The organism is Paenibacillus lutrae, from assembly GCF_009757775.1.
Lineage (GTDB): Bacteria > Bacillota > Bacilli > Paenibacillales > NBRC-103111 > Paenibacillus_F > Paenibacillus_F lutrae.
On record NZ_RHLK01000004.1, the window covers coordinates 1 to 181,190 of the forward strand.

General features: G+C 51.0%; 156 protein-coding genes and 2 riboswitches. Of the genes, 46 read left to right on the forward strand and 110 right to left on the reverse strand.

The window, feature by feature from the left end; translation table 11 throughout:
• Positions 1 to 588: 588 nt before the first annotated feature.
• The 6 genes from EDM21_RS09340 to EDM21_RS09365 form a co-directional block, all read right to left on the reverse strand.
• Complete coding sequence (locus tag EDM21_RS09340; RefSeq protein ID WP_157334980.1) at positions 589 to 1,995, reverse strand: NCS2 family permease; 1,407 nt, start codon at positions 1,993 to 1,995, stop codon at positions 589 to 591.
• A 184-nt stretch (positions 1,996 to 2,179) separates the two neighbouring features.
• Positions 2,180 to 2,279: riboswitch (purine riboswitch) on the reverse strand.
• Between the two features lie 185 nt (positions 2,280 to 2,464).
• A complete protein-coding gene (gene guaA, locus EDM21_RS09345; protein ID WP_157334982.1) occupies positions 2,465 to 4,009 on the reverse strand; it encodes a glutamine-hydrolyzing GMP synthase in 1,545 nt (514 codons plus the stop codon).
• 63 nt (positions 4,010 to 4,072) lie between these two features.
• Complete coding sequence (locus tag EDM21_RS09350; RefSeq protein ID WP_157334984.1) at positions 4,073 to 6,637, reverse strand: DUF4129 domain-containing transglutaminase family protein; 2,565 nt, start codon at positions 6,635 to 6,637, stop codon at positions 4,073 to 4,075.
• Positions 6,618 to 8,150, reverse strand: a complete 1,533-nt coding sequence (locus EDM21_RS09355; RefSeq protein ID WP_157334986.1) for a DUF58 domain-containing protein — start codon at positions 8,148 to 8,150, stop codon at positions 6,618 to 6,620. Before EDM21_RS09355 ends, EDM21_RS09350 begins: the two co-directional genes overlap by 20 nt.
• 9 nt (positions 8,151 to 8,159) lie before the next feature.
• Complete coding sequence (locus EDM21_RS09360; protein WP_166541920.1) at positions 8,160 to 9,140, reverse strand: AAA family ATPase; 981 nt, start codon at positions 9,138 to 9,140, stop codon at positions 8,160 to 8,162.
• 65 nt (positions 9,141 to 9,205) lie between these two features.
• Positions 9,206 to 10,594, reverse strand: coding sequence for a polysaccharide deacetylase (locus tag EDM21_RS09365; RefSeq protein ID WP_157334988.1), 1,389 nt, complete (start codon positions 10,592 to 10,594; stop codon positions 9,206 to 9,208).
• 937 nt (positions 10,595 to 11,531) lie between these two features.
• On the opposite strand from EDM21_RS09365, the gene EDM21_RS09370 reads away from it, so the two are divergent.
• The gene (locus EDM21_RS09370; protein WP_157334989.1) at positions 11,532 to 12,686 is read left to right on the forward strand and encodes a Gfo/Idh/MocA family protein; all 1,155 of its coding nucleotides are present in this window, start codon (positions 11,532 to 11,534) and stop codon (positions 12,684 to 12,686) included.
• A gap of 81 nt (positions 12,687 to 12,767) precedes the next feature.
• On the opposite strand, the gene bcp is transcribed toward EDM21_RS09370, so the two are convergent.
• From bcp to EDM21_RS09395, 5 genes are all read right to left on the reverse strand, one after another.
• Positions 12,768 to 13,238: a thioredoxin-dependent thiol peroxidase gene (gene bcp, locus EDM21_RS09375; RefSeq protein ID WP_157334990.1), complete on the reverse strand. Its 471-nt coding sequence runs from the start codon at positions 13,236 to 13,238 to the stop codon at positions 12,768 to 12,770.
• Positions 13,239 to 13,487: 249 nt separating this feature from the next.
• On the reverse strand, positions 13,488 to 14,234 hold the full coding sequence (locus EDM21_RS09380; protein ID WP_157334991.1) for a hypothetical protein: 747 nt from the start codon (positions 14,232 to 14,234) through the stop codon (positions 13,488 to 13,490).
• A gap of 196 nt (positions 14,235 to 14,430) precedes the next feature.
• Positions 14,431 to 15,216, reverse strand: coding sequence for an ABC transporter permease (locus tag EDM21_RS09385; protein ID WP_157334992.1), 786 nt, complete (start codon positions 15,214 to 15,216; stop codon positions 14,431 to 14,433).
• 3 nt (positions 15,217 to 15,219) lie between these two features.
• On the reverse strand, positions 15,220 to 16,014 hold the full coding sequence (locus EDM21_RS09390) for an ABC-2 family transporter protein (protein WP_166541921.1): 795 nt from the start codon (positions 16,012 to 16,014) through the stop codon (positions 15,220 to 15,222).
• A complete protein-coding gene (locus EDM21_RS09395) occupies positions 16,007 to 17,119 on the reverse strand; it encodes an ABC transporter ATP-binding protein (RefSeq protein WP_157334993.1) in 1,113 nt (370 codons plus the stop codon). Before EDM21_RS09395 ends, EDM21_RS09390 begins: the two co-directional genes overlap by 8 nt.
• 273 nt (positions 17,120 to 17,392) lie before the next feature.
• Between EDM21_RS09395 and EDM21_RS09400 the strand changes: the two genes are divergently transcribed.
• Positions 17,393 to 18,487 carry an LCP family protein gene (locus EDM21_RS09400; protein WP_157334994.1) on the forward strand — a complete coding sequence of 365 codons (1,095 nt, stop codon included), beginning with the start codon at positions 17,393 to 17,395 and terminating at the stop codon, positions 18,485 to 18,487.
• Positions 18,488 to 18,802: 315 nt separating this feature from the next.
• A complete protein-coding gene (locus tag EDM21_RS09405; protein WP_157334995.1) occupies positions 18,803 to 20,116 on the forward strand; it encodes a glutamate-1-semialdehyde 2,1-aminomutase in 1,314 nt (437 codons plus the stop codon).
• A 161-nt stretch (positions 20,117 to 20,277) separates the two neighbouring features.
• Here the strand turns inward: EDM21_RS09405 and EDM21_RS09410 are convergent, their stop codons facing one another.
• The 5 genes from EDM21_RS09410 to EDM21_RS09430 all read right to left on the reverse strand — a co-directional run bounded on the left by EDM21_RS09410 (position 20,278) and on the right by EDM21_RS09430 (position 26,459).
• A complete protein-coding gene (locus EDM21_RS09410; protein WP_157334996.1) occupies positions 20,278 to 20,688 on the reverse strand; it encodes a hypothetical protein in 411 nt (136 codons plus the stop codon).
• Positions 20,689 to 20,941: 253 nt separating this feature from the next.
• A complete protein-coding gene (locus tag EDM21_RS09415) occupies positions 20,942 to 22,702 on the reverse strand; it encodes a sensor histidine kinase (RefSeq protein WP_157334998.1) in 1,761 nt (586 codons plus the stop codon).
• A gap of 26 nt (positions 22,703 to 22,728) precedes the next feature.
• A complete protein-coding gene (locus EDM21_RS09420) occupies positions 22,729 to 24,300 on the reverse strand; it encodes a response regulator (protein WP_157335000.1) in 1,572 nt (523 codons plus the stop codon).
• 164 nt (positions 24,301 to 24,464) lie between these two features.
• Positions 24,465 to 25,487, reverse strand: coding sequence for a biotin synthase BioB (gene bioB, locus EDM21_RS09425; protein ID WP_275938793.1), 1,023 nt, complete (start codon positions 25,485 to 25,487; stop codon positions 24,465 to 24,467).
• 213 nt (positions 25,488 to 25,700) lie between these two features.
• Entirely contained in the window at positions 25,701 to 26,459 is a 759-nt protein-coding gene (locus EDM21_RS09430; protein ID WP_157335002.1) for a sugar phosphate isomerase/epimerase family protein, read from the reverse strand.
• Between the two features lie 168 nt (positions 26,460 to 26,627).
• On the opposite strand from EDM21_RS09430, the gene EDM21_RS25370 reads away from it, so the two are divergent.
• On the forward strand, positions 26,628 to 27,533 hold the full coding sequence (locus EDM21_RS25370; RefSeq protein ID WP_166541922.1) for an AraC family transcriptional regulator: 906 nt from the start codon (positions 26,628 to 26,630) through the stop codon (positions 27,531 to 27,533).
• A 402-nt stretch (positions 27,534 to 27,935) separates the two neighbouring features.
• On the opposite strand, the gene EDM21_RS09440 is transcribed toward EDM21_RS25370, so the two are convergent.
• The 10 genes from EDM21_RS09440 to EDM21_RS09485 all read right to left on the reverse strand — a co-directional run bounded on the left by EDM21_RS09440 (position 27,936) and on the right by EDM21_RS09485 (position 38,684).
• The gene (locus tag EDM21_RS09440; RefSeq protein ID WP_235918120.1) at positions 27,936 to 28,538 is read right to left on the reverse strand and encodes a hypothetical protein; all 603 of its coding nucleotides are present in this window, start codon (positions 28,536 to 28,538) and stop codon (positions 27,936 to 27,938) included.
• 287 nt (positions 28,539 to 28,825) lie between these two features.
• Positions 28,826 to 29,686 carry an inositol monophosphatase family protein gene (locus tag EDM21_RS09445; protein ID WP_157335006.1) on the reverse strand — a complete coding sequence of 287 codons (861 nt, stop codon included), beginning with the start codon at positions 29,684 to 29,686 and terminating at the stop codon, positions 28,826 to 28,828.
• 180 nt (positions 29,687 to 29,866) lie between these two features.
• Positions 29,867 to 30,526 (reverse strand): signal peptidase I, encoded by a 660-nt coding sequence (locus tag EDM21_RS24945; protein WP_235918121.1) that lies wholly within the window; start codon positions 30,524 to 30,526, stop codon positions 29,867 to 29,869.
• Positions 30,523 to 31,353, reverse strand: a complete 831-nt coding sequence (locus tag EDM21_RS09455; protein WP_157335008.1) for a hypothetical protein — start codon at positions 31,351 to 31,353, stop codon at positions 30,523 to 30,525. The genes EDM21_RS24945 and EDM21_RS09455 overlap by 4 nt, the downstream gene beginning before the upstream one ends.
• 454 nt (positions 31,354 to 31,807) lie before the next feature.
• A complete protein-coding gene (gene fabI / locus EDM21_RS09460; RefSeq protein ID WP_338043955.1) occupies positions 31,808 to 32,584 on the reverse strand; it encodes an enoyl-ACP reductase FabI in 777 nt (258 codons plus the stop codon).
• A gap of 180 nt (positions 32,585 to 32,764) precedes the next feature.
• Positions 32,765 to 33,760, reverse strand: coding sequence for a UV DNA damage repair endonuclease UvsE (gene uvsE / locus EDM21_RS09465; protein WP_157335012.1), 996 nt, complete (start codon positions 33,758 to 33,760; stop codon positions 32,765 to 32,767).
• A gap of 260 nt (positions 33,761 to 34,020) precedes the next feature.
• Positions 34,021 to 35,799, reverse strand: coding sequence for a basic secretory protein-like protein (locus EDM21_RS09470; RefSeq protein ID WP_157335014.1), 1,779 nt, complete (start codon positions 35,797 to 35,799; stop codon positions 34,021 to 34,023).
• A gap of 289 nt (positions 35,800 to 36,088) precedes the next feature.
• Positions 36,089 to 36,433, reverse strand: a complete 345-nt coding sequence (locus EDM21_RS09475; RefSeq protein WP_157335016.1) for a hypothetical protein — start codon at positions 36,431 to 36,433, stop codon at positions 36,089 to 36,091.
• A gap of 55 nt (positions 36,434 to 36,488) precedes the next feature.
• On the reverse strand, positions 36,489 to 37,622 hold the full coding sequence (locus EDM21_RS09480) for a D-alanine--D-alanine ligase (RefSeq protein WP_157335018.1): 1,134 nt from the start codon (positions 37,620 to 37,622) through the stop codon (positions 36,489 to 36,491).
• A gap of 39 nt (positions 37,623 to 37,661) precedes the next feature.
• The gene (locus EDM21_RS09485; protein ID WP_157335020.1) at positions 37,662 to 38,684 is read right to left on the reverse strand and encodes an amidase domain-containing protein; all 1,023 of its coding nucleotides are present in this window, start codon (positions 38,682 to 38,684) and stop codon (positions 37,662 to 37,664) included.
• Positions 38,685 to 38,942: 258 nt separating this feature from the next.
• On the opposite strand from EDM21_RS09485, the gene acnA reads away from it, so the two are divergent.
• Positions 38,943 to 41,663 (forward strand): aconitate hydratase AcnA, encoded by a 2,721-nt coding sequence (gene acnA, locus EDM21_RS09490; RefSeq protein ID WP_157335022.1) that lies wholly within the window; start codon positions 38,943 to 38,945, stop codon positions 41,661 to 41,663.
• Positions 41,664 to 41,774: 111 nt separating this feature from the next.
• Here acnA and EDM21_RS09495 read toward each other — a convergent pair whose 3' ends face one another.
• From EDM21_RS09495 to EDM21_RS09505, 3 genes are all read right to left on the reverse strand, one after another.
• Positions 41,775 to 42,734: a cation diffusion facilitator family transporter gene (locus EDM21_RS09495; RefSeq protein WP_157335345.1), complete on the reverse strand. Its 960-nt coding sequence runs from the start codon at positions 42,732 to 42,734 to the stop codon at positions 41,775 to 41,777.
• Positions 42,735 to 42,899: 165 nt separating this feature from the next.
• Positions 42,900 to 43,604 carry a hypothetical protein gene (locus EDM21_RS09500; RefSeq protein ID WP_157335024.1) on the reverse strand — a complete coding sequence of 235 codons (705 nt, stop codon included), beginning with the start codon at positions 43,602 to 43,604 and terminating at the stop codon, positions 42,900 to 42,902.
• 422 nt (positions 43,605 to 44,026) lie between these two features.
• Entirely contained in the window at positions 44,027 to 44,767 is a 741-nt protein-coding gene (locus tag EDM21_RS09505; RefSeq protein WP_068776943.1) for an IclR family transcriptional regulator, read from the reverse strand.
• Between the two features lie 292 nt (positions 44,768 to 45,059).
• On the opposite strand from EDM21_RS09505, the gene EDM21_RS09510 reads away from it, so the two are divergent.
• Both EDM21_RS09510 and EDM21_RS09515 read left to right on the forward strand, forming a co-directional pair.
• Entirely contained in the window at positions 45,060 to 46,073 is a 1,014-nt protein-coding gene (locus EDM21_RS09510; RefSeq protein WP_157335026.1) for an alpha/beta hydrolase, read from the forward strand.
• 75 nt (positions 46,074 to 46,148) lie between these two features.
• Entirely contained in the window at positions 46,149 to 47,720 is a 1,572-nt protein-coding gene (locus EDM21_RS09515) for a Fe-Mn family superoxide dismutase (protein ID WP_157335028.1), read from the forward strand.
• Positions 47,721 to 47,948: 228 nt separating this feature from the next.
• Here the strand turns inward: EDM21_RS09515 and folE are convergent, their stop codons facing one another.
• The 9 genes from folE to EDM21_RS09560 form a co-directional block, all read right to left on the reverse strand.
• On the reverse strand, positions 47,949 to 48,539 hold the full coding sequence (gene folE / locus EDM21_RS09520) for a GTP cyclohydrolase I FolE (RefSeq protein ID WP_157335030.1): 591 nt from the start codon (positions 48,537 to 48,539) through the stop codon (positions 47,949 to 47,951).
• A complete protein-coding gene (locus EDM21_RS09525) occupies positions 48,529 to 49,137 on the reverse strand; it encodes a TetR/AcrR family transcriptional regulator (RefSeq protein WP_157335032.1) in 609 nt (202 codons plus the stop codon). The genes folE and EDM21_RS09525 overlap by 11 nt, the downstream gene beginning before the upstream one ends.
• Positions 49,138 to 49,230: 93 nt before the next feature.
• The gene (locus EDM21_RS09530) at positions 49,231 to 49,473 is read right to left on the reverse strand and encodes a YneF family protein (RefSeq protein WP_068776938.1); all 243 of its coding nucleotides are present in this window, start codon (positions 49,471 to 49,473) and stop codon (positions 49,231 to 49,233) included.
• Positions 49,474 to 49,547: 74 nt separating this feature from the next.
• Positions 49,548 to 50,579: an HD-GYP domain-containing protein gene (locus EDM21_RS09535; RefSeq protein WP_157335034.1), complete on the reverse strand. Its 1,032-nt coding sequence runs from the start codon at positions 50,577 to 50,579 to the stop codon at positions 49,548 to 49,550.
• Between the two features lie 30 nt (positions 50,580 to 50,609).
• Positions 50,610 to 51,158 carry a methylated-DNA--[protein]-cysteine S-methyltransferase gene (locus EDM21_RS25305; RefSeq protein WP_275938794.1) on the reverse strand — a complete coding sequence of 183 codons (549 nt, stop codon included), beginning with the start codon at positions 51,156 to 51,158 and terminating at the stop codon, positions 50,610 to 50,612.
• Entirely contained in the window at positions 51,133 to 52,419 is a 1,287-nt protein-coding gene (gene queG / locus EDM21_RS09545; protein ID WP_157335035.1) for a tRNA epoxyqueuosine(34) reductase QueG, read from the reverse strand. The genes EDM21_RS25305 and queG overlap by 26 nt, the downstream gene beginning before the upstream one ends.
• A gap of 36 nt (positions 52,420 to 52,455) precedes the next feature.
• Complete coding sequence (gene lepB, locus EDM21_RS09550) at positions 52,456 to 53,049, reverse strand: signal peptidase I (RefSeq protein WP_166541923.1); 594 nt, start codon at positions 53,047 to 53,049, stop codon at positions 52,456 to 52,458.
• A gap of 1 nt (position 53,050) precedes the next feature.
• Positions 53,051 to 53,602: a DUF402 domain-containing protein gene (locus EDM21_RS09555; RefSeq protein ID WP_157335037.1), complete on the reverse strand. Its 552-nt coding sequence runs from the start codon at positions 53,600 to 53,602 to the stop codon at positions 53,051 to 53,053.
• A gap of 338 nt (positions 53,603 to 53,940) precedes the next feature.
• Positions 53,941 to 54,372 (reverse strand): GNAT family N-acetyltransferase, encoded by a 432-nt coding sequence (locus tag EDM21_RS09560; protein WP_157335039.1) that lies wholly within the window; start codon positions 54,370 to 54,372, stop codon positions 53,941 to 53,943.
• Positions 54,373 to 54,808: 436 nt separating this feature from the next.
• Here EDM21_RS09560 and EDM21_RS09565 point away from each other — a divergent pair, with 436 nt between their 5' ends.
• Positions 54,809 to 56,236, forward strand: a complete 1,428-nt coding sequence (locus tag EDM21_RS09565) for an alanine/glycine:cation symporter family protein (RefSeq protein WP_157335041.1) — start codon at positions 54,809 to 54,811, stop codon at positions 56,234 to 56,236.
• A 301-nt stretch (positions 56,237 to 56,537) separates the two neighbouring features.
• Here EDM21_RS09565 and EDM21_RS09570 read toward each other — a convergent pair whose 3' ends face one another.
• From EDM21_RS09570 to EDM21_RS09580, 3 genes are all read right to left on the reverse strand, one after another.
• Entirely contained in the window at positions 56,538 to 57,845 is a 1,308-nt protein-coding gene (locus EDM21_RS09570) for a 6-phospho-beta-glucosidase (protein ID WP_157335043.1), read from the reverse strand.
• A 163-nt stretch (positions 57,846 to 58,008) separates the two neighbouring features.
• Complete coding sequence (locus EDM21_RS09575; RefSeq protein WP_166541924.1) at positions 58,009 to 58,971, reverse strand: BadF/BadG/BcrA/BcrD ATPase family protein; 963 nt, start codon at positions 58,969 to 58,971, stop codon at positions 58,009 to 58,011.
• Between the two features lie 47 nt (positions 58,972 to 59,018).
• The gene (locus tag EDM21_RS09580; protein WP_157335047.1) at positions 59,019 to 60,026 is read right to left on the reverse strand and encodes a LacI family DNA-binding transcriptional regulator; all 1,008 of its coding nucleotides are present in this window, start codon (positions 60,024 to 60,026) and stop codon (positions 59,019 to 59,021) included.
• 521 nt (positions 60,027 to 60,547) lie between these two features.
• Here EDM21_RS09580 and EDM21_RS09585 point away from each other — a divergent pair.
• Together EDM21_RS09585 and EDM21_RS09590 are read left to right on the forward strand one after the other, a co-directional pair.
• On the forward strand, positions 60,548 to 60,754 hold the full coding sequence (locus EDM21_RS09585) for a hypothetical protein (protein ID WP_157335049.1): 207 nt from the start codon (positions 60,548 to 60,550) through the stop codon (positions 60,752 to 60,754).
• Between the two features lie 85 nt (positions 60,755 to 60,839).
• On the forward strand, positions 60,840 to 61,454 hold the full coding sequence (locus EDM21_RS09590) for a superoxide dismutase (protein WP_157335051.1): 615 nt from the start codon (positions 60,840 to 60,842) through the stop codon (positions 61,452 to 61,454).
• An 825-nt stretch (positions 61,455 to 62,279) separates the two neighbouring features.
• Here the strand turns inward: EDM21_RS09590 and mutY are convergent.
• Complete coding sequence (gene mutY / locus EDM21_RS09595; RefSeq protein WP_157335053.1) at positions 62,280 to 63,731, reverse strand: A/G-specific adenine glycosylase; 1,452 nt, start codon at positions 63,729 to 63,731, stop codon at positions 62,280 to 62,282.
• Positions 63,732 to 63,894: 163 nt separating this feature from the next.
• Between mutY and EDM21_RS09600 the strand changes: the two genes are divergently transcribed.
• The gene (locus EDM21_RS09600; RefSeq protein ID WP_157335055.1) at positions 63,895 to 64,452 is read left to right on the forward strand and encodes a hypothetical protein; all 558 of its coding nucleotides are present in this window, start codon (positions 63,895 to 63,897) and stop codon (positions 64,450 to 64,452) included.
• A 287-nt stretch (positions 64,453 to 64,739) separates the two neighbouring features.
• On the opposite strand, the gene acpS is transcribed toward EDM21_RS09600, so the two are convergent.
• From acpS to EDM21_RS09640, 9 genes are all read right to left on the reverse strand, one after another.
• Positions 64,740 to 65,138: a holo-ACP synthase gene (gene acpS, locus EDM21_RS09605; protein WP_157335057.1), complete on the reverse strand. Its 399-nt coding sequence runs from the start codon at positions 65,136 to 65,138 to the stop codon at positions 64,740 to 64,742.
• A gap of 136 nt (positions 65,139 to 65,274) precedes the next feature.
• Complete coding sequence (nadE, locus tag EDM21_RS09610) at positions 65,275 to 66,084, reverse strand: ammonia-dependent NAD(+) synthetase (RefSeq protein WP_157335065.1); 810 nt, start codon at positions 66,082 to 66,084, stop codon at positions 65,275 to 65,277.
• A 144-nt stretch (positions 66,085 to 66,228) separates the two neighbouring features.
• On the reverse strand, positions 66,229 to 68,532 hold the full coding sequence (locus EDM21_RS09615; RefSeq protein ID WP_157335067.1) for a glycosyl hydrolase family 18 protein: 2,304 nt from the start codon (positions 68,530 to 68,532) through the stop codon (positions 66,229 to 66,231).
• A 627-nt stretch (positions 68,533 to 69,159) separates the two neighbouring features.
• Complete coding sequence (locus tag EDM21_RS09620; protein WP_068776919.1) at positions 69,160 to 69,594, reverse strand: BrxA/BrxB family bacilliredoxin; 435 nt, start codon at positions 69,592 to 69,594, stop codon at positions 69,160 to 69,162.
• A 144-nt stretch (positions 69,595 to 69,738) separates the two neighbouring features.
• Positions 69,739 to 69,873, reverse strand: a complete 135-nt coding sequence (locus EDM21_RS25210; protein WP_268893068.1) for a hypothetical protein — start codon at positions 69,871 to 69,873, stop codon at positions 69,739 to 69,741.
• Positions 69,874 to 70,126: 253 nt separating this feature from the next.
• The gene (locus EDM21_RS09625) at positions 70,127 to 70,831 is read right to left on the reverse strand and encodes a PspA/IM30 family protein (RefSeq protein WP_157335069.1); all 705 of its coding nucleotides are present in this window, start codon (positions 70,829 to 70,831) and stop codon (positions 70,127 to 70,129) included.
• 1 nt (position 70,832) lies between these two features.
• Positions 70,833 to 71,360 (reverse strand): PspC domain-containing protein, encoded by a 528-nt coding sequence (locus EDM21_RS09630; RefSeq protein WP_157335071.1) that lies wholly within the window; start codon positions 71,358 to 71,360, stop codon positions 70,833 to 70,835.
• Between the two features lie 3 nt (positions 71,361 to 71,363).
• Positions 71,364 to 72,023 carry a PspA/IM30 family protein gene (locus EDM21_RS09635; protein WP_157335073.1) on the reverse strand — a complete coding sequence of 220 codons (660 nt, stop codon included), beginning with the start codon at positions 72,021 to 72,023 and terminating at the stop codon, positions 71,364 to 71,366.
• A 52-nt stretch (positions 72,024 to 72,075) separates the two neighbouring features.
• Positions 72,076 to 72,369 carry a LiaF transmembrane domain-containing protein gene (locus EDM21_RS09640; RefSeq protein WP_068776915.1) on the reverse strand — a complete coding sequence of 98 codons (294 nt, stop codon included), beginning with the start codon at positions 72,367 to 72,369 and terminating at the stop codon, positions 72,076 to 72,078.
• A gap of 486 nt (positions 72,370 to 72,855) precedes the next feature.
• Between EDM21_RS09640 and EDM21_RS09645 the strand changes: the two genes are divergently transcribed.
• A complete protein-coding gene (locus EDM21_RS09645) occupies positions 72,856 to 74,136 on the forward strand; it encodes a BaiN/RdsA family NAD(P)/FAD-dependent oxidoreductase (protein ID WP_157335075.1) in 1,281 nt (426 codons plus the stop codon).
• 370 nt (positions 74,137 to 74,506) lie between these two features.
• Here the strand turns inward: EDM21_RS09645 and EDM21_RS09650 are convergent, their stop codons facing one another.
• Entirely contained in the window at positions 74,507 to 74,953 is a 447-nt protein-coding gene (locus EDM21_RS09650) for a hypothetical protein (protein WP_157335077.1), read from the reverse strand.
• Positions 74,954 to 75,210: 257 nt separating this feature from the next.
• Here EDM21_RS09650 and EDM21_RS09655 point away from each other — a divergent pair, with 257 nt between their 5' ends.
• From EDM21_RS09655 to EDM21_RS09665, 3 genes are all read left to right on the forward strand, one after another.
• A complete protein-coding gene (locus tag EDM21_RS09655; protein WP_157335079.1) occupies positions 75,211 to 75,522 on the forward strand; it encodes a hypothetical protein in 312 nt (103 codons plus the stop codon).
• A 186-nt stretch (positions 75,523 to 75,708) separates the two neighbouring features.
• Positions 75,709 to 76,662, forward strand: coding sequence for an aldolase catalytic domain-containing protein (locus tag EDM21_RS09660; RefSeq protein ID WP_068776911.1), 954 nt, complete (start codon positions 75,709 to 75,711; stop codon positions 76,660 to 76,662).
• A 222-nt stretch (positions 76,663 to 76,884) separates the two neighbouring features.
• Positions 76,885 to 77,436, forward strand: a complete 552-nt coding sequence (locus EDM21_RS09665; protein WP_157335081.1) for a hypothetical protein — start codon at positions 76,885 to 76,887, stop codon at positions 77,434 to 77,436.
• A gap of 132 nt (positions 77,437 to 77,568) precedes the next feature.
• Here the strand turns inward: EDM21_RS09665 and EDM21_RS09670 are convergent, their stop codons facing one another.
• Positions 77,569 to 79,086, reverse strand: coding sequence for an FAD-dependent oxidoreductase (locus EDM21_RS09670; RefSeq protein ID WP_166541925.1), 1,518 nt, complete (start codon positions 79,084 to 79,086; stop codon positions 77,569 to 77,571).
• Positions 79,087 to 79,324: 238 nt separating this feature from the next.
• Positions 79,325 to 79,521: riboswitch (cobalamin riboswitch) on the forward strand.
• A gap of 337 nt (positions 79,522 to 79,858) precedes the next feature.
• Here EDM21_RS09670 and nrdI point away from each other — a divergent pair.
• The 4 genes from nrdI to EDM21_RS09690 all read left to right on the forward strand — a co-directional run bounded on the left by nrdI (position 79,859) and on the right by EDM21_RS09690 (position 84,578).
• The gene (gene nrdI / locus EDM21_RS09675) at positions 79,859 to 80,218 is read left to right on the forward strand and encodes a class Ib ribonucleoside-diphosphate reductase assembly flavoprotein NrdI (protein WP_157335083.1); all 360 of its coding nucleotides are present in this window, start codon (positions 79,859 to 79,861) and stop codon (positions 80,216 to 80,218) included.
• Positions 80,205 to 82,289 (forward strand): class 1b ribonucleoside-diphosphate reductase subunit alpha, encoded by a 2,085-nt coding sequence (gene nrdE / locus EDM21_RS09680; protein WP_157335085.1) that lies wholly within the window; start codon positions 80,205 to 80,207, stop codon positions 82,287 to 82,289. Before nrdI ends, nrdE begins: the two co-directional genes overlap by 14 nt.
• A 195-nt stretch (positions 82,290 to 82,484) precedes the next feature.
• The gene (gene nrdF / locus EDM21_RS09685) at positions 82,485 to 83,444 is read left to right on the forward strand and encodes a class 1b ribonucleoside-diphosphate reductase subunit beta (protein WP_157335350.1); all 960 of its coding nucleotides are present in this window, start codon (positions 82,485 to 82,487) and stop codon (positions 83,442 to 83,444) included.
• Between the two features lie 384 nt (positions 83,445 to 83,828).
• On the forward strand, positions 83,829 to 84,578 hold the full coding sequence (locus EDM21_RS09690) for a sulfite exporter TauE/SafE family protein (protein ID WP_157335087.1): 750 nt from the start codon (positions 83,829 to 83,831) through the stop codon (positions 84,576 to 84,578).
• Between the two features lie 452 nt (positions 84,579 to 85,030).
• On the opposite strand, the gene EDM21_RS09695 is transcribed toward EDM21_RS09690, so the two are convergent.
• From EDM21_RS09695 to EDM21_RS09715, 5 genes are all read right to left on the reverse strand, one after another.
• Positions 85,031 to 85,189 carry a hypothetical protein gene (locus tag EDM21_RS09695; RefSeq protein WP_157335089.1) on the reverse strand — a complete coding sequence of 53 codons (159 nt, stop codon included), beginning with the start codon at positions 85,187 to 85,189 and terminating at the stop codon, positions 85,031 to 85,033.
• 222 nt (positions 85,190 to 85,411) lie between these two features.
• A complete protein-coding gene (locus EDM21_RS09700; protein WP_157335091.1) occupies positions 85,412 to 86,674 on the reverse strand; it encodes an MFS transporter in 1,263 nt (420 codons plus the stop codon).
• 540 nt (positions 86,675 to 87,214) lie between these two features.
• Complete coding sequence (locus EDM21_RS09705; protein WP_166541926.1) at positions 87,215 to 87,685, reverse strand: MarR family transcriptional regulator; 471 nt, start codon at positions 87,683 to 87,685, stop codon at positions 87,215 to 87,217.
• 149 nt (positions 87,686 to 87,834) lie between these two features.
• Positions 87,835 to 88,452, reverse strand: coding sequence for an NAD(P)H:quinone oxidoreductase (gene wrbA / locus EDM21_RS09710; RefSeq protein WP_166541927.1), 618 nt, complete (start codon positions 88,450 to 88,452; stop codon positions 87,835 to 87,837).
• A 225-nt stretch (positions 88,453 to 88,677) separates the two neighbouring features.
• Positions 88,678 to 89,313 carry a hypothetical protein gene (locus EDM21_RS09715; RefSeq protein ID WP_157335093.1) on the reverse strand — a complete coding sequence of 212 codons (636 nt, stop codon included), beginning with the start codon at positions 89,311 to 89,313 and terminating at the stop codon, positions 88,678 to 88,680.
• 173 nt (positions 89,314 to 89,486) lie between these two features.
• On the opposite strand from EDM21_RS09715, the gene EDM21_RS09720 reads away from it, so the two are divergent.
• On the forward strand, positions 89,487 to 90,185 hold the full coding sequence (locus EDM21_RS09720; protein WP_157335095.1) for a response regulator transcription factor: 699 nt from the start codon (positions 89,487 to 89,489) through the stop codon (positions 90,183 to 90,185).
• On the forward strand, positions 90,175 to 91,542 hold the full coding sequence (locus EDM21_RS09725; RefSeq protein ID WP_157335097.1) for a sensor histidine kinase: 1,368 nt from the start codon (positions 90,175 to 90,177) through the stop codon (positions 91,540 to 91,542). The genes EDM21_RS09720 and EDM21_RS09725 overlap by 11 nt, the downstream gene beginning before the upstream one ends.
• Before the next feature lie 10 nt (positions 91,543 to 91,552).
• Here the strand turns inward: EDM21_RS09725 and EDM21_RS09730 are convergent, their stop codons facing one another.
• A complete protein-coding gene (locus EDM21_RS09730) occupies positions 91,553 to 92,302 on the reverse strand; it encodes a YheC/YheD family protein (protein WP_157335099.1) in 750 nt (249 codons plus the stop codon).
• A 154-nt stretch (positions 92,303 to 92,456) separates the two neighbouring features.
• Positions 92,457 to 92,924, reverse strand: coding sequence for an Hsp20/alpha crystallin family protein (locus EDM21_RS09735; protein ID WP_157335101.1), 468 nt, complete (start codon positions 92,922 to 92,924; stop codon positions 92,457 to 92,459).
• A gap of 154 nt (positions 92,925 to 93,078) precedes the next feature.
• On the opposite strand from EDM21_RS09735, the gene EDM21_RS09740 reads away from it, so the two are divergent.
• The 5 genes from EDM21_RS09740 to EDM21_RS09760 all read left to right on the forward strand — a co-directional run bounded on the left by EDM21_RS09740 (position 93,079) and on the right by EDM21_RS09760 (position 95,257).
• Positions 93,079 to 93,306 carry a spore germination protein gene (locus tag EDM21_RS09740; RefSeq protein ID WP_157335103.1) on the forward strand — a complete coding sequence of 76 codons (228 nt, stop codon included), beginning with the start codon at positions 93,079 to 93,081 and terminating at the stop codon, positions 93,304 to 93,306.
• Complete coding sequence (locus EDM21_RS25500; protein WP_157335105.1) at positions 93,303 to 93,617, forward strand: spore germination protein GerPB; 315 nt, start codon at positions 93,303 to 93,305, stop codon at positions 93,615 to 93,617. Before EDM21_RS09740 ends, EDM21_RS25500 begins: the two co-directional genes overlap by 4 nt.
• A 262-nt stretch (positions 93,618 to 93,879) precedes the next feature.
• Positions 93,880 to 94,590: a spore germination protein GerPC gene (gene gerPC / locus EDM21_RS09750; protein ID WP_157335107.1), complete on the forward strand. Its 711-nt coding sequence runs from the start codon at positions 93,880 to 93,882 to the stop codon at positions 94,588 to 94,590.
• Positions 94,587 to 94,772, forward strand: coding sequence for a spore gernimation protein GerPD (locus tag EDM21_RS09755; RefSeq protein WP_166541928.1), 186 nt, complete (start codon positions 94,587 to 94,589; stop codon positions 94,770 to 94,772). The genes gerPC and EDM21_RS09755 overlap by 4 nt, the downstream gene beginning before the upstream one ends.
• A 14-nt stretch (positions 94,773 to 94,786) precedes the next feature.
• The gene (locus EDM21_RS09760) at positions 94,787 to 95,257 is read left to right on the forward strand and encodes a spore germination protein GerPE (RefSeq protein WP_235918122.1); all 471 of its coding nucleotides are present in this window, start codon (positions 94,787 to 94,789) and stop codon (positions 95,255 to 95,257) included.
• Here EDM21_RS09760 and EDM21_RS09765 read toward each other — a convergent pair.
• The 4 genes from EDM21_RS09765 to EDM21_RS09780 all read right to left on the reverse strand — a co-directional run bounded on the left by EDM21_RS09765 (position 95,247) and on the right by EDM21_RS09780 (position 99,428).
• Positions 95,247 to 95,951 carry a response regulator transcription factor gene (locus EDM21_RS09765; protein ID WP_157335109.1) on the reverse strand — a complete coding sequence of 235 codons (705 nt, stop codon included), beginning with the start codon at positions 95,949 to 95,951 and terminating at the stop codon, positions 95,247 to 95,249. The genes EDM21_RS09760 and EDM21_RS09765 overlap by 11 nt on opposite strands.
• On the reverse strand, positions 95,948 to 97,426 hold the full coding sequence (locus EDM21_RS09770) for a sensor histidine kinase (protein WP_157335111.1): 1,479 nt from the start codon (positions 97,424 to 97,426) through the stop codon (positions 95,948 to 95,950). Before EDM21_RS09770 ends, EDM21_RS09765 begins: the two co-directional genes overlap by 4 nt.
• A gap of 148 nt (positions 97,427 to 97,574) precedes the next feature.
• Entirely contained in the window at positions 97,575 to 98,309 is a 735-nt protein-coding gene (locus EDM21_RS09775; protein ID WP_157335114.1) for a VOC family protein, read from the reverse strand.
• A 195-nt stretch (positions 98,310 to 98,504) separates the two neighbouring features.
• Entirely contained in the window at positions 98,505 to 99,428 is a 924-nt protein-coding gene (locus tag EDM21_RS09780) for a D-alanyl-D-alanine carboxypeptidase family protein (protein ID WP_157335115.1), read from the reverse strand.
• Positions 99,429 to 99,717: 289 nt separating this feature from the next.
• On the opposite strand from EDM21_RS09780, the gene EDM21_RS09785 reads away from it, so the two are divergent.
• From EDM21_RS09785 to EDM21_RS09800, 4 genes are all read left to right on the forward strand, one after another.
• Positions 99,718 to 103,191: a PAS domain-containing hybrid sensor histidine kinase/response regulator gene (locus EDM21_RS09785; RefSeq protein ID WP_235918123.1), complete on the forward strand. Its 3,474-nt coding sequence runs from the start codon at positions 99,718 to 99,720 to the stop codon at positions 103,189 to 103,191.
• A 91-nt stretch (positions 103,192 to 103,282) separates the two neighbouring features.
• Entirely contained in the window at positions 103,283 to 103,873 is a 591-nt protein-coding gene (locus EDM21_RS09790) for a general stress protein (RefSeq protein ID WP_157335118.1), read from the forward strand.
• 170 nt (positions 103,874 to 104,043) lie between these two features.
• Complete coding sequence (locus EDM21_RS09795; RefSeq protein WP_157335119.1) at positions 104,044 to 104,844, forward strand: YwmB family TATA-box binding protein; 801 nt, start codon at positions 104,044 to 104,046, stop codon at positions 104,842 to 104,844.
• A gap of 366 nt (positions 104,845 to 105,210) precedes the next feature.
• Positions 105,211 to 105,771, forward strand: a complete 561-nt coding sequence (locus tag EDM21_RS09800; RefSeq protein ID WP_157335121.1) for a hypothetical protein — start codon at positions 105,211 to 105,213, stop codon at positions 105,769 to 105,771.
• Between the two features lie 103 nt (positions 105,772 to 105,874).
• Here EDM21_RS09800 and EDM21_RS09805 read toward each other — a convergent pair whose 3' ends face one another.
• From EDM21_RS09805 to EDM21_RS09860, 12 genes are all read right to left on the reverse strand, one after another.
• The gene (locus EDM21_RS09805; protein WP_235918124.1) at positions 105,875 to 106,936 is read right to left on the reverse strand and encodes a forkhead box protein; all 1,062 of its coding nucleotides are present in this window, start codon (positions 106,934 to 106,936) and stop codon (positions 105,875 to 105,877) included.
• A complete protein-coding gene (nagZ, locus tag EDM21_RS09810) occupies positions 106,872 to 108,554 on the reverse strand; it encodes a beta-N-acetylhexosaminidase (protein ID WP_157335122.1) in 1,683 nt (560 codons plus the stop codon). Before nagZ ends, EDM21_RS09805 begins: the two co-directional genes overlap by 65 nt.
• 24 nt (positions 108,555 to 108,578) lie before the next feature.
• On the reverse strand, positions 108,579 to 109,568 hold the full coding sequence (locus tag EDM21_RS09815; RefSeq protein WP_235918125.1) for a zinc-dependent alcohol dehydrogenase: 990 nt from the start codon (positions 109,566 to 109,568) through the stop codon (positions 108,579 to 108,581).
• A gap of 100 nt (positions 109,569 to 109,668) precedes the next feature.
• Positions 109,669 to 110,379: an ABC transporter permease gene (locus tag EDM21_RS09820; RefSeq protein WP_235918126.1), complete on the reverse strand. Its 711-nt coding sequence runs from the start codon at positions 110,377 to 110,379 to the stop codon at positions 109,669 to 109,671.
• 105 nt (positions 110,380 to 110,484) lie between these two features.
• The gene (locus tag EDM21_RS09825; protein ID WP_157335126.1) at positions 110,485 to 111,294 is read right to left on the reverse strand and encodes an ABC transporter permease; all 810 of its coding nucleotides are present in this window, start codon (positions 111,292 to 111,294) and stop codon (positions 110,485 to 110,487) included.
• A complete protein-coding gene (locus EDM21_RS09830; protein WP_157335127.1) occupies positions 111,291 to 112,274 on the reverse strand; it encodes an ABC transporter ATP-binding protein in 984 nt (327 codons plus the stop codon). Before EDM21_RS09830 ends, EDM21_RS09825 begins: the two co-directional genes overlap by 4 nt.
• Positions 112,275 to 112,380: 106 nt before the next feature.
• Positions 112,381 to 113,556: a radical SAM protein gene (locus tag EDM21_RS09835; protein ID WP_157335130.1), complete on the reverse strand. Its 1,176-nt coding sequence runs from the start codon at positions 113,554 to 113,556 to the stop codon at positions 112,381 to 112,383.
• Positions 113,528 to 114,631: a glycosyltransferase family protein gene (locus tag EDM21_RS09840; protein ID WP_157335132.1), complete on the reverse strand. Its 1,104-nt coding sequence runs from the start codon at positions 114,629 to 114,631 to the stop codon at positions 113,528 to 113,530. Before EDM21_RS09840 ends, EDM21_RS09835 begins: the two co-directional genes overlap by 29 nt.
• Positions 114,632 to 114,650: 19 nt before the next feature.
• Positions 114,651 to 116,108 carry a hypothetical protein gene (locus EDM21_RS09845; protein ID WP_235918127.1) on the reverse strand — a complete coding sequence of 486 codons (1,458 nt, stop codon included), beginning with the start codon at positions 116,106 to 116,108 and terminating at the stop codon, positions 114,651 to 114,653.
• 28 nt (positions 116,109 to 116,136) lie between these two features.
• Entirely contained in the window at positions 116,137 to 116,409 is a 273-nt protein-coding gene (locus tag EDM21_RS09850) for an acyl carrier protein (RefSeq protein ID WP_157335134.1), read from the reverse strand.
• 399 nt (positions 116,410 to 116,808) lie between these two features.
• Entirely contained in the window at positions 116,809 to 118,056 is a 1,248-nt protein-coding gene (locus tag EDM21_RS09855; RefSeq protein WP_157335137.1) for an MFS transporter, read from the reverse strand.
• Positions 118,057 to 118,217: 161 nt separating this feature from the next.
• Positions 118,218 to 118,805, reverse strand: coding sequence for a TetR/AcrR family transcriptional regulator (locus EDM21_RS09860; protein ID WP_157335139.1), 588 nt, complete (start codon positions 118,803 to 118,805; stop codon positions 118,218 to 118,220).
• Positions 118,806 to 119,389: 584 nt separating this feature from the next.
• On the opposite strand from EDM21_RS09860, the gene EDM21_RS09865 reads away from it, so the two are divergent.
• Positions 119,390 to 119,623, forward strand: coding sequence for a hypothetical protein (locus tag EDM21_RS09865; protein WP_157335141.1), 234 nt, complete (start codon positions 119,390 to 119,392; stop codon positions 119,621 to 119,623).
• 95 nt (positions 119,624 to 119,718) lie between these two features.
• Here EDM21_RS09865 and EDM21_RS09870 read toward each other — a convergent pair whose 3' ends face one another.
• The 5 genes from EDM21_RS09870 to EDM21_RS09890 form a co-directional block, all read right to left on the reverse strand.
• Positions 119,719 to 120,612: a carbohydrate ABC transporter permease gene (locus tag EDM21_RS09870; protein WP_157335143.1), complete on the reverse strand. Its 894-nt coding sequence runs from the start codon at positions 120,610 to 120,612 to the stop codon at positions 119,719 to 119,721.
• Positions 120,613 to 120,631: 19 nt separating this feature from the next.
• The gene (locus EDM21_RS09875) at positions 120,632 to 121,507 is read right to left on the reverse strand and encodes a carbohydrate ABC transporter permease (RefSeq protein WP_157335145.1); all 876 of its coding nucleotides are present in this window, start codon (positions 121,505 to 121,507) and stop codon (positions 120,632 to 120,634) included.
• Between the two features lie 249 nt (positions 121,508 to 121,756).
• Positions 121,757 to 123,076: an extracellular solute-binding protein gene (locus EDM21_RS09880; protein WP_157335147.1), complete on the reverse strand. Its 1,320-nt coding sequence runs from the start codon at positions 123,074 to 123,076 to the stop codon at positions 121,757 to 121,759.
• A 279-nt stretch (positions 123,077 to 123,355) separates the two neighbouring features.
• On the reverse strand, positions 123,356 to 125,203 hold the full coding sequence (locus EDM21_RS09885) for a response regulator (protein WP_235918128.1): 1,848 nt from the start codon (positions 125,201 to 125,203) through the stop codon (positions 123,356 to 123,358).
• Positions 125,200 to 126,960 carry a cache domain-containing sensor histidine kinase gene (locus tag EDM21_RS09890; protein ID WP_157335149.1) on the reverse strand — a complete coding sequence of 587 codons (1,761 nt, stop codon included), beginning with the start codon at positions 126,958 to 126,960 and terminating at the stop codon, positions 125,200 to 125,202. The genes EDM21_RS09885 and EDM21_RS09890 overlap by 4 nt, the downstream gene beginning before the upstream one ends.
• A 285-nt stretch (positions 126,961 to 127,245) precedes the next feature.
• Here EDM21_RS09890 and EDM21_RS09895 point away from each other — a divergent pair, with 285 nt between their 5' ends.
• The 4 genes from EDM21_RS09895 to EDM21_RS09910 all read left to right on the forward strand — a co-directional run bounded on the left by EDM21_RS09895 (position 127,246) and on the right by EDM21_RS09910 (position 131,535).
• Positions 127,246 to 128,328 carry a cobalamin B12-binding domain-containing protein gene (locus tag EDM21_RS09895; RefSeq protein ID WP_157335151.1) on the forward strand — a complete coding sequence of 361 codons (1,083 nt, stop codon included), beginning with the start codon at positions 127,246 to 127,248 and terminating at the stop codon, positions 128,326 to 128,328.
• A 33-nt stretch (positions 128,329 to 128,361) separates the two neighbouring features.
• A complete protein-coding gene (locus EDM21_RS09900; protein ID WP_166541929.1) occupies positions 128,362 to 130,107 on the forward strand; it encodes an ATP-binding protein in 1,746 nt (581 codons plus the stop codon).
• 360 nt (positions 130,108 to 130,467) lie between these two features.
• A complete protein-coding gene (locus EDM21_RS09905) occupies positions 130,468 to 131,106 on the forward strand; it encodes a GTP pyrophosphokinase (protein WP_201280773.1) in 639 nt (212 codons plus the stop codon).
• 69 nt (positions 131,107 to 131,175) lie between these two features.
• Positions 131,176 to 131,535 (forward strand): potassium channel family protein, encoded by a 360-nt coding sequence (locus EDM21_RS09910; RefSeq protein WP_157335155.1) that lies wholly within the window; start codon positions 131,176 to 131,178, stop codon positions 131,533 to 131,535.
• Between the two features lie 111 nt (positions 131,536 to 131,646).
• On the opposite strand, the gene thrC is transcribed toward EDM21_RS09910, so the two are convergent.
• From thrC to EDM21_RS09935, 5 genes are all read right to left on the reverse strand, one after another.
• Positions 131,647 to 132,900 carry a threonine synthase gene (gene thrC / locus EDM21_RS09915; RefSeq protein ID WP_157335157.1) on the reverse strand — a complete coding sequence of 418 codons (1,254 nt, stop codon included), beginning with the start codon at positions 132,898 to 132,900 and terminating at the stop codon, positions 131,647 to 131,649.
• A 237-nt stretch (positions 132,901 to 133,137) separates the two neighbouring features.
• Positions 133,138 to 133,587, reverse strand: a complete 450-nt coding sequence (locus EDM21_RS09920) for a phosphotransferase (RefSeq protein WP_268893069.1) — start codon at positions 133,585 to 133,587, stop codon at positions 133,138 to 133,140.
• Between the two features lie 16 nt (positions 133,588 to 133,603).
• Complete coding sequence (locus EDM21_RS09925; protein ID WP_157335161.1) at positions 133,604 to 134,026, reverse strand: DUF1801 domain-containing protein; 423 nt, start codon at positions 134,024 to 134,026, stop codon at positions 133,604 to 133,606.
• Between the two features lie 180 nt (positions 134,027 to 134,206).
• Entirely contained in the window at positions 134,207 to 135,034 is an 828-nt protein-coding gene (locus EDM21_RS09930) for a creatininase family protein (protein ID WP_157335163.1), read from the reverse strand.
• Positions 135,035 to 135,127: 93 nt separating this feature from the next.
• Positions 135,128 to 135,421 (reverse strand): hypothetical protein, encoded by a 294-nt coding sequence (locus EDM21_RS09935; protein WP_157335165.1) that lies wholly within the window; start codon positions 135,419 to 135,421, stop codon positions 135,128 to 135,130.
• A 341-nt stretch (positions 135,422 to 135,762) separates the two neighbouring features.
• Between EDM21_RS09935 and cyoE the strand changes: the two genes are divergently transcribed.
• The 3 genes from cyoE to EDM21_RS09950 all read left to right on the forward strand — a co-directional run bounded on the left by cyoE (position 135,763) and on the right by EDM21_RS09950 (position 138,940).
• Positions 135,763 to 136,707 (forward strand): heme o synthase, encoded by a 945-nt coding sequence (gene cyoE / locus EDM21_RS09940; protein WP_235918139.1) that lies wholly within the window; start codon positions 135,763 to 135,765, stop codon positions 136,705 to 136,707.
• A gap of 207 nt (positions 136,708 to 136,914) precedes the next feature.
• Positions 136,915 to 137,655 carry a LytR/AlgR family response regulator transcription factor gene (locus EDM21_RS09945; protein WP_157335169.1) on the forward strand — a complete coding sequence of 247 codons (741 nt, stop codon included), beginning with the start codon at positions 136,915 to 136,917 and terminating at the stop codon, positions 137,653 to 137,655.
• 1 nt (position 137,656) lies between these two features.
• Complete coding sequence (locus tag EDM21_RS09950; RefSeq protein ID WP_157335171.1) at positions 137,657 to 138,940, forward strand: ATP-binding protein; 1,284 nt, start codon at positions 137,657 to 137,659, stop codon at positions 138,938 to 138,940.
• A 1,046-nt stretch (positions 138,941 to 139,986) separates the two neighbouring features.
• Here EDM21_RS09950 and EDM21_RS09960 read toward each other — a convergent pair.
• From EDM21_RS09960 to coxB, 18 genes are all read right to left on the reverse strand, one after another.
• Positions 139,987 to 140,595: a Cap15 family cyclic dinucleotide receptor domain-containing protein gene (locus tag EDM21_RS09960; RefSeq protein WP_157335173.1), complete on the reverse strand. Its 609-nt coding sequence runs from the start codon at positions 140,593 to 140,595 to the stop codon at positions 139,987 to 139,989.
• 14 nt (positions 140,596 to 140,609) lie between these two features.
• Positions 140,610 to 141,566 (reverse strand): nucleotidyltransferase domain-containing protein, encoded by a 957-nt coding sequence (locus EDM21_RS09965; RefSeq protein ID WP_157335175.1) that lies wholly within the window; start codon positions 141,564 to 141,566, stop codon positions 140,610 to 140,612.
• 539 nt (positions 141,567 to 142,105) lie between these two features.
• Complete coding sequence (locus tag EDM21_RS09970; protein ID WP_157335177.1) at positions 142,106 to 143,566, reverse strand: hypothetical protein; 1,461 nt, start codon at positions 143,564 to 143,566, stop codon at positions 142,106 to 142,108.
• On the reverse strand, positions 143,553 to 147,368 hold the full coding sequence (locus EDM21_RS09975) for a hypothetical protein (RefSeq protein ID WP_157335179.1): 3,816 nt from the start codon (positions 147,366 to 147,368) through the stop codon (positions 143,553 to 143,555). The genes EDM21_RS09970 and EDM21_RS09975 overlap by 14 nt, the downstream gene beginning before the upstream one ends.
• Entirely contained in the window at positions 147,368 to 149,755 is a 2,388-nt protein-coding gene (locus EDM21_RS09980) for a hypothetical protein (RefSeq protein ID WP_157335181.1), read from the reverse strand. Before EDM21_RS09980 ends, EDM21_RS09975 begins: the two co-directional genes overlap by 1 nt.
• Positions 149,748 to 154,319, reverse strand: a complete 4,572-nt coding sequence (locus EDM21_RS09985; RefSeq protein WP_157335183.1) for a DUF6603 domain-containing protein — start codon at positions 154,317 to 154,319, stop codon at positions 149,748 to 149,750. Before EDM21_RS09985 ends, EDM21_RS09980 begins: the two co-directional genes overlap by 8 nt.
• Positions 154,316 to 155,782, reverse strand: coding sequence for an exonuclease/endonuclease/phosphatase family protein (locus EDM21_RS09990; protein ID WP_338043956.1), 1,467 nt, complete (start codon positions 155,780 to 155,782; stop codon positions 154,316 to 154,318). The genes EDM21_RS09985 and EDM21_RS09990 overlap by 4 nt, the downstream gene beginning before the upstream one ends.
• 339 nt (positions 155,783 to 156,121) lie before the next feature.
• Positions 156,122 to 157,438 carry an ABC transporter permease gene (locus EDM21_RS09995; RefSeq protein WP_157335185.1) on the reverse strand — a complete coding sequence of 439 codons (1,317 nt, stop codon included), beginning with the start codon at positions 157,436 to 157,438 and terminating at the stop codon, positions 156,122 to 156,124.
• Positions 157,431 to 158,333: an ABC transporter ATP-binding protein gene (locus EDM21_RS10000; RefSeq protein WP_157335187.1), complete on the reverse strand. Its 903-nt coding sequence runs from the start codon at positions 158,331 to 158,333 to the stop codon at positions 157,431 to 157,433. The genes EDM21_RS09995 and EDM21_RS10000 overlap by 8 nt, the downstream gene beginning before the upstream one ends.
• Positions 158,334 to 158,390: 57 nt before the next feature.
• Positions 158,391 to 159,365: an ABC transporter ATP-binding protein gene (locus EDM21_RS10005; protein WP_338043957.1), complete on the reverse strand. Its 975-nt coding sequence runs from the start codon at positions 159,363 to 159,365 to the stop codon at positions 158,391 to 158,393.
• A complete protein-coding gene (locus tag EDM21_RS10010; RefSeq protein WP_338043958.1) occupies positions 159,362 to 159,853 on the reverse strand; it encodes a GntR family transcriptional regulator in 492 nt (163 codons plus the stop codon). The genes EDM21_RS10005 and EDM21_RS10010 overlap by 4 nt, the downstream gene beginning before the upstream one ends.
• 73 nt (positions 159,854 to 159,926) lie before the next feature.
• Complete coding sequence (locus tag EDM21_RS10015; protein WP_157335189.1) at positions 159,927 to 160,673, reverse strand: hypothetical protein; 747 nt, start codon at positions 160,671 to 160,673, stop codon at positions 159,927 to 159,929.
• A 210-nt stretch (positions 160,674 to 160,883) separates the two neighbouring features.
• On the reverse strand, positions 160,884 to 161,339 hold the full coding sequence (locus EDM21_RS10020) for a DUF420 domain-containing protein (RefSeq protein ID WP_068776853.1): 456 nt from the start codon (positions 161,337 to 161,339) through the stop codon (positions 160,884 to 160,886).
• Positions 161,340 to 161,392: 53 nt separating this feature from the next.
• Positions 161,393 to 162,220 carry a cytochrome c oxidase assembly protein gene (locus tag EDM21_RS10025; RefSeq protein ID WP_157335191.1) on the reverse strand — a complete coding sequence of 276 codons (828 nt, stop codon included), beginning with the start codon at positions 162,218 to 162,220 and terminating at the stop codon, positions 161,393 to 161,395.
• A 133-nt stretch (positions 162,221 to 162,353) separates the two neighbouring features.
• Positions 162,354 to 162,665 carry a cytochrome C oxidase subunit IV family protein gene (locus EDM21_RS10030; protein ID WP_157335193.1) on the reverse strand — a complete coding sequence of 104 codons (312 nt, stop codon included), beginning with the start codon at positions 162,663 to 162,665 and terminating at the stop codon, positions 162,354 to 162,356.
• A gap of 1 nt (position 162,666) precedes the next feature.
• On the reverse strand, positions 162,667 to 163,287 hold the full coding sequence (locus EDM21_RS10035) for a cytochrome (ubi)quinol oxidase subunit III (RefSeq protein ID WP_157335195.1): 621 nt from the start codon (positions 163,285 to 163,287) through the stop codon (positions 162,667 to 162,669).
• The gene (gene ctaD, locus EDM21_RS10040; RefSeq protein ID WP_157335361.1) at positions 163,284 to 165,113 is read right to left on the reverse strand and encodes a cytochrome c oxidase subunit I; all 1,830 of its coding nucleotides are present in this window, start codon (positions 165,111 to 165,113) and stop codon (positions 163,284 to 163,286) included. Before ctaD ends, EDM21_RS10035 begins: the two co-directional genes overlap by 4 nt.
• Positions 165,114 to 165,205: 92 nt before the next feature.
• A complete protein-coding gene (coxB, locus tag EDM21_RS10045; RefSeq protein WP_157335197.1) occupies positions 165,206 to 166,204 on the reverse strand; it encodes a cytochrome c oxidase subunit II in 999 nt (332 codons plus the stop codon).
• Between the two features lie 293 nt (positions 166,205 to 166,497).
• Here coxB and EDM21_RS10050 point away from each other — a divergent pair, with 293 nt between their 5' ends.
• The 4 genes from EDM21_RS10050 (at position 166,498) to EDM21_RS10065 (ending at position 171,714) form a co-directional block, all read left to right on the forward strand.
• On the forward strand, positions 166,498 to 167,166 hold the full coding sequence (locus EDM21_RS10050; protein WP_157335199.1) for a hypothetical protein: 669 nt from the start codon (positions 166,498 to 166,500) through the stop codon (positions 167,164 to 167,166).
• 226 nt (positions 167,167 to 167,392) lie between these two features.
• Entirely contained in the window at positions 167,393 to 169,411 is a 2,019-nt protein-coding gene (locus tag EDM21_RS10055) for a DEAD/DEAH box helicase (RefSeq protein WP_157335201.1), read from the forward strand.
• Between the two features lie 311 nt (positions 169,412 to 169,722).
• Positions 169,723 to 170,310 (forward strand): guanylate kinase, encoded by a 588-nt coding sequence (locus tag EDM21_RS10060; protein ID WP_157335203.1) that lies wholly within the window; start codon positions 169,723 to 169,725, stop codon positions 170,308 to 170,310.
• Between the two features lie 252 nt (positions 170,311 to 170,562).
• Entirely contained in the window at positions 170,563 to 171,714 is a 1,152-nt protein-coding gene (locus EDM21_RS10065) for a virulence factor (protein WP_166541930.1), read from the forward strand.
• A gap of 110 nt (positions 171,715 to 171,824) precedes the next feature.
• Here EDM21_RS10065 and EDM21_RS10070 read toward each other — a convergent pair whose 3' ends face one another.
• The gene (locus EDM21_RS10070; RefSeq protein ID WP_157335206.1) at positions 171,825 to 173,084 is read right to left on the reverse strand and encodes a M48 family metallopeptidase; all 1,260 of its coding nucleotides are present in this window, start codon (positions 173,082 to 173,084) and stop codon (positions 171,825 to 171,827) included.
• Between the two features lie 126 nt (positions 173,085 to 173,210).
• A complete protein-coding gene (locus tag EDM21_RS10075) occupies positions 173,211 to 174,155 on the reverse strand; it encodes an MBL fold metallo-hydrolase (protein ID WP_157335208.1) in 945 nt (314 codons plus the stop codon).
• A gap of 405 nt (positions 174,156 to 174,560) precedes the next feature.
• On the opposite strand from EDM21_RS10075, the gene EDM21_RS10080 reads away from it, so the two are divergent.
• From EDM21_RS10080 to EDM21_RS10090, 3 genes are all read left to right on the forward strand, one after another.
• Positions 174,561 to 174,887: a hypothetical protein gene (locus EDM21_RS10080; protein WP_157335209.1), complete on the forward strand. Its 327-nt coding sequence runs from the start codon at positions 174,561 to 174,563 to the stop codon at positions 174,885 to 174,887.
• A gap of 177 nt (positions 174,888 to 175,064) precedes the next feature.
• On the forward strand, positions 175,065 to 175,307 hold the full coding sequence (locus EDM21_RS10085) for a hypothetical protein (protein ID WP_157335210.1): 243 nt from the start codon (positions 175,065 to 175,067) through the stop codon (positions 175,305 to 175,307).
• 32 nt (positions 175,308 to 175,339) lie between these two features.
• Complete coding sequence (locus EDM21_RS10090; RefSeq protein ID WP_338043962.1) at positions 175,340 to 175,843, forward strand: spore coat protein; 504 nt, start codon at positions 175,340 to 175,342, stop codon at positions 175,841 to 175,843.
• Between the two features lie 188 nt (positions 175,844 to 176,031).
• On the opposite strand, the gene EDM21_RS10095 is transcribed toward EDM21_RS10090, so the two are convergent.
• Positions 176,032 to 176,463: a methylglyoxal synthase gene (locus tag EDM21_RS10095; RefSeq protein ID WP_157335211.1), complete on the reverse strand. Its 432-nt coding sequence runs from the start codon at positions 176,461 to 176,463 to the stop codon at positions 176,032 to 176,034.
• Between the two features lie 385 nt (positions 176,464 to 176,848).
• Between EDM21_RS10095 and EDM21_RS10100 the strand changes: the two genes are divergently transcribed.
• The gene (locus tag EDM21_RS10100) at positions 176,849 to 177,199 is read left to right on the forward strand and encodes a hypothetical protein (protein WP_157335212.1); all 351 of its coding nucleotides are present in this window, start codon (positions 176,849 to 176,851) and stop codon (positions 177,197 to 177,199) included.
• A gap of 211 nt (positions 177,200 to 177,410) precedes the next feature.
• Here the strand turns inward: EDM21_RS10100 and thiC are convergent, their stop codons facing one another.
• The 3 genes from thiC to thiD form a co-directional block, all read right to left on the reverse strand.
• Positions 177,411 to 179,186 (reverse strand): phosphomethylpyrimidine synthase ThiC, encoded by a 1,776-nt coding sequence (gene thiC / locus EDM21_RS10105; RefSeq protein ID WP_157335213.1) that lies wholly within the window; start codon positions 179,184 to 179,186, stop codon positions 177,411 to 177,413.
• A 78-nt stretch (positions 179,187 to 179,264) separates the two neighbouring features.
• A complete protein-coding gene (gene thiE, locus EDM21_RS10110; protein ID WP_235918129.1) occupies positions 179,265 to 179,969 on the reverse strand; it encodes a thiamine phosphate synthase in 705 nt (234 codons plus the stop codon).
• Positions 179,966 to 180,880: a bifunctional hydroxymethylpyrimidine kinase/phosphomethylpyrimidine kinase gene (thiD, locus tag EDM21_RS10115; protein WP_157335214.1), complete on the reverse strand. Its 915-nt coding sequence runs from the start codon at positions 180,878 to 180,880 to the stop codon at positions 179,966 to 179,968. The genes thiE and thiD overlap by 4 nt, the downstream gene beginning before the upstream one ends.
• Positions 180,881 to 181,190 lie beyond the last annotated feature (310 nt).

Below are 181,190 nucleotides of genomic sequence, written 5' to 3' on the forward strand. Positions count from 1 at the left end.
AAACCGACGTTTATCTCAAGCTGAATAGCTCAAAAATTCAATGCTGACGAGAATTTCTTCTCTGTTTAGCGTCCTGATTGCTCAAGACGTTTCAATCACTCGTTGTTCAGTTTTCAAAGGACAATCTTCGTTCAGTCGTTCTTTGTCGTTTCCGCTAATGTCTCAGCGGCAACTTTTATAATATATCATATGCTGTCGATCTATGCAAGAACTTTTTAAAATTCTTTTTTCGCTAATCAGCACTTGCTTGTGCCGACAAGAGATAACTTTATCAAAAACCCATTCAGAAAGCAAGAACTTTTTTATAACCGTGAAATTTATTTTCCTCTATAGAATCTACAGTTCATTAAGAGCCCTATATCTTTAAATACAGCCGGCGATATTGAAGCAGTAGGACCGCAATGTCTTATGTCTTCCTCTCCTACCTCAGAAGGAAATGTATGAGTTTATCTCCCCTTGTCTCTCTCTATAGAAGAAACGCAGTCTGAATTCTCTAAAGAATACAAAAAACCGGCAGTTCGGAGAAAATCCGAAGCCGGTCTTTTACAATATCCATTATAGTCTTGTAACGAATTGCGTTTTATTACATTAGCCGCTCGTACCCATAAAGATATACCGCGCAGCAACGAGAACGAAAAGCACCCACATAAGCCAGTGAATTTCGTGCTTTTGCTCATTACGGTTGCCGATCCGGGAAACAACTGCGAGAAGTACATAACCCAGAATACCGAGTGAAATACCGTTAGCAATGCTGTAAGTGAAAGGCATGAATGTGATTGTCAGGAACGCCGGAATCCCGATAACAAGATCCTGGAAGTCGATATCACGCACAGCCTGCATCATCAGAACGCCAACTACGATCAGAGCGGAACCCGTAGCAGCCCCGGGAATCAACGCAACGATTGGAGCGAAGAACAGAGCCAGTAAGAACAGAGCGCCCGTAGTCACGGCCGTCAAACCTGTACGTCCGCCTTCGGCAACACCTGCAGAGCTTTCCACATAAGCGGTTACTGTACTTGTACCGACCATAGCGCCGCCGCTTACTGCAAAAGCATCAACAAACATCGCTTTACCGACACGCTTGTTGCCTTCTTTCTTGTCTTTCATCATACCTGCGCGGTTAGCCGTACCTACCAGCGTACCGAAGGTATCGAACATTTCAACGAATGTAAAGGTAACGATTACGGATACGATACCCACGCCCATAATACCGGCGAAATCGAATTCCCAGAAGTTAAGCTGTCCAAGATCCGGAATCCAAGGAGTCTGCGGGTTGTTCAGCGAGCTGAGGTTGACGTGGCCCATGAGCAGTGCAACCACTGTAGTACCGAGAATACCGAACAAGATAGCTCCGCGAACCCGGAGGACCATCAAGATCGAGATAAGGGCCAGACCGACCAAAGCAAGAACAACATCCGGATTCTTAAAGCTGCCAAGCTCGAAAATGGTTTCGAAGCCTTGGAGCGGTGTGAATTGGCCTTTCGGAATATCATTAACGGTTTCAACTGCTACCGACAGCAGCCCGGTGTTCTTCAAGCCTACGATGGTAATGAAAAGACCGATACCTACCGTAATGGCGTGCTTGAGACCGTCCGGAATTGCAACGAGAAGCATTTGCCGAAGCTGTGTAATCGTAAGAAGAATAAAAATGAGCCCTGAAATGAAAACCGCAGTAAGTGCCATTTGCCAAGTAATCGGATTACCTGTCGACGCGGTGGAAATAACCACTGTAGCAAAATACGCGTTGAGTCCCATGCCGGGAGCAAGTGCAACGGGGAAATTTACGAACAGACCCATTGCAATCGTAAATACACCAGCAGCGATGGCGGTTGCCAGGAAGACCGGGTACCATTCCATGCCTGTTTTACCGAAGGCGGTTAGAATGTTCGGATTAATGACTAAAATGTAAGCCATTGCCATAAACGTCGTGATGCCCGCCATAATCTCTGTCCGAACGTTTGACCCGTTTTCTTTCAATTTAAAAAAACGATCCATTGCAACGAAATCCCCCTTAAATTAGATGAGAACAACAAAAATCCCGGTGACATCTGTCACCCGGACTGGTTGCAAGCAGAGCGGCTGCCACGGGCAGGCCACATCTTTTTGATATCAACGTACCCCAGACTGCTCAAAGCAAATCTCAGGTTCGTCCCTTTCAAAAAGCGGCGCCATGCATCGCTAGGCTGCACGTTCTCTTCGTAGCCAGATCATTACGGTGACCTCGTAGAAACTTCCGGGCCTATCCCCGGAATTATACGAAAAGCATTCAGTTTTGTTATTCCCTCTTCTTCTTCATTCTAGTTAGCCGCATCTATTCTGTCAATATAGAATAACGAATATTAATTTGGTAAAAATGCGATAATGTTCGTGATTAATCCCGATGGTTTTCCTTGTAATTAGATCGTTTTGCTATAAAAAAAGCGCCTTTCCTCTCCAATTATGGAGGAGAAAAGGCGCTGACGTACTATTCCCACTCAATCGTAGCTGGTGGCTTGGATGTTACGTCGTAGACGATCCGGTTGACGTTGTCGACTTCGTTGACGATACGTACGGAGATTTTCTCGAGTACGTCCCACGGAATACGGGCCCAGTCGGCCGTCATTCCATCGATGGATGTAACGGCGCGGATGCCCACTGTGTAGGAATACGTACGGGCGTCGCCCATTACACCGACACTCTTCATGTTCGGAAGAGCGGTGAAATACTGCCAGATCTCGCGATCAAGACCCGCTTTGGCGATTTCGTCCCGAAGAATCGCATCGGATTCACGAACGATGGTGAGCTTCTCTTCCGTAACTTCACCCAGGACACGAATTGCAAGGCCCGGACCCGGGAATGGCTGACGCCAAACAATAGCAGCCGGTAGACCGCATTCTTCGCCGACTTTACGTACTTCGTCTTTGAATAGGGCTTTGAGAGGCTCTACAAGCTGGAACTTCATATCTTCAGGCAATCCGCCTACATTATGGTGCGATTTGATGGTATGCGCTGTTGCCGTACCGCTCTCGACGATATCGGTATACAGGGTTCCCTGCGCCAAAAATGCAAAGTCACCGAGCTGCTCGGATTCATGCTCAAATACGCGGATAAATTCATTGCCGATAATTTTACGTTTCTGTTCCGGATCGCTGACACCTGCCAGGTTACCAAGGAAACGGTCGCGTGCATCGATTTTGACTACATGCATATCGAATTTGCCGACGAAAGTTTCCATAACGCTCTCAGCTTCGCCTTTACGCAGTAAGCCGTGATCGATGAACATGCAGGTCAGCTGGTCGCCAATCGCTTTGTGCAGCAGGATTGCCACTACAGAGGAATCGACGCCGCCGCTTAATGCGCATAGGACTTTACGGTCGCCCACCTGGGCACGAATGTCACGGATGGTATCTTCGATAAAGCTTTCCATGCTCCAGTCACCCGCACATCCGCAAACATCATAGATAAAGTTGCGGATCATTTCGTTGCCTTGCGCCGAGTGGCGGACTTCCGGGTGGAATTGGACAGCTACGATGTTCTTCTCCGGGTGACTCATCGCCGCGATCGCACAAGTCTCTGTGCTTGCGTCCAGAACAAAACCTTCCGGCAGATCGCAAACGTGATCCCCGTGGCTCATCCATACGACTTGATTAGCATCCAGATTCTTAGCCAGACGGCTGTGGGACTGGAACTGCACTTCGGACTTGCCGTATTCCCGCTTGGCTGCGCGCTCTACTTTACCATTCAGTTGATGAGCGATCATTTGCATGCCGTAGCAGATGCCCATGATCGGAATACCCAGTTCATATACTGCCGGGTCCACAATAGGGGAACCTTCACCGTATACACTTGTAGGTCCGCCCGAGAAAACAATCCCTTTGGGATTCAGTTCGCGGATTTTCTCCGCAGGGGTATTGTAGGGCAGCAATTCGCTATAAACGCCCAGGTCGCGAATGCGTCTGGCGATCAGCTGGTTGTACTGTCCGCCGAAGTCTAATACAACAATCATTTCGTGTGACTTTATGATATCCATGGTCCGCCTCCTAGTATAATCTTGATCATTATATATAACAAAGGCGGAGGAATCAAGGCATGGTCATCCCTCAATCCGCTTCCAAATCTCGAGAATGCGGCCTTTGCCGACGATCCCTGCGCCGCTCCGGTCATAGCGGACTTCTTCGTACAAGGCGGCAAATTCCTCCAGCGCTCTGCGGCGCGCGTCATCCATGCCCCCCAGCGCCGCGACGTACTCGCGCAGCGTCTGCTGCGGCGCTAGGCGGCCGTGGCTGCGGAATACCCGCAGCCACAGCCGTTCCATCAGCGCGGTGCTGTCCGCGCTGCGGCGGAGCGGCGCGGTTAAACGCGGCGCAAGGGCATTGCCGCGCCGCTTCATAAGCGAGCGGCGCAGCATCAGGGCCGCGGCGAGTACAGCGAGCGCCGCGGCCACAGCCGGGGCGGCCGGGGACTGGGCCGCCCGTGCAAGCGCGGGCAGCAACGCTCCTGCCCACTGCGGCAGTAGGGTTGTGCCCGGCTGCTCTGCCTCATCCGGCGGGAGAGAGACAGAGGCAGGCACAGCCTGCGGCTCCTTGCCGCCTGCCGGCGGCGATGCGAACCCGGGCGTCGGCTCGAAAGCAAGCCAGCCGGCGCCCGGGATGTAGGCTTCCGCCCATGAATGGGCATCGCGGCTCCGGACGATAACCGAGAGACTGCCGTCCGGAGCGCGTTCGCCCGCTTCACCGGGGGCGAAACCTTTGACCCAGCGGGCCGGTATGCCTGCCGAGCGAAGCAGAACGACCATGGACGTTGAGAAATGGTCGCAGTAGCCCACGCCGCTGGTGAACAGGAAATGGTCGACGGCGTCCTGTTCATCAGCCGGCCGCTTAGGCTCGCTCATGCTATAGCGATACCCGGTGCGCAGGTGCCGCTCGATCGCCAGTGCGGCACTAAGCTTGTCCTCTCCATGATCCGCAGTCAAACTGGCAGCGAGATCCTTGACACGCTGCGGAAGCTGCCCCGGCAGCTGCAGAAACGCGGCAAGCTCGGTACCGGAGAGTTCGGGCTCCTCTGCCGGAGAGCTCCCGTGAACCCCCCAGCTGCCGGCAGAGCCTCTTAGGCCGCTTCGCAGCTCGGCATCGCTGACCGGCTCCTGCTCATCCCGGCTAAGAGATTTCCATACAAGCCAATCCGCACCAAACCGCATGGGTGTAATCGCGATCCGATATGATTTTAACGGTTCGGTATTAAGATTCATAGTCACTTTACCACTCTCGCGGCTTGACCGGATTTCAGCCGGCTGAATGTGTTTGCCTGAAATACTGACTGCTTCCTGTAAAGCTTGCACGGTACCGCCTGCAAAAATCTGGGTCCCAAGTTGTTTTCCCGCAATTTCAGTAATTTCCTGAACCAGCAAACCGGAGGAATTAAGCAGCAGAAGGTCAGGATCACCCGGCTTCTCCTGCTTCTCTTTTCCAGTCTCGGCAGAGGATTCACCTCCAAATTGAGACTCACCGACTCCGCTTGCCGATACAGGAAAAGCAGGTTGAAGCTGGGAATAAGGCTGAGACCACCCTTTTCCATCATAAAAGCTCTTCGATTCTCCCCGCCAGTAAGTCATCACAGGTGTCTTAGCCTTAAAAGCAATCCGGTTATCGGGTAGAATCGGACCGCCGATCCATGTGTCATCCTCGCCATAACCCGTAAGGCTCACGGCTGATTCTGAAGGTCTGGATGCGCTGTAGGACAAGGAATTCCGTCCGCTGAGAAGATCGTTAACCCACCCGTCCGCGGCAGCTCGCACACTTGAGGTCCGCATGGGAAGAAATTTGCCCCCCTCGTGCGCCCAGATCCCGCTCATATAAAGAGCCGCCGCTGCAGCAAGACTGAGCCCAATCCAGGATAACGGCCAAGCTCCTTCCTCCGACATCGCAAATCGTCTTCTAAGACGGGGGATGGTCAGAAGAGCGAGCAGCAAAAGTCCTAAGGCAGCCGTACGGATCAAACCTGGAGTCGTATCTATACCAGCCCATATTTGCAGTACAACCAGGTAACCTCCGGTAGCCGCAGCAAACCAAGCACCATGCTGACGATGCAGCAAAAGTTGATGGGAGGCGGAAATAAAAGCCGCAGATCCGATCAGAAAAAGCAAAGTCTCCAGCACCCAGCTGATTTCACCGAATCTGCCCGCAGCCGCGAGCCCAAGATCCGAATACAAATCATTCCCAATATCAACCGGCCATCCCCCCCACGGGAAATTACCATTGCGATAGAAGTATCCGATCGTTATCGTAATGCCTGCAAGTTTCCCTAACCACAGCACATAAGCGGAACGGACTACAGCCGAGAGCATTAAGAAATAACCGATAAGCAGAGCATAAGGTAATATACCGCTGCGCTGTATCATGCCGATTCCCGAAGCCATGGGGCGCAGCCATTCAAGAAGAAGCAGGAACCATATTATGGTAAGTGCGGTATTTCTCACAGCAGACAATCCGCTCGGGTTGTAAACGCCGGGAGTAGACTCCTTCATACATCGGACGGAAGCCTCGGTTCTGCCTGGATAAAATCCGCCTGCCCCCGCGGTAAATGATGATGGTGAAGGGATGGATGAGGCTGCTGATTTTAACGGTTCAAGCTCCCTCTGCTTATCCTCGTGCGAATTCATCTCCTGCACCCCCTTCACCCGAGAAATTCAAGGCTGCAAATCGATTCTCCCGTACGGCTTGATGACCCTTTCGGTCCGTTGTTACTCTATGAAAATCAGATGATAGAGCAATAGAAGCAAACGCCGCTCCCGCGTCTCTAAGCATCGCAGCGGCGCAAAGATCTTCCTCAGACAGGGAATCGGCTGTATGAATAAACACCACCTCCACAGGTCTCCGGGCTGCAAGAAGTGCAATGATGCCCATAACTGCTCCTTTATCCAGCCTGGATGTCAAATAAGTCATACCGATCCCAGGCGGAAGTGAGGCATGTTCCCTCTGGAGAATCAGAAGGCCGCGACCCTTCTCCCCTCTAAGCGAAGCGAGCAGCTCAAGCGGCGCGCTTGCGCAGACATTATCCGTTCCGGAAGACGCTGCGGGATATTCACAGGCCGGAGAAGGCTGCTGTCCGTACACACCGGTAATCTCTGTTCTTTCCCGGAATGCGGTTCCGACAACAATCCCTCGCGCCCCGAAGCCAGGTTCGGTTACCGCACTTACGGCCAGACTTATCCGCTTCTCAAGCAAACCGAACCCGCACCGACATGCTTCTTCGTCCGGATTCGTTATCTTGCTGAGGTTTGTTCGCTGTTTCCAGCTTTGTTTCTTCCACGGTTCGTCATTTTCTTCATCTCTCAGCGGTTGTGTTTTGCCGGATAAGACTTTAACCGGCCTTTTCTTCTTCCTGCCTTTGTGAAGATGGGTGGCAAACCCGCAGCGGCAAGCAGTTGATCCTTCTCCACAATGCGGATCAGGGTCGAGAATAACCATCCGGGATAGCTTAACGGAGGCAGCGCGAACTTGCGTTTGCAGAGTCCCTGCCCGTGCCGTTGCTTTCCAATCAATCCAGGACATCGGATCACCTGAAATATACGCGCGGCTTCCGGCATACACTGGGGCTGAGAGCAGTGAAGCCTCCCGGCTCCATGTCTCATTCTCCAGCCTTGAGACAGTAAGAACCCTGCTCAGAGATTCAGCAGGAGCTGGGTAAACAGTCAAACGGGCCTTCCCTGCTGCCTGTACCCTTTTGACAAAAAGACCGAAAAGATCCCCGCTAATCACCTCGGACTTCATGAGAGTATAGTGACCGCGCTGTATATGTTCAATCCCGTAACTCATAGGGATGGTTCTGCGAAACCATGGAAAACAGAGCTGTGTTATACAAATGCTCTCCCCGCGCTCCTCGTGCTGCCAATATTCCCGGACAGCCAGCCAACATACCGGAAGAAACGAACGATGTTTAACATGGAGCCGTATCTGCGCGGTTTGTCCGGCTGTTAGCCGTGAAACATGAATTTCCCGGTCCAGGACGGCTCCGTTCAACGTAAACAAAAGGATAGCCGCACCCGAACAAGCATTGCACCATAGAAGCGCTTCTACTAGGAACGGAGCTATGCCCCCTATGCTCAAATAAATAGCGTGGGCCGCTAAGGCTCCCAGAATCGTTGCAGACAAAACCAGCCATGATTTGATCATGAGGCGCACCTAGCGGATGGCTGCAAAACGCAGCACAGGGATGGGAACAGAAGCAACCGCCGCTTCTACGGCGGACCTTGCGCTCCGTCCTGCCATCCGTGCTTCAGGCGCAGGGAGCAAACGATGTGCGAACACGGCAGCAGCCAGATTCTTGATATCATCGGGCACCACGTACCTGCGCCCCTGCATCAAAGCTCTAGCCTGCGAGGCCCGCATAAGCGCCGAGGAAGCCCGCGGACTTGCTCCAAGCCTCAGATCCGGATGTCTTCGCGTAGCGGCCGCAAGACTGACAATGTACTCGCGGAGTGAGTCGTCTACACTCACTGCAGCCGCTTCATGCTGAAGCTGAACCCACTCTTCCTGCAGCAGGACAGGCCTTAGCTTATCGGTCGGGCGCCTCTGCAGATGCCGCTCCAGCATAGCGGACTCGCCGGCTTGATCCGGATACCCGAGGGACAGCTTCATCAAGAACCGGTCCAGTTGGGCCTCGGGGAGGGGAAAGGTCCCTTCGTGATCCAGCGGATTCTGTGTCGCGAGCAGCAGGAAGGGTTCGGGAAGCTCATGAGTAATTCCGTCTACGGTTATACTCTTCTCTTCCATAGCTTCCAGAAAGGCCGATTGTGTTCTGGGAAGCGCACGGTTCAGCTCGTCCGCCAGCACCACGGGATTCATCAGCGGTCCGGGACTGAATTCAAAAGAGCCGCTCTGCGGCTTGAAAACGGACACGCCTGTTATATCCGACGGCATCAGATCAGGTGTGCATTGAATCCGTTTATATTCACAGCCGATAGAAGCCGCCAGACTGCGGACGAGCAGTGTCTTGCCTACGCCCGGCACATCCTCCAGAAGGATATGTCCGCCGCACAGCATGGCAACCACGCATTTTTCAATAACATCACGTTTGCCGAAGACGACTTTCGAGACTTGATCGACCACTTTGTTCAAAAGAGGTTGGGGTTGGTCAAATAAGAAGGTTCGATTGGAAATCACGGGAAAGCCTCCTAATGGAATTCATCTATTCCCAGTGTTTCCCGATCTCTATTAAATTAGACGTGTCAGAACAGCAGGAAATAGAAACCCTTAGTAGATAGAGTAATATAATGACCGGCCGCATCAGAGCGGTGCTCTTCTACTGCAACGCCGAGTACTTCTGCCGTTTGAAGAAGAGGAACGTACAACGTGCCTTCGATTAAATGGGTATCCGGTAAAGAATAAACCTCCACTTGCCTGCCCCACCGGTTTACCGTCAATGTAAAAGTGGATAAGCTGTAATCCAGCCGGGTATAGCCATAGGATACTGATGCGGTTCTAGTACCCGGAGACCAGACGACCTTGGCTCCCATTTCTTCTGCGAGCACTCTCAGCGGAACTTCCAGACGCTGCTCCGGGTAAAGAACCTGATCGGAAGCAAGCCGTCTTACTTGCCGATTCACGTTTAATAGAAGGGGCAGAGAATGTTCGCCGGCGGTAGCGATCCGGACTCCTCCTGCTTCCCCTTCAGACTTCCCGGCACCCTGTTCGTAGGCCGTGCCCGGTACTCCCCGATCACCCGGTGTATCCGGATTCGCCCAGGCTTGAACCGCCTCTACATTGCTTATGAACTCTTCTTCTTCCGGAATAGTGCGATCCCAGCGTTCTGCCGTACGGACAGGAAACTGGGCTGGTTTGACTTGCTCATCCAGTTTAGCGAACGCGTATCCCTTACTTTTAAAATAGCGGATAATTTCAGGAAGAGCTTTAACGGTTTCTTCATGGCCGATACCGTCGTGGAACAGCAGGTTCAGCTCTTTTTTCAGAGGTGCCTTCTTGATCGAGCGGATAATCTCGGCCTCAGGGACGCCTGTTCTTTTGGAATCGTTGCTGTCCACATCCCAATCAAATACGGTAAATCCCGCTTGATTCATATAATAGAAATAGAAGGCATCAAAGTTCTGGGCTGTGCCTCCGGGTGCACGAAACAGCCTCGTTCTGATACCGGCGGCCCGCTCGATTGCTTGATCGGTTTGCTGCACCTGCTCCCAGAATTCATTAAAGTCCTTATACAGATTTTTGTAAGTGTGATCAAAACTGTGATTTCCGATGGCATGCCCTTCTCGCACAAGCTGCCCGGCCAGTTCCGGGTGTGCCTGCACCTGCTCCCCGACTACGAAGAAAGTGGCGGATATGCCTTCTTTCCGCAAAATCTCAAGAACCTGGGGTGTGTACCGGCTGGGCCCATCATCGAAAGTCAGATAAACCGTCGGAGTATCCGCCGTCTTGTAAGGCTGATCAGCCCGCGTTATACGGCCGGATTTCAGTTCCCCGTAAGTTTCGCTGGATGAATGATCGTCCCGGGAGGCGGCATGCACTGCGGGCTCAAGCTGTAAAAATGGATGAAGGGCGGATAATAGCAGAACAAGCAGGACGAACCGAGTAAATCTGACCACTGGCGACCGGGTTAACATGACAATCCCTCCGAATACTCCATCATTTGGCTTACTGGTAGAATATATGAGAGATTTCAGAGTGGTATGTCATTTCGCATGGGCGGATCCTCTTATCAAAAGTCTGTCCGCTTTCGGGTGACCGTCCATCGTGACCGGAGGCAGCCAGTTCATCCCCGTTTACACAAATTAGTTAAACCGGCTCTGCACAAATAAAAACACGACCCTGGAAAAGGTCATGTTATGGGTTCTACATATGAATGTGTATACGTTTCAACAATCAGTTGAACGGTGTTTTATGATTTGGATTCAAGATGTTTTTTTGAATTTTTCAAAAACTAATGTAAACACATAGGTAAGTAATAAAATTATCGTAATCAACACGGATTGCTCATACAACATTTTGAATCGTTCTTGTGACCAATTTCCTTCTCCTATTATCCAGTATGAAATACGGTTCGATATTCCAATTCCATCGTTAGCTTCCGGAATAAGACTCTTCATGTAATTTTGCGAGAGACTAATATTAGAAAGCAGAGAACAAATAATCAAGATTAATGTTGACTTTGAGTAGACACTCTCACTCCGTACCTTTTTCATAGCAAAGGCAAGTAACAATGTAACACTCAAACAACCCATGTAAAATAACATAATGATCTCCTCCAAAGGCCCGAAACGATTTACTTATTATACCATGTGAGGGCACTAATCTAACAGCGCTCTTCGAGGCAAAGAACATGAGGGCTCATATCCCACAGTGTGGAAGCGTATGAATTGGAGGGGTGCTGCGGAAACTTTACCAGACAGACAGCTGCGTTTAAAGCGGAGTTTTCCGGAAGCGACTTACCCCTATCTTTTTCTTTTTTTCCAAACAACGTTCTAAAACTAAATCAATTTCCTCTTTTTTGGGGTAAAAGGGTATAGGATGCGCTTTCATATTTAAACAAGAGGTGATGGAATGGGTGATATTAAAGTCGGGATACTTGGAACAGGCTTCTCCGCTACCGCTCACATTGAAGCTCTGCAGCGGATTCCTTCCGTTCAGGTTGTTGCCGTTGCTTCTTCCCGTTTGTCTCGTGCCGAAGAAATAGCGGCTAAGTACCGCATTCCCATGTACTATGGCGAGGCGATGGAATTAATCCAGGACCCGGATATTCAAGTTGTACACAATTGTACGGCCAATCATCTGCATTTTGAGTACAATAAAGCCGCTCTCCTCGCAGGCAAGCACGTCCTGTCCGAAAAGCCGCTCTCCGTGACCGTTAAAGAATCGGATGAGCTCCAGCAGCTCGCTAAAGAAAAGGGACTCGTGGCCGGTGTCTCGTACATCTACCGTCACTATCCGCTTGTCGAGGAAATCAAACAGCAGATTGCCGCACAAACTTATGGTAATCCCTACTATATTACAGGCGGTTACCTCCAGGATTGGCTGCAGCATGCAACCGACTATAACTGGCGAATGGACTCCGAATTAAACGGTCCTTCCCGCGCTATGGCGGATATCGGCTCCCACTGGGTGGATACCGTGCAATATGTGGTGGGCAAAAAGATTGTATCGGTCTTTGCCGATCTCGGCATTGTCCATCCGGTCCGTTACAAGCCCAAAGATCAGGTCAACACGTTCAATGCTTCTCTGCCGGCTATTGAGGATTGCGAACCGGTTAAGGTGGATACCGAAGACTTCGGATCGGTGCTTGTCCGTTTCGAAGGCGGTATGAAAGGAGTTTTCGCGATTTCCCAAGTAAGCTCGGGCCGCAAGAACAAATTGTATTTTGAAATTGCTGCCGAGCATGGAGCACTGCGCTGGGATCAGGAGGAAGCCAACCGGCTGTGGATCGGCTCCAGAGATGTACCGAACCGGATTCTGATGAGGGATGCCAGCCTCATGAGCGATCAGGCCGCTTCCATTACCCATTATCCGGGTGGACATGAAGAAGGCTGGCCGGATGCGCTCAAAAATCTGTTCTACGATTTCTATAGGACGATCAGCAAAAAAGGGAATGAACCTAAGGTTCATTCCAAGTTCGCCACCTTTGAGCAGGCTTGCGGGGTTATGCGGATTGTCGAAGCTATACTGGAAAGCCACAAACGGCAGCAGTGGGTGGATATTTAAGAAGGTTTAGTGTTAGCCATTTTCTAACACTCAACAAACTCCCCAGCCCCTTCACTCCTATACAGGAGAAGGGGCTGATTTTTATGCAGGCAGGTTTCCTATATAGGAAAGCGCCTCTTCGATGTGGCCTTTAACCTTGACCTTGCGCCACTGTTTGACCAGTACTCCTTGCTCGTCAATTACAAAAGTTGAGCGTTCGATGCCCATAAACTTCTTGCCGTACATATTCTTCTCTACCCATACATTATACAAATCAGCAACTGTATGTTCCTCATCGGCAAGCAGCAGGAAAGGCAGCTCATACTTGCTGATAAACTTCTCATGCCGGTTTAAAGAGTCTATACTTACGCCCAGAATAACCGTCTCCAGGTTACTAAATTCGCTGTGCTTATCTCTAAAATCACAGGCCTGTGTCGTACAGCCCGGTGTCATATCTTTGGGATAGAAATACAGGATAACCTTCTTGCCGCGAAAATCTGACAATTTAACCTTCTCTCCATTGCTTGCGGGCAGTTCAAAATCTGGAGCTCCCTTGCCTAACTCTGCTGTCATACCCATACTACCTCCTTCAAGTGCAATGTTTCCCGGGAAATAAATGCTGTTAATTATTTACGCCGGCAATCTGCCTTTCACCTATTATACTAATCCGGCTGCTTCAATCAAATTCCCGCATCTATAAAAAATAACCGCTCCGCAGCTTAACGCTGGCGGAGCGGTTATGAATAGCGCGGCGGCCTGCACCGGAGCCTGCCTCTTCATGAGTCCGGTGCAGACTGCCAAAAAAACGAAACAGACGATCGTTTACTCGGCTTGCTGAGATTTGGCTTGACCCGTTCCTTGTCTACCTTCAGGCTTGTCGCCTTTCTTGGCATCAATGAACTTCTCAAGCGACGGAGTCATTGCTGCTTTAAGCTTCTCAAGCAGCTGCTCTCTGGAGATTCCTTTGGACGTTGCGATTTCAGCCAAGGTTTTACCAGCTTCCTGCTGCGCCTTGATCTCATCTGCGGTTAAGCCAAGTAGGCCGGCCAGCTGCTCCTTGTTAACGAAGCCGCCTTTATGTCCGCCGCCATGCTTGCCGCCTTTGCCGAAGTCATTCTTGCTGGTGACTGCCTTCTCTATGCGCTTCCCGAGATCGGCTTTCAATTCAGCCGCTTTAGCACTATCCAGCTTGCCTGCGGTTACTTGGGCATCAATGCCTGCGGACGCCGATGCTGTCAGCTTGGAGATTAGATCCGCTTGGCTGATCCCTTTGCCTTGAGCAATCTCGACGAGCGTTTTGCCGGATCTAAGCTCCGTCATCAAGGCTTTCTCTTCCACGCCCAGAACTTCCGCTGCGTTCTTAAAGACAAAACCGCCGCCGAACCCGAACTTCCCGCCTCTGTCACCCTTATCTCCGCGTTTGGAGTGAGTGCTGTCTGTCGTGGTCGTCTTGTCTGTATCAGCAGAATCTGCCGCGAATACATTCCCGGACAGTGCCGCCCCGCCGCCAAGCAGAAGTGCCGCAGTCAGTGTACTGACTAATAATCTGTTACGAGTTGTACCGTTCATGTAATTTCCACCTTTCAATTGGGTGCTTGAGTATGTTACCTCCCAAGTATAGGCAGAAATTGTGAACAAAGTTTTACGGTAAGCTTAGGAAAACCTAAATCTTTGCTGAAAACGGGATGAAAAACTTGGATACAACCCGACAAGCGGCACGTGAACTGCTTAGCGGGACAGGGACCGGATGCTAAAGTCCGTGGACTCAGGAACCTGCACCCCGGTACCGCCTTACTCCCAAATTCCACACGCTCAATCCAAGGGTAATGAAAATGACACCCATCACCGGCGTTAATAGAGCAAAGCCCTTCCAGTTCTCCGGATCCAGAAAATAAGCAGCCGGATAAAACCCGACGAAGGCAAACGGAAGAATCCAGGTTAGAATGCCCCGCAGCAGCTTGTTATAGATCGTGACCGGGTACCGGCCATAGTTCTGGATGTTAAATATCAGCGGCATAATACCTGTCGGCGAATCCGAAAAGAAGGCGAGCGCGCTAAGTGTCACATAAATACCGCCGTAGATCAGAACGGCTGACACAATGAGCAGCAGCAGCACAAACGGGTCGCTCCAATGGACCGGAAGATCCAGCGCCATCCACGAATACCCCATAACAGCAGCGCCGGCAAGAGCGCTGAACAACGATGCCGGGTCCATATTCTCAAGCATCAGCTGCCAGAGACTGTGGGCGGGTCGGGTCAGAATCCGATCCATCTCCCCTTTGACAATATAGCGTTCGCTGAAATTCCATAGATTGAAAATCGTGGTGAACAGGCCGTACGGAATCATAAAGAACCCATAGATGAACAAAATCTGTTCCCGGTTCCATTCGCCGAGCAGCTCCGTCTGTTGAAAGACCACGAGAATGAAAATCAAATTCAGCCCGTTAAACAGAAGATCCGACGCGACCTCAATCCAGAAGTCGGAACGGTAGGTGAGTCTGGTTTTCAGGTAATTCTTCAGGTAATCCCAAATAAGCGAAAGATAGAACATGCCTCAACCCCCCTGCACGAACAGCCGGGTTCTCGCTTTACGCCACATGAAAGCAATCGGCACAAGCAAAGCGACGAACCAGATAACTTGAATGAAAAAAGCCTGCCAGACGGCACTGCCCTCAATGCGGCCCGTAATAACGGATCCCGGCAGATAAGTGATAGCCTGAAACGGCAGCCATTCCAAAAACTTGGCTGTCCATCCCGGAAACATCGTAATCGGCAGAATGAGACCGGAGAACAGATCGACAGCTACCCGCTTCATTCGCATCATACCCTCACTGTTCTCAAGAAAAAAGGCTGACAATCCCGTCATGATGTTGATCTGGGAGTTAATCAGAAAGGCAAAAAACAACATAAGCAGGTAAACAGCCCATAAGGACGGGTTCGTGGGCAGTTCGACCGGAAACAACAAGGAGGCGATCACAAGCCCCGGAGCCGTGAACAGCAGCAGACGGAATAGGCCCTCTCCGAATCCTTGCATCATCTTGTAGACCACATAGTTGTAAGGACGGATAAACTGGATGGCCACACTGCCGTCCCGGATTTCATTAGCAATTTCACGGTCCAGGTTATTGAAATAAAATGCCCGGCTCATCCAGGAAACGACGATATAGGTGGTCATCTGCCCTAAGGTCTGACCGCCCAGCGTCTCCTGGCTTCCATAGATAGCTTTCCACAGGAAGTAGTAAGAACCGATATTCAAAGCGTACACCAGAATTCCGCTGTAATAATTGACACGGTAAGCCAGCATCGTAATAAACCGGATGCGGATCAGTTCCACATAAGCTTTATACACGAGGCACCGCTCCTTTATCCCGCTCACCGGAGGTGCCTGATTCGTCTGATTCCGCAGGACTGTCCGCTTCGGAGGCTGAAAATTCGCCGAATGTAGGGCTGGCCTCAGCGGAGCCCGACTTGTAAATTTCACGGACGATATCATCCGTATTGGTCTCCAGAATGCGGATGTCGTCAATCTTGACAATGCCGACAATACGCGCAAGAACGTCAGATACGTTCGCTGTACGGTAAGGGATGAATACCCTTGCCTCCAGCTCACCTTCCCGTTTCCAGGTCACGTCCATTCCGGAAGTAAGGGCCTGAAGACTCTCCAGTGTAACCGGCTGGGTAAATTGAAGCACAACCTCTTTGCCTTTGCCCCACGTTTCCTTCAACTGATCCAGGCCGCCGTCATAAATAATGCGGCCGTCATCCAGCATAATGACACGGGAGCAGAGCGCTTCGATATCCTGAAGGTCATGTGTGGTCAGCAGAATCGTTGTTCCATACCGCTGGTTAAGCGACTTGAGGAATTCACGGATCTCAGTCTTCACGACAATGTCCAGACCAATTGTCGGCTCATCCAGGAATACAATCGCCGGATTATGCAGCAGTGACGCTGCCAGCTCACACCGCATCCTCTGTCCCAGACTGAGTTTGCGGACAGGCCTGCTGAGCAGTTCACCCAACATCAGACGGTCGGAGAGCTCATCCAGGCGCTCCTTGAAATCATTGTCGGGCACCCGGTAAACCTTCTTCAAGAGCTGGAAGGATTCAATGACGCCGATGTCCCACCAGAGCTGGCTTCGCTGCCCAAAGACGACACCGATTCCTTTCACGAAAGCTTCGCGCTCTTTGTAAGGAACGAAACCGTTCACTTTCAAGTGACCCGAGGTCGGTACGAGAATACCGGTCAGCATTTTAATCGTGGTCGATTTCCCTGCCCCGTTCTCCCCTATGTACCCGCAGATTTCCCCTTGAGGAATATCGAAACTGATATCTTTAACGGCCGTAATCTGGTTGTATTCGCGATTGAATAAATCACGAAAGGCCCCTTTGAGTCCGCCCCGGCTTTTCTGCACACGGAACTCTTTACGGAGCTCTCTGACTTCAATAGCTTGCATAGTTTCCTCCTGTGGACAAGTAGAATGGGAAACATTAGAAGCCTTATGTATTCAGATGTAAACTTGCGGCAATGAAGAAGTTGCCCCTATAATGAAATACATAGTTCCGCCGTTCCCACACATCATCATACAACAAAATGGCATTGGGGAGAAAGGTGCCTCCCCGGCGAGACCGGCTGCATACGCGAAAACGTTTCAGCGAACCTTTATGCAGTTAATAGTGTACAGGCCGCAATTGTTTATCATTTGAGAATGAAAGGGAATGAACTCCATATGCCCAATAGAAAACGCAGGGTACGGAAGCCGTGGCGGTTATTCTTGTTCACGTTTCTGTTCCTCCTGCTGTGTGCGGTAGGCTATTATACGTACAGTATATACAGCTTTGCCGGCAATATCAGTTCCACGGACAACGCGGCAGGTCCTGCCACCTTCGATCCCCGGTACAAGGGAGGAGAATACAAGCCTCCCGTATGGGAAGGAACAGAGCGGGTGAACGTGCTGCTGCTCGGGGCCGATGCCCGCGGGAAAGAAGACAAGGAACCGCTGCGGTCGGATACGCTGATGATCGCTTCCATTGACCCCGTGACGAAGAAGGCCGCACTCATGTCCGTTCTCCGGGATACCTGGGTCAAAATTCCGGGTAACGACGAAGGCAAGATAAATTCGGCCTTCACGATCGGAGGCCCCAATCTGGCAATGAAGACCGTCAGCGAGCTGACAGGTATCCCGATCCAGTATTATCTGTATACGGATTTCCAGGGATTCATCGCGCTGGTGGATGCGGTCGGCGGCATCGACCTTGAGGTCGAGAAAGATATGAAGTGGAAGGATTCCGCAGACGGACACGTATACGATATCGATCTCAAGAAAGGGATGCAGCATCTCGACGGCAAGACCGCACTTCAGTACGTTCGCTTCCGTCACGACGCCACCTCGGACTTCTCCCGCACGGAACGTCAGCGCAAATTCCTGACGGCCGTAGCGGATAAAATGCAGTCGACGGAGTCGATTCTCAAGCTTCCCTCAATACTGAAAAAAATGCAGCCTTACATCACGACGAATTTGTCCCTCAATGATATGATCAAGCTGAGCTCCCTTGGCATGGACGCCAAAGCCGGAGGCATTGAGAGCATCCAGATTCCTCCGACCGAACTCGTGATCGAACGCCGAATCAACGACCAACAGGTGATCGCCTTTGAGAAAACGCGCCTGAAGCGATATGTTCAGGAGGTTTTGAACGGAACGGCTGATTCTGCAGGGGAAGGTTTAGGCGAATCCGGCTCTAATTCCGGCTCCGACAGTTCCGGATCAAGATCTTCGGGAAGCACGACCCGGAGCGGAACGGACAGAGACAGCGCCGACAGATAGCAGCACCCGGACAGCCGGTATGGAAACTCCCGGAGTTTGGTGGGATAATGAATAACGTGTCCGTCACCCTGGAGGGACGGCACGTTATTTTTCTTATTTTAGGCGCAGGACGGCTACATAGCATTGTAGTTACCAACTGCCGGAAGCATACTTGCCCCATGTCCGGCGGCCCCGTACTACCGGGGAGCCACTTACGGCTGCTTGGCCATAGGGAAGTCACTGCGGATGCCTAACCCGAACATGGCAAGACAAAGCAGCCAGCAGGAAAAATCAGAACCATGATCCGCAATTTAAAGGCAAAAGGAGACATCCATCATGAACCATACAAAATCCGAGCAGCTTCATGAAGAAGCACTGATACATATCGTCGGCGGTGTAAACAGCCCCTCCCGCTCATTCAAAGCCGTCGGCGGAGGCGCCCCTGTTGCGATGAAGCGTGGAGAAGGCGCTTATTTCTGGGATGTGGACGGCAATAAATATATCGATTACCTGGCTGCCTACGGCCCGATTATTACCGGTCACGCGCACCCCCATGTGACGGAAGCGATCTGCCGGGCTGCGCAGAAAGGCACGCTCTACGGCACGCCTACCGAGCTGGAGGTAATATTCGCCAAAATGCTCAAAGAAGCGATACCGTCGATGGACAAGGTCCGCTTCGTCAACTCCGGCACAGAGGCCGTCATGACGACGATCCGAGTAGCGCGCGCCTATACCGGACGCACGAAGATCATCAAGTTCGCCGGCTGCTACCACGGCCACTCGGACCTCGTGCTCGTTGCCGCGGGTTCCGGCCCGTCCACTCTCGGCACACCGGACAGCGCAGGCGTCCCCGCCTCCATCGCCCAGGAAGTCATCACCGTGCCGTTCAATGACATTCCGGCACTCGAAGCTGCCCTCGCGCGCTGGGGCGATGAGATCGCGGCCGTGATGGTCGAGCCCATCGTGGGCAACTTCGGCATGGTGATGCCGAAGCCCGGCTTCCTCGAGGGGCTCTGCGCCGCCGCGCGTAAGAACGGTTCCCTCGTCATCTACGACGAGGTCATAACCGCGTTCCGTTTCCATTACGGAACGGTGCAGACCTACGCGGACCTCGGAAGCGTGCCCGCGGAGATCGAGCCCGATCTTACGGCGCTGGGCAAAATCATCGGCGGCGGACTGCCGATCGGAGCCTACGGCGGCCGTAAGGAGATCATGGCGCAGGTCGCGCCGCTCGGACCTGCGTACCAGGCCGGCACGATGGCAGGCAACCCTGCCTCCATCTCCGCCGGCATCGCCTGCCTCGAGGTGCTGAGGCAGCCGGGCACGTACGAGCGCCTCGAGCAGCTCGGCACCCGGCTGGCGGACGGCCTCCGCGAGTCGGCGGCCCGCCACGGCGCCCGGCTGACGGTGAACCGCATCGCCGGTGCGATCTCGACGCATTTCTGCGACCACCCGGTCACGAACTACGACGAGGCGCAGGACACGGACGGCGAGCTGTTCGGCCGCTTCTTCAAGCTGATGCTGGAGCGCGGCATTAACCTGGCGCCGTCGAAATACGAGGCGTGGTTCCTGACGACCGCGCACACGGACGAGGACATCGCGCGTACGCTGGAAGCGGCGGACGAGTCGTTCAAGCTGCTGCGGGGGTAACTCGCGCGCGACACGGCCTGAGTATGAGGGGTCGGTTAATTCCTGCCTCTCACACCTCGCATAACAAAAAACACCTCCAAGACATGCACCGGCTTGCGGAAGCCGGAAGCTGTCTAGGAGGTGTTTTGCTTTCAAATGATCTTTGATTATCTCTATGCGGGTCATTCTAATTTCTTTAGAGCCGCCTCAATATTCTCGAGGTGTCTCTCGGATTTTTTATACGTGGCATAAATAACGAATACATTTTTGTGTTGGAAACTTTGAACAAACGTCAAAGAGTTCACATTCTGGTTCTGTTCTTTTACGGCTTTTCTGACCGCGTCCTCTGAATCATACACATAGATATAGATCGACTCTTGATCGAAATCGCCATCTGTACCCGAAAAACGGAATAGATGCGGCGAAACGCTTACAAGCTGATCCATGTGCGATTCTCCCTTTGACACCAGCTCCATATCTTCTTTTTCAATCGACGATACCACTTGGTCTAGTGTAATAGTTTTGTTCGCCTCGCTGCAGCCTGTTAGTATTAAAATTAATAGAAATGTAAGTGAAATGCTTCTTAAGACCATAATGCTCCTCCTTTATTAACTGCCTTCTAAACTGTTTATTCGCTTAATAGGTTGCTTTGTTAAAAGAAAGATTAATCTATAGCAAATCTCCTTCTTTGGGGATCACTGCCAGTTGTGACTTCATTCTCGGATTCCCTCCATTTTTGTTAATGCCTTTAATTAATTTTTTTTCACTTGCTGCTGACAATATAAAATAACGCACCAAAAATCCCGTACTGCTCAGCAGACGGGATTTTTCATCTTACAATGCCGATCATATCTTCTTGTGCTTATACAGCGGCACCTTGATCATCACGGCAGTACCCATACCAGGACGGCTGGCTACCGTGATGCCGTAAATTTTGCCGAAATGAAGTTTGATCCTCTGATCCACGTTGCGGATCCCGTAGCCTATCTCCTCCTGCGCCAGCGGGTCGAACATACGGCGGAGCCGGTCCGGCTGGATACCGACTCCATCGTCGATAATTTTGAGGACGACAGCATCGTCCTGTATTTCACCTGTAATGCGGATACAAATCTGATCCCCGCACCATGCGTGCTGCAGAGCATTCTCAATAAATGGCTGCACGATGAGTTTCACTGTATCGTAGGCGTACACTTCGGGCTTAATGTCGAACAGCACTTCGAGGCGATCCCCGTATTTGATCGTCTGGATATCCACGTAAGCCTGCGCCTGCTCAAGTTCTTTGCTCAGCGGTATAAACGTTCTTCCGTCATTCAATGTAAGCCTGTAAAACTTGGCAAGTCCGATTACCATCCGGTGCAGTTTATCAATATCACCAAACCGGGCCAGACGGCTGATCGACGACAAGGTGTTATACAAAAAGTGCGGGTTGATCTGGGCTTGCAATGATTCGAGTTCCGCTTCTTTCTTCTGGATATTGGTCAGATAGACCTCCCGGATTAATCCTTCGGTATGCTGGCCCATATCGTTCAAAGCCACCGCAATCTGGCCGAATTCATCCCGTCCCTCGTAGGCCATCCGCTTACGGAACTCCCCTTCACGAAAAGCTTCCAGCACCGATACGATTTTCTTTACTCTTTTGGAGAAGAATCTCGCGAACATCCATCCCACAAAGAAAATAACGAGAACGGCAATCAGGCATACGATGATCGTTAACTGGAGCACCTTCGCCGCATCCCGCTCCATCACATTGGTCGGCACCAGGGTGACCAGACTCCAATCCAGGCTGGCTAACGGTTCCCGGATGACGAGATGATTGTCTGCCCAGGCATTGTTCCACTTCTTCCCCTTCATACTGTCTAGGGCTGTAGAAGAATGAATGATTTCTTCATCTTTTCCAACAATATAAATAGCGCTTCCTTCGCCGATCTTACTGAAATCCACACTGTCAAACAATTCACTCTTATTGACCACGATGCGTATAAAGCCGATTTCTTTCAAAGCGTAATTGGATACGTCAACCATTCTCCGCAGCAGTGAAATTCTTTCGTGCTTATCGTCATCCAGGATCTGTCTCCACTGCATCGTCTTGCCGTATTGCTCCCTGGCAGGATAGTCCAAATACCACTGCTCTTGTTTGATCCGGCTCATGTGGTAGATATCATACGTATTGGTTATCGACTGCAGAGGATCGCTATTCTCATGATTGGAATATACTTCACCGATCGTCCCATTCTGCAAATAAACAGACAGCCAGATATTGCGGTCTGTAGATTGTACGGTCTGAAGAAATTTAGGCTGCAAATAATTAATAGTCGCATCGTACTTTACCCAGCCTTCTTCATAGTTTCTCAAATGCCGGGCAAGCGTTTCGTCATAATAAATCATCGATGACAGCCGATTGGTATCCTGTATTTTGTATAAAATATTATCTTTAATCTGCCTGAGTGTACCCTGAACATTATTCTCCGCTTGCTGACGCATGGATTTCACCAGGGTAGAAACAGAGAAAGAGCCCACTACGATGACGGGTACGAGAATGCACAACATATAGGACAGCATCAATTTATAGGAAAGCGGAACAAACCGCTGTCTTTTAGCCGGTTTCATCCGATAGCACCCTACCCTTCCATCCGCTAATGATTACGTCTGTACTGCATAGGCGTCATTCCGAATGTCTCCTTGAATTGCCTGCTGAAATACGGCAGATACCTGTAGCCGATCCGGTCGGCCACTTCATAAATTTTGAGAGTCGGATCACTGAGAAGTTCCTTCGCCTTTTCCATTCTCAGAGAGATCACAAAGTCACTGAAATTCTGACCGGTTTCTTCTTTAAAGACATGACCCAGGTAATTAGGCGAGAAAGAAAAACGGTCGGCTACATCCCGCAGCGTCACATTGTCCGCAAGCTTCTCTTTGACATAATCCATCATATCCCGGATAAGTTTGCGGTTCTTATTCTGCTGACTCATGCGCAGCCTCTCCGAAATCTCAAACAGCTTGCGCCGCAGCCAGTCCCGAATGTCATCAATCGTCTCGAACTGGAGAATAATATCCAGATTCTGAAGCTCCATGCCAAGCATAGAGAAGAACTGTTCGTTCATGGACTGCAGATAGCCATCCAGTTTAACAATAATATAAGTTGCAAAGTTTATGATCGTGAATCTGGAACGCAGACGCACGGCCAGACTAAATAAATGATCAATCTCATCATAAATAGCGACAAGGTCGTAGTTAACGGTGGCTGCAAATAGCGCGTCGAGCCGGTATTCCAGTAACTTGGCATCCGCGATTTCTTCATCCCGCAGCACGCCGGACTCGAGAATTTTGCCCTTGCCGTAGAACATTTTCGTATCCAAGGCTGTCAGAGCTTCGCGGTAAGATTCCTGGAGAGCAGTCGGACTGTCGGCCGCCCCGCCCAGCCCGATTGTAATCGTGAAAGGAAAGTTCGTCTTCACATGGTCGATGACTTGTTTCAAGATTTCGTAACCGCTCTCATCCGACGTAATCAGAAGACCCAGCCTCTGTTTGGAGATACGGCATGTATGGTTAATCCCGCGGGGAGTACAAAGATCGATCAAATGACCGCCAAAATCATTCAGCATGTCCTGGCGTTCTTTAGCTGTGTAAGGATTAAGCTTCCAGGACAAATCGTCCGTCTCCAGAACAGCCGCTCTGACGGGAAACTTTACCGGTTTCAATCCTTCCTCGGCAAGCAGTTCGTCCAGTTCCTGACGGTCGGCCGTGCCTTCCAGTAAACGAAATACATACTCGTTATGAACGATCGGCCTCATCTGCTCGAAGGCTCGCTCCGTTTTACGGCGCTTTTGATCACGGTCGAGATCCTGAATGACAGCTTCCAGCGATTGAATCATTTCACTGTCATCCATCGGTTTGAGGACATAGCTGCATGCCTTCAGAGACAAAGCTTCTTTGACATATGCAAAATCCTGATGTCCGCTCACAAAAATAATCCGCAGATCGGTATATTTCTCCAACGCATGCCGTGCCAGCTCAAGTCCGGTCATGCTCGGCATCCGTACATCGGTTACGAGAATATCTACTTTCTCCTGCTCCATTAATTTGACGGCATCAAAGCCGTTATTCACCGCCCCCACAACATGAAGGCCGAGGCGCTCCCACGGAATAAAAGCTCTTAGTCCTTCCAGATCAAGATATTCATCATCAGCCAGCAGTACTTGATACATGATGCTTCTCTCCTTTCATCCCAATATGTCAAAAGAGGATATACTTGTAAGTATACCCTCTAGTCTGAGTCGTGGAAATAATATTTTATTTCACAGGTAGGTCTCTGCACTTCTTTTTCCAGTCAAATAGTCCTGATTGCCGTCCCGTTCACTACAATATAGGCCTATAATGCACACCGTTCAACTTCGAAACCCAGGTCTTCCAGCATATGGTGGTCATCACTGGAGTCCTGGCCTTCGGTCGTCAAATAATCACCCAGGAAAATAGAATTCGCCGCATAGAGACCCAGTGGCTGCAGGGATCGCAAATTAACTTCCCTTCCGCCCGCAATACGGATTTCTTTACGGGGACAAATGAAACGCATCAGCGCCAGCACCTTCAGACATTTACGCGGAGTGAGCTGCCGGTAACCGGCAAGCGGCGTCCCCGGGATCGGATTCAAAAAATTAACGGGGATCGAATCCGCATCCAGCTCACGGAGGGCGTATGCCATTTGGACGAGTTCTTCGTCGCTTTCACCCATTCCGGCAATGATGCCCGAACAAGGCGACATTCCGGCCAGTTTGGCCTGTTCTACCGTTTTGACACGATCTTCGTATGTATGGGTGGTTGTGATCCGGGAGAAATTCGATGTGCTTGTATTCAGATTATGGTTGTACCGGTCAACACCCGCTTCCCGCAGCCTGGCCGCCTGCTCATCCGTCAAGATCCCCAGGCAGGCACAAATTTTCATCGGCATCTCGGCTTTGATCGTCTGCACGGCCGCCACCACCTGATCCAGTTCCCGGTTAGTCGGTCCCCTGCCGCTTGCAACGATACAATAGGTTCCGGCTTCCATGCTCATCGCCTTGCGCGCTCCTTCTACGAGCACCTCTTTCTCCAGCAAAGGGTACTTCGTAATCGGCGCCTTCGATATAATAGATTGCGAGCAATAGCCGCAGTCTTCCGGGCAAAGACCGCTTTTGGCATTAATAATCAGATTGAGCTTCACTTTGCGCCCGTAATAATATGTCCTGACCCGGAAAGCAGCATGAAGCAGCGGCAGCAGTTCATCATCGTCAGCCTGAAGCACGGACAAGGCCTCTTCCTCTGTAAGCAGCTCTCCTGCCAGAGATTTATCGGCTAATCGGTTCCAATACATAGGGCTGACACGGGGGTCCTGTCTATCTGTTGCCTCTAGTTTCATAATTTCAGCTTCCTCTCTATTCATTCGGAATTTGTATAAGGCTTTTCAATTGTCAACTAAAATAAAATAATGAGGTTTACAATGATAAAGTTATTGTAGCAGTATTTCTCTTCCCGGGAAAGTACTTTCCCGGTTTGAATTGCAGATGCAGTCTTTTTTCGCATAAAAAAAGAGCACTCCGTCCAGCGGAGTACTCTCTTCACAATTAGGGATCTAGCGGTAGCTGCTGCGCAGCCATTCTCTGCTTGTCGCGATGCTGTCAAACGGCGGATTCTGGCATTCATCCTGTTCCACGATGAACCATTTCACACCCGTCTCAGGTGCTGCGGCCAGGATCGGTTTGAGATCCACCTCACCCGTGCCCAGCTCGACCGTAAGCAATTTGCCGTCTTCTTTGCGAAGGTCCTTCATATGAAGAAGCGGCGTTCTTCCGGCGTACTGCTTCATCACATCGACCGGGTCTAGCCCCGCGTTATGCGCCCAGCATACGTCCAGTTCGACAAACAGCTCCTCTGGAGGAAGAGCGGAGAAGAAAGCATCGAATAAGGTTTTCTCCCCCATTTTTTCCTCGAATTCGAAGGAGTGGTTATGGTAACCGAATGCGATGCCGTGCTCAGCGAACCGGCGGCTGCTGTGTTGGAGAATTTGAACGACTTCAAGAAATTCCTCTTGCGTCCTTCCTTCTTTAAACCAGCCCGGACATGTTACATATTTGCTGCCGATTGCCGCGTTCATCTCGATTTCTTCCTGTAAGTTCTCCTTCAGGCGCGGGAGGCCAACGTGACTCCCGACAGCAGTCAGACCCAGCTGTTCCAGCTCTTCCTTCAATTCCTGCGGACTCAGACCCCCGTATCCTGCAAATTCCACACCTTCATATCCAAGCTCCGCGACTTTGCGCAGCATCCCTTTAAAATCCTTACTTCCCTCTGAGCGAAGAGTATACAGCTGCACGCCAATTCCGATTGTAGACATATGAATCCCCTTTCCTCTGCTCCGCGAATGAAATGGCGGGATGCGGTAAACGCTTCCCTGGTTAAAACCTCTCCTTCTATTGTTACCATCTCTCGTTTATAATGGGAATGAATGATCCATGCAGAACATGAACAATTTAGCTAAATTATTTAAAAGGACAGATGACCTGTGATAAGAAGACAAGGCCAGACAGGAGAGGACCCCCGGGTACGAATTCTCTCGGCCGGCTATTCAGTTCACCGTAAACCGTTCGTTTCGAATCAGCGCGAGGGTATCGCGTATTATTTGCTGCGCCTTCAAACCGAGGGGACCTGCCAGGTGTGGCAGAACGACCGCTACGTAACTGCGGAACCCGGAGACCTGCTGCTCTACAGCCCGGGAGATGCTTACGAGCTTCGCATCGGGGGGCTGCCTGCTCAATCCGGCACTGAAAAACCTTCCGGAGAAACCATCTTCAGCGGAGATTATTATCTCATGTGTGCAGGAAGCTGGATGGATGAGTGGTGGTCCAGATTGGAGCGGCCCGGCATTATCCGTGTGGGACTTGACGATAGCTGGTTAAATTTATGGCGCGAAATTTTCCGGGAAAAACGCCGCCTGCATGACAATCTCCAGGAAATCGGAGATTATTTGGTGCGTGCTCTCTGCCTTTCACTGGACCGCGTCATCGGGGACCTCGCCGATCTGGAATCGTTCCCCCAGAAACCCCGCTTCTCTTATATCGTGCAGCGGATGAAGACGTACATCGAGCAGAATGCGCCCGAGGCGTTCACGCTCAATGATTTGGCTGAGCATGTGGGACTCAGCGCTTCGAGAGCCGGACACTTATTCCGGGAAACCTTCGGCCAATCCGTGATGGACTATGCGATCGAAGTCAGGATCTCCATGGCTTGCGAGCGTATCCGCTTCGGAGCCATGACGCTCGAGCAGGCTTCTGAATCATGCGGCTTCCACAGCTATTCGTACTTCCATCGTACGTTCCGGTCACGGATGGGCCTATCTCCCCGCGAATACCGGGACGGGAAGCTCGGATCTCTGGAGCAGCCCGAAGAAGAACATGTTGAAGCGGAGTAGCTGAGGAACAGGATCTTACAGAGGTTCTCTTGCAGGGTCTTCCCAAAAGCCGACAGTGCAGCCTTGCAGACAGCAATCATGTTCAGCGGGAATTATTTTCAGCAGGAATCATCTTCAGCGGGGATTTCCTGCCACTTCCCGCTACTGACGCTTCTTGCGCCGGGCGCATGCGCATGCGCCCGGCCTTCATGCAAGCAAGCCTCTGTTTCATCCTTTTATCGGCCCAGCCGGTTTGACTCCTCTATGCGAGAAGTCTCCGAGCAGCAACGGCAAAAATCCCCTATCGGAAGTTATCCCGATGGGGATTTTTAGATTCAGCGCATGGACAAGACTACCTGCCGCTGATTTACTTTTAAAACAATCAACAAATATTCAACGACTACCGGCCCGCGAACATCAGAGTTACGGCGCCAGTTTCACAGCCTTGACCCAGCTCACATCCTTGCCCCACTTCACCTCGTGATACGAGAAAAGGACGTAGGAGCGGCTTTCCTGCTTGGCAGGGTCTTTCTCCTTGATGTAAAAACGCACTTTAGCCGGGAAATCGGCCCCCTTGTAGATAAAGCCTGACGCCATCCCTGCCCGCTTGGCTTCCTCAATGCTTGTGGCCGCGCCGGTTATGCGTTCGAGCATCTCCTTAGCCGGATTCAGCGTATTGGTATCTTCTCCGCCGAATGTATAATTCTCAGGCTTGTGTCCGTTCTTGATCGCATCCGGAGCCGCCTCCGCACCCACAATCTCCGCGTTATCCAGACCGGGGTACACTTTGTACGTATATCCGCTCTGATCCAGTGCCTTACCGTCCGCACTCTCCAGTTCGACCTCATACAGAGCCGTGTAAGACTCGGATGCGGGCGTTTGCGGAGGCGCTTCTGCCGCAGGCACCATACGGGTGCGCAGCTTAATATCATCAGGCGCTAAAGTCGGATCTATATTCGCGCGGATAACCGCATAGATACCCGCTGCGAGACAAAGACCGATTAGCACATATATCCATTTTTTCATCCTCTTCCGTTCCCCCTCAAACATACTTCTCTGTTGTCATGTTACTTGGTCGGGCACAAAAAAACAAATAGACCCCGAAGGCTCGCATTCGGGGTCTGTCATGCAGGCGATTTCTACAGCCGCCGGGGTCTCCTGCGATGCAGTCATTTCTAGGCGGGCGAATTTCTCTGTCCCGATATCTGTCTGCAAGCTGTTAATCGGCAGCAAAATCCGATCTATTACCATTCGCTGTAAATGAACCGTTGCCTCCGTATTCCCGCATATCTACGAAGACGAAGTGAACGATCCTACAGCCCCGTGCCGCCAGCTTCCTGCAGCACCTGCTGCATCTCGTCGTGGATGCTGCTATTCGTAGCCATCACGTTGCGTACGCTGAGCGTGTAAGGGCTGCCAGCCGTATCCGTGACCTTGCCGCCAGCCTCCTGAACGAGCAGCGCCCCCGCAGCCAAATCCCATGCGTTCAGTCCGATTTCCCAGAAACCCGTCAGCCGTCCGGACGCCACATAAGCCATGTGAAGCGCAGCCGAGCCGGCGTTGCGCACGTTGCGGACCCGGGGGACAATAGCTGTCATCCCTGCCATATTCACAGCCAAAGCCCCGCTGCGGTCCGCCGGGAAGCCTGTAGCGACCAAGCTGTCCGATAGTGAAACCTGGCCGCACACATTCAGCTTGACGCTCCTTAAGTATGCACCCTTCCCTTTCTCCGCAACAAAGAGCTCATCGCGCATCGGATCATAGACGACGCCGACAATGACTTCACCTTTGTACGCTAACGCAATCGATACGCTGAAGAACGGGAATCCGTGCACATAATTGGTTGTGCCATCCACCGGATCCACGATCCACAAGTACTCCGCTTCACTTACATCTTCAAGCGCGGAAGCAGAAGCTAACGGACCCGGCTCCACTCCTTCTTCCCCGAGAAAAGCATGGTGCGGAAAATGAGTCATAATCAGATTCTTGATCATTTTCTCAGACCCCTTGTCCACTTCAGTCACAAGGTCATGCGGAGAATATTTTACATGTACCTGACGAATGTCCCCCAGCCGGCTTTTGATCCATTCGCCCGCTTTGGCAGCCGTATTAATCGCAACAGCCGTGAAGCTTTTACCGCCAACGCGATAAGGTTCCTGATTTACAGTCGACATACGGAATCACTCATTTCTCACAATCTATTATAGTACCAGTATAGTAAATATAATGATTTAAGTGCTACATAGATTTACCCAAATTTCCTCGTAGGATCTGCCAAAAAATAAAGGCCGCTCGCGCGGCCGCAGCTCTATTCATCGACCTCTGGAAGATTCCCTCATTAAGCTTCCTCTTCCTTATGTATGCTTGCTCAGACGAGCTGCCAGCCTGTTAACGCGGGCAAGCCCGGGCAGAGCCGTCATGACCCGGCCCCACAGCTTAAACCTCAGCATATCACCTGTGATTGTACGGGTTCCCCGGCGGATCTGCACGAGCCTCGCCAGCAGGTTACCGGCTGCCACGGGCAGGTCAAAGCCGATGTTCGCATCCCCTTTGCAGTAGAAGACAGCCCCGCCCCCCGATCCCGTCCGCCTGATTAGCCGATGGGCAATCAATCCGCCATCGGCTGCTTCAAAGAGCACGATGTCGCCCCGCTGCACTTCATCGGGGCCCGCCTGCTCGAAGGTGCAGACGCTGCCTTCCCGGATAAGCGGCAGCATGCTCGTACCTCGCGAAGGGATCTCGACACGGCCTCGCTGCTCCAGCGACCGTCTGATGACGTGCAGCTCCAGCTCCGATTCAATGGTGACCGTGAGCCGCCTGCCGGAACCTCTGGCAAGGCCGCTGCCACTGCCGGCGTCAGGCGCAATATCCGCTCCGGCCTCACTATTAGTACGTGTGATACCTTCCGCCCGCCTGTCTGCCTCAACGTGAGGGCCGGCACCGCCTGCAGCTGCATCTCTGCCTTTGCTGCGGGCGCCCTCGCCCGTATCCCTTCCGCCGGAGCCGCCGGTCATTGTCCGCCAGCCCCTTCACTGGTTCCGTGCGGGGCAATCACTTTCCAGAAGCTGTCGTTCTTCTGGAAATACAGCTCGCGGACGGGAACACGCTCCAGGAAGCGCCTGCACAGCCGCATGACCGTCCGGGTCTCGTCTGCTCCAACTGTCCAGACGAAGACCTGGTTCAGTACGAGCGGCAGCGCATCCGCTGCTTTCACCGGGACCGTCCGGACTTCCCCGGACTGTCTCAGCACATACATACCGGCCAGCGGTGCAGCCGGAATGGACTCACCGATATCCCAACGCGAGTCGCTGCGGAACGGTGAGTTGTAGGCGAGCGCGGCCGGCTCGCCCTCTGGCAGAGCGATGACGGTAGCTTCATCGCTGAGCAGCATCCGCGGCCGCGACAAGAGCGCCGCTGTTGATTTGCCGGCTCCCGACGGGCCGGCGAACAAGTACCCTTCTTCGGCTTGTACCACACACGAAGAGTGTACGAGCAGCCCCAGCTCATTGCGGATGAGAAAAGCGCTGTATATATTCATAAGCGCATGCTTGAGCGCAAACTCGTCATGCACCTTGACTCTCGCGGCCGTAATCTTCTCGTCCGCCTCGATCCGGTAATCTGCACGCGTGTAGGTCACACTGCCGCCCGCCCGTTCCGCTGCTACATCAAAATCAACGAACGGTACCCCATAGCCCTCTATGATTTCAAGCCGCAGACGCGCAGCTTCTCCCTCATCCTCAAATCCTCTGTCAAACGAATCGGCGAGCCACTCTCCGAGCGGAACCGAACTTGTCTTCATTTCAATGAGTTCGTTACCGATCCGTGTCATAAAACGCACCATTGCCGCTCCTCACTTTGTGCCAAAATAAACGGGAAGAACTATGTTTAGGCACAGATAGCCTCAGTCGTCGATCCATCCTCGTTCAAATAACAGCTTTGATCCAACTGGGATCTCTGCCTCGCCTATTTTGCTCTCACTTATCCCCAGGTTCTCACCACTCGCCTGATCCCGAACGAGTTTTTGCTTTCTGCCATTGACTTCAAGCAGCACGGGGAAAATAACGACCGTGTTATCATCCGCCGATTAGATGGTTTTAGAAAAGGCCGGCACAACGCCGCACAAATGCCGGGACCGGTTTTTTTCATAAACCAGCCTTTCTTTCCCGTTACATAAAAAGCCCCCTGGAGAAGTCTGCACGCGATGCGATCGGGTGTACGTTTCTCTAAGGGGCTGATTCATGCATATGTAGTTGTCGCTTAAATATGTGTACTTCTATGACGCCGTCCGTTAAACATTAAGCGCCTACGATGTTGTATCCGCCATCGACATAAATGACTTCACCGGTAATTCCCCGGGACAGGTGGCTCATCAGGAACATAGCCGTGTCGCCTACTTCGGCAGTCTCCGTCGTTTTACGCAGAGGCGCTTTCTCCTCAACCTGCTTAAGGATCGAGTTGAAGTCTTTGATCCCTTTGGCCGCAAGTGTACGGATAGGTCCAGCCGAGATACCGTTCACGCGGATGCCATACTGACCCAGATCGGATGCCAGATAGCGGACGCTCGCTTCCAGAGAAGCCTTGGCAATTCCCATAACATTGTAGTTGCGCATAACGCGCTGCGCCCCCATGTAAGTCATGGTCATGATGCTGCCGCCTTCAGTCATCAGCGGATACATCCGTTTAGCAACCGCAACCAGCGAGTAGGCGCTAATATCTTGCGCCAGGGCAAAACCGTCACGGGAAGTGTCGACGAACATGCCTTCGAGCTCTTCCGTACGTGCGAATGCAATACTGTGCACGACGCCGTGCAGCACACCGAATTCGGCTTTCAGCTTCTCAGCGAGACCGTCAATATCTTCGTCGACTGTTACGTTGCATGGCAGAACGACAGAATCCTCAATAGTCGAAGCCAGCTTACTAACCCGCTCCTGTACACGTTCACTTTCGTAAGTAAATACCAGTTTAGCTCCTTGGGAAGCAAGGGATTGAGCAATCGCCCAGGCGATACTCCGGTCATTTGCCACACCCATTACCAATATGTTTTTGCCGCTTAATAATCCTGATGTTGTCACTTCGCAAGTCTCCTCTCGGTTTGAGTTAGACAAACCCTCATTCTTTCTCAAGGTACCCCATTTGAGCGAGGAAGACAAGGGGAACATGCCGAACAGTGTCCAAACACTTCCCCGTCAAGAAGACGTAAAGGTACTCTTGCGCCCCTCCACTTTCACATTCCTGAGAAGCTGAAAAGCCTGCTATGCCTTTATTTTGACAGAGGCTTCGCTTAGAATTTCAACCCCTTCTGTGCCCTCCAGATCTTTCATTAAACGGAAAAGGGCCCCGTCCTTCATTTTGGCTTCGATCATCACATCGAGCTCCGGCGTAAAGTCCGCGATTGTCCTGAAGAAGTCCAGCAGCGGACCCGCTTCCACATAATCGGCATGACTTCGAATATCCTTCTCAGTCTTCGGGCTGGACACATGAATTTTGGGAGGAAGAACGGGTTCTCCAGGCAGTGAGACCGCCCTCTGTCCCTTCCAGGTTTGATAGATATGCGGCCATAGATCCCGGATGTTGTCCTCCTCTTCACGATTCACCTGATGATGATGAATATCAAGTACCATCGGTACCCCGACCTGTTCACAAATTTCAAGCGTTTCTCTGGCCGTAAAAGTTTTATCGTCGTTCTCCAGCGTCAGCCGTCTTTGGACCGTCTCATCCAAATTTGCGAAATGGGCTTGGAACCTCTTACGCGCTTTAGGCTTGTCTCCATAAGTTCCGCCCACATGAATATTGCATTTCGCATCCTCGCCTAGTCCCATAGCCTCCAGCATAGCGCAGTGCCTCTGTAAATCCGCATAAGACTTCAGTAAAACATCCTTACGGGGGGTGCTTAATACCGTAAAATGATCGGGATGAAAGCTTGTCCGCATCCCGTGAAGCTTGACGTAATCTCCCACTTCCTTAAAATCATCCCGCAAAGCAGGAATGGGATCCCAGCCCTCCAGCATATCATGTCCGAGCAGAGGGATGAGTTTGGATGATAACCGGTACAATTTGATATCATAAGCCCGATTATGGCGAAGCAGACGCAGCGTGTTGTGCAGATTCTCTGCACCGATTCTTTCCAATTTACGGACGGCAGCTTCGCGGTCCCGGATCTGACCGAACACGGTGGCCGTCATCGTTTTGGAGGGCGACGCATTCTTGACTTCGGTTGACATCGCTACATAGCCGAAACGGACGATCATGGCCCAGGGTCACTTCCCTTGCTTTTTAGTTACCTTTAAGATGCCCAGAAAGCCCGACCTTACTAACCGAACAGACAAAAAAATCCCCCGGCCTCCAGCAATACGCCTCTCTTGAAGCATTTTGCTGTATGAAGGGCCGGAGAAGGTTTCCGGAGGAGCACTGCCAAGTCGAAGAGAGTGAATTCCGGTTATAGAGAGGAAACAAATTCTCACATTAGGGTGCAGAGGCAGCTGCGATCATTTTGAATTTTTTACTTAGTTTATTTAAGCGTGCTTTGAAATTCAGCCCATAACCCATCTACCGGAGTCCCTGTAATGGTACGGATAGCATCCGGGGTCCAATCCGCTCCGTCAAACGGGCTGAGACTCTGGTTCAGCTTTTTTAAGAAGCCCGCATGCTTGTATTCATCAATCCAGAGAAAAAAGCTTCCTGTTGTCTGATAACTATCCGTCCAGCTTCCGCCTTTGGACACTCCGTATCGGTTATGATAACCCGCTTTGAAGCGGACAGCATCCGCCATTCCTTCAACAATGTAGTTAATTTCCCCATAACGGTGGTCGTCTTGCTGATACGGATGGGCGATTTCATGGTATAGAATGCCGATAATTTCATCTCTTGCATCCCCATTGCCATCGCCGTCCAGATAACGCATGCTGAACACAATCTGTCCTTCGGTCTGGTCTCCCGTCGCATAAGCGATTCCATCAAAATCTTCGATGCGGATAACGAGTTTGCGGGCACCAAATTTCCTCTGACTCGGGTGGTCGTACAGCAGCGTGTTCACTTTCCGAATGATGGCCCGGATTTCGTTCTCCGCATCCGGCAAAGAATTTGTAAATAACTGTCCTTTTACCGTATCGGTATTACGGATCTCCAGCTCCGGAACATCCGAATACGAAGGAGTATCCATCCGCGTCAATTCGATTTCACCTACTTCAAGACCGTTTGCCGCTCTGCTGGTAAAATCAAATTGATAATAGCGGTAAGAGGCCGCGCTTATCTGGTAATATTTACGCTGATGAGCTATTGCGAACGTCTGATTCATCCTTGAATCAAGAACGGTCCAGGTTGTGCCGTCGTCGGATCCCTTCAGCGTCCAGGAGGCCGGCTCCAGAACACCGCCGTTCGTGCCGGTCAGAGCATATCCGTCTATAGATACCGACTGGCTGTAGCTCAGCCTCGCCCAACCGGATTGAGCTCCTGCAGCCCATTTAGTGAGCGGAGCTCCGTCCAGCAGGTTAGCTTTGCCGGTATCCGCAGATTTCTCTGCACTGACGGTTACAGCCGGAGCGGCTGGCGGTGTATAGGTGAGCGCAGCTCCGTTATACAGACCGACTTCCGCTAGCTGAAGCATATCCCCGGCAGATGCGGTTAATTCTAATTTATAGTAGGTATAAGCTTGGGGTGCTGCAATCGGATAGGTCAGTGTCTGAAAACGATGGGAGAACACCTGATTCTGACGTTGATCGAGTACCGTCCAGTCCGTCCCGTTATTCGAACCTTTCAGTGTCCAGCTCTTCGGATCACGTACCGGTTCGTCATTAGCCGACGTGATGCTGTAGGAAGATACCGTTTGCTGCTGGTTAGCCGGGAATTGATACTGCAGCCAGCCGCTGTTGGCGTAGACCAGCCATTTCGTAAACAAATTGTCGTCGAATGCCATCTCTTTATTCTCATGATCCGGACTCCATCCGTCTCCGCCGTCTACAGTACCTCCCTTCGACAGTTCCATAGGATAGGTAACGGCTGCCGGAACAGGAGAAGGCAGCGGTTTTAAGCCCGGTACGGGTACCGGACCTGGCGTTCCGGCAGATTTCTTCCAGAGTGCCGGAACTGCCGGAGGCTCCCAACCCTGAAGCGAAGTGTGAGCGAAGGTGCACTCGTAAGTCGAAGCCTGATACGTAACCGTATCGCCAAGCGAATAAGCGTGATTCACGGTCCATTCACCTGATGAAGCCGCAGAAGCGGGGGCCGGGACAGCTTGTACCCATCCAAATACAATTGCGATTGCCAAGATCCATGATAAGCAGGTTCTCATTCTCTTCCTCCAATAAGTACGTTTTACATGTCTGTGTATGTCGGCAGCAGATCTGCCCCTATCCCCATAATGTGGAAGCCGCCTCTCTATTTGACGACTATACTATATTTATACACCAAGGCAGGCATCCATTTTTTGTACTTACAGCAGTGCAAGTCTCTGACACTTGATCCAATTCTCCCCTTCCTTCCAAAAGCCGAGCCGGACAAATGAAAACAGCCTCCAAAGTCACCCTTACAGGGGTACTTTAGAGGCTGTTTATAACTTATTCGTTACTGTCGGAGATACGTTATTCCGTGCCCCCGCCACTGCGGCCTGCTTCATGCTCGCCAAAAAACATTTCATGAGCCAGCATGGTCTGTACGCGTGCTTCCTCATCGGTCAGCTTCCGCACCAGATCCATCTCAACCAGCGTCACTTCATCGCCCTGGAAAGTAATCTCCGCGATAGAAGCGCTGATCTTCACGATGGCCACGGCCGCGTTGCTTGGCGAGTAAGCAATGACCTTCTGTCCGGTCGGATAGACACGGAATCCGGTTTTACGCATTTTGCAGCGGCCATACTCAAGCAGTTCATAGAGTTCCTGCTCGGACTTGAATTTGCATACGGAATTAAATTCGGTCTGGAATCCCATAAAACCCTCCCGGCAATGATCTTGTCATTCATGTACGGATATTTGAATAAACGGGTTATTCTACTGTATATTTAATCCGTTGTTTGGCCGCGTGACGCTCCAGAGCAAGACGAATTAAATCGTCGAGCAGCTCGGAATACGGCTTACCCGACTCTTTCCAGAGAAGCGGATACATACTGTAGGGCGTGAAACCCGGCATCGTGTTAATTTCGTTGATATAAATTTGACCGTCCGTACGCGTCAAGAAGAAATCCACACGGGACAAGCCTGATCCGTCTATCGACTGAAACGCTTGAATCGCCAGTTCCTGAATCTGCTTACGTGTCTCTTCCGGCAGCTCGGCGGGAATAATCATCATGGATTTACCATCCATGTATTTGGCCTTGTAGTCGTAAAACTCGCTGGACGACACGATCTCGCCCGGTACGGAGGCCTGCGGCTCTTCGTTGCCTAACACAGCGACCTCAATCTCGCGGGCATCCACGAACTCCTCGACGACAACCTTACGGTCGAACTGGAACGCGTATTCAACGGCTTCAATGAATTCCTGCCGGTTGCGCGCCTTGGATATGCCCACGCTTGAGCCCAGATTCGCAGGCTTCACGAAGCAAGGATACCCGATAGAGATTTCCGTCTCCATCAGGAAGAAAGGCTGGTCCTTATCCCATTGCGAGCGTGTAAAATGACGGAAGACACATTGAGGAAGCCCTTCCTGCGCAAACATCTTTTTCATGGCGACTTTGTCCATACCGACAGCCGAAGCAAGTACGCCTGCGCCCACATAAGGAATATTCGCCATTTCGAGCAGGCCCTGAATGGTACCGTCTTCCCCGAAGGTACCATGGAGCAGAGGCAGGACAACGTCGACCGATTCCGCCGGCACGGCTTCTCCCGAAGCCGCCACTTCGGCCTGCGCTCCCGATATTTGTCCCAGACCGGAGAAGAAAGGAGCAAGAGCCGAGCCCGGCGCTTCACTGGAAGCGTCGAAGGCAAGCAGTTCCTTGCTCGCGACGGGGCCGCTTAATTCTTTGCCCTGCCGCCATTCTCCCTGCTTCGTAATATAGAAAGGCGTAATTTCGTATTTAGTTAAATCCATTGCCCCAATGACGGCATTTGCGGTTTGCAGAGATACCTCATGCTCCCCGGATTTTCCGCCATAGATCAGTCCTATCCGCAATTTCCGGCTCATGTTTCCCCTCCGCCTGATTTCCTATAAATCGGTTGTTAATTATTCATCCATTTCATCTGCAATCCGGACAAAGGCGTAACGCGTTCTATCCGTCCATGCGTGCGAATCCTTGTAATCCCAGTAGCGGTGCTTACTGCTGACCGTGTGCGCATTGACAAGGGGCATTCCTGCGGCATCCAGCGCAGTCACAAATGTATTGTGCTGGAAGCGGCCGTCGCCATCCCAGTCATAGCTGATACAATCACCCGGGCGGAGCTCCGCGGCTGAAGATACAATCGTACCGCGCAAACCTTTGCGGGACGCCGGGATATACAGCTGCAGAGCTTGGGCGACTGCCCAGCTGTAGCTCCAGAGCTCCCTGCTTCCCTGCTGGCCGGCATACCACCAGCCGGAGGTTCTTTTTCCAGTATAGTTCATTGGCGCTCCCCCTGCAAAGAGGCACTGGGAGACATAACTGGTGCAATCTACCTCTAACTCCGCAAACGCCGGATTATAGCGGTCCCACCAGAGATCTGCATACTTGACGGCCCGGTTCCGGTCATAAATCTTCTTCCGGTAACCGGGGTAAGTTCCGACTTGGTTCAGTATACTATAATTCAGATAGGGCTGCGAAGAGGAGATCTCTCCCGCTGGCGTATAGATGCCGTCTTCCGGTACCCAGGAATACATCTCCCTGATCCGTTCCCGTTCGCTTTCGCGTATCTCTATTCCGGTTATCCGCCAGCGTCTGCCCGTTTCAACAAAAGTAATCCGTTCCGCGGAGACGATACATTCGTTATATTCTCTGCCCCCTAGCTCGTAGGTAAACCGGCGGACGTAGTCCAGATCCGCAACGACCTGCTCACTTTGTTCGCGTGCCTGATGAAGCTTGAGCCTCGTTTCGCCCCGCAGCGCCTTTACCCCCCGGTGCCTGCGGTTCTCATGTACGCGTGCCAGTCGTATATCACTTTCTTCATTAAAGCGGTCATTATGAATAATTTCGGCGAGCGCTCCGGCAGACGCTTCCGTTTCCGCCGAATTGCGCGCGTTCAGATAATCATACAGCGCTGTTTTCCAGGACATGCCCTTCCCTCCTAAGAGCGCCCCAGTCATTTTTCAGACTGGTCTTACACGCATGAATTCGTCTTAAATATATGAAAAAAATGAAATAAAAATGAGTCAATTTATTCTTTACGGGAAAGAGCGAAAACGGTATACTAAGGATATAGCGAAATATGAAATTGGGTTTCATCAGATGAAACCACAAGACTTACCCCCTTACTATTTCATCCCGTATAATTTCAACTTCGCAACTTTAAAGAGGACTAGGGAGGCCATGCAATGTCACACAAAGACGCTTTTAACGTACGTAAGCAGCTGACAGTCGGTGGAAAATCTTATCACTACTTCAGCCTGCAGGACCTCGAGAAAAAATTCGCAGGAATATCCAAATTGCCTTTCTCCATTAAAGTTCTTCTGGAAGCAGCTGTCCGCCAATTCGACGGCCACGCCATTACAGATGAGCACGTTAAGCAAATCGCAAGCTGGGGCGAGAACCTCGACAACAATAAAGAAATTCCTTTCATCCCTGCACGGATCGTACTTCAGGATTTCACCGGTGTACCGGTTGTAGTTGACCTTGCTGCAATGAGAGATACCGTTGCACGTGCAGGCGGCGACCCTAAACAAATCAACCCGCTCGTTCCGGTTGACCTGGTAATCGACCACTCCGTAATGGTGGATGCCTATGGCAACGGAATGGCGCTTGAGACCAACATGGAGCTGGAATTCGAACGTAATGAGGAACGTTACCGTTTCTTGCGCTGGGCTCAAACCGCATTTGACAACTTCCGCGCCGTTCCGCCGGCAACAGGTATCGTTCACCAAGTTAACCTTGAGTACCTTGCTTCCGTAGCAGCTACCAAGACAGTTGACGGTGAAACGACGGTATATCCGGATTCCCTGGTAGGTACTGACTCCCATACAACCATGATCAACGGTCTTGGTGTCGTTGGCTGGGGCGTCGGCGGTATCGAAGCTGAGGCCGGTATGCTCGGACAGCCTCTGTACTTCGTAACTCCGGAAGTTATCGGATTCAAATTGACTGGTGCCCTTGCAGAAGGCGCAACAGCGACTGACCTTGCTCTTACTGTTACACAAACGCTTCGTAAGAAAGGCGTTGTCGGTAAATTCGTAGAGTTCTTCGGCCCTGGCCTTAACGAACTCGTCCTCTCTGACCGTGCGACTGTTGCCAACATGGCTCCTGAATACGGCGCAACCGTCGGTTTCTTCCCGGTTGACGACAGCACACTGGACTACCTGAGAAACACAGGCCGCAGCGAAGAGCAAGTTGCCCTCGTTGAAGCTTACTATAAAGCACAAGGCATGTTCCGTACGAATGACATGGAAGATCCGAACTACTCCGATGTCATCGAAATCGACTTGTCCACTGTCGTACCGAGCCTTGCAGGTCCTAAACGCCCTCAAGACCGCATCGAGCTGACTTCGATGAAAGAATCGTTCAACGACATTCTTCGTACGCCTGTAGACAAAGGCGGATACGGACTTTCCGATGAGAAAATCGCGGAAGAAGTGGAAGTTAGCTACGCTAACGGCAAAACAGCCAAGATGGGTACGGGCGCTGTTGTAATCGCAGCTATCACAAGCTGTACGAATACATCCAACCCGAACGTTATGCTGGGCGCAGGTCTCCTCGCTAAGAAAGCTGTTGAGCGCGGCCTGAAAACCCCTGCATACGTGAAGACATCCCTGACTCCGGGTTCCCTGGTCGTAACGGATTACCTGGAGAAAGCCAACCTGCTGAGACCTCTTGAGCAGCTCGGCTTCTATGTTGCAGGCTACGGCTGTGCGACATGTATCGGTAACTCCGGTCCGCTTCCGGACGAAGTCAGCCAAGCTGTTGCCGACAACGACATGACAGTAGCCGCTGTTCTGTCCGGTAACCGTAACTTCGAAGGCCGTGTTCACGCACAGGTTAAAGCCAACTACCTGGCTTCCCCGCCGCTGGTTGTCGCTTACGCTCTGGCAGGAACAGTGAACATCGACCTGACCAAAGATCCGATCGGCTACGATCAGAAGAACGAGCCGGTGTACCTGAAGGACATCTGGCCTAGCAATAAAGAAATCGAAGAAGCTGTTGCTACAGCTGTTACGGCTGAAGCATTCCGCGAGAAATATAAAGATGTATTCCGCGCTAACGAGCGTTGGAACCAGATCGCAGTACCGGAAGGCGAACTGTACGAGTGGGATGCTAACTCCACGTACATCCAGAATCCGCCGTTCTTCCAGAACCTCGGCCAGACCATCGGCGACATCCAGGATGTCCAAGGCGCCAAGACGCTGCTGCTCTTGAGCGATTCCGTTACAACCGACCATATCTCTCCTGCCGGTAACATCAAGGCAGACAGCCCTGCAGGCGAATACCTGACCGAGCATGGCGTTCAGAGAAAAGACTTCAACTCTTACGGTTCCCGCCGCGGTAACCATGAGGTCATGATGCGCGGTACGTTCGCGAACATCCGCATCCGCAACCAAGTGGCTCCGGGCACTGAGGGCGGCGTCACGACTTACCTGCCGACAGACGAAGTCATGTCCGTGTACGATGCTTCCATGAAGTATCAGGACAAAGGCACTTCCCTCGTCGTAATCGCGGGTAAAGAATATGGAACCGGAAGCTCCCGTGACTGGGCAGCCAAAGGTACGTTCCTGCTCGGCGTCAAAGCCGTAATCGCGGAAAGCTTCGAGCGTATTCACCGCAGTAACCTCGTCGGCATGGGCGTTCTGCCGCTTCAATTCCTGGAAGGTCAAGGATGGAGCACGCTGGGTCTGACCGGACGCGAGACATTCGACATCAACGGCCTGTCCAACGAAGTTCAGCCTGGCGAGCAAGTAACCGTTACGGCTACACGTGAAGACGGCACTACGTTCGAATTCAAAGCGATCGTCCGTCTCGACAGCATGGTGGATGTAGACTACTACCGTAACGGCGGTATCCTGCAAACCGTCCTTCGTCAAATGATGTACGAGAAGTCCAACGCTTAAGATAAACAAGTAAAAGAGAGCCCGCGGGCTCTCTTTTTTTTGCTTTGACATGCGTAAATCTAACTTCCACAAGAAGAGACACGGATTCATGCAGCAGACCTTCAAACCTTCCTAACCGGAATCATCGACTCCAATAATTACGTTAGAACTGGAACCGTTAACGAGATGTCTTTGCCCCTCTATGCCATCAGGCGGATTCTTGTCTTCATCCGGATACCACGGATTCAAGTGCACGAGCACCTCGTCAACTTCAGGATGCTCCCCTTTGATTTTCTCCTTAATCCCTCGTCCGATGTCATGTCCCTCTTGAATCGTAAGAATACCCAAGACACCGATCCGCGCATCCACCAGAATGTAATGACCATGCTCGCGCGCCCGCAGGCGGTCAATTCTTTTGACTCCGGGAAACTGTTTAATAATCGTCTGATACTGCTGGAGCTTATGATCATCCACATTCTTTTCCATCAGGATATCAATTGCCTCCCGGCCCATGGAATAAGCCAGCTTGAGCACAAGCAGCGAAACGATAATGCCTGCAAAGGGGTCTCCATAAGCCAAAAACGGGATGTTAAAGTGATCGCCGGCCAAGGCAAGCCCTATTCCCACAGAAGCGGCGATAGAAGCGTAGACATCCGCCAAATGGTCATAAGCCGTAGCAATGAGGCCCTTGCTGTTCATTTGACGGCCGAGTTTGATCGTATAAACGTAAAGCCATTGTTTCCATACCAGGGAAATAACAGCGGCAATTAAAGCCATCAGATGAGCCTCTCCGGGCGGCTCGAACAGTGCCGTAACCGCATGATACCCCATATACACAGCAGCAGCGGCAAGCAGCAGCGCAACCGCCCCGGATCCGAGCACCTCCGCCTTCCCATGTCCGTAAGGATGCTCGTGATCGGCAGGACGGCTCGATATCTTCATCGAGCTGTACGCGGTTGCCGTGGCGATGACATCGCCCGCATTGTGGATGCCGTCAGCAATCAGCACCTGGCTGCCAAACAGCCATCCGACAACCAATTTGATTGCTGTCAGGAGGACATTACTGATCAGGCTGATCCACATGGCGATCATTGACTTTTGCTGGTTCAACGGCGACCTCTCCCTTGTAAAGCGTCTTCCGCTATAGTATAGCCCCTGCCGGGCCTAAAATTCCTTTCTTTTCCTAAACTTCTCACACTCCCTTATAAAAAAATCCGGAATTTCCGTGAAGAACGGAAGTTCCGGATCTGTTTTTAATTATTGCAGATATTTCTCAGGCGTCTTTACGTACCCGTTCAGAGTTTCACTCGGGAACTCTCTCATGCTGTCCAGATAATACCCAGCCTTATTCGGCTTCATCAGTACGGTCCACAAATACTGCTGCTCCCCGCCCGACACATACACCAGATGCTGGCCAGCGGCCTGAGCCGGGTTCTTATCGTCCTTGGGCACGACACCGCGTTCACGAAAGTCCTCTTTGGCTACTTCCGTTAAATCCTTCAGCTCAATCTCTATATAAGCAAGCTTGTAGTACCCGCCTGCATTTTTGCTTAAATCCGCGAGCTTCTGTTCCAGAGACGCCAGGTTCTTACTTCCTCCTGTCCACTCTGCGAGCAGTCGCTTGAGAATAGGCGAATGGCCTTTCTCCGCAACCTCATGAACAAAGCTGACCAGTTCAACCGGGCTTAAATACTCCGGTCCGCTGGAGTTTTTGTCCAGCATAACTCCTCCATCCACCCGGGCGGACGGTGCAGGAAGTGTTTTGGACATAGGATCAGAAGAAGACGCAGAAACTTCCGGCGCATAGGCTGCCTCATGGCGGATATCTGCCTTGCTCTCTGCAGAAAATCCGGCAGCGGGCCCGGCGGATTGTTCCTGCTCCAATTTCGTCTGATTCTGGCAGCCTGCGGCTATAACGGCCAATAAGGCCAGCATAGCGAGTTTTTTATAAAAAACGTGCATATCGTTGTACCCCCTGTGACCTCTATCCGTCACCCTTGCGTAAGCATGCTCTTGATGTCAATCTTGCTAATCCTTCTAGCATAATGAATTCCTTCAGGCGGCAATAACTGGCTAAGAGAAACCAGGATGCAATTGTGGATGCAACATCCCAGATGTTCCAAATCGGCCCATTTATACCCACAAACCAACTTGTTGAAACGCAAAATTTCACAACTCAATGTCTCATTATACTAAGAAACGCGGATTTTGTCTGCATATGCACGTTGACAGGATGGTTATGCCGGCGAAAAGCAACAAAAAAAGGATGCCCGTCAGGGCACCCTCATCGCTTGTAAACACGGGAATTTACTACTAACATGTGCCCGCTGTCTTCTGCAAAAAAACAACACAAGAACCGGCGGATGCCCTCTTGCACCCTGCGGTCAGCGCAGCATGGTGCTCATACGCCGGGCGGCCTCGACGATCACCGGCGCCTGCTCGTGCATCACCTCGAGCGTCAGCCGGTTCGACGGCCCGGATACCGCCAGTGCGGCAACCAGCTTGCCCGCACGGTTGAATACCGGCGCGGATAAAGCGGCCGCGCCGGGCTCCCTCTCCTCGACGCTGGTGGCGTAGCCCGCCTTCTGTGTCTCATGAAGCTGGTGCAGGAACGTGTCCCGGTGGATGCCTGCAAGCTCGGCATCCATCATGACCTGCTGCTGCACCTGCGCCTCGCCAAAGGCGAGGAGGATCTTGCTCGATGCCCCGACGTACAGGGGCATTCTTACACCGATAGGCGCCACGCGCCGAATCGCGTGATTGCTCTGCACCGCCTGGACGCGGACACGTTCCTGGCCGCTCAGCACATACAGCGAGATCGTCTCATTCACCTGATCCCGCAGCCGCTCCATCTCCGGCAGAAGTACCATGCCGGGATCGTCACCCTGGGACATATGAGCCGACAGCTCCCAGATGCTAAACCCGAGCCGGTATTTATCCCCTTCCGGTTCACGTATAAGAAAACCTTTGGCCTCCAAAGAAGCCAGAAGGCGGTACACCGTACTTTTATGCAAAGATACACGCGTCGAGATCTCCGTTAATGTCAGTTCTGTGGCATCGGTATAACAAAGGAGAATATCCAATGCCCGTTCCACAGCCCGTACGGTCGATTTCGCTTCTTCCATAGGTAGTCACCACCGTCTAATTCTGTTTCACATAGTGAAACCCTGTTTCTTTTATTATACAGGATATGGCTTCTAAATACAAAGTAAAAAACCGCTGTAACCCTTGTATTACAGGGAGATTACAAGAGAATTAACATTCTGTTGCACATATTGACGAACCATGAAAGTTGACATAATATTAGGTTACCACAAGGTTCTTTTCAGAAAATTTAGTTAATTAAGACCTCCGGCAAGTCAGGTTCCTAAAGACTAAATCTCCTACAAAGACCCATTCTGCAAAGGAGGGGACCTAATGAATACAACTCCTGTAAACACAAATCCGCTTAACCCTGCATCTTTGGAGCATGTACCTGTCCGTACGTTAACCCGCCGCAAGAAGGCGATCCTTCTCTCCCTGCTCTGTGTCTTGCTGCTTTTCACCAGTCTTGTACTTGGTTTCCACGGTTTTATCGCATGGACACTGGCAAGACCGACAATCGCACCTCTTAGTTCTAACCCGGCCAAAGCCATCGGACTGAGTTACGAAGATGTTACATTTCCCAGTTCAACCGGAAACAGCAATTTGAACGGATGGTATATTCCCGCGGGGGCCTCCGATAAGACGGTCATTTTCTCGCATGGATACGGCGGCAACCGTGAAGAGCTGTGGGTTCCTATCTACTCTCTTGCCAAAAAACTTCATGAGAGCGGATACAATGTGCTGATGTTCGATTACGGCTATGTCCAGCCTGATAATCAGCGTATAGTAACGGCAGGTATCCAAGAATCCAAGGAGCTGCTCGGCGCAGTTAACTATATAAAGAATAAAGGCAGCCAAAACATATATGTATGGGGATTCTCCATGGGTGCCGGAACTGCTCTCCAAGCCGCATTAAATACGCAGGATATTGACGGCATGATACTCGACAGTTCCTTCCTGCTGAGTCCCGACACGCTTTATCATAATATGAAGCAGTATGTGAATATTCCTAAATTCCCTTCTCTGCCTCTCGTGCGTCTGTTCTTCCCGATGCTCAACGGCGTGAGCATGAATCAGATTCCTTATCAGAGTGTAACGACGCATGAGTATCCGATGCCGATTTACTTTATTCACGGCGATGAAGACGAACGCGCACCTTATGGAATCGCTGAACAAATCTATAAGAACCAAAGCAACCAGGCATCTAACTATTGGGTTATCCCCGCAGGCAAGCATGAACTGATCTATTCAGCCAAGCCGGATGAGTATATTACGCGGACCTTCGGTTTCCTTCAGACCATTGCCCGTCCGCAGCTGCCTGAAGCCGGTTTTGTCGAAATGAAATAAGCCAAGTAAAACGAATAAGCCATCCTCCCCCGGAATACAATCGGTAGTAATGTGATCCCGGGGGAGGATGGCTTTATGCTTTCTGTCTACGGCAGTTTGATGCCATTAAGAATTTTGGAAGAAATACGGTTCTGGAAAGAGCAAGAGAAGGAACATACCGTCGTCATACGAGAGCTTGTCCCCGATCTGGAGCCCGCTTATGTGCAGGCCTTAAAAGAATGGGAAGGCGTATTCGCCAAAACTCAGCATGCTGCCGTCCAGTGGATCGAATGGGCAATCCGAACGAAGAATCCCGTTGACCCTTTCCTGCAGCGGCAGCTCCAGCAATTGATCGATGTTTCTACGAAACAGTCCGTCAAGTTCATAGAATTGCTGCAGATTATAGAAAAAGAAAGCAAACCCGTCAGCGCAAATCCGGTAATAAAGATCGTAATCGAGCACATCATACGCGAGTCGGAATATTTCCTCGGCACGCTCAAGGGATTGGAGTCCTCTCTCCCTCCAGTTCCCTACGGGGGCCCAGGCTACGGAGGCGGCGCAGGAGCTGCCGGAGGCCCGCATGGCTATAGCGGCGCAGCGCCGCAAGGCTACTGGCCTCCCGGCAGCTTCCAGGGGCCTGGGACCGAGCCGGGCGCCCCTGTAATCTTCGGCCCGCCTGATGGTGGACAGCCGGCCGGCGCAGGAGCACCGGGAGCCTTCGCTGCCGGCTACAGCAGTGTGCCGGGCAGCGGTCCGGGCACCGCACCGGGCCATGGCGGCTCCGGACCCGGGGCGGCGCCCGCAGGCTTCGCTCCCGGCGGCTACAGCTCCGGAGGCGCGCCCGGCCAGCCGGGCTGGGGGCCGGCCGGGCCGATCCTGTACACCCGCAGCGCACCCGACATTGCCCGGCCCCATGGCCCGGAGCTGCGCTCGGAACAGGACCGGCCGCCAGATGCTGCGGTGCAGCAGACGCCGGACATACCTGCGGCCCAGGCGGCCCAGGTGCCCCAGGCTTCCGCTGCCGCCCTTGCGCCTTATAAGCCCGTCCCTATAGGCGGCCATCAGCTTCCTCCGCTCCCCTACGCATACAATGCGCTGGAGCCCTATATTGATGAAGCGACGATGCGCGAACATCACGACAAGCATCACAAGACCTATGTTGACGATCTCAACAAAGCGGAGAAAATGCTTGCCAAAGCGCGCGAAACAGGCGATTTCGATCTTGTTAAGCACTGGGAGCGGGAACTTGCCTTCAATGGCGCCGGGCATTATCTGCACACGATTTTCTGGAACATTATGAAGCCTGGCGGCGGAGGCAAAGCCTCCGGTCCCATAGCCGCAGAGATTAACAAAACTTTCGGAAGCTTCGAACGCTTCAAGAAGCAATTCACGGAAGCTGCCAAGAAGGTGGAGGGAGGCGGCTGGGCCATTCTCGTCTGGAGCCCCCGCAGCCACCGGCTCGAAATTCTGCAAGCCGAGAAGCACCAGAACTTGTCCCAGTGGGACGTCATCCCGTTGCTCGTCCTTGATGTATGGGAACATGCCTACTATCTCAAACATAAAAGCAACCGGGCCAAGTACATCGAAGACTGGTGGAAGGTTGTTAATTGGGATCATGTCAATGACCGTTTTGAACCCGCCCGCAAACTCACCTGGATTCCTTACTGAAGTGCACCGCGCCCTTGTCTGCTTTCGGCAGGCAAGGGTCTTTTGCACATATACGAATGCGGTTACGAATGCAGTTACGGGTGCGGATACGGCTGCGGATACGGCTGCGGTTACGAATGCCAGAGCGATCCAGCCTTGCTCTCCATCTTCCCGGCAAGCGGGTTAGATTGTGCCGCGGCATACCAAAAAGACGGCACGCGGCCGTCTTATGGTGGTCGATCCTATGAGTTAGTCTTTGATCAGTGACAGGAATTCGGCACGCAGGGCGGCATCCGTGCGGAACGATCCGCGGACTGCGGACGTCACCGTTTTACTGCCCGGCTTCTTAACTCCCCTTGCGCACATGCACAGATGTTCCCCTTCTACAACAACCATCACACCGTGGGGCTCCAGCACTTCATCCAGAATGTTAGCTATCTGGGAAGTGATTCTCTCCTGAACCTGCAGCCTGCGTGTAATGGCATCGGCCAGACGGGCAAATTTGCTCAGTCCCGCGATTTTACCGCTCGGGATATATCCCACATGGATCTTGCCAAAAAATGGCGCCATATGATGCTCACACTGGCTGTAGTACACGATGTCTTTAATAATGACCAGTTCTTCGTGCTGTTCATCAAAACTAACGCCCAGCACATCATGCACATCCGCATCATAGCCTGCGAAAATCTCCTCATACATCCGGGTAACCCGGGCAGGCGTATCGAGAAGTCCTTCACGCTGTGGATCTTCTCCGATTAGACGCAGAATTTCACGAATGTGCCCTTCAATCTGTTCGCGGTTATCCGCGACATTTTTGTTTTTGTATTCCTTAGCCGGCATGTTGGTCTCCTTCCCATCCGTTCCCCACGATATGTTCGACGAGTCTTCCGCTGTACTGCAGAGCCATGCTGCTGCGGTGAGCTTTGCTGAGCAGCATCCCTCCCTGCAGCAGAGCCGTCAGAGCCGCGGCGGTTTCTTCCGCCTTCATACCATGAAGATTAATATCTTGATCAGCCGTCCCTTCCAGCAGACAAGCCTCTATCCTCTGCTGCACTTCCTCCAGAAAATCGCTGATCATTCCGCGCAAAGCTTCGTAGCGGCCGCCCAGCTCAATTGCCAAATTCCCGATATAGCAGCCTCTGCGGCAATCATGCTCCTCGGCAACCGCCTGCATAAGCCGGAACAACCGGCTGATTCTTTCTTTCGGAGACAATGCCTTATTATCCAGCGACGGACCGAATATCTGCTCATTCATAAGTGCAATCTTCTGCTGGATTACCTGCCGCCCAAGCTCTTCTTTACTTTTGAAGTGGTAATAAAAATTACTTTTGCATACGCCGCAATGCGAGAGAATCTCCTCCAGACCGGTAGCCTGAAAGCCTTGCTCGTGAAAAAGTTCCATGGCAGCAGCGAGAATTTTGTCTTTGTTGCTGGGCATAAGCCAACCACCTCTGGATAATACTGGTCTGTTCTAATGTGACATACGCCGAAAAGCCGATGCCGGGAATCCGGCAGCCGCTTTCAGGGCATCTTATTTGGACTTTGTTTTGGCTTTAGGCTTCTTCGGCGACATGTTCTGGTTCTTCATCATCGATTGCACCTTAGTCATCTGCTGCTTGTTCATGTTATAACCCATTTGCTTGGCCATCTTCTGAATCATTTCGGGATTATTCTGCATCGACTCGAGCTGTCTGCGGAGATAGTATACCCCGATGAAAAATCCTCCGACTAACCCGACAATCAAAGTTAAGATCGGAATGATAATGTCCCACATCTTGCTTTCCCCCTGCATCCAAAGATTGTAATCCCATTTATAATAGCATTATTAAGCGAGAAAATCCAAGCTCTTTACCCGAGCACGTGTTCGATAAAAATAGTGGTATGCTGGGCCAGATCCACTTCTTTGACCTCCAGGTCACTGCCGCCCTCCTGCTTCACGATCCGGACGATCGGACGGCCCGGCAGTCCTCTGTGCTGGCCGACCACGACGCCCGTCTCACGCGAGGACAAGCGGACGGAAGTGCCCGTCGAATAGATGGATACCGTCCGCAGGAATTGGATGAGCACTTCGCGGTCAAGCTTGGTCCCGGCCAGCGCCATCATGTGCTCAATGGCTACATGAGGCAGCATTCCCGTCTTTAATTCATCGCTGCGGAGCAAATTGTCGTACGTATTCGCAACGGATACGATGCGGGCGTAGAGATGAATCTGGTCGACCAGCAGCCTTCTGGGCTGACCTAAGCCGTCCGGCGTCTCGTGATGCTGAAAAGCCACGTGTGCGATCAGCAGACTGTATTCTCGCTTGTGCTTCAGCAGTTCAAACCCTCGCCATGTATGATGCAGCCGTTCATCCGGCGACTTGTCGTCTGTAATCGCATCCATTTTACCGATGTCGTGAAGAAGCGCTCCTGTTGCAAGCTCTTTCAGCTGGAGCTGATTGAGGCCCATGTTAATCCCGATCAGTGTAGAAATCGTACATACATTCAGCGCATGCAGATACATGTCGTTGTCCTTGGTACGAATATCCGTCAGCTGGATAAGAACATCGCTGTTCTTCATAATTTCGTTAAGGAGCGTGTCGATACTGATACTCAGGGAACGCGAATCGAAGTCTTTGCCCGAGCGGATCGTACTGAGCGTGTCCTGCATCTTTTTCATTACAATACGCTTCGTTTCATCACTGACGACTTCCGGCAGCTCGATATCTTCCGTAAGCGGATCTTGAATGTAGAGCATCGTCACTCCGATTCTCCGCAAAGTGGTGATCATATATACTGTCAGCTGCACACCTTCTGCAAGAAGAACAGCCCCGTTTCCTGAGAAAATGGTTTTACCCAGATATTGTCCTGTTTCTATGGAATCGATGGGAACATACTTCATGCCTTCCACTCCCGCTTCTTCGTTGTAAGGTTAACTGGTCTCTGCACTGATTTCCAGCTGCAGGAGAGTCGTCTTGATATTCAGCCCGCCGGCGTATCCGACAAGTTGTCCCGAGGCGCCGATGATCCGGTGGCATGGAACTAGAATGGGAACGGGATTGCGGTTATTGGCACCGCCCACTGCCCGCACTGCTTTGGGCGCCCCTATGGATTCGGCGATATCCTTATAGGAAGCCGTATCCCCATAAGGGACTTTCAGAAGCGCCGTCCATACACGGCGCTGGAACTCGGTCCCGCGCAGATCAATCGGCAGGTCGAATTCTTTGCGCCGGCCGATAAAGTATTCGTCCAGCTGCACGGCAACCGTGCGCAGACGGCCTGGGTTGCGGCGCAAGCCCGCTTGGGGCATCCAGTTCCCCTTCCACCGCTGCAGCTTCTCCAGCGCGTCAGGAAGCCCTCCAAACGCCACGGTGCACAGTCCCCGGTCCGTAGCGGCAAGCAGCAGCGGGCCTGCCGGGGACTCCTCCATCACATCATAATCAATAAACGCAGAGTCATGGCCGTCCTTCATGATTTCCATTCTCTTTCCCTTCCCCTTCCGCCTGCGGCAAACCGGCTGCCGGTTCAGGACTATTCCGGGAAGCGCCGGGCAGACTGCCGTCACGTTCCGGTTCACGGAGCAGACCCAGCTTGCTCGCTGCCTTAAGCAGCTCTTCCGACACAATGTCGTCCCGCTCATGCCGCATCGCTTCGGCGACCGCTTCGGCTGCGGCATCCCCGCCGATCTTACCGAGCGCCCATGCCGCCGTCCCCCGCAGCTCAGGCCGGGGGTCTTCTCTCAGCAGCGAGCGGAGAACAGGCACGGCGGAGCGGTCCTTGAAGTTCCCAAGCGCAAGCACGGCATTGCGCTGGATCGGTTTGCGGCCCCGCCACGCCGCCGAGCTCTGGCCGAACCTCTCCTTGAAGTCGCGGTTGCCCATCGTAAGAAGCGGAATAAGCAGCGGCTTGACGATTTCATGATCCGGCTGCAGCTCCGCATGATGCGTCCAGTTCTTGCCCTTGTTAATCGGGCAGACGACTTGGCAGGTATCACAGCCATACAGCCGGTTGCCGATTTTATCTTTAAATTCATCGGGCATGTGCCCTTTCGTTTGCGTTAGAAAGGAGATACAACGTCCCGCGTTGAGCTGTCCGGGTCCGACTAGAGCTCCGGTCGGACAGGCATCTATACAAATCGTGCAATCCCCGCACTGATCCATAATAGATGTATCGGCGGGAAACGGTACATTTGTAAGCAGCTCGCCGAGATAGACCCAGGAGCCCCACTCCGGCGTGATGACGGCGCAGTTCTTGCCGACCCAGCCGATGCCTGCACGTTCTGCAACGGCGCGGTCCACGAGGGCGCCGGTATCGACCATATCTTCGAAACGCAGACCCTCCACCCGCTCCTCCAGGAAACCGGCTAGTTTCTTCAGCCGCTCCCTCAGCACATGATGGTAATCCTGCCCCCATGCCGAGCGCGATAACATCCCCCGGTACGCGCCCTTCTCCGAGCGCGGGGGATTGCTCAGCTTGGAGGGATAAGCAACCGCAATCGCGAGAATAGACTTCGGCTCCGCCAGACTAAGCTCGGGATGCACACGCTTATCAATGTCCGGCTCCTCGAAGCCCGATTCGTAGCCTTTTTCCCTATGTCTTAACAGGATGTCTTTCAATTCATGAAAAGGCTCCGCCGAGGCGAAACCAATCTTGTCGATTCCCATCGACGGCGCCGCTTCAATCAGCTCCTGCTTCAAAAGAAGCCATTCCTTGGCGGATGCTGATGTCACGGACAAGCGCATCACAATTCCTCCTTTGCCTCTAGCATTACTTCCGGGTTATAACCCGCTCATACTGGACGGCGGCCAGACGATCCACTCCGCGCGACCGATCAGCCCTTCCTCGGGTACGGAGCCGAAAAAGCGGCTGTCCAGGCTGCCTTCACGGCGGCGGTTGTCCCCCATAACGAACAAGGTTCCTTTCGCTACCACAAGAGGGCCGAAATCGCCATCTTCGATTCGCGCATCCGAATAAGGCTCTACCGCTTCCTCGCCGTCGATATACAGGCGTCCGTCCGCAATTTCAACACGCTGCCCGGCAGTGGCAACGATCCTTTTGACCAGATAAGGATGCTGACCCCCGTTCACGGAAGCGGGTTCTTTCAAGATCACCATATCTCCTCGCCCGAATTCACCCATCCAGGGCACTGTTTTATTAACGAACAACCACTGTCCCGGCTGCAGTGTCGGCTGCATAGACGTTCCCCGTACCATTGAAATGTTGAATCCCCAGCGCTGAATAACCAGAACCGCCAATATAATCAGCAGAACGGTCCCGGCTGCATGCCGCAGTTCTTTCCGGCTCCTCACGCGCGCTTGCCCAGAATCTGCAGATGCAGCGGTCTTCCTAGTAGTCTGCCCGGAATGCGACACATCAGACCTCCGTTCCACGGTCCTTCCATAACTGATAATACCTTCTCACACTCTCGTCATGAAAAGGAGCGTCCGATCTCTCGATCCGCTTCAGCAAGGAGTCCAGTCCTGCTTTGACCTTCGTTTCTACCAGCGACGGGTAACGGTACAGGTGCTTGTGATGTTCATATTCTTCCTGGTCCACGATATGGACATCGCCCGCAGGCATCCGAATCACATCCAGATCATAATCAATATATGTCAGTACATGACCGGCCTGATAGACCGGAGAAGCGACGTTGCAGTAATATCGCACTCCCCCCTCTTCGAGCAAAGCCACGATGTTGTACCATTCTCCCGGAATAAAAAAAGAGACACCCGGAATCCGGCTTGTCCATTCTTTTCCGTCTGATTCCTGAATCTTCGTCTGATTGTTAATCAGTACGATCATGGCCTCACGCTTGTGCTCGGGCAGAAGCTCTTCCTCCGGAACTTTCCAGTTCTCCAGCCACATCCTGTGCAGATGGCCGTCATGCTTGAAGCTTTTAATTATGCGATGCGTAAAAGAATCCATTCAACTCTGCCCCTCTATATTAATCCCGCTCATTCCGGCATTGGAACGTACACGCTTATGATCCTGCAATCATGAATAGACAGGCAGTCATTATATCCGTTAAACCTTCATGGTCATTTATCATTGGTTCCACTAACTGATGATCCGGTAAAGGAAGCGGCCAGGAAACAGTCCGGCATCCTAAAGATTCATTGCCTTAACCTTATTTTGGCGATGAAAAAAGCTCCGTCCGGAGCCTGCATACACCCTGCCAAACAACAAAGGCATATCTTCCTCCCGGGAACGGAGCTTGTCCGCTTCGACAAAAAGATATGCCTTCATTATACAATAATTGATCCCTACATGCTCGCTTTCTTTACAATGCTAAGCCGATTTGCGCTGCGTGTAAAATCAGACGGGCTGTAGCCTACTGACTCATAAACAGGAAGCACCATTTCATTGTGGTGATCGACTGTCACGAGAATACGATTGACCTTCCGCTGAATAAAACGCTGTTTCATTCCTTCAATTAACGCCTTGCCGATTCCTTTACGGCGGTGTCCGGGTGCGACGGCGAGCCGGTAATAGTACCCTTTGTTATCATCAATAGTACCAATCACCATGCCAACCAGTTCTCCCTGATCCTCCGCAACCAAAACTAATTCGCCATCCCATGACAGCTGTTTAGCAAAAGCCTGCATGGTTTCTTTGTAACAAAGTTCACTGAGTGCTTCTTGAAGCAAACCCGAGATGAGGCTGTAATCAGACAATCGAAAAGAACGAACACGCATGAGGTCCACTCCCACAAATCAATTTGTAAGGATAATCTTACGACAAAAAACGCCGAAAATCCTCTCTTTTTTTAAAAAAACTGTAGTTTTCTTAACAAATTTAATGTAACCGCTTTAAATTAAGCGGTTACATTTGCATTATTCCTTTTAACCGCCTAAAAAGAACTAATTTTACCAGGAAGTGAGTCTCGCTTCCTGTGTCTATAAGCCTCCATTAATTCCGCTCCCCCTGCGTAAGGATAAACACAAGTTAGCCTCATCTCGCTGCCGTTGTCCAAATACAAAACAGCAACCCGCTTCCTCCTCATCCGGTTACCAATTTATGAAACAGGTAACAAGGTCCTACCTCATCGCGCAAAAACTTGTTATACTTAAAAAGTTTTTGTTTAGAATATGCAAAACCGGGCACAAAAATATACAACAAGAGAGGTGCTGCATGATTGATTTATTGCAAACAATAATTGATTCCCTGAACAATTTTCTGTGGTCCAAGCTTCTGATCGTTCTCCTCATCACTGTCGGTCTTTATTTTACTTATCGATCGAAGTTTATGCAGTTCCGTATGCTCCGGGATATGTTTCGGGTCTTGTTCGAGTCCAAAGGCGGCTCCCGTGACGATATTTCACCCTTCCAGGCGTTCTGTATCAGTATGGCCGCCCGTGTCGGGACAGGGAATATTACAGGCGTAGCCATCGCCGTAGCTCTGGGGGGCCCCGGTGCCGTATTCTGGATGTGGGTCATCGCCATAATCGGCTCGGCTTCAAGCTTTGTGGAAAGCACGCTGGCCCAGGTCTATAAAATCCGGGATAAGAACGGCTTCCGCGGAGGACCGGCCTACTATATGCAGACCGGGCTCAAGAAGCGCTGGATGGGCGCTCTATTCGCCGTCCTGATTACGATTTCGTTCGGGCTTGTATTTAATGCCGTCCAGTCCAACACCATTACCATCGCTTTCGAGAACTCATTCGGGACCGACCGCCTGACGGTCGGAATCATTATGACGGTTATATTGGCGGCGATTATATTCGGCGGTGTCAAACGCATTGCCAAGATGTCCGAATACATCGTTGTCGTGCTTGCCGCCGTTTATATCGGCGTAGCCTTGGTCATCGTACTGATGAACATCACGGAAATGCCTGCCGTACTGGCTCTGATCGTGAAGAGCGCGTTCGGCTTCGAGCAGGTCGCGGGCGGTTCGCTCGGGGCGGCGCTTATGCAGGGCGTGAAACGCGGCCTCTTCTCCAATGAAGCGGGTATGGGAAGCGCGCCGAATGCCGCAGCAACGGCAACCACCTCCCATCCGGCCAAGCAAGGGCTGATCCAATCTCTGGGTGTCCTGTTCGACACACTGGTTATTTGCACCAGCACCGCGTTTATCGTCCTGCTTTCCGGGTCCTATACCGATCCGAGTCTTAACGGCATCGAACTGACACAAGCGGCATTAAGCGTTCATATGGGTTCATGGGCTTCGGGTTTTCTGGCCATCATGGTATTCTTATTTGCGTTCAGCACGCTGCTGGGCAATTATTATTACGGTGAAACCAACATTGAATTCCTGAATTCCAATAAAATCTGGGTCCAGCTTTACCGGATTGCGGTTATGGCCATGGTTATTTTCGGCTCTATCGCCCAAGTTCAATTGGTATGGGATTTGGCCGATTTGTTTATGGGTCTCATGGTTGTGGTCAACCTGATCGCGATTACCCTGCTGTCAAAAATCGCTTTCTCTGTCTTACAGGATTACATCAAACAGAGAAAAGCGGGCAAAGATCCCGTGTTTACGAAAGACCATGTTCCGGGACTCGACAATATTGAATGCTGGGACCCGGCTGCTCCTGATCCGGATCCATCACGAACGCGTTAACGACTCATCAATCAAGTTAACCGAGGACTGGCAAACCCAGTGTGCACGGAACTTCTCCGGCAAAACGGACCGTCCTTTTCAATAAAATAACTTTTAAGACCCAGCCCCAGTCCGGTATTCTGCCGGGTTGAGGCTGTTTGTCTTCTTTCACGGAAAAAAAATCCCCTGAAGTAAGACGCGCGGGTTACATCACACCGTCTACTTCAAGGGATTTTTATCAACAAAGGCAGGCTCTTTCACCGGCCTAGCATATTTTCAAAAAGAATGATTGCATACAAACCGCCTATACGGCAGTACAACCCTACTCGACTGCAAAAAATCTTGGAAGATACGCCTTGTTCTGCTCCAGCATTTCTTCGAGCATCTTCTCGGCATCGTTAACCGAAGAAATAAGAGGATGGTGGGCAAGCGCCTGCAGCGCGATGCTGCGGTCGCCTGTAATTGCAGCTTCAATCGCGAGCACTTCGTACGTTTTGACTGCACAGATCAGACCTTTAATCGACTCTGGAACTTTTTTGACGGTAACCGGAATCGGCCCCTGCTTAGTCACAATACAGTTAACCTCGATACAAGCATCGCCGGGAAGGAAATCCAGCGCGCCGTTATTCGGTACATTCAGCGTCTGGATGTCGCGTGTGTCGTTGTACAGGGAACACATAAGATTAACTGCCGCCTCCGAATAGTAAGCGCCCCCGCGCTTTTCCAGCTGCTTCGGTTTCTCGGTTAACTCAGGGTCCTTGTATAATTCGAACAGTTCTTCCTCTACGCGCTTCACTACCTCTGCACGGGTTCCGTCTTTCTTGGAAGCTTCCTGCAGTTCTTTGAGCATTTCATCTCTCAGATAGAAATATTTCAAGTAGTAAGAAGGTACTCCTCCCAGCCCGCTGATGAAGCTTTTGTTCCATTCCAGCTGCGGTACGTTCTTCGCGGAATATCCGCTGCCGCTTCCCAGCAGCTCTTCCAGCTTGGATTCACCGTTTACCGTGATCTGAGTAATCCAGTGCAGGTGGTTCAGGCCCACGAATTCCATATAAATGCTGGATGCAGGAGCATCATATTCTTTCATCAGCCATTTGTGCATACCGATAGGTGCATTGCACAAGCCGATCGATTTGATTTTGCTGTATTTAGAGAGTGCTTCCGTTACCATACCGGCCGGGTTCGTGAAGTTAAGCAGCCATGCATCCGGACAGAGCTCTTCCATGTCCCGGCAAATATCCAGAAGGACCGGGATCGTACGGAAGGCTTTCATCATGCCTCCCGGACCGGTAGTTTCCTGGCCGATAATGCCGTATTTCAGTGGAATCGACTCATCCCATGAACGTGCTTCCAGCATACCGACACGCATTTGCGTGGAGACAAAATCCGCTCCGGGAAGAGCTTCCCGGCGGTCCAGAGTCAAATTCACCTGAATCGGCAGACCCGACTTCTCGACCATTCTCTTCGCAAGATTGCCGACAATGTCCAGCTTCCATTTTCCTTGCGGAATATCTACCAGCCAGATTTCACGGACCGGAAGCCTGTCATAGTTATTGATAAACCCTTCCACGATTTCCGGTGTATAAGATGAACCCCCGCCAATAACAACAATTTTCAAGCCTTTTTCCATTTCTCTCACTCCCCGATTTAGTTTGCCTCTCTTAGGACGGACGAACTGCTTGTTTTTGCTGCCCTTGATTTAGAGCAACCTTATCTTTCAGATCCTTGCAGGATACTGATCCTGCCTTCCTATCGTGCCTGCCAAGCGCTGAAAAGGTTCTCAGCGTTTCCAGTTACATCTTAAGCTGCTTGAGACGCTCGCTTACTTCTTCGCTCACCGTCATTCCACCGCGCTGCATCGCCAGCAGCACAGAACCGACAACAGGCTCCGCTTCCAGTCTCCGGATCTTGCTGCGGGGCGCCGCCTTCTTGGCTGCTTCTTCAATGTACTTCTCCACATAGTCTCCGTCGCCGCGCATCAGTACGCTCCCCGCCAGTACGACATCGAACTCGGCTTCCGACATGCCCAGCCGCTTAATGACGGCTCCGATCGACAAGCCGAGCTCCTCCCCTTGCCTGCGGAGAATGCGGAGGGCAGCCGCATCGCCTTGCGAAGCCGCTTCGAACAGAAGCTTCGTCAAGTTGTTCGGAATTCTCTTCTCATGATCCAGGAAATCATTGAACATATCCTCAACGGACCCGTAGCCAAGCTGCTTAAGCACAAGTCCGGTCAGCAGCGTCTCTTCCTCACGTCCGTCCCAGGCACGGATCACCGTGCGGAAAGCTTCGATGGAAAGCCCGCTGCCGCCTCCGAAATCGCCAAAATCATAAGAGAAGCCGCCGCATTGATACGCTTCTCCCCGCTCATTCATCCCGGAACAGTTCACGCCTGTTCCCGAAATGACCACGACGCCCGATTGTCTCGTCGTGCCGGCACGCATGGCGACAATCGTATCGCACGCCAGATCCCAGTTCTTAAATTCCACCTTCTGCAGAATTTCCCGCAGAATGCGGAAATCCGTCTCCCGGTCTGCGCCTGCCAAGCCGAAGAAAGCAAAGGTGATATCCGGCTTGGTTAATCCTGCCTGCTGAAGTGCTTCCTCAACCGCTGCGTTGATGCTGTGTACAGCAGCAGCATGGTTAATCTGATGATTCCCCATTCCGCTCCTGCCTGTTCCGACGACATTCCCCGACTCGTCGGCAATGACGGCGTAAGTTTTGGTTCCTCCGGCGTCCATTCCCAAGTAATAGTTCACGGCTCTCCCTCTCCTGTTTCGTGCAATATATTCCATCTTTCCTACACTTACGTCCGGCAGACGGCGGTAGATTCACGAACGATTAATTCCGGTTCCAGCTTAATGGACGCGTTGCGCCTCTGGGCTCCGCTCTTAATTCTCAGGAGAAGTTTGACCGCTTCCTGAGCCATCCCTTCTGTCGGCTGCCGGATCGTCGTCAGCCGGGGATGTATATCCGCAGAAAAAGCCTGATCATCGTAGCCGATGACAGACAGCTCCTGCGGAACGTGGCGGCCCGCATCGCGGAAAGCCTCCACAATGCCAAGCGCGATGAAGTCGTCCGCTGCGAAAACCGCCGTAGGACACTCTCCTCCGGCAAGCCAGCTCTTGGCAATTTCGTAGCCGTCCCGGATGTTAAAATCAGAATCGACCATCAGATAGGGCGCAAGTCCGGCTTCCGCCATGGCATCCATATAGCCCCGTTTGCGTTCTTTAGCGCTCCGGTACAGGGCGGGGCCGCAGACATGCGCAATTCGCGTGTGGCCCAGGCCAAGCAAATGTCGGGTTGCTGTCAGCCCTCCCATATAATTATCGACATTAACAACCGAGGCGCCTGTATCTTCCAGTTGGTTATCCACCAGGACGAAAGGGATTTTCTTTCTTTTGAGCTCCAGCACATCACGCTCTTCATTGAGGGGGGACAGAAGAATAATGCCGTCCACCCGATCTTCCTGATACAGGAAATTGCTGCTCTCTCCTTTGGCAGTTTCCGCTGTCTCAGGCTCAATAGACAGAGCCAAAAAGTATCCGTGTTCCTTCAGAGCATCATTCACACTTTTGATAATTCCATCAAACAGCGTGTCTTGCAGCGTCGTAAGCGTCAGCCCGATTACGCCCGTCTTCCCCATAGCAAGACTCCGCGCAGCTGAATTTGGCCGATAGTCCAGCTCCTTAATAGCCTGGAGCACTTTCTGCCGGTTCTTTTCTCTGACGGATGGGAAATCGTTGAGAACCCGGGATACCGTAACAACCGACACACCGGCCTTCTTCGCAACGTCAAAAATACTGATTTTCATCCAATCGAACTCCCAATGTCGAATTTCTGTTCAACAGGGCTGGTTAAGAGTCCGACCCTGTTATTTTTTCTGCCCTTTCGCCAAAATCTCGTTGATGTGCTTTTGGAGCCCGGGCATGAATTATCCGGCCAGCATTCTTGATCTCATGAAAGTAAAAACGCTTTAACTTTTAATTAAAACAATAGGCGTTCATTTCATGGGAACCAAATCAGGTATCATGCTATAAACGCCTTTTTATAAACAAGGAAAAGGTGCAAAGATGCATCTTCAAGTTAATCTCCTTACGCCTCACATTCAAAAGTTAAAAGGGTTTAACTTTCATAAATTTAAGATAAACGCTTTCAGGGAGAGTGTCAATGGTTTTCTTTAGCGAGCAAGGATAAATTAAACGCTTACATATAGTGTGGCACTCCACTTCACCCAATATCAGCAGGAAGATTTAAGAATTTCCCTAAAATGGGCTTTCGCCGGGATAAGAAGCCGGACAAGCGGTTAATCCTATATACCGGAGGTGAAAAGTTATGTCCGGAGGTCATGAACGCAGACAACTGCATGAGCTGAGCTCAATAGAAGCTGCTGACTGGAATGAAGAGGAACTTGCCTACCACCATGCCGTCATGAGCGAGCTGTCGCCTTGGATGAACGCGCAGGGTTCGGCTATACATGCCCAAGTGATTCAGGAGATAGAACGGCGTAAAGAAAAAGGCCGGCCGACTTATGATACATAAATGTTGCTTTACTATCAAAATTAGCCTTATAATAAAATGGAATGGTAATAGTGATCACTCATCACATTAGGAGGTAATTAAAATCATGGCACATCAACTACCTGCTCTACCTTATCCGAATAACGCTCTGGAACCTCACATCGATGCAACTACGATGGAGATTCACCATGACCGTCACCACAACACATACGTGACTAACCTTAACGCGGCTCTTGAAGGACATGCAGAACTGCAAAGCAAATCCCTGGAGGATCTGATCAGCGATCTGAACAGCCTTCCTGAAAGCATCCGTACCGCAGTTCGCAACAACGGCGGCGGCCATGCAAACCACTCCCTGTTCTGGGAAACAATCGGCCCGAACGCAGGCGGAGCTCCTACAGGTTCCCTGGCGCAAGCTATCGATAGCGAGCTGGGCGGTTTTGATAAATTCAAAGAAGACTTTGCTAAAGCTGCAACAACTCGTTTCGGCAGCGGCTGGGCATGGCTTGCACTGGGCAAAGACGGCCAACTGAAAGTATACAGCCTGCCTAACCAGGACAGCCCGCTCTTCGAAGGCGACACGCCGCTTCTTGGCCTGGACGTATGGGAGCATGCTTACTACCTGAACTACCAGAACAAGCGTCCGGGCTACATCGCCGCTTTCTGGAATGTTGTTAACTGGGATGCTGTTAATACGCGTTACGAAGCTGCTAAGAAGTAATTTCAGCTTAACGGGATACACCGGCACTCTCCTATGTCCTCCGGACATAGGAGAGTGCTTTTTTTGTGTGATGTAACGGCACGTGGGGGCATGGTTATTATTGACGTTGTATTATTTGTGATATTTGGAAACATTTAGGGTGATTTGGGATTTTGGGATTTTTGGGGTTTAAGGGGTTTAAGGTCATTTAGGGTCATTTAGGGTCATTTAGGGTCATTTAGGGTCATTTAGGGTCATTTAGGGTCATTTAGGGTCATTTATGGTCATTTATGGTCATTTGGTGTCGTTTCGGGTCGTTTCGGGTCGTTTCGAGTTTTTAGGTTTGGTTAGGGATTGGTTAGTTTCATTTAAGTTCCTTTAGTTTTATTTGGTGCCATTTAGTTTAATCGAGCATTTATTTGGAGTCGTTTGGAGTCGTTTGGAGTCGTTTGGAGTCGTTTGGAGTCGTTTGGAGTCATTTGGAGTCATTTGGAGTCATTTGGAGTCATTTGGAGTCATTTGGAGTCATTTGGAGTCATTTGGAGTCATTCGGAATCGTTTGCGGTTATTTGCCGCCGCTGCTCTCACTAAGTCGAGGCTGCTAATCGTCCGGCTGCACAAAGGGCCCGCCTCTTTAGGATATCCGCGATTGCCTGCCATGCAAGCTTCTTCATCACATCAATCTAGTCGAGGCAGGCCCACCCATTGAATGAAACGAATCTTACTTTAAATCATATTCTTATAATGAACATGGAACATAATTATTCACGGAGTTAACCAACCCGTTACAGCCGGCTCTATGTCTGCTCTCAGCCGCTTAGGCTCAAGCATCCGGCTTGTCCGCTTTTACGGCCGGCTGGGTCCGTGTTCCTCCTCGTACATCTTCAGCACGCGCAGGAACACGTTCGGGAACGCGTAGCGTTCCATCTCCTCCGGTGCCATCCAGCGGTACCGGTACGGGAGTTGGCCCGCCGGCGCGCCGGCTGAGCCGCCCAGACGGCAGCGGTACACCTTCATGTCCCAGTACAGGTGACTGAAGGTGTGGTTCGTGTCCGCGATCCATTCCTGAGGCAGCACGTCCACGTGCTCCTCATCCGCGAGCGCGGACTGCAGCAGCGCCATGTTCCGCGCATCACCGCCCCAGGCGGGGCTGTCTGCGGAACCCGCGGCCCCGCGGCGGCCCCGCCTGGCCGCGGAAGCCGGTGCGATGCCCCCCGCGGCGGCATCGCCAGGGTCCCCGGGCGCCGCCAGGACGGTGCCCGCATCTCCGGCGGCTGACTGTGCCGCCGCTTCGTCCGCCCCCGGCTCCGCGGTGCCGGGGGACACCGCTGCCATAGGCGCGTCTGGACCACCCGCAGATGGTCCCAGCACGACATGCGGCAGCTCCCACATCCGGGCGAGGAGGCCTTCCTGCGGGCGCTGGCGGATAAGAATCCGCCCCGCGTTCTCGCCCTCGCCCTCGATGAGAGCTACAAGCCGCCGCTCCGGCATAGGCGGCTTCGCTTTGGTCTTCACCGGCAGCGTCTCTTCCCTGCCGGCCAGCCTGCCCGCGCATTGATCCATGACGGGACAAGTCAGGCACTGCGGCGACCGCGGGGTGCAGACCATCGCGCCAAGCTCCATGAGTGCCTGGTTGAAATCTCCTGCCGCACCCTCGGGGATAAGATCACGGGCCAGCTTCTCCATGCCGATCCTCGCAGCAGGTTTGGCAATATCATCTTCGATCAAGAAATATCTCGACAATACACGCATCACATTGCCGTCTACGGCCGGCTCCGGTTTGTTATACGCGATGCTCAGCACAGCGCCTGAGGTATAAGGCCCCACGCCGCGGAGTGAAGAAAACTCTTCCTTGCTGTCGGGAACCGTCCCGCCGTACTGTTCATGAACTTCGCGGACAGCCTGTTGAAGGTTCCGGGCCCGTGAATAATACCCGAGTCCTTCCCAAGCCTTCAGCACTTCATCTTCCGGTGCCGTAGCAAGCGCCTCTACCGTAGGGAACAGCTCCGTAAACTTGTGAAAATAGGGAATAACCGTATCTACACGCGTCTGCTGCAGCATGACTTCTGAGATCCAGATATGGTAAGGATTCCGGCTTCGTCTCCAGGGAAGATCACGCCGATGTATCAAATACCACGCCAATAAATGGGTGGAGAAAAATTGCTTTTGCTCCGCAGGATATTCAGTGAAAACTCTGCTTGCTTTGGAGCCGGCAGCCTTGGTCCGCTTCACCGCTCCGACCGGTTTTTCCTCTAACGGATGTTCGCTGCCGCTTTCAGGCTGTTGTCGTTTAGACATTCGTAACAGTTCTCCTCTCCGGCATTTCTCAAACCTCTATTATAAAACAAACAACACAGAGATGGAACAGCCGGGAGTCCAGCTTGTTTTTACCGCTGTAATTGGTTATTCTTGTCGTAATCGCATTAACGGACTATTGGTACGGAAACGGAGGCACACGCTAATGAATGAAGCCCGTCTTGGGGCAGGCCTGCCGGCAGGAGCCCACTCTGGTCTGCGCTGGCTGACGCCTTTTCTGGCGCTTTGGGGCATACATGGAATTGGAGCGGCTGCTGTTGAATTTTTTGAAGTATGGATTGATCTGCGCTGGCTGGCACAGGCATTATTTATAGGGGCCGTGCTGATAAGTATTCTGCTTTGGCTGCGTGTAACACGCAGGACGAATGCGGCACGGGGCGGTTCCATCACCATCATCATGCTTGCTTTCCCGGCTGCCATGCTGATCGGAGCGGTCGCGGCACTTGAATATGTACAGGCTGTCGGACCTTTTTTTACCCCTCTGTTGAGGTCGTTCCTGTTATCGGTTGTGTATGTGCTTCTGGGTACCGCTATCGACAAACGCCTTTTCTGGCTGGGCTTATGGCTCTTCACCCTTACCGTCATCATTGCACTCTGGTATCTCGGCTACTCGGGCGTCATTCTTCAAGGCATGAGCGGCTTGAGCCTGCTGGTATGCGCCTGGTCGCTGTCACGTACACAGTCCCGCGTATCTGCCGAATAGTCTCCTGAGCGTGCGCTGCCCTAACAGACACCTGTGCTTTACTCTATATTCACCTGCATCCCTTCAGCCTTACATTCAATAAACCGCCGGTCCTGAAGTGACCCCAATTGTCAGACACATTCTAACAATTGGGGTCATTTCATCCACTGGACTGGCGGTTTATTTTTGACTTTTTGATTCCGGATATTTCCTGGCATTCCGAAGAAAGATGAGCGGTATCAAGCCCCGGTTATTACCGTACATTGCATAATGCTGTTTTCCGCTATAACTCGTGGTATGCAATCGCCCTAGCACTGGTGATCCGGCTGCTCCGCTACCGCATAAGCGGCCGCAAGAGATCCGGTGTGGGTGATGCTGATATGGATAAGAAGCTCCGGGTGCAGGCCGAGTCTGTCTCTTGCCGCTGCCGAAATCCGGCAGTGAGGCTTGCCGAGCTCATCCGGCACGATGCTTATGTCCTGAAAGCCGACCTGCTTACCGATGCCGCAGCCCAATGCTTTGACCACAGCTTCTTTAGCGGCAAACCGCCCGGCGGCGAACTCCTTCAGCCTGCCTTGGCGCCGATCCGCTAAATCCCTCTCTTCCTCCGTCAGAATCCGCCGGAGAAACCGGCCGCCCGACGGTTCTTTGATTATATCCGCAATCCGCCCGATCTCAACAAGATCCATTCCGACTCCCTTGATCATACTGTGTTCCTCCTCCCCTTACGATAGTTCCCGTCTGGTCAAGAAGCTGACTTAATACCGGCGCATCGGCACTGGGCGGGCTTCCAATTATAAAACCAAAAAAAGGAAGAGCCCGGGGCTCCTCCGCTATTTTTTCTTAGATCCCAGGAATCCCTCTGCGCTTGTGATGCGTCTTCTGGTAGTGTTTCTCCAGCTTGTCCGCCACAGCAGGATCGATTTGTTTGCCCTCGAGATAATCGCTGTTATCTTCGTAACTGATCCCCAGCTCTTTCTCATCGGTCTGCCCTTCCCATAATCCTGCGGTCGGAGCTTTATTAACGATGCTGTCCGGCACACCGAGGCCGGCCGCTACAGCGCGGACCTGCCGTTTGTTAAGTGAGCTGAGCGGCGTAATATCCACGGCTCCGTCTCCCCACTTCGTGAAGAAACCGGTAATCGCCTCCGAGGCGTGATCGGTTCCTACGACAAGAAGGTTCATTTCAAACGCAATGGCATACTGCACAACCATCCGCATTCTTGCTTTTACATTACCCTTGCCTTCTTTGGTCATATGACGGGAATCGCCGATTCCTTTCAGCCCGTACTCCACCTCAAGCGCTACTTCGTTAACGGATTCCTCAATGTTCGTTTCCATCCGGTATTTCAGATCGAACGCATCCGCTGTCGCGTAGCTGTCATGGATGTCCTCCTGCTTGCCATAAGGCTGGAAAACCCCGACTGTCTTATATTCTTTGCCCGTCTCCACTGTTAGTTCATCCGTTGCTTTTTTGCACAGGCCTGCAGCCACTGCACTGTCAATTCCTCCGCTGATTGCGATCAGAAGACCGCTAACCCCCGCCTTTTTCACATAATCCTTCAGAAAGTCTACCCGTTTACGGATCTCTTCCTGTACATCTATAGCCGGTTTAACGCCGAGTTCTTGGATAATCTCTTGCTGTAAACTCATTTTGTCATCCTCCTTCTCCACTCCTAAAGATTTGTATCTATATTACCACAAAAAAAATCACCCCAACCATCGTATGGTCAGGGGCGACTTTTTTTAGCGGTTTTCTTAGCGGCTTTCTCAGGTTACCCTCTCAAGTCTGACGTCTTAGTTACTTGTAACTGTAATGTTCGTAGGCGTTGATTTCACGATCCCGCCGCCGCCGAAAGTAACGGTAGCACCCGGTTGAAGCGTGCTGTTCCATCCGGTACCTTTAATCACATAATGATTGTTGGTTTTGCTGACAATCGTAGCATCCCAAATCGCATTGATATCGCCGCCGGCATAGTCAAACTCTAATTTCCAGTTGGTAATTGCCGTTGTACCGGTATTTTTGATGGAGAAGCTGTAGTTGTAACCCGTTCCCCAATCGCTTGTTACTTTAAAAGTAGACTCGACTCCGGGGCCCGGATTAGTCGTGCCGGTGTCCGTCGTAACGGTAACAGAAGCCGGGGCAGACAGGTTGCCTGCCGCATCTTTGGCCTTTACGGTAAACGTGTAGGCCGTGTTCGGCTGCAGGCCTGTTACGTTAGTACTCGTGCCGGCAGCGTTCACTACATTCGTGCCGTAAGCGACTTCGTAGCCGGTGACTCCTACGTTATCCGTAGCGGCTGCCCAGCTGAGCGCGACACTGTTTGCTGTTTTACCCGTGGAAACCAGATTCGTTACCGCTGAAGGCGCCTGCGTGTCCGGCTGAGCGCCGCCTGCATTTGTTGTCACGGTAACGGATACCGGGGCAGACAAATTACCAGCCGCATCCTTCGCTTTTACGGCGAATGTATACGCCGTCGACGGCTGAAGGCCTGTAATGTTGGCAGTAGTCCCTGTCACCGTTACTTTGTTGGTGCCGTAGGAAACCTCATAGCCTGTTACCGCAACATTATCCGTGGCAGCCGTCCAGCTCAGTGCTACGCTGTTTGCTGTTTTGGAAGGCGATGTGAGGTTCGTTGCCGCTGTAGGAGCCTGTGTATCCGGTTGTACAGGGCCTCCTGTCAATAAATCGCTGGCTACTTTATCCAGCAGCTTGGTCGTACAAGAGAACTTGGGACTTGTGCGGCAGTCTGAGCTTGTTTCCCAGAACATGGCGCCGCCAAGACCCTTGCTTTTGATGTAAGCCGTCTTGGCTCCAATGGATTGAATATCGTCGTAGCTGATAAAGACTCCGTTCGTCGGGTTAAACAGGTACGGCGTCTTGGTTGTATCGTTCCAGTAACGCGTGTATCCGTTCTTGCCTACATAGTTCGCGGCGAGATCGCCGTAATCGAACGTTCCGCTGTTCCCGGATGTCCAGTCATCCCATGTCCCTGTAGGCAGCGTGCTGCCGTCCCAGCCCGGCGTACACTTCTGGTATTGCCCGTCATTGTTCGGACCGGGGGCGCAGCCCTTCCACCCTTTACCGTAGAAGGCCAGCCCCAGTACGATTTTATTCGCGGGAACGCCTTCGTTCAGATAAATTTGCACCGCATCGTTGGTGTTATATTTGCGCTTGTCGCCGACCGTCGGATCGTTCGGATCTACATACAGCGCTGCATTGTGGTTCGTCTCGGTTTCCCAGCCGCCATGGAAGTCATACGTCATGATGTTGATCCAATCAAGCACTTTGGCGATTTCAGCCAGCTGGGTGTTGTCGGCGTACTTCTGGCTCGCGCCGGAAGCAATCGTCAGCAGGTACTTCTTGCCATCCTGAGCGCCGGCCGCGTCGAGCTTCTCGCGGACTTTCTGGAGCAGCAGCGTATAATTCTGCTTGTCCGAAGGACTGTACGTGTTGCCCGCCAAACCGCCGGCCACCGGATACTCCCAGTCGAGGTCCACTCCGTCAAAACCGTAGGCACGGATGAATTCAACCGCTGAATTGGCGAAAGTCTCGCGCGTGGCAGCGCTCGCCGCCGTCTCGGAGAAGCGGTTGGACCAAGTCCAGCCTCCTACGGAAATGAGTGTCTTGAGCGAAGGATTCTTTTTCTTCAGATCGCGCATCGCCGCAAAATTACCGCAGAGCGCCTTGGTATTGCACTCATCGTAGGTGTAGCTGCCGTAAGGGGTATTCACATCCGCCCAGGGCTCGCCCACCACGATAGTTCCGTTAGGAACCTGCTTGTTCTGAAGAGGAACAGCCGGGTCTGTACAAGACCATGTATTCTTGTTCGGACTGTCCTGTGACGGATTGCCGTGACGACCGCCCCAGCAAATATCCGCAAACGCATAGTTGAGGTGCGTCAATTTCGTTGCATCGATATCGGATACTTTATAATTGCGCCCGTAAATTCCCCATGAAGTAAAATACCCGACGATTTTCTGGCTGCTGTCTGCAGCCGCAGCTTGAACGGGACTGCCTCCCGCTCCGAGCAGAGGCGTAAACGTACACAGCACAGCTAATAAGCCCACAAGGGCGGCTTTAACTCTCTTAGAACGCATATTAATATTCCCTTCTTTCTCACTTAGTCTAGTAAAGCTATAAATAACGGATTCATGAATTCACGATTCGCCCTACCTTTGTGTAAGCACTCAGCTCATAATAGATTCATTACAGGAATAAAACCGACAAAAGAAAACGCTTTCATAAAAGGTTGAAATTCTTACCGACGCACAAATTGAGTTCATTCACCTCCTCCATACCGGCAGTTTTTCACACCGCCATCCGCGACCGCACTTCATGTCATCAGACATATATTCTCTTTAAAGAAAGAATACGGTCCGATCTGGACAGTAAGGCGCCCGCGTGCCTGGATTCAGCTCACTCTTACACCCACTCGCGTTTTGTACCGGAAGCTGCATTTTGAGCGCGATGAGAAAGTCACAAGGACCTCCTTCTGCCGCCGTTATGAAAACGCTCTCTTTATATCGTAACTTTAACGAAATGTACTACCTGTGGCTATAGTCTAAAATGCTCAACATACTAGTTCCATGCTACCATTTACAGGAAATTGATATGATTCCGTCACTTGCTATTTCTTCTTTTGGCACAAATAAAAAAAAGCCCCTCCTCTTTAAGACAAAGGGGAGATGGGCTTCTTCAAAAGATTAAGCCGTGATTGGCTTGTCTTATTTGCAATATTTATCGAATGCGTCAATGAGATCGCCGGCAATCATATCAGCGGAACGATCTTCAATCTGGTGACGTTGAATAAAGTGCACCAGTTGTCCGTCTTTGAACAGCGCGATAGACGGCGACGAAGGCGGATACGGTGCCAGATACTCACGTGCCTTGGCAGTCGCTTCTTTCTCTTGGCCTGCAAAAACCGTATACAAATGGTCCGGCGTTGTTTCGTTCTGCAAAGCCTTGGCAACACCAGGACGGCATTGACCGGCTGCACAACCGCATACCGAGTTAATAACAAGCAGCAGCGTGCCTTTGGATTGCTCCAGCGCCTCTGTTACCTGTTCCGGCGTCAGCAGTTCTTTCACACCGACTCTGGTCAGATCCTCACGCATTGGCTGTACCATGTCTCTCATATATGAGTCAAAAGACATCACCATAATTGGTTCACTCCCCTGTGATCAATGTCATGGACATTATTAGATTTCCATTTATATTATACAGCCGGGGGAGGCGAAAGCAAAGGGCAAACTCATTCCGCCGCCCAATTAATGGGAATTGGAATTGTTTATCAGGCTCCTGTCCTAGGTAGCAGGAAAATTAGGACCATTCAATTTCTTGTCATGGGTTCCGGTCGGATCGGCCCCTGTCTTTCCGTTTTTATTTTCTTTTTCCTGAATATCCTGGGCTTTGGAATTGTTGCTGTTGTTGCGGGTCATGTACTCATCTCCCTTCCATTTTACTGCTAGTATGCGCCCTTTGGCCCTCCGTCATTCGGACTCTTCTATACGGCGCGATCTTCCTCCACCTCTTTACTTGCACGGATTATATAAAAAAAGAGCCTCCGGAGTCCGATCTCCGAAGGCCCAAGCATATTGGAATGTCGCGTTGAATTCGTGCAAAAGGTGTGTGATGTTCAGCAGCAGGCCCGGCTATTCCTGCTCAGAATTGCCGGCTGCCCCTTCCCTTGAATTACTCGGACTTGTCAGTCCCGCCGATTTTGGCTTTCAGCTTCTGGAGCTGCTCGTCAACCTTGGCTTGTTTCGCAGAATCAGCCGGGTTGTAGCTGCTTGAAGAGGATACGCCGTAGCCGGAAGCCGGAACATAAGGCTTGCGGGAGATTTCAGCTTCAACTTCAAGCTGAATGATTTTCTCCTCGATGCGCTGGAAGCCTCTTGAGGCGTTGCCGCTCTCGATTACACCGTTGTAGCTGACTTGCGCCATTTGCTTCTTCGCTTTAGCGAGTTGGGTGCGTGCCGCAAGCTCGTTGCGCTTGTTGCGCAGCTTGTAATACTCGTCTTTCATCTGGTGCAGCTGATGAGTCAGTTCTTCCGCCTGTCCTTTGGAGGAAGTGTGAAGGTCTGTAAACTCGGCGATTTTCTCATCGTGATACAGCTTCTCTTCCAGTGCATGACGGGCAGCTTCTTCCTGTCCATCCTTAAGTGCTGCAGCGGCTTTGCCTTCGCGGTCAGCGGACAGGCGGACGCTTTCTTCCAGACGCTGCTTCAGCTTACGCTCGTTGGCGATTTGCTTAGCAACGGTCACTTCAGCTTTGGCAATTTCCTCTTCCATGTCACGGATATATTGGTTGAGCATAACGACCGGATCTTCTACCTTGTCCAATACCTCATGAATCGACGCCTTCGTCATATCTTTAATTCTCGAAAAAACTCCCATGTTATACATCTCCTTTGAATTGGTTGTTAGATGGCTTCTGCTGTTTCTCAAGACGCTCCAGTTTACTGCGGAGCTCTTCAATTTCTTTCTTCATAGCCTTCTTCTCGATATCTTTCATCATTTCGTCAATGTTATCGGCTTTAGGTGCGGACGCTCCATACGACGAACCCGCAGGAGGTTCCTGCTTGTAGTTCTTGAAATTCTTGTCGTTCCAGCCGCCGTTATTATAGTTCTGATTTCCGCTTGGAGCACCATAATTGTTGCCGCCATAGTTGCCACCGTAGCCGCCGTTTGGGTGACCGCCGTAGGGGCCGCCGCCGTAAGGACCGCGCGGAGGATCGAATCCCGGCTCTTTAGGAACGATAAAGCTGGCAATGAAGTAAAGCAGAATCAGCGAACCGCTGGTGATGAAGACCGCAACGACTGTAAGCAGTCGCAGCAGGGTCGCATCCACATTCAGAACTTCTGCGAGTCCGCCGCAAAGCCCGGTTACTTTCTTGTCGGTACGCGAGCGGTATAGTTTTCTCATGAATTAGGACTCCTCCTGACTAATCTTGCGCCGAAGCGCTTCGAGCTCCTTCTCTAATGCCGGGTGGTTATTCTCGGAATAGCCTCCGCGGGTTGAGCGGCGGACATCACGCAAAGCGTTCGTCTCCATCTCAATGTCGCTTACATGATCTTCCATCCGGTAGAACATGCGGGGCGATGAGCTGTTATCGTGGCCCAGACGGGCGTGCATCCGCTGTTGTAAGCGGGCGGATTCGATACGGGCCAAATAATAGCCGCGCTTGTTAAGCACTTCCTGGAAGTCGGCTCGCATGATTTGGAGCTCTTCCTCAAGCTCTGCCGCGGACTGTCTGGCTTCCTCGTACAGCTTCTTATACTGATCGCTGCGCTCTTCCGCCTGAAGCTTCTCGTGCAGGATAACCCGGGCCATCTGCTCTTCGCCTGCCTTAAGGGCCAGCGATGCCTGCTGCTCGCGTTTCTCCTTCGTTTCAAGAGCGGAGAGGTATTGATGTCTGAGCGAAGTAGCGTGTGCCGTGCACTGCTGGTGCAAACGCTCGCTCTGCATGAGCTGCTCTCTTTTGGATGCGAGGTATTGATCGATCAGGCGGATAGGATCTTCACTTTCTTCCAACCGCTCGTTCAGTGTTGCAACGGTTATATCTCGGATTCTTTTTAAGATACTCATCTTATTACCACCTTCTTTTTAATCAGCATGTTAGGATAGTGGCTGGTTCGGCTTATGTGTTTGAAGTGCCTTTTAGCATCGATACGCCGAATGCGATCATGGCGACAGCGATCAGGATAATAAACAAGGTCGTCATTTTGCCCAGAAGAGCAAAGATACCGAAGAGGGCAATGACCCAGCCCAGCTTGCTTCCTCTCTTAATGCCCATATATCCGATGACAACCATCGCGATTGGGATCAAATAGCTCATGATCGGTCCGAGGTGAATGCCCAGCATATTGAGGATCATCCAAGCTCCGAAAACAATCAGTACGAGTGCGAGGCCCATGTTAGGGTTTCGTTTCATCTTTTGTTTGTCACCGCCTTTCATTGTTCGTTCTCATGTCTTTATTCTAGACGACATCAGCATCTGCCAAAACGGACTCGCGGCGGTTTTTGATCCTGGACTTAAGTCGGGGAGGGCATCAGACCTTAGGGCAACACCAGGCTTTAGCTAAGGAAAAGCCGCCAAGATCCTGCTGATGCGGGACGATTAACACGAATGACTATCAACCCGGGTAACCATCAGCCCAGTAAACCATCGCCCCATACCCGAAGCCGCTTAATGCTCTTCCTCTCATTGCGCAAAGAAATAAGAAGAGCCGTTTTATTTCATACTAAGGAATACGTGTGAGAATGCCTGGCGTTCCAAACCCAGTTCCAAAACTTAGCAAACACGCCGGTGATCTTAAGAAACTGATTTCTCTCTGAATGGTCCTCTCCGGCCGGGTATTCTTTGAAATGAAAACGATCCGTGATATGATCGAAGAAAATTTGAGTTCAGGAGTTTGATATGATTTACGATGTGATAATAATAGGCGGCGGCTCTGCCGGATTAATGGCCGCAGTAGCAGCCAGTTCAGGCGGAGCCCGGGTGCTTCTGTTGGATAAAGGTGAGAAGCTGGGACGAAAGCTGGGGATTTCCGGCGGAGGCAGATGCAATGTAACGAACAACAAAGAACAGGATGAACTTATCCGCCATATTCCAGGCAACGGACGTTTTCTCCATAGTGCATTCTCTCATTTTAATAATCAAGATATTATCGCTTTTTTTGAAGATCTCGGAATCGCGCTCAAAGAAGAAGACAACGGAAGAATGTTTCCCGTCACCGATAAAGCTAAGACCGTTGTAGAGACACTCGTCGGCCAGGTGCGCAAACAAGGCGTTCAGATCCGTACGAACAGTCCGGTAGACCGCGTTCTATACCGGGATGGCAGCGTTGAAGGCGTGCGTCTTAAATCGGGCGAGCTTCTGCACAGCCGTTGCGTCATCGTGGCATCAGGCGGCAAATCCGTCCCACAAACGGGCTCTACCGGAGACGGCTATGCTTGGGCGGAAGATGCCGGGCATACCATTACGGATCTGTTTCCGACCGAGGTGCCGCTTACATCCAGTTCAGCTTTCATCCAAAGCAAGGAGCTTCAGGGGTTGTCCCTGCGTGAGGCGGCTATGACCGTATGGAATGCCAAGGGCAAGAAGCTGATTACCCACCAGGGAGACATGATTTTTACCCATTTCGGGCTGTCCGGGCCGATTTCTCTGCGCTGCAGCCAGTTTGTCGTCAAAGAACTCGTGAAATCCCAGGCAGAGAGTGTGCTGGTCACCATTGATATGTTCCCCGATAAGAACACGGAAGAGATTTATGAAGCGACACTCGCTCTTACTAAAGCGGAATCCAAAAAGGCGATCAAAAACGTTCTTAAAAGCTATGTCTCTGAACGGATCATTCCTATCCTGTTAAAAAAAGCCGGACTGAACGAGGCCACTACCCACGACAACATCCCAAAGCAGAATTGGATGGAGCTTTGCAAGCTGATGAAGGCTTTCCCTGTACGGGTAAATGGTACGCTGTCGATTGAAGAAGCTTTTGTAACGGGTGGCGGCGTTAATTTGAAGGAAATCGATCCTAAAACGATGGAATCCAAGCTGGCCGGAGGACTGTTCTTCTGCGGAGAAGTGCTCGATATCCATGGATACACAGGCGGATATAACATTACCGCTGCTTTTGCGACCGGATATACAGCAGGCAAGCATGCGGCTATGTTCGCTGCCGATTCAGCGGCAGAGTCATAAGAACATGTCCCGGGGCGCGAGGCGTCCGCACAGCAAGCTGCAATCAATCTGTGTCCAGAACAGCCTGCTGGCCGAAAGAGCGCCTGAAAAATCCCGCTTCCTGAGAGGAACGGGATTTTGGGGTGCCTGAAATGAGGCTCATACGATTGAGAAATCAGTGCGGCTCCGGTATCGCTTAAGACAGCATGCCAGAGCGTCAGCCCGTCGGACTTGCTCAGCGCAAATGCGACCCTTTAACGGCAAGCGGGAAAATAACGTTCTGCCGTCTGACCCGCAAGGTCGGGCAGCTGAGGTTGATCGTATCCGGCAGATAAAGCTTTCAGCATAGCGGACACAGATTGAATCGGAGCCGATTCGATTTAGATCTCATTTAAATATGGATACCCGCCTGAAATCCGTCATAGTCATCATTTGAAGGATCGAAACCGGATTGAGGCTCTTCGTAGGATCCCGCCGGGTCGGGATTCGCATCAGAACGGCCGCTGAAGCCGGGCTTCTCCCGCAAATTCCCCTCCGCGTCGCTTTCCGGATCAGTGACTAAATGTGCGGGAATACGAATGTGATCCAAATCGTAAGCGGAGCTGTACAGCTGCGCCTCCTGGTAATCTTCCGCTTCACTCACACGTAATTCTCCCCCGCTCGCTTGAGCAATCTGCAAAGCGGAGGACAGATCTTGACCTTCCACATGAATATGCAGCGTTGGCTTAGCGGTTTCCATACTTATGCCAGGGCGGTAGCCGAGCTCACATAACGTATCATAAGCAAGCCTTAGTGCCTGCTCCTGCGGAAATTCAAAGAAAATGGGTATATCACTCATAGAAATATCCTTTCACATAAGTTCAATCCGCAGCATCCCCTACACCTAGCAAGAAAACCGCGGTCGTATTTATTGTCCGCAAGAACCTTTCTTTTGATACTGGATGAACCAAATTCCAAGCCCTCCCCCCAAATTTACTGTATATTCCAAAAATAGGTGCGTCCAATGCTTCCCAAACAGGTTAAACATATTCTATAGTAGAAGTATCACAGGTATTGTAAGGTACGTATCTCGATTCCGCGTGTGAGGTGTCGTCTATGCACAATCCTACTGATATCGACAGCAACAAGAATGCCGCTATGTCTGCCTATCTGTTCTTCTGGCTGCCGCTCATGATTGCCCGGCAATCCCGGTTCGCCATGTATCACGCTAATCAGGGACTGGTTCTTCTTCTGTGCGCCATCGGTTCGCATATCTTCTTGGCTGCGCTGCCGCCAGCTGCCGAACAGCTTCTTATGCCTTTTATCGATATTACAGCTATTGCGCTCATGATTGTCGGAATCCGGAATGCGCATGACGGTAGAATGAAACCGCTTCCATTTATCGGGAAAATCATCCTGGTCAAGTAGCATCGACCGCAGAAGCTTTGCCGCACTCCTCTGAAAATAGGGCGGACTTTCGGATACGGAGAAGGTCCTTCCTGGTTTTTTTACAAAATTTACAAAACATTTTCGTGTCATGAATTGACAAGCTGTGCGGGATGCGTGATAATATAGCAAAATATTGAGCCGGATGAGGCTTTGGAGGGCAACGAAATGAAACACGATCAGCATAAAATTCTCGATTGTACAATACGCGACGGAGGACTCGTCAACAATTGGGATTTTAGCGTGCAATTTGTCCAGGATATGTATCGCGGTTTGAATGAAGCCGGCGTTGAATATATGGAGATCGGTTACAAAAATTCAGCCAAGCTGCTGAAAAGCGACAATGCCGGTCCATGGCGTTTTCTGAACGAAGACTTCCTGCGTGAAGTCATCACAACGAAAACGGATACGAAACTCTCCGCGCTCGTTGATATCGGCCGTGTGGATGAGAACGACATTCTCCCGCGTGAGCAAAGCCAACTGGATTTAATCCGTGTCGCTTCCTACATCAAAGATGTGGACAAGGGGCTGGAGCTGGTACAAAAGTTCAACAACATGGGTTACGAAACAACACTGAATATTATGGCGCTCTCCCATGTAATGGAGAACGAGCTTAATGAAGCTTTCGAGCTTATTAACAGAAGCCCGGTCGACGTTGTGTATGTGGTCGATTCCTACGGCAGCATGAACCACAAAGACATTGATTACATGGTTAACAAATTCCAGCGTCTGCTTCCTGAGAAAAAACTCGGCCTGCATATGCATAACAACATGCAGCTCGCATTCTCCAATACGATCGTAGGGGCTGAGAAGGGTGTTGAGTTCCTCGACACTTCCGTCTACGGAATGGGCCGCGCAGCAGGAAACTGTCCGACCGAACTCATTGTCAGCTACCTCAAAAACCCGCGTTACGACGTGCGTCCTATTCTTGAACTGATTGAGAATCATCTGATTCCAATGCGCGAGAAAGTCGAGTGGGGCTACATTATCCCTTACATGATTGCTGGTACCCTTAACGAGCATCCGCGTGTAGCCATGGCTCTTCGCAATACAGCAGAAAAAGATAAGTACGTTGATTTCTACGATAAGCTGACAACACCTGAAATCATTACGAATAATTAATCTTCTTAATAATGAATAGCGCAAAAGGTCTCTTCCATTATGGAGGAGACTTTTTGTTGTTTGCAGCAGCGACAGGATAAGTTGATATAAATAAAAGCGAATGGTAATTTTAGGTTATTGCATTTAAAATATGTTCATCTCCGGGTATGTGTTCTAAATCTATTTATAAATTTGTTATAAATTTGCGGAAAACGTATTATCCCATTGCTCCTGGAGGACCCTATGAACCCTTATGTCTTGTTATCCGGACTGCTGCTTTTTCTATTCTGTGCATTAAATCTTGTAATCAATTACATAGCGCGAAGAAATCGTGAAACCAAGCCTGCCTGGAAGACGGAAATATGGGCCATACCTATTCTATCGCTGCTCATCCTGGGGCAGATAACAGGATTTGCTTTTCTATATATGACATTCTTCCAAAGTCTTGAAAATACCAGTACCTTAATCCGTTTTAGTGCTGCGGGTGACCTGTTTACCTTCTCTGTTTTCATTTTACTCAGTTTCCTGTTGTTTGAAACTTTTATTCACCCTCTTACAGTTGCTGCAGCCCGCACCCTTCTCAAGCGACCTCTATCTTTTTTCAGCAAGCAGCTTATTACGATCGTTGCAGACTGGCTGCTTATTTATTTTTTTGCCTCCCTTATTCCCGGAGTTTATCTGCAAGATTTTCTGTCGGCTCTCACTATATCTGTAGTTTTTCATATAATTGAATGGTTGCTAACCGGTTTTGCGATACTGTATAAAAAAAGCCGAAATAAAGACATTCATATGTAAAAAGTTCAAGTTCCTTATAAAAGGAGCTTGAACTTTGTCTATATATTTGACCGAGTACTTGTCTGCAAGTTACGGAATCTGCCTGCCTATCCTAAATAGAAAATGATTGTGATTACAAGCGGCGAAGTGTTCCTACTTCTTCTTAATCGACATTGAACCCGCGTTGATCTTGGCAAGCTCCTCTTCGGTGTAGCCCTCCAGTTTGTTCACAGCCTTCACTCCGGCCAGCTTAATGTCGTATTTCTTCTTGATGTAAGCATGCAGCTCGCTCATATCCTCAGCGGTCAGAGAAGCGAGTTCTTTCTCACTGCCGATCTGTCCGAGGATAATGCCGATCACCTCACCCGCCAGGGAAGTATTGGGCTGGATGCGGGCGCTGCCGTACGCGACAGCCGAGGCGCCTACATTTTTGCCTGCAACGATGACGTTGGAGTAGCCCTTAAGCAAGAAGGAACGAAGCGGCATGCCATACTTGTCCGGCTTGCCGGTGCTGGTCCCCCATGGGGAATGCCGGGTTCCCTGCAAGTCGATCGCGTAGCCCGCAATACTGACGTTATCGTCATGCATACGGCCGCTGAGCACATCGCTCGCCTGCAGAATGTACTGCGTCTCGTAACGGTCGTAGTCCCGGATATACAAATACTCCGGATAACCATTGACTTCTGCTTTCTCCCAGCCCGGCAGTTTTTGCCTTAAATGCTGCACCACCAGGTCGCTTTCTTGCCTGCCCTGTTCTATGGCCTGCCTCACACTCTCAGGATTAGCGGGGTCCACGTTAAACACAAGCAGGGCATTGATCAAAGCTTCTCCGTCCAGCATATTCACGACATTCAATCCTCTAAGGAAGAAATTATCCCGGCTCGGCTTATAGGCGGCCCCTATATTCCCCAGCCCGTAAGCGAACGTTCCATTCACATACGTATTCCCGCCATAGACCGATTCCCGCTCCGCCTTGCTCATTCCTCCGACTTCTTTCTGAAAAACTTTCCAGTCCACTCCTTTGAATTTCAGCATGATGGACGAAGCCATGTAGTCCCGGCCAGGGGAATTAAAAACGGTCTCCACACCCGGAATCCTTGCTGCGCCCAGCTTACTCGTAAGTGCTGTGAAATCCGTGTTCTCTACCCAGTATTTAGCGGTCTTTGTCTTCATTTCCCCGCTTTTTGTCTTGTATGTAACGGATTGGATGCTCCGGCTGCCTGACTCTGTGCCGTTAGTCCGCTCTATGTCTGTAATCGTAATACCCGATTCTACCGGAATTCCTTCCGCCAAAGAGTTGTAATAAGCCTGAAACTGCTCGGGTTTGCGGATCTTGCCATCCTTGTACTCATCGAACAGTTCCTTGACCCTTCCTTGCAGCAGTGATTTGCCTTTCTCATCGAAAGGTTCGTCCAGATACAGCATCTCCCCTTGGATCAACTGCCCGCCCTGCTTCTCTCTCGGATCAAGAATGACCACAGATAATCCCTCGTCAGCAGCCGCACGGGCTAAATAGATGCCTTCTATCTCCGAACCGATGACAACCACATCGGGTTTATCCGGGTTTACGACAACGGCAGGTTTGCTTTTCTCTTCACAGCCCGATAGAAGTCCCGCCACTCCGATTCCGATCATGAATAAGAACAATACAAACGGATGAATACCTCTCATGACAACCTCCTCTTTCATAAAAAAATAAGGAAAAAAATACCCCGTGCAAGTATACCAAATATCCCACATTTTGTATGGCCTATTGTCGAATTTAAAAAAATTTTGAAAGAGAATGACAGCCGTTTTAGTGCTGTTTATCACCGTGTTTTCGTCCTTTTCCTCGTTTTTTCTACCTAGGATCAGGACGTTAGAACGGTTGACAGACCACAATATCTTGATGTAAATTCATATTTACCATCTACATATTGAGTGGACAGGTTTCCCCGCCTACTAGGGAGGGGATTAAGAGGGAAGTCCGGTGCGAATCCGGCGCGGTCCCGCCACTGTCACAGGGAAACGGTTCGCCAGACAAGCCACTGACACTAGATTTGTCGGGAAGGCGGCGGACCGTGATGAACCTGAAGCCAGGAGACCTGCCTGTCCGCCAGACACCGCTGAACCTACGGGAGATAGGGAGGTGTCCGGAGCTTTTGTTTCCTGTGCTGCCGCAGGATGCCCGTTTCCTTCTAAAGCGCATGTACGCGAATTCCGCGCATGCTAGAGGCGCAAGTTGTGCGGCTCTCGCGCATGAGCGCATGAGAAGGAGGCGCACGGCGCCTTGCGGAAACTTCAGCCATCGGTATGAACCGGGATTACCCGGACCGCATACGGGTGGCCGCAGCCGGGAAACACAAGCCGCTTCATGACGGAGCGGCTTCTATCCGGGCGCGCTGACCCTCCACTTGAGGTCAGCGCGCCCGGTATTTTTGAGAGTGGAAAGGAAGAGAGTCCCATGCTGATTGTATACGACTCCCGCACAGGAAATGTGCAGCGATTCATCAACAAACTGAACATGCAGGCCGTAAGGATTGAAGAAGACCTGTCGATCCAGGAACCGTTTGTTCTGGTTACATATACGACCGGATTCGGTCAAATTCCGGCCAGAGTGATGGATTTCCTGAAGCGTCACTCTTCCCTGCTGCGCGGGGTCGCCGCAAGCGGCAACCTGAATTGGGGACAATCTTTTGCCATGAGCGCAGACCGCATTTCATCTGCTTACGGCGTACCTGTACTTGCAAAATTCGAATTATCCGGCACGACCGGTGACGTAGAACGATTCCACGAAGGGGTGCAGCATCTTGAGACATATTGAACTGAACAACGAACTGATGATACCGGGAACAGACGGATTCTATAGATTAGAGAAAGACCGTGAAGCCTTGGAGGCTTTTCTGGAAGAAATAGAAGGACAGACCGTGAAATTCGGCACCATCAAAGAGCGTTATGATTATTTGATCGGCGAGGATTTCTATGAGAATGTATATGAACGTTATACGATCGAACAAATCGAATCCATTCATAAGTCAATAGCGGACAGCGGATTCCAGTTTCAATCCTATATGGCCGCTTCCAAATTCTATAAAGACTACGCCCTGCGGACCAACGATAAGAAGCAGGTGCTTGAATCGTACGAAGACCGCGCGGCTATCGTAGCCCTCCATCTCGGAGAAGGCGACTTCGGCAAAGCAAGCCGAATCGCCAAAGCGATCATCGAGCAGCGCGTTCAGCCCGCAACGCCTACGTTCCTCAATGCGGGGCGCAGCCGCCGTGGCGAGATGGTGTCCTGCTTCCTGCTGGAGATGGACGACTCCCTGAATTCCATTCAGTACGTCATCGGCACCTGCATGCAGCTATCCAAAATCGGCGGCGGCGTTGCCGTCAATATGTCGAAGCTTCGCGGACGCGGCGAGCCTATCAAAGGCGTTGAGGGAGCCGCTAAGGGCATCATGCCGGTCATGAAGCTGCTGGAGGATGCTTTCTCCTACGCCGATCAAATGGGCCAGCGCAGAGGCTCTGGCGCCGTCTACTACTCCGTGTTCGGATGGGACGTCATCGAATTCCTCGATTGCAAAAAGATTAACGCGGACGAGAAATCCCGTATCCAGACGCTGTCGATCGGCCTGATCGTACCCCAGAAGTTCTACGAGCTGGCTGAACAGAACCAGCCGCTTCATGTATTCGCGCCATTCTCCGTCTACAAGGAGTACGGCCGGCATCTCGACGATATGAACATCGACGAGATGTATGACGAGCTGCTCGCGAACCCGAAAGTGAAGAAAAAGATCGTCATGAGCGCACGCGATATGCTGACCAAAATCGCTGTGATTCAGCTGGAATCCGGCTACCCTTACATCATGAACCGGTCGAATGCCAACCGCGGTCATGCTCTCAAAGACATCGGCAAGGTCAAAATGTCCAACCTGTGCACGGAGATTTTCCAGCTGCAGGAGACGACCGAAATCGGCGACTACGGTCAAGGCGATATTATCCGCCGGGATATTTCGTGCAACCTCGCTTCGCTTAACATCGTGAATGTAATGGAAACGCGGACTATCCGTGATTCCGTTCACGCGGGCATCGAAGCGCTGACTTCCGTCAGCGACCACACGACCGTCGCCAACGCGCCGGGTGTTGTCAAAGCGAACAAGGAGCTGCATTCGGTCGGTCTTGGCGCCATGAACCTGCATGGCTACTTGTCCAAGAACAAGATTGCTTACGAGAGCGCAGACGCCAAGGAATTCGCGCGTGCTTTTTTCATGGCGATCAATTATTACTCTCTGGAGAAAAGCATGGAAATCGCGCGTGACCGCGGAATAACGTTCCACGATTTCGAGCGCTCCGAATATGCGAAGGGTACCTATTTCGCGAAATACGAAGAGACAGACTACCGTCCGGGGGCGGATAAAGTGAAGGCTCTATTCGACGGCATGCCGCTCCCTTCTCCGGAGGACTGGAAGGCGCTCAAAGAGCAGGTCATGAAGCACGGCTTGTATCACGCTTACCGCCTGGCCATTGCGCCGACGCAAAGCATCTCGTACGTTCAGAATGCCACTTCCAGCGTGATGCCGATCGTAGATCAGATTGAGACCCGGACTTATGCGAACTCGACGACTTATTATCCGATGCCTTACTTGTCCAAGGATAATATGTTCTTTTATAAATCGGCTTACCGGATGGACCCGTTCAAAATTATCGATCTGATCGCCGAAATCCAGGAGCATGTCGATCAAGGAATCTCGACGGTCCTGCACGTAAACAGCGATATTTCGACGCGCGAGCTGGCACGCAACTACTTGTACGCCGCTAAGAAAGGGCTCAAATCTCTCTACTACACGCGTACGAAGCGCTTGTCTGTTGAAGAATGTCTGAGCTGCTCGGTATAAAAGGCTTGTAATGCAATAAGGACACGGCACGATTGATAGTTGCACAAAAAAACGCCCGTACGGGCGATAAACAAGAACAGCGCATAGCGGAATTCGTTATACACGTATCCCGCTCCATGCGCTGCCTCTCTGTAGAGAACTAGAGAACTAGAGAAGCATCCATTGCCTGAAAGCTAAAGGAGAGAACCCGCGATGATGAAAGCAGTCAATTGGAACCGCCCGGATGATGATTATACTTGGTCGTTCTGGCAGCAGAATGTGATGCAGTTCTGGACGGAAGAAGAAATCCCGCTGTCCGACGATAAGATGGTCTGGATCGAGATGAGCCAGGCCGAGCAGGACGTCTACAAGAAGGTGCTGGGGGGCCTGACGCTGCTCGACACGCTTCAAGGCGGCGTCGGCATGCCAAGGCTCGTCGAGCACATGGACGGGCTCCAGCGCAAAGCGGTGCTGTCCTTCATGGGCATGATGGAACAGATTCATGCCAAATCGTACAGCAGCATCTTCACGACGCTGGCGAGCAATGAAGAGATCGACGGCATTTTCCGCTGGGTAGAAGAGAACGGACGCCTGCAGCAGAAGGCGGATCTCATCAACCGCTACTACAACAGCATCAAGACCGAGAAAGATCTCTATCTGGCGATGACGGCTTCCGTCTATCTCGAAAGCTACCTGTTCTACAGTGGCTTCTTTTATCCGCTATATTTGGCGGGACAGGGCAAGATGACCAACAGCGGAGAGATCATCGACCTCATCCTGCGCGACGAGAGCATCCACGGCCTGTACGTGGGTACGCTGGCACAGGAAGTGCACGCCTCGCTGAGTGCCGAGGAGCAGCAGGAAGCGGCCGAAGAGCAGATCAAGCTGCTTCTGGAGCTCTACGAGATCGAGAAGGCCTATACCGAAGAGCTGTACACGGCGCTCGGCCTGCAGGATGATGTGCTGCGTTATGTGCGGTATAACGCTAACAAAGCACTGATGAACCTGGGCCGCGACCCGTACTTCCCGGAAGAGCCGGTTCATCCGATCGTGTTGAACGGCATCCGTACCCAGACGAAGCAGCATGATTTCTTCTCCAAGAAGGGCAACGGCTACGTCCGCGCCCTGAAGGTGGAGCCGCTGAGCGACGACGACTTCCAGTTCGACGGCGTGTAGATGGTCGGCGTCATCTCGCATGTAAATAGATATAGATGACTTTACAATAACAGGATAAGAAGCAGCCAGGACCGATTCAGGTTCTGGCTGTTTTTTATCTCGTTACGGATGCCATGTAATAAAATCCATTCGGATAGACAATTATACCGATCTATTATTCTGGTTTTATACTGAAATATCTGCTCAGGAAAAACTTGAAACCAAAATCTGTTCACGCCCTCTTAAATAGCTTTTAAGGCGATATAATAAAATCATCATCCCCCACCATTACAGTGTAGTTTTCCTGCACTCACACAGCCATATAAGCAGCTTAAAATTCGTATTTCATCCAACAATTCTCCGTGTTATGATAGTGAAACATCTAAAGTGCGAAGGAGTTTTTTCATGGAAATCACACTGATCCTGCTGATAGTCGCGGCGGTGTCTGTAGGTGCCTTAATGAAATCGGTGTTCGGCTTCGGAGAGGCCATCGTAAGTATGCCGTTACTGGCACTTCTTCCGATCCCCCTTCAGACTTCCGTTTCTTTGATAGGATTGGCCGGGCTCACCGTAGCTTTGCTGACCGTATTCAGCGGATGGCGTCACATTGAACGCCCTGTCTTGATCCGGCTGGCGGTTTCTACCGTAATCGGAATCCCGGCCGGACTTGCTCTGCTTCATCTGGCTCCTGCAATTGTGATTACGACAGGACTCGGCATTTTTTTAATCGCATTCGGAGGCTATTCTTTGTTTAAGAAGAATCTCTCACGCGCCATACAGCGTCCGCTGCTTAACAATCCCGGCTGGGTACTTCCCTTTGGTTTTGCTTCAGGAGTGCTCGGCAGTGCTTACAATTTTAACGGTGTGCCCGTTGTGGTGTATGGGACTCTGCGGCGTTGGAATCCCGATCGCTTTCGTGGCACCTTGCAGGCTCATTTTCTGATATCCGGCGTTTTTGTTGTAATAGGACATGCACTCGGAGGATTATGGACATCCGACGCCTTCCTTTATTACGCCTATTCTCTGCCGGCTATCCTCGCCGCTACCGCACTCGGTGTTTTTCTGAACAAGCGGATTCCGGCCCATAATTTCGAAAGATATTTATTTGTAGTAATCATCCTGCTCGGAATGGTATTGGTGTTTCCCAAAAGTTAATGAACAAAAAAAAGATGCCGGCGGACAGTTGCAGAGTACTGTTGACCGGCATCTCGTTCTATGAACAAGAGGAAATAAGACTTCTCATTCTCTCATCCGAAGTTATATTTTGCTTTCCTGACCTTCGGGAAGAGTGTTTGTTCGGATCTTATTCGTCTTGTTGAATTCTTCTAGTGCTTGAAGTTCCTGTGGAAACGTATTTAAGTCAAATTCAAACTTCTTGTTTTTCAACTTCCCGTCTATTTCATTGAATTTCCCTTGATATAGACCGTCCACAAAGTAATCGAAGTCATTCTTATCGGTACGGCTTCCCTTATTGCTCGTAAGAAATAAGAAGACTCGCTCTCCTTCTTGAAAGGTCGGAATTGCATCTTCCTCTTCAAATTTATAAATGACATCACCAAGCTCACCGCCCCGGACGCGAACCTCGACCTCTTGTTCCGGAATTCCTTTTATACCTTAGTCATTTTTATCTTGGTGTCTGTCGCAGGAAAGCCTTCAAAATCTTTCTGTACTTCTTTGGAGATGACCTTCCCTTCGGCAATGACATCCGCATCCAGAACCAATTCGTTCTTTTCATAAGAAGCGATATCCAGAGTGGATGTGAGCACAGTCTTTTCAACCTCTTCTTTCGGATTACTATGGCAAGCGGTCAGAGAAAGCATTACGGCCATGAATGAAATAAATCGTGCATACGACTATCATACGGTTCACCCTTTCATGAAGTAGGACGCACAAATCGTCCGGATGTTGCTGACCCAACGTAAAAAAGATGCCGACCGTATACGCAAAAGCGCAGCCGTCGGCATCCTTTTATAAAGAAAACGGACTTATCAGTTCCACAATCCTTCTTGCTCAAGCTTCTTCTTCCCTCTGAAAGCAAAGATAACGGCGCCAATATTCAAGATCAACATGACGGCAATTGTATACAACACCGGTGTGTAGCTTCCAGCCAGGTCATAAACAAATCCATATGCCGGAAGGGCTACAATGCCCGCAACGGCCAGCCCGATCGCTGCAGTCGCGTAGATCTGACTATACTCCCTGTTGCCAAATACAGCCGAGGTTAACAACGGGCCCAGCACACCAATGGAAGCTGTAACGAAACCATAGATACCGATACCTATCCGGAACACAAGCGGGTTTGCAGCAAACATAATTAACAAGGCCACAGCGACCAGACCCGTTACCATTGCAAATATGGCCGTATTTTTGGCGCCGATTTTATCGCTCATGAAACCAAACATTAAGGAACCTATCAACAACCCTAGCATAAAGGAACCCATTACATTCCCTGCAAATTGAACGTCATACCCGAGTCCCATCGCAAAGGGACCGACATGCGGGGCAAAGCTGCCTACGGAGGTAATTAAGAAGAAAAAGAGAACCAGAGCGTAAAATGCAGAAGATTTTCTTGCTACAGCAGCTGTAACCCCTCTTTCATCGAAAGAGACTGCATCTTGATCTCCAGTAGATTCAACCTCGCCTCCATAGGGCTGCAAGCCCTTGTCCCGGGGTGTCTTTCGGATGGTTAATAGAATGACGGGGACTACAACCGCTATAACCACTACACCCAGTATCTTATACGTGCTTCTCCAGCCTTCACTGGCAATTAGATTGCCGGCCAGAGGCTGCAGCACGGCTCCAAACAAACCGACAGCGGCCATCATAATTCCTATCGCCAAGCCGTTGCTTTTTTTGAACCAGTTGTTAATCAGCACCGGACCAGCCATTTGCGCAACGAAAATGGAACCGATCGCCATAGGAATGGAGAAAATATACCAGCCCCAGACAGAGTTCATAAATCCGAACATAGCGAATGAACCCGCCTGCAGAATGGTAGCAATGATTAATAAGAATTTAATTTCATACTTGGCCATCATTTTTCCTGCAAGCGGCAGAAAGATTAAGATCACCAGCGCCGAAATACTAAAGTAAAGCGTTAAACTCCCCATTCCGATCTTTAAATCCTGGGATACCGGAGTTAGGAACAACCCTCCTGCCGTGTTAATCCCGCCTCTGGCGAATCCGGCCATAATGGATAATCCGATTAATACGATCCACGCAAAATGAAAGCTGCTTTTGTTCTTGCTCATGATGTCTTCCCTACCCCTTATTTTGCGTTAATATCCTCTCTCAAGAGGAAGCTCCATACCTGTGACAAGCCGGGCCCTTCCAACTTTGCCTCATCAACAGGGCATGGAGCCATTGGTTGTATTCATTGTTCTATGACCGCTAGTATTGTTCACTAAACGTCCTTTGCTATTATGCTCTCTGTGTGCATGACATAACAAGCTACATTTATTCCCAAATTATAATCCGATGATCTAATCAATCTGCATCTTATCTCATGGTAATCCCAAACGGACTGAATTCCTCTGCCGAAAGGGAAATCCGATTCAGTTCAGTTTAACAGTTTACTAGTAAACTGATTGCCGAAGAACCTCTCCCTACCTCTTTGTAAGCATTTTTATTTCAAAAAGGTCCCGCTCCGGTACTCCGAATACGCTTGATAAATCTCTTCTCCTAAAAAGAGTGCCTGGCCCTTGGACCCTTCTATTTGATTAGCCCCAAACGTACCCCGGCCTTCCAGAATATAATAAGGCCTTTATAACTACAGGGCACAATACCGAGCGCTATTCTTCTTCCGCTTGCGGGATTGTTTTCTTCAAGCTATGTTTATGGATTTTCTTCATCATCTCGTGCAGCTGCTGTTGTTCCTGATCATTTAAAGCATCGCTAATCATCGAAGCCTGGAAATCCGATTGCAGAGGCATGATTTTTTCGATCAATGTCCTGCCTTTGTCCGTAAGCGAAATGTACTTAACCTTCCAGTCCTGTTTGCGGCTGATAAAACCCTGCTGCTCCAACCGGCTCAGCATGTGCGAAACCCCGCCGCGGGTGATCATCATATGCTCGGCCAGTTCCATCTGTGTAATAGGCTCATGAACTAAGATCTGAGCCAATGTATCAAATTGATTAACGGTAATTCCATACTGTTCCAGATAATCGTTAGAAAGCTGGTTACTCCGCTGATAAAACCGGACTAGTCTCAGCCATATGAGCAAGCTTAAGGTGTTCTCGTCTGTAAACCATCTTTTGTCCACAATAAAAACCTCATCTCTTGTGATTGTTGTTATCAGTGTAGGTGTAATCTGATAACGTGTCAATGTCCCGCCGAGAGAGGATACATCCTGCGCGACTACCGCATGAAAAGAAGAGTATGGGGGGTATTGTACATACCCCCGCAGTCCTGTTACTTGCTTTCCAGGCCTGCTTTTACATAAGAAGCGACTGTGGCTGTACGTTTAGCCTGGTATTTCACCGCTGCTTCCACGTCTTCTTTCATGTTGCCATCACCATCGATCGTTACGCTTGTACCGTAAGGGTTGCCTCCGGCAGCAAACGTAGAAGGATCTCCATAGCTTGGCGCTACGACAATCGCTCCCCAGTGATACATCGTCGTATAGAGGGAAAGAATCGTCTGCTCTTGTCCGCCGTGCAGATTCTGAGCCGAGGACATGGCGCTGACAACCTTGTTCAGCAGTTTGCCTTGTGCCCATAGTCCGCCGGCAGTATCAATGAACTGCTTCACTTGGCTGGGTACATTACCGAATCTTGTCGGGATACTGAAAATAAAAGAATCTGCCCATTCCAGATCCGCATGTGTGACTTCCGGAACATCCTTCGTCTCATCTACGTGTTTACGCCATGCGGGGTTCGAATCAATCGCTGCAGCCGGAGCCAGCTCGGGAACTTTCAGAAGTTTAACTTCCGCCCCTGCTGCTTTCGCACCTTCAACAGCCCACTGGGCCAGCTTGTAGTTTGTGCCTGTCGAACTATAATAAATAACGGCTACCTTCGTGTTCGCCACTGTAAACCACTCCTTTTAAATTTCTAGTTGTTAAGTTCTCCAACGCTATACAAATTTATTTAACGTCTGTTGTCAGTATACTAGTAATCTGATTGTTTGTAAAGCAAGCTCCGTTTTGTTGTGATGCTCCTATACAAAAAGAGGGGACAAAAACCGATTAGCTTTCGTCCTCCTGCTGCAATTATTTAGTTAATTGTTCCTTGAATTTTTCAAGCACCTGCTTTTTTAAAGCGTTAAAATGCTCCCCCTGCTCGCCCATAACTCGCTTTGCGCATTTTTATAGCTGGTCTTCGTATCCACAGGTTCCAGGCGGCTTATATCGTATTTGCCCTGATACATGCCTACTACCATGAATTCCTTTTTATCGCCTTGTGCCACTTTGCGCAGATACAGGATATATTCGCTGCCTTCCTTCACCAGATTATACCCTTCCGTGCTCCGCAGAGAACCATCTTTTATAAAAGCAGGCTCGTAAATGATAATAAAATTGGAGATATCCTTATCTCCTTTAAGAATACGGTTCACTTTCATTTCCGTTAAAGTGTCGCTCAGAAGAAATTGTCCGCCGTCCGATTTACGGTCTACACTGCTGCGCTTGCCCTCAAACTTGGCCATAACGATATAGTCGCTATTTTTTTCGAGTTCATCCGCATTATTATAGATCCGGTAATCGGCCTGAGTAATGGCAACTTCTTTGAAAACAGGCACGGGTGATGTTAATGGCGGCGCGCTTGGTGATGGGGTAGTACCTTGGGCTATTTCCTGCGTATCAACCGTTTGAGTTTGACTGCTTTCCTTAGATGTACAGCCGATATTTAATGTCAATAAGCCAATAAATAAATAGGATAATAATTTTTTCACAGAAACCCCTCCTAGTCCTAATACTTCCATTGGAGATTGCTGATATCCAGACTATCATAATTAACTAGTTGGCATAAAATTTTGCAGATACCTCACTTTCTGAAGAAGCTGTGTATGAATGGAATCCCACTCCTGTACAAACACTACCTGTAAATGCGGGAGGTGTGCGGGGGATGAGCAGCAAAATTTTGTTGGTTGAGGATGAGGCAAAAATCGCCCGCGTCCTGCAGCTCGAACTGCAGCACGAAGGCTACGAAGTCAGCATGGCGGAAGACGGCAGATCCGGACTCGAAATGGCTCTGTCCGAGCCATGGGATCTGATCCTGCTGGATATCATGCTGCCGGAGCTGAGCGGGCTTGAGGTGCTGCGCCGCCTTCGCCAGCAGACGGCAGTCCCCGTGATTCTGCTGACTGCGCGGGATGCTGTACCTGACCGTGTCAGCGGCCTTGATCAGGGTGCCAACGATTATGTAACCAAGCCGTTCGCTATCGAAGAACTGCTTGCCCGGATCCGTAATCTCCTCCGGCTGACGGGCCCTCAGTCCCAGGGAGAGAGCGAAGTCCTGCAGGCGGATGATATCAGCATGAACTTGAAAAGCCGGGAAGTAACCCGCAGCGGTAAGGTTATTGAACTCACGCCCAAGGAATTTGATCTGCTGCAATATCTGATCCAGCACAAGGGTGCGGTCAAATCCAGGGAGGACATTATCTCCGACGTATGGGGATACGACTTTGTCGGCGACACGAACATCGTCGATGTGTACATCCGTTACCTGCGGCAGAAACTAGAGAAGAATTTTGCAGGGAAGGTCATTCATACGATCCGCGGTGTGGGTTATCTCATCAAAGGAAGTGGGCCTGATGAGTCTTAAATTCCGTTTTGCCCTCCTGCAGACCTCCCTGCTTTTCCTGATTCTGCTCGGAGTCAATTTTTTTATCTACTATTTGTTTATCGAGAACAATTCCCGTAATGAGACCCAAAGCATCGAGCGGAAGGCGGCCAAGCTCCTGCTTCAGGAAAATATTATCCAGCACCCGGAATACTGGGAGAACCCGTTCCTGCTCAAAGACTTTCTTGTGGCAAATGAGCTCATCCGTCTAATCGGGCCGGACTCTACGGTCCAGAAGGAAATTTATACGGATGAAACCCTGCTTCAGCGGCCGGCCAAATATATTCCATCCACTGTGCCGACCTCCAAGCTCGTTTCTACCGATAACGGCTTCTGTCTCTACGTCCAGACGCCTATTATCGAAGATGAGCGGCAGATCGCAACACTTGAAATTGCCCGCAAGCTGGTTATTTTGAATGATAATGTCCAAGTGCTCTTCCTGGCTCTCTTCTATACGACCTTAGGCGCACTGGTGCTGTCGATCATTTTTGGCTATATCTATTCCACCTTGGTGTTTAATCCTATTCACCGGCTGGCCCAGACCATGGAGAGTATTCAGAAAAGCGGCACGTTCAAGAGACTAGAAGTGAAATCCAGCCGCAGTAAAGATGAAATTGCACAGCTTGGCCATACCTTCAATGAGATGATTGGCAGGCTTGAACAGCATTTTGACCAGCAGAAACAGTTCCTTGCCGACGCCTCCCATGAGCTGCGGACGCCGCTGACCATTATCGAAAGCTACGCCAGACTGCTCCAGCGGTGGGCCAGCAACGATCCGCAGCTGCGTGAGGAAGCCATTGAAGCCATATTAAGTGAATCCGTAAGGCTTAGAGAATTGACCAAAAGCCTGCTTACCATAGCCGATTCCGACGAGCGGCAGCGCGTAGACTGGAAGGAGTTTGACATGCGTCCTCTTCTTCAGGCGACAGCTGCCTCTATCCAGCTTACATTCGACCGGGAAGTTAAGCTCCAGCTGCCGGACAACGGCAGTAAAATGAAGATGATAGGTGATCCGGAGAAAATCAAACAGCTTCTCATTATTCTTCTGGATAATGCGGTCAAATACAGTCAAAAACCGATTCAAATCCATGCGCAGGACGAAGCGCGTTCCATCCGAATTGCTGTCATTGACGAAGGGATCGGCATTGATAAAGAAGACATACCGCGGCTGTTCGACCGGTTCTACCGGGTAGACAAAGCCCGCAGCCGCAAGAACGGCGGTGTCGGGCTGGGACTTGCCATTGCGGAAAGCATCGTTAAGCTGCATGCCGGAACCCTGTCTGTCCAGAGCGAAATCGGAGAAGGCACTCAAGTTGAAATCAAACTCCCGAAGGGCTGATCGCCGGGAGTTATTTGATTTTGCGGAAAGCCTTGATCCGGTTGTACATGGGGACATCTATATTTTTGAAAGGCGCTATTTGCGGTGTCGTATTCACTTCGAGTATCCATGGATACAGACGGGCATCGAGCGCTATATCAAGCCCCAGTTCACGGGTGAACCGGTAGTTGCGTGCATATTGTTTGGCTACCCGGATGCTCAGCCGCTCCAGCCTGCTTGTAACAGCAGCTAACTGGGCGCCGTCCGCATAAGGCGACAGCATCTGCTTCAATGTGTGCAGGGTAGCTCCCTGGCTTCCGTTGGACACGATGCGGCCCGGCGCGGATAACCGGCACACCGTACCGGTCACTTTCCAAATGCCGGAACGATCGCGCTGTACCATAATCCTCATATCAAACGATCTTTTGTTATATTTCAGGGTACGGATGCCTTTCTGAACCAAATATTTTTTAGGCGCCTTATCTTTCTCAATGGAATCATACATAGCGCCGAACGTCTGAAATTGTTTTTTACGGCGTCCCTTCTGATAGCTATAAGTCCATTCTCCGGGCTTTATACCGCGAATTCTTTCTACTTTCATGACACCAATTCCAAGAGAACCACTTTCAGGTTTAATATACACCATGCCGTGTTTGCTCAACATGTCCCTGAGGACGTCCTTCGTATATCTCTTCGTTTCCGGAATGTGGATGTTCACGAGACTGTCCCCGTTAATCGCTTTAGTTTTCAGCCACTTGCTCCGCAGGTACCGGATTCCCATTAGGCTGTTCTCCCCCTCCCTGTCCATCTTTTTTACGTTTCAGTATATGCAGTCAGCCTCTTACTTGTTGTGTGCTTTTGCTCATTCTAAAGGACTTCGTTGCCGCATACGCTCTTATCAATAAAAAAGGACCGGCGCGGGGCCGGTCCCTACTTCAGAATTCTATATACGCTTCGTGATAGGTATCTTTGAACTTGCGCTTACGGACCTGAATTTGCAGGACATTCTCCCGGTAGCGCGCTTTTGCCGTCTTCGGATTTACCGGGCTGGGCATTTTAATCGTTTTTTTAGGCTCATCGATCAGACCGAGAATCTTAACGTGACTGGTTTTGACGAGCACCTGCAGAGAATACGGATCTTCCCGTTTAGGGATTTTCAGACGTATAAAAACATGCGTATGTGTCTCAAACACATCGCTCGTTGACAGCTTTTTCCGCTGCTGCCCGGCACTGCTATTCGCAGTCCTGTTAGCACTGGCAACCGGAGGCGGTATCGTGCGGTCGAATACATCCCGGACGAATCCTTCGATCCATTTTATATTCTCCATATATTTCTGCGGCTGATCAAGAAATTTCTCAATATGCTCCCATTTCAACCATTTGTTCATATCTGGCTGATTCATCGCAGCTCACCCCGCTTCTCTGGCATTATATGAAAAAAGGGCTGCCGGGTGTGAGCGAAAGAGTACCCTTACCGAAACATACGGGAAAAGATACGAACATCTGGGCACTTCCCTACATACAATAAACGAGAAGACGCAGCAAAGGAGAACGCCTATGCCGGCCATCGTCGGGAACGTCAAAATTTTGTCCGTGGGCCCCAGCTCCGTCGTTCAATTCGGGGACTGTCTTGTTATTTCTCCAAACAGCTCTTCGAAAAGCTTTGCAGGAGCAGGCTCTTTTAATACAGGAGATTTGCCTTCGGTCTTCAACGCGATCAGCGCGACGAATACGAACGACAGCGACTTTGTCGAAGCAGAAGCGAACAAGACGGCAACGGCATGAGCTGGACGATCCATCAAACCATCACGATCCAGCAGCTTAGGGTCGATGCCGTCTCCAATTCGTCCGTACTGCAAATCGGCAGTGCGGGAAGCATCCGCTCCCTCTCCAATCAGTACAACACCGGCGGCTTCACGGGTCCCGCTCCGGAGCCGGGTAAGGGCGAACTGGCCGGCTTCGGCGGATCTGCCGGCCCAGGCGGCGGACCCGGCCCGGCGGGGCAAGGGCCAGGTGCAGGCAGCGCCGCTCCTGCGCCGCTTGCGCAGGCGCTCTGTCCGGGCCCAGAGCTGCTGCCGCCGCTGCCGCCGATGTAAGGCGGCCAGCCCAGCGGCAGTGCCGGCCGCCTGCCGTCCAGGAGCGCGTGTACGTCGCTGCCGGGCTACGCCTGCGACAGTGCCTGCACCGCGGCTCTGCTGCTGCCACTGTACCGGCGTAAGGTCTGCCGGATTTGCGCTGCCGCAGTGGCAGGCGATACGGGCGACAGCTCCGCAATCGCTTGAAGCCGCGTGCGCTTGCCGGCCATCCCCGCCTCATACGGGAGACCTCATATCCAATTACGGAAGGAGAAGCGCGCCTATGTACAGCCCCGATGGTTCTTATCCGTATTATCAGCAACAGCTTCAACAGTTGTGGGCTTACACCCAGCGGCAGGAAGAGCGGCTCCGCAGACTTGAAGAGTCTGTCCAAAGTATGCGGAAGGAGCTTGAAGAGCTGGGACGTCAGCGGGCTATCCACATCGACCGGATCGAATACAAATTCGATCAGCTTAAAGTCGAGCAGTTGGATGGAACACTGACAATCGGCGTGTCTCCCTCCGCGATGAATGAGATCGAAGACATGGCAGTTAACGGAATGCCGGATTCGCCGCCCCCGGGGAAAGGCATGAATACTGCCCCTCCGGTGCCTCCCGCTTTCACTTCGGATGACTACCGGCAGCCGCCTGAAGAGCGAGAGCCTCCGATTATGGAACAGCAGGCGAATCAGCAGCTCCATGACTTTCTTGACCGTGAGGCCATGGAAGAACTGATGGCACTCGCCGCCAAACAGCATATGAATGTGGCTCCAGGCGAAAGTAAAAGGATTATGGATGATCTAAGACGCCAAATCGAAGCGAGAGTCCGGCATTATTCCAGGACACCCGGACATAACGAAGCAGCAGGAATGGAATCTGCCGAGGTTAGGACTCATAAATTAATAGAGAAAACCAAATCGGATATTCGTGAGGGCATACGGATTTATTTGAACCAATACCGGCAAGAAAAAGAAAACGGAGGGGATTCTTCGTGAGTGTGGACCTTTATGTAGAGAACAAATGCCTCCAAGTCGGGTCCATTTACATTATCGGGGTGTCGAGTTCATCAACTTTCCTGATCGGAGATACGGACTCGATCTCAGCAGCCTCCGCCTTCGATACGCCGCCGGAATCCGTCATCATCGGCCCCCTGGTGCCGCTCTCCGGGGAAAGATGAGCGGCAGGCGGCGGATGGTATACCTCGGACAGGCGAAGGTGCTTGGCGTTGCCGACTCCGCAGTTTTTCAGATCGGAGATAACCAAGGCATCTATACACGCTACCGCGCTCTTGCCCTGCAGAGGGAAGTGCCGAATTTCATCGAAGAGGAAGGCACATTCGAAGCTTATCCTGTCTTCATAGAGCCCTTCCCGGACATACGGTTTCCGCCCGGAGCGACCAAGACTACCAGCCAAGCGGGAGCTATTCAAGTAGGCTCCGTCAAAGTCCTGGGCGTCTCCGCATCCTCTGTGATGCAGATCGGGGGAAGCGGTCCCGTTCGGATGGAATCCCGGATCAAGCATATCCGGCAGATCCGTCCCCCCGGTCCCTATTCGAACCCTACCGGAACGGTGGCCGCTACCGCAGGGGATACCAGCCTGCCTGTAGAGGCCTCACCTCCTGCTCCGGGAGCAGAAGCCCGGAAGCGGGAATCTACGGCTTAAACCGGTATCCCGCTCCCCATATTGTTTCAATGTACGCCGGGTCCGACGGACTCGGCTCTATTTTTTCGCGAAGCTTGCGGATATGTACCGTTACCGTTGAAATTTCACCGGAAGAATCCATGCCCCAAAGTTGATCGAACAGCTGATCTTTACTGAACACACGGTTCGGATTCATGGCGAGATAGGCAAGAAGATCAAATTCTTTGGTTGTAAAAATAATTTCATGCCCGTTCATATACACGCGCCTGGAAGCGCGGTTGATCAGCAGCCCGCGAATCCGGATCTCATCCTTATCCGCTGCGCCTCCCTGTCTGCCTTTGAGCCTCTGGTACCTCGACAGATGAGCCCTCACGCGCGCGACCAGTTCCCCCGGACTGAAGGGCTTAATGATATAATCATCCGCCCCCAGACTAAGACCGCGGATTTTATCGACGTCCTCTTTCTTGGCGGAAACCATAAGAATCGGAATATCCCGTTCCATCCGGATTCGTTCGCAGATAGCAAAACCGTCTGTTCCCGGAAGCATAACATCAAGAAGCACCAGATCGTAATCGCCCGTAAGGGCGCGCTGCATCCCCCGTTCCCCGTAATGTTCCATATCGACCTGAAAACCGTCCAGCTCCAGATAATCCCGCTCCAGCTCGGCAATACTTACGTCATCTTCCACAATCAAGATGCGGCCGATTTCACTCATGTGGCTATTCTCCTCTCACCTTGATCCGCTTTGCGGATTGTAAACTGAACCGTGGTCCCTTCGCCATATCGGCTGCTGGCCCAAATCTTGCCGCCATGTTCTTCGACAATCTGTTTGGCGATAGCCAGACCAAGCCCGCTGCCCCCTGTCTGTGTACTGCGCGAGGGATCGCCCCGGTAGAACCGGTCAAAAATATGGGGAAGCACGTCGGACGGGATTCCCTGACCGTTATCATGAACGCCAATCAGGACGAATTCAGGCCTCTCTACTACGAACACACGAATATGCCCTTCCTTCTTATCCCTGTACTTCTGTGCATTCTCTGTTATATTCGTCAATACGCGTTTCAATTTCTCACGGTCAATGATGACCGGAAGCGGGTCCTGAGAAGAGAGCTCCAGCGTTAGCCGGATTCCGTTCTTCTCCATATCGAACTGCATATCTTCCGCGCAATCTTTAAGATACGCAGTCAAATCCGCCTCTTCGAATTGAAAAGGCAGCTTCTTTAAATCAAGCTTGGAATACAGGAAAAGCTCATCAATCATCCGGTCGATATCGACCGTTTTGGCATAAATCGTATGCAGGTAACGGTCGAACTTGTCCTGCGAATTCGTGACCCCGTCCATAATACCTTCCACATAACCCTTAATCGCGGTCACAGGGGTTTTCAGATCGTGCGAAATGTTTGAAATCAGCTGTTTGCGGTTCTCCTCGTACTGCAGCTGCAGCTCAACCGAATCCTTAAGCCGCCTCCGCATCTCTTCAAAGGAAACCGCAAGCTCCCCGATTTCGTCACCGGAGGCGGGACGTATTTCAAAATCGAGCTGTCCATCCTTGATATGCTCAGCCGCGCGCTTCAAGGATCGGAGCGGATTAATCAGACTTCTGGACATCAGGTAAGTCATCACGCCATTCGTCAGAACCAGCACCACAACAAGAGCAGAGAGAAAAAGAAGGCCGTATTTCATCAAATATTTACTGCTTACGGAGTCATGGTTTCCAATGAACAGACTGCCTTTACTTCCGTCCGGATAAAGAAAATCATGATGCCGCAGCACAAAAAATTTGTTTGTAAGCTCTGCGTCTGACAATCCTGAATAAGAACTGTAGGCGGGCAGTTCCTCCAGTCCTTCCTTATCTTCAATTATAGGTGAAACATAGAGCAGCTGGTCATTCTTACGCAGCACAATCCCCATATTGACGCGCTGGACAAGCTCTTCCCAGTGAGTCCAGTTGGAAGGATCATCCGCACTTATCGGATTCTTGGCTATTTCGCTGCGGATTTTCTGATAATTCTCTTCTTCGATCGTGGCAACTTCCTTAATAGGATTATTCTGGCTGAGATCCACATGGTAATCCCGCTTCAAATCCTGAACCAGCATATAATAAAGCCCTATCCCTGTCAGGAACAACAAGACTAAAGGAATAATCAGCATGGCGATATAAGAAAGTAAAAGCCTTGTGCGAATGGACATAGGCACGTCTCCTAAGCGTGGAATTCCATACGGCAGCAAGGCTCTTCTATTAGGTAAAATTTGCCGTATGACCTCAATATACTATACCGGGGCTTTACGGAAAAGAAGGAATGGCAGGGGTGTCAGCGCTCTCCCGTAAATGCATGTGTTAATGCAAAATACCGATAATTCCGATCTGGTTATCGTCCGGATCCAGCATGCCGAACACATCGCGGGTAAATTCCTTGGTCAGAGTGGAAAGCTTCACAGCACCCCGGTACCGTAACCGTTCATAATCTCCTCTGGGGTCTGTAGAACCGATCGTAAACGCTCTATGCTCCAGCGGAACATTCTGCGGCGTCTCGATCAGGCAAAGATTAATATTGGTAAAAGCGACGGCTCTTACTTCATCTGTACCTCCGGCAGGCGTAATAGTAAAGCGCTGACCGATCAGGGCGTTTAAATTACTCTCGTACCAGTCTGTCGACTTGTCCAGGTCCTTGACGGGCAAATACGCGCCGCCCAGACGGATGCTCCCCGTCTTCTCGTGCCCGCTTTCCTCCCAGCCGACAATTTCAATGGGATTCCCGTCCGGGTCCGCAATGGTGAAGCGGCTCATGGACTGCAGAGGCTTCAGCTTCTCTACCATCGTCACTCCGGCATCCTTCATGCGTACATAATCTTCATGGGCATCATACACATTCACATTAAAAGCAACCGCACTGTACGTGTTTAGCTCCTTCTGCCGGGTAAGCGTCAGGCAGGTCCCTTCGTAAAAAGAAAGTCTCGCATGCTCGCTGTCGCGGCCCAGCAAGCGGAGACCAAGAACCTTGATGTACCAGGGTACTGATCGATCAAGATCGGAAACAGGTACAAAGACATCGACCAGTTTCGTAAAAGTCATACCGTTGTCCTCCTGAGAAAATAGATAAATTCCAGATCATCCTGCCCCTATCCTACACAGGGGCCAGGATTCAGGTATTATCTTCCATGTATTGCACGTCAATGTCAATACGAACGGAACGGCTTCCCCTATTCTCTGCGAAGTTAAGGAAGCAGGCCGTTCAACCCATTCGCTCCGCACCAATGAAAGAGTCCGCTATCTCCCGGCGCCGAACAAGTTGTCCTTCCGGCTGCTATTGTCAACCGATTTGAATCCGTAATCAAGCAGTTTACGAGTGGCATTGAACCTTCCTTCCTGACTTCCCGTTCCCATCACCACGGAAATCAGCCGCTGCCCGTCCCTGACCGCCGTCCCGGTGAAGCAGTATCCGGCCAGATCGGTGAAACCGGTCTTAAGGCCATCGCTTCCTTCATACGCAAACGTATCTCCGGCGGCCGGAAGCATCCGGTTCGTAGTCCGGATCAATCCGAATCTTCCGGGCAGTTCGTAATCCGCTTTGCGGGTCAGCTCCAGCACTTCCGGGTGATGACGGATCAAATAAGCGGCGAGTCGGGCCGTATCCTTCGCGGTCATGACGGTCTCTCCCTTATGTTGCTTGGGCGCATAAGAACCGAGATCTGCACGGGTCAATCCGCTTGCATTCGCAAAAGCAGTCCCCTCCGACAATCCGATTTCGGCCGCTTTGCGGTTCATCTTCGCAACGAATTCATCCTCGGTACCCCCAATATGCTCCGCCACGGCGACAGCCGCGTCATTGGCCGATTCAATGGCTACTGCGGCAAGCATTTCTTTGAGTGTCAGCCGCTCCCCGAATTTCAATCCGATTTGGGCGCCGGTAACCTCGCTGGCATAACGGCTTGTCCGTACCTGGTCATTCCAGGATGCACGGCCGGCTTTCACTTCCTCGTAGACAATTAATTCCGTCATCATCTTGGACATGGAAGCTGGCGGAAGACTTTCATCCCCATTGCGCTCATAGACAATGCTGCCTGTGTCTGCATGAATCAGTACCGCTGATCTTGCATCAAACTTCAGTTCTTCTCCGCCGCTCCCTTTCCACAGCCATAAGCCTGCCGCTATCAGAGCAAACAGCAACAGCCTTCTTCCGGTGCGTTTCATACTGCTCCACTCCTATTAGTCCGTTTCTATTTCTCCCGTATCTTAAGACGAACCGGCGAAGGACAAAGACTCGTGAGAGGGCCACTGGGCCGGAGAATTAATAACCACCCGTATTTTAGAGCAAAAGAATAAAAAGAATGGTCCCCCTCTTCCGATTAAGCAAGAAATGTAGGAAGATACTAATAGACAACCCTTTATTACAATCGCACAACATATCAATCAGGTTCTTTAATCGCCAATGATCACGATTCCTTATAAAGAAGAACGGCATAGAAAGGAGTTGTCAGGCTTGGACAAGATAACTGCCGCCAAACTCAGGCGCGCAATTTCGGAAGACGGAATCTACAAATCCTTGTATATGAACCATCCGGACGCTATTTATGTCATGGATCTGGACGGAAATTACATGGATGCCAATCCTTCGATTCAACGAATAACAGGCTATTCGGCTGAGGAGTTTATCCGTCTGCAGACGGAACAGCTTTTTACACAGGATGAAACCAAGACCCGGCAGACAAAATTCCAGGAGGCCCGCAAGGGTCATTCTCCCAGTTTCGAAATCAACTTCAAACACAAGAGCGGACAGCTTATTATCGCTTCCGTCACTTATATTCCTATTGTCGTTGAGGATCATATCGTCGGTGTATATGGACTGGCTAAGAATATTACCCGGGAGAAAGAACTGCTGAACAGTCTTGAGAAAAGCCAGGAATTGTACCGGCTAATCTCAGAGAACGCCGGGGATATCATTACCTATACCGATCCGCAGGGAATCTGCCAATATGTCTCTCCCTCTATCACCAAATTACTCGGCTATACCCCCGAGGAAATCACCGGCAGCAATTTGCTCGATCACTATTTACCGGGCGATCTCCAGAAAAATCACGGGGCCGCGCCGGATGAGGATATTTTGACGGGCCGATACCGCCATAAACAAGGGCACTATATTTGGTTTGAAACAACGGTGCGGTATATACGGGGACAAGATGGAGAGATTGAGCTGGCGCTGGGAATAGGCCGGGATATTACTCACCGTATGAAGACGGACCAGCAGCTCAAAAAAAGCGAGGACACCTTGGCTCTGGCTCAGCGTATCGCTCATTTAGGGTCTTGGAGCTGGGATATCCAGCTGAATCATATCGAGTATTCCAAAGAATGCGTCCAAATTTACTCCGTAACGGAAACAAGACCCCTGCATACCTACGAGCAGTTTCTTCAATGTATTCATTCTGAGGACCTCGCCATGGTGAAAACAGCGGTATCGAATGCTTTGGAAGGGGCGGCCTTTGATCTGGAATACCGTATTACCGGAGAAAAGGCGGCAGTCAAAAGCGTCCATGCGGTGGGCCATGTGATCCGGGATGCAGCCGGAATCGCTCAACAAATGTTCGGAACGGTTCAGGATATTACAGAGCGTAAGAAAATGGAAGACCGGATCCGGAGCAGCGAGCAGCAGTTCCGTCTGATGTCCGAGCATTCACTCGATTTCATCTCCAGACATACGGCAGACGAAGAGGCCCGGTATGTCTATGCTTCTCCAGCCTGCAAAGCACTGCTCGGCTATGAACCGGATGAATTAGTGGGAACCAGCGCCTACGATTACTTCCACCCGGACGATATCCCTCTCGTTACAGAATACCTGCAGGCCAAGCTGGAGAATATCGGCCGCTATACGGTTACTTATCGGATCCGGCGCAAAGATGGAGAGTACATCTGGTTCGAGAGCACCGGGTGTTACACCTATGATGAGAACAAGGGAAACATCCAGGAAATCGTCTCCGTGTCCCGGGACGTCACGGACCGGAAAATGGCAGAGCGTCAGCTTCAGGTCAGCGAGCAAAGGTACAAATCTCTTTTTGAATATAATCCTTCAAGTGTCTATTCTTTTGATCTGGAAGGGAATTTCGTTACGCTGAATGCCAAGCTGGAGGAAATGATCGGCTATACCAAGGAAGAGCTGATGCCGATCTCTTTCATGCCGCTCATCAGTCCTCAACATCTGGAAATGACGCTGCATTATTTTGAACGCGCCAAACAGGGAATGCCGCAAAACTATGACACAGTCATTATGCATAAGAACGGGTCTCCCATTGAAATCAATGTAACCAATATACCCATTTATGTCGATCAGGAGCTGGTAGGCGTATACGGAATTGCGATCGATATTACGGACCGTAAACTCTATATAAGCGAAATTGAGAATCTCAGCTATCAGCTCACTCTAATTCTGAACTCCGTATCAGAGGGAATTTACGGGATGGATGCATCCGGCAAGTCCATGTTTATTAACCCGGCGGGCGCTTCTATGCTGGGCTACACACTCAAAGAATTTATCGGCATCCACAATCACGATGAGATCCATCACACCAAAGCGGATGGCAGCCCATACCAGGTAGAAGAATGCCCGATCCACACGACAGTTAAAGATGGACAGTCACGCATGATCCGGGAAGATATTTTCTGGAGGAAAGACGGATCCAGCTTCCTTGTGGATTACCGGGTGACTCCGATTATAGATAACGGTGAGATCCAGGGTGCGGTGGTCGTATTTAATGACATTACGGATGAGAAAGAGATTATTCAGGCCAAAGAGTCCGCAGAGAGGGCCGCCAATGCCAAGTCGGAGTTCCTTGCCATGATGAGCCACGAAATCCGGACTCCCATGAACGGAATTATCGGCATGACCGATCTGCTCCTGGAAACGGAATTAAATGAAGAACAGCTCGATTATGCGGACATTATCCGGAGCAGTAGCGACGCTTTGCTGCAAATTCTGAACGACATCCTTGATTTCAGTAAAATTGATGCCGGCAAAATGACACTCGTCCATGAGCCTTACGACCTGGAAGGCGTCCTGCGGGGCACCCTGGAGCTATTCTATCCCAAAGCCGCCGAAAAGCAGATCCACCTGGGATACAGAATCTCTCCGGATGTGCCGCAAATTTATACAGGCGATTCGTCCCGTGTCCGGCAGGTCCTGGTTAATCTCGTCGGCAATGCGATTAAATTTACCGAAACCGGATCCGTACAGGTAACTGTGGATAAGCTGGCTGCTGCCGATTCGCAAACGATGCTGCTCGGCTTCACCGTCTCCGATACAGGTGTCGGCATCCCTGCCGATAAGCTCAGCCAGCTGTTCCAGTCTTTCTCCCAGCTGCATCCCGTGCTTAACCGTAAATATGGGGGTACTGGTTTGGGCCTCTCCATCTGCAAGCGGCTTGTCGAGCTTATGGGAGGTACGATTTGGGTGGAGAGTTCCGAAGGGGTCGGATCGATTTTTCATTTCACGCTTCCGAACAGTACCGTCCCGGAAGCCAGCACACTCCTAAAGCAAGATAGTCTGGACGAACCTAACGTCTGGAACAACCCGCAAAGAAAGGAATCTTCATTAAGAATACTTATCGTAGAGGATCATCCCGTAAACCAGCAGCTGCTTCTGAAATATTTGGCCCGACTCGGCTATCAGGCGGATGTCGCCCATAACGGAATGGAAGGAGTAGAAGCTGTAACCCGTTCAGCTTACGACTTGGTATTCATGGATGTCCAAATGCCGGTCATGGACGGGCTTCAAGCGACACGCTTGATCCGGCAGCTGGTTCCCCCCGATAAGATACCTGTTATTGTCGCGGTCACCGCCTCAGCGCGGAATGAAGACAAAGAGCAGTGCCTGGCAAGCGGGATGGATGACTACATGAGCAAACCGATTTCCATGGATGAATTAAAGCGCATTTTTGTCCAGTGGGACCGATTCCTCGATCTGTAGGGACCTTTAAGACCCCTTCCCTCGCGGCCCCGATTCATCCTCCTGGGGAAAGGGTAACGATGGGTAGTCCACTTCAAGGGAGGAAAATATCATGAGCCGCAAAGCAATAGGTGTTTTTCATACGGGAGAAGAAGCGAACAGAGCCATTGCTTCATTAAAAGAACACGGATACACAGACGAGGACATCTCGGTTCTCGCTAAGCATAAAGAAGAAGCCGGGGGAACCGTCACCACCGGAGAAGAAGAAACCAAGGCTGACAAAGGCGCCATAGGCGGAGCCGCTATCGGCAGCGCCGCAGGCCTCATTGCCGGGATCGGCCTGATGGCGGTACCGGGTATAGGTCCCTTCCTCGCGGCCGGACCGCTGGCTGCCGCTCTATCCGGAGCCGCGCTCGGAGCAGGCGCTGGCGGAGTTACAGGCGCACTCATCGGCGCCGGAATTCCGGAAGATCAGATCGAGGATTACCACAGCCGGGTTAACAAAGGCGACATTCTGGTTGCGGTCGAAACATCTGAAGATAAATGGGAATTAGTCAATACAATCCTGCGGTCAAGCCGCGGCGAAGCAGACAACGGCACTCACGACGGACGGCCCGATGTCTACGGCGGAGCCGACCATGTTCCGGCGGACACTAACCGGGACCTGCTTGGCAATAAAGAAGACATTAACTTCCGCCGGTAGTTTTTCCGGCACCAGATCCCCCTTCGTACAGCGCTTAGCGCCTTGAAGGGGGATTTTGGCATCCCTTTCTTTTCCCGCATTGTACCCATCCGCTCCGTCCCAGGTATAGATTCATCCGTTCCCGGCTATGCTGTTACTAGATTAGTAGATTCGGACGGGAGCGATGAACCATGACGAAGCCTCAAACCATGCAGCCCACAACCAAACGGAAACTCACTGCGAAAGGGCTCTTCTGGGGCTTCGCGCTCATCGCCGCGCTCCTACTGGCCGGCTGGTCTGCTGCCGGCCAGCGGAATCCCGCGGACGACGGCGGCCGCAACGACCTCGCTGCGCTGCTTGCAGCCGCGGACGGCCTGCTCGCGCAGGACGCCTCCGTCACGCTGCGCTATGCCGCGCCGATCGCCGTACCGGGCAGCGATGACGCTCTCGCTGCAGCCGGCGGGCAGCTGGCCGGCAGCCTGGGCCTGCCGGCAGGCACGCTTAGCCGCGAGACGGGGCATCCCGTCTATGCGGCGACCGCGCCGCTTGCCTCCGGAGGCCGCCTGTCGCTGCAGCTCGCGCGTCTGGATGACGGCAGCTCATTCATCATCGCCAGACTGGAAGAACGCGCGGAGGCGGGCCTTACGGCCCTGACAGCGCATCTGCAGACCGTCAGGGACGCGCTGGCTGCCGCAGGCGTGCACGCAGACGCCAACATCGTCCTGCAGGGCGATGCCTCTGATCCGCGGGCGGATGCCCAAGCGCAGGCTCAGCAGCTGCAGGCTCATCTGAGCGGACGGCTCGGCACCCTGGAGCTTGAACGCTATGCGGACGGAGATACCGTCAGCACCACCATGAGCTCATCCAGGCTGCAAGCCTATGTGCAGAGCGGCCGACACCGCGTCAATCTGCAAGCGGCCGTGCACACGGATAGCGAGACCGGACGGAACCGGATAACCATCGGCACTCCAGTCATTACGACTTCGTATTAGCCGGCTGCCTGCCGCGGCCGTTTTGGCTGCGGCGGCTTTTTCATTCATGAACGTTACTTGCTTGCTGCGGAGGGTCTTAAGTACTGTTTCAATCTCCCACCTGGTGTAGGAAGCGGGATTCCGGCTCCTTCTCCTTGCTCTGGCTAGGACTCCTGAAGCAATTTCCCCTTGTAACGTTTATTAAATTTCAAATCGTTTAAGTAATCCTTACATCGGGTCTGGAAGATATGAACCCGCTATACATATAAACCGGAGACAACGGACTATTTTTTGCCCGCCACCTGCCTTGCTTGCGTACAGCTTGAAGAAGTAAATTTGAAAGCGTTTACATTTTTCGCGGAATATGCACCCAAGGAGGGCTTACCAATGACACTGCGTTTATTTCAATGGTTCGACAAATGGAGCTATCCGAGCGGACTCATCCGCAAGCTGCTTTACTCCATCGTAGTTAGTACTGTTATTGCCGCATTAATACTGAGCTTCCTGCTTAACAGGCTGGTACCCGGCAGCATGTCTTACGGAGAATTAAGCGTCCAGACAGTGCCTGCTTCCTTCTACTTGCCCGATACCGGAAACTATGTCACCGATCCGGACCTAATTACAGCTTTTACAAGTACCGCCGGTACTAAGCAAGCTTCGCGCAAACCCGAGGCTGCCATCAGTGCCGCACTCATTCAAACACAGACGCAGAAGCCGCTTCGCATCACCTATAACGGTACCCGAGGTAAATCCGTTCTAATTGATGCCCAAGGGCGAATCTACATGCCTGTTTCCAAAACCGAAATCAAAAGTCGTTCCGGCCTTCACTGGCTTTGGTGGAAGCTGGACCCGGGCAAATCAGATACCCTGTATTACGTGACGGACCCGGATCCGGCTGTAGCCAATCTGGCCGGGCGAATGGCAGCCACTTCCGGTCCCCGCAGTTGAGGAAGGATATTTATACGCCACATCCTCTATCCGGTATACCGGCAAAAGCCGAGCGGATGCCCTATTCCCATGGGCATCCGCTCAGTTTGCCGCATGTCAGACACTACTTCTCCAATTGACGGAGCAGCCTCTCCAAATAGTGCGCCTCTTGGTCCTTAAATTCCTGAAGCTTACCGGTTACGCGATCAAAAATAGAACCATCCGGCCGCATACTGTGCCGAATGTAGTGATCCCTCAGCAGCAACGCTTGATGCGTCAGCTTTTTGTATCCGTCTATGAGGATCTCGTCCTGCCCTATTATTCCGTTACCGATCAGATAAGAAATTCTTTCGCTCATCACCATTTTGTGCTCCCACAGCACATGCAGATGCCTTATATCGTTCTGCCATACCAGGGAAGGATTCCGATCCCGGACGGCCTCGTAATAAAGCTTCAAATAATCATAAATTTCCAGCCCATACACCATGTTCTGACCGTTAAAGTTAATACGATTGATATGATTCTCGCTGTTCAGATAATCTTTGAGCTGGTCTTTCACTGCCGTATGGTCAAACTTATAGTTTCCGTCTTTAAATTGATATAAATAGGTATGATGATCCCCTGTCTCGTTGTTTTCCAGCAGAGTCCGCATAGACTGGACGGCATTCCTGAATTCGTCGAACGTGATCGTCAGATTGCGGTAAACTCCCGTTTTATCAAACATCGAGGCGTGAAAAACCCGCTCGTCGGTATCGTATCCATACAGAAACAAGTGGTGTGGAAAAGGATCTTGCTCGAAGGAAGCCGATACGGACAACCGGGATTCATCCAGAAAAACGATACAATAGTACTCATTGCGGATTTGATGCACAAAAAACTCGATCAGCGAATCCAGGCTAAGATTGGATAGGATGGAGTAGTTTACACAGCAGGTCACCAGAAAAGGATTGTTGAAATTGAGCTCATTCGGCTGTCCCCGGTGAAAATCTACAAAGCACTGGATTCCATCCTCCAAAAACCGCTTCGTGCATGAGAGCTGAATAAAATTGCTGTAATACCATGGCAGTGTCTGGCTGTACGAGCTTGTAATCGACAGCGTGTAGGCCCACCTCAGAAATCCTTTAAGAGGCGGGGTTGATACCGGCAGTTGCTTGGAGCTCTTGCTCAGACTCACGTTCATAGGCATTAGAATGTTCTCCTCCTGAATGCGAATAAGGAATAGTGACCGGCAGCCTGCCTGCAGGTTCCAAACGTCCCAGCAGCAGTTCCGATACAGCTTGCAGCGTATGCGGATGCCCCTCATAACAGGCTACGAATCCTTTGAGATGAGGCCAAGCCGCCAAATCGACCGGATTGCGCAGGGAAACTGCAATCGCATCCGGACGTACAGCCAGCACCTCATTAACAAGTTCCAGCTGCCCCGGGTTATAGTTAGCATGGAAAATCCCTATCACAACCTGATCGTAATCCGCAGCCTCTGCAGCGAATCCTTCTATTTCTTCGCGGGCAGGATTGGTTTTGTAGACATGCTCGGTGAATTCGTTTTGTATGAACGGCTTTACATAACAGCCGAGAGAGACGTGCTGAGACAACACATCTTCCGAATGGGAAGCCTGGGTGATTTCCGGCCACAGCACCAGCGTACTTTTATGAGGAGATAGCGTGCAGTGATCCGGCTCATGGTTCACAACCGTGATGCTCCCTTTGCGCAGCCGTTTAAGGGCATCCAAGGTCTGCGGATTTTCCAGCCGGATACGCGTATCTTCCCAGCTGGTTGTCTCGATACTTCCAGCCTTCTCCTGCTTCAGTTCCAGGATACGCCGGACGGAACTATCGATGCGTGCTTCCGGAATACGTCCGCTCCGTACAGCATCCTCCAAAGCCTGAATCACCGCTAACTGCACCTCATGCGTATGGCTGACGAGCATAATATCCGCACCCGCCTCTACTGCGCGGATGACCGCTTCCGGTACACCGATATCTTTGGATACAGCTTCCATCTCCATACAATCGGTGACGATTAACCCTCCGAATCCGAATTCTTCTCTCAGAACACCCGTCAGAATCGGATAGGATAAAGTCGCCGGCACCCGTTCACCTTTGCTTAAAGCGGGGATTCCGACATGAGCGGACATAACCGCCTCAGCCCCTGCCAAAGCAGCCTGCCGGAAAGGCACCAGCTCAACCTGCCGGATTCTCTCCAGCGGCTGATTCACAACCGGCAGCTCCCAGTGCGAATCCGATTCTGTATCGCCGTGCCCCGGAAAATGTTTAATGACCGAAACAATTCCCCCGTCCTGGAAACCGCGCATAGCCGCTATCCCCAGCTCGCTCACCCGCTGCGGATCATCGCCAAAAGAGCGGACATCGATAATCGGATTTCTAGGATTAATGTTCACATCCACAACCGGGGCAAAATTCATATTGATCCCGATCGCCCTCAGCTCCTCCGCTACACCCTTCGCCGCTTCATAGAGCAGTTCCGGATTATGTGCGGCTCCCAAAGCCATAGCTGCGGGCAGGTAGGAAATCCCTTCGCGCAGTCTGGCAACCATGCCGCCTTCCTGGTCAACGGCAATCCATAGAGGGATACCGGTGGCATCCGTTGCAATCATCTGCAGCTCCTGTGTAAGCGCAAATACCTGCTCCGTGCTTTCGATATTGCGGATAAAATAAATGACGCCCCCTGCATGATGCTCCTGCAGAAGCTTACTGATTTCTTCTGTCGCGGTCACACCTTCAAAACCTACCATCAACAGCTGCCCGATTTTCTCTTTTAAGGTAAGCTGATCAACCGTTCTCATTACTCGTCCCCCCCAAATTAAGTCCTACAATTGTGTCCAGTCAAACACTACGCCCATCAGACCAGATTGCGGATCCGCCAATTGCCCATACACCAAATCTGCCTTCAAGGGGCTTTCTTTCTTCGAAATTAAACGCCCCACATTCAGCTTGCCGCGATTCATATAGTCAAAAATGTAAGCGTTCATCCCCGGTTCCGTCCATTCTTTAAACCCGGCCATCATTCTCCCGTGAATGCCGAGGATGGACACGGAATTAAAAACCACCCTCGGCCCGACCGACTGCTTGTTCGGTTGAGTGGAATCTCCAAGCAGGATGACTTTACCCAAATCTTTGGTGAAACGCGTGCAGGACTGCAGCACCTCATGATAGCCGGTAACGTCGTACACCGTATCGAGCATCTTCCCGCCGGTCAGCTCCTCTATGGGCCCGAGCGCCGCTGCCGCTTCCATATCGAGCAGATCCGTCGCTCCATTCTCAAGTGCGAGCTGAAGACGCGAAGAACTCGGAGCAATGGCGATAAGCTGCCGTGTGCCGCACAGATTCAAGAATTGAATAACCAGCTGGCCGATCAAACCCAGCCCGATGACACCTACACGCTCTCCTAACGCGGGTTCCGCGCGAAGTACGCCAAGCAGCGCCACCCTGCTGATCGGCAGGAAAGCAGCCTGCTCATCAGAGATCGAATCCGGTACAATGACTGCTTCCCGGGCTTTTAGAACGAAATACTGTTTATGAGGAGCCTGGCACACTATGCGATCCCCTACGCGCACTCCCTCAACGGCAGAACCAACTTCCATGACCTCGGCCACCATCGAGTAGCCCGGATAGAACGGATACTTCACCCACGATTCCCACACCGTACCGGCATCAAAACGCCCCCTCAGGCAAGAAAGCTCTGTTCCCGTGCTGACCAGGGATACTTTTGCCCCACACAATATTTCTTCCGGTCCGGGCTGCGGCACATCTTCTTCCCTGAACACGATCCGGTTCGCCTGCTCAAAAATGCAATTCAAGGACCTGCTTCCCGTCCTAAGTTCAAGATTCGACATATTAAACACATCCCTTTTGGAAGTTATACGTTCTTATCCGAACTGTTAGATCCCAAGATGATCCTTAGCTGCTTGCACTGCTGTAGTTACGGACTTCATGCTGCCATATTGCCCGGACTGCCGCAAAGAGGAGCAAAGAGCCCGCCAAAGCCAGGCAAATATGTACCCACGTTAATTGGCCGAGCACGAACATAGGGCCAAAATTCGTAACCAGGAACAACGGAACCACAAAGGTTCCGATTCGGCGGACCCATGCCGGATAAATAGCCATCGGGAAGTTATTGGCGTCCCAGAGAGAATTGGCAATCTCCGACGCTGACCCGGTCTGGACGAACCGGAATGACAGCAAAGCGGGTATGATCATCAGACAGTATGTAACGATGACGGAAACGAGCAGCAGCACGGAGAATCCTGAAATCGTGGACAAAGAGAGCGGAATGTCCATGGCATTCCAGCCAATAATGATCATAGCGGCCCCAACGAGAATATCGGGAATCGGCAGCGCCAAATCCACATAGCGCAAGGAAGCTATAAATTGCAGGGAAACCGGTTTGGTTATCATTAAATCGAGAGTGCCGTCTTTAATATAATCGGGAATTTTGGTGAAATTTGTGAAGAAAAGACCCACATAAATTCCGGTCGCTACCGTATGCATCCCGATAAATAACAGCAGCCCCTCAGGCGGAACCCCATCCACATGAAGATCTGTCCGGAAAACAACGAGTACATACAACAGCTTGGCCAAAAGATAGACAGATTCGACCAGAAGACTCATAAGGAAATTTCCGCGAAACTCCATTTGAGCGATCAGGCAGTTTTTAATAAACATCCGGTACAAGACCGTATATTTTTTTACTTTAGCTAGGCTTAAAATAGCCCTCTACCCCCCCACCGCCGAATATTTCCGGATGGAGACCCGCCAGGTAACCCGGGCAATCCACAGAAACAGCACAATCCAGCCGAGCTGAATCAGCAGGCCTTCATACATACCGGCCGCCTCCGTCCTGCCGCTCAGTACGTTAACAGGGAAATAAATGGTGTACGGAAAAGGAGTAAACTGAAGCAGCCGCACAGCGGTATGACCGAAAATCTCAAGAGGGAACATCCCTCCGCTTAAAATATTAATGAGTAAACTTGTTATAAGAAAAAAATAAGAAATTTCGTGCAGATAGAATGCACTGGCACAAATGCAGTAGACGATCAGAAAGTGCAGGACTAGCGCTCCCCATAAAGAAACGGCAAACAGCAGAAGCCGGTCGATTTCCGGAATGAAAACGCCTTGTACGTAGGCCGTCCATAGAATCGCTGCAAAAAGAAGCGCCGTAACGGCGTAGTAGATCGCTTTCTGCCCGATAAATGAAAGAAGCCTATAGCCGAAGTAGCTGACAGGTTTGATTAAATACTTGTTAAGTCCCCCGTTCTTGATGTCCTCCGCAATCTGATATTCGAACTGCGTTGCGATCAGCTTAGAGATCAGCCCGGCCAGAATCGTATACAAAATAATTTGACTGTATGAGTAAGAGAAGAGAGCCGTTTCTCCCGAATGCCGGTACACGGCCGTCCAGATGAAATACTGCACCATAATCGGAAATACCGCGCTCAGAAGACCAAGAAAAAAATGAAACCGGTATTCCATGGAGTGCTGCACGCCCATCGAGAACAAAACCCGGTACAATTCACGATTTTTCATCCGACAGACTCCTTGCGGTAAAGCATCGAGATGCTTTCTTCAATCGGTACGTCTTCTAAGGTCCAATCGATCACCGGGAACGTGTCCAGCAGAATACGGGACACTTCCTTCAGACGGTGTTTAGGCAGCTCAAGCACCGCGTGATAACCGTCCGAGCTTACGATGCGTCCGAATTTGGAGAGGAGCTGATCGGCTACCGGTTCTGAGAATTGCAGACGCATCACCTTTTGCTCGCCGAACATGGTATGGATCTTCTGCAGCTCGCCGTCATACAGGATACTTCCTTCGTTAATGATGATGGTACGCCGGCACAAATCCTCCACGTCCTTCATGTAATGACTCGTCAGCATGATCGTCGCGCCGAATTGTTCGTTGTAAAATTTCAGAAATTCCCTGACTTTTTTCTGGGAAGGAAAATCCAGTCCAATCGTCGGCTCATCCAGATAAAGAAGCTTCGGACGGTGAATCAAGGCGGCTATCAGCTCCATCTTCATCCGTTCCCCGAGTGACAACCTGCGGACTTGGACGTTGAGAAGCTCCTGGACATCGAGCATTTCCGATAATTCCGATAAACTTCGCGAATAGGCGGCGTCTTCGATTTCATAGATACATTTGTTGAGATAAATCGAATCACTTGCAGGCAAGTCCCACCAGAGCTGGTTTTTTTGGCCCATAACGATGGAAAATTGCCGTTTGAACGCATTTTTCCTCTCCCACGGGATGTAGCCCAACACTTCAGCCTCCCCGCCCGTCGGGTAGAGAATACCCGAAAGCATTTTGAGGGTCGTGGTCTTCCCCGCTCCGTTAGGTCCGAGAAATCCTACGCATTCTCCCGGTCCAATATCAAAGGAAACTGATTTCACCGCTTCCTTGACGAGAGATTTACGTGCAAACAAATTCTTAAGCGAGTTCTTGAGGCCCGCTTCCTTCCGATAGTAAATAAACGATTTATGCAGTTCCCGCACACGGATGAAGTCCATCCTGCCCCTCCTGAATGATTCCCTCGTTAATGAGCGTTTCCGGCAAGGCTTGCCTGCTGCCAGGCCCTTGCCGGAAAACGCCGGTTAAACCCTCGTCACTTCTTAATTAGACTCCGTTGTTATACAGCAGCACGCATTTGGAGCAGATCGGCATCAGTCCGCAAGCGACCACTTCGCGCTGGTGCTTAAGCTCATCTCCATGGAAAATCTCTGCGACGCTTTGCTCGTTGAGATTGCCGACACTGAATTCAGGGAAGAACTTGCACGGGTTTACTTTGCCATCCGGCATGACATCCATCCGGTTCGAAATCGAGAAGCACTGGGTCTTGTTCATGGCGGGCTTCTCTCCCCCGCTTATAAAGTCCTTGATGTCATCCGATTCCAGCGCCGGCTGATAGCGGATACGTACGTTCCATACCCTGGAGTTGACGCGCTGGATCTCTTCCAGAAGATCCGCGTGCTTATCGGGAGAAATATGGAAGGTGAAAGAATGCCAGCTATTCTTGTGCTCCGGTGCGAAACGCGAGGCCAGGCCCGGAAAATGACTGGAGAAATACGCATCCATTTTGTCTGCCGTATTCTCCGGAATGTACCAAGGGAAGCAAAAATAGACGGAATCTACGCCAAGCTCTTCGAAATATTCCATCAATGCGTACATTTGCCCGATCATATTGTCGTTCACCGTCAAGGCTACGGAAACTTTGCCTTTGTACAACCCTTGTTTCTGCAAATCGAGAAGCAGCTCCACGGCCTTAATCACTTTCTTGAAAGTGCCCTTCCCGCGAATGGCGTCGTTCTCTTTCTCAAACCCTTCCAGACTCACCAGCATGACCAAGTTTTCGGACATTTTGAGAATGGAATCCAGCTTTTGCTCGATCAGGATGGCATTCGTGCAGATTGTCGTATAGCGGTCTTCTTTGGCCAGCAGTTCTGCCAATTCGTCGAATTTGGAATAGAACAAGGGCTCACCGCCCCACAGGAATACGCGGGACTTACGCTCACGGGTTTCGACCAACAGTTTTTCAACTACCGCCATATCGATCTCATCGTTCTTTACTTCTTTGGCATACCCGTGGTGAAAGCCCTCCGGGTTCCACTCGAAGCAGTGCTTGCACCTCAAATTGCACCCGTTATTAAGTTTGATTCCAATTTCATATGGAATTGGTGTTGCATAGGTGGGGTCTTCTCTGCGTTTTCTGCCTGTTTCGGCCAGCGGCACTAAAGTCCTCTTCATATTACGGAATGTAATCGGATCAAACGTAACTGCTGTTTTTGGCTGCATAGTACACCCTCCCGAAGTTTTCTTTTTTTAACCTTTGCTCCGCCAGACGCCCGTAACAAAGCTCCAGACTGCTCTCGGCAAAACCTTGAGACTGCCAATCTTCAAATCGGATTCCAAAGCCGCACGCTTCCCAATATTCCATGTTATGAAGCTCATGGTCCCCGAAAGGTTCAAGCATTACGAACGGCACAGCATGCGAGAATGAATCATTCAGCGTGGCGCCTCCCGGCTTGCTGAGAATAGCCTTGCAGTTGCGGACGATATCCAGATAATCCCGGTAATCCGCCAGCGGATACTCGTGCACTGCGCCGCCTTCACGAACGAACCGGACCATAGGCGGACAAGTATGCTTTCCCTGCGCGTTGCGATCCCACGGATTCCAGTCCGGGGCCGTCCCAAAATAACGTATCGCTTCGCTGTCTTCGAGGACTTCCGAATGATCGTACACGATCACGTCAAGCTGGCAGCCCCGCTCTCGAAGGGCTTCCACCGTGTCCTGGTAAGTTCCGATCCCCCAGCCCCCGCCGTGTATGAGATAACGTCCGCTTCTCTTCTCATAGGAAATCGGCTCATCTGTCTCGGCCGATACGTAATAGTGAGGCAGCGAAGCCGGATCGTAGAACCATACCTGGTCATAGTTTGCACAGAGCTGCCGGTGCACTTTGAAAGAAGGGGTGTCATAAGCATCCATCCGGATTAGCTGGATATCTACCTGGAAGCCCGCTAAAGCCTTATAGCGCTCCATGATAGGCAGCCAGAAGCCGGTAAAGACGGCAAATCTGGATTGGCCGCTCTCCCTCCAATGCCGTAGAAGCTTCTCCACTTCTTCTTCCTTCAAGGAAGTATCGACAGGCTTTGCCAGTTTATGTCCCATACGGGCAACGGAAAAGCTGGCATGAAAAGCGGCTTTGGTTGCGCGGATTTTATTGCGAACCTCGGCATGGTACAAATTCTCCAGAACGTGAACATGCGTAGAGATTCCCCGGCTTTGCAGGAAACGGTCCAAGTGCATCGCCGGCATGTATGCGCCAAGCGAATTTCCTGATGCAAGCAAGGTAACGGAGGTAGAGTTCATAGGCATCTCCCGTTCCAGTTTAGTTGTAGATCTTCACGGACAGATCGGAGAGTACTCCCCGCAGCCGGGTCATGATTTCGCTGCGGTGCTCCTCGTCACGTCCGACAACCGATACGTAGAGCCTTCCTTTAGGGAGTCCTCTTCTCGGAGAAGAGCCCGTCTGAGCCGCATGCTGGGCCAGAGTCTGATTAATCGTTAACGTATTAGAAGAAAGAAGCATGACGCCATACTCCTCCGGAGACTGCAGAAGGAGCTCCGAATGACGAAGAGTATGCAGGAAACTGGCAAATTCAAATCCTGCCGGCAGTCCCACGGACAGGAAGGTCAGCCATCCCTGCTTGTCGAACCGGTTCCAGCAACGGTCCAGGTAAGCGTTGATCAGCCCCATGGATTTGCGGGCATTGATCTCTACAATAGGGACCAGTTCCCCTCCCTGCAAAATCATGGAGTCCACGCATACGAATCCGTGATAGCCGTCCTGGAACATGCGGCCAAGTGCTTGTTCGAGGACGTTGAAATAACCGGCTTTGTCCAATCGGTCCGCAAAAGCGGAATCTGCGGTCATAGAGCCGCCATAGTTTAACTGGTGGTTGATCATCCTTTGTACAGAGATCAGCTCGATAGTCCCCGTATCCCGGATCAGCCATTGGGAAGAAAAATCCGTTTCCTTGGCAAGAAAGGGTTCCAGCAGAAAACGAGTCGTCAATCCGCTTTCTTCCTGTTTCCGCAAGTGGGAAGCTACACGGCTCTGCATGAAATTGCTGTCGATTAGGAGGTTGCCTTTGCCCGAGACACCAAAGGGATCTTTGATGAGATAGGCTCCCTGGTCCAAGAGCTTCTGGCCCAGACTCTCAATCTCCGCAGCGCTATGAACCTCGATACCGTATGCTTTCTCTCCCAGGGACTGAAGCATCCGGTTAGAGTAGAACTTGGAATTCACCTTTACCACGGCTTCTAACGGAGGCGTAGGCCTAACGGGAGGATACAGGCTCAGATAAGCAGCCGTATCTTCTGTAATTGCATAAGGAGATAACAAATCTGTTACAAGGCTTCCGTTACTGCCATATGCACTTGCCGTGCCGGAGCTTGTCCCGGAACCATGAGGGCCCCGGGCTCCTGCCACCACATATTGCCGGGCCTCTCCGGCCGTGTGCCCATCTCCGCTTCTCCCTTGCTGCGCCGCAAGCCGGAAGATACAAGGCTTGAACTGCTCCAGCGTCAGCGGGGGTTCTGCGGTCTGACCCCCACTCCAGCCAAAAACATGCCTCGACTGGAATTTGAATCCCAGCTGATCCAGATGCCCCCGCAGATCATCATGGATCCTGCACCTTGTGTAGAGCACATCATCCGGGCCGCAGAACGGGAATAACAGCTCATCCATACAGAGGACGACAGGTTCCCTGTCACGATCCGCCAAGGCGGGAAGAGAAGACAAACCAGAATCCCGCCAGCGTGTCTCCGGATCGTAGGTCCCCATGACGGTCTTCCGGAGAGGGCTCATCCGCTCACTGTTTAACATCTTCATATTGATGATTTTTCGATTCACAGCTTTGCAGGAATTCGATAAACGAACCGATAGATTCCAGATGGATATAATCAAATTCATCGTAGTCGATGGTTATATTCAAGCGCTCTTCAATCTTCAGCATAAATTGGATCATTTGTAACGAATCCAGTCCGACATCATTATTGAGATCCGTAGCCGGAGTCAGATTGTGCCGCAATTCCAAGTCTTCTCCCTTGATTTCACATAAAATATCTGCGATTTTCTCGAACATAAGTATCACTCCTTCAGAAGTTTAGAAATCCGTTCCTATTCGCAAGAAACTGATTAATCAAGCCAATCAGACCGGCGACCATTTGCTGTAAACAAACACACCCTTTCCCAATTATGGTTACCAATATTATCCTACTAGTGACAAGGACTGTCAATCTATATACATACATTAACAGGGTCGTTTACATTTTCTTGACACCAAGCATCAAGCTTCTCGTTGTATCCAAATAATTAGAGTTCGCTCCCCCACGGGCTCCCGCCATCTGGTTGCGATACACCGCTTAAGGGCAGGCGATAGGCTCCATAAAGCAGCCGCTTGGAGAAAAGAAAAACGGACCCCATGGGGTCCGTTTTTCTCTATCTATGAGGGCTGAGGGCCGTGTCCCCGCTACCGGGCAGTTCAGTCTAACGCTGACTGCTTTCCCGGATCTTCCATAGCCGCAACTGCAGCCGCATTCGCATTCGCATGAGAACGCAGCCTGCTGGCCGGAAACAGCGAGAGCGCAATGAAGATACCTGCCAGCGTATACACGAAGATCAGCGAAGTCGCCTGCATGAGCAGTCCCGAGACGGAGGAACCGACCAGTACCATGGCGATCAGCACAGGTGCGATGAGGCCGTTTACACGGCCGATGTAAGCTTCCTCCACCTCCCTGACCATGAACATGCTGAGCGTAATCTGAACGACGGCCATCAGAACGGCCGTTACGAAGCGCAGCGATGCGGTCAGCAGAATCGAGGTGGAGATGGCCTCGATGACGATAGCGGCCGACTCGAACAGCAGGCCGATCATCAGCATGCGGCGGACATTCAGCTTCGGTGCGATGGAAGCCGCCAGCGCCCCTCCGAGGAGCATACCGACACCGTACAGGGCGGTGAACCACTGCAGATGCTCCTTGCCGAGGCCGAGCCGCTCCGTCAGCAGGAACACCTCCAGCGGCTGAATCAGCCCCGTGCCGAGCCCCACCAGCGCGAAGCAGCCCATTACGGGCATCAGACTGCCGTGTCTGCGGACGTAGGAGTAGCCTTCGCGGAACTCGCGGGCGAGCGTAGCGCCTTCTTCCCGCTCTCTGCTGCTCTCCATTCGCGGCAGCAGAGACAGCAGGAGCGCAGAGAGAAGGAACAGGGCGATCAGGGTGTACAAGGAGAACTCGATGCCGACCTTCACATAAATCAGCGTCCCGATTGCCGGTCCGATAATGATAAAGAGCGACTGCAGCGTCTGCGTGATCCCGATCGCGGTTCCGATTAACTCATCCGGAACATTGCGCTTAAACGCCTTGGCCGAGGCCGGCTGCGAGAACTGGCTCACCACGCTGGAGACGAAAGTAACGGCGAATACCGCCGGCCACCAGCCGGTCGCGAGCACGGCCATGATCGCCACTACAGACAGAGCCGACAGTATATCGCCGGTGATCATCGCTTTCTTCGGATTCCATCGGTCGGCCAGCGCCCCTCCAAGGAAGGAGAACAAGAAGATAGGCGCGTACTCAATGACGGTCAGCAGCGAAACAGCTACGGGATCGTTGCCGGTCATATCCATGACGAAGAACAGCATCGCCATATTCCGGATCCAGATCCCCATCTGCTGCAGCAGATCCGAGCCGAGAATCAGCACAAAGACCCGGTTGTTTAATAGTGCTTTCATTAGTTAATCCCCGCATTCTTCATTTAATTTGTTGGAGCTTCTCTTCGTCAGACTACTCTTCTTCTTTTAGACTGGACGTCCAGTCAGTTGAATTCGCAATAAAACCACTCCAATCTAACCGAACGGTCAGTCAGTTGAAATTCCAAAAAAATGCGGGGCGCTCACTTTGCCACCCCTTGAAGAAACACTTCTACCGAATAACGGTACAATCTGAACAACTCATCCATTTCTTTCTGATAGTAAACAACACCTAGACCTGACATCATCGCACGAAAAACATCCGCCATATCGTCGGCGTTTCCCTCCCGGATCTCGCCTTCTCTTATGCCTTCCCTAAGCAGCTCTCGGAAAACTTTGTAGGGATGCTGCGACATCTCCAGAATTTTCTCGAAAACATCCTCTTTAGCCAGCTGTGTTCCTGAAAATTCTTCAGCGGCCTTGGTAATCGGATTGCTGAAATCCTGCGCCAGATGCTCCGCTATCCCGTACAGCTTCTCGGTCACGGTCGGATAGGAATCCTTCTTCGCATCCCAGTCGTCCTTCCACTTCTCATAATCCCGCTCAAGAATGTACAGGAACAAATTCTCTTTGTTCTTGAAGTGATAATAGATGTTCCCTTTACTGGTTTCCGAAGCCGTCGTAATCTCTTCCATGGAGGTCGCAATATAGCCTTTCTGGATAAATAGCTCCTTCGCCTTTTCTGCGATCCGCTGCTTCGTCAATTCTCCTTCACGTTTGCGTGAGTTCATGATGGATACCTCTTTCTATACTGAACGTTCAGTCAGTAATATTATATGTGATAAATCAGCTTAAGGCAACGGCAACCTTTTGCCCTTTTTATACCCTGCCATACCAGGTTCTTATCCGCCTTCCTTATTGCCCATCTTGCCGGACTGACTAAGCGGTCCTCCCATTTTCCACAAATTAGTTAATTATCAAAACCCTGCAGACGTTTCATCCGGCCCCCCTCCGGTTAATTAAGGATACAACGGAATAGAGAGGAGAATGAACATGCAATCATCCCTGCTCCGCAAAGTTGCTACAGGCATTCTGCTGGCGGCTGTCCCTAAAATCGTCGATATGGTGTTTGACAAAATGAGCAGCAAGAAACAAAGCCGCGTACAATAACGTACCCGGCCTTGCCCCCCTTTCTTCCGGCTATAAACATCCAAGGCAATCCCCAGATCCCTAATACCGCCGGGCCTACATGCGCGCACTTACAGGCCGGGCGTTCCTATAAAGAAAGCAGGTGAGCTTAGCTCTGCCTGCTTTTTTAGATACTGCAGAATGGCTTCAGAATATGATCCGTTCATTTGGGAATCGAGGTGATTGGATGATCGGCTTGGCGTACTCCGCTGCAAGCGTCTTAGCGCTCGTAGCTATCAAGTTCTGGCACTTCAGTCCTGCCCTCACCATCGCTACCGCTTGTTTCTTCATCTTGGCCGCCTTCGTTTGCGCTTACATGGATTTCAGGAGAAACAAGGGCTTTAACTCCTATATGAAGAACGTCAGTGCAGCCTACCTCATCTTTGCCCTTCTTTTCATGTACGCCTCTACCAACCAGTAAAGCAATAAGATGATTGCCGGAATTTTAAAAAGGGTCAACAGCTGAGAAAAAAGCCGTTGACCCCTTTTTAAAATCCATTAAATCCTTTGAATCCTTTAACCCTTAACCGCTCCGGCAACCATGCCCTTCATAATCTGCTCCTGGAAAGCGAGGTACACGATAATCGTCGGAATAACCGAGATCGCCATCGCAGCCATCGTCAGCCTGTAGTCCGTCCCGAAGCCGGTAGCGAACTGGGACAAGCTGAGCGGAAGCGTTTTGAGAGAAGGCTTGTTGATAAACACGAGCGCGAACGCGAAATCGTTCCAGTACCGAAGGAATGCGAGGATTCCTACGGTAGAGATAGCCGGAATAGACAAAGGCAGCAGCATTTTCGTGAAGATGCCCCAATAGCCTGTTCCGTCGATCAGTGCCGCTTCCTCGATTTCTTTGGGTACCGAGGTCATATAGGCGGCGATAACAAAGATCGCCAGCGGCAGTTCAAATGCCGTATAAGGCAGAATAAGGGCCCAATACGTATCCAGCATCCCTGCTTTATTCATCATAATAAACAGCGGCACGAGCGTACTGTGTACGGGAATAAGCATTCCCAGCAGGAAATAACCCATCAGCGGTCCGCGCATGCGGAAATTAAACCGCGACAGAATGAAAGCCGTTAATGCCCCGATCACTAAAGTTAATACAAGAGCGCCGAGGGTGACAATAGTGGAGTTAACGACAGCCGTTTCGATTTCGGCCACTTTCCAGGCCTGTACGAAGTTATCCCACTGCCATTTAACCGGAAGACCGAATGGACGGTCGAAAAACTCTTCATTCGTTTTGAATGCACTGATAAACAGCCAAATCAGCGGATACAAGGTGACCAGCGCATAAAGAGCCAGCCCGATATTCAAACCCGATGTTTTCAGGATACTGCTGAAGCCTTTATGCTCAAGGCCGGCTTTCCCTTTCTTCGAAGGGGACGTTGCGGTTCCATTTGTTTGCGGCATCTAAGCCCTCCTCCTTTCGTTATCCATCGTTGCGTTTCATCAGCCTCTGGCTGACTGTAATAAGCACCAGACTGATAATAATGATCAGCGTGGAGATCGCACTGCCATAGCCGAAACGATAAACGGAGAACGTGTTGTTATACATATAGGAGGCCAGCAGTTCCGTCGAATGCGCCGGACCGCCCCCGGTCATGACATAAATAAGGTCAAACGCTTTCAAGCTGCCTGAAATACAAAGGACAATCGTTACTTTAACCGTATCCCAGATCATCGGCAGGGTAATCGAGAATAATTTGCGGCTGCCCGTTGCACCGTCAATTTTAGCGGCGTCGTCAACATCCGAAGGGATATTCTGAAGAGCGGCAATGTACATGATAAGGTAAGGACCGATATAGTTCCAGATAATCGGAACGGTCAGTGCGTACATGGAAGTTGATTTCTCCGAAAGCCAAGCTTTCGTCCAGCTCTCCAGGCCGACAGCCTCAAGCAGGAAGTTCAAAATCCCGATTTGCGGATGATAGATGTAGCTCCAGATAATACCTACGACAACGGACGAAAGAACCATAGGCATAAATACAGCGGAGCGTATGAATCTTTGGAAACCTGTGCTTTTTCTGAGTACCAGGGCGAGCAGCAAAGCGAGCGGCACTTGCCCTAATACGGAAGCGGCTACCACGATCATATTGTTTTTCAAGGCGAGCCAGAAGATAGGATCTTTCAGTGCCTCGATATAGTTATCGAATCCATTGAACTTGGCTTCTCCAATCCCTTTCCAGTCAAAAAAACCGTAGTACGCGGACCAGAAAATCGGGATGATGACGAATACGCTGTAAATGAGCAGCGCTGGCAGGAGACCAAGCACGATAAAACGGTTTGTTCTGGATGACGTAATCATGGTGTCTCTCCCCTCCTGATAAGATAACCACCGCATACGAGTCATTAGCCAATGACCGCGTCAGCGGCGGGTAGTAGCAGGTCTACATACCTAGAAATCGGAAGGCGGTAAGACCCGGACCGATTTCCACGTATGCATATCCGAAAATAGTTTCTCTCTCTTTAGGTCCGATTTATATAGAGGACTCTCTGTCTGTGAGATAAAAACGGGGCGACCAGCGCCCCGCTTCTCTCCAGGTTTCAAACCGTCTTACTTACCCAGCGATTTAGCCTGAGCATCTTGCAGTTTTTTCGCGATATCTTCCGGCTTGCCGCCCATCAGCAGCTCTTGAATACCGTTGTTAATCACTTCGGAAGCAGCGGAGGACAATTGGGAATCGTATACCGGCGTACGTTTCACTTGGCCTACAAGATCGTTTACTTTAGCGAAGAGGCTGGATACTTTGCTCTTATCCAGTTCTACCTTGTAAGAAATCAGCTGGTTAGACTCCAGTGTGCGTTTCTGTGCTTCCGGTCCAGCCATTGCATGGATCAGTTTATGTGCAGCTTCTTTCTTCGCGCCTTCCGTACGCTTGTTCATACCGAGACCTACGCCGACTACGCCGGATAGGGAATTCGGATCGCCTTTACCGTTCGGAACCGAAGGAAGAACCGTTACTTCAATATTGTTCAGCTGCTCTGGCTGTGTACCTGTTGTCAGGTTAGTCAGTGCCCAGCCGCCGTCAATCATCATAGCCGCTTTGCCTTGTGCGAACATTTGCTCCATTTGTGTGTTGTCGATGGAGTTGAAGCCTTCTTGGAATGCGCCGGCTTTGCCGAGGTCCTGCAGACCTTTCAGCGCCGCTACGAATTCAGGATCGGTGAACTTCGCGCCGTCTTGAGCGACAGCTTTCTTAAACCACTCGGTGCCTGTGTAACGGTCTGCCAGTGAGCTGAGGATACTGGATTGCGCCAGCCAAGCTGCTTTGTTGCCCAATGCGATTGGCGTAATTTTCTTGGATTTGAAAGTCTCGACCGCAGTCATCATTTCATCCCAAGTTTTCGGTACGGTCACACCGTTATCGTCAAACATTTTCTTGTTGTAATATAAGATGGAGGTTGGAGACAGCGACATAGGAATGCTGTAAGTCTTGCCGTCAATCGTGAAATCGTCAAAAGAGTTCGGCAGGAAGCCGTTCTTCCACTCTGCATCCTTATCAAGCAGTTCATTAACCGGCTGAAGCAGGTTACCGCTTACAAATTCCTTGGTCATAGCGCCCGGCCACATAACGAACAGATCCGGCATTTCATTTGCCGCTGCAACCGTTTTCAAACGAGTTTTATAACCATCGGGCGGAATGGCCTGCACTTCCAGTTCAACGTTTGGATTTGCTTTTTTGTATTCGTCTACAATGGCGCGCATTGTTTTGGCACGTGCATCTTCGCCTGTAAAGTTATGCCACAGGGACAGTTTTACTTTTTCGCCTTCTTTAGGAGCTGTGCCACCGGCTTCCGGTTCAGATTTGCTGCATGCGGATAATAGTGAGAGTGACAGAATAAGAGCAATACCTGTCTTGACTGATTTTTTCATAAGTTAAAACCCCTCCTTATCTCTATTCTTTTTCAGTATAAAAGTACGCCCTGCTTTGCAAAAGGGGATAGATTTCGGGTGAAGGGTAGAATAATCCCGGTCGTTTTCCAAAACGACCCTATTCAAGCACAATTAATTGGAAGCGCAACCACTGGACTGACTCTATCCCCTTTTATACGCAGCAATGATTCTCGCGCACGCAGATCCAGGAGTCTCTCCTCCATTAAAAAAACAGCCAGTCCGGTAAAGAGAATTCCCTTCCGGTCTGGCTGTTTATTTTCACTTTCCCTCCCGGTCAGAGCGGAATTCCGACGGTGTCTGCCCGGTGAACTTTTTGAACAGCTGACTGAAATATTTGATGTCCTCATATCCGACCTTCTTGGCTACCTCGCCGATCTTGATCGGCGTCTCGCTCAGAATTTCGGCAGCCCGCCGGATGCGCTCCCGCATGACGAACTCAATATAGGTAACGCCGGTTTCGCGTTTGAATACTTCACTGAAATGATTCGGATTCACATGGACATGGCCTGCCACCTGCTGGAGAGTCAGCGCATGATCCAGATTGTCCTGAATATACGAAATCGCTCTCTTCACGTAGAGAACCCCATCCTGGGACAAGTACTGATAATAGGTCTCCATGATCACGCGCAGCCGTTTGTACAAGGTGTCCTTCATGCTTCCCGGATCTCCCAGCCCGTCTCCTGCCGTGCCCGGAGACAGTCTGAGGTCATCCGGCGCAGCAGCATGCTCCGTGTCCGACTGCTCGCCCAGAGACGGCAGAAGCCGCGGCAGATCCGTCAGGCCCAGCGCGGAGGCCGTCCTCTCCAGCCATCGGTGGGCGGCAATCACAACTGACTGCGAGTACGCCTGCAGAGAAGCGGGCGTCGCATCGGGGGTTACCAGCGCCGCATCCATCACCCGCTCCACGAAGTGGCGCAGGTCGATGGGATTGCCGCTCTTCAGCAGCACCGCGAGCTCCGACTCCTCTTCCTTCGAGCAGACAGTCCGGCCGCCTTTGCGCCCCTTGACCGTCTCGCTCAGCAGCAGCAGCTCGCTGCCGGTTATGCTACGGAAGGATGCCGCATAGACCGCCTCGCGGTACGAATGCGGCAGCTGCGCGAGCCCGCGCACGGGACTGCCCGCAGCGGCGAACAGCACGCATTTCAGCTTGTCTGAAATGCGTGCAAGCTCGCTGCGCAGCGCCTCCGTACCGAGATCGTCGGTGCGCAGCACGGCGAGAATGTCGCCCTGACGCTGCAGCGTCTCGCAGGGGAGCAGTTCGCCGAGCATATTATCCACGGCGAAGCGGAGCAGGCCGCCGGAGGCGCGTGTGTCGCCCCAGCCCTGTACGCTGATCAGGAGTACCTGCAGCCGGGGCTCCTGATCAGCGCAAGGCTGGGCGGCAGCACCCGCGGGCGGCATAGACCCGGCGTGCGCCCGCGCCGCAGTCCTGCTCGGCTGCCGCTCACCTTCTCCATGCGGCTGGTCAGCCCCGTGCCGCCCGTCCGCTGCCTGCCGGGCGGCACCGGACCGCCCCGGAAGACTCTCTGCAGGCAGCAGCTTGCGTGAATCGGACAGCTCCGGCTCCCCGTCTTCTCCTGCCTGAGCCGGGGCTGCCAGTCCAAGCCTGCCGAGCAGCCGGGGCAGCTGCTTCAGTGACTCGGGGTCGTCGACCCCCTCCGTCACGAGCCGCTCCAGCATCTTGCTGCGGTAAGCTTTGCGCTGCATGTTATCGGCCTTATGAGCCTCCCATTTGCTGAGCAGCCGCTGCTTCGCCTTCATCACCGCACGGATAATTTCATCCGGACGGCTTGATTTGAGCAAATAGTCGCCAATACCGCTGCGGATAGCTTGCTGTACATAGGCAAAATCATCGTACCCCGTCAACACGATGATCTCTGTCTCCGGCAGCACTTGCTTAACCTTCTCCGCCATCGTAATCCCGTCCATTCCGCCCATGCGGATATCCGTAAGAATGATATGCGGATGCTCGGAGGCAATACGCTCCAGAGCCTCCTCCGCAGACTCGGCGGACCGCAGCAGCCTGAAGCCCATCTCCTCCCATTGGATGACTGTACTCAGTCCGGTGCGGATAATGACTTCGTCGTCGACAATCAGAATATTCATAATCCAGCTCCTTCTATGACCGGTATCGTAAAGGTAATAATCGTTCCCTCACCTACCCGGCTGCGTATATGCAGGCCGGCTTCCGGGCCGTAATGAAGCTGCAGCCTGCGGTGAACATTGCGCAGCCCGTAGCTGCCCGGAACAACAGGCTCATCCGCCGTTTCGGACAATGCAGCACGAATTTCGTTAACCTTATCCGGATCGATACCCACCCCGGTATCTTCGACCATGAATGTAATTTCGGTACCCATCTGCTGGACGTAGACACAGATCTTCCCTGTCTCCGCCTGCTTCTGAATGCCGTGAATAAGCGCATTCTCGATCAGGGGCTGCAGAAGCAGCTTCAAGACCTTCTTCTGCCTGATTTCAGAATCTACAATAAAATCAATCGTAAACTTATCCGGATAGCGGACCGCCTGAATGGCCGCATAATGCTGCGCATGCGAGATTTCCTGCTGCACCTCGCAGAACTCGGAACCTTTGTTCAGGCTGAAACGCAGGAAGTCACTCAAATGTCCTACCATTTCGGCTATTTTCATATCGTTGCTCATCAGCGCCATCCAATGCACCGAGGACAGCGTGTTATATAGAAAGTGAGGATGAATTTGCGCTTGAAGCGCCAACATGTCCGTTTCTTTCTTGCGGGCTTCATTGCGCTTAACCTGCTCGGTCAGACGCTCAATACGGTCACTGAGCCGGTTATAGCTTCTCATCAGCTGCCCGACTTCATCTGCGGATGTAACGGGCAAAGGTTTCATCGGTTCTTCCGGATCGGTATCCTTCAGGAAACGCGTCAGCATTAAGAGCGGCTCGGTCACCTTCTGCACGAAGAACAAAACCAGGGACGACACCAGCACGACCGCAATCGCTGCGGCCAAAGCCGTAAGCAGCAGCACATATTCGTTCTGCTTGCGGAAATCTTCGAACGGCATAACCCCGACCAGCTTCCAGTCTACACCGGGCACAGTATCGTAGAGGACCGTCCTCTTCTCTTTGCCTTCACCTATATTGAACGTTCCGGAGGTGCCCTCCAATTCGGGAAGATCCGGCATCCATTCTTTAATCGGACTGTTCCACAGCTTCGAATTTCCGCCCGCGACCAGCTTACGCTCGCCGTCCAGCAGGAACACCTGCCCGTTCTCACTGATTGCCGACTTACGCACCAGTTCCGCAATCACGTTCTGATCCAGGCTGATCGTCATTCTGCCCAGATGGGCAAATGTATTCGTGCTGCGGACAGGACGAACAAGGGAGATCACTCTCTGCTCTCCTATCGTAGTGCGATTTGTATAAAGAGGCGTCCACCATTTGGGACGATCCCCTTCCGATATATCTTTGGGCCCCGGCCAATCCGGCATTCCGGACTTTACAATACTCGTATTGGACAATTCCGGAAGATCGCGGGCAGAATGGATCGTAATCTCAGCGATATAAGGCTTGGAAAACGCCAAATTAGTCAAAAAACCGATAATGATCGTCGGTCTCAGAGCATCCCACTGCGTGTCCGACAGGTACTGCTGGACATCTCTTTGCCCGATTAGAAATATAGACATATTTTCGACATCCTGTACCATAAGCTCCAGATTCGTCCGCATTTGAGCCAATAAATTCATACCGGCCTGCGATGCCTTTTCTTCGGTCACCGAGGCGGCCATCTGATAAGAAAATATCCCGAAGGACAGGAGCGGAATCCCGATAGACACAAGCATCAGAAAAGATAATTTACGTTTGAGCGAACGCCCCAGCCACCGCTTCATACGATTCCCCCGCTAGTTTTTTTACGGCTTTTTCCAATGGAAAATTCTGTTTTGTGTTAGTTGAAATGGAATGATTTTTCCTAATCGTATCATAAATATCGCAGAAAAAGCCCAACAATTTAAAGGGCATATCTATCCAGCCAATTTCCAAATGTGCCGTAAAAGAGTATAATAGAAGATATGTAAGACATTTTCACCTTGTATTTCACCTTGTCGCAAGGCATAAATCGCAGGCTAGTTCATTCTTACAAGCCTTCATATTGTTAAAGGAGGTCAACCCGAATCATGAATCATGAAGACACGGGTCGGCGCCTTTTACGAATGGCCGACGAATTAGCGGAATATGTCACTCATCTGCAGTATCAGCTTCAACCCGATCTCATGGATCGTTTTGGAGAGCGCGGCCGGCAATTGGCCCGGCAGGACTCCAATTACAGTATCCGTTATCTGGCGGAGAGCATTCATATGCAAAGCCCGGATTTATTCAGCCATTACACGTCCTGGGCCGTGGAATTGCTCGCCGGCTACAAGTTGTCCAAGGAAGATATGGCCCTTAACTACCAGTTGATCGAGCAAGCTGTTAATGAACATTTCGATGAGCCGGACCGGAACTTGATCGTCCAGTATGTACATGTCGGACTGAATCAAATGCAATCCGCTGTTGCTTCACAATCTTTCCTGACCGCTGACCAGCCGTTAGCGGATACGGCTACCGCATACACGAATGCCCTGCTCCGGGCGGACCGCAGAGAGGCTTTGCAGCTCGTTCTGGACCGTGTGGAAGCGGGCATCCCTATCACTGATTTATACCTTCATGTATTCCAACCGTCCCAGAGGGAAATCGGCCGTCTCTGGCAGACCAATCAGATCTCGGTGGCACAGGAGCACTTGTGTACTGCCGCCACGCAGATGGTGATGTCGCACCTATACCCCTACTTATTTGCAACGAAGCGCAACGGCGGCACGATGGTAGCCGCTTGTGTCGGTGAAGAACTGCATGAGATCGGACTGCGTATGGTCTCTGACCTATTCGAGCTGAATGGCTGGGATACCTATTATTTGGGTGCCAATGTCCCCTCACGCAGTCTAATCCGGACACTAGTCGAGAAAAAGGCCAATATAGTCGCTATTTCGGCAACGATGACATTCCATGTGCACTTGGTGGAGGAACTGATCGCTGAGATTCGCAGCAGCGAAGCAGGAGATAATGTGCACATTCTAGTGGGAGGACTGCCGTTTAATATTGACCGGGAACTTTGGCGTAAAGTCGGAGCCGACGGTTACGCCAACGACGCGCAGGAAGCCATCCGGCTGGCGGAACACTGGAAGCACCACCGTATCGGAAACGAACTAGCACGGCCTATTTAAAGGCCTTCGTTTGCCGAGGAAGGAGGATTCTACGTGGATCCGAATTACACCGAGCAAGACCTAACCGAAATCACCCATTATCGCCAGACGATTGAGAAGCTGTCTAATCAGCTCATACAGGCAAGACACCGTGAGGAACAAGTATTATCCGAGTTCAGTGCCCTGAATAACGAGCTTGTTAACTTACAGAGGGAGCTATCCAAGACTAATGTCGAGGTGGTTCAGTCCAAAGCGGAAGCAGAACGGGCTAACGAGGCCAAAAGTATGTTTCTGGCGACCATGAGCCATGAAATCCGCACCCCCATGAACGGCATACTGGGAATGGCGGAATTATTGTCCCATACACTGGAGACAGACGAGCAGAGACAGTCCATCGCCATTATAGAGGAGTCCGCTTCTCTTCTCCTTACCATCATTAACGACATTCTGGATTTATCCAAAATCGAAGCCGGGCACATGCAGGCCGAACCGGAAACGTTCGAAGTCAGGAAGCTGCTTGATCATGCCATCCGGCTCCTGGAGCCTAACGCGGCCCGCAAGAACAATACCCTGCAAGGTGTCATTGACGACACGGTAAACAGCCATCTGATCGGCGATGCGGGGAGAATCCGGCAGATTCTGATCAACCTGGCCGGAAATGCCATTAAATTCACGGAGAACGGTGACATTCAAATCCGGATCAGGCTGTTGCAAAGCTCATCCGCATACCAGACGCTGCGATTTGAAATATCCGATACGGGAATCGGGATTGCCGATGAACATGTACACCGGGTATTCGATCCCTTCTACCAGGCACATACACAGCACGAAGATGCGCAGAAAAGCACGGGCCTCGGTCTTTCAATCTGCAAACGACTTGTTGAATGGATGGAGGGACGGATTGATGTAACGAGCAGGATCGGTTCCGGCTCCACCTTCTGGTTCGAGCTTCAGCTGGCCTTGCCGGCCGAAGCCGACTATCAGGCGGACACGGCGGCGGCATCCAGGAATGCCAAGCAAGCTATTGGCGGCTCACAAGCCTTTACGGACGAAGAACGCAAGCAGCCCCTGCTGCTTGTCGAGGATAATGCGATTAACCGGCAGGTCGCGCTTCTGCAGCTGCAGAAGCTTGGTTTTACCGAAATTGATACGGCTGTGAATGGCGAGGAAGCCATTGAAGCCAGGTCCCGCAAAGACTATTCGCTTATTCTGATGGACTCGCAAATGCCCGTCGTGGACGGTCTGCAGGCCACGGAGCTGATCCGAGAGTGGGAAACCGCCCGGCGGCACCCGCGCACGGCTATCATCGCGCTGACGGCCAGCGCCATGGCTAGTGACCGCCAGCGCTGTCTGGACGCCGGAATGGACGACTACCTGACCAAACCGCTGCAGCTGGCGAAACTGCAGACGGCAGTCCGCAAATGGCTGCCGGCAGGTCCGCCTATCTCAACCAACCGGCATATTCTTATACCGGAAGTCATCGAGGAGCTGAACGGCTTGGATGAGCCTGGTTCTCCGAGTGTCCTTGCTCTCTTGCTGCGCATGTACAAAGAGCAGGCGCCCGCTAAACTTCATCAACTCGAAGAGAGGCTGCGGAGCAAAGATTTGGCAGGGATACGCTACATGGCTCACGATCTTAAATCAACCAGTCTGAGCCTTGGAATCGATCATTTGTCTAAGCTGTTCGAGAACATCGAAACACAAGCCAAGGGTGGAACGGTCGAATACTCGGATGCTGCAATGCGCGAGCTGTGGCAGGCTTATGAAGAAGCTTGCTGCGAGCTGCAGAGGCTGCTCTAATTTATGTTATACCTACACTAGACTGGACGTCACGACGTCTGGTTTTTTTGTGTGCATCGCCAAATTATGAGCTTTCTTACCGGCGGCAAATGGCAAGCCTTGCGTCACCGCTCGTCCTACAACCCTTACAGCCTATTGTATTTATCGGAGCCGTCATAAAAAATCTGCACTCTTTTTTACAATCTTTTTTGCATACCGAGGATATCTCCTTTACATGCCTGGCAACTCATCAAATTTGTGTTCACGGCCAGGAACTTGTAAACTTTTAAATAGAGCTGTTTATGCGTCTCTTCCGATAAGACACATCCTCAGTGCAAAGGTATTTATAGGAGGATTAATTTGAAATTGGAATTAAAAAACATGAAAGAATGGGCCCGGTTCTTACTCACTTATAAATTTGCTTTGGATGAAGTCAGTACGAAACTGCAAATTTTAAATGAAGAATTCCAGTTCATTCATGAATACAACCCCATCGAGCATATGAAAACCCGGATTAAATCGGCGGAGAGCATCGTCAGCAAGCTTAAACGCAAAAATCTGGATGTAAGCATTGAGAATACGAAACAATATATCCGTGATATTGCGGGCATCCGGATTATTTGTTCTTTTACAACGGATATGTACCAGATTTATGAAATGATATGCGGACAAGACGACGTGCGTGTCATACAAACAAAAGATTATATCCAAAATCCGAAACCAAACGGATACCAGAGCCTCCATCTCATTATTGATATTCCGGTTTATTTGACGAACCGGGTGGAGCATGTGCCTGTAGAAATCCAAATCCGGACTGTTGCCATGGATTTCTGGGCCAGTCTGGAGCACAAGATTTATTACAAATACAACGCAGGCATACCTCCCCAAATCCAGCAGGAGCTTAAGGATACGGCCGATATGATCTCCTCTCTGGACCGTAGGATGCTTGCCTTGAATGAAGATGTACAGAATCACATCAATTCGATGAACCCACCCCTGGACGCAGCTGCCCGGGCGTAAAATGCGCAGGCACTCAAGCTGCTCCATCCCAGACACCCGGATACATCAAAATGGAGATGAAATCGAAATATGGTATCTTTTCTACTGACGCTTAAAAGACTGCTGACCGGAATATGGCATGCATTCAAAGAAAAGGATTTTCAAGTGCTGTTTGTGCTTACCCTGCTGATCTTATTTTCGGGCACGATTTTCTATCATGAAGTAGAAGGACTATCCTGGCTGGATTCCCTTTATTTCTGTGTAGCTACCCTCAGCACGGTCGGCCACCCGGATTTTGCGCCGCAGACAGAGTTCGGCAAGATTTTCACCATCTTCTATATCATTGCCGGAACCGGCTTATTCCTGGGGTTGATTCTTTACGTAGCCTTCGGCATCTTAACCAGTAAAAATAAACCGTCACGCCTAAGAAGAGGCGCCAAACAGGAATAAAGACCGGTGATACAACAACAGGCAGAGCCCCGACCTTCCAGTGGAGAATGGAAAAGTCGGGGCTCTTTATTGGTTTGATTATGGAATTAACTGGCTGCCGGCCGCGGTTCTTTACTTGATGGCCGCCAGAATATCTTCAAAGCTCAGACTCGCCGGAATGATTTTGTTCGAGAACGGTTTGTTTTCTTCCAAATGATATTCCCTGAGCGCATCGGTGTCTTTGAGCATGTTGCCTGTCAGAATGCAGGCAACCGTCTCGTCCTTATCGATGATCTGCTGGCCGACCAGCTTCTTAAGTCCCGCTACTGTTGCAGCAGAAGCAGGCTCACAGCCGATACCGGAAGCGTCCACGACGGCCTTGGCATTCAGGATTTCTTCGTCCGTAACGGAAACCGCCACACCGTTAGTCTCCTGCAGCGTACGCTGCGCCTTGCGCCAGCTCGGCGGATCACCGATGTTCAGGGCTGATGCTCTCGTATAAGGATTCGGCTCCGCTTCGAGCGCCGCCTTGCCTTCCGAGATCATCTTGTAGAACGGGCTCGCGCCTTCGGCCTGGATGAGCGCGACGCGCGGCAGCTTGTCGATCAGGCCGAGAGCGTACAGGTCAGACAAGCCTTTACCCAGCGCCGACACATTGCTGAGCGCACCGCCAGGGACGACAATCCAGTCCGGCAGCTTCCAGCTCAGTACCTGGGCCAGCTCGTACACGATGCTCTTCTGGCCTTCAATCCGGAATGGATTGATCGAATTGCAAATATAGAGACCCAGCTTCTCGCTATTTTCCTCCAGGAATTTGATCCCGTGATCATAGGTTCCTTCAATAGAGAAAATATTAGCGCCATAAGCTAAAGTTTGAAGTACTTTATTGAGTGAAATATTCTTGTTCGGCACAAACACGTATGAGCTGCGTTCCGCGATGGACGCATACATGGCAAGAGAGGACGATGTGTTCCCCGTCGACGTGCATGTGAAGCGGTCATAACCAAGCGAACGGCCGTGAGTGACGGCAACCGTCATGCCGTTGTCCTTGAAGGAGCCGCTTGGGTTCTCGCTCTGCGCCTTGAGCCACACGCTGCGAGTTCCGGCATAACGGGCTACCGCCTCGCTGCGGTACAGGCCTGTGTTGCCTTCGTATTTAGTCACGATTGCGGAGTCGTCCACTTCAGGGAAGATCAGCTCTTTGTAGCGCCACACGCCGCTCGCATATGGAGACAACCGGTCGGAGAGACGGCTGTGAAAAAGCTGTTTTAACTCTTCCGCATCCAGTCCGGAGAAATCCTGACGGATATCCAGCATCCCGTTACAAGTACAGGTATAGCGAAAGCTTGAAAATTCCTCGTTACATTCTACGCAAACAAATTTCATTTGATTTCGATAGACTAATAGCCTATCTTCCTCCTCACAGGATCGGATTCATCACCGCTTCACGGTAATGGCTGGCAAGAATGAATCTGGTTTCTTCTACTCCAGATAAATATATCAGGAACATTAAGGAAATTGGATCTTTGTGTGGTATTTTGGCATACTCTATTCAAAAAATCAATAGTTTTGCCAGTCTTTATGCATCCGATTCAAATGTAGACGAGTGAATAATTAATGAGCTTAAACTCGATTTAAATAAGGCCGGCAATAATGTTCGGCGAAAAAAGGGAAATTGTTCCTTAATCCCTCATGTTCATGCGGATGTCGCGTGTGGAAAGCAAAGTTACGGATAACAGCGAGGATGATATAAGCATCCAGATAAAGAAGTTCTTCCCCAGCAATTCCTCTCTCCTGCATATAAGCTTCCGCTAATTGCTTTCGTCTTGGCACATCGAGATGGAGACATGTCACGGCAACGTCAAGCAGGAAGGGCCCGAAGCCGCAACAGGAGAAGTCGATCGGCAATAATTGAGTATCATGGGCAAGATAATTGTCCTCATGCAAATCTGCGTGGAGAAGTCCCCATCTTTGTTCATTCAGCTGATATCCTGACAAGTCTTCAACTATCTTGTCCATTGTCTCTCTTAACACAGCATAATCCTGTTCCTTCAGAACGCCCTGCTCGATCATCGACCGTATACTAGACTTACCCGCTCGGGTATCTCTCTGTCAAAAACCTCACCGACTCGCGGATTAAAGCTTGTAAACCATCCACATCAATATCCGCCAGCTTATTCACATACACGCATGCTTTTCCTGCCGTATGTTTGCCCAAGTTCTCTAACAGTTCATCTCTTCGGGTATCCCCTGTCGCAAAATACAAGCTTATCTTCGCTTTACGAGGTGAAAAGCCAACCAGAGGTGCATCGCCTTCATGGCCCGATTCATATTTGTAGTGATAAGAGCCAAATCCGATAATAGTCGGCCCCCACATCTTGGCTGCGTACCCGGTGGCTTCAGTGAAAATATCTAACAATTGATAGGCGTCTTCACGTTTCTGTGGGCTGCCGACACTTTCTATGAATTCGATAACACTGGCATCCGTTTCTTTGGTTTTTAGCTCGTACATGTGCAGATCTCCATTCTTTGATGTAAGTGTCCTTTTAGGTTATCCGCAGAATCAACTTTTACACTTATCCGTCGGTCGAGCAAACCATGTCACGCAGCTGACAAAATCATTCCAATCATTGTTTACTGACATCTATAATCTCTGAGCCCTTACTTGCAGGCCTTTTCATATTACGCGGTATTACTTCAAATAGTCCATTAAGCGAATGGAGGCGAATTTACTAAAACTATCTACAAAGTTGATCTCAGTAAGGTCTACCTTGCCATAATCCGCCGGAGCGCCAAAATAACCATACGGAGTTATGCTTTTGGCCACTTCTCCACCGGTAAGCCATTTTTTAAAATCCTCATGGCTGAGATTCGTAGATTCGAGTTCCCGGACAAGTTCAACATTCACCAGCTCAGGGAAAAATTTGTTCATCATGGCTGTGCAGCTCTCTCCCGCGTGGACATCTAAATATTCCGGTGCGTAGAGATCTTCCAGTACCAGATCCACATCAAAGATTAAGAAATTGTCATTTTCTTGATCAATCCCCAGATCTTCCGCAATCCAATGGGAAATTAAAGAACGGGCATCCAGACCCAGCTCTGTGCGCGCAGCCGTGATCGCTTCATATAAGGCTTCTCCGTTCACGGAATCACCGTGGATGTCCACCAGGAACACCTGTTTAACCCCCCATTGCTTCAAGCTCGCGAAAATATCAAACAGGACATGAATCACCGTTTCTTTCCTCGAAGTAAACGAACCCGGAAAACCACCCGTGACATGATTGATTCCCCAGTAAAAAGGTGGTGCGATTAGGCATTCTCTATTGTTGTTCCTAAGCTCGTTTCTGATCTTCCGGCAGATCAAGTGACTTACATATATATCGGATCCTGTAGCAATATGAGGTCCCTGCTGCTCTATAACTCCAGACGGCAGTAATACAATAGCCCCCTTGTCAATGCTCGCTTGAATCTCCGTCCAACTCATGTCGGACATGGTATCTTCAAATATGGAATAAGTCACGCGCATTCCTCCAATCTTCTATGTTTGTATTTTATTACCAACGTAAAATAGATGTCCAGCCTTTCCTCATAAAAAAACCGTACCTCGCATACACTACCCTTTATCTGCTATCCACAAGATTCCGATCAAATTACGTGTTACTACCACAACACCCGTATCAAAATAGATCACACCCGGAGTTTCCTTCATAATAGAGCTCCAAGACAAACCGTTGTCATATTTTGCATTGGTAAACAATCTTTTGTTTGCTGCCCCGAACAGATTAAAAAATTTATTTATAAGGGCCTTCGCTTCCCCTGAGCTCATCATATCCAAGTCATGTACCATTTGCTTAGTCAGTGCATAATCAAGCAGCTTATTTACACCGTGTTGATCCGTTTCCTTCATATCTATATCCCTCTTGAAACATCCCCTTGTGCACAGAAAAGTATCTATGGTTTGCAGAATCTGATTATCAGGATGTTCAATCGTACATACCTCTACAATAATCTCAGCGTGCTTTCTTTTCCTCTTAATTTCTTCTTTGAGCTCATGAACTTTCCTTAACATGTTGATCCCCATTTCTCGATTGAAAGATAATCTTCTTCCTTTTACAAGATAATAGCAGCATTTCCCGTCAGCAATTATGAACGATCCCGGACAAACGTCTATATTTGCAGATAGAAGGGTCTTTTTATGCTACAATTTAAATAGTTTGTGTATGAAGGAAAGGAATGAAAGCAGAACTAATGCCCAGCAATAGCAACAATCAACCCACTCCCTTGGCTGCGCCTCCACAGCCTTTGTCAACTATACTGGCGCAAACCGTCAAGACAGGGATCATTAAATCTAATTTATTACCGATGTTGGCCGGTCTGACTTTGGCACTATACACTTACCAAATTGATTTGGTGGGGAAACTTCCAGTCATTGTATTAGCCCTGATCGGTTCGATTCTGGTCATCGGGGCCGCGGGTACCTTTAACAACCTGTACGATCGCGACATTGACTCCGTTATGGCAAGAACCAAGAACAGACCCACCGTTACCGGCGCCATTAAGCCTGTAACCGTCCTGTGGCTCGGCATTGTGATGGCCGTTCTGGGATTAACCGCTCTTGCCTTTACGACTCCGCTGGCCGCAGTCTTGGGATTTGCGGGGCTGTTTATTTATGTAGTCCCCTATACGATGTGGAGCAAACGCCGCACGATTTACAACACGGAGATAGGAAGTATTTCAGGAGCCATGCCGCCGCTCATAGGATGGGCCGCTATCTATCCGGATATTACACATCCTGCGATTCTTGGACTTTTCGTCATAACCGTTCTCTGGCAAATGCCTCATTTCTATGCGATCGCGATTCGTAAGCACGATGATTATAAGGCGGCTAATGTCCCCATGCTCCCGGTCGTTAAGGGTGTTAAACGAACCTATATACAAACGAATGTGTATCTGGTTGTTTTAATTGCAGTAAGCTTTCTCTTTGGATCGTTAAGTATTGGCATTATGCTGGTCGCACTTCTTTTAAGCGTGGCGTGGCTTGTCTTAAGCGTGTACGGTTACAAAAAAATGGAGTCTGAAAAATGGGCGAAATCCATGTTCATTTTTTCACTTATCCATATGACTCTCTTATTCCTGACGATCATTATCTACTCTCTGATGGGAATATTTTTCGGGCCTTTCATGCCCCAGTAAGCCGCTGCAGCCAGATGCCACCCAAAACAACGGGCTTCCCAATCAGGGAAGTCTTTTTATTTGCCCCTTGCTTGTAACCTCATATAATTCTGTTCAGGGATTGGAATATGCATTTCATCCAAAAGCTATCTATACAAAGTCAAAAAATTATATCATGCTTACATAGAGTGCTTGAACAATGGAATGGAACGGAGAGAGGTGTATCCTATGTATAGGGTGGCTATTTGCGATGATGAGGAGAAACAAAGAGAACTTGTTAAGAGCATTCTGATTACTTTGTCGATAAAGATCAATATAGAATTTGAAATCGAATTGTTCGGTTCTGGAGAGCAGCTGGTAACCTATTATCTGCACCAAAACACCCCGTTCCATATTCTGATATTGGATGTTGAAATGGGCGGAATCAACGGGATTCAAACAGCACGTAGACTAAGAGGGTTAAATAACCTGGATGAGCAAATTATTTTTCTGACAAACTATCCTGAATATATGGTAGAAAGTTTTGACGTCATGACATTCCAGTATTTAATAAAACCCGTTGCTCCTTCGATCTTGGAAGAGAAAGTGATCAAGCTGTGCCAATACTTTCAAGCACTGGATAAAAAGTTTATGGTCATCAAGTCCGCCTATGATGAAGTCGTTATCAAGTACGATGACCTCATCAGTATTGAAGCTGCCAAAAGCTTAACTATTAAAAGCAAACTACATTTTACAACCGTTAATCAAACCTATGGAAGCAAAGGAATCCTTTCTGATTATGCTTTGACCTTAAAAGACAGCAACTTCCTGCAAATCCATCGTTCCATTATTATAAACCTGCTTCATGTGAGGAAGTTTGCTAGCGGAGTTGTTCTAATGTCCAACGGGTCGGAACTGCCCATTGGGCGTTCTAAAGTTAAAGAGGTTAAAGATTTTTATACCAAGTTTATGATTATGAAGGTCGAATGATATGTTCCAAAATAATTTACCTATCGCCCTATGCGTTATACTGGTGATTGGCGTTCAAATTAATTTTTTCTTTAACTCGGTTTTCGATAAATCAGCCAAAAAACATAACCGCATCCCCTACTTCTTCACCTTCGGGCTGTCTGGTTACTTCTATCTGGTCGTTCCCTTCTCTCCAATCTTATATACGATTCTTCCCTTGCTTATGATATTCAGTATTGTCCAATCTTACCAAGTAGAAATTAGAACCAAGATCATTTTTTCACTGCTTTACGGTGTAATAATGTCTATCGCTAATTTTATTTCCCTATATATTTTATATATCCTGGATTCACTCGACTTTGACAGCCTTGTAAATCAACCCGATCCAATTGCCTATACGAAACTTGTTCTACTCAGCTGTATGATTATGTTTGCTGTTATTCAGATGATGCGGCTAGTGACCAAACGAAGAAGTTTTTCATTGCCTTACCGGTACTACGCCTTGTTTCTGGTTATTCCGCTCCTGAGTATATATCACCTGAATATTTTAACTTATAAGAGCTTCTATACTTTCCTTTCGGCTATCGGCTTTCTTTTCTTAAACGTTATGATTGTCTATATGTATGATACGATTATGGATAAATTTCAATTTATGCATGACAATGCTCAGCTCCAGCAGCAGATGAACTATCAGGATGCGAATTACGAAAAAATTGTTCACAGCTTCAAATCCATCAAAAGAATCATTCACGATACGAATCAACAGTTTTTGTATATTGAAGAATGTATTAAGCGCAATGAGTTAGCAGCGGCAAAGGAACATATCACAACAACCTTAAACAAAATCGAAGGAGCCTATCAACGGGTGAATACCGGCAACTTGGTTATAGATGCCCTTGTCACCAATACACTTGATATCGGGCAGGCCAATGGCATAAGAATCGACACCAGGCTTAATCTTCGTTCCCAAGCAATTACGATTGAGCGTTATGATTTATGTGTGGTCTTGGGCAATATGCTGGATAACGCAATTGAAGCTTCCAAACAGATCAAGATCGCAGAAGACAGGTACATGCTTATTAAAATACATGCTACCGAGTCCGCCCTGCTCATTCACATCATGAATCATATGGAGAATGAAGGCGCCCACTTACGCAGCCCAAAACCAAACCCGGAATTTCATGGGATCGGACTAACGAATATATCCAGAATTTGCGACAAGTATGGGGGGCATATGACCCTTGAAGCCAAACATAAAGTATTTAATAATATGGTCCTGCTGCCATTTTCAACGAACAATCCTTAGACCGGTCACCTCTATATTTGCTCAAACGAATCAGAACCCCGTTAAAGAAAAGGCAAAGACACTAGCTTGGAAGATCGTGTCCGATTATGGCGTAAGCGGCATACAGTATGCGATCAGGGATCAATCTTACTTTTCTCTATTCGACAAAAAGCCTGTAGACCCTGATCCTTTCGGAACTATGTCTACAGGCTGACTCTACATTAAAGTAGAGTTTAAGATATTACAAATTACCAAGTATAATTTCTCCTAAAAATGCAATAGCTAGGGCGGATAGAAAAGCGTATATTGCAAAGTTTGAAAACTTTTCACCTATAATAGCAGAGCGAATGGCACATAAAGAACAGAAGATAAAAAGGCCTATGAGGAAACCTAACATTTCAATTCCTCCGTTTATTATATTGAAAGGTGCATATAGCCTACTTACAATATAATGATAACACAATTATTTTTTCCAATTTAAAACAGTTGCATATTCATCTGTTATTCTCGGAGTGATTGAGATCGACGGCTTTCCATCAGATACCCCAAACTTAGCGCTCCACTCCCTGTTAACTGTTTATGGAATTAATTACCTGCAATAGCTGTATTCATAATGCACCTGGTTTGTCGATAGGACGTTGTATAATAACTTGTCCCCATCCTTTATGCCTCTAATATTCCTTTTTTTCAATGAAATATTTAAAACAGTAGAATATAATGTAAAATTATACTCGAATATTCGAGATCCACTGCCCCATAATTCCCATAATTCGTGACCGTTCATTTTTAATCCCAATGAAAAAAGCCACGTATTATACGACGACTTTTACTGAGATAAAGTTCTTTGACCCAAATGTAATGTTTCCAGGGTTCGCCACCCCTTGATTTAATGCGAACTCCGCTAAAGCTTGAGTCGCTTTTCCTATCGTGAATGAATCTGTCCATAATTTATAATTTCCATATATGCTTTATTTTTAAATCCGCCATTTTAAGTCCCTTATTTTAAAATTCAATTCAATATAAAATGCAACTTCTTTAAACCTATACTCAGGATCATTTGCAACACCTTATACTTTTGAGTTCTTTTTATCTATTCTATTAAATTTCATTTTTCCAGTTGTACACCTACCTGTGAAATAGTGACCTTCTAGGAGTGGAACACCATCGGAACCTATAGTAATTCTTAGTTTAGCTGTTCCATCATGATTGGGATTAGTATCTCTATTTTCGTCCGCATCATTGTAATATGTATAACATAGATATTTTCGACCGCCCTCATCTATCCAAATATCGCTTGTATAACTACTACTGTAACTTTTAGCAGTCTCAAGAGTCACTTTTATCCTATCAAATTCATGCCTTATTTCCATAGTTGTAGGTATAGGAGCTACTTTTAAACCAGTTTCCTTATCTATGAAATCAGATTGTAAAACCCCCTCCCATTTCCCTCCAATATAGGGTACAGTACAGAGCCATGGATAAAAAAGGTGCGGAAATTTTCTCCACACAAACTGCTTAAATAACAAAGCTTCTAATAATAGAGATGTACCTGCAGCACTTATTGCCGACGCTACTAAGAAGAAATTGAAAGGTGGGCCCTTAAAAAGGACAATAGTGATAAATATCATTATCCCAAGGGTAATCCAAATGCGCCAATATACATTAGAGTTATACATTGAGCTTTCTCCGTTCATTCATAGTCATAAAAAATTTCCAGAGCATTTATAAATAACTTCATTTTTTCTATACTTTCATGTGTTGGGCATAGTAATTTTATTCCATTCGCCTCTTTGTATGAACTTAATGAATGTATGTTGATTTTCAAGTAATTTATTATTTTTTGAAACATATACACCTTTCTATAGTTCTTATATTCCAAATAATACGCCGTTGGAATATTCCATAATAATGACTCTAAAGCAAATGAACTAACATTGTCAGCTGCAGTAATACCGTTTTCCTTCATAAGATATCGAATTTTCTTTATAATCCGAACCATTTTTTTGTAATAATAATTTGTGGCAACATTTTTTTCTTTACCATTGCTAATATGTTGCTCTGGATAATTAATAATCTCTTCTCCTGAATCTGCTGTTATTATTATTCCACCAATAAAATTCTTCGGATCGTTTCGGAAATCATTTTGAAAATCCTTATATCTACGGCAAGGCACTGAATCAGCATCTTTCCGATAAGAATTACCGTATATTTTAATGGATTTGTTTTCTCTGTTCACATCATCTCCAAACTTCTCTATTAACGCAGCTTCAATTTCATCTTTAAACGTTTTTGGGCGAAGTGATGCATTGATAAATCCATAATCGGTATCACTCACACCCGATCTATAATGGGTTCTAAACGTATCCTCTTCAACAACCGCAATATCCACATCACTTTGCGTACGTACATTAGTATTATTTGCATATGACCCTTGTATAAAGACTTTAATACGTCTATTTCCATATTCTAGATCTTGAAAATATGCATAAGTGTCATTATATAATGGCTCCACACTACTTTTTTTTTCTTGAAATCCTAATGGTTTTAATGCACTTACCACCATGTTTATTGCATTTTTGCATTGTTGATCCTCAGTTTGACTTAGTGGCTGAGAAAAATTATTTAACATAGCCTCGGTAAACTTCACAATTAATCCCCTTTTCAAATAGCTTTAGTGCACAGGGTAAAAGCAATAAAAACTCTAACAAATCCCGCGCACATTTGTTCTAATGTATCTATTTTCTATATTATCCTATATCCAAAAAAATTCAATATATAGAATTAATTTCAATGAATAAATACAATACATTGTGTTTATTGAAATTCTTCACTAATATCTTTACCAATCCTCCATGTATAAACAGTAGGAAAAGCTTTTAAGCTTTGCCACCAACTATGCTTAAATTTATATTTTTCGAACTGGCTATTTTATTTTTTAGTCTAGAACTTTATTTTCTTCTGCTTGCAAAAATAAAAGGCTGGCCGCGCGGCTTCCGGTTCCATCGGAATAACGCTACCCTAGCCTGTCTCTTGCAGGAGCCCTTAGAGGCCAATGAACAATGAACGGGATATTCAATTGGGACTTGGCAGCATTTCTTGTCTGAATGATATACGTCATGTCCGATTGGCCTCCTTTCTGAATAAGATAGTTCCTTTATTACGGGCTTCGGGAAATACTTGTCAACCCTAACCTTCATTGTTTCCGAGCGGAATCCAAAACAGCGATACGGTCGGATTTATGTCATTTTTGCTGCATTGGTTGACTGTAATTTTCCATTTGTATCCTTGCGGCACAGGCAGCGTAATGCTGTTCGGACTATACCAATTGACCGTTGTCCATGCGGAGTTGTATGCGGTCGCCACGCCACCTGTTACAGACACTTCATATGGAATCCCCCCTGCTATTGAGGCCTGCAAAGTAACGATGCAAGTCGAAATCGTCGAGGAAACATCCCCGGCCGGAGGGGTGATGGTCGCTATTGCATAGCCGTCTGTATGAGCGATATAAGCGACATTATCACTCGACAGAGACATAGGAACGCCGAATATATTGCTGCCGCCCCTCAAACCGAGCAGGCCTGAAACGATGACGGACTGAAATGCCGCCGTATTGGTCGCGGATAGTGTTCCGTTTATAGACATTTCACCGTTGCATTGGATCCCCCCCTCTACATTTAAGGGGCCGGATAGATGCGCGGGACCCATCATAGTCAAATTGCCGTTCACGTCTATTTGGCCTTCCAAGCTGGCTCCCCCGCTGGCGGTAAACTTGCCTTGAGCGAACATTTCCCCTGTCGATTCCACTAATGCACCCGATACTGTACCGGCTGCCGTAACGGAATGAGGGGTTGAATCTTCATTCGAAATGACAACGGTGACGCTATCGTAAATATACTGCGTTTCGGCTCGGAGATCGGTTTGGCTGGCAGCCAAAATGAAGGTCGTCGTCTTCGCGAGTCCCGAAGACAGCTTGAAGGAATTATCCGTACCGGTATACAGCGGACCGGAGCCGGCGGCCTCAAAAATTTGGAATTCGGTTCCGTTGCTTTCCCAGCTTAGCTGGATCGGCTGACCGTTCGTAAAAACGCCCGCCGGAGAGGCTCCTCCGTCAGCTGCGCTTGCCGTGAAGTTGCGCGCAAACAACAGAGCCGCGCCAACCGAAACCCCGAATGTCATCGACCGCAAAATGTAGGGCTGGCTCGAATCGTTTGTCGACATTTCGGTCAGGCCGAGACTTCCGATCCATCCCGGCTGCTGCGTCAATTGCTGTATCCCTACGGTCAGATTGACCGGACTGGTAACCAAATAGAACTCCGGCGATTTGCACATAAATTTAACTTGCACATAGCTGAGACGGGGATTAAGCCCGACCTGATTGCCCGGAACCTCTTTCCCCACATGCGTCTGCCAATTGCTGCTGTCGGCGGAAGCGACGAATTGATCCGTCCGGCTGACGATGCCGGATGGAATATAAATATCTATTTCTTTGCAATAAACGCTCGCTGCGGCGGGAGATACCGTCACCGTAATCGTGCCGTAAGAATTGTAGGTCGGCGTGCTCGCCGACAGCGGCGCCGGGTCAGTCATAATCGTATAGGTCAGCAATACCGGAGCGTCCGTGACTGCCCCATATTCATTTTCGTTCATGCTTCTCTTCCTCCTTTTTCAATTGAACTACCATCTGTCCTTCTCTCAAGGAGCGATCGCTGCCGTCTATAACCGCTCTCCCATCCGTATCGGTCACTGCAAGCCTCTGTACCGTTACCTCGTCCGCCGCCGCAAGCTCCATCCAGGTCCACGAACTCCCCCGTTCTACCGGAACCGGAATCTTGACGGCGCTGGCGGGCATTGACGGAGCCGATATGGGCTGAGGATTGGGCCCCACCGCCGTCAGCATCGGCCCTACCGGTAATCGGACGGACAGCCGGTCTAAAGCCGTATCGAAGAAACGCCTGTCCAATTTGACCGGCTGGGCGGGAAGAATGCCGGTAAAAGCGTGGACGGCCGACATCGGATCGACGAGCATGAGCAGGTCTGCGCTTGTCTTGCCGTCGAAACGAAGCGGGATATACTGCCCTTGCCCGATTGCAATCAAATACCCGTCCGCTTCGGCGGGCGGCTGCACGCAATAGAACGAATCAAACGATCCGTTCAAAAAGTAACCGACGAGTCCATCCTCGCGAAGGGCCGAATCGCCCAGCCTCACCTCGAACGGCTGGACGACGAAATCCGGTACCGGCGGATAGAACGTAGCCGCCCAGCTAGTATCGCCAAGAGGCTGATCCGCCAAAGAAAGCTGCATGCCTGCGCGGACAAGGGCAAGCGGCTTGCCGGACAAGATGCCCAAACTTTCGTCCAAGCCGACCGAGGCGGGATCGACCGTCCAGAGCGTATTGTCGATCGCTTCCAGAAAATCTTCAAAGGCGGCTGCGCTCTGCGTAAGCAGCCCCTGCAGCATCGCGGCCAGCTGTGGAGAAGCCTCCGTCAGTTCGGCAAGCGACTGATAGCCGCCATCCGGAGCAAATGCCAAACTCAGAATCGGCGCACCATGCGCACCAATTTTTTGGCTGACTGCGCCGATCGCATCCCCATTCGCGCCATAAATAGCTACCGATCCGTCCAAATGGTTCGCAATCAGCCAGCCGGCAACCGGATTGGCGCCAGAATCCAGATCGGTCGGCTGGTCTGGATTGTTCGCATCGACCATGCGGAAATCAAGACGCGACGGCTGAAGCAGCCGAGGCGGCAATTGGAGAAAACGCTGCGGATTGGCCTGCACGACCGGGGTGTCTGGCTTCAGACCTTCTGCCGCAACAGGCGCGAACAGCGACGAGCTCGTCAGGCCGGAATCGCCCACGACTTCTAGCACCTGACCGAAAGCGTCGTACAACGCTAAATAAGAAAAACAGAACTGTCCTTGCCGGACGGCCTGAAACGGTGTCGTGCCGCCTGTATCCAGAATAAGCGGCAGACTGCCGAATTGATTGCCGGTCAGCCCGGCGAGCGTGTGTGTCGTGCCGTCGTCGAACGTAAAGGCGACATCGGCAGCCGGCGCTTGATTCGTTCGCGAATCGCGCAGCGACAGCTGATCCCCGAAGCCGCTAAGGCGCTGGGAGATGAAATCCCACTGGTCCGCTTCCCCGATCAAGTCGGCAAGCTGTCCTAGCGCCGCATCGGCGGGATCGCCGCCCGCGGCGGCCGCTTGCATGAGCCGGTTCCTGAACAAGAACGCCGTTTGAGGCGTAAGCAGACAATCCCCGCCTATCGCCTGGGGAGTCAGCGTCTGGCTTCCTCCTGTATAAGCATAATCCGTCCCTTGAAAGGTCCAGTTGCTGCCGCCGGAAGGAAGCGGATACCACTCTGCGACCCATTTCAGCATGAACGGATTCCATGGCTGCGACCATTGTTCCGGCAGCAGCGCTGGAAGCCCCCCTTCAAAATCGGATGGGTTGTGCTCGGCCAGCCTTTCTCTTGTAAACGCCGGATAGGTGACGGAAATGGATGCCGCATTGTCGGGGTCGCACAAAAGCCACTCGGTAAACAAGGCCCCTGCTGCTGCCGACACCGCCGCGGCAAAATCAGCCGAACTATAAGCGCCTTGCAGCATCTCCGCCAAATTTCCAGCCGAAGCCGGAACAGCTGGCAATCCGGCAATTGACGAAGCCGGAATAACGGTCCCGCCATTCTGAAGCCCGGCAATCGTTTGTGTGGTCATTCGGCACGGGAGTTGGCTGCCGGCCTGCGGAATCTCCGCCGTATTGCCGGCTCCCGAAATCAGAACGACGGGATCTTGCGCTTGCCAAAATCTCGGCTCTGCCGCAGCTTTAAGCCCGCGGTTTTGCGCCAGCAGGCCCTGCGCTCTCAATTGCTGCTCAAAAACGGCGATACCGGCCTGAAACGCGTCTTCAGGCGTAGTGGCAGCATCCGCATATACCGGCTGAGGCACCTTTGGAGCAAGTGTGCCGCTAAGAAGATTCGCCAAATCCAGCACTTTTTTCGGCACGCTGTATATATTGGCCGGCCCGGGCGGCTGATCCGGATTGTACGAAGGATCGTTTTCCGCTGCGAGCGCCATCCCAAATTGGGCCTGAGTAACGCCGGAAGGCTGCGCAAAGCCGGGATAAGTAGCAAAACGCCCCTCCTTCCACCATGTCGCGTACAGCTCCCACTGTGCATCGTGCAATTGAAGACGAGCCGCGTCAAAGGCCGCTTGATCCGCATTCAGCCCGGTCAGCCAGCTCTCGTCGTTCACGCCTTCGCCCGTTCCGGAATCCGCCGCGGCAATATCAACGATTGTCCAGCGGTACCCCCCGGCTTTTGAGCCGAACCACTCCTGCCGAATCCGGTAATCAAGCCCGGCCCAATCGCCGCTGTCGGCCAAGTGCAGCAAGTTATACTGGAACGCTTCAAGCAGTGCGGCTGCACTGGGCTGCTCCGCTAATATTTGAGCCGCCTCCGCATTCCCCCCTGCGGACAGCGACTGAAGCTGCTGCCCGATCATAGCGGCAAAAGCATCGATGGACGTATTTCCCACCGCAACGCTGATCGACCCGCCTGCGGCCGTAAAGCGGTCTTTTACCGTCTGTATCGTGCCTTGAGGCTGCCAATCCACCCCGTATACCATGCCATGGCAGACCGTTCCCGCCGGAAGCGGATCGCCCTCGGCTCTATCAAGCGACCAGCCATAGTCGGACAACAGCGCCGACAGAAGCTGCTCCGCTTCATCCCCCGTTTGCCCATTCAAACAAGAAGCGACCGGGTCCGATGCTGCATTGGAATACCACCCGGCTACCAAGTAGCTGAGCGTACTGTCAGGCTCCGTGACGTCTGCAAGCGCATCGTAAAATGAAAAAACTTCGCGGCAATGGCTTTGATAAGCGTTAAACAGATGGTTGCCCGGAGCAACGGCTGTCACGAACAATTGCTCAATTCCTTGCTCCTTCCAGTCCGCCAACTGAAAGGACCTTCCAAGCATGCCCGTTATAAAAGGTCCCGCACCACTCAAAGCGCTGCCTGCCTGCTGACGCAGCGGATCGGCGCTACCCTCCCATGCGGACACAATGTCGGGATCGAACAGCCAGACGCTGGAATCGGCCGTTCCGGGGGCGTCGCTTTCCACAACGAAAGCGGATGCCGTTCTTGCGGCCAGCGGGCCGCTTAGCCGTACGATAAGCCAGCGGTTCGGAGTTAGCGGATACTCCACCTGTTGCGAATCGGGCTGCTGGTACCCGTGCGTCCAAGCATCCGGCAGCTTCCAATGCAAATAAACACCCGTGTTGGAGCTTCCGAATCCGCCCGTCACGTCGGTTAGTCCCGGCTCCGCGCTGTCAAATTGAGCAATATTGCCGTATGTCTCCTCCCATCGGCGGAACGGCTGATTTTGCAGCACATATGCGTTCGCCGACAAGGCGCTTACTTCCATTGGCACAAGCACAATCGGATCGGCCATTAATCGTTCCCTCCTTGGTTACGGCCTGTCTCCCGCTCCTGCTTGCCGTTTTCCGGCAAGGCGAGAGCCGAGCTATCAGGCACAAATATTTGCCGCTCCGGCGCCTTAACCAGCTGCAGCGCCAGATCGGACGGGCTTATAGCAAGCGCCCCTTCCGCCAGCTTCTGAGATATCAGCCCGGCGACGGACTGGACAAGTCCATTCGGATCGTCCGGATTCAAATTCAAATACTCCCCGTTCCGCAAATAATCCCCGGACAACGGCAAATGGATGCCAAGTTCGCTGCCGAACGGATATTGCGCGTTAGTAGTTGAAAGGCTGCGCAAATCAAGGGAGCCGGCATCGTCTATACCGAAGCGTAAACCTTCCTGAGGCTCACTGAACGCCAGACTGGCCGGCACCCCCCAGAACAATGCGAGCATTATGCCGGAAGAAAGCCGGAAGAGACGAAGAAGTTTTAATGGATTGCCCTGGGCATCGAATGCGCGCACCGACATTCCGGGCCAGCCCGACACTAGGGCGGATCGGAGTAAAAAGCCCGCTACACGCGTCTCCCCGTCTGGACCGGGATCGGCTCCGTCCCCCTGAAGTCCGTTCCCGTAGCTTTCCAGATTGCTCTTAACAGCCGCTACGATTGCTTCTTTGTCAAGCTGATAAGCGAGCGTATCTAGACGGGATTGCATCGCAACGGACATCATCCCGTCAAGCATCGCATCCATCCAATTCATATCCATATAAAAGAAGCGAATGGATTCCGGCGGCAGCATCGATTCTATAGGAACCAAATGACCGAACGGCACATTCTCCAGCAGCATTTTGCGGGCAATCCAAGCCGCTGCCGCTTGCAGCGGCTCCGCTGCGCCGTCACGAACCATTTGACGAATATCCTCCTGCTGCATGAACCGGCGCAATGAAGCTGCCCGGTCCGAAGACGGAGATTCCGCCCGCTTGCGGACAGCGCCGGATGCCGCCGGAACGGATGCTTGCTCAGATTCTGCAGATTCTGCGGATTCTCCAGAATGCTTCCTTCCTATCAGCCGTCCAAGATCTTTTGCAAGCGTGTCCAGCCACGAATGCTTGACAGCTCCGGGATGCGCAAGCTTTTGCAAATCGCCGGCTTCCGTTAGCCCGTGAGCCTCCGCATGCGCATACAGCTTTTGCGTAAGTCCCGTGCTCTGCTGCCGGTACTGGAGGAGCGTGCGTCCGAAGCTTTCGTCGGCAAGCGCCATAAATCGGCCGATCTCCCAAGCGGAAGCAAGCGAGCAATCGAACAAGCCGTTACCGGCATCATAGATCAAAGCGGCGTCCGACGACAGAAACGGTGTGCTTTTGGCAAGCGTTGCCGGCACCGCCGGAGCGAGTGGCCCCCGATACCATGCAAAAGTATCCTCGCCGGTGCGGGTATGGTACGGCAGCGCCACGTAGCCGTTCATCAGCCGATTTGCCGCTTCGGTATGGGCGGCATCGCCGGCCGTCACTTGACCGGCTTGCGGATGGCGCAGCCAGAGCAGATCCGGATTGTACTCTCCGCCGGACATGCCGCCTTGCGCAATTCCCGCCGCAAGCCCTCCAAAGTTCTCGCCGTCTGACGACAGGCAGCGGAACGACCAGGAAGTCATCGATAACAGCGCCACGGTTGGCTGTGCAATAGAGGCATCCGCCGCCATCATGCTTTCCATCCCCTCGAACGACACGAGATGAACGGTATAATTCCCGCCGTCCTGATCGGACGCCACGAGTCGGTTCGCAACGACGACGCCATACCAGCCGTCATCCCCCGCTGAAGCCTTATCCCCGGCGTTGATCTCCCTCACATGCGCCAAGTAGGGAAGCTCGGCAGCGTAAGGCGTCATCGCCTGAAATTGCTCTTTGCTCATCTGGATATACCGGCAAGAAAGACTGTCCGGCACAGCCGGATCTTTTACAAGACCAGGAGGTATCAGAATATCTCCGCTTCCCTGCAAGGCCATAAAATCGCCTGCAGTCGTCCGGATGGCGCAGGTCGCGGCATCCGTCGCGTCGGGATCCCCCGGAAGCAATTCTCCCTCTTTGAAAACTAACAAGCCGAGCCACGGCGTTCCGGCCGTACTCATGCTCCTCTCCCACGGAAGAATAGGCTCGTTCAGCACAATATGCGGCAATTCGCCACCGAAATCACCCGATGCGGTCGCGGGCGGCACGACGCTGTGGATTTCCGATGCATCAAGCGCAAATTGCGGACCAGACACCGTGAACGACTGCACAGCCGTTAACTGCTGCTGCTCCGCCGCCGACAATCCCAACCCTTCGATTTGGTGACTTACCGTTACCGTATATGTGCCGGCTTCCAGCCCCGGTATCTTATTGTCGTAAAATCGGATATCTCCTATCGGCAAACTGTCAGCCATCTCGCCTGCTCCTTCCTGCGGCGGCAACCTGCAGCGGGGAATCGCAGTACAAGCTGTCCGCCTGCGAAGCGAGCCCTGCAAGCGAACCGTTGCTGCCCGTATAAATCTGCAATCCGCTTAACACTTCATAAATGCTGTTCCTATTTTGCATCGCAGTTCCCATAATGGCTGCTATTGAATCCGGCGTATCCTCGGCGAATACCGGAACATAGAGCGGCTCTGCCTGGGCAGACAAAGCAAGCGGCATTTCACCCTGCGGCGATAAATCCTCAAAAGCGAGCAGTTCGCCGGATAGCGCCGAGCGGGAAGCTCCGAGCTCCGTCTGCGGAGGAGAAACCGCTAATCCGGAAGGCACATTCGCCACCGTATCGGCGTTGGGCACCTGCGGGTTAAGCACAAACTGTCCGGCCGCATCTTTAAGCGGCTCTCCCCATAGCGCCGACGGCAAGTTCGAGCCGTATGGCGCAAGCGTCCAGCTTGACAAGTCGATCTCGCTGCCGCCCTGTTCAATGACAATTTGATGCAAAGCCGACACGTCCGTCGTATTCATCGGCCGGACCTGAACGGAATATCCGTTCGGATAGGCAGGGTCCGGGATAGCCGCAAGGCTTGAACCGGCCGCATAATGGCTTGCCGGAAACGCAGTTTGCGTTATAAAGCTAAATGTTCCGGCCCGTACGAGCCAGCCAAGGTCCGAATCGTCCAGCTTCGAGCCGCTTCCATTCGTTCCGGCAGCCGGGCTCTGCGCCAGCCCTCCCGCCGCTTTTATGGTCACAACGCTGTCAAGCGCCGGAAGAAGCGGCTTGAACTGCTCCCAAGCAAGCGGGTCGCTCTGAGCGGCACTCGCATCCGCTCCGAAATCGATCGTAAATGAGATAATCCACCAGTGAACGCGGGCTTTTCCCCCGGTCGGCGGCCCCCACAACTCCAGCGACGCTCCAAGCTCTGCACTGATCGTTTTGCTCGTAAACAACAGATTGATCCGGTAAGACGCACCTATGCTTACGCTAATATCCGCTTGAAAGCTGAATGGATTGAATGTAATCAGCAAATCGGCATTGGCGGTGAACCATGCCTTCAGATTGCCGTCATGATACAGCGCTTTGAGCGCTCCCCCCGTCATAATCGACCCCGGCGTTATGGCAAAATAAGCATCCCCCTCGATTTGAAACTGATCGCTGAGCGCCCAATTGATACCAAGCCGCGGGACTGACGGGTAATAGGATGGCGGCTGAAACGCCGGATGATAGCCTCCTAATGTCGCTACAAATTGCCCGGCGTTCGGTCCGTCATACCATAAGTAAAAGGCAAAGCCCCCTGTCAAATGACAGCTCGGATCCAGCACGAACGAATCCGGAGTCAGCAAGGCAGTAAGACCGAAAAATCCGCTCGACGGCTTCCATATCGCCTGCAGCTCAAGCTCCGCCTGAGCGTACACCGTATCGCCGGATTTTGGAAGACGCAACATTGATGTTCCGAGCAGCGCAAATTCCAGATCACTACCGAATTTCCCCAGCAAAAGCGCTTGGCTCTGAATAAGCCCGAAGGATTGAAAAGAGATGCCGGCGGCGAGCCAGGAGTCGCCCCTACTTGGAACGATCCAAGCTTGCCGCTTGCCCGGCGCGTAATCCGCAGTTCCGTCAAGCTCAGCCAACAGCCCCAGGAGCGGCGGCGGCGTCCCTCCCCCTGCCAGAGCCATCAAAGGAAAATCCGCCACCTGCTCCGGCGCAGGCATCGCCATGGAGCTGTTATATCCAAAACCGGCAGACAAGCCCGTCATAAACAGCGCCGGCGGTCCGCCAAGCGCCGCGCTGGCCGTGGCAAATACAAACATGGAAGGCTGTCCGTCCGTCAGTTGGGCATAGGAGCCGATCCCCTCTATAGAGAAACTTTCCGTTTCTATTACGACGCCGCCTTCATAGGAAAAAGCGGTGCCGTCCGGCGCAGGCGATACCTCGGAAAAAGCACCGCCGATCTCCAGCGGTCCTTCCTTCAAATCAAATCCGAGCCCGAGAAGCGAGAATTGCGGCTCGAACGCCGATAACGGAGAACCGAAGCCCATTCCGTTTAGCGTAATGGTCAGCCCGAACGCCGACAGCGAACCGTCAAGCAAAAACCAGAGCAGGCCATTCTGATAGCTGACTCCGATCCGGTTCAAAGCAACCGGACCGAACGAGCGCTGGATGCTTAACCATTGCGCGGATGCCGATGTCGTTGAATCGGATACGCTGCCCACTGCGCCATAACTTCTCTTCGCTGGCGTGCGGGTGGCGGAGGTTGATCCCATAGCCAGCATGAACGTCTGTGTTTGCCCGCCCCATTGCAGTTCGGTTCCGACGGTCATACCGGAGCCAAAGCCGGCGGACGGCAGCGGAAAAACTCCTTGCGGGAGCAGTGCGTTCACCGCTCCGGCTTCTGCGGCCGCGAACGGCTGGGACGCATATAGAAACTGAAGATCGTTCACCTTGAATGCATCCGTTCCGCTCATATCGCTGCCGATAAGCGGCAAATCGCTCAAGCTGAAGGAAGCAGACAAATCAAGGCCCAGCGCATATTTTGATCCGCTAGCATCCTTGTAGTAGATAAACTTCACGTCCTTCAGTCCCACTTCCAAATCTTGCGGAACGACAGAAGCCGCTTCAGGCGAAAGTGCGTAAACAAGCTCATAAATAGAAATGGATGAAGGCGAATCGCCGCTGGCGCTGAAGGTAGCGGCGAAAATGTCCGACTGCATATTGCCCGTATCAAAGATCAAAGCGAACGTTAGCGAGCCGATCGTTATCGTTCCGCCGAATGTCGAATGATAGCCGTTCCCGGTCGCATCCGGCTCCATGTCGATCGTGACGGCGACAGATACCGGAGCGGTATCGATTGTAAAGGTTCCCTCGCAGCTGAACGAGAAACTGCCCTGCGCAGCTCCGGCCGTCTTCGTATAAGTAAACGCAACATTGTGCAGCTCGAGACTGGATACCGGATTCGGGAATGTAAGTCCATACCGATTTCCGAAATCTTCTATGAGCGTCCCGATAGGGATTGGCGTATCCGTCCCCGTCTCCCCTTGAATTTCCCAGCCGTTCCCGGCAGTCAGCGACAGGACCGCGTCTACCCCGGCGATGGTCATCGATCCCGTCATACTGAATGTAGTAGCCGGCTCCGCCTGGCTGCTGTAGTCCAGTTCAAATATCAGGTCACTCAGAACGAAAGCCTGCTGCCCGCTGCCGGTCGGTATTTCTTCCAAAGAAGCGCCCACATAAAACGTGCCGTCCGTTGATCCTCCCATATGGAACTCGGTCAGCATGACGCTCGGAGCTCCCGAGGGCAGTCCGAACTTCTCCGCGATCGCGGTCAAATTCAGCTGTTCCCCCTGTGCCAGATCGACGCTGACCGACAGAACCTGTGACATGATCGTAGGCACCAGATCGGCGGCAACATCCAGCTCTACGCCTCCGATATCCAGTCCTCCGGTCATGCGGTATGCTGCCGACGGGCTGCCAAACGGATCGTTGACTGTGACCGACACCGCAATATTTTCGACTTCAATATAGTCCGCGATAATATCAAGAGAAGTATCTGTAAGGGCCGATATCGTCACTTTCGCGTATTCCAGCTTTTTTGACCCGAGACCGACTCCTAAATACAAACCGCTTATGCAAATGCTGTTCATAGCATTTTTGAACGGGTCCGGCAAATAGGAAGTAATGCTTGTTCCGCCAAAATAATCGGCAAGCTCCGCTTGTCCGGGAAGCGCCAGTTGTCCGGTCAGTCCGATTTCTACCGTCCCCCCCGATTCTGATGGCAGCACGGCGCTCAGCGTCTGCTGCTGCCCTCCCCAGCTTAACTGGGCGGAGAAACTCAAACCGGGCGTTGCGTCCTGATCGGCGGGATCGAACGATAGCGAGGCGGCAAGCGGTATTTGCAAATTGTTGAAAATACCCGGGAAGCCGTTCGTGGAGGTGGATATTTCTAAACCTACATCCAGACTAGTGCCAAGCCCCGCCGCCGGCACAATGGCGCCAAAGCCGACGGGAGCCGGACCGACTATCCACGAAGCTGGAGCGAACAGCCCCTGCGTCTCATCGAACACCGCAAAGAAGGACACGCCCGCAGACAAGCTGCGATTAAGGCTCGGTTCCACAACCGTGCCCGAAGCAAGCAGCAGACGAGGCAATCGGGACGCATCGTCCGTTTTGACCGCAAGATCCTCCCAAAATGTTCCTTGCAAGCCCGGAAAGGAATTAGCCAAATTCCAATTCGATGAAGTGAAAGCGGATATAACAAAAACCGGGCTCGTATCCGCGTTATAAATGGCGCATTGAATAGACGAAAACTGTTGGGCTGGAAACAGGATCAGCGGTGTCGTCCCCGTAAGCTTCAAGCCGGACGCTGCAAAGGTAATCGTCCCCGCCTGTTCGGATGGAGACTGTGCGACACCGCTGAACTGCCACGCTCCGCTTCCGGACGATTGCGCCAAAGGAGCCGTCCATGCACCCAGCGCCGTCATATTCAAATTCAATTGCTGCGTTCCGGTGTCGTACATGCCGAGTAAAGTATCGAGCAAGCTCATTCGAAATTGACTCCTTCCACCGTCATGTCGTTGTCCGGGTCCGCCGCGTACTTCAGCTCCATGCAGATCGGCATATGGTCACTGATGGCGTAATAATAAGCATATTGCGCCTCCCGCAATGTGGTGGGCCTTACGTTCAGCTTCGGAATCTGCTGTAAATTAAGGCTTGATGATTTGCCGGCATGACGGTTGTACCAATTGTTGTAGATAGCCGCCGTCAGTGAGCTCAAATCCCGCTGATACGTGCTTGGCGTCGTAGAACGGGTCTCTTGGACCGGATTGCCGTCCGTATCTATCACCCCGGTCCATACTTCCTTAGGAGTGGTCAGATCCACCAAATTGCACACATAAGGATCAGAAGGGTCTGTCTGAGCGGAACGGACAAAAAATTTATCATACGGACTGGACAATATGGACTGCATCACCGTGCTGTCGGCGATCGCATCCGGGGCCACCAGCGTCGAGGTCATACTGGTCAGATCGTCCTGCAGCCGGAAACTATAGTTTTGTACCGTCGTCAGCGCCGGTTGAGTTGTCGAATGGGAAGCGAAATCAGGTCCGGTCAAACGCTGGAAAGGTGCGGCAAAAATGTACTGTCCGCTGTCGTCCAGAACGTAACGAAGCCTTCCCAGGTCCCAATTATAGTATTGCAGCGCCCAAGTTTTTTTCGCCCATGCCTCGGTGACGTTGAAATCGCCCATTACGACGCCTGCATCCGCCTGGATAACCGGATCGATTAAACTAATCTGATTGCTGGCCGTGATCGGCGACGTATCGCTCGGGCCGGGCGCATGCAAAAGAACAAATGTAATGACCGTGTTTGTATCCGCTGTCGTTACTCGCAAGATGAACGGCGGCCGCGACCTCGGATACGGAAAGGTCTCCGGAGCATAAGCCGTGAGAATGGCCGACAAATCCTGCTTTTGTTGAGCGGTCAAATTAAGCATCGGATTTTTTTTTGTGCAATCCAAATTTTGCGGATCGGCTACCAGCTTGCTATAAGCGCTATAAGGCACCATAAATGAGTCGTTCATCCATCCGTTTTTAGCCAGGCTTTGGGTCACCTGGAACTTCTCGTCTTCATCGGTAATATTGTTGGTTGCGAAAAACGTATCGAACGCGTTCTCGCCTAGCACGTTCCACAGCTTCCACTCCACGGAACTGAACAAGCCCGACTTCCACACAAATACATACTGCTCGTTCGGCGCGCTGGGCGTCATCTCGCTCGCTTGCCCGCTCCACACGACGCCGGTCACCTGTTGCTGCTCCTGCTGGTTCAATTCATTGACAACGGCGGTGCACACTTCATTGCCGATCCAGCCGACGATTTCCATTATGCCTGCGACATCGATCTCCATAAGCCGGATGACCCGCGCGACATATTTGATAAAAAAATCATCATTCATTTTATCCGCATTAAACTTCTCAATGTTCCATGACAACAGCTTCAATGAATGGGACACGCCCGGTCTCCCCGCTCTCCGTAAGGCTGGCCCAAATAATTCCAAGACCGCAACTTGATCATATAAAATTTACCAGGACTTGAATACCATTTTTTAACGAAAATAATCGAAATTTGTATGAAAAAAACGATAGTTGTCGCTTTATTCTATTCTCTTTGATCTATTAATAAGTCTTGAACCGAACGAACTTTAGCTGGGCGAAAAACAAAAAAAGAGACTGCAAAAAAAAGCAGTCTCGGACTATCGAGAAAATCGTTCTCATCATATACCATTCATATACACGCGAAAATTTAACCGATAGGTATGATAAATCATACATACTTAGTTAACGTATTACCTCTACCCCTCAAAAGCCTTCATCGCTTTACGCAGCTCTTTCCACGAAGGACGCTTGCCGTACATGAGCACGCCCGTGCGATAGATTTTGGCGGCGAGCCAGCCAAGAGCAAAGATCGAGCCGAGCATGATCCCGATGGAGAGAATGATCTCCCAGGCTGCCGGCGTCCCCAAGCCGATCCGCAGGAACATAATCAGCGGGGAGAAGAACGGAATGAACGACATGACGACGACAAACGGAGCATCCGGGTTCTGCAAGCCGAACATCGCCGACATGAACGCGACAATGATGAGAATCGTAACCGGCATAACCGCCTGCTGCACTTCCTCACTGCGGCTTACAAGCGAGCCGATTGCGGCGAAGATCGTCGCATAGATGAAGAATCCCCCCAGGTAGAACAGTAGGAAGTAAGCGAGAAGATCCAATGGAAGCAGGGACAGGTCTATATTCATGTCCTTGATGACATCTACGTTCCAAGGGAACATCAGATTTACAGCTACGACCACCCCGATCAGAACAAGTTGAAGCAGTCCGAGCAGGCAGATCCCGATAATTTTACCGAACATTTGCTTCAGCGGCGAACCGCTGGAGATTAGAATTTCCATCACACGTGAACTCTTCTCCGCCGTGATTTCCGTAGAGACCATGCTGCCGTATCCGATTACGCTCATGTACAGCAGGAACAAGAGAGCGTAGACGAGAACAAAGGCAATGCCCATTTCCTCTTTGCTCTTAACCGGATTCTCGTTGACCGAGATAGACTCGGAGGTCAGCTTGACAGGCTCCTGGATCTTCGCCAGCACAGCCGAATCGATGCCCGACTGAATGACAGCCGCATTCATTTTAATCGTCTGCAGCGCGGTCTGGAGGGCTACAGCCGTGGAATCTCCGCCGGAGCTCAGAGAGAAACCGGCATCTTCTGTCTTATACACCAGAGCCGGGAATTCTCCTTGCGCCGCTTCTGCCGCCACGAGAACCCCTTTCACTTCCTCCGCTTTCAACTTTTCACGGATCAGGGCATTCTCAGCCTCTGCACTGTCCGCACGGTTCATCGGCACTATTTCGATCTTGGCAGTCAGACCGCCCTCTTGCGCTTTGGCAAAGTACTGCGTTAACTGTTCACTAAGCTCCGGCTTTGCTGCCATCACTCCGACCTTAACGGCTTTATCCCCGTCGTCTTGAGCAAAAGATTCCATAATAGCGGGTAAATTCACGACTAGAGAGATCATGAGCACAAAAATGAGCGTCGATATTTTAAACGACTTCGTCTTCAGCCGGTTAAATAAAGTAAACCGGATTACGGTCATCATGTTATTCATGCGAATGTCCCACCTTTGCGATAAAGATTTCATTCAGTGTCGGTTCCATAATTTGAAAACGTAAAATATCTGTAGCGGAAGCCGCCTGTTTTACTATTCGCTGAGCCGCTTCGGCTTGGCTAATGCGGATTTCATAGCCGTTTAGATGCCTCTGTACCGAGAGCACCCCCGGGATCTGATCAAGCGCCTGAACAGGCTCTTTGGTTTCAAGAAGAACCCTTTCTTTTGGAAAAGACTGCTTGATCTCGCGCAAATTGCCCTGCAGCACAGTGTTTGACTTATGCAGAATGCAAATGTTCTCGCACAATTCTTCCACATGATCCATACGGTGACTGGAGAATAGAATGGCTTTGCCTTTATCCCGCAATTCCTTGACTGTGCTCTTGAGCAGTTCCACATTTACAGGATCAAGCCCGCTAAAGGTTTCGTCCATAATAATGACCTCCGGGTCATGCAGTACAGAAGCAATGAACTGTATTTTCTGCTGATTCCCTTTGGACAGCTCTTCGACACGTTTATCGTAATACTCCGGCACCTCGAACTTCTCAAGCCACTGCTTAAGCGCCTTATCCGCCTCTTTGCGTTTAATCCCGCGCAGCTCAGCCAGATAGACGAGCTGCTCTGATACTTTGTATTTGGCATACAGGCCGCGCTCTTCAGGCAGGTAACCCATGATCTTGCGAAGCTCTTCGCTGAATCCCTTTCCATTCCAGCGGATGCTGCCTTCATCGGGATATATCAATCCGAGCGACATCCGCATGGTCGTTGTTTTACCGGCTCCATTGCCCCCCAGCAGACCGTAAATCTCTCCCGCTTTCACTCCCAGAGAAATCCGGTTAACTGCCGTTTTGTCCCCGTATTGTTTAGACACCTGTTCTAGTTCTAATGGTTTCATCCTCTGCTTTCCCCTTTCAATTTCCTGGAATGGATAGGCTAACTGGCTGCAAGTGCCTTATTCTTCAGATGCTTCCCTATCTTGTCTTCCCAGAATTTCTAGAATATCTTCCAATTCCATACCCGTGACGCGAATCGGGACGATTCCCTGCACGGAGAGGGCGGCTTCGGTTTCCGCGGAAGCCTCCGAAATGATCTGGACCAGTCCCCCGTCCTTTCCCTGCTCAATCGCCACCACCCCGGGCAGCTGCCCTGCCGCTGCTTGAGGCGCCTCGCGTACCCAGATTTTTTTCCAATCATCCAGCAGCCGGTCCTTCTCGAACACGCCAACGAATCTTCCCCGGTTGACATACACAATATAGTCCGCCAGCCGCCTGACCTCTTCCATCACGTGTGTAGAGAAGAATATACTCCTCTCTCCGCCGTCCATATAGCGCACGAGCTGTTCAATCATCCGCTTGGATGCGAACGGATCCAGTCCGGATGTAGCCTCATCCAGGAGCAGAACCTGCGGTTCATAGGATATGGCGAGGATGCAGCTTAATTTACGCTTCATCCCTTTGGAGAGTGTGCTCAGTTTCATCCCTTCATGAAGCTCAAAGTCAATCATCAGCTGCCGGTAGAGTGTTTCATTCCAGGATGGATACCACCGCGACACAAAATGGTGCAGCTGCCTGATCGTCGTACAACCAAGCTCATCCCAGCTTGATTCCTCGGGTACATAGCCCATCCGGCGTTTGACATCCGCTTCATCTTTATCGCTGCCATAAACCTTTCCGAGCACCCGAAGCTCGCCTTGGTCGGGTTTGGAGAGATTCATCAGCATGCGGAATATCGAACTTTTGCCGGAACCATTCGGGCCTACCAAGGCAACCACTGTCCCCGGCTCGATCTCGAAATCGAGCGCACCGAGTGTCAGCTCGCCCAGCCTCTTCACAATTCCGCTCATACGGACGGCAGGCCCGTCACCTGTGCTGCTGCCTGCTTCCTGGCTACGGGTCATCGATTCTCGCATCCCTGCATATCCACTCACTGAGATTCCACCTCCTCTTGACCCTCTACTGTCCGGATTTGCTTGACCGCTGCAGGGCTCTCCAGAGGGCCGTTCACACCAGTCTCAGCACCTGCCGCTTTCTCAGCCGTTAACTCCACCAGAGCTTCTTCAAATAGCACTCTCAGTTCCTCAACCGAACACCCTACCCGCAAGCCGCTCCGCAGCGCTTCTTTCATCGCTTCCACCACCGCTTCCTTCCGGTATTGTTCTCTTGTTACCGTTCCCACCTTGGCAACGAATGTTCCTGTTCCCTGCCTCGTTCTTAGAATGCCTTCCGTCTCCAGGTCCTGGTATACACGGCGGATCGTAATCACACTGCACGACAAATCTTTGGCAAACTCTCTTATCGATGGCAGCAGTGTCCCTTCCGGGAGGTGACCGCTTAGAATAAGTGCTTTAAGCTGCACTTGAATTTGATGATACATAGGCTCTGGACTATCCGGCGAAATTTGAATCGGAATATGCACAATCGTTCACCTGCTTTCAAACGTTTAAATCCACAGCCGTTTCCTTCAACCTATTGAATCTTGCGGCCAATTATTAGGACGAGTAGAAATCTCTGTTTGCCATCTTCTTCTCAAGCTGTTTCCAGGACAAGTACAACGTAAGAGCACCAGTCAGGAATGAAAGTACAGGCAGCAATGCTCCGTCTTCCTCCACCCTATTAATAACGATAGTCCATACCAAGAATCCTCCAGTCACCGAGAGAGCGATGGATACCAGAAGCGCAAATCCCATCATGACGAATCCCATCTTAAAAAACGATCTTCCCCGCATCGACATTTCACCATATAAATAAAACGCTCCGGCGAACAACACTGTACTATACCAAGTCACGAGCATCCCGGTCCAAGTTCCCCAACTGACCGATTCAATCAAGCCGAAAGCCATACAGACTTTTATTCCTGCAAAAAGCAAAACGATATACAAAGCACCATACAGCAGATAGCTCACGTAGCGGCTGAGGATGATCTCCCTGTTTGTCACCGGCAGCATTTTTAAAAGCACAACACGTTTTGTATAAGAGTCTTTCTTCCAATAATTCATATAACGCGAGTCAAAAGGATAACCAAAAACCTGAATAACCGTGAGCATAAAGAAATTGAACACCGTTATCAGAAATAGCTGGGGATATCCTGAAACGAGCAGATCGCTGCCCGTCCCCCCAAAAATAGTAATAACGAACAGAGCATTCAACGCGTATAAAAAACTCCATAGATAGCCCATACGAACCATTTTTAATTCCTGTTTAGCCAGCCACCAGATATTCTCCCATGTGCTGTTCATCGAGACACCTCATTCAAGTATTTAAAATTACTGCATGTAGTGGGATCACTGTGCTTACTGTGCTTACTGTGCTTACTGTGCTTACTGTGTATATTTATATTAACAGTATATACACAACAAAGCAATAACCATTTCCATCTTTTCTCATACAAAAAAAAGCAGCCCTTATTTTCCGAAGAAATAAGGGCTGCTTCTTATAATCATACCTCTTTATAGACCAAAAATGGCATCAATGAGCGGTTTGGTCTCGCCGCCCGGATACAGCACATAAAGCAGAATGTACACCATCACACCCGTCGGGGCTACACAGAGCCAAATGGTCGCGGTAATAGGGCCCAGCTTGCGGTGACGAATCCAGTTCTTCTTATACGCAAGAATGAGGGTTACAATACCGAACACAGCACCCACCGTAGCGAGTGTAATGTGGAAGAACAAGAAGAGGTGATAAGCCAGCTTCAAATTCTCCGGTCCGTCAAAGGCTGTATTCCCTTGAAAAATAGTGCGGGACATATAGATCGTAAAAAATGTCAGTGCCGAGATCGCACCCGCAATCATTAATTTCGTATGGGTCTCACGATTCCCTTTGCGAATATGATACCATCCGAAACCGACAAAAATGGCGCTAATCACAATAAACATCGTACTGATTGTAGGTAATACATGCATGATTGAGATCCCATCCATTTCCTTTATTGGGCGGAGGGGCTCTTGCAGGCTTATTACGCCGTTGTCAGGCCGCTTTTCTCGCTGGGCTCATCCGACAACTCTTCTTCCTGCTCCCTCTCCGTTCGATACCATTTGAAGAAAACCATGGCAAGCACAGTGCCGTACACGATTTCCTGAATAATCTTCATGAGGACGCCTCCGAGCTGCTGATCCTCCAGTAACGGTAAAGCACTGAAAGGCACAACGGCATTCCGGTACATCTCATACAGCGATACATCTGCAAAAATAATAAGCGCACAAGCCGGAGTCAATAAGATTCCATTACCGAAAATATAAGCCATCTTCACTAATCCGGAGTAGTTCGCATATTCCTTAAGCGGACCGAACACCGGGAACCACATAGCAAACGCCGTTAGCAGAAGCAGCGTATGATAACCTGTCAGCATCCACTCACTCTTCATCAGCGCATCCATAATTAACGGAAGGTGATATATAGAGAATAACAGATTAAACGCCAAGATCGCAATCAAAGGTTGTGTGACAAATTTCAAGATTCCTCTAGCAATTTTATTTTTAAAAATAGGGCGAATCAACCAGTCCGGTATGCCGTTCAAGATAAAGACCGGCATAATCAGATACAGAATCGATTGCTGCACCATGTGCACACTGAACAAGTAATGGTGTCCGATATAGCTCAAGGGACTTCCTTGTCCGATATAGAACAAAGCGAGCCCTGTGTAGAAGGACAATCTCTGCTTTGTACGGAGTGGCTCTCTACCTTCAGCTACCGCCTTAGATGGAGAAGTCAGATTATGATAAACCAGGCCGACAACGACAACGAACAGCAGGACAACCGGGTTCCACAGATCAAAAAAACCCATCGCTGTGTCATCTCCTTTTAAATTTAATAGTCGTGCAATGCTTTAGTCAGCAACCATTCAACTTCCCGTTCTTGTTATAGAAAGAGACGGCTTGTTGCATCAAAGCCAACGAAGCCGCCTCTATTCTACTAACTTACCACCACATCCAGAATACCGCCGCAGCGACTGCTGTCAATGCGACTATTCCGCCGAAAATAATACCGATAATCGGAAACAAATGTCCTTTTTCTTTCATGTGCATCCAATAGGCCAACTGAAGCGTTACCTGGATGAGGGCCATGAAGAGCAAGAAACCGTACAAGAACGTTTTGTCGAGACCTCCGTACATGACCAGCAAGAACGCAATCATAGTCAGCAGGATGGACGCAATGTACGAATAATAATGATTCGCAGGACTCGGGTGTTTGTGACGTTTACTTGGTGAAGTCGTTTCGTGTGTGCTCATCTTAAGGACCCACCTTCCCCATCAGATAAACGACCGTAAAGATAAATACCCATACGACGTCGATAAAGTGCCAGTACAAGCTGGCAACATAGAACTTAGGCGCCGTTACAACAGTCAGACCTTTACGTGTACCCTGGATAATCAGAAGAGTGATCCAGAGAATACCGAATGCTACGTGGCCCCCGTGGAAGCCGACAAGCGTATAGAAAGAAGTTGAGAATGCATTGGTCGTAAAGCCGTGACCTTCATGCACGTATTCATAGAATTCATAAATCTCGAGACCCAAGAATCCAAGTCCCAAAGCGACTGTAACGCCCAGCCAGATCAGCATCATCTTAAGATCATGACGGTGCATAGCCATCATAGCGAACACACTCGTCAAGCTGCTTGTCAACAAGATCATGGTTGCCCAAGCTACTGTTGACAGTTTAAACAATTCCTGTGGAGTCGGGCCATCCGGAATTTGGTTCCGAAGGGCAATATAAGCGGCAAACAAGGTGCCGAACAATACCATTTCCCCGCCAAGGAAAAGCCAGAATCCAAGGACTTTATTCTTGCCTTCGAGGGTTGCCTTCTCAGGCTCAAGGGGCAGAGTGTCCGCTTCGTGCGTATGCGCGCTCATCGTTTAACCCCCTTGTCTTCGTTAAGCTCCTCCGGTTCAATGTGCCAGCCATGATCGTCATAGATGGAACGAAGAGCCATACAAATCAGTGTAATACCGATACCGATAATGGATACCACATAGGTGTGATACATGAAACCGAATGCGGCTATGAACAATCCAAGGGACATAACCAGCGGCAGGATAGAAGGTGACGGCATATGAATCGAACCGACAGGTTCCGCCGGCGTCATCTCTTTGTTGCCCGCCATTTTTTCTTTCCATAGTGCATCCAGACCGCGTACAAGCGGGGTCTGCTTGAAGTTATACTCAGGAGCCGGGGACGGAATTGTCCACTCGAGCGTACGGCCATCCCAAGGATCGTTAGGAGCGTCGATCGGCTTTCTGTTCGTCGCAATGATGTTAATGATGAAGGCAATGGTACCGACACCCATCAGAATTGCGCCAACCGTACTGACAAGGTTACCTGCGGTCAGACCCGGATCGTAAGTGAATACGCGGCGAGGCATACCCATCAGACCAAGGAAATGTTGAGGGAAGAATGTCAGGTGGAACCCGATGAAGAAGGTCCAGAAATGTATTTTACCCAGTGTTTCGTTCAGCATACGGCCGAACATCTTAGGCCACCAGTAGTAAGAACCGGCGAACAAGCCAAGAATCAGACCGCCTACGATTACGTAGTGAAAGTGAGCGACAACGAAATACGTATCGTGGTACTGGAAGTCAGCAGCCGGAACGGAAAGCATAACGCCTGTAACCCCGCCCATTACGAACGTAGGGATAAACGATGTTGCAAAAAGGTTCGATGTATTAAAGCGGATTTGTCCGCCCCATAAGGTGAAAATCCAGTTGAAAATTTTGATACCTGTCGGTACGGCAATGGCCATTGTTGCAATCGAGAAAATCGAGTTGGCAACAGGCCCCAGCCCAGCCGTGAACATATGGTGGACCCAAACCATGAAGCCCAGGAATCCGATCAGAGCCGTTGCAAATACCATGGAGCTGTAACCGAACAGTCGCTTGCTTGAGAACGTACTGACGATTTCAGAGATGATACCGAAAGCAGGAAGAATCAGAATGTATACTTCGGGGTGCCCGAAGATCCAGAATAAATGCTCCCATAGAATCGTACTGCCGCCGCGAACCGGATCAAAGAAAGCACCGTCAAATATGCGGTCGAACATTAACGCGACCAAGCCCACCGTAATGGCCGGGAAAGCGAACAAAATCAGTGCGGACGTGATCAGGGATGCCCATGTAAACATCGGCATACGCATGTAAGTCATGCCTGGCGCACGCATGTTAATGATCGTTACGAGGAAGTTGATACCCCCGATCAGAGTACCGAGACCGGCAATCTGCAATCCGAGCACATAGAAGTCAACGCCTGTTACATTACCCCCAACCGTTACAGCTAACGCTGAGTCGGTTGTAATGGTCGACAGTGGCGTATACGCTGTCCAGCCCGCGTTCGCACCGCCTCCCAGAAACCAGGAAAGGTTAAGGAGTACGCCTCCGAAGAAGAAAAGCCAGAACCCGAGTGAGTTCAAGAACGGGAAGGCAACGTCGCGAGCCCCGATTTGTAAAGGGATAAGCGCGTTCATAAATCCGAAAATCATCGGCATCGCCGCGAGGAAGATCATCGTCGTTCCGTGCATCGTAGTCAGCTGATTGAACGTATCTCCGATGAAAAGCTTCAAATCTGGATTCATCAGCTGAATCCGGATCAAAATTGCTTCTAGACCACCGATCAGGAAGAAGAGTCCGCCGGCGAGATAATACAGAATGCCGATCTTCTTATGATCCACGGTGGTAAGCCAATCCATCAAACCCGTATAGCGTTTGACTTGATGGTGCGCATGCGCATTTGCGTGAGCGTGTGCTTGTGCCAACGTATTAACCTCCTTTTTGCTAAGTCCTACTTCAAGCTGTTCATATACTTAATAATTTCATCAATCTGCTTATCTTCCAGAGGAACGATAGGCATCAAGGTTCCTGGCTTTTCAGCTTGCGGGTTCTTGATCCAGTCTTTGAGTTTCTGATCGTTATGCTCCAGAACGCCAGCAAGCATTTCACGATCCGCGTATCCGTTCAAGTTAGGTCCGAAGCCAAGTCCTTGAGCATCAACAGCGTGGCACTGCAGGCACTTCTGTTTGAACAGTTCTTCGCCCTGCTTCGCATCAGCTGCAATGACAGCCGGAGTCTTCATATTCTGGGTCCAAGCGTCAAAATCGGCTTGTTCAAGCGATTTTACCTTGAAGTCCATCAAAGTATGAGACGAACCGCAAAGCTCTGCGCACTTGCCTTTAAATACATCCACTTCATCTGCTTGCAAATAGTAGATGTTCGTCATACCGGTATTCGTATCGAGCTTACCGCCCAGGGACGGAACCCAGAAGGAGTGAGTAACGTCGGCAGAAGTCAGCTCCAGCGCAATCGTTTTACCTTTTGGAATGACTAGATCCTGTGCAGTCGAAATGCCCAGTTCCGGATATTCAAACTGCCACCAGAATTGGTGAGCGGTTACTTTTACATGGATAGCATCCTTGTTCTGCACATGGTTCGTGGAGTGTTTAAACGTATAATACACCGTTGGAACAGCTAGCACGATAAGCAGCAGGATTGGAATGACCGTCCATACAATCTCCAGTACGTGGTTTCCTTCTACTTGTTTGGGAACACCTTCTTGCCCCTTCCGTTTACGGAAACGGATGATTACGAACAAATACAGCGCAAATACCACTACTACAACCAATAGCATAATGGCGAGCGAGATTTTCATTAAGAATAACTGCTCTTCTGCCACCGGGCCTCTTGGCCGCAAAGCGGATAGCGTCGGGTCTCCACAACCCGCAAGGAGGAACGTCATCACCGCAAATAGGGGGACCAGACGCCAATTCTTTTTCCATCGACTCATTGCTTATCAACCCCACTTTTGTAAACCAATATTTTTACCACGAACGACAGGCCTATGTCAATCAACCTTATCACTTAATTAACTATAATTAGGTAAAACTTTTTTGTCAATTCTTCTACAGAAGTTCACAAATTGTTCTAAAAGCCGTCAAATTTTCAGATGTCCCCCTGGTTTTTTTTATTGGAGGCGTGATTTTTTAACTTTAATATGCTTCACATTGCCAAGTATAATTCATCCGGGCCCGCCTCATCCTAAATTACAACACATCTGTCCGAGGGGGTATCGAAATCGTTATGACTACACTTCGCCGCTCTATTCCGCTTCTGTCTGCCTGCGCGCTTATTCTGTTCACTTCCGGATGTACCAACACATATCCCAAAGAAACCAATTACGGTCTGGTCCAGCAGAGGAAGGAAAGCCTGAATCAATCCAGAGCCTATCAAACGGAACAACAGGCCAAATCAATCATCCATAATAACCGTACAATGGCCTACGATCATAACCTTTCCACCCAAATAGCCGCGATGCACGGAGTGATGGGCGCTATTGTCATGCGTACGGAAAACAACGCTTATGTAGCCGTTATGCTGGACCGATCCGCCGCCGGCACTAAATCCGGTGGAAACGAGCGTTTTACCCGAGGACCTCTTGATCCTAAAAATAACATGCCGCAACCCTATTACCAGAATCTATACACGAATGAACTGGCAACAGACTTTCTTGGCTACGACACTGTAAAGGATCACCGGAACTTATCCCACATCTTTAAACAGCGCATTGCAGAGAAAATACGGGCCGCCGATCCTCAGGTCCACGACGTTTACATTTCGGCCAACCGGAATTTCATTAACCAGTTAAACTCTTATAAGCTGTATTCAACCGCAGGCGCATCTTTGCAGCCCTATATCGGCGAATTTAATAAAGGTGTCACTCAAATCTTCGGCACGGAGAAACTTCCTTAATTATGTGAATTATGTGCCCCGTAAAAATACCATCACTCATCAGCTTGCCCAAAATCACCAATCCGAATCCTTCTTTCCATTCTCTGCTGCTGCATAAATCGTGCCCCGATGCTTAAAAAGCATAATTATGCGGTGAAAGTCCGACTATGTGCAGCAATCGCTTTCCATGGTGCGGCCATTAGGGTAGAATGGGAAGCATCCCTAATCCGAAGGAGTTATCACTTCTATGTCTTTTCCTTTTGTTAATCTTGGCGTCAGCCCCGAGCTAGCCAAACTGCTGACCAGACACGGCATCAATGAGCCGACACCCGTTCAGCAGCTTGCGCTCCCTATCGTGTTTGGCGGCCGTGATGTAATAGCCCAAGCCCAGACCGGCACGGGCAAAACCCTTGCTTTCCTGCTGCCAATGCTGGAGCGTACAGATACTTCCCGTTCTGAGGTTCAAGGACTGATCCTTACCCCTACGCGGGAATTAGCCATTCAGATCGCAGCGGAGGCGGCTAAGCTTGCCCCGTACATGGGCATTAACGTTCTTGCCGCTTACGGCGGACAGGATGTGGAGAAGCAGCTCCGTAAGCTGACATCCAATGGCGGCGCGCATATTATCGTTGCCACACCAGGAAGATTACTCGACCACCTGCGCAGAGAATCGTTTAACCTGTACAAGCTGTCCATGCTGGTACTGGATGAAGCGGATCAGATGCTTCATATGGGCTTCCTGAATGAAGTGGAAGAAATTATTGCCCAGACGCCGCAGCATCTCCGTCAAACGATGCTGTTCTCGGCTACGATGCCGGATCCTATCCGTAATCTGGCTCAGCGCTACATGAGAAACCCGGAAGAAGTCCGGGTGAAAGCACCGCAGGTTACGTTGACGGAAATCGACCAGACTGTCGTGCGCACTACCGATCGCGGCAAGCTGGATACGTTGTGCAAAGCAATCGACACATCTCAGCCGTACCTTGCCATGATTTTTTGCCGCACCAAACGCAGAGCGGCAGCTTTGAACGCTGAGCTGCAGGAACGCGGGTATAAGTCGGACGAGCTGCACGGCGATCTGTCCCAGTCTAAGCGTGAGCAGGTCATGAAGCGTTTCCGGGATGCAAGCATCCAGCTGCTGGTTGCTACGGATGTAGCGGCCCGCGGGATTGACGTCGAAGGCGTGACTCACGTCTTCAACTACGATGTTCCGCAGGATGCACAGAGCTACATCCACCGCATCGGGCGGACGGGACGCGCCGGTCAGACCGGGGTCGCAATTACGTTCGCTACCCAGCGCGATCAAGTCTACGTCGATCAGATCGAGCAGGGCATCCGCCAACAGCTGCGCAGACAAGACGCGACCCGCGGTGAGCGCGAAGACGCAGGCGGTGACCGTCCCCAGCGCAGCAGCCGCGACTCGCGCGGCGGCCAAGGCGGAGCAGGCCGGCCGGGCAAGACCAAATATACCGGGCAGGGCGGCGCCCGCCGGGCCGCGGCCCGTTCTGAGGGCCGCTGGGAGCACCGTTCCGCTGACGACAAGCGCAGCGGAAGCAGTTCCCGCGGCGGAAGCCGCGGAGGCGCTGCACGCGGCAGCGATACCCGCAGCAGCGACCCGCGCGGCTCACGCGGTGCCGGAGGCTGGAGCGAGCGCGGCGGCAGTGCCGGTACGCGCGGCGCAGACGCTCCGCGCGGCGGTGCAGACCGCGGCGACAGCTGGAGCAGCGAGAGCCGTGACAGCGGACGCAAGCCGGCAGGACGCAGCGCTGGCGGACGGCGCGGCGGCAGCGGCGATGGTGCCGCTTATGGCGGCGGACGCCCGTCTGAGCGCGGTGCTGCGCGCAGTACCGGCGGACGCAGCTCCAATCCCCGCGGTGGCACATCGCGAAACGAGGGATTCCGCGATACGGATTTCCGCAGCAGCCGCGAAGGTGCCGGCGGAAGAGCCGGCACTGATTTCCGAGCTGGCCGCGACAGCAACAGCAGCGAGCGCGGTGAACGCGGCAATGTTCCGCGCGGCGGAGCACGCGATGTCAGCAGCGGTCCTTTCGGCGAAGCCGGCTGGGGCCTCAGTGCAGCACAGCGCGAAGCTTCCCAGCGCACCCCCAAAGGGCAGGGCGGTTCCGGAGCACGTGGAGGCTCGCGCGGCACAGGCGGCCCCAAAGGTTCCCGGGGCGGCGGTTCCGGCTCGCGCGGACCATCGGCACGCGGGGGCGGCCCACGCGGAAATTCTCCGCGGGGCGGCGGCTTCAAACGCGGCAGATAAGCCCGCTGTTTGAAAGCATACCTGCCTGCCAGGCGATCTCACATCACAACTATAATGAAGCCCAGCTAAATTCAGCAGGGTTCTCATGCTTTGGCAGGCGCTAATATAAAGAACCGGAAGCTTAACGGCTTCCGGTTCTTTTTTTCTTTTTCAAAAGAGGCTGCAAATAAATGATTCTGAGGAACAAAACTTCCCCATTCCCCTTCTGTTCATTGTAGAATAGACTATATTCCTCTATTTCTCTAATGCTGCTTATCCCTTCTTATGCACATGCCCTTTTGCTCGATATCCGAACGACAGGAGGCTTTAGTATGTATGAATTGAAGGAACAGGACAAAATATTTGTGTTCACAGGCCCTCATGGCGCCGGCCGCAAAACTGTCGCAGAGATGGCTGGTTCTACTCTCGGCATTAAACAGGTCATTTCCTATACAACGCGCCCCCAAAAGCCGACTGAAGTCGACGGGCAGGACTATCATTTTATAACGAAGGAACAATTCTTAAAAGATAAGGATGACGGAAATTTCCTTGAGGTTACCGATATTGACACCCACTTATACGGCATCCAGCATATGGACATTGAGATTATGCTCGGGAATGCCGGGGCGATTTATCTGATTCTCAACCGCTTCGGCGCCGAAGCACTCAAACGACTCTATGCGGACCACGTTGTCCGTATCTGTATTTATGCAGGTCCTGATGTGCTGGAGACACGGATGCTAAAGAATGGTCATACCGATGAGGAAATTAACCTGTATATGTCCCACTATCATGAAGAAATGCAATACTGCAATCTCTGTGAGCATTCGTTCGAGAATATTGATATCGCTCATACCGTATTCGATTTGACTAAAACCCTGGATACCTATCTCCACCGCAACCTTGTTGAATTAGATTAGATTGCGGGACTCGTCCCCGCTATACAACGATTGAACTTTGACTCCCCTTGCAGCCTGTTGCGAAGGGGGAGTTCTTTTCTGTCTATACATAGAATCCCCTACACCTTCCCTATTATATAGAAGAAAAATTTTTGGGAGGATAGGAATTTTCCATTCCGCGCCCGCTTTAGCGGCATTTTTCGCCATTGAGTCAGTGAAATTTCTTTTCCGGAAAATGTGGTATCATAATAGGAGTAAAGGAGGGTGTTTGGTGTGAAATTAACGTCGATTGAACCGACTCCAAGCCCGAATAGCATGAAACTGAATGTAGACAAGGCGCTGCCCAAAGGCCGCAGCCTGACTTTTACCCGTGATAAGCGTGAAGGCGCACCGGGTTATATGCAACAGCTGCTTGATATTCCTGGTGTGACCAGTGTTTTTCAGGTAGCCGATTTTATCGCGTTGGACCGTTCTCCCAAGGGAGATTGGAAGCAGATCCTTACCCAGGCGCGCGAGGTGCTTGGCAGCGGGGATTCTCAGGCATCCCTTCCCGGAGAAGACGAAGCAGGCTCAGGCTTCGGTGAAGTAAAGGTGCTGCTGCAGATGTTTCGCGGAATCCCGCTGCAAGTGCGTGTGAACGCGGCTGGCGAGGAGGCCCGCGCAGCTATGCCTGAACGCTTCTCGGAAGCGGCTATGAAAGCCACTGAGAGCTCCCCCCATCTGCTCAAAGAACGGAAGCTTCAGGAGCTGGATGTCCGCTACGGTGATCTGCAGGAAGTCCTGCAGGATGTTGTGCAGGAAATCGATGCTTCCTACGACGACCAGCGCTTAGGGCTTCTGGCTGAGCAAGCCGCTCAAGGCATATCGGATACAGCCGCGGCTCGGACTGCGCAGCAGCCCGCGGAACTGACCTATGACGAGATCGACCGGCTGCTGGAAGATCCCGACTGGAAGATAAGATATGCGGCGCTGCAAAGCATCAAGCCTGCCGTAGACACGCTTCCTCTGCTTGCCAAAGCGCTATTCGATGAGAAAACATCTGTCCGCCGTCTGGCCATTGTATTCCTGGGGGACATCAAAGAACCCGAAGCCCTTCCTTACCTGTTCCGGGCTATGGAAGACCGCACTCCGGCGGTTCGGCGGACGGCAGGAGACACCTTATCCGATCTCGGTGATCCTGCCGCTATCCCCGTCATGGTGACCGCCTTGAAGGACGCGAACAAAATCGTCCGCTGGCGCGCCGCCCGCTTCCTGTATGAAGCAGGTGACGAATCGGCATTGGAAGCACTGCGGGAGGCTGCAGATGATCCGGAATTCGAAATTTCCATGCAGGTGCAGATGGCTATCGCCCGTATAGAGGGCGGGCACGCTGCCGAAGGTTCCGTCTGGCAGCAAATGACACGCAGCCGGCAAGGCTCGGAATAACTTTGTTTCCGTCGCGCGCTCTGTGCAATTAAATAAACCCCTTTGAAATATCATTGTATAGAAGCAGCCGCTTCCGCCATGATATTTTCAAGGGGTATTTTTTTATTTTATTATGGCGCAGAGGTATCCTTGTATTGATTAAAATATCGGATACGCTTCTCGATAGTCGGATGGGTGCCCAGAAACAATTGCAGCAGACGAGGCTGTGTCACCGGGCTTAAGTTCGTTGCAGCCAGCTTCTGAAAGGCGCTTGCAGCTGCCGCCCCATCTCCTGTCAGCCGCATCGCGTATCGGTCGGCCCTGACCTCCATCAGGCGGGAAGCCGTATTGTTCAGAGGCGTCACAAGCAGCGTGAATAGCGAGACAACCGCGAGCAGCAGCGGCAGCGCAGCCAAGTCCCCTGGTCCGCTGAGCCCCCGTGAAGTCCCCCAATTCCGGATAAGCACCTCGTAGAAACGGCTTCCCGCCCAGACCAGTCCGAAACTTAGGAGCAGCCCGAATCCGCTCCCCCAGAAAATATGACGCTCTGCATAGTGGCCCATTTCGTGAGCCATAACAACGAGTATTTCGCGGGGTTCCAACTTCTCTAGTGTCGTATCCCACAGAACAACACGCGCATTCGAACCAATCCCGGAAACATAGGCATTTAGCTGATTGGTCCGCTCCGACATGTTCACTTCATAGATATTCTCCGAAGAAATTCCAGATTCCGCGGCTAACCGGAGCAGTTCTTTTTTGAGGGGTCCCTCACGCAGTGGAATGAACTCGTTATAAAGAGGTTCGATAATGACCGGTTGAATGAACTGGACAAACAGCAGCAGAGGTATGGATAACATCCATACCCACACCCACCAGCGGCGCGGGCTCCGGCGCATAATGGCAAGCAGCCCCAGGAACAAGAGACTCGAAGTTACCCATTCAATTCCCAGATTCTTGGCACGATCGGTAAGCCAGGTTCCGGTTGCTACATTCGACACTCCATAATGCCGTTCCACCAGCAGCATCAAATAATCAAACGGAAGCATGAGCGCATACACCAGCGATAGGAACAACAAGACAAACAATCCCAGCTGCAGCACGCGCCTTCTTGTCAAGCGTTCAACGGTCTTGCGAAAGCGGATCGAAATCCCCACGAGCAGAACCATAAGAATCAGCTGTAGAGGCGTTTCGATAAAGTATACAATCGATCGAACACGTGAAAGCGCCTCTGCGCGTTGAATCTGATCCGGGCTCATGAAAGTTTCCGGGTCCACGTTAGTCCCCAACATCTCAGGCGGCAGACTATATATATCCGCCCAGCCGAAATACATTAAAATCCCCGCTGCATACACGGCAAAACCGAGGATCAGCACGACCATCCAGCGCTTCATCGTCTCCCCCGCTCTCTCGAATTAATGGGCATCTCGGTGTCCTTACCTATCCGGCATTCTCCAAGATATATATGCACCACTGCCTTCAAAAAAGACGGTTTGTCCCGAAAAAGCACGTTGTACCCACTAAGGCGTGAGCGATTTCAACGTCTGCCCATGGACGAGCACCTCCAGCCGCTTCTCTTCCAAGCCCCGCCTCGCCCAATCCGCCTTCAAGCGGTCCAGCGCTTCTTGAGGCGTATCGTCCGCCAGGCGGAATGCGCCATAATGCATCGGCACGAAATAATCGGCGCCTACATCCAGGAAAGCCTGCACAGCCTCTTCCGGCGATACGTGCTGGGTAGACATGAACCATTCCGGCTCATAAGCGCCTATAGGCATGAGTGCACGGCCGATCTTAAACCGGTCCCCAATTTGCCCGAACCCTTCAAAATATCCGCTGTCGCCCGCAAAATACAGGCTGTCCGCATCGGCGCCCGGACGATCGGCCCGCTCTATAACCCAACCGCCCCAGTGGGATGTATTCGTATCCCACAAGGAGCGCCGTGTCCAGTGCTGCGCCGGAACAAAATGAAACAGCAAACCGCCCAGCATGCTGCTCTCCCACCATGACAGTTCCTCCATGTTATGAAATCCTTTGCGGCGGAGCATGCTGCCCAGCCCCTCCGGCACCAGCAGCTTCGGCGATCCCGGAAGTTGGCGGAGCGACCGGATATGGAGGTGATCGTAGTGCCCATGGGACAGAAGCACCACATCAACAGGAGGCAGATCCTCGATTGCCAGACCCGGCAGAGCAAGGCGGCGGTCCAGTCCCATCCGGTTCGCCCACACCGGGTCCGTGACGATATTAAGTCCTTCCTTTTGCAGCAGGAAGGTTGAATGCCCGATCCAGGTAATGGTGGTGTCATTCCGGTTGCCTTGCAAATATACGGGATCCCGCTGGGGACACAGCGCAATTTGAAAGGACATATCCTTGACCTTACCCCGGCGCTCCTTGCGCCACTTGCGCAAATCGGCAAACGTACTTAGTCCGGCCTCGGGGTTCAAATTCGTAAATCTTTTGGATTTCATGCCAACATCCAGCTCCCTCCGTACAGTTCAAGCCTAACCAGCCTGGTTCCTTTTATAATATCACGCCAGGAATGCACAAAAAAACCAAGCTCGACAACAGCCGGACGGTCACAGACCCCATGTGACTTACTCGCACGACTGTGCATTCTCCTGGGAGAATGCGTAGCTTGGTTTTCGGGATGTAAGACTAGATGACTAGTCCCCAAGTCCCTGTTATCCCTATCATAAACCAAAACGGTCCCGGAATCTATCTTTTTTTATCCTGGTCAGGAAGATTCCTCCTGATTATCCATTGGCGGTTCCTTTCTCCCCTATATAACGCCAGTATCTCTCCAACGTCCCTTCATGTTACCATATGATTAATGACAAGCCTTGCTTCACAAGGAAAGGAGCTTTACTATTCACATGAATTCAAAAGAGATGGAACAGCAAATTATCGAAAATTATCAGCGCGACGAACGGATGATGATTCTTATTTTTGCACAGTGGTGTATCAACCATGGATTAGATCCTGCAGAGTTATATGTGCGGGCCTACCCCCAGCAAAGCGGCAACACAGAGCTTCAACAGGCACTAGAGCTTACCGTGCCCAAGGAAGAGGCCGGAGACATTCCGGATGATACGTTGTTAGGCGTTTTGTCCATGTTCGGCAATGAGGATCTTGCTTTTATCGTAACCGAAGAAATCAGCCGCAGAAACCAATCGACGGGCTCACCCGACTCTGCGGAATAATTCGCCCCGGACCATGCTTCCACGCATGGTTTTTTTTAATGCCTTATTATACAGCGTGATTGTATGCAGAACCATTCTGAACTCATTCACTAGGTATTCTGAATATTTTTCATTATTTACCGCATAATCCCAGTCCGATTGGTTACATTACAAAGAGATACGAAAGGAGGGATTTCCATGCAACCTATTACAGCCAAAGAACTTGAGTATATCGCGGACTCGATGTCCAACGAAGATCTGCTTATCAAACAGTCCATCAACGCTTTAGTCAGCTCACAAAATCCGGCCATTCAGCAGTTCGCCCAGCATTCCGCGCAGCGTCATCAGCACCATTACAGCCAGCTGATGAATGCCCTCCACCAGCACATCAATTTAGCACCAACTCAGCCTCAACAACAACAACAACAGCATCAACAATAAGCAAAATTACATGGAACAAAGGAGGGATTTCTGTGCACCAGCAGAACCATCAACAACAACAACATCAACAACATCAGCATCAACAACATCAATATTCACCAAGCCAGCAGCAAAGCAGTTCCGTCCTTAAGGATCGGGACCTGCTCTTTACAATCTTATCCGACCTGAAGCGCGTTGTTAGAGAGTATGCAACTGCAGCTACGGAATCCAATTGTCCGTCCATCCGCCAATTGTTCAATCAGTTGACATTGGATTCTCTGCAACTGCAGGGCGAACTGTATACGTTCATGAAGCAGAATAACATGTATAACACACCCTCGCCGGCCCTTCGTCAAGAAATTGACAAGCATATTCAGTCCTCTCATAAATCCGAACAAAAGACCCAACAACTGGTCAGCCAATATGTTGCCGGCAGAAGCCAGGATGCTTTCCAGTATACGCAGCCTTCCACCAACTACACTCAACCATCAACAAACTATGCTCCAACCTTTTCCCAGTACATTCAGCCCGCTCAAAGCCAGCATTACTCCATCTAGCCGTCCGCAGCACATGGGGCTGTCCCAAAAGTCATTTCAAGAAAATTCAGTCCCACTTTTCACGCGATATTCGGTTACAAAAGAACCTTCAGATCCACTTTTATAGTGGTTTTGAAGGTTCTTTTGCATATATTACAGGATTGCCTCACTCAGGTTTACCCTTTTGAGACAGCCCCATTGCTCACGGGCTACTCCATTCCGCTTGCCCTTAGTTCCGTTTCTGTACGCAAATCCTTAGTCTGAACCGCATACCGCCAGTCGAAATACCCTAGATCGAGCGATCTTACCAAAATTTCAGCAGTCGCCATATTCGTAGCAACCGGTATGCTTTGCACATCACACAATCGAAGCAATGCCGTTATATCGGCCTGGTGTCCCAAAGAAGCGAGCGGATCTCGAAAAAAAATCAGAAGATCGACATCATTCTGGGCTACCATGGCTCCGATCTGCTGATCGCCCGGCCGCATCCTATTGATGGATAACCGGGTCACATCCGTCAACATGGTTGCAGTCGTTCCGGTGGCATACAGTTCATGTCGTTCGAATAATTCCCGGTAGGCTACTACGAAATCAATTAATTCCGCTGCTTTCACTTCATGAGCCACTAGCGCAATCTTCATCTTGATCCCTCCTATTATGTTATATTATATGACATTTTTTAAATGTAACGATCTAATGATATAGATTTCATTTGTATTATACGGTAGTTGATAACGAATTCTCAAGCACATAATGCATATATAAGTAATTTTATCTTACATTCAATGGTAACATACCATATTGAAGTAATATTTCCTTACATATATTTAAATCCAATTCTATTTCTATCTTGCCACCAATACTTAACTTGATGATTAATTCCGTCAGCTCCTAATGCAGCCACAAATTCTTTACATATTTACCGAAAAAAGAAGAAACTTCTTTTCATCACATGCGTACATATGGTAGGAGGATTTATCCCTCTCTTTCGCAGTTGGATTCGTAAAGTCAAGGAGGCTCTAGATTATGACCGCCCTATGGGGAACGATCACTCTTCTCGTATTCGGATTTTTAGTTGTAACCGTTTTCATAAAAAGTATACAAGGAGCCCGCGACCAGTATGGATCGGTCGGGTTCGATGACGATGACGAAGACGAGGACCTTTCGCCACAATTTCAATCCCAAGAATGGTTAGAAGAAGAAGGGGCTATCCAAGAATGGACAGAGCCCGAATTAGGCGCTGCGAGTCCAAAAAAAGAGTCATCCGAAGCCATCCCCATTCCTCCGGATAAACTAAGCGCAGAGTCCCAATTAAATGTAGAAGGAAGCTCCAATCCGGCAGAACTCCATAAACAGCAGAGCGGACCGCAGAGATAAACATAGTCGGAGGATGGACGAGTGAGATCTTCACATACCAATCACATACCATGATGGTACGGCCGTAACCTAGATCTGCCTCCATACATAGTACAAGCAAAAGCACTGCCTATTCCCTAACCGGGACAAGGCAGTGCTTTTTTAACACACGGTAACCGATAATCGCGGCTTCTTATCTTAAACTTCTCCCGCAAGGAATAATGCCGGGCATTTAAGTGTAGATCACGCTGCCTTCACGCCGGAACTCAGCGGCTTTATCTTCCATTCCCGCTTGGGCGGCTTCATCTTCATCAAGACCATTCACGCGCGCGTATTCGCGAATGTCCTGAGTAATGCGCATGGAGCAGAATTTAGGCCCGCACATGGAGCAGAAATGTGCGGTCTTGGCTCCCTCGGCAGGCAATGTTTCGTCGTGATATTCAATCGCCCGCTCGGGATCGAGAGACAGATTGAACTGGTCCCGCCAGCGGAATTCGAAGCGCGCCTTCGAGAGCGCATTGTCGCGATCCTGTGCCCCAGGATGGCCTTTGGCAAGATCGGCTGCATGAGCCGCGATTTTGTAAGCAATGACCCCTTCGCGGACATCGTTTTTGTTGGGCAGTCCGAGGTGCTCTTTGGGCGTCACATAGCACAGCATCGCAGTACCGAACGAACCGATCAAGGCTGCGCCGATGGCGGATGTAATATGATCGTAACCCGGGGCGATATCGGTGGTCAGTGGTCCAAGCGTATAGAACGGAGCCTCGTGACACACTTCCATCTGACGGTCCACATTTTCTTTGATGAGATGCAGCGGTACGTGTCCCGGTCCTTCAATAATGACCTGAACATCGTGCTCCCAGGCAATACGGGTCAGCTCACCCAGCGTATCAAGCTCGGCAAACTGCGCTTCATCGTTGGCATCGGCAATAGAGCCGGGACGTAAACCGTCGCCCAGCGAGAAAGAAATATCATAAGCTTTCATAATTTCACAGATTTCTTCAAAGTGCGTGTACAGAAAATTCTCTTGATGATGAGCCAGACACCATGCGGCAAGAATAGAGCCGCCTCTGGATACGATCCCCGTCGTCCTCTTGGCCGTCATCGGGATGTAGCGCAGCAGTACCCCTGCATGAATGGTAAAATAGTCGACTCCCTGCTCCGCCTGCTCGATCAGTGTGTCCCGGTAGATCTCCCAAGTAAGCTCCTCGGCCTTGCCGCCGACCTTCTCCAGCGCTTGATAGATCGGCACGGTTCCGATTGGCACAGGGGAGTTGCGTACGATCCATTCCCGTGTCGTATGAATGTTCTTCCCCGTGGATAAGTCCATGACCGTATCAGCTCCCCAGCGGGTCGCCCATGTCATTTTCTCCACCTCTTCCTCAATGGAAGAAGCGACTGCGGAGTTCCCGATGTTAGCGTTGACTTTTACCAGGAAATTACGCCCGATAATCATCGGCTCACTTTCAGGATGGTTGATATTGGAAGGAATAACCGCGCGGCCGCGCGCCACTTCATCCCGAACGAATTCCGGCGCAACATTCTCACGGATGGCGATATACTCCATCTCAGGCGTGACGATGCCTTGGCGTGCGTAATGCATTTGTGTAACATTACGGCCCGGCTTCGCACGAAGAGGTTTACGGTCCAGTCCAGGGAATATCTCCGCATTAGCCAAAGCCTCTTCCGCACGCAGACCGTTATCTTCCGGCTTGATCTGCCTGCCCTCATACATTTCGACATCTCCGCGTTCCATCACCCAGCCGTAGCGGTTGGCGGGAAGCCCCTTGCGAATGTCCGTTTGCTCACCGGTATCCGTATAAAGTCCACTCGTATCGTATACCCGCACCGGCGCGTTTTCTTCTTCTCCGAATCGCCCGCTTGTCGGGCTTAATCCGATTTCACGCATAGCTACCCGAATATCCGGACGCGATCCTTCCACATAGACTTTCCGGCTTCCTGGAAACGCGGATACGTGAGGCTCCTGAACATTTTTGGCGTTCGTCATTAAATTTCCTCCTCTAATTTGGATAGATGGACTGACCTATGCAAAGCCAGAACATCTCGTTCTATCAGCACCTGACGCTCATCCCGCAAATTCTCTATTTTTGTATACCTGTTGAAAAAGTTCTGCCGCGCGGACAGCATCCGGCGCCTGGCTGATCGCCGAAATAACGGCGACTCCGTCGGCCCCGGCCTCTAGAACGGCCCGCGCCCCTGCCGGCGTGATGCCGCCTATGCCGACGAGCGGCAGCGAGATGCCTGCTGAGCGCATCTCCGCTATTACCCCCGGGCCCTGCACCCGGCGGGCATCGGGCTTCGTCGCCGTGGCGTACATCGGTCCGACGCCGATATAATCGGCACCCTGACGGACCGCCTCCCGCGCCTCGGCAACATTGTGGGCGGATATCCCCAGAATCCGCCCGCGTGTAAGGCGGCGCAGCTCAGCGGCGGACTGCTGCGCCTGATCCTCTTGGCCGACGTGAAGACCGTCGGCCTCCAGCTCCAGTGCCAGGCGGATATCATCGTTCACGATGAACGGGATTCCCGCCCGGCGGCAGCACTCGCGGAGCTCGCGTCCGAGTTCCGTCCTGGCTATGCCCTCACGGGCATGCGGGCCTTTCTCCCGGTACTGGAACATCGTGATGCCTCCGCGGATCGCTTCATCCAGAACTGCCGCCGGGCAGCGGCCCCCGCAGTTAGGGCTGCCCATCACCAAATAGAGATGCAAAGCTGCGCGTAGCATACCTGTCCGGGCGAGGGCAGTCTCCGCTTCCGGATGATCCATCATAAGATAACAGCCTCCTTAGACGGGATTATCCGGTACAGATCTCCATAGGTGCGGTTGTAGCCCCAATGATTAGTCGGGCCGTGTCCGCTTCCAATCTCCAGAGGATCTGTCAGGGCAGATTGGATAAACCGTTTAGCCAGAAGCAGCGCTTCATCCAGGCGCATACCCCTTGCCAAACCTGCTGTCAGGGCAGCGGCAAAAGTGCAGCCCGTTCCATGTGTATGCCGGGTATCCACCCACGGAGCGGCAAACTCCGTAAACCCGCTGCCGTCATACAGCAGATCGATTGCCTGCGCCGTGTTCCCCGCATGGCCGCCTTTGAGAACAACGTGCCGGACGCCCCAGCTGTGAATGTGACGAGCCGCTTCCTTCCGCTCGCTCATCGTCGCAATGGTCCGGCCCGTCAGCGCCTCCGCCTCGGGTATATTCGGCGTGACCACAGAAGCAAGCGGAAGCAGCCGCGCCGTCAGAGCTTGAATGGCCTCCGTCTGCAGAAGCCGCGCGCCTCCTTTGGCGATCATTACCGGATCGACGACGAGATTCTGCCAGCCATAATGGGCTGCACGCTCAGCCACAGCTTCGATAATCTCTGCGCTGAACAGCATCCCGGTCTTAACCGCTGCGGGAAACAAATCCTCTGCCACCGCATCAATCTGTCCGGTAACACTCTCTGCCGGGATCGGATGAACCCCGTGGACACCTTTGGTATTCTGCGCTGTTACCGCCGTTAGGGCGCTCGTGCCGAATACCGCAAGCTCCTGAAAAGTCTTCAGGTCAGCCTGAATGCCGGCGCCTCCCCCGCTGTCTGAGCCTGCAATCGTCAGCGCGACTGGAATTCCCGGGCCGAGACTATCCGGCTGTGAAAGGCTTCTGTCCCTTTCACCTGCGACCGTTCCGCTGCTTCTCTGCATTTCCCTGCCTCCTTTTTATACCCGTGCCTGGTGCTTTCCTTGATGTTAGGTGCTGGCGCTTGGTCCTTGGTCCTTGGTTCTTGGTGTTTGATGTTTGGTGTTTGGTGTTTGGTGTTTGGTGTTTGGTGTTTGGTGTTTGGTGTTTGGTGTTTGGTGTTTGGTGTTTGGTTCTTGGTGTTTGGTTCTTGGTGTTTGGTTCTTGGTGTTTGGTTCTTGGTGTTTGGTTCTTGGTGTTTGGTTCTTGGTGTTTGGTTCTTGGTGTTTGGTTCTTGGTGTTTGGTTCTTGGTGTTTGGTTCTTGGTGTTTGGTT

What these genes read in the sequence shown, in the direction of transcription:
- EDM21_RS09480 (WP_157335018.1), bottom strand. Translation starts at nt 37,622, where the DNA reads ATGAGCCGGAAATTGCGGATAGGACTGATCTATGGCGGAAAATCCGGG.
- EDM21_RS09730 (WP_157335099.1), bottom strand. Translation starts at nt 92,302, where the DNA reads ATGGGAATCCGGTACCTGCGGAGCAAGTGGCTGAAAACTAAAGCGATT.
- EDM21_RS09660 (WP_068776911.1), top strand. Translation starts at nt 75,709, where the DNA reads ATGAAACACGATCAGCATAAAATTCTCGATTGTACAATACGCGACGGA.
- nadE (WP_157335065.1), bottom strand. Translation starts at nt 66,084, where the DNA reads ATGAGTTTACAGCAAGAGATTATCCAAGAACTCGGCGTTAAACCGGCT.
- EDM21_RS25210 (WP_268893068.1), bottom strand. Translation starts at nt 69,873, where the DNA reads ATGACCCGCAACAACAGCAACAATTCCAAAGCCCAGGATATTCAGGAA.
- EDM21_RS09535 (WP_157335034.1), bottom strand. Translation starts at nt 50,579, where the DNA reads ATGAAGTATGTTCCCATCGATTCCATAGAAACAGGACAATATCTGGGT.
- EDM21_RS09950 (WP_157335171.1), top strand. Translation starts at nt 137,657, where the DNA reads ATGTTCCAAAATAATTTACCTATCGCCCTATGCGTTATACTGGTGATT.
- thiC (WP_157335213.1), bottom strand. Translation starts at nt 179,186, where the DNA reads ATGACGAACGCCAAAAATGTTCAGGAGCCTCACGTATCCGCGTTTCCA.
- EDM21_RS10035 (WP_157335195.1), bottom strand. Translation starts at nt 163,287, where the DNA reads ATGAGCGCGCATACGCACGAAGCGGACACTCTGCCCCTTGAGCCTGAG.
- EDM21_RS10055 (WP_157335201.1), top strand. Translation starts at nt 167,393, where the DNA reads ATGTCTTTTCCTTTTGTTAATCTTGGCGTCAGCCCCGAGCTAGCCAAA.
- EDM21_RS09960 (WP_157335173.1), bottom strand. Translation starts at nt 140,595, where the DNA reads ATGTATAACTCTAATGTATATTGGCGCATTTGGATTACCCTTGGGATA.
- EDM21_RS09690 (WP_157335087.1), top strand. Translation starts at nt 83,829, where the DNA reads ATGGAAATCACACTGATCCTGCTGATAGTCGCGGCGGTGTCTGTAGGT.
- EDM21_RS09985 (WP_157335183.1), bottom strand. Translation starts at nt 154,319, where the DNA reads ATGAGCTTGCTCGATACTTTACTCGGCATGTACGACACCGGAACGCAG.
- nrdI (WP_157335083.1), top strand. Translation starts at nt 79,859, where the DNA reads ATGCTGATTGTATACGACTCCCGCACAGGAAATGTGCAGCGATTCATC.
- EDM21_RS09760 (WP_235918122.1), top strand. Translation starts at nt 94,787, where the DNA reads ATGGTATACCTCGGACAGGCGAAGGTGCTTGGCGTTGCCGACTCCGCA.
- EDM21_RS09430 (WP_157335002.1), bottom strand. Translation starts at nt 26,459, where the DNA reads ATGTCTACAATCGGAATTGGCGTGCAGCTGTATACTCTTCGCTCAGAG.
- EDM21_RS09445 (WP_157335006.1), bottom strand. Translation starts at nt 29,686, where the DNA reads ATGTCGACTGTAAATCAGGAACCTTATCGCGTTGGCGGTAAAAGCTTC.
- EDM21_RS09570 (WP_157335043.1), bottom strand. Translation starts at nt 57,845, where the DNA reads ATGGAAAAAGGCTTGAAAATTGTTGTTATTGGCGGGGGTTCATCTTAT.
- EDM21_RS09805 (WP_235918124.1), bottom strand. Translation starts at nt 106,936, where the DNA reads ATGCCTATGAACGTGAGTCTGAGCAAGAGCTCCAAGCAACTGCCGGTA.
- EDM21_RS09780 (WP_157335115.1), bottom strand. Translation starts at nt 99,428, where the DNA reads ATGAAACGCACCGGAAGAAGGCTGTTGCTGTTTGCTCTGATAGCGGCA.
- EDM21_RS09415 (WP_157334998.1), bottom strand. Translation starts at nt 22,702, where the DNA reads ATGAAACCGGCTAAAAGACAGCGGTTTGTTCCGCTTTCCTATAAATTG.
- EDM21_RS09410 (WP_157334996.1), bottom strand. Translation starts at nt 20,688, where the DNA reads ATGGTCTTAAGAAGCATTTCACTTACATTTCTATTAATTTTAATACTA.
- EDM21_RS09500 (WP_157335024.1), bottom strand. Translation starts at nt 43,604, where the DNA reads ATGCACGTTTTTTATAAAAAACTCGCTATGCTGGCCTTATTGGCCGTT.
- EDM21_RS09735 (WP_157335101.1), bottom strand. Translation starts at nt 92,924, where the DNA reads ATGAATCAGCCAGATATGAACAAATGGTTGAAATGGGAGCATATTGAG.
- EDM21_RS24945 (WP_235918121.1), bottom strand. Translation starts at nt 30,526, where the DNA reads ATGACCGGCGGCTCCGGCGGAAGGGATACGGGCGAGGGCGCCCGCAGC.
- EDM21_RS09340 (WP_157334980.1), bottom strand. Translation starts at nt 1,995, where the DNA reads ATGGATCGTTTTTTTAAATTGAAAGAAAACGGGTCAAACGTTCGGACA.
- acnA (WP_157335022.1), top strand. Translation starts at nt 38,943, where the DNA reads ATGTCACACAAAGACGCTTTTAACGTACGTAAGCAGCTGACAGTCGGT.
- EDM21_RS10095 (WP_157335211.1), bottom strand. Translation starts at nt 176,463, where the DNA reads ATGAAGATTGCGCTAGTGGCTCATGAAGTGAAAGCAGCGGAATTAATT.
- folE (WP_157335030.1), bottom strand. Translation starts at nt 48,539, where the DNA reads ATGCCGGCTAAGGAATACAAAAACAAAAATGTCGCGGATAACCGCGAA.
- EDM21_RS10020 (WP_068776853.1), bottom strand. Translation starts at nt 161,339, where the DNA reads ATGCATGTATTACCTACAATCAGTACGATGTTTATTGTGATTAGCGCC.
- ctaD (WP_157335361.1), bottom strand. Translation starts at nt 165,113, where the DNA reads ATGGATTGGCTTACCACCGTGGATCATAAGAAGATCGGCATTCTGTAT.
- EDM21_RS09515 (WP_157335028.1), top strand. Translation starts at nt 46,149, where the DNA reads ATGCTTTCTGTCTACGGCAGTTTGATGCCATTAAGAATTTTGGAAGAA.
- EDM21_RS09495 (WP_157335345.1), bottom strand. Translation starts at nt 42,734, where the DNA reads ATGATCGCCATGTGGATCAGCCTGATCAGTAATGTCCTCCTGACAGCA.
- EDM21_RS09995 (WP_157335185.1), bottom strand. Translation starts at nt 157,438, where the DNA reads ATGAATAACATGATGACCGTAATCCGGTTTACTTTATTTAACCGGCTG.
- cyoE (WP_235918139.1), top strand. Translation starts at nt 135,763, where the DNA reads ATGCCCAGCAATAGCAACAATCAACCCACTCCCTTGGCTGCGCCTCCA.
- EDM21_RS09855 (WP_157335137.1), bottom strand. Translation starts at nt 118,056, where the DNA reads ATGAAAGCACTATTAAACAACCGGGTCTTTGTGCTGATTCTCGGCTCG.
- EDM21_RS10080 (WP_157335209.1), top strand. Translation starts at nt 174,561, where the DNA reads ATGAATTCAAAAGAGATGGAACAGCAAATTATCGAAAATTATCAGCGC.
- EDM21_RS09670 (WP_166541925.1), bottom strand. Translation starts at nt 79,086, where the DNA reads ATGAGAGGTATTCATCCGTTTGTATTGTTCTTATTCATGATCGGAATC.
- EDM21_RS09355 (WP_157334986.1), bottom strand. Translation starts at nt 8,150, where the DNA reads ATGATCAAATCATGGCTGGTTTTGTCTGCAACGATTCTGGGAGCCTTA.
- EDM21_RS10085 (WP_157335210.1), top strand. Translation starts at nt 175,065, where the DNA reads ATGCAACCTATTACAGCCAAAGAACTTGAGTATATCGCGGACTCGATG.
- EDM21_RS09880 (WP_157335147.1), bottom strand. Translation starts at nt 123,076, where the DNA reads ATGAAAAAATCAGTCAAGACAGGTATTGCTCTTATTCTGTCACTCTCA.
- thiD (WP_157335214.1), bottom strand. Translation starts at nt 180,880, where the DNA reads ATGCAGAGAAGCAGCGGAACGGTCGCAGGTGAAAGGGACAGAAGCCTT.
- EDM21_RS09910 (WP_157335155.1), top strand. Translation starts at nt 131,176, where the DNA reads ATGGTATCTTTTCTACTGACGCTTAAAAGACTGCTGACCGGAATATGG.
- EDM21_RS09650 (WP_157335077.1), bottom strand. Translation starts at nt 74,953, where the DNA reads ATGAGTGATATACCCATTTTCTTTGAATTTCCGCAGGAGCAGGCACTA.
- bcp (WP_157334990.1), bottom strand. Translation starts at nt 13,238, where the DNA reads ATGACAGCAGAGTTAGGCAAGGGAGCTCCAGATTTTGAACTGCCCGCA.
- EDM21_RS25305 (WP_275938794.1), bottom strand. Translation starts at nt 51,158, where the DNA reads ATGGAAATCATGAAGGACGGCCATGACTCTGCGTTTATTGATTATGAT.
- EDM21_RS09845 (WP_235918127.1), bottom strand. Translation starts at nt 116,108, where the DNA reads ATGGGGACCTACGATCCGGAGACACGCTGGCGGGATTCTGGTTTGTCT.
- EDM21_RS09510 (WP_157335026.1), top strand. Translation starts at nt 45,060, where the DNA reads ATGAATACAACTCCTGTAAACACAAATCCGCTTAACCCTGCATCTTTG.
- EDM21_RS09830 (WP_157335127.1), bottom strand. Translation starts at nt 112,274, where the DNA reads ATGGACTTCATCCGTGTGCGGGAACTGCATAAATCGTTTATTTACTAT.
- EDM21_RS09850 (WP_157335134.1), bottom strand. Translation starts at nt 116,409, where the DNA reads ATGTTCGAGAAAATCGCAGATATTTTATGTGAAATCAAGGGAGAAGAC.
- EDM21_RS09635 (WP_157335073.1), bottom strand. Translation starts at nt 72,023, where the DNA reads ATGAGTATCTTAAAAAGAATCCGAGATATAACCGTTGCAACACTGAAC.
- EDM21_RS09620 (WP_068776919.1), bottom strand. Translation starts at nt 69,594, where the DNA reads ATGGTGATGTCTTTTGACTCATATATGAGAGACATGGTACAGCCAATG.
- EDM21_RS10030 (WP_157335193.1), bottom strand. Translation starts at nt 162,665, where the DNA reads ATGAGCACACACGAAACGACTTCACCAAGTAAACGTCACAAACACCCG.
- EDM21_RS09665 (WP_157335081.1), top strand. Translation starts at nt 76,885, where the DNA reads ATGAACCCTTATGTCTTGTTATCCGGACTGCTGCTTTTTCTATTCTGT.
- EDM21_RS09800 (WP_157335121.1), top strand. Translation starts at nt 105,211, where the DNA reads ATGACACTGCGTTTATTTCAATGGTTCGACAAATGGAGCTATCCGAGC.
- EDM21_RS10070 (WP_157335206.1), bottom strand. Translation starts at nt 173,084, where the DNA reads ATGAAGCGCTGGATGGTCGTGCTGATCCTCGGTTTTGCCGTGTATGCA.
- thiE (WP_235918129.1), bottom strand. Translation starts at nt 179,969, where the DNA reads ATGATGGATCATCCGGAAGCGGAGACTGCCCTCGCCCGGACAGGTATG.
- EDM21_RS09740 (WP_157335103.1), top strand. Translation starts at nt 93,079, where the DNA reads ATGCCGGCCATCGTCGGGAACGTCAAAATTTTGTCCGTGGGCCCCAGC.
- bioB (WP_275938793.1), bottom strand. Translation starts at nt 25,487, where the DNA reads ATGAAACTAGAGGCAACAGATAGACAGGACCCCCGTGTCAGCCCTATG.
- EDM21_RS09875 (WP_157335145.1), bottom strand. Translation starts at nt 121,507, where the DNA reads ATGATTACGTCATCCAGAACAAACCGTTTTATCGTGCTTGGTCTCCTG.
- EDM21_RS09905 (WP_201280773.1), top strand. Translation starts at nt 130,468, where the DNA reads ATGAAAGAATGGGCCCGGTTCTTACTCACTTATAAATTTGCTTTGGAT.
- uvsE (WP_157335012.1), bottom strand. Translation starts at nt 33,760, where the DNA reads ATGATCGTCCGTTTCGGCTATGTAGCGATGTCAACCGAAGTCAAGAAT.
- EDM21_RS09765 (WP_157335109.1), bottom strand. Translation starts at nt 95,951, where the DNA reads ATGAGTGAAATCGGCCGCATCTTGATTGTGGAAGATGACGTAAGTATT.
- EDM21_RS09565 (WP_157335041.1), top strand. Translation starts at nt 54,809, where the DNA reads ATGATTGATTTATTGCAAACAATAATTGATTCCCTGAACAATTTTCTG.
- EDM21_RS09970 (WP_157335177.1), bottom strand. Translation starts at nt 143,566, where the DNA reads ATGAACGAAAATGAATATGGGGCAGTCACGGACGCTCCGGTATTGCTG.
- EDM21_RS09885 (WP_235918128.1), bottom strand. Translation starts at nt 125,203, where the DNA reads ATGAATATTCTGATTGTCGACGACGAAGTCATTATCCGCACCGGACTG.
- EDM21_RS09775 (WP_157335114.1), bottom strand. Translation starts at nt 98,309, where the DNA reads ATGACTTTTACGAAACTGGTCGATGTCTTTGTACCTGTTTCCGATCTT.
- EDM21_RS09820 (WP_235918126.1), bottom strand. Translation starts at nt 110,379, where the DNA reads ATGAGTCTTCTGGTCGAATCTGTCTATCTTTTGGCCAAGCTGTTGTAT.
- EDM21_RS09975 (WP_157335179.1), bottom strand. Translation starts at nt 147,368, where the DNA reads ATGGCCGATCCGATTGTGCTTGTGCCAATGGAAGTAAGCGCCTTGTCG.
- EDM21_RS10025 (WP_157335191.1), bottom strand. Translation starts at nt 162,220, where the DNA reads ATGGGTTTTTTTGATCTGTGGAACCCGGTTGTCCTGCTGTTCGTTGTC.
- EDM21_RS09365 (WP_157334988.1), bottom strand. Translation starts at nt 10,594, where the DNA reads ATGTTAACCCGGTCGCCAGTGGTCAGATTTACTCGGTTCGTCCTGCTT.
- EDM21_RS09980 (WP_157335181.1), bottom strand. Translation starts at nt 149,755, where the DNA reads ATGGCTGACAGTTTGCCGATAGGAGATATCCGATTTTACGACAATAAG.
- EDM21_RS09600 (WP_157335055.1), top strand. Translation starts at nt 63,895, where the DNA reads ATGAATGAAGCCCGTCTTGGGGCAGGCCTGCCGGCAGGAGCCCACTCT.
- EDM21_RS09580 (WP_157335047.1), bottom strand. Translation starts at nt 60,026, where the DNA reads ATGAAAATCAGTATTTTTGACGTTGCGAAGAAGGCCGGTGTGTCGGTT.
- EDM21_RS10050 (WP_157335199.1), top strand. Translation starts at nt 166,498, where the DNA reads ATGACTACACTTCGCCGCTCTATTCCGCTTCTGTCTGCCTGCGCGCTT.
- EDM21_RS09530 (WP_068776938.1), bottom strand. Translation starts at nt 49,473, where the DNA reads ATGTGGGACATTATCATTCCGATCTTAACTTTGATTGTCGGGTTAGTC.
- mutY (WP_157335053.1), bottom strand. Translation starts at nt 63,731, where the DNA reads ATGTCTAAACGACAACAGCCTGAAAGCGGCAGCGAACATCCGTTAGAG.
- queG (WP_157335035.1), bottom strand. Translation starts at nt 52,419, where the DNA reads ATGCGCTTGTCCGTGACATCAGCATCCGCCAAGGAATGGCTTCTTTTG.
- EDM21_RS09625 (WP_157335069.1), bottom strand. Translation starts at nt 70,831, where the DNA reads ATGGGAGTTTTTTCGAGAATTAAAGATATGACGAAGGCGTCGATTCAT.
- EDM21_RS09485 (WP_157335020.1), bottom strand. Translation starts at nt 38,684, where the DNA reads ATGTCCTGGAAAACAGCGCTGTATGATTATCTGAACGCGCGCAATTCG.
- EDM21_RS09420 (WP_157335000.1), bottom strand. Translation starts at nt 24,300, where the DNA reads ATGTATCAAGTACTGCTGGCTGATGATGAATATCTTGATCTGGAAGGA.
- EDM21_RS09935 (WP_157335165.1), bottom strand. Translation starts at nt 135,421, where the DNA reads ATGAAGGAAACGGATCAACACGGTGTAAATAAGCTGCTTGATTATGCA.
- EDM21_RS09865 (WP_157335141.1), top strand. Translation starts at nt 119,390, where the DNA reads ATGATCGGCTTGGCGTACTCCGCTGCAAGCGTCTTAGCGCTCGTAGCT.
- EDM21_RS09890 (WP_157335149.1), bottom strand. Translation starts at nt 126,960, where the DNA reads ATGAAGCGGTGGCTGGGGCGTTCGCTCAAACGTAAATTATCTTTTCTG.
- EDM21_RS09555 (WP_157335037.1), bottom strand. Translation starts at nt 53,602, where the DNA reads ATGGATTCTTTTACGCATCGCATAATTAAAAGCTTCAAGCATGACGGC.
- EDM21_RS09380 (WP_157334991.1), bottom strand. Translation starts at nt 14,234, where the DNA reads ATGAACGGTACAACTCGTAACAGATTATTAGTCAGTACACTGACTGCG.
- EDM21_RS09925 (WP_157335161.1), bottom strand. Translation starts at nt 134,026, where the DNA reads ATGTACGAGCTAAAAACCAAAGAAACGGATGCCAGTGTTATCGAATTC.
- EDM21_RS09655 (WP_157335079.1), top strand. Translation starts at nt 75,211, where the DNA reads ATGCACAATCCTACTGATATCGACAGCAACAAGAATGCCGCTATGTCT.
- EDM21_RS10015 (WP_157335189.1), bottom strand. Translation starts at nt 160,673, where the DNA reads ATGAACAGCACATGGGAGAATATCTGGTGGCTGGCTAAACAGGAATTA.
- EDM21_RS09725 (WP_157335097.1), top strand. Translation starts at nt 90,175, where the DNA reads ATGAGTCTTAAATTCCGTTTTGCCCTCCTGCAGACCTCCCTGCTTTTC.
- EDM21_RS09630 (WP_157335071.1), bottom strand. Translation starts at nt 71,360, where the DNA reads ATGAGAAAACTATACCGCTCGCGTACCGACAAGAAAGTAACCGGGCTT.
- EDM21_RS09400 (WP_157334994.1), top strand. Translation starts at nt 17,393, where the DNA reads ATGCCCAATAGAAAACGCAGGGTACGGAAGCCGTGGCGGTTATTCTTG.
- EDM21_RS09615 (WP_157335067.1), bottom strand. Translation starts at nt 68,532, where the DNA reads ATGCGTTCTAAGAGAGTTAAAGCCGCCCTTGTGGGCTTATTAGCTGTG.
- EDM21_RS09385 (WP_157334992.1), bottom strand. Translation starts at nt 15,216, where the DNA reads ATGTTCTATCTTTCGCTTATTTGGGATTACCTGAAGAATTACCTGAAA.
- acpS (WP_157335057.1), bottom strand. Translation starts at nt 65,138, where the DNA reads ATGATCAAGGGAGTCGGAATGGATCTTGTTGAGATCGGGCGGATTGCG.
- nrdF (WP_157335350.1), top strand. Translation starts at nt 82,485, where the DNA reads ATGAAAGCAGTCAATTGGAACCGCCCGGATGATGATTATACTTGGTCG.
- EDM21_RS09720 (WP_157335095.1), top strand. Translation starts at nt 89,487, where the DNA reads ATGAGCAGCAAAATTTTGTTGGTTGAGGATGAGGCAAAAATCGCCCGC.
- thrC (WP_157335157.1), bottom strand. Translation starts at nt 132,900, where the DNA reads ATGAAATTTGTTTGCGTAGAATGTAACGAGGAATTTTCAAGCTTTCGC.
- coxB (WP_157335197.1), bottom strand. Translation starts at nt 166,204, where the DNA reads ATGAGTCGATGGAAAAAGAATTGGCGTCTGGTCCCCCTATTTGCGGTG.
- EDM21_RS25500 (WP_157335105.1), top strand. Translation starts at nt 93,303, where the DNA reads ATGAGCTGGACGATCCATCAAACCATCACGATCCAGCAGCTTAGGGTC.
- EDM21_RS09870 (WP_157335143.1), bottom strand. Translation starts at nt 120,612, where the DNA reads ATGCCGCAAACAAATGGAACCGCAACGTCCCCTTCGAAGAAAGGGAAA.
- EDM21_RS10000 (WP_157335187.1), bottom strand. Translation starts at nt 158,333, where the DNA reads ATGAAACCATTAGAACTAGAACAGGTGTCTAAACAATACGGGGACAAA.
- EDM21_RS09405 (WP_157334995.1), top strand. Translation starts at nt 18,803, where the DNA reads ATGAACCATACAAAATCCGAGCAGCTTCATGAAGAAGCACTGATACAT.
- gerPC (WP_157335107.1), top strand. Translation starts at nt 93,880, where the DNA reads ATGTACAGCCCCGATGGTTCTTATCCGTATTATCAGCAACAGCTTCAA.
- EDM21_RS09590 (WP_157335051.1), top strand. Translation starts at nt 60,840, where the DNA reads ATGGCACATCAACTACCTGCTCTACCTTATCCGAATAACGCTCTGGAA.
- EDM21_RS09640 (WP_068776915.1), bottom strand. Translation starts at nt 72,369, where the DNA reads ATGAAACGAAACCCTAACATGGGCCTCGCACTCGTACTGATTGTTTTC.
- EDM21_RS09505 (WP_068776943.1), bottom strand. Translation starts at nt 44,767, where the DNA reads ATGGAAGAAGCGAAATCGACCGTACGGGCTGTGGAACGGGCATTGGAT.
- nagZ (WP_157335122.1), bottom strand. Translation starts at nt 108,554, where the DNA reads ATGAGAACGGTTGATCAGCTTACCTTAAAAGAGAAAATCGGGCAGCTG.
- EDM21_RS09790 (WP_157335118.1), top strand. Translation starts at nt 103,283, where the DNA reads ATGAGCCGCAAAGCAATAGGTGTTTTTCATACGGGAGAAGAAGCGAAC.
- EDM21_RS09370 (WP_157334989.1), top strand. Translation starts at nt 11,532, where the DNA reads ATGGGTGATATTAAAGTCGGGATACTTGGAACAGGCTTCTCCGCTACC.
- EDM21_RS09645 (WP_157335075.1), top strand. Translation starts at nt 72,856, where the DNA reads ATGATTTACGATGTGATAATAATAGGCGGCGGCTCTGCCGGATTAATG.
- EDM21_RS09840 (WP_157335132.1), bottom strand. Translation starts at nt 114,631, where the DNA reads ATGAACTCTACCTCCGTTACCTTGCTTGCATCAGGAAATTCGCTTGGC.
- EDM21_RS09835 (WP_157335130.1), bottom strand. Translation starts at nt 113,556, where the DNA reads ATGCAGCCAAAAACAGCAGTTACGTTTGATCCGATTACATTCCGTAAT.
- EDM21_RS09945 (WP_157335169.1), top strand. Translation starts at nt 136,915, where the DNA reads ATGTATAGGGTGGCTATTTGCGATGATGAGGAGAAACAAAGAGAACTT.
- EDM21_RS09470 (WP_157335014.1), bottom strand. Translation starts at nt 35,799, where the DNA reads ATGAGAACCTGCTTATCATGGATCTTGGCAATCGCAATTGTATTTGGA.
- EDM21_RS09920 (WP_268893069.1), bottom strand. Translation starts at nt 133,587, where the DNA reads ATGATCGAGCAGGGCGTTCTGAAGGAACAGGATTATGCTGTGTTAAGA.
- EDM21_RS09700 (WP_157335091.1), bottom strand. Translation starts at nt 86,674, where the DNA reads ATGAGCAAGAACAAAAGCAGCTTTCATTTTGCGTGGATCGTATTAATC.
- EDM21_RS10075 (WP_157335208.1), bottom strand. Translation starts at nt 174,155, where the DNA reads ATGAAATCCAAAAGATTTACGAATTTGAACCCCGAGGCCGGACTAAGT.
- EDM21_RS09395 (WP_157334993.1), bottom strand. Translation starts at nt 17,119, where the DNA reads ATGCAAGCTATTGAAGTCAGAGAGCTCCGTAAAGAGTTCCGTGTGCAG.
- EDM21_RS09795 (WP_157335119.1), top strand. Translation starts at nt 104,044, where the DNA reads ATGACGAAGCCTCAAACCATGCAGCCCACAACCAAACGGAAACTCACT.
- EDM21_RS10100 (WP_157335212.1), top strand. Translation starts at nt 176,849, where the DNA reads ATGACCGCCCTATGGGGAACGATCACTCTTCTCGTATTCGGATTTTTA.
- EDM21_RS09455 (WP_157335008.1), bottom strand. Translation starts at nt 31,353, where the DNA reads ATGGTGCGTTTTATGACACGGATCGGTAACGAACTCATTGAAATGAAG.
- EDM21_RS09895 (WP_157335151.1), top strand. Translation starts at nt 127,246, where the DNA reads ATGAATCATGAAGACACGGGTCGGCGCCTTTTACGAATGGCCGACGAA.
- EDM21_RS09825 (WP_157335126.1), bottom strand. Translation starts at nt 111,294, where the DNA reads ATGAAAAATCGTGAATTGTACCGGGTTTTGTTCTCGATGGGCGTGCAG.
- EDM21_RS09585 (WP_157335049.1), top strand. Translation starts at nt 60,548, where the DNA reads ATGTCCGGAGGTCATGAACGCAGACAACTGCATGAGCTGAGCTCAATA.
- EDM21_RS09440 (WP_235918120.1), bottom strand. Translation starts at nt 28,538, where the DNA reads ATGAAAAAATGGATATATGTGCTAATCGGTCTTTGTCTCGCAGCGGGT.
- EDM21_RS09770 (WP_157335111.1), bottom strand. Translation starts at nt 97,426, where the DNA reads ATGTCCATTCGCACAAGGCTTTTACTTTCTTATATCGCCATGCTGATT.
- EDM21_RS09525 (WP_157335032.1), bottom strand. Translation starts at nt 49,137, where the DNA reads ATGCCCAGCAACAAAGACAAAATTCTCGCTGCTGCCATGGAACTTTTT.
- EDM21_RS10060 (WP_157335203.1), top strand. Translation starts at nt 169,723, where the DNA reads ATGTATGAATTGAAGGAACAGGACAAAATATTTGTGTTCACAGGCCCT.
- EDM21_RS09475 (WP_157335016.1), bottom strand. Translation starts at nt 36,433, where the DNA reads ATGGGATTCCAGACCGAATTTAATTCCGTATGCAAATTCAAGTCCGAG.
- EDM21_RS09350 (WP_157334984.1), bottom strand. Translation starts at nt 6,637, where the DNA reads ATGAATTCGCACGAGGATAAGCAGAGGGAGCTTGAACCGTTAAAATCA.
- EDM21_RS09860 (WP_157335139.1), bottom strand. Translation starts at nt 118,805, where the DNA reads ATGAACTCACGCAAACGTGAAGGAGAATTGACGAAGCAGCGGATCGCA.
- guaA (WP_157334982.1), bottom strand. Translation starts at nt 4,009, where the DNA reads ATGGATATCATAAAGTCACACGAAATGATTGTTGTATTAGACTTCGGC.
- EDM21_RS09560 (WP_157335039.1), bottom strand. Translation starts at nt 54,372, where the DNA reads ATGCGTGTTCGTTCTTTTCGATTGTCTGATTACAGCCTCATCTCGGGT.